The organism is Streptomyces sp. NPDC034037 (genome assembly GCF_055575715.1).
Genome location: NZ_JBVISC010000008.1, coordinates 1 through 226,233, shown reverse-complemented (window position 1 = coordinate 226,233; position 226,233 = coordinate 1). Strand labels below are relative to the sequence as shown.

The 226,233-nt window shown below is 71.7% G+C and carries 208 protein-coding genes, 4 tRNA genes, 1 pseudogene and 1 riboswitch (1 of these 214 only partly in view); of the genes and pseudogenes, 143 read left to right on the top strand and 70 right to left on the bottom strand.

The annotated features are described in order from the left end of the window. Positions 1–77: the 3' portion of an SMI1/KNR4 family protein gene (locus ACZ516_RS27350; RefSeq protein ID WP_469012020.1), read on the top strand. The gene continues 502 nt to the left of window position 1, outside the view; only the last 77 of its 579 coding nucleotides appear in the window; the start codon falls outside the window, past its left edge; the stop codon is at positions 75–77. A gap of 171 nt (positions 78–248) precedes the next feature. Here ACZ516_RS27350 and ACZ516_RS27345 read toward each other — a convergent pair whose 3' ends face one another. Then, positions 249–1,481, bottom strand: a complete 1,233-nt coding sequence (locus tag ACZ516_RS27345) for an APC family permease (protein ID WP_469012018.1) — start codon at positions 1,479–1,481, stop codon at positions 249–251. Positions 1,482–1,583: 102 nt separating this feature from the next. Between ACZ516_RS27345 and ACZ516_RS27340 the strand changes: the two genes are divergently transcribed. After that, entirely contained in the window at positions 1,584–1,850 is a 267-nt protein-coding gene (locus tag ACZ516_RS27340) for a GlsB/YeaQ/YmgE family stress response membrane protein (RefSeq protein WP_358577462.1), read from the top strand. A 192-nt stretch (positions 1,851–2,042) separates the two neighbouring features. Here the strand turns inward: ACZ516_RS27340 and ACZ516_RS27335 are convergent, their stop codons facing one another. Further along, on the bottom strand, positions 2,043–2,531 hold the full coding sequence (locus ACZ516_RS27335) for a YajQ family cyclic di-GMP-binding protein (RefSeq protein WP_358577341.1): 489 nt from the start codon (positions 2,529–2,531) through the stop codon (positions 2,043–2,045). 196 nt (positions 2,532–2,727) lie between these two features. Here ACZ516_RS27335 and ACZ516_RS27330 point away from each other — a divergent pair. Both ACZ516_RS27330 and ACZ516_RS27325 read left to right on the top strand, forming a co-directional pair. After that, positions 2,728–2,809: transfer RNA gene (locus ACZ516_RS27330), tRNA-Tyr, on the top strand. Between the two features lie 141 nt (positions 2,810–2,950). Beyond that, on the top strand, positions 2,951–3,163 hold the full coding sequence (locus tag ACZ516_RS27325) for a hypothetical protein (protein WP_358577343.1): 213 nt from the start codon (positions 2,951–2,953) through the stop codon (positions 3,161–3,163). A 49-nt stretch (positions 3,164–3,212) separates the two neighbouring features. Here ACZ516_RS27325 and ACZ516_RS27320 read toward each other — a convergent pair whose 3' ends face one another. Further along, on the bottom strand, positions 3,213–3,869 hold the full coding sequence (locus ACZ516_RS27320; RefSeq protein WP_358577345.1) for an SDR family oxidoreductase: 657 nt from the start codon (positions 3,867–3,869) through the stop codon (positions 3,213–3,215). Positions 3,870–4,038: 169 nt separating this feature from the next. Then, positions 4,039–5,325, bottom strand: a complete 1,287-nt coding sequence (locus ACZ516_RS27315; protein WP_469012016.1) for an amidohydrolase family protein — start codon at positions 5,323–5,325, stop codon at positions 4,039–4,041. A gap of 284 nt (positions 5,326–5,609) precedes the next feature. On the opposite strand from ACZ516_RS27315, the gene ACZ516_RS27310 reads away from it, so the two are divergent. The 6 genes from ACZ516_RS27310 to ACZ516_RS27285 all read left to right on the top strand — a co-directional run bounded on the left by ACZ516_RS27310 (position 5,610) and on the right by ACZ516_RS27285 (position 8,178). Further along, positions 5,610–5,682 (top strand) — tRNA-Thr (locus tag ACZ516_RS27310). A 47-nt stretch (positions 5,683–5,729) separates the two neighbouring features. Further along, a tRNA-Met gene (locus ACZ516_RS27305) sits at positions 5,730–5,802 on the top strand. A gap of 88 nt (positions 5,803–5,890) precedes the next feature. Next, positions 5,891–6,055, top strand: coding sequence for a 50S ribosomal protein L33 (gene rpmG, locus ACZ516_RS27300; protein ID WP_004571794.1), 165 nt, complete (start codon positions 5,891–5,893; stop codon positions 6,053–6,055). Positions 6,056–6,145: 90 nt separating this feature from the next. Next, a complete protein-coding gene (locus ACZ516_RS27295) occupies positions 6,146–6,610 on the top strand; it encodes a MaoC family dehydratase N-terminal domain-containing protein (RefSeq protein ID WP_358577350.1) in 465 nt (154 codons plus the stop codon). 4 nt (positions 6,611–6,614) lie between these two features. Next, positions 6,615–7,043: a MaoC family dehydratase gene (locus tag ACZ516_RS27290; RefSeq protein WP_469012014.1), complete on the top strand. Its 429-nt coding sequence runs from the start codon at positions 6,615–6,617 to the stop codon at positions 7,041–7,043. Positions 7,044–7,122: 79 nt separating this feature from the next. Continuing rightward, entirely contained in the window at positions 7,123–8,178 is a 1,056-nt protein-coding gene (locus ACZ516_RS27285) for a UDP-N-acetylmuramate dehydrogenase (RefSeq protein WP_469012012.1), read from the top strand. A 79-nt stretch (positions 8,179–8,257) separates the two neighbouring features. Here ACZ516_RS27285 and ACZ516_RS27280 read toward each other — a convergent pair whose 3' ends face one another. Further along, entirely contained in the window at positions 8,258–8,890 is a 633-nt protein-coding gene (locus tag ACZ516_RS27280) for an NAD(P)-dependent oxidoreductase (RefSeq protein ID WP_469012168.1), read from the bottom strand. Positions 8,891–8,983: 93 nt separating this feature from the next. Here ACZ516_RS27280 and ACZ516_RS27275 point away from each other — a divergent pair, with 93 nt between their 5' ends. Further along, entirely contained in the window at positions 8,984–9,577 is a 594-nt protein-coding gene (locus ACZ516_RS27275) for a TetR/AcrR family transcriptional regulator (RefSeq protein ID WP_361082862.1), read from the top strand. Here ACZ516_RS27275 and ACZ516_RS27270 read toward each other — a convergent pair. Together ACZ516_RS27270 and ACZ516_RS27265 are read right to left on the bottom strand one after the other, a co-directional pair. After that, positions 9,567–10,586 carry an adenosine deaminase gene (locus ACZ516_RS27270; RefSeq protein ID WP_358577358.1) on the bottom strand — a complete coding sequence of 340 codons (1,020 nt, stop codon included), beginning with the start codon at positions 10,584–10,586 and terminating at the stop codon, positions 9,567–9,569. The two genes, ACZ516_RS27275 and ACZ516_RS27270, sit on opposite strands and share 11 nt — an antisense overlap. A 136-nt stretch (positions 10,587–10,722) precedes the next feature. Then, positions 10,723–11,949, bottom strand: coding sequence for a pyridoxal phosphate-dependent aminotransferase (locus tag ACZ516_RS27265; RefSeq protein WP_358577361.1), 1,227 nt, complete (start codon positions 11,947–11,949; stop codon positions 10,723–10,725). A 180-nt stretch (positions 11,950–12,129) separates the two neighbouring features. On the opposite strand from ACZ516_RS27265, the gene ACZ516_RS27260 reads away from it, so the two are divergent. The 15 genes from ACZ516_RS27260 (at position 12,130) to tuf (ending at position 31,437) form a co-directional block, all read left to right on the top strand. Next, a tRNA-Trp gene (locus ACZ516_RS27260) sits at positions 12,130–12,202 on the top strand. 107 nt (positions 12,203–12,309) lie between these two features. Next, entirely contained in the window at positions 12,310–12,594 is a 285-nt protein-coding gene (gene secE, locus ACZ516_RS27255) for a preprotein translocase subunit SecE (RefSeq protein ID WP_358577363.1), read from the top strand. Positions 12,595–12,671: 77 nt separating this feature from the next. Continuing rightward, a complete protein-coding gene (gene nusG, locus ACZ516_RS27250) occupies positions 12,672–13,613 on the top strand; it encodes a transcription termination/antitermination protein NusG (protein WP_361082865.1) in 942 nt (313 codons plus the stop codon). A gap of 191 nt (positions 13,614–13,804) precedes the next feature. Further along, positions 13,805–14,239: a 50S ribosomal protein L11 gene (gene rplK / locus ACZ516_RS27245; RefSeq protein ID WP_358577367.1), complete on the top strand. Its 435-nt coding sequence runs from the start codon at positions 13,805–13,807 to the stop codon at positions 14,237–14,239. 88 nt (positions 14,240–14,327) lie between these two features. Further along, on the top strand, positions 14,328–15,050 hold the full coding sequence (rplA, locus tag ACZ516_RS27240; protein ID WP_469012010.1) for a 50S ribosomal protein L1: 723 nt from the start codon (positions 14,328–14,330) through the stop codon (positions 15,048–15,050). 159 nt (positions 15,051–15,209) lie between these two features. Then, positions 15,210–16,112 carry an SCO4651 family lipoprotein gene (locus ACZ516_RS27235; RefSeq protein WP_469012009.1) on the top strand — a complete coding sequence of 301 codons (903 nt, stop codon included), beginning with the start codon at positions 15,210–15,212 and terminating at the stop codon, positions 16,110–16,112. Positions 16,113–16,193: 81 nt separating this feature from the next. Further along, a complete protein-coding gene (locus ACZ516_RS27230; protein WP_469012008.1) occupies positions 16,194–17,192 on the top strand; it encodes an SCO4651 family lipoprotein in 999 nt (332 codons plus the stop codon). Positions 17,193–17,454: 262 nt separating this feature from the next. Further along, positions 17,455–17,985: a 50S ribosomal protein L10 gene (gene rplJ, locus ACZ516_RS27225; protein ID WP_030782600.1), complete on the top strand. Its 531-nt coding sequence runs from the start codon at positions 17,455–17,457 to the stop codon at positions 17,983–17,985. A 108-nt stretch (positions 17,986–18,093) separates the two neighbouring features. Next, the gene (gene rplL / locus ACZ516_RS27220) at positions 18,094–18,477 is read left to right on the top strand and encodes a 50S ribosomal protein L7/L12 (protein WP_005313624.1); all 384 of its coding nucleotides are present in this window, start codon (positions 18,094–18,096) and stop codon (positions 18,475–18,477) included. A 593-nt stretch (positions 18,478–19,070) separates the two neighbouring features. Further along, positions 19,071–22,556, top strand: a complete 3,486-nt coding sequence (gene rpoB / locus ACZ516_RS27215) for a DNA-directed RNA polymerase subunit beta (RefSeq protein WP_469012007.1) — start codon at positions 19,071–19,073, stop codon at positions 22,554–22,556. Between the two features lie 94 nt (positions 22,557–22,650). Further along, positions 22,651–26,565, top strand: coding sequence for a DNA-directed RNA polymerase subunit beta' (locus ACZ516_RS27210; protein ID WP_358577377.1), 3,915 nt, complete (start codon positions 22,651–22,653; stop codon positions 26,563–26,565). Positions 26,566–27,089: 524 nt separating this feature from the next. Continuing rightward, positions 27,090–27,461, top strand: a complete 372-nt coding sequence (rpsL, locus tag ACZ516_RS27205) for a 30S ribosomal protein S12 (RefSeq protein ID WP_003948652.1) — start codon at positions 27,090–27,092, stop codon at positions 27,459–27,461. 2 nt (positions 27,462–27,463) lie between these two features. Further along, positions 27,464–27,934: a 30S ribosomal protein S7 gene (rpsG, locus tag ACZ516_RS27200; RefSeq protein ID WP_003974303.1), complete on the top strand. Its 471-nt coding sequence runs from the start codon at positions 27,464–27,466 to the stop codon at positions 27,932–27,934. Positions 27,935–27,973: 39 nt separating this feature from the next. Continuing rightward, complete coding sequence (gene fusA / locus ACZ516_RS27195) at positions 27,974–30,100, top strand: elongation factor G (protein WP_358577379.1); 2,127 nt, start codon at positions 27,974–27,976, stop codon at positions 30,098–30,100. Positions 30,101–30,243: 143 nt separating this feature from the next. Next, positions 30,244–31,437, top strand: a complete 1,194-nt coding sequence (gene tuf / locus ACZ516_RS27190; RefSeq protein ID WP_358577467.1) for an elongation factor Tu — start codon at positions 30,244–30,246, stop codon at positions 31,435–31,437. A 125-nt stretch (positions 31,438–31,562) separates the two neighbouring features. On the opposite strand, the gene ACZ516_RS27185 is transcribed toward tuf, so the two are convergent. After that, positions 31,563–32,150 carry a Uma2 family endonuclease gene (locus ACZ516_RS27185; protein WP_469012005.1) on the bottom strand — a complete coding sequence of 196 codons (588 nt, stop codon included), beginning with the start codon at positions 32,148–32,150 and terminating at the stop codon, positions 31,563–31,565. A gap of 1,272 nt (positions 32,151–33,422) precedes the next feature. Between ACZ516_RS27185 and rpsJ the strand changes: the two genes are divergently transcribed. From rpsJ to truA, 31 genes are all read left to right on the top strand, one after another. Next, a complete protein-coding gene (gene rpsJ / locus ACZ516_RS27180; RefSeq protein WP_003948644.1) occupies positions 33,423–33,731 on the top strand; it encodes a 30S ribosomal protein S10 in 309 nt (102 codons plus the stop codon). A 14-nt stretch (positions 33,732–33,745) separates the two neighbouring features. Further along, positions 33,746–34,390, top strand: a complete 645-nt coding sequence (gene rplC / locus ACZ516_RS27175; RefSeq protein WP_030782583.1) for a 50S ribosomal protein L3 — start codon at positions 33,746–33,748, stop codon at positions 34,388–34,390. 8 nt (positions 34,391–34,398) lie between these two features. After that, positions 34,399–35,061 (top strand): 50S ribosomal protein L4, encoded by a 663-nt coding sequence (rplD, locus tag ACZ516_RS27170; RefSeq protein WP_358577383.1) that lies wholly within the window; start codon positions 34,399–34,401, stop codon positions 35,059–35,061. Beyond that, the gene (gene rplW, locus ACZ516_RS27165) at positions 35,061–35,480 is read left to right on the top strand and encodes a 50S ribosomal protein L23 (protein WP_125514474.1); all 420 of its coding nucleotides are present in this window, start codon (positions 35,061–35,063) and stop codon (positions 35,478–35,480) included. The genes rplD and rplW overlap by 1 nt, the downstream gene beginning before the upstream one ends. A 39-nt stretch (positions 35,481–35,519) precedes the next feature. Then, positions 35,520–36,356 (top strand): 50S ribosomal protein L2, encoded by an 837-nt coding sequence (gene rplB / locus ACZ516_RS27160; RefSeq protein ID WP_055698225.1) that lies wholly within the window; start codon positions 35,520–35,522, stop codon positions 36,354–36,356. Positions 36,357–36,368: 12 nt separating this feature from the next. Further along, complete coding sequence (rpsS, locus tag ACZ516_RS27155; protein ID WP_030782571.1) at positions 36,369–36,650, top strand: 30S ribosomal protein S19; 282 nt, start codon at positions 36,369–36,371, stop codon at positions 36,648–36,650. Positions 36,651–36,692: 42 nt separating this feature from the next. Then, positions 36,693–37,040: a 50S ribosomal protein L22 gene (rplV, locus tag ACZ516_RS27150; protein ID WP_004571827.1), complete on the top strand. Its 348-nt coding sequence runs from the start codon at positions 36,693–36,695 to the stop codon at positions 37,038–37,040. Beyond that, positions 37,040–37,879: a 30S ribosomal protein S3 gene (rpsC, locus tag ACZ516_RS27145; RefSeq protein WP_358577385.1), complete on the top strand. Its 840-nt coding sequence runs from the start codon at positions 37,040–37,042 to the stop codon at positions 37,877–37,879. The genes rplV and rpsC overlap by 1 nt, the downstream gene beginning before the upstream one ends. 5 nt (positions 37,880–37,884) lie before the next feature. Further along, a complete protein-coding gene (rplP, locus tag ACZ516_RS27140) occupies positions 37,885–38,304 on the top strand; it encodes a 50S ribosomal protein L16 (RefSeq protein WP_030782563.1) in 420 nt (139 codons plus the stop codon). Continuing rightward, positions 38,304–38,528, top strand: a complete 225-nt coding sequence (gene rpmC, locus ACZ516_RS27135) for a 50S ribosomal protein L29 (protein WP_005481220.1) — start codon at positions 38,304–38,306, stop codon at positions 38,526–38,528. Before rplP ends, rpmC begins: the two co-directional genes overlap by 1 nt. Continuing rightward, the gene (rpsQ, locus tag ACZ516_RS27130) at positions 38,528–38,812 is read left to right on the top strand and encodes a 30S ribosomal protein S17 (protein ID WP_125514477.1); all 285 of its coding nucleotides are present in this window, start codon (positions 38,528–38,530) and stop codon (positions 38,810–38,812) included. The genes rpmC and rpsQ overlap by 1 nt, the downstream gene beginning before the upstream one ends. Positions 38,813–38,915: 103 nt before the next feature. Next, positions 38,916–39,284: a 50S ribosomal protein L14 gene (gene rplN / locus ACZ516_RS27125; protein WP_003974257.1), complete on the top strand. Its 369-nt coding sequence runs from the start codon at positions 38,916–38,918 to the stop codon at positions 39,282–39,284. Positions 39,285–39,286: 2 nt separating this feature from the next. Beyond that, complete coding sequence (gene rplX / locus ACZ516_RS27120; protein WP_358577388.1) at positions 39,287–39,610, top strand: 50S ribosomal protein L24; 324 nt, start codon at positions 39,287–39,289, stop codon at positions 39,608–39,610. After that, on the top strand, positions 39,610–40,167 hold the full coding sequence (gene rplE, locus ACZ516_RS27115) for a 50S ribosomal protein L5 (protein WP_125514478.1): 558 nt from the start codon (positions 39,610–39,612) through the stop codon (positions 40,165–40,167). Before rplX ends, rplE begins: the two co-directional genes overlap by 1 nt. 5 nt (positions 40,168–40,172) lie before the next feature. Continuing rightward, complete coding sequence (locus ACZ516_RS27110; protein ID WP_003956452.1) at positions 40,173–40,358, top strand: type Z 30S ribosomal protein S14; 186 nt, start codon at positions 40,173–40,175, stop codon at positions 40,356–40,358. Between the two features lie 220 nt (positions 40,359–40,578). Then, positions 40,579–40,977, top strand: coding sequence for a 30S ribosomal protein S8 (gene rpsH / locus ACZ516_RS27105; RefSeq protein ID WP_018528360.1), 399 nt, complete (start codon positions 40,579–40,581; stop codon positions 40,975–40,977). A 21-nt stretch (positions 40,978–40,998) separates the two neighbouring features. Beyond that, positions 40,999–41,538: a 50S ribosomal protein L6 gene (gene rplF, locus ACZ516_RS27100; protein WP_055527119.1), complete on the top strand. Its 540-nt coding sequence runs from the start codon at positions 40,999–41,001 to the stop codon at positions 41,536–41,538. Positions 41,539–41,541: 3 nt separating this feature from the next. Next, positions 41,542–41,925 (top strand): 50S ribosomal protein L18, encoded by a 384-nt coding sequence (gene rplR / locus ACZ516_RS27095; RefSeq protein ID WP_127912613.1) that lies wholly within the window; start codon positions 41,542–41,544, stop codon positions 41,923–41,925. Positions 41,926–41,966: 41 nt separating this feature from the next. After that, the gene (gene rpsE, locus ACZ516_RS27090; RefSeq protein WP_007384078.1) at positions 41,967–42,575 is read left to right on the top strand and encodes a 30S ribosomal protein S5; all 609 of its coding nucleotides are present in this window, start codon (positions 41,967–41,969) and stop codon (positions 42,573–42,575) included. Then, positions 42,575–42,757, top strand: a complete 183-nt coding sequence (gene rpmD / locus ACZ516_RS27085; RefSeq protein WP_005481207.1) for a 50S ribosomal protein L30 — start codon at positions 42,575–42,577, stop codon at positions 42,755–42,757. The genes rpsE and rpmD overlap by 1 nt, the downstream gene beginning before the upstream one ends. 1 nt (position 42,758) lies before the next feature. Next, entirely contained in the window at positions 42,759–43,214 is a 456-nt protein-coding gene (gene rplO / locus ACZ516_RS27080) for a 50S ribosomal protein L15 (RefSeq protein ID WP_062775150.1), read from the top strand. A gap of 227 nt (positions 43,215–43,441) precedes the next feature. Continuing rightward, positions 43,442–44,755, top strand: coding sequence for a preprotein translocase subunit SecY (gene secY / locus ACZ516_RS27075; RefSeq protein ID WP_361082879.1), 1,314 nt, complete (start codon positions 43,442–43,444; stop codon positions 44,753–44,755). Continuing rightward, positions 44,755–45,408, top strand: a complete 654-nt coding sequence (locus ACZ516_RS27070) for an adenylate kinase (protein ID WP_358577393.1) — start codon at positions 44,755–44,757, stop codon at positions 45,406–45,408. Before secY ends, ACZ516_RS27070 begins: the two co-directional genes overlap by 1 nt. 120 nt (positions 45,409–45,528) lie before the next feature. Further along, positions 45,529–46,368, top strand: a complete 840-nt coding sequence (gene map / locus ACZ516_RS27065; protein ID WP_358577395.1) for a type I methionyl aminopeptidase — start codon at positions 45,529–45,531, stop codon at positions 46,366–46,368. A 154-nt stretch (positions 46,369–46,522) separates the two neighbouring features. Beyond that, positions 46,523–46,744, top strand: a complete 222-nt coding sequence (infA, locus tag ACZ516_RS27060) for a translation initiation factor IF-1 (RefSeq protein WP_003948620.1) — start codon at positions 46,523–46,525, stop codon at positions 46,742–46,744. A gap of 58 nt (positions 46,745–46,802) precedes the next feature. Then, on the top strand, positions 46,803–46,916 hold the full coding sequence (gene rpmJ / locus ACZ516_RS27055; RefSeq protein ID WP_003974245.1) for a 50S ribosomal protein L36: 114 nt from the start codon (positions 46,803–46,805) through the stop codon (positions 46,914–46,916). A gap of 207 nt (positions 46,917–47,123) precedes the next feature. Continuing rightward, positions 47,124–47,504, top strand: coding sequence for a 30S ribosomal protein S13 (gene rpsM, locus ACZ516_RS27050; protein WP_127912744.1), 381 nt, complete (start codon positions 47,124–47,126; stop codon positions 47,502–47,504). Between the two features lie 65 nt (positions 47,505–47,569). Further along, entirely contained in the window at positions 47,570–47,974 is a 405-nt protein-coding gene (gene rpsK / locus ACZ516_RS27045; RefSeq protein ID WP_003956432.1) for a 30S ribosomal protein S11, read from the top strand. A 116-nt stretch (positions 47,975–48,090) separates the two neighbouring features. Further along, positions 48,091–49,113: a DNA-directed RNA polymerase subunit alpha gene (locus ACZ516_RS27040; RefSeq protein ID WP_016645160.1), complete on the top strand. Its 1,023-nt coding sequence runs from the start codon at positions 48,091–48,093 to the stop codon at positions 49,111–49,113. Positions 49,114–49,193: 80 nt separating this feature from the next. Beyond that, on the top strand, positions 49,194–49,694 hold the full coding sequence (gene rplQ, locus ACZ516_RS27035) for a 50S ribosomal protein L17 (protein WP_358696075.1): 501 nt from the start codon (positions 49,194–49,196) through the stop codon (positions 49,692–49,694). An 80-nt stretch (positions 49,695–49,774) separates the two neighbouring features. Then, positions 49,775–50,629 (top strand): tRNA pseudouridine(38-40) synthase TruA, encoded by an 855-nt coding sequence (gene truA, locus ACZ516_RS27030; RefSeq protein ID WP_469012000.1) that lies wholly within the window; start codon positions 49,775–49,777, stop codon positions 50,627–50,629. A 16-nt stretch (positions 50,630–50,645) separates the two neighbouring features. Here the strand turns inward: truA and ACZ516_RS27025 are convergent, their stop codons facing one another. Beyond that, positions 50,646–51,512 carry a hypothetical protein gene (locus tag ACZ516_RS27025; protein ID WP_361082883.1) on the bottom strand — a complete coding sequence of 289 codons (867 nt, stop codon included), beginning with the start codon at positions 51,510–51,512 and terminating at the stop codon, positions 50,646–50,648. Positions 51,513–51,586: 74 nt separating this feature from the next. Here ACZ516_RS27025 and ACZ516_RS27020 point away from each other — a divergent pair, with 74 nt between their 5' ends. The 4 genes from ACZ516_RS27020 (at position 51,587) to glmM (ending at position 55,502) form a co-directional block, all read left to right on the top strand. Then, the gene (locus ACZ516_RS27020) at positions 51,587–52,798 is read left to right on the top strand and encodes a glycosyltransferase family 87 protein (RefSeq protein ID WP_361082885.1); all 1,212 of its coding nucleotides are present in this window, start codon (positions 51,587–51,589) and stop codon (positions 52,796–52,798) included. 244 nt (positions 52,799–53,042) lie between these two features. Continuing rightward, on the top strand, positions 53,043–53,486 hold the full coding sequence (gene rplM, locus ACZ516_RS27015) for a 50S ribosomal protein L13 (RefSeq protein ID WP_076684960.1): 444 nt from the start codon (positions 53,043–53,045) through the stop codon (positions 53,484–53,486). Positions 53,487–53,528: 42 nt separating this feature from the next. Next, positions 53,529–54,050 carry a 30S ribosomal protein S9 gene (gene rpsI, locus ACZ516_RS27010; protein WP_358577405.1) on the top strand — a complete coding sequence of 174 codons (522 nt, stop codon included), beginning with the start codon at positions 53,529–53,531 and terminating at the stop codon, positions 54,048–54,050. Between the two features lie 93 nt (positions 54,051–54,143). Then, positions 54,144–55,502 (top strand): phosphoglucosamine mutase, encoded by a 1,359-nt coding sequence (gene glmM, locus ACZ516_RS27005; protein ID WP_361082888.1) that lies wholly within the window; start codon positions 54,144–54,146, stop codon positions 55,500–55,502. On the opposite strand, the gene ACZ516_RS27000 is transcribed toward glmM, so the two are convergent. Both ACZ516_RS27000 and coaA read right to left on the bottom strand, forming a co-directional pair. Beyond that, positions 55,499–56,446 carry a DUF389 domain-containing protein gene (locus ACZ516_RS27000; RefSeq protein WP_358577409.1) on the bottom strand — a complete coding sequence of 316 codons (948 nt, stop codon included), beginning with the start codon at positions 56,444–56,446 and terminating at the stop codon, positions 55,499–55,501. The genes glmM and ACZ516_RS27000 overlap by 4 nt on opposite strands. A gap of 38 nt (positions 56,447–56,484) precedes the next feature. Further along, the gene (gene coaA / locus ACZ516_RS26995; protein WP_467465342.1) at positions 56,485–57,480 is read right to left on the bottom strand and encodes a type I pantothenate kinase; all 996 of its coding nucleotides are present in this window, start codon (positions 57,478–57,480) and stop codon (positions 56,485–56,487) included. Positions 57,481–57,586: 106 nt separating this feature from the next. On the opposite strand from coaA, the gene ACZ516_RS26990 reads away from it, so the two are divergent. The 6 genes from ACZ516_RS26990 (at position 57,587) to ACZ516_RS26965 (ending at position 63,510) form a co-directional block, all read left to right on the top strand. Beyond that, complete coding sequence (locus tag ACZ516_RS26990) at positions 57,587–57,955, top strand: holo-ACP synthase (RefSeq protein WP_358577414.1); 369 nt, start codon at positions 57,587–57,589, stop codon at positions 57,953–57,955. A 99-nt stretch (positions 57,956–58,054) separates the two neighbouring features. Further along, positions 58,055–59,494: an NAD(P)H-hydrate dehydratase gene (locus tag ACZ516_RS26985; RefSeq protein ID WP_469011996.1), complete on the top strand. Its 1,440-nt coding sequence runs from the start codon at positions 58,055–58,057 to the stop codon at positions 59,492–59,494. A gap of 635 nt (positions 59,495–60,129) precedes the next feature. Further along, positions 60,130–61,314, top strand: coding sequence for an alanine racemase (gene alr / locus ACZ516_RS26980; RefSeq protein ID WP_361082893.1), 1,185 nt, complete (start codon positions 60,130–60,132; stop codon positions 61,312–61,314). 60 nt (positions 61,315–61,374) lie between these two features. Next, complete coding sequence (locus ACZ516_RS26975; RefSeq protein ID WP_469012166.1) at positions 61,375–62,613, top strand: alpha/beta fold hydrolase; 1,239 nt, start codon at positions 61,375–61,377, stop codon at positions 62,611–62,613. 10 nt (positions 62,614–62,623) lie between these two features. Beyond that, on the top strand, positions 62,624–63,136 hold the full coding sequence (gene tsaE / locus ACZ516_RS26970; protein ID WP_358577421.1) for a tRNA (adenosine(37)-N6)-threonylcarbamoyltransferase complex ATPase subunit type 1 TsaE: 513 nt from the start codon (positions 62,624–62,626) through the stop codon (positions 63,134–63,136). A gap of 173 nt (positions 63,137–63,309) precedes the next feature. Then, positions 63,310–63,510 (top strand): hypothetical protein, encoded by a 201-nt coding sequence (locus tag ACZ516_RS26965; RefSeq protein ID WP_469011993.1) that lies wholly within the window; start codon positions 63,310–63,312, stop codon positions 63,508–63,510. Here ACZ516_RS26965 and ACZ516_RS26960 read toward each other — a convergent pair. Continuing rightward, a complete protein-coding gene (locus ACZ516_RS26960; RefSeq protein ID WP_468753003.1) occupies positions 63,500–64,048 on the bottom strand; it encodes a hypothetical protein in 549 nt (182 codons plus the stop codon). The two genes, ACZ516_RS26965 and ACZ516_RS26960, sit on opposite strands and share 11 nt — an antisense overlap. 112 nt (positions 64,049–64,160) lie before the next feature. On the opposite strand from ACZ516_RS26960, the gene tsaB reads away from it, so the two are divergent. From tsaB to ACZ516_RS26940, 4 genes are read left to right on the top strand one after another with little or no spacing between them, the layout of a single operon-like run. After that, on the top strand, positions 64,161–64,817 hold the full coding sequence (gene tsaB / locus ACZ516_RS26955) for a tRNA (adenosine(37)-N6)-threonylcarbamoyltransferase complex dimerization subunit type 1 TsaB (RefSeq protein WP_469011991.1): 657 nt from the start codon (positions 64,161–64,163) through the stop codon (positions 64,815–64,817). Positions 64,818–64,849: 32 nt separating this feature from the next. Beyond that, entirely contained in the window at positions 64,850–65,332 is a 483-nt protein-coding gene (gene rimI / locus ACZ516_RS26950; RefSeq protein ID WP_358577471.1) for a ribosomal protein S18-alanine N-acetyltransferase, read from the top strand. Continuing rightward, on the top strand, positions 65,325–66,431 hold the full coding sequence (tsaD, locus tag ACZ516_RS26945; RefSeq protein WP_358577429.1) for a tRNA (adenosine(37)-N6)-threonylcarbamoyltransferase complex transferase subunit TsaD: 1,107 nt from the start codon (positions 65,325–65,327) through the stop codon (positions 66,429–66,431). The genes rimI and tsaD overlap by 8 nt, the downstream gene beginning before the upstream one ends. Continuing rightward, on the top strand, positions 66,428–66,685 hold the full coding sequence (locus ACZ516_RS26940; RefSeq protein WP_358577432.1) for a hypothetical protein: 258 nt from the start codon (positions 66,428–66,430) through the stop codon (positions 66,683–66,685). Before tsaD ends, ACZ516_RS26940 begins: the two co-directional genes overlap by 4 nt. 52 nt (positions 66,686–66,737) lie before the next feature. On the opposite strand, the gene ACZ516_RS26935 is transcribed toward ACZ516_RS26940, so the two are convergent. After that, positions 66,738–67,325, bottom strand: coding sequence for a class I SAM-dependent methyltransferase (locus ACZ516_RS26935; RefSeq protein WP_361082902.1), 588 nt, complete (start codon positions 67,323–67,325; stop codon positions 66,738–66,740). Positions 67,326–67,398: 73 nt separating this feature from the next. Further along, a complete protein-coding gene (locus ACZ516_RS26930; protein WP_469011988.1) occupies positions 67,399–68,688 on the bottom strand; it encodes a class I SAM-dependent methyltransferase in 1,290 nt (429 codons plus the stop codon). 82 nt (positions 68,689–68,770) lie between these two features. Between ACZ516_RS26930 and ACZ516_RS26925 the strand changes: the two genes are divergently transcribed. The 3 genes from ACZ516_RS26925 to groL all read left to right on the top strand — a co-directional run bounded on the left by ACZ516_RS26925 (position 68,771) and on the right by groL (position 72,337). Further along, positions 68,771–69,697, top strand: coding sequence for a polysaccharide deacetylase family protein (locus tag ACZ516_RS26925; protein WP_469011987.1), 927 nt, complete (start codon positions 68,771–68,773; stop codon positions 69,695–69,697). Between the two features lie 584 nt (positions 69,698–70,281). Beyond that, the gene (gene groES / locus ACZ516_RS26920) at positions 70,282–70,590 is read left to right on the top strand and encodes a co-chaperone GroES (RefSeq protein ID WP_017239619.1); all 309 of its coding nucleotides are present in this window, start codon (positions 70,282–70,284) and stop codon (positions 70,588–70,590) included. Between the two features lie 118 nt (positions 70,591–70,708). Continuing rightward, positions 70,709–72,337 carry a chaperonin GroEL gene (gene groL, locus ACZ516_RS26915; RefSeq protein ID WP_358577442.1) on the top strand — a complete coding sequence of 543 codons (1,629 nt, stop codon included), beginning with the start codon at positions 70,709–70,711 and terminating at the stop codon, positions 72,335–72,337. A gap of 271 nt (positions 72,338–72,608) precedes the next feature. Here the strand turns inward: groL and ACZ516_RS26910 are convergent, their stop codons facing one another. After that, positions 72,609–73,382, bottom strand: coding sequence for an SDR family NAD(P)-dependent oxidoreductase (locus tag ACZ516_RS26910; protein ID WP_358589985.1), 774 nt, complete (start codon positions 73,380–73,382; stop codon positions 72,609–72,611). A 165-nt stretch (positions 73,383–73,547) separates the two neighbouring features. On the opposite strand from ACZ516_RS26910, the gene ACZ516_RS26905 reads away from it, so the two are divergent. Beyond that, positions 73,548–74,477, top strand: a complete 930-nt coding sequence (locus ACZ516_RS26905; protein ID WP_469011984.1) for a LysR family transcriptional regulator — start codon at positions 73,548–73,550, stop codon at positions 74,475–74,477. Between the two features lie 110 nt (positions 74,478–74,587). On the opposite strand, the gene ACZ516_RS26900 is transcribed toward ACZ516_RS26905, so the two are convergent. Further along, a complete protein-coding gene (locus ACZ516_RS26900) occupies positions 74,588–74,914 on the bottom strand; it encodes a WhiB family transcriptional regulator (RefSeq protein WP_469011983.1) in 327 nt (108 codons plus the stop codon). Between the two features lie 388 nt (positions 74,915–75,302). Here ACZ516_RS26900 and ACZ516_RS26895 point away from each other — a divergent pair, with 388 nt between their 5' ends. The 4 genes from ACZ516_RS26895 to ACZ516_RS26880 all read left to right on the top strand — a co-directional run bounded on the left by ACZ516_RS26895 (position 75,303) and on the right by ACZ516_RS26880 (position 79,638). Continuing rightward, entirely contained in the window at positions 75,303–75,914 is a 612-nt protein-coding gene (locus tag ACZ516_RS26895) for a response regulator transcription factor (RefSeq protein ID WP_003948568.1), read from the top strand. 266 nt (positions 75,915–76,180) lie between these two features. After that, entirely contained in the window at positions 76,181–76,756 is a 576-nt protein-coding gene (locus ACZ516_RS26890; protein ID WP_358589992.1) for a sigma-70 family RNA polymerase sigma factor, read from the top strand. A gap of 128 nt (positions 76,757–76,884) precedes the next feature. Continuing rightward, complete coding sequence (guaB, locus tag ACZ516_RS26885; RefSeq protein WP_358589995.1) at positions 76,885–78,402, top strand: IMP dehydrogenase; 1,518 nt, start codon at positions 76,885–76,887, stop codon at positions 78,400–78,402. Positions 78,403–78,513: 111 nt separating this feature from the next. Further along, positions 78,514–79,638 (top strand): GuaB3 family IMP dehydrogenase-related protein, encoded by a 1,125-nt coding sequence (locus tag ACZ516_RS26880; RefSeq protein ID WP_358699362.1) that lies wholly within the window; start codon positions 78,514–78,516, stop codon positions 79,636–79,638. Positions 79,639–79,732: 94 nt separating this feature from the next. Here the strand turns inward: ACZ516_RS26880 and ACZ516_RS26875 are convergent, their stop codons facing one another. Beyond that, positions 79,733–80,986: a nucleotide sugar dehydrogenase gene (locus tag ACZ516_RS26875; protein ID WP_358589616.1), complete on the bottom strand. Its 1,254-nt coding sequence runs from the start codon at positions 80,984–80,986 to the stop codon at positions 79,733–79,735. Between the two features lie 228 nt (positions 80,987–81,214). Here ACZ516_RS26875 and ACZ516_RS26870 point away from each other — a divergent pair, with 228 nt between their 5' ends. From ACZ516_RS26870 to ACZ516_RS26835, 8 genes are all read left to right on the top strand, one after another. Continuing rightward, positions 81,215–82,924 carry a glycerol-3-phosphate dehydrogenase/oxidase gene (locus ACZ516_RS26870; protein WP_358589614.1) on the top strand — a complete coding sequence of 570 codons (1,710 nt, stop codon included), beginning with the start codon at positions 81,215–81,217 and terminating at the stop codon, positions 82,922–82,924. Positions 82,925–83,318: 394 nt separating this feature from the next. After that, positions 83,319–85,340, top strand: coding sequence for a serine/threonine-protein kinase (locus ACZ516_RS26865; RefSeq protein WP_469011981.1), 2,022 nt, complete (start codon positions 83,319–83,321; stop codon positions 85,338–85,340). A gap of 143 nt (positions 85,341–85,483) precedes the next feature. Then, positions 85,484–88,387, top strand: a complete 2,904-nt coding sequence (locus ACZ516_RS26860; RefSeq protein WP_469011979.1) for a protein kinase — start codon at positions 85,484–85,486, stop codon at positions 88,385–88,387. A gap of 242 nt (positions 88,388–88,629) precedes the next feature. After that, positions 88,630–90,201 carry a serine/threonine-protein kinase gene (locus ACZ516_RS26855; protein ID WP_467465344.1) on the top strand — a complete coding sequence of 524 codons (1,572 nt, stop codon included), beginning with the start codon at positions 88,630–88,632 and terminating at the stop codon, positions 90,199–90,201. Positions 90,202–90,352: 151 nt separating this feature from the next. Beyond that, a complete protein-coding gene (locus ACZ516_RS26850; protein WP_469011977.1) occupies positions 90,353–91,924 on the top strand; it encodes a serine/threonine-protein kinase in 1,572 nt (523 codons plus the stop codon). A gap of 146 nt (positions 91,925–92,070) precedes the next feature. Next, complete coding sequence (locus tag ACZ516_RS26845) at positions 92,071–93,810, top strand: serine/threonine-protein kinase (RefSeq protein ID WP_469011975.1); 1,740 nt, start codon at positions 92,071–92,073, stop codon at positions 93,808–93,810. Positions 93,811–93,990: 180 nt separating this feature from the next. Beyond that, positions 93,991–95,607, top strand: coding sequence for a succinic semialdehyde dehydrogenase (locus ACZ516_RS26840; protein ID WP_469011973.1), 1,617 nt, complete (start codon positions 93,991–93,993; stop codon positions 95,605–95,607). Positions 95,608–95,638: 31 nt separating this feature from the next. Then, positions 95,639–97,492, top strand: coding sequence for a GMC oxidoreductase (locus tag ACZ516_RS26835; RefSeq protein ID WP_469011971.1), 1,854 nt, complete (start codon positions 95,639–95,641; stop codon positions 97,490–97,492). A 142-nt stretch (positions 97,493–97,634) separates the two neighbouring features. On the opposite strand, the gene ACZ516_RS26830 is transcribed toward ACZ516_RS26835, so the two are convergent. After that, complete coding sequence (locus tag ACZ516_RS26830) at positions 97,635–98,726, bottom strand: LAETG motif-containing sortase-dependent surface protein (protein ID WP_469011970.1); 1,092 nt, start codon at positions 98,724–98,726, stop codon at positions 97,635–97,637. A gap of 271 nt (positions 98,727–98,997) precedes the next feature. Between ACZ516_RS26830 and ACZ516_RS26825 the strand changes: the two genes are divergently transcribed. The 3 genes from ACZ516_RS26825 (at position 98,998) to ACZ516_RS26815 (ending at position 101,313) form a co-directional block, all read left to right on the top strand. Next, positions 98,998–99,360: a hypothetical protein gene (locus ACZ516_RS26825; RefSeq protein ID WP_358911390.1), complete on the top strand. Its 363-nt coding sequence runs from the start codon at positions 98,998–99,000 to the stop codon at positions 99,358–99,360. A gap of 140 nt (positions 99,361–99,500) precedes the next feature. Beyond that, a complete protein-coding gene (locus tag ACZ516_RS26820; RefSeq protein WP_469011968.1) occupies positions 99,501–100,322 on the top strand; it encodes a hypothetical protein in 822 nt (273 codons plus the stop codon). Positions 100,323–100,506: 184 nt separating this feature from the next. Beyond that, complete coding sequence (locus ACZ516_RS26815) at positions 100,507–101,313, top strand: hypothetical protein (protein ID WP_469011966.1); 807 nt, start codon at positions 100,507–100,509, stop codon at positions 101,311–101,313. 340 nt (positions 101,314–101,653) lie between these two features. Here ACZ516_RS26815 and ACZ516_RS26810 read toward each other — a convergent pair whose 3' ends face one another. Next, a complete protein-coding gene (locus ACZ516_RS26810) occupies positions 101,654–101,998 on the bottom strand; it encodes a chorismate mutase (RefSeq protein ID WP_361088411.1) in 345 nt (114 codons plus the stop codon). A 479-nt stretch (positions 101,999–102,477) separates the two neighbouring features. Between ACZ516_RS26810 and guaA the strand changes: the two genes are divergently transcribed. Next, positions 102,478–104,064, top strand: a complete 1,587-nt coding sequence (gene guaA, locus ACZ516_RS26805) for a glutamine-hydrolyzing GMP synthase (RefSeq protein WP_358696880.1) — start codon at positions 102,478–102,480, stop codon at positions 104,062–104,064. 94 nt (positions 104,065–104,158) lie between these two features. On the opposite strand, the gene ACZ516_RS26800 is transcribed toward guaA, so the two are convergent. Continuing rightward, positions 104,159–104,638 (bottom strand): pyridoxamine 5'-phosphate oxidase family protein, encoded by a 480-nt coding sequence (locus tag ACZ516_RS26800; RefSeq protein WP_469011963.1) that lies wholly within the window; start codon positions 104,636–104,638, stop codon positions 104,159–104,161. A gap of 297 nt (positions 104,639–104,935) precedes the next feature. Between ACZ516_RS26800 and ACZ516_RS26795 the strand changes: the two genes are divergently transcribed. Beyond that, positions 104,936–106,201: a hypothetical protein gene (locus tag ACZ516_RS26795; RefSeq protein WP_361088444.1), complete on the top strand. Its 1,266-nt coding sequence runs from the start codon at positions 104,936–104,938 to the stop codon at positions 106,199–106,201. A 244-nt stretch (positions 106,202–106,445) separates the two neighbouring features. Continuing rightward, entirely contained in the window at positions 106,446–106,991 is a 546-nt protein-coding gene (locus ACZ516_RS26790; protein WP_469011962.1) for a DoxX family protein, read from the top strand. 14 nt (positions 106,992–107,005) lie between these two features. Here the strand turns inward: ACZ516_RS26790 and ACZ516_RS26785 are convergent, their stop codons facing one another. Then, entirely contained in the window at positions 107,006–107,818 is an 813-nt protein-coding gene (locus tag ACZ516_RS26785; protein WP_361088424.1) for an SDR family oxidoreductase, read from the bottom strand. A 199-nt stretch (positions 107,819–108,017) separates the two neighbouring features. Between ACZ516_RS26785 and ACZ516_RS26780 the strand changes: the two genes are divergently transcribed. Further along, complete coding sequence (locus tag ACZ516_RS26780) at positions 108,018–108,893, top strand: helix-turn-helix domain-containing protein (RefSeq protein WP_469011960.1); 876 nt, start codon at positions 108,018–108,020, stop codon at positions 108,891–108,893. A gap of 257 nt (positions 108,894–109,150) precedes the next feature. Here the strand turns inward: ACZ516_RS26780 and ACZ516_RS26775 are convergent, their stop codons facing one another. After that, positions 109,151–109,387 (bottom strand): hypothetical protein, encoded by a 237-nt coding sequence (locus ACZ516_RS26775; protein WP_469011959.1) that lies wholly within the window; start codon positions 109,385–109,387, stop codon positions 109,151–109,153. Then, positions 109,374–110,750: a PspC domain-containing protein gene (locus ACZ516_RS26770; RefSeq protein ID WP_469011957.1), complete on the bottom strand. Its 1,377-nt coding sequence runs from the start codon at positions 110,748–110,750 to the stop codon at positions 109,374–109,376. Before ACZ516_RS26770 ends, ACZ516_RS26775 begins: the two co-directional genes overlap by 14 nt. 183 nt (positions 110,751–110,933) lie before the next feature. On the opposite strand from ACZ516_RS26770, the gene ACZ516_RS26765 reads away from it, so the two are divergent. Further along, on the top strand, positions 110,934–112,223 hold the full coding sequence (locus ACZ516_RS26765; protein ID WP_469011955.1) for a PspC domain-containing protein: 1,290 nt from the start codon (positions 110,934–110,936) through the stop codon (positions 112,221–112,223). Beyond that, positions 112,220–112,948, top strand: coding sequence for a response regulator transcription factor (locus tag ACZ516_RS26760; RefSeq protein ID WP_358588112.1), 729 nt, complete (start codon positions 112,220–112,222; stop codon positions 112,946–112,948). The genes ACZ516_RS26765 and ACZ516_RS26760 overlap by 4 nt, the downstream gene beginning before the upstream one ends. Before the next feature lie 131 nt (positions 112,949–113,079). Here ACZ516_RS26760 and ACZ516_RS26755 read toward each other — a convergent pair whose 3' ends face one another. Together ACZ516_RS26755 and ACZ516_RS26750 are read right to left on the bottom strand one after the other, a co-directional pair. Further along, a complete protein-coding gene (locus ACZ516_RS26755; protein WP_469011953.1) occupies positions 113,080–113,730 on the bottom strand; it encodes a hypothetical protein in 651 nt (216 codons plus the stop codon). 33 nt (positions 113,731–113,763) lie between these two features. Then, entirely contained in the window at positions 113,764–114,846 is a 1,083-nt protein-coding gene (locus ACZ516_RS26750) for a C40 family peptidase (RefSeq protein ID WP_469011951.1), read from the bottom strand. A gap of 343 nt (positions 114,847–115,189) precedes the next feature. Here ACZ516_RS26750 and ACZ516_RS26745 point away from each other — a divergent pair, with 343 nt between their 5' ends. Further along, positions 115,190–115,543 (top strand): hypothetical protein, encoded by a 354-nt coding sequence (locus ACZ516_RS26745; protein ID WP_358698363.1) that lies wholly within the window; start codon positions 115,190–115,192, stop codon positions 115,541–115,543. 128 nt (positions 115,544–115,671) lie between these two features. Here the strand turns inward: ACZ516_RS26745 and ACZ516_RS26740 are convergent, their stop codons facing one another. Continuing rightward, positions 115,672–117,030, bottom strand: a complete 1,359-nt coding sequence (locus ACZ516_RS26740) for a C40 family peptidase (RefSeq protein WP_469011949.1) — start codon at positions 117,028–117,030, stop codon at positions 115,672–115,674. An 8-nt stretch (positions 117,031–117,038) separates the two neighbouring features. After that, a riboswitch (cyclic di-AMP (ydaO/yuaA leader) is annotated at positions 117,039–117,194 on the bottom strand. 300 nt (positions 117,195–117,494) lie between these two features. Here ACZ516_RS26740 and pcrA point away from each other — a divergent pair. After that, positions 117,495–119,984: a DNA helicase PcrA gene (gene pcrA / locus ACZ516_RS26735; RefSeq protein ID WP_469011947.1), complete on the top strand. Its 2,490-nt coding sequence runs from the start codon at positions 117,495–117,497 to the stop codon at positions 119,982–119,984. Positions 119,985–120,065: 81 nt separating this feature from the next. Here pcrA and ACZ516_RS26730 read toward each other — a convergent pair whose 3' ends face one another. Further along, positions 120,066–121,616, bottom strand: a complete 1,551-nt coding sequence (locus tag ACZ516_RS26730; protein ID WP_469011945.1) for a M23 family metallopeptidase — start codon at positions 121,614–121,616, stop codon at positions 120,066–120,068. Between the two features lie 225 nt (positions 121,617–121,841). Further along, positions 121,842–122,700 (bottom strand): annotated as a pseudogene (locus ACZ516_RS26725) (esterase/lipase family protein). A 766-nt stretch (positions 122,701–123,466) separates the two neighbouring features. On the opposite strand from ACZ516_RS26725, the gene ACZ516_RS26720 reads away from it, so the two are divergent. Beyond that, a complete protein-coding gene (locus ACZ516_RS26720) occupies positions 123,467–123,883 on the top strand; it encodes a cobalamin B12-binding domain-containing protein (protein ID WP_358589627.1) in 417 nt (138 codons plus the stop codon). 58 nt (positions 123,884–123,941) lie between these two features. Here the strand turns inward: ACZ516_RS26720 and ACZ516_RS26715 are convergent, their stop codons facing one another. Further along, the gene (locus tag ACZ516_RS26715; protein WP_469011943.1) at positions 123,942–125,825 is read right to left on the bottom strand and encodes a DUF5691 domain-containing protein; all 1,884 of its coding nucleotides are present in this window, start codon (positions 125,823–125,825) and stop codon (positions 123,942–123,944) included. Between the two features lie 161 nt (positions 125,826–125,986). Continuing rightward, entirely contained in the window at positions 125,987–127,366 is a 1,380-nt protein-coding gene (locus ACZ516_RS26710) for an SWIM zinc finger family protein (protein ID WP_469011942.1), read from the bottom strand. Positions 127,367–127,518: 152 nt separating this feature from the next. On the opposite strand from ACZ516_RS26710, the gene ACZ516_RS26705 reads away from it, so the two are divergent. The 5 genes from ACZ516_RS26705 to sucD all read left to right on the top strand — a co-directional run bounded on the left by ACZ516_RS26705 (position 127,519) and on the right by sucD (position 134,785). Then, positions 127,519–128,643, top strand: a complete 1,125-nt coding sequence (locus tag ACZ516_RS26705; RefSeq protein ID WP_469011941.1) for an ATP-binding protein — start codon at positions 127,519–127,521, stop codon at positions 128,641–128,643. Next, positions 128,640–131,141, top strand: a complete 2,502-nt coding sequence (locus ACZ516_RS26700) for a DUF5682 family protein (protein WP_469011939.1) — start codon at positions 128,640–128,642, stop codon at positions 131,139–131,141. Before ACZ516_RS26705 ends, ACZ516_RS26700 begins: the two co-directional genes overlap by 4 nt. Then, positions 131,138–132,289 carry a VWA domain-containing protein gene (locus ACZ516_RS26695; protein WP_469011938.1) on the top strand — a complete coding sequence of 384 codons (1,152 nt, stop codon included), beginning with the start codon at positions 131,138–131,140 and terminating at the stop codon, positions 132,287–132,289. Before ACZ516_RS26700 ends, ACZ516_RS26695 begins: the two co-directional genes overlap by 4 nt. A 411-nt stretch (positions 132,290–132,700) precedes the next feature. Continuing rightward, on the top strand, positions 132,701–133,879 hold the full coding sequence (gene sucC, locus ACZ516_RS26690; RefSeq protein WP_469011937.1) for an ADP-forming succinate--CoA ligase subunit beta: 1,179 nt from the start codon (positions 132,701–132,703) through the stop codon (positions 133,877–133,879). 21 nt (positions 133,880–133,900) lie between these two features. Beyond that, positions 133,901–134,785: a succinate--CoA ligase subunit alpha gene (gene sucD, locus ACZ516_RS26685; protein ID WP_358588404.1), complete on the top strand. Its 885-nt coding sequence runs from the start codon at positions 133,901–133,903 to the stop codon at positions 134,783–134,785. Between the two features lie 72 nt (positions 134,786–134,857). Here sucD and ACZ516_RS26680 read toward each other — a convergent pair whose 3' ends face one another. After that, positions 134,858–136,564, bottom strand: a complete 1,707-nt coding sequence (locus tag ACZ516_RS26680) for a helix-turn-helix domain-containing protein (protein WP_469011935.1) — start codon at positions 136,562–136,564, stop codon at positions 134,858–134,860. A gap of 151 nt (positions 136,565–136,715) precedes the next feature. Between ACZ516_RS26680 and ACZ516_RS26675 the strand changes: the two genes are divergently transcribed. Next, positions 136,716–138,896, top strand: a complete 2,181-nt coding sequence (locus ACZ516_RS26675) for a cell division protein PerM (RefSeq protein WP_469011934.1) — start codon at positions 136,716–136,718, stop codon at positions 138,894–138,896. On the opposite strand, the gene ACZ516_RS26670 is transcribed toward ACZ516_RS26675, so the two are convergent. After that, positions 138,893–139,729: a hypothetical protein gene (locus ACZ516_RS26670; RefSeq protein WP_469011932.1), complete on the bottom strand. Its 837-nt coding sequence runs from the start codon at positions 139,727–139,729 to the stop codon at positions 138,893–138,895. The genes ACZ516_RS26675 and ACZ516_RS26670 overlap by 4 nt on opposite strands. A 259-nt stretch (positions 139,730–139,988) precedes the next feature. On the opposite strand from ACZ516_RS26670, the gene purN reads away from it, so the two are divergent. After that, on the top strand, positions 139,989–140,627 hold the full coding sequence (gene purN / locus ACZ516_RS26665; RefSeq protein WP_469011930.1) for a phosphoribosylglycinamide formyltransferase: 639 nt from the start codon (positions 139,989–139,991) through the stop codon (positions 140,625–140,627). 11 nt (positions 140,628–140,638) lie between these two features. Beyond that, positions 140,639–142,219 (top strand): bifunctional phosphoribosylaminoimidazolecarboxamide formyltransferase/IMP cyclohydrolase, encoded by a 1,581-nt coding sequence (gene purH, locus ACZ516_RS26660; RefSeq protein WP_469012164.1) that lies wholly within the window; start codon positions 140,639–140,641, stop codon positions 142,217–142,219. Positions 142,220–142,336: 117 nt separating this feature from the next. On the opposite strand, the gene ACZ516_RS26655 is transcribed toward purH, so the two are convergent. Further along, on the bottom strand, positions 142,337–142,990 hold the full coding sequence (locus ACZ516_RS26655; RefSeq protein ID WP_361085648.1) for a hypothetical protein: 654 nt from the start codon (positions 142,988–142,990) through the stop codon (positions 142,337–142,339). A gap of 219 nt (positions 142,991–143,209) precedes the next feature. Here ACZ516_RS26655 and ACZ516_RS26650 point away from each other — a divergent pair, with 219 nt between their 5' ends. The 4 genes from ACZ516_RS26650 (at position 143,210) to ACZ516_RS26635 (ending at position 146,812) form a co-directional block, all read left to right on the top strand. Further along, positions 143,210–144,070, top strand: a complete 861-nt coding sequence (locus ACZ516_RS26650) for a bifunctional methylenetetrahydrofolate dehydrogenase/methenyltetrahydrofolate cyclohydrolase (RefSeq protein WP_358587157.1) — start codon at positions 143,210–143,212, stop codon at positions 144,068–144,070. 21 nt (positions 144,071–144,091) lie between these two features. After that, positions 144,092–144,712 carry a DUF3017 domain-containing protein gene (locus ACZ516_RS26645; protein ID WP_469011929.1) on the top strand — a complete coding sequence of 207 codons (621 nt, stop codon included), beginning with the start codon at positions 144,092–144,094 and terminating at the stop codon, positions 144,710–144,712. Positions 144,713–144,945: 233 nt separating this feature from the next. Further along, positions 144,946–146,109, top strand: coding sequence for a sensor histidine kinase (locus ACZ516_RS26640; RefSeq protein WP_361085655.1), 1,164 nt, complete (start codon positions 144,946–144,948; stop codon positions 146,107–146,109). Between the two features lie 4 nt (positions 146,110–146,113). After that, positions 146,114–146,812, top strand: coding sequence for a response regulator (locus ACZ516_RS26635; RefSeq protein ID WP_469011928.1), 699 nt, complete (start codon positions 146,114–146,116; stop codon positions 146,810–146,812). Between the two features lie 16 nt (positions 146,813–146,828). Here ACZ516_RS26635 and ACZ516_RS26630 read toward each other — a convergent pair whose 3' ends face one another. Continuing rightward, positions 146,829–147,173: a hypothetical protein gene (locus tag ACZ516_RS26630; protein ID WP_361085661.1), complete on the bottom strand. Its 345-nt coding sequence runs from the start codon at positions 147,171–147,173 to the stop codon at positions 146,829–146,831. A 459-nt stretch (positions 147,174–147,632) separates the two neighbouring features. Between ACZ516_RS26630 and ACZ516_RS26625 the strand changes: the two genes are divergently transcribed. Both ACZ516_RS26625 and ACZ516_RS26620 read left to right on the top strand, forming a co-directional pair. Further along, positions 147,633–148,802, top strand: coding sequence for a helix-turn-helix domain-containing protein (locus ACZ516_RS26625; protein ID WP_361085664.1), 1,170 nt, complete (start codon positions 147,633–147,635; stop codon positions 148,800–148,802). Positions 148,803–149,262: 460 nt separating this feature from the next. After that, positions 149,263–150,252 carry a malate dehydrogenase gene (locus ACZ516_RS26620; RefSeq protein ID WP_358587169.1) on the top strand — a complete coding sequence of 330 codons (990 nt, stop codon included), beginning with the start codon at positions 149,263–149,265 and terminating at the stop codon, positions 150,250–150,252. Between the two features lie 88 nt (positions 150,253–150,340). Here ACZ516_RS26620 and ACZ516_RS26615 read toward each other — a convergent pair whose 3' ends face one another. After that, a complete protein-coding gene (locus ACZ516_RS26615) occupies positions 150,341–151,750 on the bottom strand; it encodes an MFS transporter (protein ID WP_469011926.1) in 1,410 nt (469 codons plus the stop codon). 92 nt (positions 151,751–151,842) lie between these two features. Here ACZ516_RS26615 and ACZ516_RS26610 point away from each other — a divergent pair, with 92 nt between their 5' ends. The 7 genes from ACZ516_RS26610 (at position 151,843) to ACZ516_RS26580 (ending at position 160,321) form a co-directional block, all read left to right on the top strand. Next, positions 151,843–152,766: a LysR family transcriptional regulator gene (locus tag ACZ516_RS26610; protein ID WP_361085670.1), complete on the top strand. Its 924-nt coding sequence runs from the start codon at positions 151,843–151,845 to the stop codon at positions 152,764–152,766. 34 nt (positions 152,767–152,800) lie between these two features. Beyond that, positions 152,801–152,929, top strand: coding sequence for a hypothetical protein (locus tag ACZ516_RS26605; RefSeq protein WP_361085673.1), 129 nt, complete (start codon positions 152,801–152,803; stop codon positions 152,927–152,929). Positions 152,930–153,116: 187 nt separating this feature from the next. Beyond that, positions 153,117–154,619 (top strand): aldehyde dehydrogenase family protein, encoded by a 1,503-nt coding sequence (locus tag ACZ516_RS26600; protein ID WP_361085676.1) that lies wholly within the window; start codon positions 153,117–153,119, stop codon positions 154,617–154,619. A 57-nt stretch (positions 154,620–154,676) separates the two neighbouring features. Beyond that, positions 154,677–156,224 (top strand): GMC family oxidoreductase, encoded by a 1,548-nt coding sequence (locus ACZ516_RS26595; RefSeq protein ID WP_361085679.1) that lies wholly within the window; start codon positions 154,677–154,679, stop codon positions 156,222–156,224. Then, positions 156,221–157,372 carry a quaternary amine ABC transporter ATP-binding protein gene (locus tag ACZ516_RS26590; protein ID WP_469011923.1) on the top strand — a complete coding sequence of 384 codons (1,152 nt, stop codon included), beginning with the start codon at positions 156,221–156,223 and terminating at the stop codon, positions 157,370–157,372. The genes ACZ516_RS26595 and ACZ516_RS26590 overlap by 4 nt, the downstream gene beginning before the upstream one ends. After that, positions 157,372–159,354, top strand: coding sequence for an ABC transporter permease (locus ACZ516_RS26585; RefSeq protein WP_469011921.1), 1,983 nt, complete (start codon positions 157,372–157,374; stop codon positions 159,352–159,354). The genes ACZ516_RS26590 and ACZ516_RS26585 overlap by 1 nt, the downstream gene beginning before the upstream one ends. A gap of 1 nt (position 159,355) precedes the next feature. Next, the gene (locus tag ACZ516_RS26580) at positions 159,356–160,321 is read left to right on the top strand and encodes an ABC transporter substrate-binding protein (protein ID WP_469011919.1); all 966 of its coding nucleotides are present in this window, start codon (positions 159,356–159,358) and stop codon (positions 160,319–160,321) included. 66 nt (positions 160,322–160,387) lie between these two features. Here ACZ516_RS26580 and ACZ516_RS26575 read toward each other — a convergent pair whose 3' ends face one another. From ACZ516_RS26575 to ACZ516_RS26565, 3 genes are read right to left on the bottom strand one after another with little or no spacing between them, the layout of a single operon-like run. Beyond that, on the bottom strand, positions 160,388–161,152 hold the full coding sequence (locus ACZ516_RS26575) for an isocitrate lyase/PEP mutase family protein (RefSeq protein WP_469011918.1): 765 nt from the start codon (positions 161,150–161,152) through the stop codon (positions 160,388–160,390). Then, positions 161,149–161,595, bottom strand: a complete 447-nt coding sequence (locus tag ACZ516_RS26570; protein WP_358589094.1) for a carboxymuconolactone decarboxylase family protein — start codon at positions 161,593–161,595, stop codon at positions 161,149–161,151. The genes ACZ516_RS26575 and ACZ516_RS26570 overlap by 4 nt, the downstream gene beginning before the upstream one ends. Next, positions 161,592–162,122, bottom strand: a complete 531-nt coding sequence (locus ACZ516_RS26565) for a carboxymuconolactone decarboxylase family protein (protein ID WP_469011917.1) — start codon at positions 162,120–162,122, stop codon at positions 161,592–161,594. The genes ACZ516_RS26570 and ACZ516_RS26565 overlap by 4 nt, the downstream gene beginning before the upstream one ends. A 46-nt stretch (positions 162,123–162,168) precedes the next feature. Here ACZ516_RS26565 and pdxR point away from each other — a divergent pair, with 46 nt between their 5' ends. Beyond that, complete coding sequence (gene pdxR / locus ACZ516_RS26560; RefSeq protein WP_469011915.1) at positions 162,169–163,575, top strand: MocR-like pyridoxine biosynthesis transcription factor PdxR; 1,407 nt, start codon at positions 162,169–162,171, stop codon at positions 163,573–163,575. A gap of 345 nt (positions 163,576–163,920) precedes the next feature. Here pdxR and ACZ516_RS26555 read toward each other — a convergent pair whose 3' ends face one another. After that, a complete protein-coding gene (locus tag ACZ516_RS26555; RefSeq protein WP_469012162.1) occupies positions 163,921–164,772 on the bottom strand; it encodes a DMT family protein in 852 nt (283 codons plus the stop codon). A gap of 358 nt (positions 164,773–165,130) precedes the next feature. On the opposite strand from ACZ516_RS26555, the gene ACZ516_RS26550 reads away from it, so the two are divergent. Together ACZ516_RS26550 and ACZ516_RS26545 are read left to right on the top strand one after the other, a co-directional pair. Beyond that, positions 165,131–165,460 (top strand): hypothetical protein, encoded by a 330-nt coding sequence (locus tag ACZ516_RS26550; protein ID WP_358589116.1) that lies wholly within the window; start codon positions 165,131–165,133, stop codon positions 165,458–165,460. A gap of 27 nt (positions 165,461–165,487) precedes the next feature. Next, a complete protein-coding gene (locus tag ACZ516_RS26545) occupies positions 165,488–166,672 on the top strand; it encodes a glutathionylspermidine synthase family protein (RefSeq protein ID WP_469011913.1) in 1,185 nt (394 codons plus the stop codon). An 85-nt stretch (positions 166,673–166,757) separates the two neighbouring features. Here ACZ516_RS26545 and rocD read toward each other — a convergent pair whose 3' ends face one another. Further along, entirely contained in the window at positions 166,758–167,996 is a 1,239-nt protein-coding gene (gene rocD, locus ACZ516_RS26540; RefSeq protein ID WP_469011912.1) for an ornithine--oxo-acid transaminase, read from the bottom strand. A 310-nt stretch (positions 167,997–168,306) separates the two neighbouring features. Between rocD and trpS the strand changes: the two genes are divergently transcribed. Continuing rightward, the gene (gene trpS / locus ACZ516_RS26535; protein WP_358589105.1) at positions 168,307–169,320 is read left to right on the top strand and encodes a tryptophan--tRNA ligase; all 1,014 of its coding nucleotides are present in this window, start codon (positions 168,307–168,309) and stop codon (positions 169,318–169,320) included. 56 nt (positions 169,321–169,376) lie between these two features. Beyond that, complete coding sequence (locus ACZ516_RS26530) at positions 169,377–169,958, top strand: 2'-5' RNA ligase family protein (RefSeq protein WP_469011910.1); 582 nt, start codon at positions 169,377–169,379, stop codon at positions 169,956–169,958. An 83-nt stretch (positions 169,959–170,041) separates the two neighbouring features. Here the strand turns inward: ACZ516_RS26530 and ACZ516_RS26525 are convergent, their stop codons facing one another. Further along, positions 170,042–170,797 (bottom strand): decaprenylphospho-beta-D-erythro-pentofuranosid-2-ulose 2-reductase, encoded by a 756-nt coding sequence (locus tag ACZ516_RS26525; protein ID WP_361085704.1) that lies wholly within the window; start codon positions 170,795–170,797, stop codon positions 170,042–170,044. 13 nt (positions 170,798–170,810) lie between these two features. Then, positions 170,811–172,190, bottom strand: a complete 1,380-nt coding sequence (locus tag ACZ516_RS26520) for an FAD-binding oxidoreductase (RefSeq protein ID WP_361085707.1) — start codon at positions 172,188–172,190, stop codon at positions 170,811–170,813. A 207-nt stretch (positions 172,191–172,397) separates the two neighbouring features. On the opposite strand from ACZ516_RS26520, the gene ACZ516_RS26515 reads away from it, so the two are divergent. The 4 genes from ACZ516_RS26515 to ACZ516_RS26500 are packed head-to-tail and all read left to right on the top strand — an operon-like array spanning position 172,398 to position 175,291. Beyond that, positions 172,398–172,919 (top strand): phosphatase PAP2 family protein, encoded by a 522-nt coding sequence (locus tag ACZ516_RS26515; protein WP_361085710.1) that lies wholly within the window; start codon positions 172,398–172,400, stop codon positions 172,917–172,919. Beyond that, positions 172,912–173,871 (top strand): decaprenyl-phosphate phosphoribosyltransferase, encoded by a 960-nt coding sequence (locus tag ACZ516_RS26510; RefSeq protein WP_469011908.1) that lies wholly within the window; start codon positions 172,912–172,914, stop codon positions 173,869–173,871. Before ACZ516_RS26515 ends, ACZ516_RS26510 begins: the two co-directional genes overlap by 8 nt. Continuing rightward, complete coding sequence (locus ACZ516_RS26505; RefSeq protein ID WP_358698880.1) at positions 173,868–174,362, top strand: GtrA family protein; 495 nt, start codon at positions 173,868–173,870, stop codon at positions 174,360–174,362. The genes ACZ516_RS26510 and ACZ516_RS26505 overlap by 4 nt, the downstream gene beginning before the upstream one ends. Next, the gene (locus ACZ516_RS26500; protein WP_358698882.1) at positions 174,350–175,291 is read left to right on the top strand and encodes a YihY/virulence factor BrkB family protein; all 942 of its coding nucleotides are present in this window, start codon (positions 174,350–174,352) and stop codon (positions 175,289–175,291) included. Before ACZ516_RS26505 ends, ACZ516_RS26500 begins: the two co-directional genes overlap by 13 nt. Here the strand turns inward: ACZ516_RS26500 and ACZ516_RS26495 are convergent. Beyond that, positions 175,236–176,498, bottom strand: coding sequence for a D-alanyl-D-alanine carboxypeptidase family protein (locus tag ACZ516_RS26495; protein ID WP_469011906.1), 1,263 nt, complete (start codon positions 176,496–176,498; stop codon positions 175,236–175,238). The two genes, ACZ516_RS26500 and ACZ516_RS26495, sit on opposite strands and share 56 nt — an antisense overlap. A gap of 168 nt (positions 176,499–176,666) precedes the next feature. On the opposite strand from ACZ516_RS26495, the gene ACZ516_RS26490 reads away from it, so the two are divergent. After that, the gene (locus ACZ516_RS26490; protein WP_469011905.1) at positions 176,667–178,385 is read left to right on the top strand and encodes a recombinase family protein; all 1,719 of its coding nucleotides are present in this window, start codon (positions 176,667–176,669) and stop codon (positions 178,383–178,385) included. On the opposite strand, the gene ACZ516_RS26485 is transcribed toward ACZ516_RS26490, so the two are convergent. Continuing rightward, positions 178,352–178,606: an SCO4848 family membrane protein gene (locus ACZ516_RS26485; RefSeq protein WP_469011903.1), complete on the bottom strand. Its 255-nt coding sequence runs from the start codon at positions 178,604–178,606 to the stop codon at positions 178,352–178,354. The two genes, ACZ516_RS26490 and ACZ516_RS26485, sit on opposite strands and share 34 nt — an antisense overlap. A 138-nt stretch (positions 178,607–178,744) precedes the next feature. On the opposite strand from ACZ516_RS26485, the gene ACZ516_RS26480 reads away from it, so the two are divergent. After that, on the top strand, positions 178,745–180,001 hold the full coding sequence (locus ACZ516_RS26480) for a metallophosphoesterase (protein WP_469011902.1): 1,257 nt from the start codon (positions 178,745–178,747) through the stop codon (positions 179,999–180,001). Here ACZ516_RS26480 and ACZ516_RS26475 read toward each other — a convergent pair. Beyond that, positions 179,967–181,235 carry an MFS transporter gene (locus ACZ516_RS26475; protein ID WP_469011900.1) on the bottom strand — a complete coding sequence of 423 codons (1,269 nt, stop codon included), beginning with the start codon at positions 181,233–181,235 and terminating at the stop codon, positions 179,967–179,969. The genes ACZ516_RS26480 and ACZ516_RS26475 overlap by 35 nt on opposite strands. 80 nt (positions 181,236–181,315) lie before the next feature. Between ACZ516_RS26475 and ACZ516_RS26470 the strand changes: the two genes are divergently transcribed. Further along, entirely contained in the window at positions 181,316–181,864 is a 549-nt protein-coding gene (locus tag ACZ516_RS26470; RefSeq protein WP_358588614.1) for a MarR family winged helix-turn-helix transcriptional regulator, read from the top strand. Positions 181,865–182,074: 210 nt separating this feature from the next. Here the strand turns inward: ACZ516_RS26470 and ACZ516_RS26465 are convergent, their stop codons facing one another. From ACZ516_RS26465 to ACZ516_RS26440, 6 genes are all read right to left on the bottom strand, one after another. Continuing rightward, on the bottom strand, positions 182,075–182,521 hold the full coding sequence (locus tag ACZ516_RS26465; protein WP_358588612.1) for a VOC family protein: 447 nt from the start codon (positions 182,519–182,521) through the stop codon (positions 182,075–182,077). 169 nt (positions 182,522–182,690) lie between these two features. Next, the gene (locus tag ACZ516_RS26460; protein ID WP_358588610.1) at positions 182,691–183,461 is read right to left on the bottom strand and encodes a succinate dehydrogenase iron-sulfur subunit; all 771 of its coding nucleotides are present in this window, start codon (positions 183,459–183,461) and stop codon (positions 182,691–182,693) included. Then, positions 183,461–185,221: a succinate dehydrogenase flavoprotein subunit gene (sdhA, locus tag ACZ516_RS26455; RefSeq protein WP_358588608.1), complete on the bottom strand. Its 1,761-nt coding sequence runs from the start codon at positions 185,219–185,221 to the stop codon at positions 183,461–183,463. Before sdhA ends, ACZ516_RS26460 begins: the two co-directional genes overlap by 1 nt. A gap of 16 nt (positions 185,222–185,237) precedes the next feature. After that, a complete protein-coding gene (locus ACZ516_RS26450) occupies positions 185,238–185,732 on the bottom strand; it encodes a succinate dehydrogenase hydrophobic membrane anchor subunit (RefSeq protein WP_358913630.1) in 495 nt (164 codons plus the stop codon). Positions 185,733–185,740: 8 nt separating this feature from the next. Next, the gene (gene sdhC, locus ACZ516_RS26445; RefSeq protein WP_358588605.1) at positions 185,741–186,121 is read right to left on the bottom strand and encodes a succinate dehydrogenase, cytochrome b556 subunit; all 381 of its coding nucleotides are present in this window, start codon (positions 186,119–186,121) and stop codon (positions 185,741–185,743) included. A gap of 146 nt (positions 186,122–186,267) precedes the next feature. Continuing rightward, positions 186,268–186,861, bottom strand: coding sequence for a 2-oxo-4-hydroxy-4-carboxy-5-ureidoimidazoline decarboxylase (locus tag ACZ516_RS26440; RefSeq protein WP_469012159.1), 594 nt, complete (start codon positions 186,859–186,861; stop codon positions 186,268–186,270). A 395-nt stretch (positions 186,862–187,256) separates the two neighbouring features. Here ACZ516_RS26440 and ACZ516_RS26435 point away from each other — a divergent pair, with 395 nt between their 5' ends. From ACZ516_RS26435 to ACZ516_RS26410, 6 genes are all read left to right on the top strand, one after another. Further along, complete coding sequence (locus tag ACZ516_RS26435) at positions 187,257–188,891, top strand: beta-N-acetylhexosaminidase (RefSeq protein WP_469011896.1); 1,635 nt, start codon at positions 187,257–187,259, stop codon at positions 188,889–188,891. A 56-nt stretch (positions 188,892–188,947) separates the two neighbouring features. Next, positions 188,948–189,823, top strand: coding sequence for a DUF4328 domain-containing protein (locus ACZ516_RS26430; protein ID WP_469011894.1), 876 nt, complete (start codon positions 188,948–188,950; stop codon positions 189,821–189,823). Between the two features lie 67 nt (positions 189,824–189,890). Beyond that, on the top strand, positions 189,891–190,403 hold the full coding sequence (locus ACZ516_RS26425; RefSeq protein ID WP_361085742.1) for a hypothetical protein: 513 nt from the start codon (positions 189,891–189,893) through the stop codon (positions 190,401–190,403). Between the two features lie 73 nt (positions 190,404–190,476). Beyond that, positions 190,477–191,043: a hypothetical protein gene (locus ACZ516_RS26420; protein ID WP_469012158.1), complete on the top strand. Its 567-nt coding sequence runs from the start codon at positions 190,477–190,479 to the stop codon at positions 191,041–191,043. A gap of 255 nt (positions 191,044–191,298) precedes the next feature. Next, positions 191,299–193,509 (top strand): hypothetical protein, encoded by a 2,211-nt coding sequence (locus tag ACZ516_RS26415; RefSeq protein ID WP_361085745.1) that lies wholly within the window; start codon positions 191,299–191,301, stop codon positions 193,507–193,509. 33 nt (positions 193,510–193,542) lie between these two features. Beyond that, positions 193,543–195,138 carry an amino acid ABC transporter substrate-binding protein gene (locus ACZ516_RS26410; protein ID WP_469011893.1) on the top strand — a complete coding sequence of 532 codons (1,596 nt, stop codon included), beginning with the start codon at positions 193,543–193,545 and terminating at the stop codon, positions 195,136–195,138. A gap of 42 nt (positions 195,139–195,180) precedes the next feature. Here ACZ516_RS26410 and ACZ516_RS26405 read toward each other — a convergent pair whose 3' ends face one another. Further along, positions 195,181–197,901 carry an FG-GAP-like repeat-containing protein gene (locus ACZ516_RS26405; RefSeq protein WP_469011892.1) on the bottom strand — a complete coding sequence of 907 codons (2,721 nt, stop codon included), beginning with the start codon at positions 197,899–197,901 and terminating at the stop codon, positions 195,181–195,183. Positions 197,902–198,261: 360 nt separating this feature from the next. Here ACZ516_RS26405 and ACZ516_RS26400 point away from each other — a divergent pair, with 360 nt between their 5' ends. From ACZ516_RS26400 to ACZ516_RS26385, 4 genes are all read left to right on the top strand, one after another. Next, the gene (locus ACZ516_RS26400) at positions 198,262–199,206 is read left to right on the top strand and encodes a hypothetical protein (protein ID WP_469011890.1); all 945 of its coding nucleotides are present in this window, start codon (positions 198,262–198,264) and stop codon (positions 199,204–199,206) included. A gap of 145 nt (positions 199,207–199,351) precedes the next feature. Continuing rightward, a complete protein-coding gene (locus tag ACZ516_RS26395) occupies positions 199,352–199,978 on the top strand; it encodes an RNA polymerase sigma factor (RefSeq protein ID WP_361085757.1) in 627 nt (208 codons plus the stop codon). After that, positions 199,975–200,784: a hypothetical protein gene (locus tag ACZ516_RS26390; RefSeq protein ID WP_469011889.1), complete on the top strand. Its 810-nt coding sequence runs from the start codon at positions 199,975–199,977 to the stop codon at positions 200,782–200,784. Before ACZ516_RS26395 ends, ACZ516_RS26390 begins: the two co-directional genes overlap by 4 nt. 209 nt (positions 200,785–200,993) lie before the next feature. After that, on the top strand, positions 200,994–202,004 hold the full coding sequence (locus ACZ516_RS26385) for a LuxR C-terminal-related transcriptional regulator (RefSeq protein WP_469011888.1): 1,011 nt from the start codon (positions 200,994–200,996) through the stop codon (positions 202,002–202,004). 60 nt (positions 202,005–202,064) lie between these two features. Here ACZ516_RS26385 and ACZ516_RS26380 read toward each other — a convergent pair whose 3' ends face one another. The 12 genes from ACZ516_RS26380 to ACZ516_RS26325 form a co-directional block, all read right to left on the bottom strand. Next, on the bottom strand, positions 202,065–202,343 hold the full coding sequence (locus ACZ516_RS26380; RefSeq protein WP_469011886.1) for an acyl carrier protein: 279 nt from the start codon (positions 202,341–202,343) through the stop codon (positions 202,065–202,067). A gap of 36 nt (positions 202,344–202,379) precedes the next feature. Then, positions 202,380–204,110 (bottom strand): acyl-CoA dehydrogenase, encoded by a 1,731-nt coding sequence (locus ACZ516_RS26375; RefSeq protein ID WP_469011885.1) that lies wholly within the window; start codon positions 204,108–204,110, stop codon positions 202,380–202,382. Further along, positions 204,107–205,831: an acyl-CoA dehydrogenase gene (locus ACZ516_RS26370; protein ID WP_469011883.1), complete on the bottom strand. Its 1,725-nt coding sequence runs from the start codon at positions 205,829–205,831 to the stop codon at positions 204,107–204,109. The genes ACZ516_RS26375 and ACZ516_RS26370 overlap by 4 nt, the downstream gene beginning before the upstream one ends. Continuing rightward, positions 205,828–207,576: a fatty acyl-AMP ligase gene (locus ACZ516_RS26365; RefSeq protein ID WP_469011881.1), complete on the bottom strand. Its 1,749-nt coding sequence runs from the start codon at positions 207,574–207,576 to the stop codon at positions 205,828–205,830. Before ACZ516_RS26365 ends, ACZ516_RS26370 begins: the two co-directional genes overlap by 4 nt. Then, positions 207,561–208,991 (bottom strand): condensation domain-containing protein, encoded by a 1,431-nt coding sequence (locus ACZ516_RS26360; RefSeq protein ID WP_469011879.1) that lies wholly within the window; start codon positions 208,989–208,991, stop codon positions 207,561–207,563. Before ACZ516_RS26360 ends, ACZ516_RS26365 begins: the two co-directional genes overlap by 16 nt. Beyond that, positions 208,984–209,712: a thioesterase II family protein gene (locus ACZ516_RS26355; protein ID WP_469011877.1), complete on the bottom strand. Its 729-nt coding sequence runs from the start codon at positions 209,710–209,712 to the stop codon at positions 208,984–208,986. The genes ACZ516_RS26360 and ACZ516_RS26355 overlap by 8 nt, the downstream gene beginning before the upstream one ends. 206 nt (positions 209,713–209,918) lie before the next feature. Beyond that, positions 209,919–210,092 carry a hypothetical protein gene (locus tag ACZ516_RS26350; protein ID WP_469011875.1) on the bottom strand — a complete coding sequence of 58 codons (174 nt, stop codon included), beginning with the start codon at positions 210,090–210,092 and terminating at the stop codon, positions 209,919–209,921. Between the two features lie 171 nt (positions 210,093–210,263). Then, the gene (locus tag ACZ516_RS26345; protein ID WP_469011873.1) at positions 210,264–210,698 is read right to left on the bottom strand and encodes a FixH family protein; all 435 of its coding nucleotides are present in this window, start codon (positions 210,696–210,698) and stop codon (positions 210,264–210,266) included. Beyond that, positions 210,695–212,089: a hypothetical protein gene (locus ACZ516_RS26340; RefSeq protein WP_469011871.1), complete on the bottom strand. Its 1,395-nt coding sequence runs from the start codon at positions 212,087–212,089 to the stop codon at positions 210,695–210,697. Before ACZ516_RS26340 ends, ACZ516_RS26345 begins: the two co-directional genes overlap by 4 nt. 150 nt (positions 212,090–212,239) lie before the next feature. Continuing rightward, the gene (locus tag ACZ516_RS26335) at positions 212,240–213,004 is read right to left on the bottom strand and encodes a DUF4097 family beta strand repeat-containing protein (RefSeq protein ID WP_469011870.1); all 765 of its coding nucleotides are present in this window, start codon (positions 213,002–213,004) and stop codon (positions 212,240–212,242) included. Continuing rightward, positions 213,001–213,711 (bottom strand): response regulator transcription factor, encoded by a 711-nt coding sequence (locus ACZ516_RS26330; protein WP_469011868.1) that lies wholly within the window; start codon positions 213,709–213,711, stop codon positions 213,001–213,003. The genes ACZ516_RS26335 and ACZ516_RS26330 overlap by 4 nt, the downstream gene beginning before the upstream one ends. Next, complete coding sequence (locus ACZ516_RS26325) at positions 213,699–215,003, bottom strand: sensor histidine kinase (RefSeq protein ID WP_469011866.1); 1,305 nt, start codon at positions 215,001–215,003, stop codon at positions 213,699–213,701. The genes ACZ516_RS26330 and ACZ516_RS26325 overlap by 13 nt, the downstream gene beginning before the upstream one ends. Before the next feature lie 311 nt (positions 215,004–215,314). Between ACZ516_RS26325 and ACZ516_RS26320 the strand changes: the two genes are divergently transcribed. Continuing rightward, entirely contained in the window at positions 215,315–215,659 is a 345-nt protein-coding gene (locus tag ACZ516_RS26320; RefSeq protein WP_469011865.1) for a hypothetical protein, read from the top strand. An 8-nt stretch (positions 215,660–215,667) separates the two neighbouring features. On the opposite strand, the gene ACZ516_RS26315 is transcribed toward ACZ516_RS26320, so the two are convergent. The 6 genes from ACZ516_RS26315 to ACZ516_RS26290 all read right to left on the bottom strand — a co-directional run. Then, entirely contained in the window at positions 215,668–216,249 is a 582-nt protein-coding gene (locus tag ACZ516_RS26315) for a hypothetical protein (RefSeq protein WP_469011863.1), read from the bottom strand. Between the two features lies 1 nt (position 216,250). Then, complete coding sequence (locus ACZ516_RS26310) at positions 216,251–217,369, bottom strand: hypothetical protein (RefSeq protein ID WP_469011861.1); 1,119 nt, start codon at positions 217,367–217,369, stop codon at positions 216,251–216,253. 90 nt (positions 217,370–217,459) lie between these two features. After that, complete coding sequence (locus ACZ516_RS26305; RefSeq protein ID WP_468752887.1) at positions 217,460–217,678, bottom strand: MbtH family protein; 219 nt, start codon at positions 217,676–217,678, stop codon at positions 217,460–217,462. Positions 217,679–217,782: 104 nt separating this feature from the next. After that, positions 217,783–219,042, bottom strand: a complete 1,260-nt coding sequence (locus tag ACZ516_RS26300) for a MalY/PatB family protein (RefSeq protein WP_469011860.1) — start codon at positions 219,040–219,042, stop codon at positions 217,783–217,785. Between the two features lie 36 nt (positions 219,043–219,078). Next, positions 219,079–220,335 (bottom strand): MFS transporter, encoded by a 1,257-nt coding sequence (locus ACZ516_RS26295; RefSeq protein ID WP_469011858.1) that lies wholly within the window; start codon positions 220,333–220,335, stop codon positions 219,079–219,081. Further along, positions 220,328–226,233, bottom strand: a 5,906-nt coding sequence (locus tag ACZ516_RS26290) for an amino acid adenylation domain-containing protein (protein ID WP_469011857.1), incomplete at its 5' end; no start/stop codon positions are given. The genes ACZ516_RS26295 and ACZ516_RS26290, both read right to left, overlap by 8 nt.

Here is a 226,233-nt window from a genome sequence, read left to right as displayed (position 1 = left end):
AACTGCCGGAGTGGCGGGACGCCGCGGGGGGGCGTGGCCCGCATACAGGCGTGAGGCCTAGGCGCGTACCGCGGTAGGGATGTGGGGGCCTCCGCTCCAGGCACCGCCTGCCCGGAAGCGTGATGCGGCCTGCCCGAAGCGTGCCCCCTATCTGAAGGGTCCCGCCTGCCCGAAGCGTGCCCTCTCCCCGAAGCGTCCCCCCTATCCGAAGCGTCCCGCACCCATGCCCGCGCACGCTGCCCGCCGCGTCAGCGCCACCTTCGTACTCCGTAGGCCACGACCCCTACCGCCAGCACCGCCCCACCGGCCGCCACGGAGGGCACCGGCAGCGCGCACGCCAGCACCACGCAGCCGAGGCCGCCTACCGCGGGCACGGCACGCGTGGCGGGCGCCGAAGCGAGCGTCCACGCCGAGGCGTTGGCGATCGCGTAGTACACGAGCACTCCGAAGGAGGAGAAGCCGATCGCCCCGCGCACGTCCACCGTCGCCGCGGCCACCGCGACCACCGCCCCGACGGCCAACTCGGCGCGGTGCGGCACCCGGAAGCGGGGATGCACGGCTGCGAGCGCCCCCGGCAGATGCCTGTCGCGCGCCATGGCCAGCGTCGTCCGCGAGACGCCCAGGATCAGCGCGAGCAGCGAGCCGAGCGCCGCCACGGCGGCCCCCACCCGCACGGCGGGAACCAGCCCCGGCACACCCGCCGCCCGTACGGCGTCGGCCAGCGGCGCGGTCGCGTCGGCGAGCCCCGCGACCCCGAGGACGGAGAGCGCGGCGACCGCCACGGCCGCGTACACGCACAGGGCGATGCCCAACGCCAGCGGGATCGCCCGCGGAATGGTGCGCGCCGGGTCGCGCACCTCCTCGCCGAGCGTCGCGATCCGCGCGTAGCCCGCGAAGGCGAAGAACAGCAGGCCGGCGGCCCGGAGCACGCCACCGAGCCCGTCCGAGAGCCCCACGTCGAGCCGTCCGGCCCCGGATCCGCCCGAGCCGAGACAGGCGACGACGACCGCCACCAGGACGGCGAGCACCACCGCCACGATCCCGCGTGTCAGCCAGGCCGACTTCTGGACGCCCAGGTAGTTCACGGCGGTGAGCAGCACCACGGCCGCGACCGCCACCGCGTGCGCCTGTCCCGGCCACACGTATGTCCCGACGGTCAGCGCCATCGCCGCACAGGACGCCGTCTTGCCGACGACGAACGCCCAGCCCGCCAAGTACCCCCAGAACTCCCCGAGCCGCTCCCGCCCATAGACGTAGGTGCCGCCGGACGCGGGGTAGCGGGCGGCGAGGCGCGCGGACGCCGTCGCGTTGCAGTACGCGACCACGGCGGCCACCGCGAGCCCGATCAGCACCCCCGAGCCGCCGGCGCCCGCCGCCGGCCCGAGCGCCGCGAAGATCCCCGCCCCCACCATCGACCCGAGGCCGATCATCACCGCGTCGAACACACCAAGGGTCCGCCGCAGCTCTGGCTGCTGTGTCATGCGCCGCACCTTACGGATCACCGCAACCGTGTCACTCCGTAGAGACGTCTTCCCGGACAACAGCGCACAAAAGCTCACCGCGCGGGAAGGCCGGGTCATCACATGGGCGTCATCAGCTGGATCGTTCTGGGGCTGCTCGCCGGGGCCGCCGCCAAAGTGCTGCTGCCCGGCCGCGACCCGGGCGGCTTCATCGGCACGACCGTCATCGGCATCGCGGGCGCCTTCACCGGCGGCTGGATATCCGCCCGCTACCTCGACCGGCCGATCGACAACCACTTCTACGACGGCGCCACCTGGGCGGCGGCCATCGGCGGCTCCCTCGTCCTGCTCGTCGCCTACCGCATCCTCTTCGGCCACTCGCGGCGCTGAGCGGCCGCCGCTCCCACTCGGGGCGCGAGGAAGCCAGGTCAGGGCACTGGCCGGGCGCCAACAGACGCGACGGGGGCGCATCGCCGAGCTGTCCTCGGCGGTGCGCCCCCATCGCGTCCTGTGGACTCTGCCTGGCAACGTCCGCGCAGGTCAGACCGGTTGGCTACCGGTCGTGCAGGTCAGGCCGGTTGGCTACCGGTAGTTCACGAACTGCAGCGCGAAGTCGAAGTCCTGGCCCTTGAGAAGCGCCTGCACGGCCTGGAGGTCGTCGCGGCTCTTCGAGCTGACCCGCAGCTCGTCGCCCTGGACCTGCGCCTTGACGCCCTTCGGGCCCTCATCGCGGATGATCTTGGCGACCTTCTTCGCGTTCTCCTGGGAGATGCCCTCCTCGATCGAGGCGAAGATCTTGTACTCCTTGCCGGACAGCTGCGGCTCGCCCGCGTCCAGCGACTTCAGCGAGATGCCGCGCTTGACCAGCTTGGACTGGAAGACATCGAGGATCGCCTTGACCCGCTCCTCGCCGCTCGCCTCCATCAGGATCTTCTCGCCGGACCACGAGATCGAGGCACCGGTGCCCTTGAAGTCGTAGCGCTGCGAGATCTCCTTGGCGGCCTGGTTGAGGGCGTTGTCGACCTCTTGCCGCTCGACCTTCGAGACGATGTCGAAACTGGAGTCGGCCATGTCCTGTGGCTCCTTGTATCGGGGTGTGCGTACTCAGCGGATACACGGCCGCCTGACGCTGGCCGCATCCGCAAAGCCTAGTCACCGCCGCCACGCCGGGTGGCGCTCAATCGGGTGGCGAAGCACCCCTGTGCATCAGGTATCGTTTACGTCGTTGCCACGGAGCGCCGCGAAAGCGGGGCGAGGCAGCGACCCAGGCGGTGTGCCCGAGCGGCCAAAGGGAGCAGACTGTAAATCTGCCGGCTCAGCCTTCCCAGGTTCGAATCCTGGCGCCGCCACACGAAGGAGACCCTCCCCGACTTGCGGAAACGCAGGACGGGGAGGGTCTTTTCGTGCGCGAGGACTTTCCTCCGCGGGGACTTGCCTCCGCGAGGACTTTTCGTGCACTCCGCGCGCGGGGCGGGGCACAAAATGGGGGCATGTCGTCCCGCCGCAGAAACTGCCCGGAGTGCCGCCGTGAGATCGCCGTCGTCGGCGGACGGTTCGCCCGCCACGACCCGCCCGGCGCGCGCACCAGCGGCGAGCTCGTCTCCTGCCCGGGATCCCGCCGACAGGCCCCGCTGGGCGCCGCACAGCCCGCCCTGGACGGCTACACGGTCCCGGACCTGCCGGGGCAGCTCCCGCTCTTCTGAACGGGCCGCCCCGCGCGGGCCCCCGTCGCGCTGAAGCCGCCGGGGAAGCTCAGTTCCCGGCGACCGACTTGACCGCCACCGACACCGGTACGGAACCGCTGATCAGCTCCAGCGTCAGCCCGGCCGTCGCCGGGGTCTCCACGAGTTCCGCGAGCACCGCGGCGACGTCGTCACGCGGCACCGGCCCGCGCCCCGTCGACGCCTCCAGACGTACGAGCCCGGTGCCGGCGTCGTCCGTCAGCATCCCGGGGCGCAGGATCGTCCAGTCCAGGGCGGCACGCGCGCGTACCTCCGCGTCCGCCTCGCCCTTGGCGCGCAGGTACGCGTCGAAGACCTCGTCCCCCTCGTGCGCGGGGTCCGCGCCCATCGACGACACCACGACGTACCGCCGCACCCCGGCCCGCTCCGCCGCGTCCGCGAAGAGCACGGCGGCCCCCCGGTCGACGGTGTTCTTGCGGGCGGCGTCGCTGCCCGGTCCCGCGCCCGCCGCGAACACGGCGGCGTCGGCGCCGCGCAAGTGCTCGGCGACCTCGTCGACCGACGCCGACTCCAGGTCGCACAGCACCGGTTCGGCGCCGGCCTCTCGCAGATCGGCTTCCTGTCCGGCGTTGCGGATCAGCCCTGCGACCTCGTCACCGCGCGCGGCGAGCAAACGCTCCAGCCGCAACGCGATCTGACCATGACCTCCAGCGATGACAATGCGCATGTCTTCGACCGTACGACAGTGCGGACCCGTCCGCCGCACGCGGAGCACGCGGCTCCCGGGGATCACGCTTACGCGCGCGTTGACAGCCGCCCGGTCGCCCAACCGCCCACGCGCCCCACTCGGCCACGGCGTCACCCCGGCACGCCCCATGACGACCGCTCAACTCACGCTACGAAGGCGTCTCGCCGCCCCTCGGCCACCCAGGGTCGCTCCCCTTGGCCCGGCCCTGCCGGGGCAGGTCCAGGGCCACCGCGGCCGCCGAGTCGCAGTACTCACGCACCGCGCTGGTCCGCGCCACCACGCGCCCCCGGTGCACCACGATCCGGCTGTACGCGAGCGACAGCGCCCCCGCGAGCCGGTCGCCGCGCACCGCGAGCAGCTCGGCCGGGAAACCGGCCTCCACCCGCACCTCGGGCAGCCCCATGGCCGCCCGCGCCGCCCCGCTCACCGTGCCGTAGGCGTCCTCGGGCCGCAGCCCGCCCCGCGAGGCCAGCAGATACGCGGCCTCCAGCGGATCCCCGCGCCCCACAGGGTTCGAGACGTCCCGCATGGTCCCGCTGCCCGCCGCCACCCGCACCCCGGCCGACCGCAGCAGCCGCACCGGCGCCACTCCGCGCCGCTCCGCGCTCCCGCACCCGCCCTGCGGAAGGCAGACCACCGTCACCCCGGACGCCGCCACCTGCTCGGCGGCGCGCGAGGCCACCTCCGCCGGCAGGCGTCCGAGGCCGCCGCACGGGCCCACCGTCACCCCGGCCCGCAGCCCGGCGGCCATCGCCGCGAGCCGCCCGAGCCGCGCCGGATCGTCACCGTCCGTATGCAGGTCGACGGGGCAGCCGTGCTCGGCGGCGAGTTCCAGGACCGCCTCCGTGTACCCCGTCGGGTCGGGGTCGAGATCAGGGCATCCGCCCACTACGGAGGCGCCCATTTTCACCGCGTCCCGCAGCATCGCGAGCCCGTCGGCGCCCGCGACGCCGGTCAGCAGCCGCGGCACCGCGACCGCCGCCAGGTCGACCAGGCCGCGCAGCGAACGCCGCGCCTGGAGCACCGCCTCCATCGGGCCGAGCCCCTGGACGTCGCCGATCCGCACATGCGCCCGCAGCGCGGTGGCGCCGTGCCCGAGCTGGAGCAGGGCGGCCTCGGTGGCCCTGCGCTGCACGTCGGGCACCTCGTACGAGACGGGGCCCGCCACGTCCGCCGTCAGGGCCGTGTCGCCGTGCGTGTGCGGCTCCGCGGCCGCCGGCAGCAGCAGATAGCCGCCGAGGTCCACCCGCGACCCGTGCGCGGCCAGGCTGCCGGCCGTGCCGACCGCCTCGATGCGCCCGCCGCCGAGCCGGACGTCCACCGTCCTGCCGTCGGTGAGCCGGGCTCCGCAGAGCAGCAGCGACCCGGACCCGTCCGCCGGATCGGGACCGGAGGAGCCGGAGGAGTGGGGCTGCTGCGGCTGGCTGTCGGGCATCGCGTTCCTGGGGTTCGGGGGCGGCTGCTGTCGTCGAGGAGGGGCGTCAAGATCACGCAGCGTGTGCCGAGCCTAGGACGGCGACAGGCGCCCTTCGAGGAGGAGCGCAATAGTCGTACCGGTGTGGTGCCACGGGTAAGTCGTACCGGCGTGGTGCCACGGGTTGCCGACGGTTCGGACGGGGCCTCCGCGGACGCCTGAGGCGGTCGTCCAGTCCCCCCGGACGGCCCCGGCGAAACGGATTTGGGCGATCGGCGACCAACCGTGTAATGTCTTCATCGCTCGCCCCAATAGCTCAGTCGGTAGAGCGTCTCCATGGTAAGGAGAAGGTCTGCGGTTCGATTCCGCATTGGGGCTCTGATGTCGAGTGATCCTCGCCTTCGGGCGGGGGGATCCGGCATCGCAGCGGTGTAGCTCAGTCGGTAGAGCAAGCGGCTCATAATCGCTGTGTCACCGGTTCAAGTCCGGTCACCGCTACTCCTGGTAGCCGATTGTGGGGTCGGTCCTTCGATCGGCTACTCTTTTATGCGTTCATCCGTCCATCGTCCGTCCAAGGAGCACTCACGTGGCTGCCACCGACGTCCGCCCGAAGATCACGCTGGCCTGCGTGGAGTGCAAGGAGCGGAACTACATCACCAAGAAGAACCGGCGTAACGACCCGGACCGTCTTGAGATGAAGAAGCACTGTCCGCGCTGCAACGCGCACACTGCGCACCGCGAAACGCGCTGATACTCAGGCTCGTACACGAGGCCGTCCCCGATTGCTGGGGGCGGCCTCGTGTCGTTTTTACGAAAACCAACCACAGGAGGTACCGAGTCCATGGCGCTCGACCAGTCCTTCGTGGGGCGGTCCTATCCGCCCACTGATCCTTATGAGGTCGGCCGGGAGAAGATCCGCGAGTTCGCCGAGGCGGTGGGGGACACCAATCCCGCGTACACCGACGCGGAAGCCGCCAAGGCCCTCGGTCACCCCGATGTGATCGCCCCGCCGACTTTTGTGTTCGCGATCACTTTCAAGGCCGCGGGCCAGGTGATCCAGGACCCGCAGCTGGGGCTGGACTACAGCCGCGTCGTGCACGGCGACCAGAAGTTCGCCTACACGCGTCCGGTGCGCGCGGGTGACCGCCTCACGGTCACCTCGACCATCGACGACATCAAGTCGCTCGCGGGCAACGACGTCCTGGACGTCCGCGGCGAGGTCCACGACGAGGCCGGCGAGCACGTCGTGACCGCCTGGACCAAGCTCGTCGCGCGCGCGGCGGAGACCGCGACAGAGGGGGCCTGAGACGATGACGGCGAAGATTTTCTACGACGACGTCGAGGTCGGCACCGAACTGCCGGCGCAGACGTTCCCGGTGACCCGCGCCACGCTCGTCCAGTACGCGGGCGCCTCGGGGGACTTCAACCCCATCCACTGGAACGAGAAGTTCGCGGTGGAGGTCGGCCTCCCCGACGTCATCGCGCACGGCATGTTCACCATGGCCGAGGCGATCCGAGTGGTGACCGACTGGGTGGCCGACCCGGCGGCCGTCGTCGAGTACGGCGTGCGCTTCACCAGGCCCGTCGTCGTCCCCAACGACGACAAGGGCGCCACCATCGAGGTCAGCGCCAAGGTCGCCGCCAAGCTGGACGACAACCGCGTCCGCGTCGACCTCCTCGCCAAGAGCGAGGGCCAGAAGGTCCTCGGCATGTCGCGAGCGGTCGTACGACTGGCCTGACGGCCACCGGACCGGGCTCCGCGCCCCACGAGAACGGCCCCGCCAGGACCGGCGGGGCCGTTCTCGTACTCTTGAGCACGTGCAGGAACTCCACGACGCCCCCCTCGCCCCGCTGACCACCTTCCGTCTCGGTGGCCCCGCGACCCGCCTGATCACCGCGACGACCGACGCCGAGGTGATCGCCGCCGTCCGGGAGGCTGACGACTCCGGGACCCCGCTGCTGCTCATCGGCGGCGGTTCGAACCTGGTCATCGGCGACAAGGGGTTCGACGGCACCGCCCTGCGCATCGCCACCCAGGGCTTCGCGCTCGACGGCACGAAGCTGGAGCTGGCGGCCGGCGAGGTCTGGACGGACGCGGTCGCCGGCACCGTCGAGGCGGGCCTCGCGGGCATCGAGTGCCTCGCCGGGATCCCCGGCTCCGCGGGTGCGACGCCGATCCAGAACGTGGGGGCGTACGGCCAGGAGGTCTCGTCGACGATCACCGAAGTGATCGCGTACGACCGGAAGACGCGCGAGACGGTGGTGATCGCGAACGCCGACTGCGCGTTCTCCTACCGCCACAGCCGCTTCAAGGCCGAACCGGAGCGCTTCGTGGTCCTGCGGGTCCGCTTCGAGCTCGAGGACGCCCAGGGGATGAGCGCCCCCATCAAGTACCCGGAGACGGCGCGCACCCTCGGCGTCGAGGCGGGTGACCGGGTACCGGCCGCCGTCGCCCGGGAGACCGTCCTGAAGCTGCGCGCCGGTAAGGGGATGGTGCTCGACCCCGAGGACCACGACAGCTGGTCGGCCGGCTCCTTCTTCACCAACCCGATCCTCGGCGAGGCGGAGTTCGCGGCCTTCCACGCGCGCGTGGCGGACCGTCTCGGCCCGGACATCGCCCCGCCCGCCTTCCCGGCCGGGGACGGCCGCGTGAAGACGTCCGCCGCCTGGCTCATCGACAAGGCGGGCTTCACGAAGGGCTACGGAGAGGGCCCGGCCCGCATCTCCACCAAGCACACCCTCGCCCTCACCAACCGCGGCTCAGCCAGCACCGAGGACCTCCTGGCCCTCGCCCGCGAGGTCGTCGCCGGCGTGCGGGACGCCTTCGGGGTCACGCTGGTCAACGAGCCGGTGATGGTGGGCGTCAGCCTGTAGCCGACGATCGGGCCCGAGGTGGCCCATCAGGCCAGGCCCCAGGCCCGCCGAGCCGGGCGCCAATCCGCCACGGGGGTGGCTAGTACGCCACCCCCACCCCCTGCCTCACCGTCGAGGGATCACCGACCATCGCCAGCATCGCGTGCGCCACATCGGCGCGCCCGATGGACCGCCCGCTGCGCGGAGTGCCGCCCACGACCCTGCGGTAGACGCCCGTCACCGGCTTGTCCCGCAGCTTCGGTGGGCGTACGGACGTCCAGTCCGTGGTGCTGCGCGCCAAGTCGGCCTCCATGGCCCGCAGATCGTCGTAGACCTCCTTCAGGACCGCGCTGACCACCGCGCCCAGGGCCCGGTCGAGCAACGGCTGGCGCTCGGCCGGGGGACCGACCGGGGCCGCGCTCACCACCAGGAGCCTGCGCGTCCCCTCGGCCTCCATCGCGTCCACCACGGACCGCGTGAGGCGGGCCGCGACCCCCGCGTCCGCCCGCCTGCGGGCCCCGAGCCCGGAAAGGACCGCGTCCCGGCCGGCCACCGCGGCCCGCAGCGCCTCGGCGTCCCCCAGATCGGCCCGGAACACCTCCAGGCCCTCTCCCGACGCGCTCAGCCGCGCGGGGTCGCGCACCACGGCCGTGACCTCGTGACCCGCCGCGAGAGCCTGCCGGACTATCTCCCCGCCGATGCCCCCGGTGGCCCCGAAGACCGTCAGCCTCACAGTGTTCACCACGCGCCCTCCAGGTGGGTAAGTATTCACTCACCCCTAGAGTGAGTATCCGCTCACCTCACGTCAAGCCTCTTGGGACGGCACATGCAGCAGAAGCCCACCCGGGCCCGCATCCTCGACGCGGCGCACGAACTCATGCTCACCATCGGCCTCGCCCGTGCCACCACCAAGGAGATCGCCAAGTCGGCCGGCTGCTCCGAAGCGGCGCTCTACAAGCATTTCGCCGGCAAGGAGGAGCTGTTCGTGAGCGTCCTCCAGGAGAGGCTGCCCAAGCTCGGCCCGCTGCTGCACCGCCTCGCCGAGGACCCGGGGGAGCGGGGCGTCGAGGAGAACCTCACCGAGATCGCCCGGCTCGCCACCGGCTTCTACGCCGAGAGCTTCCCGATCGCCGCGTCCCTGTACGCCGAGCCCAAGCTCAAGCGGCGCCACGAGGACGCGCTCCGGGAGCTGGGCACCGGCCCCCACATGCCCATCGAGGCCCTGGACGCCTACCTCCGCGCCGAGCGCGCCGCCGGGCGCATCGCCGCGGACGCCGACACCTTCGCGGCCGCCTCGCTGCTCCTGGGCGCCTGCGCGCAGCGGGCCTTCGCCTACGACGCCGTGGCCGCCGAGCCGCAGCCCGTCGAGGAGTTCGCGGCCGCCCTCGCCCGCACACTCCTCACCGGCATCAGCCGCTGAGCCAGGCGTCCACCCCGGACAGCAGCTTCTCCCGTACGTCCACGGGGGCGGCCGAACCGCGGATCGACTGCCGCGCCAGCTCGGCCAGTTCGGCGTCGTCGAAGGCGTGGTGCTCGCGCGCGATCTCGTACTGGGCCGCGAGGCGCGAGCCGAAGAGCAGCGGGTCGTCGGCGCCGAGCGCCATCGGCACCCCCGCGTCGAAGAGCGTGCGCAGCGGCACGTCCTCGGGCTTCTCGTAGACCCCGAGGGCGACGTTGGAGGCCGGGCACACCTCGCACGTCACCCCGCGGTCCGCGAGCCGCTTCAGGAGCCGCGGGTCCTCGGCGGCCCGCACCCCGTGCCCGATCCGAACCGCGTGCAGGTCGTCCAGGCAGTCCCGCACCGACGCGGGCCCGGTCAGCTCGCCGCCGTGCGGCGCCGCGAGGAGCCCGCCGTCCCGCGCGATCGCGAAGGCGCGGTCGAAATCCCTGGCCATGCCGCGCCGCTCGTCGTTGGAGAGCCCGAAGCCGACGATGCCCCGGTCCGCGTAGCGCACCGCGAGGCGGGCCAGCGTACGGGCGTCCAGCGGGTGCTTCATGCGGTTCGCGGCGACCAGCACCCGCATCCCGAGGCCGGTCTCCCGCGAGGCGGCCTCGACCGCGTCCAGGATGATCTCCAGGGCCGGGATGAGCCCGCCGAGCCGCGGCGCGTACGAGGTCGGGTCGACCTGGATCTCCAGCCACCCCGAGCCGTCCCGCACGTCCTCCTCGGCGGCCTCCCGCACCAGGCGCCGGATGTCCTCGGGCTCCCGCAGGCAGGAGCGCGCGGCGTCGTAGAGCCGCTGGAAGCGGAACCAACCCCGCTCGTCGGTGGCGCGCAGCTTCGGCGGCTCGGCGCCGGTCAGCGCGTCCGGGAGCCGTACCCCGTACTTGTCGGCGAGTTCGAGCAGCGTCGCGGGCCGCATGGACCCGGTGAAGTGCAGGTGCAGATGGGCCTTGGGCAGCTCTCGTATGTCTCGTACGCGCTCCATTGGAGGATCTTGCCGTACGCACCAGGTGTGCCGGTAGCGCGATTCCCCCTTCGTGGCCTCCTCCGAACGAAGAAACGGGCCGCCTCTTCGGAAGAGAGACGGCCCGCACGCGCGCGTGGAGCGCTGTCGGACGAGGTCAGTCGCGGGCCTCGGCCAGCAGCTTCTGCAGCCGCGAGACGCCCTCGACGAGGTCCGCGTCACCGAGCGCGTAGGAGAGCCGCAGATAACCGGGCGTCCCGAAGGCCTCGCCCGGGACCACCGCGACCTCGGCCTCCTCCAGGATCAGCGCGGCCAGCTCCACGGAGTCCTGCGGGCGCTTGCCGCGGATCTCCTTGCCGAGCAGGCCCTTCACCGAGGGGTAGGCGTAGAAGGCGCCCTCGGGCTCGGGGCAGACGACGCCCTGGATGTCGTTGAGCATCCGCACGACGGTCTTGCGGCGCCGGTCGAAGGCCTCCCGCATCTCCTCCACGGCGACCAGGTCGCCGGAGACGGCCGCGAGCGCGGCGGCCTGCGCGACGTTGGAGACGTTCGACGTGGCGTGCGACTGGAGGTTCGTCGCGGCCTTCACGACGTCCCTCGGGCCGATGATCCAGCCGACCCGCCAGCCGGTCATCGCGTACGTCTTGGCGACGCCGTTGACCACGATGCACTTGTCGCGCAGCTCGGGAAGGATCGCGGGGAGCGAGGTGAACCGCGCGTCTCCGTAGACGAGGTGTTCGTAGATCTCGTCCGTCATGACCCACAGGCCGTGCTCGACGGCCCAGCGGCCGATCGCCTCGGCGTCGGCCTCGCTGTAGACGGCCCCCGTGGGGTTGGACGGCGAGACGAAGAGCACGACCTTCGTGCGCTCCGTGCGGGCGGCCTCCAGCTGCTCGACGGAGACGCGGTAGCCGGTGGTCTCGTCGGCGACGACCGGGACCGGGACACCGCCGGCGAGACGGATCGACTCCGGGTACGTCGTCCAGTAGGGGGCCGGGACGATGACCTCGTCGCCCGGGTCGAGGATCGCGGCGAACGCCTGGTAGATGGCCTGCTTGCCGCCGTTGGTCACCAGGATCTGCGAGGCGTCCACCTCGTACCCGGAGTCGCGCAGCGTCTTCGTGGCGATGGCCGCCTTGAGCTCGGGGAGGCCGCCGGCCGGGGTGTAGCGGTGGAACTTCGGGTTCTTGCAGGCCTCGACGGCCGCCTCGACGATGTAGTCCGGAGTGGGGAAGTCGGGCTCACCCGCGCCGAAGCCGATCACCGGCCGCCCGGCGGCCTTGAGGGCCTTGGCCTTGGCGTCGACGGCGAGGGTCGCGGACTCGGAGATCGCGCCGATGCGCGCGGACACCCGGCGCTCGGTCGGAGAAGTTGCAGCGCTCATGGCCCCATCGTTCCAGACCTGGCAGGCGCCCGGTGCGGCGGTTTCCAAGAGCGTCACGGCCCTATCTGTTCGACGGCGGGCCGTGGACCACGTACACTCACTGCTCGTTGGCCCTCACCGGCCGCTCCCTCTCGACGCACTCCGTGCACTTGGGCGGATGCGGTAGGTTGGGGAAATCAAAGGGTCGTAGCTCAATTGGTAGAGCACTGGTCTCCAAAACCAGCGGTTGGGGGTTCAAGTCCCTCCGGCCCTGCTACACACTCCTTCGCCAGGATGTGTGCGCATGTACGTACTGCAACGCACCGCCGTGCGGCTCAACCGGGCGCGGCACGGCCACGACCCGGAATCAGGTGAGGACGAGTGACGGACGCCGTGGGCTCCATCGACAAGCCTGATGCCCAGGACGAGGCGCCGGAGTCCAAGAAGGCCCGCAAGGGTGGCAAGCGCGGCAAGAAGGGCCCCTTCGGCCGTCTCGCGCTCTTCTACCGCCAGATCATCGCGGAGCTCCGCAAGGTCGTCTGGCCGACTCGCAGTCAGCTCGCGACCTACACCTCCGTGGTGATCGTCTTTGTCGTCATCATGATCGGTCTTGTGACCGTGATTGACTATGGCTTCAGCCACGCTGTCAAGTACATCTTCGGCTGAGCCGAGAGCGAAGGGCGCCGTTCCTGGCGCCCCTTTCGCGCGTTCCACCCCTCTGTATCCAGGAAGAAGCAGCCACCGTGTCTGACCCGAACCTGAACGACGCCGTCGAGCCTCGCGGAGAGGACGCGGAGTCCGTGGAGGACCAGCTCGACATCGTCGAGGCGGCGGACGCCGAGGAGCCGGATCAGGCCGAGGCCGCCGACGCCGCCGCGGGCGTGCCCGCCGAGGAGGCTGCCGTCCACCTGGAGGGTGACGCCGAGGCCGTCGCCGAGTCCGAAGAGGACGAGGCCGCCGAGGCTGAGATCGACGCCGCCGAGGCCGACGAGGAGCCCGCCGAGGACGAGGCGTCCGACGACGCCGAAGCCGCCGCCGAGGAGCCCGTCGAGGAGGAGTCCGAGCCGGTCGACCCGATCGTCGCCCTGCGCGAGGAGCTCCGCACCCTGCCCGGCGAGTGGTACGTCATCCACACCTACGCCGGTTACGAGAACCGCGTGAAGACCAACCTGGAGCAGCGCGCCGTCTCGCTGAACGTCGAGGACTTCATCTTCCAGGCCGAGGTGCCGCAGGAAGAGGTCGCCCAGATCAAGAACGGCGAGCGCAAGACCATCCGTCAGAACAAGCTCCCCGGCTACGTGCTGGTGCGCATGGACCTGACGAACGAGTCGTGGGGCGTCGTCCGCAACACCCCGGGCGTCACCGGCTTCGTGGGCAACGCCTACGACCCCTACCCGCTGACCCTGGACGAGATCGTCAAGATGCTCGCCCCCGAGGCCGAGGAGAAGGCCGCCCGCGAGGCCGCCGAGGCCGAGGGCAAGCCGGCTCCGGCCCGCAAGGTCGAGGTCCAGGTCCTGGACTTCGAGGTGGGCGACTCGGTCACCGTCACCGACGGCCCGTTCGCGACGCTCCAGGCGACGATCAACGAGATCAACGCCGACTCGAAGAAGGTCAAGGGCCTCGTCGAGATCTTCGGCCGCGAGACCCCGGTCGAGCTCAGCTTCGACCAGATCCAGAAGAACTAGCCGGCGGCCCTCGCGGCCGCCCCGGTCTCCTCTGGACCACATGCCTCCGAACAGGTCAGACGGGCTGCCAAAGCCGGTCTGACCTGCTCGGTTTTTAGCCGCACGACTATACCCGTTATCGTTGTGCGGTATGCCTCCATCCGGATGACCGGATGGTTGGCTGAAACTCTCACTAGGACCCGGAGAGAGCTATGCCTCCCAAGAAGAAGAAGGTCACGGGGCTGATCAAGCTCCAGATCCAGGCTGGTGCCGCCAACCCGGCCCCGCCGGTCGGCCCCGCGCTGGGCCAGCACGGCGTCAACATCATGGAGTTCTGCAAGGCCTACAACGCCGCGACCGAGTCGCAGCGTGGCTGGGTGATCCCGGTGGAGATCACGGTCTACGAAGACCGTTCCTTCACCTTCATCACCAAGACGCCGCCGGCTGCCAAGATGATCCTCAAGGCCGCTGGTGTCGACAAGGGCTCCGGCGAGCCCCACAAGACCAAGGTCGCCAAGGTCACCGAGGCGCAGATCCGCGAGATCGCGCAGACCAAGATGGAAGACCTCAACGCCAACGACCTGGACGCCGCGTCGAAGATCATCGCCGGCACCGCCCGCTCCATGGGCATCACGGTCGAGGGCTGAGCTTCCTCCCCCGTCTGACCTTTCTCCGTGGTAGGGCCAAGCGCTGGCCCGCACCACAACTCCATACCTGAACACACCAGGAGCAGAAGTGAAGCGCAGCAAGACTCTCCGCGCTGCGGACGCCAAGATCGACCGGGAGAAGCTGTACGCCCCGCTCGAGGCCGTCCGTCTCGCCAAGGAGACCTCCGCGACCAAGTTCGACGGCACCGTCGAGGTCGCCATGCGTCTGGGCGTCGACCCGCGCAAGGCCGACCAGATGGTCCGTGGCACCGTGAACCTCCCGCACGGCACCGGCAAGACCGCCCGGGTCCTGGTCTTCGCGACCGGTGACCGTGCTGCGGCCGCGGAAGCCGCTGGAGCCGACATCGTCGGCGCCGACGAGCTGATCGACGAGGTCGCGAAGGGCCGCCTGGACTTCGACGCCGTCGTCGCCACCCCGGACCTCATGGGCAAGGTCGGCCGCCTCGGCCGCGTGCTCGGTCCGCGTGGTCTGATGCCGAACCCGAAGACCGGCACCGTGACCCCCGACGTCGTGAAGGCTGTCAACGACATCAAGGGCGGCAAGATCGAGTTCCGCGTCGACAAGCACTCGAACCTGCACTTCATCATCGGCAAGGTGTCCTTCGACGACACCAAGCTGGTGGAGAACTACGCCACGGCCCTGGAGGAGATCCTCCGTCTGAAGCCGTCGGCCGCCAAGGGTCGCTACATCAAGAAGGCCGCCATCACCACCACGATGGGCCCCGGCATCCCGCTGGACTCGAACCGCACCCGCAACCTCCTCGTCGAGGAGGACCCGGCCGCCGTCTGAATCTGACGGCAGCCGCGTCGCGCACGCGTTCTGTGGACGGGCCCCGCAACCTTTCGAGGTGCGGGGCCCGTCCTGTTTGTGTACAAGCGTTTCGGATACGTCTGTCAACGGGCCCGCGTCGGTGCGCGCGCCTTCCATGAGACCAAGGGGTGGGACGAGATGGACAGTAGGACCATGCGGCGCACGGGCCTGTCGATCGCGGTGGCGGCCGCGCTGACGGGCCTCGCGGCCTGCGGATCGGGCGATGACACGAGCTCCGCCGACAAGGCCGGGGGGTCGAAGGACAAGGGCGGCATCAAGGTCAGCCCGATCGCCGCGCTGCGCAGCGTCGACTCCAGCACGGACGAGGCGGACACCGCGCGGGTCGAGGTGAGCACCGTGATGGGCTCGCAGATATCGACCGACATGAAGGGCGTCATGGGCTGGTCCGACGGTCTCACCGGCGATGTCCGGGCGACCATCACCGGCGGTACGCAGGCCGCGCAGATGAAGCAGCTCGGGCAGACCAGGATCGACTACCGCTACCTGAAGAACGGCTTCTACGCGAACATGGGCGACAAGTTCGCGGCCCAGGCGGGCGGGGGCAAGCACTGGATCGAGTACGACTACGAGACGCTGGAGGAGATGTCCGGCGCCGCGGGGACGGCCCTGAAGGACCAGGCGCAGAAGACCACGCCGAACCAGTCGGTGAAGATGTTGCTGGCCTCCGGCGACGTGCGGCGCGTCGGCAAGGAGAAGGTCCGGGGGACCGAGACGACCCACTACCGGGGGACCGTCGACATCGCCGACTTCACCGGCAAGAACGCCGACCTGGACGAGCGCCGGCTGACGGAGCTGAAGGAGCAGTTCCGGCAGGCCGGGATGAGCACCGAGACGATCGACCTCTGGGTCGACGGCGACAACCTGCTCGTGAAGAAGGTCGAGAAGGCGGACATGAAGACCGGGGCCTTCTCCCAGACCGCCTACTACAGCGACTACGGCACGCCCCTGTCCGTGGAGAAGCCGCCGGCCTCGGACACCGTGAGCTTCAAGGACCTGATGAACAAGCGGCCCGCCGGATGACCCGCGGGCCGGGGTCCGGCCTCTCCGGTACTCTCAGCTACCGGAAAAGGGTATCGATCATATGTTCCTAGGGGTGGGGTCATGACTGTTGGTGTGATGGGTGGAGGCCGGGGACGGCGCGTGGTGGGCGGCGCCTTCGCCACCGTGCTGCTCTGTACCGGGGCGGTGGCCTGCTCGGGCGGGGACGGGAAGTCCGACAAGGCGAGCACGGGCGAGACGCAGACCCGCTCGCAGGTGACCGACGTCATCACGGCCGCGTACAAGAAGACCTCCGCCGCCAAGTCGGCCAAGGTCGAGATGACGATGTCGACCCCGCCCGGCAAGGCCGCCAAGGCGATGGGCGGCGCCGGCGAGATGAAGATGTCCGGTGTCATGGGCTGGGACCCGACCGTCATGGACGTGACGGTGAAGGGCTCCGCGCTCACGGAGGGTGATCCCGACGCCCCCAAGCAGGTCCGGATGCTCTGGCGCGACAACGTGATGTACATGGACATGGGCGCCGCCGCGGCCAAGGACATGGACGGCAAGCGCTGGATGAAGATGGACCTCAACTCCATCGCCGAGCAGGCCGGTGACGAGAAGCTCGCCCAGCAGATGACCGGCGGCCTGGACAGCATGAGCCAGGACCCCGCGCAGCAGCTCGCCATGCTCCTGGACTCGCCGAACCTCAAGCACCTGGGCTCCGCGAAGGTCGACGGCGTGCGGACCCAGCGCTACAAGGGCCGGCTCACCGTCAAGGAGATGATGGAGAGCAACAAGGAACTCAAGAAGGTCCTCGGCGAGAAGGAGCGCGAGCAGCTCTTCAAGAACGTCGAGAAGTCGGGCATCAAGGGCTACGACACCGAGGTCTGGGTGAACGAGGACGACTACCCGGTCCGCATGGACATCGACATCAAGACCCCCGAGGGCACGGTCAAGACCTCGCAGACCTACTCCGACTACGGGGCGGCCGCGAAGGTCACGCCGCCGCCGGCCGGGCAGACGTTCGACCTGATGGAGATGTTCAAGGAGCTCGGCAAGAGCGGCGTCGGCGGTGGCGGCGGCGCCGACGCCGGGACCGCGGCCGAGAGCGGCTTCTGACCGGATTTGCTTGACGAGGACCCGTTCGCGTACGCTTCCGAAGAAGCCAAAGACCGCTGGTCGTTGCTGTGTTCTCTCCCGAGTGTGCAGTGGCCGAAGGATCCGCTGAAACTGCGGACGACCCGCGTAGGTGACCGTGGAAGTGCTCCCGGACGGGATTCTCGTTCGGTGGAGCTCACGCCCCGTGCGCCTGCGCCGGGGCGTCTCGTTTTTCCCAGCCCCTTCTGAGCGGTCCTCATCACCCGGAAGGAGGCCGACGCTCATGCCGACGCCCGACAAGGCTGCCGCGGTAGCCGAGCTCACGGACAAGTTCCGCAGCTCGAACGCCGCCGTGCTGACCGAGTACCGGGGTCTCACCGTGGCCCAGCTCAAGCAGCTGCGCCGTTCCCTCGGTGCGAACTCCGAGTACGCCGTGGTGAAGAACACGCTGACCAAGATCGCGGCCAACGAGGCCGGGATCAACACGCTCGACGACCTGTTCACGGGTCCGACGGCGGTCGCCTTCGTCACCGGTGACCCGGTGGAGTCGGCGAAGGGTCTTCGTGACTTCGCCAAGGAGAACCCGAACCTCGTCATCAAGGGCGGTGTCCTTGACGGCAAGGCGCTGTCCGCCGACGAGATCAAGAAGCTTGCGGACCTCGAGTCCCGCGAGGTTCTGCTCGCCAAGCTGGCGGGCGCCATGAAGGGCAAGCAGTCCCAGGCTGCCGCGCTCTTCCAGGCGCTTCCCTCGAAGTTCGTCCGCACCGCGGAGGCGCTTCGTGCCAAGAAGGCCGAGCAGGGCGGTGCCGAGTAATTCGGCTCGCACACTGACCGCCGCCTGAGGCGACGGTCACAGCGGGCCAAACGTACGCCCGCCTCCAAATACACCCGGCACCTGCCGAATGAGTGGAAGGACGCCATCATGGCGAAGCTGTCCCAGGACGACCTGCTCGCGCAGTTCGAAGAGATGACCCTCATCGAGCTCTCCGAGTTCGTGAAGGCCTTCGAGGAGAAGTTCGACGTCACCGCCGCCGCCCCGGTCGCCGTTGCCGCCGGTGGCGCCGCTGCCGCCCCGGCCGAGGCCGAGGCCGAGCAGGACGAGTTCGACGTCATCCTCACGGGCGCCGGCGAGAAGAAGATCCAGGTCATCAAGGTCGTGCGTGAGCTGACCTCGCTGGGCCTGAAGGAGGCCAAGGACCTCGTCGACGGCACCCCGAAGCCGGTCCTCGAGAAGGTCGCCAAGGACGCCGCGGAGAAGGCTGCCGAGTCCCTCAAGGCTGCCGGCGCCTCCGTCGAGGTCAAGTGACCTCACGAGTCGTCTGACTCTCTTCACCGCACGTACGGCGGAAACGCTGTAACGCGCGGGACGCCAAGGGCGATCACCCATGTGGGTGGTCGCCTTTCGGCGTTCCCGGGACGTGCGCGAGGCCTGCCTTGCGATGTCGGTCCCGGCGAGTATGGTGATCTTCGTTGTGCCTCGGGACAGCCCGTGACGGTGAGTGTCCCAGGGCGACGTCTCGGCAGGGGGGCCTTGACGAACCGCACGCAGCGCGCAATTCTCAGGACGCGTCGTCACAACGATCCGCATCCGAGGCATGGATCGGCGGCGAAGAGGGCAGTATCGATGTGCATCGAGGGCGTGGCTTGCAGCAGGGGTTGAGAACAACGAGGGTCTCCCAGAACCCGCACTGGACATCAGTGGGCCAACTGGCTACACTGACCCTTTGCGCTGCCTGTTAGCTGCCTCCTGCCCGTCACCAGGGGCATGACCATGCTTGAGCACAGTGGACCGAAGCTTCCCTGACCTGGCCGAACAGCCAAGTCAGGAGGGCCTGTCCCTGTGTCCCGCCTGGGACCGGTACGCGCGTAGTGAGTCCGAGCCCTCGGAAGGACCCCCTCTTGGCCGCCTCGCGCACTGCCTCGACCGCGAATACGAACAACGGCGCCAGCACCGCCCCGCTGCGCATTTCCTTTGCAAAGATCAAGGAGCCCCTCGAGGTTCCGAACCTTCTTGCGCTGCAGACCGAGAGCTTTGACTGGCTGCTCGGCAACGACGCGTGGAAGGCTCGTGTCGAGGCGGCTCTTGAAAGCGGACAGGACGTCCCCACCAAGTCCGGTCTGGAGGAGATCTTCGAGGAGATCTCCCCGATCGAGGACTTCTCCGGGTCGATGTCCCTGACGTTCCGCGACCACCGTTTCGAGCCTCCGAAGAACTCGATCGACGAGTGCAAGGAGCGCGACTTCACGTTCGCCGCCCCGCTCTTCGTCACCGCCGAGTTCACCAACAACGAGACCGGCGAGATCAAGTCCCAGACGGTCTTCATGGGCGACTTCCCGCTCATGACCGACAAGGGCACCTTCGTCATCAACGGCACCGAGCGTGTCGTCGTGTCGCAGCTGGTCCGCTCGCCGGGTGTCTACTTCGATTCCTCGATCGACAAGACGTCCGACAAGGACATCTTCTCCGCCAAGATCATCCCGTCCCGGGGTGCCTGGCTGGAGATGGAGATCGACAAGCGCGACATGGTCGGTGTCCGCATCGACCGCAAGCGCAAGCAGTCGGTCACCGTTCTGCTCAAGGCTCTCGGTTGGACGACCGAGCAGATCCTGGAGGAGTTCGGCGAGTACGAGTCCATGCGCGCCACCCTGGAGAAGGACCACACCCAGGGCCAGGACGACGCGCTGCTCGACATCTACCGCAAGCTCCGTCCGGGCGAGCCGCCGACCCGTGAGGCCGCTCAGACGCTGCTCGAGAACCTCTACTTCAACCCCAAGCGCTACGACCTCGCGAAGGTCGGCCGCTACAAGGTCAACAAGAAGCTGGGTGCGGACGCTCCGCTCGACGCGGGCATCCTCACGGTCGAGGACATCATCGCCTCGATCAAGTACCTGGTGAAGCTGCACGCCGGTGAGACCGAGACCGTTGGCGACAGCGGCACGTCGATCGTCGTCGAGACCGACGACATCGACCACTTCGGCAACCGCCGTCTGCGCAACGTCGGCGAGCTCATCCAGAACCAGGTCCGCACGGGTCTGGCTCGTATGGAGCGCGTCGTCCGCGAGCGCATGACGACCCAGGACGTCGAGGCGATCACGCCGCAGACCCTGATCAACATCCGGCCGGTCGTCGCCTCCATCAAGGAGTTCTTCGGCACCAGCCAGCTGTCGCAGTTCATGGACCAGAACAACCCGCTGTCGGGTCTCACCCACAAGCGCCGTCTGTCGGCGCTCGGCCCGGGTGGCCTCTCCCGTGAGCGGGCCGGCTTCGAGGTCCGTGACGTGCACCCGTCCCACTACGGCCGCATGTGCCCGATCGAGACGCCCGAAGGCCCGAACATCGGTCTGATCGGTTCGCTCGCCTCCTACGGCCGCGTCAACGCGTTCGGCTTCGTCGAGACGCCGTACCGCAAGGTCGTCGAGGGCCAGGTCACCGACGACGTCGACTACCTGACGGCCGACGAGGAGGACCGCTTCGTCATCGCGCAGGCCAACGCGCCGCTGACGGACGACCTCCACTTCGCCGAGGCCCGCGTCCTGATCCGCCGCCGTGGCGGAGAGATCGACTACGTGCCCGGCACGGACGTCGACTACATGGACGTCTCGCCGCGCCAGATGGTGTCCGTCGCGACCGCGATGATCCCCTTCCTGGAGCACGACGACGCCAACCGCGCGCTCATGGGCGCGAACATGATGCGTCAGGCCGTGCCGCTGATCACCGCCGAGGCCCCCCTCGTCGGCACCGGCATGGAGTACCGCTGCGCGGTCGACGCCGGTGACGTGATCAAGGCCGAGAAGGCGGGTGTGGTCCAGGAGGTCTCCGCGGACTACGTCACCGTCACCAACGACGACGGCACGTACACCACGTACCGCATCGCCAAGTTCTCCCGGTCGAACCAGGGCACCTCCGTCAACCAGAAGGTTGTCGTCGACGAGGGCGCCCGCGTGGTCGAGGGCCAGGTCCTGGCCGACGGTCCCGCGACCGAAGAGGGCGAGATGGCCCTCGGCAAGAACCTGCTCGTGGCGTTCATGCCGTGGGAGGGTCACAACTACGAGGACGCGATCATCCTGTCGCAGCGCCTCGTGCAGGACGACGTCCTCTCCTCGATCCACATCGAGGAGCACGAGGTCGACGCCCGTGACACCAAGCTCGGCCCGGAGGAGATCACCCGGGACATCCCGAACGTCTCCGAGGAGGTCCTCGCCGACCTCGACGAGCGCGGCATCATCCGCATCGGTGCCGAGGTCGTCGCCGGCGACATCCTCGTCGGCAAGGTCACGCCCAAGGGCGAGACCGAGCTGACCCCCGAGGAGCGCCTGCTCCGCGCGATCTTCGGTGAGAAGGCGCGCGAGGTGCGCGACACCTCGCTGAAGGTGCCGCACGGCGAGATCGGCAAGGTCATCGGCGTCCGCGTCTTCGACCGCGAAGAGGGCGACGAGCTGCCGCCGGGCGTGAACCAGCTGGTCCGCGTCTACGTGGCGCAGAAGCGCAAGATCACCGACGGTGACAAGCTCGCCGGCCGCCACGGCAACAAGGGCGTCATCTCCAAGATCCTGCCGATCGAGGACATGCCGTTCCTGGAGGACGGCACCCCGGTCGACATCATCCTCAACCCGCTGGGTGTCCCGTCCCGAATGAACCCGGGACAGGTCCTGGAGATCCACCTCGGCTGGCTCGCCAGCCGCGGCTGGGACGTCTCCGGCCTCGCGGACGAGTGGGCGCAGCGCCTGCAGGCCATCGGCGCCGACAAGGTAGACCCGGGCACGAACGTCGCCACCCCCGTCTTCGACGGTGCGCGTGAGGACGAGCTGGCCGGTCTGCTCCAGCACACCATCCCGAACCGCGACGGCGAGCGCATGGTACTCCCGACCGGCAAGGCGCGCCTGTTCGACGGCCGCTCCGGCGAGCCGTTCCCGGACCCGATCTCGGTCGGGTACATGTACATCCTCAAGCTGCACCACCTGGTCGACGACAAGCTGCACGCCCGTTCGACCGGCCCGTACTCGATGATCACCCAGCAGCCGCTGGGTGGTAAGGCGCAGTTCGGTGGTCAGCGCTTCGGCGAGATGGAGGTGTGGGCGCTTGAGGCTTATGGCGCCGCGTACGCCCTTCAGGAGCTCCTGACGATCAAGTCCGACGACGTCACCGGCCGCGTGAAGGTCTACGAGGCCATCGTCAAGGGCGAGAACATCCCCGAGCCCGGCATTCCCGAGTCCTTCAAGGTGCTCATCAAGGAAATGCAGTCGCTCTGCCTCAACGTGGAGGTGCTGTCCTCGGACGGCATGTCCATCGAGATGCGCGACACCGACGAGGACGTCTTCCGCGCGGCGGAGGAGCTCGGTATCGACCTGTCCCGGCGCGAGCCGAGCAGCGTCGAAGAGGTCTGACGGGAGTCCGGCCGGGCTCGTCATGAGCCCGGCCGGCCCCAGGACCCCCGTATCAGACCCCATGACTTACAACCCTGAGAGGGATTGACGCATAGTGCTCGACGTCAACTTCTTCGATGAGCTCCGGATCGGTCTGGCGACCGCTGACGACATCCGTCAGTGGAGCCACGGCGAGGTCAAGAAGCCCGAGACCATCAACTACCGCACGCTCAAGCCCGAGAAGGACGGACTCTTCTGCGAGAAGATCTTCGGTCCGACCCGGGACTGGGAGTGCTACTGCGGCAAGTACAAGCGTGTCCGCTTCAAGGGCATCATCTGTGAGCGCTGCGGCGTGGAGGTCACGCGCGCCAAGGTGCGCCGTGAGCGGATGGGCCACATCGAACTGGCCGCCCCGGTCACCCACATCTGGTACTTCAAGGGCGTCCCGTCGCGCCTCGGTTACCTCCTCGACCTCGCCCCGAAGGACCTCGAGAAGGTCATCTACTTCGCGGCGTACATGATCACGTTCGTGGACGAGGAGCGTCGTACCCGCGACCTGCCGTCCCTGGAGGCGCACGTCTCCGTAGAGCGTCAGCAGATCGAGAACCGTCGCGACTCCGACCTGGAGGCCCGCGCCAAGAAGCTCGAGACCGACCTGGCCGAGCTCGAGGCCGAGGGCGCCAAGGCCGACGTGCGCCGCAAGGTGCGCGAGGGCGCCGAGCGCGAGATGAAGCAGCTGCGCGACCGTGCGCAGCGCGAGATCGACCGTCTCGACGAGGTGTGGAGCCGCTTCAAGAACCTCAAGGTCCAGGACCTGGAGGGCGACGAGCTGCTCTACCGCGAGCTGCGTGACCGCTTCGGCACGTACTTCGACGGCTCCATGGGTGCCGCCGCTCTGCAGAAGCGCCTGGAGTCCTTCGACCTGGAGGAGGAGGCCGAGCGCCTCCGCGAGATCATCCGCACCGGCAAGGGCCAGAAGAAGACCCGTGCGCTCAAGCGCCTCAAGGTCGTCTCCGCGTTCCTGCAGACGTCCAACAGCCCCAAGGGCATGGTGCTCGACTGCGTGCCGGTCATCCCGCCGGACCTGCGTCCGATGGTGCAGCTGGACGGTGGCCGCTTCGCGACCTCCGACCTGAACGACCTGTACCGCCGCGTGATCAACCGCAACAACCGCCTGAAGCGCCTTCTCGACCTCGGTGCGCCCGAGATCATCGTGAACAACGAGAAGCGCATGCTCCAGGAGGCGGTCGACGCCCTCTTCGACAACGGCCGTCGCGGCCGCCCGGTCACGGGCCCCGGCAACCGTCCGCTGAAGTCCCTGAGCGACATGCTCAAGGGCAAGCAGGGTCGATTCCGTCAGAACCTCCTCGGCAAGCGTGTGGACTACTCCGCGCGTTCCGTGATCGTCGTCGGTCCGCAGCTGAAGCTGCACCAGTGCGGTCTGCCCAAGGCCATGGCGCTGGAGCTCTTCAAGCCGTTCGTGATGAAGCGCCTGGTCGACCTGAACCACGCGCAGAACATCAAGAGCGCCAAGCGCATGGTCGAGCGCGGCCGCACGGTGGTCTACGACGTCCTCGAAGAGGTCATCGCGGAGCACCCGGTGCTGCTGAACCGTGCGCCCACGCTGCACCGCCTCGGCATCCAGGCCTTCGAGCCGCAGCTGGTCGAGGGCAAGGCCATCCAGATCCACCCGCTCGTGTGCACCGCGTTCAACGCGGACTTCGACGGTGACCAGATGGCCGTCCACCTGCCGCTCTCCGCGGAGGCGCAGGCCGAGGCCCGCATCCTGATGCTGTCCTCGAACAACATCCTGAAGCCCGCCGACGGCCGTCCGGTGACGATGCCGACCCAGGACATGGTCCTCGGTCTGTTCTTCCTCACCACCGACGGCGAGCTGCGGGACACCAAGGGCGAGGGCCGCGCGTTCGGTTCCACCGCCGAGGCGATGATGGCGTTCGACGCCGGCGAGCTCGCGCTCCAGTCGACCGTCGACATCCGCTTCCCGGTGGGCACCATCCCGCCGCGCGGCTGGACCCCGCCGGTCAGCGCCGAGGGCGAGGACTTCGGCGACGAGCGCGCCTACCAGCCGGGCGACAGCTTCCGGCTGCGTACGTCGCTGGGCCGCGCGCTCTTCAACGAGCTGCTGCCCGAGGACTACCCCTTCGTCGACTACTCGGTCGGCAAGAAGCAGCTCTCCGAGATCGTCAACGACCTCGCCGAGCGCTACCCCAAGGTCATCGTGGCGGCGACGCTCGACAACCTGAAGGCGGCGGGCTTCTACTGGGCGACCCGTTCCGGCGTCACCGTGGCCATCTCCGACGTCGTCGTGCCCGAGGCCAAGAAGGCCATCGTCAAGGGCTACGAGGAGCAGGACGAGAAGGTCCAGAAGCAGTACGAGCGCGGTCTGATCACCAAGGACGAGCGCACGCAGGAGCTCATCGCGATCTGGACCAAGGCGACCAACGAGGTCGCCGAGGCGATGAACGCGAACTTCCCCAAGACGAACCCCATCTTCATGATGGTTGACTCGGGTGCCCGAGGAAACATGATGCAGATGCGTCAGATCGCCGGTATGCGTGGTCTGGTGTCGAACGCGAAGAACGAGACCATCCCGCGTCCGATCAAGGCCTCGTTCCGTGAGGGCCTGACCGTTCTCGAGTACTTCATCTCCACCCACGGTGCCCGTAAGGGTCTGGCGGACACGGCTCTGCGTACCGCCGACTCCGGTTACCTCACCCGTCGTCTGGTCGACGTCTCCCAGGACGTCATCATTCGCGAGGAGGACTGCGGCACCGAGCGCGGTCTGAAGCTGAAGATCGCGGTCAAGGGCGAGGACGGTGTGCTCCGCAAGACGGAGAACGTCGAGACCTCGGTCTACGCCCGCATGCTGGCCGAGGACGTCGTCATCGACGGCAAGGTCATCGCGCCGGCCAACGTCGACCTCGGTGACGTGCTCATCGACGCCCTGGTCGCCAACGGCGTCGAGGAGGTCAAGACCCGCTCGGTCCTGACCTGTGAGTCCGCGGTCGGCACCTGTGCCTTCTGCTACGGCCGCTCGCTCGCCACCGGCAAGCTGGTCGACATCGGTGAGGCGGTCGGCATCATCGCCGCCCAGTCCATCGGTGAGCCCGGTACCCAGCTGACGATGCGTACCTTCCACACCGGTGGTGTGGCCGGTGACGACATCACCCAGGGTCTGCCCCGTGTCGTCGAGCTCTTCGAGGCTCGTACGCCCAAGGGTGTCGCCCCGATCTCCGAGGCCGCGGGCCGTGTCCGCATCGAGGAGACCGAGAAGACCAAGAAGATCGTCGTCACCCCGGACGACGGCAGCGACGAGACGGCGTTCCCGATCTCGAAGCGTGCCAAGGTCCTGGTGCGTGAGGGTGACCACGTCGAGGTGGGCCAGAAGCTCACCTTCGGTGCCACCAACCCGCACGACGTGCTGCGGATCCTCGGTCAGCGCGCGGTCCAGGTCCACCTGGTCGGCGAAGTCCAGAAGGTCTACAACAGCCAGGGTGTGTCGATCCACGACAAGCACATCGAGATCATCATCCGGCAGATGCTGCGCCGCGTGACGATCATCGAGTCCGGCGACGCGGAGCTGCTGCCGGGCGAGCTGGTCGAGCGTTCGAAGTTCGAGACCGAGAACCGTCGTGTGGTCACCGAGGGCGGTCACCCCGCCTCCGGCCGTCCGCAGCTGATGGGTATCACCAAGGCCTCGCTGGCGACGGAATCCTGGCTGTCGGCCGCCTCCTTCCAGGAGACGACCCGAGTCCTGACGGACGCGGCGATCAACGCCAAGTCCGACAGCCTCATCGGCCTCAAGGAGAACGTCATCATCGGTAAGCTCATCCCGGCCGGTACGGGTCTGTCCCGCTACCGCAACATCCGGGTGGAGCCGACCGAGGAGGCCAAGGCGGCGATGTACTCGGCCGTCGGCTACGACGACATCGACTACTCCCCGTTCGGCACGGGCTCCGGCCAGGCCGTCCCGCTGGAGGACTACGACTACGGTCCCTACAACCAGTAGGAACCAGGTCCACTGAAGGGCGCCCACCCCGCATCGCGCGGGGCGGGCGCCTTTTGGCGTTGCCGGCCGCCCGCGCCCCTGTCGGATGGTCCTCTTCACGGCCCTCCACAGGGCCTACGCGGCTACCCCGCACCCCGTCGAGGGCAGGCCGCGCACCGCGCCCTTCGTGGGCGCTCGGCTGTCCCTGGGCCTCGTCCTGCGGAAGTCCCCGGCCGGAGGATGCCGAATTGATCAAGGGCTTTCTGCGGTGCTCCTGATCCGTCGGATGCCCGGCGTGTCGGGCTCCATCGCATTTGTTTTGACCAGACTCGATGAGGTAGGTACGCTCAGACCTTGTGCCTGGGGTGTGCCTGGGCTCGTGCGCGTGTCTTCAACCGCATCGCGAGTCCGTCAACAAGGCCACCGCAATCTGCGCCCCTCTCCGCTTGGCGGCGGGAGTCCGCAGCATTCGACACACCCGACCGCGTGGGTCGGGAACGTTCCAGGTTAGCTTTACTATTCGGCACACAGAAACCGGAGAAGTAGTGCCTACGATCCAGCAGCTGGTCCGCAAGGGCCGGCAGGACAAGGTCGAGAAGAACAAGACGCCCGCACTCGAGGGTTCGCCCCAGCGCCGTGGCGTCTGCACGCGTGTGTTCACGACCACCCCGAAGAAGCCGAACTCGGCCCTCCGTAAGGTCGCGCGTGTGCGTCTGACCTCCGGGATCGAGGTCACGGCCTACATTCCGGGTGAGGGACACAACCTGCAGGAGCACTCCATCGTGCTCGTGCGTGGTGGCCGTGTGAAGGACCTGCCTGGTGTTCGTTACAAGATCATCCGCGGTTCCCTCGACACCCAGGGTGTCAAGAACCGCAAGCAGGCCCGCAGCCGCTACGGCGCCAAGAAGGAGAAGTAAGAATGCCTCGTAAGGGCCCCGCCCCGAAGCGCCCGGTCATCATCGACCCGGTCTACGGTTCTCCTCTGGTGACCTCCCTCATCAACAAGGTGCTGCTGAACGGCAAGCGCTCCACCGCCGAGCGCATCGTGTACGGCGCCATGGAGGGCCTGCGCGAGAAGACCGGCAACGACCCGGTCATCACGCTGAAGCGCGCGCTCGAGAACATCAAGCCGACCCTCGAGGTCAAGTCCCGCCGTGTCGGTGGCGCGACCTACCAGGTCCCGATCGAGGTCAAGCCGGGCCGTGCGAACACGCTCGCCCTGCGCTGGCTGGTCGGTTACTCCCGCGCCCGTCGCGAGAAGACCATGACCGAGCGTCTGCTCAACGAGCTCCTCGACGCCTCCAACGGCCTCGGTGCCGCTGTGAAGAAGCGCGAGGACACCCACAAGATGGCCGAGTCCAACAAGGCCTTCGCGCACTACCGCTGGTAGTCGCTACCCACATCGAGACCGAGAGAAGACTGAGCCGACATGGCTACCACTTCACTTGACCTGGCCAAGGTGCGCAACATCGGCATCATGGCTCACATCGACGCGGGCAAGACGACGACCACCGAGCGGATCCTGTTCTACACCGGTGTCTCGTACAAGATCGGTGAGGTCCACGACGGCGCCGCCACGATGGACTGGATGGAGCAGGAGCAGGAGCGTGGCATCACGATCACCTCTGCTGCCACCACCTGTCACTGGCCGCTGAACGACGTCGACCACACCATCAACATCATCGACACCCCGGGTCACGTCGACTTCACCGTCGAGGTGGAGCGTTCGCTCCGCGTGCTCGACGGTGCCGTGACGGTGTTCGACGGTGTCGCCGGCGTTGAGCCCCAGTCCGAGACCGTGTGGCGTCAGGCGGACCGCTACGGCGTCCCGCGCATCTGCTTCGTCAACAAGCTCGACCGCACGGGTGCCGAGTTCCACCGCTGCGTCGACATGATCGTCGACCGCCTCGGTGCGACCCCCCTCGTCATGCAGCTGCCCATCGGCGCAGAGGCTGACTTCAAGGGCGTCGTCGACCTCGTCACCATGAAGGCCTTCGTCTGGTCCGCCGAGACCAAGATGGGCGAGGCCTACGACATCGTCGACATCCCCGACACGCACACCGAGGCTGCCGAGGAGTACCGCGGCAAGCTGCTCGAGGCCGTCGCGGAGAACGACGAAGAGATGATGGAGCTGTACCTCGAGGGCCAGGAGCCCTCGGTGGACCAGCTGTACGCGGCGATCCGTCGCATCACCATCGCCTCCGGCAAGGGCGGCGACACCACCGTCACCCCCGTCTTCTGCGGTACCGCGTTCAAGAACAAGGGCGTCCAGCCCCTGCTCGACGCGGTCGTGCGCTACCTGCCCTCCCCCCTGGACGTCGAGGCCATCGAGGGCCACGACGTCAAGGACCCGGAGCTGGTCGTCAAGCGCAAGCCGTCGGACGACGAGCCGCTGTCGGCCCTCGCGTTCAAGATCGCGAGCGACCCGCACCTGGGCAAGCTCACCTTCGTCCGGATCTACTCCGGTCGCCTGGACGCCGGCACCGCGGTGCTGAACTCCGTCAAGGGCAAGAAGGAGCGCATCGGCAAGATCTACCGCATGCACGCGAACAAGCGTGAGGAGATCGACTCGGTGGGCGCCGGCGACATCGTCGCCGTCATGGGCCTGAAGCAGACCACCACCGGTGAGACGCTGAGCGACGACAAGAACCCGGTGATCCTGGAGTCCATGGACTTCCCGGCGCCGGTCATCGAGGTCGCCATCGAGCCCAAGTCCAAGGGCGACCAGGAGAAGCTGGGTGTCGCCATCCAGCGTCTCTCGGAGGAGGACCCCTCCTTCCGCGTGCACTCGGACGAGGAGACCGGCCAGACCATCATCGGTGGTATGGGCGAGCTTCACCTCGAGGTGCTCGTCGACCGCATGAAGCGCGAGTTCCGCGTCGAGGCGAACGTCGGCAAGCCGCAGGTGGCCTACCGCGAGACGATCCGCAAGGCCGTCGAGCGCGTGGACTTCACCCACAAGAAGCAGACCGGTGGTACCGGTCAGTTCGCGAAGGTGCAGATCGCGATCGAGCCCATCGAGGGCGGCGACGCGTCGTACGAGTTCGTGAACAAGGTCACCGGTGGCCGCATCCCCAAGGAGTACATCCCTTCGGTGGACGCGGGTGCTCAGGAGGCCATGCAGTTCGGCATCCTGGCGGGCTACGAGATGACGGGCGTCCGCGTCACGCTCATCGACGGCGCCTACCACGAGGTCGACTCCTCCGAGCTCGCCTTCAAGATCGCCGGTTCGCAGGCCTTCAAGGAGGCCGCGCGCAAGGCCAGCCCCGTGCTGCTCGAGCCGATGATGGCCGTCGAGGTCACCACGCCCGAGGACTACATGGGCGATGTCATCGGTGACATCAACTCCCGCCGTGGCCAGATCCAGGCCATGGAGGAGCGCAGCGGCGCTCGCGTCGTGAAGGGCCTCGTGCCCCTCTCGGAGATGTTCGGCTACGTCGGAGACCTCCGCAGCAAGACGTCGGGTCGCGCAAGCTACTCAATGCAGTTCGACTCCTACGCCGAGGTTCCGCGGAACGTCGCCGAGGAGATCATCGCGAAGGCCAAGGGCGAGTAACGCACCCCAGTTAACGCTTTAGGCTTGACACCATCCGCCGGGGCTCGACCCCGCAGGGCAAGAACCCCGGCGGCTGGCTTCCCAGCAAAGATCACCTGGCGCCGATGAAGCAAGGCGTACAGAACCACTCCCAGGAGGACCCAGTGGCGAAGGCGAAGTTCGAGCGGACTAAGCCGCACGTCAACATCGGCACCATCGGTCACATTGACCACGGTAAGACGACCCTCACGGCCGCCATTACCAAGGTGCTGCACGACGCGTACCCCGACCTGAACGAGGCCTCGGCCTTCGACCAGATCGACAAGGCTCCCGAGGAGCGCCAGCGCGGTATCACGATCTCGATCGCGCACGTCGAGTACCAGACGGAGACCCGTCACTACGCCCACGTCGACTGCCCCGGTCACGCGGACTACATCAAGAACATGATCACGGGTGCGGCGCAGATGGACGGCGCCATCCTCGTGGTCGCCGCCACCGACGGCCCGATGCCGCAGACCAAGGAGCACGTGCTCCTGGCCCGCCAGGTCGGCGTTCCGTACATCGTCGTCGCCCTGAACAAGGCCGACATGGTGGACGACGAGGAGATCATGGAGCTCGTCGAGCTCGAGGTCCGTGAGCTCCTCTCCGAGTACGAGTTCCCGGGCGACGACCTCCCGGTCGTGCGTGTCTCGGCGCTCAAGGCGCTCGAGGGCGACAAGGAGTGGGGTGAGTCCGTCCTCAACCTGATGAAGGCTGTCGACGAGTCGATCCCGGAGCCCGAGCGCGACGTCGACAAGCCGTTCCTGATGCCGATCGAGGACGTCTTCACGATCACCGGTCGTGGCACCGTCGTCACCGGTCGTATCGAGCGTGGTGTCCTCAAGGTCAACGAGACCGTCGACATCATCGGCATCAAGACCGAGAAGACCACCACCACGGTCACCGGCATCGAGATGTTCCGCAAGCTGCTCGACGAGGGCCAGGCCGGTGAGAACGTCGGTCTGCTCCTCCGTGGCATCAAGCGCGAGGACGTCGAGCGCGGCCAGGTCATCATCAAGCCCGGTTCGGTCACGCCGCACACCGAGTTCGAGGCCCAGGCCTACATCCTGTCGAAGGACGAGGGTGGCCGTCACACCCCCTTCTTCAACAACTACCGCCCGCAGTTCTACTTCCGCACCACGGACGTGACCGGCGTCGTGACCCTCCCCGAGGGCACCGAGATGGTCATGCCGGGCGACAACACTGAGATGACCGTTGAGCTCATCCAGCCCGTCGCGATGGAAGAGGGCCTGAAGTTCGCCATCCGTGAGGGTGGCCGGACCGTCGGCGCCGGCCAGGTCACCAAGATCAACAAGTAAGCTTCCCGCTTGCTTGAGGATCGGGGAGACCCGGTCGCTCTGAACTGAGCGCATCGCAGTACACGCGGTAACGGAAGGGCCCGTACGACTTCGGTCGTACGGGCCCTTTCGCGTGCGCGGCGCGCTCACTGATAGCAGGGCAGGCCCGTGGTCGAGATCGTCCACTCGGCGATCGTGACGTCCTCGCCGTAGACGAAGTCCTTACGCGTGGCATAGCGGGGGCCCTCGGGGGTGGCGTGGATGTCGGTGAGGACGGCGCCCGTACCGGTCCGGGGATCGAAGATCGCGTAGACCGGGATGCCGAGCAGGGCGTAGTCGCGGGTCTTGCCGACCCAGTCGTTCTCGGGGTTGGAGCGGGACACGACCTCGATGGCGGCGACCAGGGTGCGGGGGTCGATGGACGCTTCTACGTTCAGATCGGCCCAGGCGATCACGGTCACATCGGGGTGGCGCAGGATGCCCCCGGGTTCGTGCTCCACATCAGGTGTGCCCGTGTGGGCCAGCAGTTCGTCCGGCATGACCTTTTCCAGGCGGCGGCTGATGTGGGCCGCCGTCACTTCGTGCGGGCCTCCGGGCGACATCATGTCGTGCACGATCCCTTCCGTGGTGATCTCGAATTTGCCGGGCAGCGTGTCCCGCATCCGATCGACGGTGTCGCGCATCGCCCGGTACTGAGAACTGCTGTTCCGCGTTTCGTCCGGGGTGAGGGTCATGGCGTGCGCTCCTCGTCTGTGCCCAGGGGCAAGGGTCGTCACGTTCATGCTAGGCGGCCCCCTGTGGATCGGATCGGCAGTCGCGGCAGCGCCCCGGGGTGGGGGCGCGGAAGGCGCGGTCGCAGGAGTCGCAGTTGTGCAGGGGGTGGCGTACGGAGGGCGCGGTGGGGGTGCCCAAGGGGGGCGGGGGTGGCAGCAGGGCGGTGGTGCTGGGTGAGGTGGTTGCCGATCACCGTGAAGCGGGTGGTGTGGCGGGTGTTCTCGTGCCGGATGCCGGAGGGGTGGGCCGCCGAGGGCCTCCGGCGCGGGTCCGGGCGGCGCGTGTCCGGGCGGCTGCGGGGGCGCGAGGTCGCTCGTGCGTGGGATTGACTGCGCCCGGAGGCGGACCGGGCGTGCGGGGGCACGCTAGGGTTTCGGGTGTCCATCGGGAAGCTCTCTCTTCCTCGGTGGTCAGGCCCTCGCCATTGGGATTGCCGTCCCGGCGGGGGCCGTCGCATGTCTGCGGTTGTTGTGCCTGCTGGGGCCGAGAGTAGGGGAGCCGGGGGGCCGGAAATCCAGCTGAGCCCGGGATGTTCACCCGCGTGAGTGAGTGGGGGTGCGGGGCTGACGTGGGGTCGCGGCGACTCGGCGCGGGGCGGTGGGGTGGGGGTTCTTTCTCCCTCACGTTCCTTGGGGAGATCACCCGCCGCACCGGAACCCGCCGCACCGGAACCGACCGCACAGGAACGCACAGGAACGCGCCGCACCGGAGCACGGGGAGCCGGGTCCCGGTGGGCGCGGGGCGCAGGGAGCAGGACGCGGGGCGCGAGGGGTCCCGTCGGCGGCGGCTCCGCGTGACCCCGGGTTTGACCTCCGTCACCCGCCGGGTACGCTTTTCCGCTCGATTGGCCCCCGGCATGCCTCGTATGGCAGACTGTCGGGGTTGCTCGGTTGAGTGCCGATGCTGTGCGCCTCCCGCCGGGAGGACCGGAAGCGAGTCCCACAGTACTCGTCGCCCCAACTGCCGAGGGGCCCCGCAAAGGGCCCGCAGGCAGCGCTGTGGCGGAAGTACGGGAATCTTTCGGGAAGTGCAGCGCGGTGGCTGAACCAGGCGCCCGGTGGGTTTCTTCCCCCGGACCCGCGGTCATCTGGGCCGCAGCCCCTAGCAGGGAAATCCTTCGGGAGATTCTTGTGGACGGGACTGCGACACGCCCGACCGCGTGGGTCGGAGGAAGTAGAAAAAAGGGCCTTCCGGGAGCCAGAGCCTTCGAGACAAAGGACTACACAGTAGCCATGGCGGGACAGAAGATCCGCATCCGGCTCAAGGCCTACGACCACGAGGTCATCGACTCCTCGGCGAAGAAGATCGTCGAGACGGTGACGCGCACTGGTGCGTCGGTCGCGGGCCCGGTGCCGCTGCCCACTGAGAAGAACGTGTACTGCGTCATCAAGTCGCCGCACAAGTACAAGGACTCGCGCGAGCACTTCGAGATGCGCACGCACAAGCGCCTGATCGACATCCTCGACCCCACCCCCAAGACCGTTGACTCGCTGATGCGCCTGGACCTTCCGGCCGGCGTTGACATCGAGATCAAGCTCTGAAGGGCGAGCGACAGATGACCAAGCAGATCAAGGGCATCCTGGGCGAGAAGCTCGGCATGACCCAGGTCTGGGACGAGAACAACCGTGTCGTCCCGGTGACCGTGGTCAAGGCCGGACCCTGCGTCGTTACCCAGGTCCGTACGAATGACAGCGACGGCTACGAGTCGGTCCAGATCGCCTTCGGCGAGATCGACCCGCGCAAGGTGAACAAGCCCCTCAAGGGCCACTTCGCCAAGGCCGACGTGACCCCCCGTCGCCACCTCGTCGAGATCCGTACCGCTGGTGCCAGCGAGTACACCCTCGGCCAGGAGCTGACCGCCGAGACGTTCGAGGCCGGTATCAAGGTCGACGTCACCGGCAAGAGCAAGGGCAAGGGCTTCGCCGGTGTGATGAAGCGTCACAACTTCCACGGCGGCAAGGCCTCCCACGGTGCCCACCGCGTGCACCGCAAGCCCGGTTCCATCGGTGGCTGTGCCACCCCCGGCCGTGTCTTCAAGGGCATGCGCATGGCGGGTCGCATGGGCAACGAGCGGGTCACCACCCAGAACCTGACCGTCCACGCCGTTGACGCGGAGAAGGGTCTGCTGCTCATCAAGGGCGCGGTCCCCGGTCCGAACGGCGGCCTCGTCCTGGTCCGTACCGCGGCCAAGGGGGCCTGAGGTAACCCATGAGCACCATTGACATCCTTTCGCCGGCAGGCGACAAGACCGGGACGGTCGAGCTCCCCGCGGAGATCTTCGACGTCGAGAAGATCAGCATCCCGCTGATCCACCAGGTCGTCGTCGCGCAGCTGGCCGCGGCCCGTCAGGGCACGCACAAGACCAAGACCCGCGGTGAAGTCCGTGGTGGTGGCAAGAAGCCTTACCGCCAGAAGGGCACCGGCCGCGCGCGCCAGGGTTCGACCCGTGCGCCGCAGTTCGCCGGCGGTGGCGTCGTCCACGGCCCCGTGCCGCGTGACTACTCCCAGCGCACTCCCAAGAAGATGAAGGCTGCCGCCCTGCGTCACGCCCTCACCGACCGGGCGCGCAACTCCCGCATCCACGTCGTCTCCGGCGTGGTCGAGGGCGAGATCTCGACGAAGGCCGCGAAGAGCCTGCTCGGCAAGGTCAGTGAGCGCAAGAACGTGCTCCTGGTCATCGAGCGCTCGGACGAGCTTTCGCTGCTCTCCGCCCGCAACCTGCCCCAGGTGCACATCCTGGAGCCGGGCCAGCTGAACACGTACGACGTGCTCGTCTCGGACGACGTGGTCTTCACCAAGGCCGCCTTCGAGTCCTTCGTGTCCGGCGCCCCGTCCGGCCGGAACGACGAGACCGAAGGGAGCGAAGCCTGATGGCCATCCGTCACCAGAGCATCGCGTCCAAGGCCGCGAAGGCGGCCAAGGCCGCGCGTGTCGCCAAGGCGAAGCGCATCGCGACCGAGGGCAAGATCGCTGTTGAGCCCACTCCGCTGAGCAAGTCCTTCTCGGACCCGCGCGACGTCCTCGTCAAGCCGGTCGTCTCCGAGAAGTCGTACGCGCTGCTCGACGAGGGCAAGTACACGTTCATCGTGGCCCCCGGCTCCAACAAGACCCAGATCAAGCAGGCCGTCGAGGCGGTCTTCTCGGTCAAGGTCACCGGAGTCAACACGATCAACCGTCAGGGCAAGCGCAAGCGCACCAAGTCTGGTTTCGGCAAGCGTGCCGACACCAAGCGCGCGATTGTGACCCTTGCTGAGGGCGACCGTATCGACATCTTCGGCCAGGCCTCCTAACGGAGCGCCCTGGTCCGAATATCGGACGAGGACTGAGAAATGGGAATCCGCAAGTACAAGCCGACTACGCCGGGCCGTCGTGGCTCCAGCGTCGCCGACTTCGTCGAGGTAACGCGGTCCACGCCGGAGAAGTCGCTGGTTCGCCCGCTGCACAGCAAGGGCGGCCGTAACAACGCCGGTCGGATCACCGTTCGTCACCAGGGTGGCGGACACAAGCGCGCCTACCGCGTGATCGACTTCCGTCGTCACGACAAGGACGGCGTGCCGGCCAAGGTCGCGCACATCGAGTACGACCCCAACCGCACCGCGCGCATCGCGCTGCTGCACTACGCGGACGGCGAGAAGCGCTACATCCTCGCCCCGCGCGGCACGCAGCAGGGTGACCGGATTGAGAGCGGCCCTGGCGCCGACATCAAGCCCGGCAACAACATGGCGCTGCGCAACATCCCGGTCGGTACGACCATCCACGCCATCGAGCTGCGGCCCGGCGGCGGCGCGAAGTTCGCCCGCTCCGCGGGTGCCTCCGTGCAGCTGCTCGCGAAGGAAGGCGCCATGGCGCACCTTCGCATGCCGTCCGGTGAGATCCGCCTGGTCGACGTCCGCTGCCGCGCCACCATCGGCGAGGTCGGCAACGCCGAGCAGTCGAACATCAACTGGGGCAAGGCCGGCCGTATGCGCTGGAAGGGCGTCCGCCCGACCGTGCGTGGTGTCGTGATGAACCCGGTCGACCACCCGCACGGTGGTGGTGAAGGCAAGACCTCCGGTGGTCGTCACCCGGTCTCGCCGTGGGGCAAGAAGGAGGGTCGTACTCGTGATCGCAACAAGGCGAGCAACAAGTACATCGTCCGCCGCCGCAAGTCGAACAAGAAGCGCTAGGAGCGGGTTTAGATGCCGCGCAGTCTCAAGAAGGGGCCCTTCGTCGACGACCACCTCGTAAAGAAGGTGGACGCCCAGAACGAAGCCGGCACCAAGAACGTCATCAAGACCTGGTCCCGTCGCTCGATGATCATCCCCAGCATGCTGGGTCACACGATCGCGGTGCACAACGGCAAGACCCACATCCCGGTGTTCGTCACCGAGTCGATGGTCGGCCACAAGCTCGGCGAGTTCTCGCCGACGCGCACCTTCCGGGGTCACGTCAAGGACGACCGGAAGTCGAAGCGCCGCTAAGGCGGGGTGGAATCGACTATGACTAACACCGAAGGGACAACCATGGAAGCCAGGGCCCAGGCGCGGTACATCCGCGTCACGCCCATGAAGGCCCGCCGCGTGGTGGACCTCATCCGTGGCATGGATGCCACGGAGGCTCAGGCGGTCCTGCGTTTCGCCCCGCAGGCCGCGAGCGTGCCGGTCGGCAAGGTGCTGGACAGCGCCATTGCCAACGCCGCGCACAACTACGACCACACCGACGCCTCTTCGCTGGTCATCAGCGAGGCGTACGTGGATGAGGGCCCGACCCTGAAGCGGTTCCGTCCGCGTGCTCAGGGCCGTGCCTACCGGATCCGTAAGCGGACCAGCCACATCACCGTGGTCGTCAGCAGCAAGGAAGGAACCCGGTAATGGGCCAGAAGGTAAACCCGCACGGGTTCCGGCTCGGTGTCACGACCGACTTCAAGTCGCGTTGGTACGCCGACAAGCTGTACAAGGACTACGTCAAGGAAGACGTCGCCATCCGTCGGATGATGACGTCCGGCATGGAGCGCGCCGGCATCTCGAAGGTGGAGATCGAGCGCACCCGTGACCGCGTGCGTGTGGACATCCACACCGCTCGTCCCGGCATCGTCATCGGCCGCCGTGGCGCCGAGGCCGACCGCATCCGCGGTGACCTCGAGAAGCTCACGGGCAAGCAGGTCCAGCTGAACATCCTCGAGGTCAAGAACCCCGAGGTCGACGCTCAGCTCGTGGCCCAGGCCGTGGCGGAGCAGCTGTCCTCCCGCGTCTCCTTCCGCCGTGCCATGCGCAAGAGCATGCAGTCGGCGATGAAGGCTGGCGCCAAGGGCATCAAGATCCAGTGTGGTGGCCGTCTCGGCGGCGCCGAGATGTCCCGGTCCGAGTTCTACCGCGAGGGTCGTGTGCCGCTGCACACGCTGCGCGCGAACGTGGACTACGGCTTCTTCGAGGCCAAGACGACCTTCGGCCGTATCGGCGTGAAGGTCTGGATCTACAAGGGCGACGTCAAGAACATCGCCGAGGTCCGCGCCGAGAACGCCGCTGCCCGTGCGGGTAACCGCCCGGCCCGTGGCGGCGGCAACGACCGCCCGGCCCGTGGTGGCCGTGGTGGCGAGCGTGGCGGCCGCGGCCGCAAGCCGCAGCAGTCCGCGCCGGCTGCCGAGGCCCCCAAGGCCGACGCTCCCGCCGCCGCTGCTCCGGCTGCTGAGAGCACCGGAACGGAGGCCTGACCGAAATGCTGATCCCCCGTAGGGTCAAGCACCGCAAGCAGCACCACCCGAAGCGCCGTGGTCAGGCCAAGGGCGGTACGACGGTTGCGTTCGGCGAGTACGGCATTCAGGCCCTCACGCCGGCGTACGTGACCAACCGCCAGATCGAGGCGGCTCGTATCGCGATGACCCGCCACATCAAGCGTGGCGGCAAGGTCTGGATCAACATCTACCCGGACCGCCCGCTGACCAAGAAGCCTGCCGAGACCCGCATGGGTTCCGGTAAGGGTTCGCCCGAGTGGTGGGTCGCGAACGTTCACCCGGGCCGGGTGATGTTCGAGCTGTCCTACCCGAACGAGAAGATTGCTCGTGAGGCGCTCACCCGCGCTGCTCACAAGCTTCCGATGAAGTGCCGCATCGTCCGGCGCGAGGCAGGTGAGTCGTGATGTCGGCCGGTACCAAGGCTTCCGAGCTGCGCGAGCTGGGCGACGAGGAGCTTCTCAACAAGCTCCGCGAAGCCAAGGAAGAGCTGTTCAACCTCCGCTTCCAGGCGGCGACGGGCCAGCTCGAGAACCACGGTCGGCTCAAGGCCGTCCGTAAGGACATCGCGCGGATCTACACCCTGATGCGTGAGCGCGAGCTGGGCATCGAGACGGTGGAGAGCGCCTGATGAGCGAGAGCAACGTGACTGAGAACACCGAGACCCGCGGCTTCCGCAAGACCCGCGAGGGTCTGGTCGTCAGCGACAAGATGGACAAGACCGTCGTCGTCGCCGTCGAGGACCGCGTCAAGCACGCCCTGTACGGCAAGGTCATCCGCCGTACGAACAAGCTCAAGGCGCACGACGAGCAGAACGCTGCCGGCGTCGGCGACCGCGTCCTCCTGATGGAGACGCGTCCGCTGTCGGCGACCAAGCGCTGGCGCATCGTCGAGATCCTCGAGAAGGCCAAGTAATTCTCTGAGGCATCCCTCAGAGTTCGTTCCGCCAGGCTCGGCAGGGGCCCGCTCGTAAGAGTCGAGCCCCTGCCGGGAACCGGCAGACAAACAGGAGATAGACGTGATCCAGCAGGAGTCGCGACTGCGCGTCGCCGACAACACGGGTGCGAAGGAAATTCTCACCATCCGTGTTCTCGGTGGCTCGGGTCGCCGCTACGCGGGCATCGGTGACGTCATCGTCGCCACCGTCAAGGACGCGATCCCCGGTGGCAACGTGAAGAAGGGTGACGTCGTCAAGGCGGTCATCGTTCGCACCGTCAAGGAGCGCCGCCGTCCGGACGGCTCGTACATCCGCTTCGACGAGAACGCCGCCGTCATTCTGAAGAACGACGGCGACCCTCGCGGCACCCGTATCTTCGGCCCCGTCGGCCGTGAGCTGCGCGAGAAGAAGTTCATGAAGATCATCTCGCTCGCGCCGGAGGTGCTGTAAGCATGAAGATCAAGAAGGGCGACCTGGTTCAGGTCATCACCGGTAAGGACAAGGGCAAGCAGGGCAAGGTCATTGCCGCTTACCCGCGCGAGGAGCGCGTCCTGGTCGAGGGTGTCAACCGGGTCAAGAAGCACACGAAGGCCGCCCCGACGGCCAGCGGCTCGCAGGCCGGCGGCATCGTGACCACCGAGGCCCCCGTCCACGTCTCCAACGTCCAGCTGGTCGTGGAGAAGGACGGCAACAAGGTCGTCACGCGCGTCGGTTACCGCTTCGACGACGAGGGCAACAAGATCCGCGTTGCCAAGCGGACGGGTGAGGACATCTGATGACGACCACCACCACTCCGCGTCTCAAGACGAAGTACCGCGAGGAGATCGCGGGCAAGCTGCGTGAGGAGTTCTCCTACGAGAACGTCATGCAGATCCCCGGTCTCGTCAAGATCGTGGTCAACATGGGTGTCGGCGACGCCGCCCGTGACTCGAAGCTGATCGACGGCGCCATCCGCGACCTCACCACGATCACCGGCCAGAAGCCGGCCGTGACGAAGGCCCGGAAGTCCATCGCGCAGTTCAAGCTGCGCGAGGGTCAGCCGATCGGCTGCCACGTCACGCTCCGTGGCGACCGCATGTGGGAGTTCCTGGACCGCACCCTGTCGCTCGCGCTGCCGCGCATCCGCGACTTCCGCGGTCTGTCCCCCAAGCAGTTCGACGGCCGTGGAAACTACACCTTCGGTCTCACGGAGCAGGTCATGTTCCACGAGATCGACCAGGACAAGATCGACCGCGTCCGGGGTATGGACATCACCGTGGTCACCACGGCGACCAACGACGACGAGGGCCGCGCCCTCCTTCGTCACCTCGGCTTCCCGTTCAAGGAGGCGTAAGCGAGATGGCGAAGAAGGCTCTGATTGCCAAGGCTGCTCGTAAGCCCAAGTTCGGTGTGCGTGCGTACACCCGCTGCCAGCGCTGCGGCCGTCCGCACTCCGTCTACCGCAAGTTCGGCCTGTGCCGCGTGTGCCTTCGTGAGATGGCTCACCGTGGCGAGCTGCCGGGCGTGACCAAGAGCTCCTGGTAGTCCCCCCTTTTCAAGGGTTTTAGGGACTCCTGGATCTCTCGGTAAGTAAAGGGTCGGCAGAGGCCCACCCCTCCATGGCTTAGGCTAGGAGGGTTGGGCGTCTGCCGCCCTGACCGACTTACTACGCCGTAGGTCCCCGCGCCGCACCCGTCCCGCCTCTGAGTGGGGAGAGGGATGGCGCAGATAGGAAACCCCGGCGAGAGAGGCCGAAGGCCAATTCATGACCATGACTGATCCGATCGCGGACATGCTGACTCGTCTGCGTAACGCGAACTCGGCGTACCACGACACCGTGGCGATGCCGCACAGCAAGATCAAGTCTCACATCGCGGAGATCCTCCAGCAGGAGGGCTTCATCACGGGCTGGAAGGTCGAGGACGCCGAGGTTGGCAAGAACCTCGTTCTCGAGCTGAAGTTCGGCCCGAACCGTGAGCGCTCCATCGCGGGCATCAAGCGGATCTCCAAGCCCGGTCTCCGGGTTTACGCGAAGTCCACCAACCTGCCGAAGGTCCTCGGCGGCCTGGGCGTGGCGATCATCTCCACGTCGCACGGTCTCCTGACCGGACAGCAGGCAGGCAAGAAGGGCGTAGGTGGGGAAGTCCTCGCCTACGTCTGGTAGTCGGGAACGGAGGAATAGCTAATGTCGCGTATTGGCAAGCTCCCCATCACGGTTCCCGCCGGCGTGGACGTCACCATCGACGGCCAGACGGTCGCGGTCAAGGGCCCCAAGGGGACCCTGAGCCACACCATCGTCGCGCCTATCGAGATCGCTAAGGGTGAGGACGGCGTTCTGAACGTCACCCGCCCGAACGACGAGCGTCAGAACAAGGCCCTGCACGGCCTGTCCCGCACGCTGGTGGCGAACATGATCACCGGCGTGACCCAGGGTTACGTGAAGAAGCTCGAAATCAGCGGTGTCGGTTACCGCGTCCTGGCGAAGGGCTCCAACCTGGAGTTCTCGCTCGGCTACAGCCACCCGATCCTGATCGAGGCGCCCGAGGGCATCTCCTTCAAGGTCGAATCGGCGACCAAGTTCTCGGTCGAGGGCATCGACAAGCAGAAGGTCGGCGAGGTTGCGGCCAACATCCGCAAGCTGCGCAAGCCCGACCCGTACAAGGCCAAGGGCGTCAAGTACGAAGGCGAAGTCATCCGCCGCAAGGTCGGAAAGGCGGGTAAGTAAGCCATGGCATACGGTGTCAAGATTGCTAAGGGCGACGCTTACAAGCGTGCTGCCATCAAGCGTCGTCACATCCGCATCCGTAAGCACATCTCGGGTACGGCTGAGCGTCCGCGCCTGGTCGTGACGCGCTCCAACCGCCACATCGTGGCCCAGGTCATCGACGACATCAAGGGTCACACCCTGGCGTCGGCGTCGACCCTGGACAGCACGATCCGCGGCGCCGAGGGCGACAAGTCCGCGGCCGCCAAGTCGGTCGGCGCCCTGGTCGCCGAGCGCGCCAAGGCCGCCGGTGTCGAGACTGTCGTGTTCGACCGTGGTGGTAACCAGTACGCCGGGCGCATCGCCGCCCTGGCGGACGCCGCCCGCGAAGCCGGACTCAAGTTCTGAGTCGGTTCCGTAGCTAGCGGAAACAGAGAGAGGTAATTCCAATGGCTGGACCCCAGCGCCGCGGTGGCGGTGCCGGTGGCGGCGAGCGGCGGGACCGGAAGGGTCGCGACGGTGGCGCTGCTGCCGCCGAGAAGACCGCGTACGTTGAGCGCGTTGTCGCGATCAACCGCGTCGCCAAGGTTGTGAAGGGTGGTCGTCGCTTCAGCTTCACCGCGCTGGTCGTGGTGGGCGATGGTGACGGCACCGTGGGTGTCGGTTACGGCAAGGCCAAGGAGGTGCCGGCCGCCATCGCCAAGGGTGTTGAGGAGGCCAAGAAGCACTTCTTCAAGGTCCCCCGTATCCAGGGCACCATCCCGCACCCGATCACGGGCGAGAAGGCGGCGGGCGTCGTCCTGCTGAAGCCTGCTTCCCCCGGTACCGGTGTTATCGCCGGTGGCCCGGTGCGCGCCGTGCTCGAGTGCGCCGGCGTTCACGACATCCTGTCGAAGTCGCTCGGTTCGTCGAACGCGATCAACATCGTGCACGCGACCGTGGCGGCCCTCAAGGGTCTGCAGCGTCCCGAGGAGATCGCGGCTCGCCGTGGTCTGCCCCTCGAGGACGTCGCTCCCGCGGCTCTGCTGCGGGCGCGTGCCGGGGCTGGTGCTGCGTAATGGCACAGCTCAAGATCACGCAGACGAAGTCGTACATCGGCAGCAAGCAGAACCACCGCGACACCCTGCGTTCCCTTGGTCTCAAGGGCATCAACACGCAGGTCGTCAAGGAGGACCGCCCCGAGTTCCGCGGAATGGTGCACACCGTCCGCCACCTCGTGACGGTTGAGGAGGTCGACTGACATGGCGGAGCAGAACCCGCTGAAGGTCCACAACCTCCGGCCCGCCCCGGGCGCCAAGACCGCCAAGACCCGTGTGGGTCGTGGTGAGGCGTCCAAGGGTAAGACCGCTGGTCGTGGTACCAAGGGCACCAAGGCCCGTTACCAGGTTCCGGAGCGCTTCGAGGGTGGCCAGATGCCCCTCCACATGCGTCTCCCGAAGCTCAAGGGCTTCAAGAACCCGTTCAAGACCGAGTTCCAGGTCGTGAACCTCGACAAGCTGAGCGCGCTGTACCCCGAAGGTGGCGAGGTCACCGTCGAGGGTCTCGTCGCCAAGGGTGCCGTTCGCAAGAACAGCCTCGTCAAGGTGCTCGGCCAGGGTGAGCTCACCGTGGCGCTGCAGGTGACGGTCGACGCCGTCTCCGGCTCCGCCAAGGAGAAGATCACCGCCGCGGGCGGTACCGTCACCGAGCTCGTCTGATCTTCCCTCAGACGTGTCGATGACATGAGCGATTCCCAGCCGGGGATGCCCCACAAAAGGGGCATCCCCGGTTGGTCGTTCCAAGGGGGGCACGGTCGCCGGTAAGGTGGCGTGCACTGTCTAAGCTCCGTGCGGTCTGCCCGCACGGTTTTGTTGACTGATACGTATTCGTCGAACCTCAAGACCACCACCTCTGACGCACGCGCGCGGGGGTCGCAGGAGGCACCGTGCTCACCGCGTTCGCCCGGGCGTTCAAGACGCCCGACCTGCGCAAGAAGCTGCTCTTCACGCTCGGCATCATCGTGATCTACCGGCTGGGCACGCATATGCCCATCCCCGGGGTCAACTACAAGAACGTCCAGGCCTGTGTCGACAACGCCGGTCAGAACCAGGGCCTGTTCGGTCTCGTCAACATGATGAGCGGCGGCGCGCTGCTGCAGATCACGATCTTCGCGCTCGGCATCATGCCGTACATCACGGCGAGCATCATTCTGCAGCTGCTGACCGTGGTGATCCCGCGACTGGAGGCCCTCAAGAAGGAGGGCCAGGCCGGCACGGCGAAGATCACGCAGTACACGCGCTATCTGACCATCGCGCTCGCGATCCTGCAGGGCACGGGCCTGGTGGCCACCGCCCGCACCGGCTCCCTCTTCCAGGGCTGCCCCGTCGCCAGCGAGATCGTGCCGGACCAGTCGATCTTCGTCACCATCACGATGGTCATCACGATGACCGCCGGCACGGCCTGCGTCATGTGGCTCGGTGAGCTGATCACCGACCGCGGCATCGGCAACGGCATGTCGATCCTGATGTTCATCTCGATCGCCGCGACCTTCCCGAGCGCCCTGTGGGCCATCAAGGAGCAGGGCGACCTGGCCGACGGCTGGATCGAGTTCGGCACGGTCATCGCGGTCGGTCTCGTCATGGTCGGCCTGGTGGTCTTCGTCGAGCAGGCGCAGCGGCGCATTCCCGTCCAGTACGCGAAGCGCATGATCGGCCGCAGGTCCTACGGCGGTACGTCGACGTACATTCCGCTGAAGGTCAATCAGGCGGGCATCATCCCTGTGATCTTCGCCTCCTCGTTGCTCTACATTCCGGCGCTGGTCGCCCAGTTCGCGGGCGGCACCTCGGGATGGAAGACGTGGATCGAGGCAAACCTGACCAAGGGTGACCACCCGATCTACATCGCCACGTACTTCATCCTGATCGTCTTCTTCGCCTTCTTCTACGTCGCGATCTCCTTCAACCCCGAGGAAGTCGCCGACAACATGAAGAAGTATGGTGGCTTCATCCCGGGCATCCGGGCTGGCCGTCCGACCGCTGAGTACCTGAGTTACGTACTCAACCGGATCACGTGGCCGGGTTCGCTGTACTTGGGTCTGATCGCTCTTGTGCCGACGATGGCGTTGGTGGGCTTCCAGGCGAACCAGAACTTCCCGTTCGGCGGGACGAGCATCCTCATCATCGTGGGTGTGGGTCTGGAAACCGTGAAGCAGATCGAGAGCCAGCTCCAGCAGCGCAATTACGAAGGGTTCCTCCGCTGATGCGAATCGTCCTCGTCGGGCCGCCCGGTGCGGGCAAGGGAACGCAGGCCGCGTTCCTCGCCAAGAACCTGTCGATCCCGCACATCTCCACGGGCGACCTCTTCCGTGCCAACATCAGCCAGGGCACGGAGCTGGGCAAGCAGGCGAAGGCGTACATGGACGCCGGCAACCTCGTGCCCGACGAGGTGACGATCGGCATGGCGAAGGACCGCATGGCCCAGTCGGACGCCGAGGGCGGCTTCCTGCTCGACGGCTTCCCGCGGAACGTGTCGCAGGCCGAGGCGCTCGACGAGGCGCTGAAGGCCGACGGCCAGAAGCTCGACGCCGTCCTGGACCTCGAGGTCCCCGAGGACGAGGTCGTCAAGCGCATCGCGGGCCGTCGCATCTGCCGCAACGACTCCAGCCATGTCTTCCACGTGACGTACAGCAAGCCGGAGCGAGAAGGCGTCTGCGACGTCTGCGGCGGCGAGCTGTACCAGCGCGGCGACGACAAGGAAGAGACCGTGCGCAAGCGTCTCGACGTGTACCACCGCGAGACCGAGCCGATCATCGACCACTACAAGGGCCAGGGCCTGGTCGTCACGATCTCGGCGCTCGGCAAGGTGGACGAGGTCACCAGGCGCGCGATGGACGCCCTCAAGGGCGACAAGTAGTTCAGTACGCTGTTTCGGCCGCGGTGCCCTGTCGGGGGACCGCGGCCGTACTGTTGTCTACGTACCCGGTTCGTGTGTGCGTAGCCGGTTTGTCGACGGATGACGGAGAGCGGAAGCCCCATGGTGCAGATCAAGACCCCCGAGCAGATCGCGAAGATGCGTGAGGCGGGCCTTGTCGTCGCCGCCGTGCACGCGGCGACCCGCGAGGCCGCGGTGCCCGGGGCCACCACGAAGGACCTGGACGAGGTCGCCCGCAAGGTGATCGCCGAGCACGGCGCGAAGTCCAACTTCCTCGGTTACGGCGGCTTCCCCGCGACGATCTGCACCTCCGTGAACGAGGTCGTCGTGCACGGCATCCCGGACGACAAGACCGTCCTCAAGGACGGCGACATCATCTCCATCGACGCCGGCGCGATCATCGACGGCTGGCACGGCGACGCGGCCTACACCGCCTTCGTCGGCACCGGCCACGCCCCGGAGCTGGTCGAGCTCTCCCGGGTGACCGAGGAGTCGATGTGGGCCGGGATCGCGGCGATGAAGCAGGGCAACCGCCTGGTGGACATCTCCCGGGCCATCGAGACGTACATCCGCCGCCAGCCCAAGCCGGGCGGCGGCAAGTACGGCATCGTCGAGGACTACGGCGGCCACGGCATCGGCACCGAGATGCACATGGACCCCCACCTCCTGAACTACGTCGAGCGCCGCCGCGGCAAGGGCCCCAAGCTGGTGCCCGGCCTCTGCCTCGCGATCGAGCCGATGGTCTCCCTCGGCACCCCGCGCACGGAGGTTCTGGAGGACGACTGGACCGTCATCACCACGGACGGCACCTGGTCCTCGCACTGGGAGCACTCCGTCGCGCTGACGGAGGAGGGCCCGCTGGTGCTGACGGCCCCCGACTGCGGCAAGGCGAAGCTGGCGGAGTACGGGGTCACCGTGGCGCCGGACCCGCTGGCGTCCTGACCCCCGCTGCTTAACGATCTACGCGATGGGGCAGACTCTCTCGATTCGTCTTTCCGAGAGCCCTGACGTAGACTGACGCGTCGGCTCTCGTGCATCCGTGTGTCTGCATACGGAGCGCGTAGTCGATCAAGGTAGTCGATTCGAAGGGCGAAGCGTGGCCAAGAAGCAAGGTGCCATCGAGATCGAAGGCACTGTCGTCGAGTCTCTTCCGAACGCCATGTTCAAGGTGGAGCTCCAGAACGGCCACCAGGTCCTGGCACACATCAGCGGCAAGATGCGTATGCACTACATCCGCATCCTCCCTGACGACCGGGTCGTGGTGGAGCTGTCTCCGTACGACCTGACGCGTGGCCGGATCGTCTACCGGTACAAGTAGATCTTGCCCGCATCCCGCTCGCGCGGGGTGGTGGCACTGACCCGGAGAACCTCACCCAATGAAGGTCAAGCCGAGCGTCAAGAAGATCTGCGACAAGTGCAGGGTGATCCGCCGTCACGGCCGGGTCATGGTCATCTGCGACAACCCGCGCCACAAGCAGCGCCAGGGCTGACGCACGACTGCAGTTCGCAGATTTTCGCGCGACGCAAGTAAGCACATATGCAGGACCCGTCCCTCTTCAGTTCCTTTGGTAATGGAGGGCGACACCCCCGGTCGGAGGCCGGGGACCCAGCAGGTACCAACCCTTTTCCAGCGAAAAGGGGACGGCCGTTGGGAGTGGTTCTGCTGAAGACCTCCGAAGAATCAACAGGAGCCATGAATGGCACGCGTTGAAGGCGTTGACCTCCCGCGCGACAAGCGCATCGAGGTCGCCCTCACCTACGTGTTCGGCATCGGCCGCACGCTGGCCCAGCAGACGCTGGACGCCACCGAGGTGGACCGCAACACCCGCGTCCGCGACCTGACCGAGGAAGACCTCGTCAAGATCCGCGAGTACGTGGACGCCAACATCAAGACCGAGGGTGACCTCCGTCGCGAGATCCAGGCCGACATCCGTCGCAAGGTCGAGATCGGCTGCTACCAGGGTCTGCGCCACCGTCGTGGCCTGCCCGTCCGCGGTCAGCGCACCAGCACGAACGCCCGCACCCGCAAGGGCCCGCGTCGCGCCATCGCCGGTAAGAAGAAGCCGGGCAAGAAGTAGTCCTCGCTCAGCGGTCTATCGACAGCTGTCGCTGCAGGACCGACCACCTCCCGTAGGAGTTATAGATGCCCCCCAAGGGTCGTCAGGGCGCTGCCAAGAAGGTGCGCCGCAAGGAAAAGAAGAACGTTGCCCACGGGCACGCTCACATCAAGAGCACGTTCAACAACACGATCGTGTCCATCACGGACCCGAGCGGCAACGTGATCTCGTGGGCCTCCGCCGGCCACGTCGGCTTCAAGGGCTCGCGCAAGTCCACGCCGTTCGCCGCGCAGATGGCCGCCGAGTCGGCTGCCCGTCGCGCGCAGGAGCACGGCATGCGCAAGGTCGACGTCTTCGTCAAGGGCCCGGGTTCCGGTCGCGAGACCGCCATCCGTTCGCTCCAGGCGACCGGTCTCGAGGTCGGCTCGATCCAGGACGTGACGCCCACGCCGCACAACGGCTGCCGTCCGCCCAAGCGCCGCCGCGTCTGACGCACGGCAGTTCTTGAGGTTCCGGGCGGTACGGCTCTTCGGAGGCGTGCCGCCCGTACCCTTGTAGTGAATTCAGGGCATCAAATAGTGGGTGCCCCTGACTGAAGGAACGCGACATGCTGATTGCTCAGCGCCCCTCGTTGACCGAAGAGGTCGTCGACGAATTCCGCTCCCGGTTCGTGATCGAGCCGCTGGAGCCGGGCTTCGGCTACACCCTCGGCAACTCCCTGCGCCGTACGCTCCTCTCCTCGATCCCGGGTGCGGCCGTCACGTCCATCCGCATCGACGGTGTCCTGCACGAGTTCACCACCGTGCCGGGCGTCAAGGAGGACGTCACCGACCTCATCCTGAACATCAAGCAGCTGGTCGTCTCCTCGGAGCACGACGAGCCGGTCGTGATGTACCTGCGCAAGCAGGGCCCGGGTCTGGTCACCGCCGCCGACATCGCGCCCCCGGCCGGTGTCGAGGTGCACAACCCCGACCTCGTCCTCGCCACGCTCAACGGCAAGGGCAAGCTGGAGATGGAGCTGACCGTCGAGCGCGGTCGCGGCTACGTCTCCGCCGTCCAGAACAAGCAGGTCGGTCAGGAGATCGGGCGCATCCCGGTCGACTCGATCTACTCGCCGGTGCTCAAGGTCACGTACAAGGTCGAGGCGACCCGTGTCGAGCAGCGCACCGACTTCGACAAGCTGATCGTCGACGTCGAGACCAAGCAGGCCATGCGCCCGCGTGACGCCATGGCGTCCGCCGGCAAGACCCTGGTCGAGCTGTTCGGTCTGGCGCGCGAGCTCAACATCGACGCCGAGGGCATCGACATGGGCCCGTCCCCGACGGACGCCGCCCTGGCCGCCGATCTGGCGCTGCCGATCGAGGAGCTGGAGCTCACCGTTCGGTCGTACAACTGCCTGAAGCGCGAGGGCATCCACTCGGTGGGCGAGCTCGTGGCCCGCTCCGAGGCGGACCTGCTCGACATTCGCAACTTCGGTGCGAAGTCGATCGACGAGGTCAAGATGAAGCTCAACGGCATGGGTCTGGCCCTCAAGGACAGCCCGCCCGGATTCGACCCGACCGCCGCCGCCGACGCCTTCGGCGCCGACGACGACGCGGACGCCGGTTTCGTGGAGACCGAGCAGTACTGATGACTGCCCGCGGGCGTCCGCCCGCGGGGCCCTGACCCCGGTACCTGATACGGCCGGGGCAGATCACTAGGAGAAACACCATGCCGAAGCCTGCCAAGGGTGCCCGTCTGGGCGGCAGCGCCGCGCACGAGAAGCTTCTGCTGGCGAACCTCGCCAAGCAGCTCTTCGAGTACGGCCGCATCACCACCACCGAGGCGAAGGCCCGTCGCCTGCGTCCGTACGCCGAGCGTCTGGTCACCAAGGCGAAGAAGGGTGACCTTCACAACCGCCGCCAGGTGCTGTCCGTCATCACCGACAAGAGCATCGTGCACACGCTCTTCACGGAGATCGGCCCGCGCTACGAGAACCGCCCGGGTGGCTACACCCGCATCACCAAGATCGGTAACCGTCGTGGCGACAACGCGCCCATGGCGATCATCGAGCTGGTGGAGGCCCTGACCGTGGCCCAGGAGGCCACCGGTGAGGCCGAGGCCGCCACGAAGCGCTCCGCCAAGGACGCCGAGGCCGCCGACGCCAAGGCCGACACGGCGAAGGCCGACGAGGCCGCCGAGGCTCCGGCCGAGGAGTCGAAGGACGCGTAAGCGTTCTGCCCTTCAGGGCGTCGCGGGCCCGCCCCCTGCCGGGGCGGGCCCGCTTTTTTGTTGCCTGAGAGGATCCACGAGTGAGTGACGAAGCAGAGCCCGGGTTCGTACGGGTGCGGTTGGACCTGTCCTACGACGGCCGGGACTTCTCCGGCTGGGCCAAGCAGCGCCAGGGCCAGCGGACCGTGCAGGGGGAGATCGAGGCCGCGCTGCGGACCGTGACGCGCTCCGAGCAGACGTACGAGCTGACCGTGGCCGGGCGGACCGACAGCGGGGTGCACGCGCGGGGCCAGGTGGCCCACGTCGACCTGCCCGAGGCCGTGTGGGACGAACACCGCGACAAGCTGCTGCGGCGGCTCGCGGGACGGCTGCCGCACGACGTGCGGGTGTGGAAGGTGGCCGAGGCGCCCGCGGGGTTCAACGCGCGCTTCTCCGCCGTCTGGCGGCGGTACGCCTACCGCGTGACCGACCACCCCGGCGGCGTCGACCCGCTGCTGCGCGGCCATGTGCTGTGGCACGACTGGGAGCTGGACCCGGATGCCATGAACGCCGCCGCCGAACGGCTGATCGGCGAGCACGACTTCGCCGCGTACTGCAAGCGCCGCGAGGGCGCCACGACCATCCGCACACTGCAGGAGCTGCGCTGGGAGCGGCGGCCCGACGGCATCCTGGAGGCCACCGTGCGGGCCGACGCGTTCTGCCACAACATGGTGCGCTCGCTGGTCGGCGCCATGCTGTTCGTGGGGGACGGGCACCGGCCCGTGGAGTGGCCCGGCGAGGTGCTCCAAGCGGGCGTGCGGGACTCCGCCGTGCACGTGGTGCGGCCGCACGGGCTCACCCTCGAAGAGGTCGGCTACCCGACCGACGAGCTGCTGGCCGCCCGCAACAAGGAGGCCCGCAACAAGCGGACGCTGCCCGGCGCCGGCTGCTGCTGAGCCGGCGGCCGCCGCCCTACTCGGGGGCCGCCGCCGCGGCGGACGCCTGGGCCCGGCCCCGCTGGTCGATCTGGCGGAAGGCGAAACGGGCCATGGTGTCGCCGACGGCGTACGCCTTGCGGTCGGCGGTCGTGACGCTCTTGCCGCTGGGGTAGCCCGTGGTGGTGAAGTAGGCGTAGCGGCCGTAGGAGTGGTACGTCCCACGGCACACGCCCGTCTGGCAGAAGTTCGGCACGCCCTTGCCGGGCAGCGCCGTGACCAGGCCGTTCTTCACCTGCTTCATCACCTTCGTGGCCTCGGCGGAGGTGTCGAAGACGGCGACGCCGATGGTGACGGCGAGGCCGCCCTTGACGTAGCTGACGCGGATCAGGCGGGTGCAGTCGTTGGCGGTGAGGAGGGCGCCGAGGGCGGGCTGCGTGACGGACGCGCACTTGTCCGTGCTGTCGGTCCGGCCCTTCTTGTAGACGGTCTCGCCCGAGGTGTACGTCCTGCCGGGGAAGAGGCCCTCGGGGGTGAGCGGCGCCTTGTCCTTCTTCGCGCTGGCGATGAAGTCCTTGGGGTCCGGCGGGGGCGGCGGCGTGGTCTCCTTGAACGTCGGACCGGGGTCGTCGCTCGCGCCGGGGATCTCCGCCGTCGCCGGCAGCTCACTGGCGGGCTTGTTCGAGGCGGTGGCGTCGTCGCCGTTCGCCGAGACGACAGTGATCGCCACGGCGGCCGCGACCGCGATCGTGGCGAGCGCCCCACCGCCGATCATCAGCCATCTGCGGCGCCGGGCGCGTGCCTCGGAGGCTTCGGCGAGCGCCGCCCAGTCGGGCGTGGGTCCCCCGCCGAAGCCGCCCGTGCCGCCCTGGCCCCACTGAGGCCCCCCTTGCCCAAAGCTCATGGGGCGCATCTTAGACGGGCGACCCGGGATGTTGAGCGGGGGTCGCGCGGGGTTCCCGCCCTAGCCTGAGGCGTATGAATACGGGCGAAACGGCTGTTGTCGGATGGTTGTCGCGGCCCGCCGGGCGGCATGCCCGGGCCGTGCTCGCGCTCGTGCTGCTCGCCGGGGTCGTGCGGGTGGGGCTGCGGGCGCCGGACGGCGGGATGGACAACGCCATCGTGGTGCGGGCCGCCGAGGCGTGGATCCACGGCCGCTCGCCTTACGCCGACCGGCACTTCCTCTATCTGCCGGGCGCCGTGCTCGCCGCCGTGCCCCAGGCCCTGCTGCCCACCGCCGTGGTCCGCTTCCTGGTGCCCGCCGGCGTCACCGCCGGGCTCGTCGCCGGCTGGGCGTGCGCCCTGCGGGTGTACGGGGTGTCCTGGCACAGCCGGTTCGCGGTGTACGGCCTGCTGGGGCTCGCCCTCGGCTTCGCCCCCTTCGGGCACCTCATCCAGCTCGGGAACTGGACGGTGGCGTCGGCGGCCGCGCTGCCGCTCGCCCTGCTGTGCGTGTGCCGGGGGCGGTGGACGGCGGCCGGGCTCGTCATCGGCGCCGCCGTCGCGGTGAAGCCGCTGCTGGTGCCCGTCGTGCTCCTCTTCGTCTTCGCGGGGCGCCGGCGGGCGCTCGGGGTCGCGCTCGGCGTGCCCGCGGGGGTGTCGCTCGCGGCGGCGCTCGTGCTGCCGGACCCCGCCGGGTTCTTCACCCGGACCCTGCCCTTCCTGTTGCGCGGTGACGACGCCTTCGTACGCCTCTACGAGGCATCGCCCTCGGCGGTGCTCACGCGGGTCGGGGTGCCGCAGACGGCGGCGACGCTGCTCGCGGGCTGTGCGGCGGCGGCCGGCGTCTGGTGTGCGTGGCGGCGCTGGGGGAGGGGCGACGCGGGGCCCTCGCGGGTGGTGGAGTGCGCCACGATGCTGATGCTTTCGGCCTTTCTCGTCTCCCGGCCCTCCTACGACCACTACCTGCTCGTCGTGGTGCCGCTGCTGCTCGCGGGCGCGCTGCGGGCGGGGGCGGCGGCGCGCAGTCCGTGGTTCTGGGTGGCGCTGGTGCCGCAGGTCCCGGGATTCGCCTGGCCCTGGCTCGAACCCATGACGCGGCGCGCCTTCAAGGACGCGGCGACGCTCTGTCTGCTCGCGGTCACGGTCGGGCGGGCGTGTGCAGTGGGGGTGGGGGCGCTGAGCGGTCGGTGCGGGGTGGAGCGGGCGGACCGCTACTCTGATGAGTGCAGACCTGTCCGTGGTGTGTGAGTCGTCGGTTCCGGTCTTCAGAGCCGCGTTTTGACCGGTACGGGGCGGCGCGGGTACTCTCGGGGATTGATACGTATTGGTGTCCTCGATCTCACGCGAAAGGGCCCTTACGTAGGTTCCCTGGAGCAGTTACCAGTGGCTCGCATACGGGCAGCGTCCCCGGCATTGTGGGCCCCAGCTGCATGATCGCTTCCTGGGTGCCGTGTGTCTGGACCCCATCCACTGAAGAAGCGAAGGCTACTAAGTGCGTACGTACAGCCCCAAGCCCGGCGATGTGACCCGCCAGTGGCACGTCATCGACGCCCGGGACATCGTCCTCGGCCGTCTGGCGACCACCGCTGCCACCCTGCTGCGTGGCAAGCACAAGCCGATCTACGCCCCCCACGTTGACACCGGTGACTTCGTCATCATCATCAACGCGGAGAAGGTGCACCTCTCCGGCAACAAGAAGACCCAGAAGATGGCGTACCGCCACTCCGGCTACCCGGGTGGTCTGCGTTCCGTCCGCTACGACGAGCTGCTTGCGAAGAGCCCCGAGAAGGCCGTCGAGAAGGCCGTCAAGGGCATGCTCCCCAAGAACACCCTGGGCCGTCAGATGCTCTCGAAGCTGAAGGTCTACGCGGGCGACCAGCACCCGCACGGCGCTCAGCAGCCGGTCCCGTTCGAGATCACCCAGGTCGCGCAGTAGTTCCGGCCACCCCCAAAGACGAAAAAGAATCTGAGGAGCATCGTGGCCGAGACCACCGTTGAGCAGCCGGTCGAAGAGACCGAGATCGCTGACGTCGAGCAGTACACCACCGAGTCCGAGGCGCCGCTTGAGGGCGAGTACACCTCGGAGTCGAACCCGGCGCGCTTCGGCGACCCGCAGCCGGCCGCCGGCCTGGGCCGTCGCAAGAACGCCATCGCCCGCGTCCGGATCGTCCCGGGCACCGGCAAGTGGAAGGTCAACGGGCGCACGCTCGAGGACTACTTCCCGAACAAGGTCCACCAGCAGGAAGTCAACGAGCCCTTCAAGGTGCTCGAGCTCGACAACCGCTACGACGTCATCGCCCGCATCTCGGGTGGCGGCGTCTCCGGTCAGGCCGGTGCGCTCCGTCTCGGTGTCGCCCGCGCGCTGAACGAGGCCGACGTCGACAACAACCGCGCCGCCCTCAAGAAGGCCGGTTACCTCAAGCGTGACGACCGCGCGGTCGAGCGCAAGAAGGCCGGTCTGAAGAAGGCCCGCAAGGCCCCGCAGTACAGCAAGCGCTAATCGCTGCCTGCTCGTACTTCTCGTTCGCCCCGGCGGCACTCACCGTGCTGCCGGGGCGTTCGTCTATCAGGAACGAACGTTCGGAGGACAGCAGTGGGACGACTCTTCGGCACGGACGGCGTGCGTGGTGTCGCCAACGCGGATCTGACGGCCGAGCTCGCGCTCGGACTCTCCGTGGCGGCGGCACACGTACTGGCCGAGGCGGGCACCTTTGAAGGCCATCGCCCGGTCGCGGTGGTCGGGCGGGATCCGCGCGCGTCCGGGGAGTTCCTGGAGGCCGCGGTGGTCGCGGGCCTCGCGAGCGCGGGCGTGGACGTCCTGCGCGTCGGTGTGCTGCCCACCCCGGCGGTGGCGCATCTCACCGGTGCGCTGGGCGCCGACCTCGGCGTGATGCTCTCCGCCAGCCACAACGCCATGCCGGACAACGGCATCAAGTTCTTCGCCCGCGGCGGCCACAAGCTCGCCGACGAGCTGGAGGACCGCATCGAGTCCGTGTATGAGGAGCACCGCACCGGCGCGCCCTGGCAGCGCCCGACCGGCTCCGGTGTCGGCCGCGTGACCTCCTACGACCAGGGCCTCGACCAGTACATCGCGCATCTGCTCGGTGTCCTGCCCAACCGCCTCGACGGACTGAAGATCGTCCTGGACGAGGCGCACGGCGCCGCCGCCCGGGTCTCCCCGGAGGCGTTCACGCGCGCCGGTGCCGAGATCATCACCATCGGCGCGCAGCCCGACGGCCTGAACATCAACGACGGCTGCGGCTCGACCCACCTGGGCCTGCTGAAGGCCGCCGTCGTCGAGCACAAGGCCGACTTCGGCATCGCGCACGACGGGGACGCGGACCGCTGCCTGGCCGTGGACCACACCGGCGCGGAGGTCGACGGCGACCAGATCCTCGCCGTGCTGGCCCTCGCCATGCGCGAGCACGGCACACTGCGTCACGACACCGTTGTCGCCACCGTCATGTCGAACCTCGGCTTCAAGCTGGCCATGGAGGCCCAGGGCCTGTCCCTGGTGCAGACCGGCGTCGGCGACCGGTACGTCCTGGAGGCGATGAAGGAGCACGGCTTCGCCCTCGGCGGCGAGCAGTCCGGGCACGTGATCGTCCTGGACCACGCCACCACCGGCGACGGCACCCTGACCGGCCTGCTCCTCGCGGCGCGGGTCGCCGAGACCGGCCGTACGCTGGCCGACCTCGCCGGCGTCATGGAGCGCCTGCCGCAGGTGCTCATCAATGTGCCGGACGTCGACAGGTCCCGCGTGAAGACCTCGGCGGAACTGGCCGGCGCCGTCACCGACGCCGAGCGCGAGCTGGGCTCCACGGGCCGGGTGCTGCTGCGCCCCTCGGGGACCGAGCCGCTGGTGCGGGTCATGGTCGAGGCCGCCGACATCGAGCAGGCGCGGTCCGTGGCCGAGCGGCTCGCCGACGCGGTGAAGTCGGCGCTCGGCTAAAGGCGCCGTGCTTTGGCGGTACGTTCGCGCTGGCCGGCCCAGAGGGCTTTCTGGGTCAGCAGCGTGAGCGTACCGGCGAGGACGATGCCGACGAGGTTGAGCAGGAGCTGCTCGGTGGAGCCCCACGCCTGCTTGTACTCGCTGTAGCTGAAGGCGACCGCGGCGTTCGCCGCCGCGGGGACCGTCGTCACGGAGATCGCCACTCCCACCAGGGCGCCCGACTTGGCCGAGGTGAGCGAGAGCGTGCCCGCCGCGCCGGCGAGGACCGCCACGACGAACGAGAACCAGTCCGGGCGGTAGATGAAGTTCGTGTTCGGACGCTCCGACTTCAGGGCCTCGTCGCTGAACAGGTTCATGGCGTCCATGAAGTAGCTGAACCCGACCGTCACCAGCATCGCCACCAGGAAGCCCACGAGCAGCGCGATCAGTGAGCGCAGCGCCAGCTTCGGGGCCCGCCGCACCAGCGCCGTGCAGAAACCGGCGAGGGGTCCGAACTCCGGGCCGACGGCCATCGCGCCCACGATCAGGATCGCGTTGTCCAGCACGACACCGCAGGCCGCGATCATCGTGGCGAGCGTGATGAACGCGACGTAGGTGACGGAGAGCGTCGACTCCTCGTGGGTCGCGTCGGACAGCTGCTCCCACAGCACCGCGTCCGCCCCCTCGCCCGGCGCGTCGTCCTCGGCCCTGGTGGCGCGCTCGGAGAGCGAGAGGTCGATGGTCTCGACCGCGATCGAGCCGCACTTGTCGAGGTCCAGCGCGCGCAGGCCGCCGATCAGCTCGTCGCCCGCCTCCCGGGCGACGTCGCACATGATGACGTCGCCCTTCGGGTCGCGGGCCGCGCCCGGGACGACGGCGAGGTGCGTGGTGCCGGTCGTCGCCTCGATCAGGCGCAGCACGTCGTCGGTCTTGTCCTCGGGGGAGATCAGGCGCAGGTGCAGCATCCGAGCAGAGTAGTCGGCCGTTCGAGCGGCCGGGTCCTTCAGAGTTTGCGCAGGCTCAGGCGCTGGACCTTGTGGTCGGGGCCCTTGCGCAGCACCAGGGCGGCCCGGCCGCGGGTGGGCGCCACGTTCTCCAGGAGGTTCGGCTTGTTGATCGTGCGCCAGGTGGTGCGGGCGTAGTCCAGGGCCTCCTCCTCCGACACCTGCGTGTACCTGCGGAAGTAGGAGGAGGGGTCCTGGAAGGCCGTGTCGCGCAGCTTCTTGAAGCGGTTCAGGTACCAGCGCTCGATGTCCTCGGTGCGGGCGTCGACGTACACGCTGAAGTCGAAGTAGTCCGCGAGGCCCACGCGGGTGCGGCCGTCCTTGCCGGGCAGGGCGGGCTGCAGGACGTTCAGGCCCTCCACGATGAGGATGTCGGGGCGGTGCACCGCGAGGCGCCTGCCCGGCACGATGTCGTAGATCAGGTGCGAGTAGACGGGGGCGGTGACCTCCTCCTTGCCCGCCTTGATGTCCGCCACGAAACGGGTGAGGGCGCGGCGGTCGTACGACTCGGGGAAGCCCTTGCGGGACATCAGGCCGCGGGCCTGGAGCTCCTTGGTCGGCAGCAGGAAGCCGTCGGTCGTGACGAGTTCGACGCGGGGGTGTTCCGGCCAGCGCGAGAGCAGGGCCTGCAGGAGGCGGGCGACGGTCGACTTGCCGACGGCCACGGAGCCGGCGACCCCTATCACGAAGGGGGTGCCGGACTGGGAGCGCTTCTCGCCGAGGAAGGTGTTGAGGGCCCCGCGCAGGCCGTCCGTCGCGCCGACGTAGAGGTTCAGCAGGCGGGAGAGCGGGAGGTAGATGTCGCGGACCTCGTCCAGGTCGATGACGTCCCCGAGGCCGCGCAGCTTCTCCACCTCCTCCGCCGTCAGGGGCAGGGGCGTCTTCTCCCGCAGGGCGCTCCACTCGGCGCGGGTCAGGTCGAGGTAGGGAGTCGCCTCCGGCTTGTGCCGGTGGGCGCTCCGCTGCGCCTTGTCTGGCGCGGAGACCGAAGAGATCACAGTCCATTGTTACGGCTGTTTGAACGGCCGTGGGGTGGCCGAGTGGTGGGGTGTGTCACGCTGAGCCGTTGTTTTCCGGGCGATTTCTGGGGTGAGTGAGCCGGTGATTATCGGGGTCGGCATCGATGTGGCCGAGATCGAGCGGTTCGGGGCCGCGTTGGCCCGGACGCCGGGCATGGCCGAACGGCTGTTCCTGGACAGTGAGTTGCTGCTGCCGAGCGGGGAGCGGCGCGGGGTGGCCTCGCTCGCGGCCCGCTTCGCGGCGAAGGAGGCGCTGGCCAAGGCGCTGGGGGCGCCGGGCGGGCTGCGGTGGACCGACGCCGAGGTGTACGTGGAGGGGAGCGGGCAGCCGCGGGTGCGGGTGCGGGGGACGGTCGCGGCGCGCGCCGCCGAGCTGGGGGTGCGGTCCTGGCACGTGTCGTTGAGCCACGACGCGGGGGTGGCCTCGGCGGTGGTGGTGGCGGAGGGGTGACCTCGGGACGCACCGCCGCGTGAGGCTTCGGCGGAGGTGTTTCCCCCGGCCCCTCCCTCTCGCCGTGATGGCCCGGCGGGGCAGGGGCAGACTGGGGGGATGCGTAGTGCTTATGGCGTGGAGAGTGTCCGGGCTGCCGAGCGTGCGGCCATGGGGCGGGGGCCCGAGGGGGCACTGATGCAGCGGGCGGCGGCCGGGCTGGCCACCGAGTGCGCCCGGCTGCTCGGCAAGGTGTACGGGGCCCGGGTCACGCTGCTCGTGGGCAGTGGGGACAACGGCGGTGACGCCCTCTACGCGGGGGCCCGGCTGGCCCGGCGCGGCGCGGGGGTCAGCGCGGTGCTGCTCGCCCCGGAGCGGACCCACCCCGGCGGGCTCGCCGCCCTGCGCGCGGCCGGCGGTGCGGTCGTGGGCGCGGACGAGGACAGGGCCGAGGGCGTCGTCGCGCGGGCCCGGCTCGTCGTGGACGGCATCGTCGGGATCGGCGGGCGCGGCGGGCTCCGGGATCGTGCCGCCCGCCTCGTGGGAGCCGTCGCGCGGGACGCCGTGGTCGTCGCCGTGGACCTGCCGAGCGGCGTCGACGCCGACACGGGCGAGGTGCGCGGAGAGGCGGTGCGCGCCGATGTGACGGTGACGTTCGGGACGCACAAGCCGGGGCTGCTGATCGACCCGGGGCGCGAGTACGCCGGTGCGGTGCGGTTGGTCGACATCGGTCTGGAGCTGCCGGCGCGGGAGCGGGCGGCGGAGGCCCTGCAGTACGTCGACGTGGCGGGGCTGCTGCCGCGGCCGAGCGGGGAGAGCGACAAGTACCGGCGTGGTGTCGTCGGCGTCGTGGCCGGTTCCGGGCGGTACCCGGGCGCCGCCGTGCTCTGCGTGGCCGGTGCGCTGCGCGGCGGCGCGGGCGCGGTGCGGTACGTGGGGCCCGCCGCGGACGCCGTGCTCGCCCGGTACCCCGAGACGCTGGTCTCCGCGGGGCCGCCGTCGAAGGCCGGGCGGGTGCAGGCCTGGGCCGTGGGGCCCGGGCTCGGGGACGACGGGGAGCGGCTGCGGGACGTGATCGGCGCGGACGTGCCGCTCCTCATCGACGCCGATGGCCTGCGGCTGGCCGAGGAGCGGGAGGTCCGGGCCCGGCGTGCGCCCACGCTGCTCACGCCGCACGCCGGGGAGGCCGCCGCCCTCCTCGGCGTCCGCCGCGAGGAGGTGGAGACGGCGCGGCTCGCCGCCGTGCGGGAACTGGCGGGGCGCTTCGGGGCGACCGTGCTGCTGAAGGGGTCCACCACGTTGGTCGCCTCGGCCGAGGGCGCCGTACGCGTCAACCCCACGGGCACCCCGTGGCTCGCCACGGCGGGCAGCGGCGACGTGCTGTCCGGGCTCGCCGGCTCCCTGCTCGCGGCGGGACTGGACGCCCGGGACGCCGGCTCGGTGGGCGCCTACCTGCACGGCCTCGCGGCCCGCCACGCCGCGAACGGCGCACCGGTGGCCGCCCACGACGTGGCCGCCGCGATCCCGACGGCCTGGCGGGACGTGTGCCGGGGGGACTGATGGGGGCGGCGGCGACGTGGCGGGCGGTGACGCGCGGCCCGCAGCTTTCGGGCGGCTGGCTCGGGCGGCGGCTGCGGGGTGACTGGGGTGAGCGGTGGCGGACGGGGTAACTGGCTCCGGCGGCGGCTGCCGGGTGACCGGGCCGGGCGGTGGCGGGTGGGGCCGCTGGCTCGGGCCGCTGCTCGGGCGGCGGCTGCCGGGTGACCGGGCCGGGCGGCGGCGGACGGGGCACTGGGTGGAGTGGTGACGTGTGGGTGCCGGGCCGGGTGGCTGTGGTGGGTGCGGTGACCGGCCCAGTGGCGGCAGGCGCGTGACTGGCTGAGCGCTGGCTCTCGGGTGACCGGGGCGAGTGGTGGCGGGTGGGTGCTGGGCCGGGCTGTGGTGGGTGCGGTGACCGGCCCAGTGGCGGCAGGCGGCTGACCGGGCCGAGCGGTGGCAGGCGGCTGATCGGGCCGGGCGGTGGCGGGTGGGTGATCGGCTCGGGACGCGGCAGGTGGGGTGGGCTCGGACGGTGGGGGAGCGGGCGGGCGGTGGGCACGGAGGTGGGCGGTCGGTAGTGGTCGCTGGGCATGGAGGTGGGTGGGCGCTGGGCACGGAGGTAGGCATGGCGGGGCCCTCTGAGACACTTGTGCGCGATGAACGAGACAGCCGCCTTCCGCGTCCGCGCCGAGATCGACCTCGCCGCCCTCCGCGCCAACGTGCGCACGCTGCGCGCCCGCGCGCCGCACGCCGCGTTCATGGCCGTGGTGAAGGCCGACGCGTACGGCCACGGAATGGTGCCCTGCGCCAGGGCAGCCGTCCAGGCGGGCGCCACCTGGATCGGTACCGCGACGCCGGAGGAGGCCCTGGCCCTGCGCGCGGCGGGCCTGCCGGGGCGGATCATGTGCTGGCTGTGGACACCGGGCGGGCCCTGGCGTGAGGGCGTCGAGGCCGACCTGGACATGTCGGTGAGCGCGCTGTGGGCGCTGCGCGAGGTGACGGCGGCCGCCCGTGCGGCGGGGCGCACCGCCCGCGTCCAGCTCAAGGCCGACACAGGACTCGGGCGCAACGGCTGCATGCCGGCCGACTGGCCCGAGCTGATCGCCGAGGCCCTGCGCGCCGAGGCCGAGGGCCTGGTCACCGTCACCGGCCTCTGGTCGCACTTCGCGTGCGCCGACGAGCCGGGGCACCCCTCGATCGCCGCCCAGCTCACGGTCTTCCGCGAGATGGTGGCGTACGCCGAGGGCCAGGGCATACGCCCCGAGGTCCGGCACATCGCCAACTCCCCGGGCACGCTCACGCTCCCGGACGCGCACTTCGACCTCGTACGGCCCGGCATCGCGATGTACGGCATCTCGCCGAGCCCCGAGGTGGGCACGTCCGGGGATCTGGGGCTGCGGCCCGTCATGACGCTCAGCGCCTCGCTCGCCCATGTGAAGCACGCCCCGGCCGGCCACGGCGTGAGCTACGGACACCACTACGTCACCTCGGGCGCCACGACCCTCGGCCTCATCCCCGCCGGGTACGGCGACGGCATCCCGCGCCACGCCTCGGGCACGGCCCCGGTCCTGGTCGGCGGCAAGTGGCGGACGGCCGCGGGGCGCGTGGCGATGGACCAGTTCGTGGTCGACCTCGGCGGGGACGAGCCCGAAGTGGGCGCCGAGGCCCTCCTGTTCGGCCCCGGCGACCGGGGGGAGCCCACCGCCGAGGACTGGGCGCGGGCCGCGGACACCATCGCGTACGAGATCGTCACGCGCATCGGATCGCGGGTGCCGCGCGTCCATGTGAATGAGCGGCCCGGCGCGGGAGAGACGGGAACGACCGGCCCGACCACTGACTAGGAGCGGCACGTGAGCGAGAGCAGCACGGGGGCTGCCGCGGCGGAAGCGGTGACGGACGTCGTGGCGGACGTCGCGGACGTCGTGACGGAGGCCGTGACGGAGGTCGCCGCCGCGGCCGGGAGCTGGCGCCGGGCCACCGTGGCGGGCGCCGCGCTCGGCGTGATCGCCGCCGGCGCGGCCGCGGGCGTCGCCATCGAGCGGCTCACCGTCGGCCGCGGCATCCGCAAGAAGGCACGGCTCGCGCTGGACGCGGCGGGACCGTACGGCTCGCTGCGCGGCATGCCCGGCACGGCGTACGCGGACGACGGCACGGAGCTGTCCTACGAGGTCGAAGAGGTCGAAGAGGTCGAAGAGGTCGAAGAGATCGAGGGGAGCGAGGGGAGTGAGGGGAGCGAGGGGAGCAAGCGGGGCGGGGGTGCCGCGGGCGACGCGCTCACCGTCGTCTTCAGCCACGGCTACTGCCTGAGCCAGGACTCCTGGCACTTCCAGCGGGCCGCCCTGCGCGGCGCGGTCCGCGCGGTCTACTGGGACCAGCGCAGCCATGCCCGCTCGGGGCGGGGCGTCGACCAGGTCGAGCGCGATGTGCCGGTCTCCATCGACCAGTTGGGCCGCGACCTGAAGGCGGTCATCGACGCGGCCGCGCCGAAGGGACCGCTCGTCCTCGTCGGGCACTCCATGGGCGGCATGACGACCATGGCCCTCGCCGACCAGTTCCCGGAGCTGATCCGCGAGCGCGTCGTGGGCGTCGCCCTGGTCGGTACGTCGTCGGGGCAGCTCGGGCAGGTGAATTTCGGGCTGCCGGTGGCGGGGATGAACGCGGTGCGCCGGGTGCTGCCCGGAGTGCTGCGCACGCTCGGCTCGCAGGCCGAACTGGTGGAGCGGGGACGGCGGGCCACCGCGGACCTCTTCGCCGGGGTCATCAAGCGCTACTCGTTCTCGCGCAAGGACGTCGACCCGGCGATCGCGCGGTTCGCGGAGCGGATGATCGAGGCGACGCCCATCGACGTGGTCGCGGAGTTCTACCCGGCGTTCGCCGAGCACGACAAGGCGGCGGCGCTCGAACGCTTCGTGGGGCTGCCGGTGCTGGTGCTGGCCGGGGAGCAGGACCTGGTCACGCCGAGCGAGCACAGCGAGGCCATCGCGTCCCTGCTGCCGGACGCCCGGCTGGTCCTGGTCCCCGACGCGGGGCACCTGGTCATGCTGGAGCACCCCGAGGTGGTCACGGAGCACCTCGCGGAGCTGCTCGCGCGGACGGGCGCCGGGTGGACGGCAGCCGACGCGGGCTCCTCCAGCGGCTAACGTGGACGGCATGGAAGCACCGCACCACCAGGTCCCCGCGAACGTACTCACGACCACCGTGAACTCCCCCGAACAGATGGGCGAGTTGGGCCGCCGCCTGGCCAAGATCCTGCGCCCCGGCGACCTCGTCATGCTCACCGGCGAGCTGGGCGCCGGCAAGACCACGCTGACCCGCGGCCTGGGCGAGGGCCTCGGCGTGCGCGGCGCCGTCACCTCCCCGACCTTCGTCATCGCCCGCGTCCACCCGCCGCTCGGCCAGGGTCCCGCGCTCGTGCACGTCGACGCGTACCGGCTGGGCGGCGGGCTCGACGAGATGGAGGACCTGGACCTCGACGTCTCGCTGCCCGATTCGGTGATCGTCGTGGAGTGGGGCGACGGCAAGGTCGAGGAGCTGTCGGACGACCGGCTGCACGTCGTCATCGACCGGGCCGTCGGCGACACGACGGACGAGGTGCGCGAGGTGACGCTGACCGGCCTCGGCGCGCGGTGGACGGACGCGGACCTGGCGGCACTGGCCGCCTGACCCCCAGGGGGCGCTCGCCCGGGCCCCGCAAGGGTCGTGGGTACGTTCACCCGAAGATTCCGACATGTCGTCGGCAAAATGTTGCGTCGCGTGCGCCGGGCGTGGTCACATGGGTACCGGTCCTGGTTAGGTCTACCTAACCACGTCTGCCCCCGGGAGCCCAGGAGGCATCCATGTCGGCTTCAGAACGTGACGCACAGCCGCGGCCGCCCGCACTCGGTCTGCCGGGACCTTCGGCCGCCCCGGGCCCCGCGCAGCTGTCGATGAGCGACCTGCTCGCGTCGTGCGCCGCCGCGAGCGCGGTCTCCACCCCGCCCCGCGACCCGGCACCCGCCGGGGCCGCCACGGGCGTGCCCGGCGCGCCTACGGAATGACGACGACCTTCTTGCTGATCGTCGCGAACTCCCACATCGCGTCGCCGTGCGCGCGCGACTCACGGATGCCGCCGGTCCGCTTCGCCGGGTCCGGCTTCGGCGTCGAGCCGTCGACGGCCGCGCTGAAGCCGATCGTGATGCCCTCGACGCTCGTGAACCGCACGACGTGCTCGATCGGCACGCCATCCGTTCCGGTGACGGTCCCCGAGCGCGAGGTGACGGCGTAGGTGCCCGGCGGCGGGTCGACCGAGCCGGGCGTCACCGGGAACGTGACGCGCAGCTTCCCGGAGGCCTCGACCAGCCAGACCCGGTCCTCGCCCACGGAGTACACGACCCGCTCGCCCTTGCCCGACTCGGCGGGCACGGCCGCCGGGTTCGCCTTGTCCTTGGGGGAGCGCGGGGTCGCGGAAGCGGACTTCTGGGGCCGCTTGGCCAGGCTGTCCGGCACATGGGCCGACGCCTGATAGGCGAGGAAGCCGACCGCGGCGACCGCGGCGGCGGTGAGCGCGGCCACGAACCCCGAGCTGCTCCTTGACACCCTTCGCCACCCACCTCGTCGTACGGCATACGGCTACGCAGTGACGGTAGCAGCAGGCGTGGCCCAACCCGGGGCGGCCGTGCGGCAGGCGCCGGAGCCGTAGGCTGTTCGCGTGCTCTTGCTCGCTCTTGATACCGCAACGCCCGCCGTCACCGTCGCCCTGCACGACGGCTCCTCCGTCGTGGCCCAGTCGAGCCAGGTGGACGCCCGCCGGCACGGGGAGCTGCTGCTCCCGGCCGTCGACCGCGTGCTCGCCGCCGCCGGGCAGAGACTCGACGCCGTCACCGGCATCGTCGTGGGCGTGGGCCCTGGCCCCTACACCGGACTGCGCGTCGGCCTGATGACCGCCGACACCTTCGGCCTCGCCCTCGGCGTCCCCGTGCACGGCGTGTGCACGCTGGACGGCCTCGCCTACGCCTCCGGCATCCAGGACGGCCCCTTCGTGGTCGCCACCGACGCCCGGCGCAAGGAGGTCTACTGGGCGCGCTACGACAACGCGCGCACCAGGGTGGGCGAGCCCGCCGTCGACCGGCCCGCGCAGCTCGCCGCCGACGTCGAGGGCCTGCCCGCCGTCGGCGCGGGCGCGCTGCTCTACCCCGACGTCTTCCCGGACGCCCGCGCCCCCGAGCACGTCTCGGCCGCGGCGCTCGCGGCCCTGGCCGCCGAGAAGCTCGCCGCCGGCGAGGCGCTCCTGGAGCCCCGGCCGCTGTACCTGCGCCGGCCCGACGCGCAGGTGCCGAAGAACTACAAGGTGGTCACCCCCAAGTGAGCGACGTCAACGCGGCCGTCGCGCTGCGCGAGATGCGCTGGTGGGACATCGACGCGGTGTTCGCCCTGGAGAAGGAGCTGTTCCCGGACGACGCCTGGTCGCGCGGCATGTTCTGGTCCGAGCTGGCCCACGCGCGCGGACCGCGGGCCACCCGCCGCTACGTGGTCGCCATGGCCGGCGAGCGCCTCGTCGGGTACGCGGGGCTCGCCGCCCAGGGAGACCTCGCCGACGTCCAGACCATCGCCGTCGCCCGCGACCACTGGGGCACCGGGCTCGGCGCCCGGCTGCTCACCGACCTGCTCCAGGCCGCGACCGCCTTCGAGTGCGCCGAGGTCATGTTGGAGGTGCGGGTCGACAACACCCGGGCGCAGAAGCTCTACGAGCGCTTCGGCTTCGAGCCCATCGGCTTCCGGCGCGGCTACTACCAGCCCGGCAACGTGGACGCCCTGGTCATGCGCCGCACCGATCCCTCCACCCCCGTATCCGGCGTACAAGGAACCGAGATTCATGGCTGACTCGCGCGACGAACCCCTCGTCCTCGGCATCGAGACCTCCTGCGACGAGACCGGTGTCGGCATCGTCCGCGGCACCACCCTGCTCGCCGACGCCGTCGCCTCCAGCGTCGACGAGCACGCCCGCTTCGGCGGTGTCGTTCCCGAGGTCGCCTCCCGCGCGCACCTGGAGGCGATGGTGCCGACCATCGAGCGTGCCCTGAAGGAAGCGGGGGTGAGCGCGAAGGACCTCGACGGCATCGCGGTGACCGCCGGTCCCGGGCTCGCGGGCGCGCTGCTCGTGGGCGTCTCGGCGGCCAAGGCGTACGCGTACGCCCTCGGCAAGCCGCTGTACGGCGTCAACCACCTCGCCTCGCACATCTGTGTGGACCAGCTGGAGCACGGGCCGCTGCCCGAGCCGACCATGGCGCTCCTGGTCTCCGGCGGCCACTCCTCGCTGCTGCTCTCCGCCGACATCACCTCCGACGTGCGGCCGCTCGGCTCGACCATCGACGACGCGGCGGGCGAGGCCTTCGACAAGATCGCGCGGGTGCTGAACCTCGGCTTCCCCGGCGGCCCGGTCATCGACCGGTACGCGCGCGAGGGCGACCCGAACGCCATCGCCTTCCCGCGCGGGCTCACCGGGCCGCGCGACCCGGCGTACGACTTCTCCTTCTCCGGGCTCAAGACGTCCGTCGCCCGCTGGATCGAGGCCAAGCGGGCCGCGGGCGAGGACGTGCCGGTGCGCGATGTGTCGGCGTCCTTCCAGGAGGCCGTCGTCGACGTGCTCACCCGCAAGGCCGTGCGGGCCTGCAAGGACGAGGGCGTCGACCACCTCATGATCGGCGGTGGCGTGGCCGCCAACTCGCGGCTGCGGGCGCTCGCCCAGGAGCGGTGCGAGAAGGCCGGGATCCGGCTGCGCGTGCCGCGCCCCAAGCTGTGCACGGACAACGGCGCGATGGTCGCGGCCCTCGGCGCCGAGATGGTGGCCCGCAACCGCGCGGCCTCCTCGTGGGACCTGTCGGCCGACTCCTCGCTGCCGGTGACGGAGCCGCACGTGCCGGGGCACACGCACTCCCACGACCACGTGCACGAGGTCAGCAAGGAGAACCTGTACTCGTGACCGTCGCGCTGATGTGGGAGGCCCGGGCCGCCGAGGGGCGGGGCGCGGAGCTGCTGACGTGGGCGCGGGCACAGCGGTTCGACGCCGCGCCGCTGCGGCGGGAGCACTTCCGCGCCCCGCAGGACCGGGTCCTCGTCATCACCTGGTGGGACGCCGCGTACGACGCCGACCTCCCGGAGCTGCCGGACCCGGCGCCGGAGCTGGTGGCCCGCGCGGCGCACCGCTGGCGGTTCGAGCCGGTGGACGCAGACTGATGCCCGACGCCCGACGCCCGACGCCCGACGCCTGATGGCCGACGCCTGACGCTCACGTCTTGCGGTACGTCAGCAGGTACCGCCAGAACAGCAGCTGCCGCACGCCGGCGCCGGGCAGGAGGCGGGCCGCCTCGGCGCGGATCCGGGGGAGCGTCATGTCGGGCTGCCGTACCGGCGCCCTGAGCGGGGGCGGGCGGGTGCCGCGCAGGCGTTCGCCCATGTACACCGCCAGCCGCGCCACGGCGTTGGCGGGCGACGCCGCGAGGTCCCACCACGTCATCCCGGAGTAGCAGCCGAGGACGAGCAGGGTGCCGCCCGGCGCGAGGGCGTCGCGCAGCCGGGTGACGGTGGCGAACGGCATGTGGTGCAGGCTCGCCAGGCAGGTGACGACGTCGTAATGCCCCTCGGGCAGGTCCCCTTCGGTCACGTCCGCCCGCCGGAACCGGGGTCCGCCGCCCAGCGCCCGGGCCTCGGCGATGACCTCGGCGGACGGATCGAGCGCGTCGACCGTGTAGCCGCGTGCGGCGAGGCGCCGGGCGAAGCGGCCGGTGCCGCAGCCGACGTCGAGGGCGGTGCGGCCGCCCGGCGGCAGCGCGCGCAGGAGCAGCCGGTGGTAGTGGTCGTTGTGGTCGAAAGGCATGGCGTGAGCCTGCCAGAGGGGGCCGAAGGGGTGCGGGGAAACCGCGCCCCGGTCGGCCCTCGGCCGGCGCCGCTCAGTCGGTGGGCACCGGGTGGCCGATCAGCATGGCCGGGGCGCCCGCCACCCGCGTGAGGAAGACTGTCGCCGCGTTCTTGCCCTGCGGTTTCACCTTGCGGCGCAGATCCTCCGGCTCCACCGCCGAGCCCCGCTTCTTCACCGTCAGGACGCCGACCTCCCGCTCCCGCAGCAGGGCCTTCAGCTTCTTCACGCCGAAGGGGAGCTGATCGGTGATCTCGTACGCCGCCGCGTAGGGGGTCGCGTGCAGCGCGTCGGACGTGACGTACGCGATGGTCGCGTCGATCAGTCCGCCCTCGACCCGGGCCGCGACCTCGGCGACCAGGTGCGCGCGGATGACGGCGCCGTCGGGCTCGTACAGGTACCGCCCCACGGGCCGCACCTCGGGGTCGGGCAGCAGCGTGGCCAGCGGGCTCCACAGCGAGACGTTCCGCGGCAGGAGCGTCGCGCGGTGCGAGGCGGGCGCGTCCGTGCCGAACCACAGCACCGCCTCCTTGACGTCGCCGCCGTCCGAGATCCACTCGGCCGCCGCCTCGGCGGGAATCGCCTCGTGCGGGATGCCGGGGGCGATCTTCAGGGCGGCGCGCGGGGCCCCGAGCGCCGTCCGGACGGCCCAGGACAGCGGCGGGGAGTAGGACTCCGGGTCGAAGATGCGGCCACGCTTGGAGGAGCGGCGCGCCGGGTCCACGAACACCGCGTCGTACGCCGCTGTGTCCACGTCCGTGACATCGGCCTCGCGCACCTCGATGAGGTCGGCGAGCCCGAGTACCTCCGCGTTGGCGCGGGCGACGGCGCAGGTCAGCGGGTCCCGGTCGACGGCGAGGACCGAGATGCCGGCCCGCGCCAGGGCGATGGCGTCACCGCCGATGCCGCAGCAGAGGTCGGCCAGGGAGCGCACGCCCAGCGCCTTGAAGCGCGCGGCGCGGTGCGCGGCGACGGAGGCGCGGGTGGACTGCTCGACGCCGTTGGGCGTGAAGAACATCCGGGCCGCGTCCTCGGCGCCGAACTTCGCCGCCGCCCGTCGGCGCAGGCGGGCCTGGGCCAGGGCGGCGGAGACCAGCGGCGCCGGGTGCTCGCGGCGCAGCCGGGTGGCGGCGGCCAGCTCCTGCGCGGGCTCGACGTCCCGGACCTCGGCGAGCAGGGCCCGGCCCGCCTCGGTGCGCAGGGCGGCGAAGGCGGCGAGCGGGTCGCCGGGGCCGGTGTCGCCGGTGGAGGGGGCAGCGGGGGCAGCGGTGACAGCGCTGGCGTCGGGGCCGGGCGGCGTGTTCGGGTCGTTCACCCGCCCCATTGTGGGCCAGTCGGTGGATGGTGCGCGGCGGGTGGCGGTGTCGGCCCGGGAAGCGGGCCCCGGGCTGCGAGGATCCGGCGCCATGCAACTCGTACGACAAAACGAAGAATGCGCCGTAAGGCGGAAGAATCGGTCGCGTGTCGCGCTCGCGGCGCTGACCGTCACGGCGATCGCCTCCGGCTGCGCCTCCGGGGGCGGATCCGATGCCGTGCGGCCCGCTCACGGCCAGCAGCCGCTCCAGGCGCCGCCCGCCCGGGCCCTGCACTCCTACGCCCAGCAACTCGGCGCCGCCCATGCCGCCCGGGTCACGGCCGCCAAGCGCTGGGGCCTGGCGAGGACCCCGCTGACCGCGCCCGCCCCGCCCGCGACCAAGCCGCGGCTCAAGACCCGCCGGGGCTTCGAGGTCAAGGGGCAGTCGAAGCTGCCGCCGGTCTTCACGACGATCCCGACCAAGAAGAAGGTCGTCTTCCTGACCATCGACGACGGGGCCGAGAAGGACCCGGCGTTCCTGCGGATGATGAGCGACCTGCGGATCCCGTACACCGCCTTCCTCAGCGACTACCTCGTCAAGGAGGACTACGGCTACTTCACGAAGATGCGCGACCGCGGGGTCTCCCTGAACAACCACACCCTCAACCACCGCTACATGCCAGGACTCTCCTACGCACGCCAGCGCCGCGAGATCTGCGGCATGCAGGACGTCATCGAGAAGCGCTACGGCAAGCGGCCGGAGCTCTTCCGGCCGCCGTACGGCAACTACAACCGGGACACGCTGCGCGCCGCCAAGTCCTGCGGCATCAAGGCGGTGCCGCTGTGGAACGCGGAGGTCTTCGCCGACCGCATGGACTACCGCGAGTGGGACCGCGACCTGCACCCCGGCGACATCCTCCTCACCCACTTCCGGGGCCACGAGGACTGGAAGGGCACCATGCCCGACATGGTCCGCCGGGCCATGAAGACGGTCACGGCCAAGGGCTACGCGGTGGCCAGGCTGGAGGACTACCTGTGACCCGGCGGGCGCGGGTGCGCCGCCGCCTCCTCGTGGGGGCCCTGCTGTGCGGAGTACTCGCGCCCGCGCCGCTGGTGTCCTGCGCGGAGTCGGTGGACCCGATCGAACGCCTGGGCAGGAAAGCCGCCGAGAAGATGCCTGCGCGCGGCCGGGGGAGCACGGGCGACCCGGGCGCCGACCACTGCGGGCGCCCCCGCCCCGGCGATCCGATGCCGCCCCGCGCCGGGCGTACGGGGATGCCCCGCACCGGCGCTCCGGAGCCGCCCCGCGCCGAGCGCACGGACGCGCCCCGTCGACGCGCCGAGCCGTCGGAGGAACTTCGGGGCCGCGCAGCACGTTGTCCGGACAGGGCCACACCCCTGCCCCCGGGGCCGGGGAGCGCCCCGTCCCCGTAAAGCGCCGCGCAGTGGATTGGCACTCCGCTTGACCGAGTGCTAATCGCCGTCCTAGTCTCGCTTCTGGCACTCCCCGTTGGAGAGTGCCAACAGCGACGGGCAGGTCCGGCACCCGCGACGACGGATCCACCTGGTCGCCACACCTCAGACTGTTAACCCCGTGAGATCTCCGAAGGGGGAGACCGGAACGTGACGACCACCAGCTCCAAGGTTGCCATCAAGCCGCTCGAGGACCGCATTGTGGTCCAGCCGCTCGACGCCGAGCAGACCACGGCCTCCGGCCTGGTCATTCCGGACACCGCCAAGGAGAAGCCCCAGGAGGGCGTCGTCCTGGCCGTGGGCCCGGGCCGCTTCGAGAACGGCGAGCGCCTGCCGCTCGACGTGAAGACCGGCGACATCGTGCTGTACAGCAAGTACGGCGGCACCGAGGTGAAGTACAACGGCGAGGAGTACCTCGTCCTCTCGGCCCGCGACGTGCTCGCGATCGTCGAGAAGTAGTTCACCTGCTTCACCAGCAGATTTGCTTTGAGCTGCGCCCCTGGTCACCCCGCTGATTGCCGGGCGGCGAGGGGCGCGGCTCGTTAACCCGAGTTTTCGAGAGGGCTGAATCGCTCCCATGGCGAAGATCCTGAAGTTCGACGAGGACGCCCGTCGCGCCCTTGAGCGCGGCGTCAACAAGCTTGCCGACACGGTCAAGGTGACGATCGGCCCCCGCGGCCGCAACGTCGTCATCGACAAGAAGTTCGGCGCCCCGACCATCACCAACGACGGCGTCACCATCGCCCGTGAGGTAGAGGTCGAGGACCCGTACGAGAACCTCGGCGCCCAGCTGGTGAAGGAGGTGGCGACCAAGACCAACGACATCGCTGGTGACGGCACCACCACCGCCACCGTGCTCGCCCAGGCCCTGGTCAAGGAAGGCCTGCGCAACGTCGCCGCCGGCGCCTCCCCGGCCGCCCTGAAGAAGGGCATCGACGCCGCCGTCAAGGCCGTCTCCGAGGAGCTCCTCGCCACCGCCCGTCCGATCGACGACAAGGCCGACATCGCGGCCGTCGCCGGTCTGTCCGCCCAGGACCCGCAGGTCGGCGAGCTCATCGCCGAGGCGATGGACAAGGTCGGCAAGGACGGTGTCATCACCGTCGAGGAGTCCAACACCTTCGGCCTGGAGCTCGACTTCACCGAGGGCATGGCCTTCGACAAGGGCTACCTGTCCCCGTACATGGTGTCCGACCAGGAGCGTATGGAGGCCGTCCTCGACGACCCGTACATCCTGATCCACCAGGGCAAGATCTCCTCCATCCAGGACATGCTGCCGCTGCTGGAGAAGGTCATCCAGGCCAACTCCTCGAAGCCGCTCCTGATCATCGCCGAGGACGTCGAGGGCGAGGCCCTGTCGACCCTGGTCGTGAACAAGATCCGCGGCACCTTCAACGCCGTCGCGGTGAAGGCCCCCGGCTTCGGCGACCGCCGCAAGGCGATGCTCGGCGACATGGCCACCCTCACCGGTGCCACCGTCATCGCCGAAGAGGTCGGCCTCAAGCTCGACCAGGTCGGCCTGGACGTGCTCGGCACCGCCCGCCGCGTCACCATCACCAAGGACGACACCACGATCGTCGACGGCGGCGGCAACAAGGCCGACGTCGAGGGCCGCGTCAACCAGATCAAGGCCGAGATCGAGGCCACGGACTCCGACTGGGACCGCGAGAAGCTCCAGGAGCGCCTCGCGAAGCTGGCCGGCGGCGTGTGCGTCATCAAGGTCGGCGCCGCCACCGAGGTGGAGCTGAAGGAGAAGAAGCACCGTCTGGAGGACGCCATCTCCGCGACCCGCGCCGCGGTCGAGGAGGGCATCGTCTCCGGTGGTGGCTCCGCGCTCGTCCACGCCGTGAAGGTCCTCGAGGGCAACCTCGGCAAGGAGGGCGACGAGGCCACCGGTGTCGCCGTCGTGCGCCGCGCCGCCGTCGAGCCGCTGCGCTGGATCGCCGAGAACGCCGGCCTGGAGGGTTACGTCATCACCTCCAAGGTCGCCGAGCTGGACAAGGGCTTCGGCTTCAACGCCGCGACCGGCGAGTACGGCGACCTGGTCAAGGCCGGCGTCATCGACCCGGTCAAGGTCACGCGCTCCGCGCTGGAGAACGCCGCGTCCATCGCCTCGCTGCTGCTGACGACCGAGACGCTCGTCGTCGAGAAGCCGGCCGAGGACGAGGGCGACGCGGGCCACGGCCACGGCCACGGTCACTCGCACTGACCTGCGCTCTCGCTGAGCGCCGAGGCCCGGCTCCCCTTGTCGCCCAGGGGGAGCCGGGCCTCGGCCTTTTCGGGGACGCGTCTGCCGGGTTGCGCCGACTTCGCCGGGTGCGGGCCTGTTCCTGGCCGGTCGCGCAGTTCCCCGCGCCCCTGAACGGCGTCAGGTGTAGCGCCCCTGGAAGGGGCGCGGGGAACTGCGCGAGGACGGACCACGGCCCGCAGCCGGTGAACACACACCAGCCCGGCAGACGCGAGGGCCCGGAAACAAGACCCTATTGAGGCCCGTACTTGCGGCCCGTGCGGGACGTGACGCCACCCAGAAGGGACCTCGGCGTCACCTTCACGAGGCCCATCAGGGCCTTGTAGCGCGGATCGGGCACGGAGACGGTCCGCCCCCGCGCCAGGTCGGCGAGCCCCGCCGCCACCAGCTTGTCCGCGTCGAGCCACATCCAGTCGGGGATGTTGGACGTCCCCATCCCGGCCCGCTCGTGGAACTCCGTACGGACGAAGCCGGGGCACAGCGCCATCAGCCGCACCCCGCTGCCCGCCAGGTCCTTCGCCGCGCCCTGGGTGAACTGCACGACCCACGCCTTCGAGGCGCCGTACGTCCCGCGCGGCACGAACGCCGCCACCGACGCGACGTTCACCACTCCGCCCCGGCCCCGCTCCCGCATCGACTCCGCGGCCGCCGACGTCAGCCGGAGCACCGCCTCGCAGTGCACCTTGAGCATGGTCAGCTCGTCGGCCATCGCCACTTCCAGGTACCGGCCCTTGTTGCCGAACCCGGCGTTGTTGATCAGCAGGTCGACGGCGTCCCTGCGGTCGGAGAGCCGCTTCTCGACGGCTTCGATGCCGCTGTCCGTCGACAGGTCCGCGGTGAGCACCTCCGCCTCGATGCCGTGCCGGTCGTGCAGCTCGGTCGCCTGTTCGCGCAGCCGCTTGGTGTCACGCGCCACCAGGACGAGGTTGTGGCCGTCACCGGCGAGGCGGCGCGCGAAGGCGGCGCCGATGCCGGCGGTTGATCCCGTAATCAGAGCCGTAGTCATGGACCAAGGCTAGTGAGATTCGGCCACCGCCGGGCCGGCCGCACGCCATGACCCCGGGTCACGAGACCGCGCGCCGTACCCGCGCGCCCGCAGATCGGGCGACCGCCACCCAAAGGCGCGGGGCGATATTTCACGCCGGGCCCAAGCAACGCTTATGCTCGAAGGATGATCGAGGCCCGTCACCTCCGTGTCCTGCGCGCCGTGGCCGCCACCGGCTCCTTCTCCGCCGCGGCCCGCGAGCTCGGCTGCACCCAGCCCGCCGTGAGCCAGCAGATGAAGGCCCTCGAATCGTCCACCGGTACGCCGCTGCTGATCCGCACCGGCCGCGAGATGCGCCTGACGCAGGCGGGCGAGGCGCTGGTCCGGCACGCCGCGGGCATCCTCGCGGGCCTCACCGCCGCGGAGGAGGAGGTGGCCGCCATCGCGGGCCTGCGCGCGGGCCGGGTCCGGCTCGTCTCCTTCCCGAGCGGCAGTTCGACGCTGGTGCCCGCCGCCCTCGCGGCGCTGCGCGCGGCCCATCCCGGGACGCGCGTCTCCCTGGTGGAGGCCGAACCGCCGCGCTCGGTGGAGATGCTGCGCGAGGGCGACTGCGACGTGGCGCTCGCCTTCCGGTACGCGGCCCGGAGCGAGGCCCCTCAGGGCAAGGCGGACGGCGCGCCCGCCGCCGAGGACTGGGACGACCTCGTCGTGCGCCCGCTGCTCGCGGACCGGCTCGTCGGCCTCGTGCCCGAGGGGCACCGGCTCGCCGGTGCGGACGCCGTCACCATCGGGGAGTTCGCCGACGAGTCGTGGATCGCGGGCTGCCCGCGCTGCCGCCGGCAGCTGGTGGAGGTCTGTGAGGGGGCCGGCTTCGTGCCCCGGATCGACTTCGCCACCGACGACTATCCGGCGGTGATCGGCCTGGTCGGCGCCGGCCTCGGGGTGGCGGTGCTGCCCGAGCTGGCGATCGAGTCGGTGCGCCCCATGGGCGCCCGGACGGTGACGGTCGAACCGGTCGTGCGGCGGGAGATCGTCGCGCTCACGCTGCCGGACCTGGCGCAGGTGCCGGCCGTCGCCGCCACGCTGGACCACCTGGCGCGCGCGGCGGCCCGCTGATCCGCGCGCCGGGCCCACGGGCGCTGTGCAGAACGGCCACGGCCGCTGTGCTGAACGGGCCCACGGCCCCTGTGCAGAAACGTTCCTTCAGTACGGCGAGACGCGCTCGCTCAGTGCGGTGAGACCGCTCCGCCGGGCGCGGACGCCCTGACGAGGCGATGGCGCGCCCGCCCCATCAGCTCCTCGCGCTCGTCCTCGGTCAGCCCACCCCACACGCCGTACGGCTCGCGCACCGCGAGCGCGTGAGCGGCGCACTCCGCACGCACCGGGCACCGCATGCAGACCTCCTTGGCGGAGTTCTCTCGCGCGCTGCGCGCGGCACCCCGCTCGCCCTCCGGGTGGAAGAAGAGCGAGCTGTCGACCCCGCGGCAGGCGGCGAGGAGCTGCCAGTCCCAGAGATCTGCGTTCGGTCCGGGAAGGCGGGAGAAATCTGCCATTGCTGTTCCCCTTGAAGCCGTTCTGACGCGGGTACGGTGCCCATGACCGTACATCTACTGTCTAAGGAGATGAAAATATGACTCATTGCGAATCTAGCCACAGACACCGATAAAAGGGAAGAAAAGGAGCTAAATGGGGCATAGGTTGTGATGAAACCTTGAGGGTGTGCCGCACGCTCTGCTCTGTGTCCGGGCCCTCACGTAGAGTGCCGAAGATGGCTGACTGCCCCGTAACTCTTTCGGGTGACCGTCGTTGAGAGTGCGAGGCGGTTGAAGGAAAAGCGCTCGGGCAGGTGTCCGAGAGCGTCAACCGCACAGGTGACGAATATGTACCAGCCTGGAGGCTCAAGGTGACGCGCAGCAGCTGTGAGAGCCGCGGAGGACAGTCATGACATCCGTCCTCGTCTGCGACGACTCCCCGCTTGCCCGAGAGGCGCTCCGTCGAGCGGTCGCGACCGTGCCCGGCGTCGAGCGTGTGACGACGGCGGCCAACGGCGAGGAAGTCCTCCGCCGCTGGGGCGCCGACCGCTCGGACCTGATTCTGATGGACGTACGCATGCCCGGTCTGGGCGGCGTGGAGACCGTCCGGCGGCTGCTGTCCGCCGACCCCGGTGCGCGCATCATCATGCTCACCGTCGCCGAGGACCTCGACGGGGTCGCGCTCGCGGTGGCCGCCGGTGCCCGCGGCTATCTGCACAAGGACGCCTCGCGCGCCGAACTGCGCGCGACGGTCACGCAGGCGCTCGCCGACCCGACCTGGCGGCTCGCCCCGCGCAGACTGCGCTCGGCCGAGATGGGCGCCGCGCCCACGCTCACCGCGCGGGAGATCCAGGTCCTGGAGGGCATGAGCCACGGCCGGTCGAACGCGGAGATCGGACGCGAGCTGTTCCTCTCCGAGGACACGGTGAAGACGCACGCCAGGCGGTTGTTCAAGAAGCTCGGCGCCTCGGACCGGGCGCACGCGGTGGCGCTCGGCTTCCGCTGGGGCCTGGTCCGCTGAGTGTGCCGCGGCGGGGGCGCGACGCCTCCCGCCCGCCACGCGGTGGGCGGGGCGGCGGACGCCCGCCGCACCCCTCCTCGGGAGCGGTGGGTGTCGCTTCGCGGCCGATGCCGCATCCTTGAGGTGTGGAGTTCCTCGGGGACGAGTCGATCGAGCGGGAGGGGAGGGCGCAGGAGATGAGTTCCGGCGCACCTGCTCATAACGCTTCAGTGCACAACTACGGACGCGGTGCCGCGGATCAGCCGCCGTCAAGGCACCATGGACCGATGCGCGATGACAAGACGACGGTGATCGGTGCCCTCGTCCTTCGCGCCGTCGAGGGCGACGAGCAGGCCACGCACGACCTTCTCGCACACGTGCACCCGCTCGCGCTGCGCTACTGCCGCGCCCGGCTGTCCCGGCTGCCGGGTGACGCGCGGCACTTCGTGGAGGATCTGGCGCAGGAGGTCTGTGTCGCCGTACTCCTCGCCCTGCCGCGCTACAAGGACACGGGCCGCCCCTTCGAGGCGTTCGTCTTCGCGATCGCCGCGCACAAGGTGGCCGACCTCCAGCGGGCGGCCATGCGCCGGCCCGGTTCGACCGCCGTGCCCTCCGACGAGATGCCCGAGCGGCCCGACGACTCGCTCGGCCCCGAGGAGCGCGCCCTGCTCAGCAGTGACGCGGAGTGGGCCAAGAAGCTCCTCGCCAACCTCCCGGAGAACCAGCGCGAGCTGCTGCTGCTCAGGATCGCCGTCGGCCTCACGGCCGAGGAGACCGGCCAGATGCTGGGCATGTCCCCGGGAGCGGTGCGCGTGGCCCAGCACCGGGCGCTGAGCCGGCTGCGGGCCCTGGCCGAGCAGTGAGCCGTCGTACGGCGTGCTGCCGTACGAACGTCCAAAGAATGCCGATGATCTTGATCGTGGAATGAGACACTCCTCGTTCCCGTTAGCATGGACATCCGCACCGATCAAGGCCATTTGGGGAAGGTGTCATGACTGCAAACAGCGGTTCTTCGACTGGGGTGCCCGATAAATTCGCGACACTGGGGCTGACCTACGACGACGTGCTGCTGCTGCCGGGCGCGTCGGACATGGCGCCCGACCAGATCGACACCTCCTCGTACATCTCGAAGAACGTGCGGGTGAACGTTCCGCTGCTGTCGGCCGCGATGGACAAGGTCACCGAGGCGCGGATGGCGATCGCCATGGCGCGCCAGGGCGGCGTCGGCGTGCTGCACCGCAATCTCTCCATCGCCGACCAGGCCAACCAGGTCGACCTGGTCAAGCGCTCCGAGTCCGGCATGGTCACCGACCCGATCACGGTGCACCCGGACGCGACGCTCGCCGAGGCCGACGCGATCTGCGCCAAGTTCCGCATCAGCGGTGTCCCGGTGACCGACGCGGCCGACCGGCTGCTGGGCATCGTCACCAACCGCGACATGGCCTTCGAGAACGACCGCGGCCGCCAGGTGCGCGAGGTCATGACGCCGATGCCGCTGGTCACCGGCAAGGTCGGCATCTCCGGTGTGGACGCCATGGAGCTGCTGCGCCGCCACAAGATCGAGAAGCTGCCGCTGGTCGACGACGCGGGCGTGCTCAAGGGCCTCATCACGGTCAAGGACTTCGTGAAGGCCGAGAAGTACCCGAACGCCGCCAAGGACGGCGAGGGCCGGCTCCTGGTCGGCGCCGCCGTCGGCGTCGCGGGCGACGCCTTCGAGCGGGCCCAGGCGCTGGTCGCCGCGGGCGTCGACTTCATCGTCGTCGACACGGCGCACGGCCACTCCCGCCTCGTCGGCGACATGGTCGCCAAGATCAAGTCCGACGCCCCGGGCGTCGACGTCATCGGCGGCAACATCGCCACCCGCGAGGGCGCCCAGGCACTGATCGACGCCGGTGTCGACGGCATCAAGGTCGGTGTCGGCCCCGGCTCCATCTGTACGACGCGTGTCGTCGCCGGTATCGGCGTCCCCCAGGTGACGGCCATCTACGAAGCCTCGCTCGCCGCCAAGGAGGCCGGTGTCCCGGTCATCGGCGACGGCGGCCTGCAGTACTCCGGAGACATCGCCAAGGCGCTCGTCGCCGGCGCGGACACGGTCATGCTGGGCTCGCTGCTCGCCGGCTGCGAGGAGTCCCCCGGTGAGCTGATGTTCATCAACGGCAAGCAGTTCAAGTCCTACCGCGGCATGGGCTCGCTCGGCGCCATGCAGTCGCGCGGCGACCAGCGCTCCTTCTCCAAGGACCGCTACTTCCAGGAGGGCGTCGCCTCCGACGAGAAGCTGGTGCCCGAGGGCATCGAGGGCCAGGTGCCCTACCGCGGCCCGCTCTCCGCGGTCGTCCACCAGCTGGTCGGCGGCCTGCGTCAGTCGATGTTCTACGTCGGCGGACGCACCGTCCCCGAGCTCCAGGCCAACGGCCGCTTCGTGCGCATCACGTCCGCGGGCCTCAAGGAGAGCCACCCGCACGACATCCAGATGACGGTCGAGGCGCCGAACTACAGCCGTCACAAGTAGTCTTCCGGCTCCACGCGCGCGTGAAGGGGCGGTCCCGGCTCACCGGGGCCGCCCCTTGCGTGTGTGTCGGGGATACTGGACAGGCAGACCAAGAGGGAAAGGCCCCACAACGTGACTGAGATCGAGATCGGGCGCGGCAAGCGCGGCCGCCGCGCGTACGCCTTCGACGACATCGCCGTCGTACCGAGCCGGCGCACCCGCGACCCGAAGGAGGTCTCGATCGCGTGGCAGATCGACGCCTACCGCTTCGAGCTGCCCTTCCTGGCGGCCCCCATGGACTCCGTGGTCTCGCCGCGGACCGCCATCCGCATCGGTGAGCTGGGCGGCCTCGGCGTCCTGAACCTCGAAGGCCTCTGGACGCGCTACGAGGACCCGCAGCCGCTGCTGGACGAGATCGCCGAGCTGGACCCGGAGACCGCCACGCGGCGCCTCCAGGAGATCTACGCCGCCCCGATCCAGGCCGACCTCATCGGGCAGCGCATCAAGGAGGTGCGCGACTCCGGCGTGGTCACCGCCGCCGCGCTCTCCCCGCAGCGCACCGCCGAGTTCTCCAAGGCCGTCGTGGACGCTGGCGTGGACATCTTCGTGATCCGCGGCACCACCGTCTCCGCCGAGCACGTCTCCGGCGCCGCCGAGCCGCTGAACCTGAAGCAGTTCATCTACGAACTCGACGTGCCGGTCATCGTGGGCGGCTGCGCCACCTACACCGCCGCCCTGCACCTGATGCGCACCGGCGCCGCGGGTGTCCTGGTCGGCTTCGGCGGCGGCGCCGCGCACACCACGCGCAACGTCCTCGGCATCCAGGTGCCGATGGCCACCGCCGTCGCCGACGTCGCGGCCGCCCGCCGCGACTACATGGACGAGTCCGGCGGCCGGTACGTCCACGTCATCGCCGACGGAGCCGTGGGCTGGTCCGGCGACCTGCCCAAGGCCATCGCCTGCGGCGCCGACGCCGTCATGGTGGGCTCCCCGCTGGCCCGCGCCACGGACGCGCCCGGCAAGGGCCACCACTGGGGCATGGAGGCCGTCCACGAGGACGTGCCGCGCGGGAAGAAGGTCCACCTCGGCACCGTCGGCACGACCGAGGAGATCCTCACGGGCCCCTCGCACATCCCCGACGGCTCGATGAACTTCTTCGGCGCGCTGCGCCGTGCCATGGCGACGACGGGCTACAGCGAGCTCAAGGAGTTCCAGCGCGTCGAGGTGACGGTCGCGGACGCGCAGCACAAGCGGTGACGCGCGCGCCGCTCGTGTGACGTCGTGGAAGGGCCCGGACGCGGATGCGTCCGGGCCCTCTCACATGTGTCCGGGCCCTTCCACGCGCGCGTGGCTACAGGCGGTGGGCGGCGCCCGCCGGGGTCGCGCCGCGCGTGTCGAGGAGCAGCTGCGCCTTCACGGCCAGCCCTTGCAGGTCGTACGTGCGGTGGTGCTGGAGCAGGATCGTGAGGTCGGCCTCGGCGGCCGCCTCGTAGAGCGAGTCCGCGCGCGGGACCGGACGGCCGAGGATGCTCCAGTTGGGCACATAGGGGTCGTGGTAGCTGACGGAGGCGCCCAGCTCCATGAGCCGGGTCGCCACCTCCTGGGCGGGGGCGCCCTGCTGGTCGGCCAGGTCGGGCTTGTAGGTGACGCCGAGGAGCAGGACGCGGGCGCCGCGCGCGGACTTGCCGTGTTCGTTGAGCAGGGTCGCCGAGCGCTGGATGACGTACTGGGGCATGCGGTCGTTGACCTGCGCGGCCAGCTCCACCATGCGCAGGGGGCGGGCGCCGCGCGAGGGGTTCGGGATGTCCAGGGGGACGCCGTGGCCGCCGACGCCGGGCCCGGGGCGGAAGGCCTGGAAGCCGAAGGGCTTGGTCTCGGCGCAGCGGATGACGTCCCACAGGTCGATGCCGAGGTCGTGGCAGAGCACCGCCATCTCGTTGACCAGGGCCATGTTGACGTGCCGGTAGTTGGTCTCCAGGAGGTGCACGGTCTCGGCCTCGCGGGGACCCCGGGCGCGGACGACCTTGTCGGTGAGCCGGCCGTAGAAGGTGGCCGCCGACTCGGTGCAGGCGGGGGTGAGGCCGCCGATGACCTTGGGGGTGCCCGCGTAGCCGTGCGAGCGGTTGCCCGGGTCCAGGCGGCCCGGGGAGTAGGCGAGGTGGAAGTCGCGGCCCGCGCGCAGCCCCGAGCCCGATTCGAGGATCGGGCGCAGGAAATCCTCGGTGCTCCCCGGGTAGGCGGGGGACTCCAGGATCACGGTGGTGTGCGGCCGCAGCCGGGCAGCCAGGGCGCGGGCGGCCTCCGCCACCTGGCTCAGGTCCAGCGAGCGGTCGGCGGCGGGCGGGGTGGGGGCGCAGATGACGGCGGTGCGCACGCGGCCCAGTTCGGCCGGGTCGGTGGTCGGCCGGAAGCCCCCCGAGAGCATCCGGCGGACGTCGGCCGCGGTGAGGGTCCCCTCGGCGCCGTCGCAGGGCAGGCGGCCGCTCGCCAGGTCGGTGGCGCGGGCGGGATCGTAGCCGGTGGTGGCGATGCCGCGGGCGACGGCGGCCTGCGCGAGGGGCAGGCCGAGGTGGCCGAGACCGATGACTGCGAGATCTGCGGGCATGGCGGTGGGCCGTCCTCCCAATAGCCGGAGCGGGACGTGCGCGCAAGCCCTGTGGACAATGCGGACCAGCGCAATGTCAGACTAGGAGTAAATATGACCGTTTTGTGGCATTGCACTGCCGTGCCGGTTCGGAGTGTTGTCCACAGGCTGCGGACGAGATCGGCGAGCGCGCGGGAAATCTGGGCATGATGTGAGTCCGACCACACCCGATCACAGCGGGAGGCAGCGGTGAGGACAGCGACACTGGGGCCGGCCGAGCGTGCCGAGTCACTTGCGGGAATGGCCGACCGGGAGCTGGACATCCTGGTCGTCGGCGCGGGGGTGGTCGGCGCCGGGACGGCTCTCGACGCGGTCACCCGGGGCCTGTCCACCGGCCTGGTCGAGGCGCGGGACTGGGCCTCGGGCACCTCGAGCCGGTCGAGCAAGCTGATCCACGGCGGACTGCGCTATCTGGAGATGCTGGACTTCGCGCTCGTGCGGGAGGCGCTCAAGGAGCGCGGCCTGCTCCTGGAGCGGCTCGCCCCGCACCTCGTGAAGCCGGTGCCGTTCCTGTACCCCTTGCAGCACAAGGGCTGGGAGCGGCTGTACGCCGGATCGGGCGTCGCGCTCTACGACGCCATGTCGATGTCACGCGGGCACGGCCGGGGCCTGCCCATGCACCGCCACCTGACCCGCCGGCACGCCCTGCGCGTCGCCCCGTGCCTGAAGAAGGACGCGCTGGTCGGCGCGATGCAGTACTACGACGCGCAGATGGACGACGCCCGCTATGTGGCCACCTTGGTGCGCACCGCCTCGGCGTACGGCGCGAAGGTCGCCAACCGCGCGCGGGTCACCGGCTTTCTGCGCGAGGGCGAGCGCGTGGTCGGCGCCCGTGTGCAGGACGTGGAGGGCGGCGGGGAGTACGAGATCCGCGCCAAACAGGTGGTGAACGCCACGGGCGTGTGGACGGACGACACCCAGGCGATGGTCGGCGAGCGCGGGCAGTTCCACGTCAGGGCGTCCAAGGGTATCCACCTGGTGGTGCCCAAGGACCGGATCAACTCCTCGACGGGGCTGATCCTGCGGACCGAGAAGAGCGTCCTGTTCGTCATCCCCTGGGGGCGGCACTGGATCGTGGGCACCACCGACACGGACTGGGACCTCGACAAGGCCCACCCGGCGGCATCGAGCGCCGACATCGACTACCTGCTGGAGCACGTGAACTCGGTGCTCGCGGTGCCCCTTTCCCGCGACGACGTCCAGGGGGTCTACGCCGGCCTGCGGCCGCTGCTCGCCGGCGAGTCGGACGCCACCAGCAAGCTGTCCCGGGAGCACACGGTCGCGCACCCGGCACCCGGCCTGGTCGTCATCGCGGGCGGCAAGTACACGACGTACCGCGTGATGGCCAAGGACGCCGTCGACGAGGCCGTACACGCCCTGGACCAGCGCGTCGCCGACTGCGTCACCGAGGACATCCCGCTGGTCGGCGCCGAGGGCTACAAGGCGCTGTGGAACGCCCGCGCGAGGATCGCCGCCCGGACGGGCCTTCATGTCGTGCGCGTGGAGCACCTGTTGAACCGGTACGGCTCGCTGGCCGAGGAAGTGCTCGAACTCATCACCGCCGACCCCACCCTCGGCGAGCCGCTCCAGGCGGCCGACGACTATCTGCGGGCCGAGATCGTCTACGCCGCCTCCCACGAGGGCGCCCGTCACCTGGACGACGTGCTGACGCGGCGTACGCGCATCTCGATCGAGACGTTCGACCGGGGGACGCGCAGCGCCCGGCAGTGCGCCGAGCTGATGGCTCCGGTCCTCGGCTGGGACAAGGACCAGATCGAGCGGGAGGTGCAGCACTACGAGAAGCGGGTGGAGGCCGAGCGGGAGTCGCAGCGCCAGCCGGACGACCTGACGGCGGACGCGGCACGGCTGGGGGCGCCGGACATCGTGCCGCTCGGCTGACCGGGGCCGGGCGGGTGGACCCTGCCGGATGAGGCTGTTGTGCCGATTTGGGCGCCGGTGACGGAAGTTGACGGACGGTGCGGGGGAGGGCCGCGGACCGCGCGCGGGACAGGAGGGGCGCGGCCGGGGCCTTGCCTCGGCCGCTGAGCAGGGGAAGAGTGGCGTCGGTGGCCGGCGTCATGGCTCGCGGCGGTCCCTCGGGCGGCGCGCGGAGGGGCGACCGGGAGGGCAACGGCCGCCGGGGAACGGGGTGTCGGCACGACGGGCCCTGGCCGCGCGCGGTCCAGCATGCGGGACGGTGGACCCTGGGCGCCGGCCGGTCCCCGGGTAAGGGACAATGAAGGCTCTGTCAGGGCGGGTTGCGCGGGTAGCAGCGGTACAGCAGAGGGGACGCATGTCGGACGCGGAGCAGACGGGTGAGGCCCGTCGGGACAAGAGCGAACGTCTCCTCGCCGGCCGGTACCGGCTGGGAGAGGTGCTCGGCCGCGGCGGCATGGGCACCGTGTGGCGCGCCAAGGACGAGACGCTGGGCCGTACGGTCGCGGTGAAGGAGCTGCGGTTCCCCTCGAGCATCGACGAGGAGGAGAAGCGGCGGCTCATCACGCGGACGCTGCGCGAGGCCAAGGCGATCGCGCGCATCCGCAACACCAGCGCGGTGACGGTCTACGACGTGGTCGACGAGGACGACCGGCCCTGGATCGTGATGGAGCTGGTCGAGGGCAAGTCCCTCGCGGAGGCGATCCGTGAGGACGGGGTGCTCACCCCGAGGCGGGCGGCCGAGGTCGGCCTCGCCATCCTCGACGTGCTGCGCTCGGCGCACCGCGAGGGCATCCTGCACCGCGACGTGAAGCCGTCGAACGTGCTGATCGCCGAGGACGGCCGGGTCGTGCTCACGGACTTCGGCATCGCGCAGGTCGAGGGCGACCCGTCGATCACGTCGACGGGCATGCTCGTCGGCGCGCCCTCGTACATCTCGCCGGAGCGGGCCCGCGGGCACAAGCCGGGCCCCGCGGCCGACCTGTGGTCGCTGGGCGGACTGCTGTACGCGGCCGTCGAGGGCGTACCTCCGTACGACAAGGGGTCGGCCATCGCGACCCTGACGGCGGTGATGACCGAGGACGTCGACAAGCCCGTGAACGCGGGGCCGTTGGAGAAGGTCATCTACGGCCTGCTCGCCAAGGACCCCCAGCAGCGGCTCGACGACGCCGGGGCGCGGGCGCTGCTGATGGACGTGATCCACGCGCCGGAGGTGGAGCCGGTCGAGGCGACGAAGGTCGTGCCCCTGCCGCCGGTGCCGCCGACGCCGAAGCCCGCCAAGGGCGTCGGAGCGGGCATGCCCGCCCGGCTGACGAAGAAGTCCGCCGCGGCCGCCGGGGTCGGCGCCGCCGGTGCCTCCACGGCGTCCGCCGCGTCCGCCGGACGCAAGGGCGAGGACACCGCCGACCGGCTGAAGGGCGCGCTGCGGTCGGTCCGCGAGGCGGCCACGGGCGCCATGGGGTCCGCGGGGTCCGCAGGGTCCGCAGGGTCTTCGGGGTCTATCACTGCCTCCGGGAGCGGCGCGACCGTGCCGCCGGCGCCGAGCGCGCCGCCCGGTGTCTCGCCGCGGGTGCCCCCCAAGGCGTCGCTCACCGATGTGGTGCCGCGCCGGACGCTGGTGATAGTGAGCGTGGTGGCCGTGCTCGCGGTGCTCGGCACGGTGCTGGCCTTCGCGCTCACGAGCGGGGACGACAGCGGTTCCGGCGGGGACAGCAAAGGCGGGGGCAAGGCCGCGTCCAGTGGTGCGAGCACCGGTGGCGGCCAGGACAAGGACGGCAAGGACACCGGTAAGGACGCCGGCAAGGACACGGGCAAGGGGTCAGGCTCCGGGGACGACAAGGAGCAGGGCCAAGGGCAGGGCACGGACCCGGGCAAGGGCTCGGACTCCGACTCGGACGAGGGCAAGGGGCACGACCCGAGCCAGGACGACGGCAAGGAGCCGCAGGACGGCGCCGCGTCGACGTACGAGCACGCCCAGGGCTTCAAGATCGGGCTGCCGAAGGGGTGGAAGTTCCAGACCACCGGCAGGGCGGGCGCGCGGTTCACCGGGCCCGACGGCCAGAAGCTGCTGATCGGCTGGACGGGCACGCCCAAGGACAACCCGGTGGCGGACTGGAAGAACCAGGAACTGCACATGATCCGGTCGCAGTACGACCGGATACGGATAGAAAAGGTGGACTTCCGTGGGTGGGACACCGCCGACTGGGAATTCACCTACGTGGAGGCCGGGACCAAGTACCGGTCCGTCGACCGCGGCTTCGTCGTCAACGGCGGGCTCGGCTACGGAATGATGTACACGGCCAGGGCCGACGACTGGAAGAGCGATCAGCGGCGGGACACGTGGCGGACGTTCACGAGGACGTTCCAGCCGAAGTCGTGAGCCGGGATTTCGGGTCGTGAGATCTCGTATCCCCTCATTGCGGTTCGCCCACGGCACGTATCGTGAAGGTCGGCGCACCGTGAGCGGCCGCAACGAGCCACAAGACGAACGGAATTGACCACCGGGCGGACGGGGGAGGCATCGTGGACGACTACGCGGGACGAGTCCTCGCCGACCGCTACCGCCTGCCGCTGCCGCCCTCGGACGAGTACGAACTCGCCGAATCGCGCGCCTTCGACACCTACAGCGGGCAGGAAGTCCTGGTTCGGCAGGTTCCGTTGCCCGAGATCGTCGAGGCGGAGGTCCTGGAGGAGGACGACCTGCCCGAGGGGTTCGTGCCCCGGGCGGGCGCGGGCGGCGCCGGGGTGCGGCGGGCCGCGGCGCGGACCACGCGCAGTCCCACGGACCCGGCGGTGCGGCGCGCGATGGAGGCGGCGCAGACCGCCGCGCAGATACCGGACCATCCCCGGCTCGACCAGGTCTTCGACGTGTTCGCGGAGGGCGGCTCGCTGTGGATCGTCAGCGAGTTGGTGGCGGCGCGGCCGCTGGCGGCACTTCTCGCGGACGGGCCGCTCAGCCCCTACCGCGCGGCGGAGGTCGCGGCGGACGTCCTCGCGGCGCTGCGCGTGCTGCACGCCCATGGCTGGGTGCACCGGAACATCACCGCGCGCACGGTGCTGATCTGCGACGACGGCCGCGTGATGCTGACGGGGCTCGCGGCCGGGGCGGCCGAGGAGGCGCTGTGCGGGTACGACCCCCGGCCCGTGGAGGCGGGGGAGGCGGCCGGTTCGGCGGGGTCGATCGGAAACGTGGCGGCCTACGGGGGGCCGACGTGGGGTGAGGACGCGTACGACGCCGGGTGCGGGGACGCGTACGAGGCCGGGCGCGACGCCGGGCGTGACGCGGGGGGCGCGGCGGTCGAGCCCGCTCTCGAGCCGTCCGGCCAGGACACGGCTGCGGTGGTGCGGTCGGCCGTGCGGGCGACGGAGGCGGCCGAGACCGCGGGTTCGGCCCGTAACGCGGCGCGGGCCGCGCGGGGGGCGTCCATCGCGGCCTACCGCGCGGGGGCGGCGCGGGCGGCCGCCCGGGTGGACGAGAACACCTCCGGGGTGCCGGGGCCTCGGCGGGGCGAGGAAGGCGACGACGGGGCGGGTACCGGCGGCGTGGGGCGGGACCGCGGCTTTGGCGCCAGTGGGGCTGGGGGGCCGGGGCCTCGGCGGGGCGAGGAAGGTGACCCCGGGGCCGGTACCGGCGGTGGGCGGGACCGTGGCTTCGGGGCGAGTGGGGCCGGGGGGGCGGGGACGGCCGGGCGGATCTCGGATCCCTACGGCGTCGGGGAGACGAAGACCTGGCACGGGGCGGTGCCGCGGGGTGGGGGCGCCGGTCCGTACGGGCCTCGGTCAAGCGGTGACGGCCCGGCCGGTGACATGGGCCCCGGCGCCGAGATGAGCCCCACCGCCCAGAGCGGCTCGGCCGCCCCTCCGGGCCAGGCGGGCCCGGTAGCCGCCGAATCCGCGTCCGACCCGTACGGGGCGCACGGTGACTGGGGCGCGCCTGGTGGGGAGCCGGGAGGGCGGCGGGGGCCCGCCACCGCGCTGGACGCCGAGCGGGCCCGGCACGCGCGCATGGTGGTCGTCGGGGCCGTCACCGAGCGGTGGGCGCCCGAACAGGCCGGGCCTGTGCACGAGAACTGGCAGCTCGCCGCCCCGATCGGCCCCGCCACCGACCTGTGGGCCCTGGGCGCCCTGCTCTTCCGCGCGGTGCAGGGCCACGCGCCCTACCCCGAGGACAGCACCGCCGAGCTCGTACAACTGGTGTGCGCCGAGCCGCCGGCGTTCGCCGAGGAGTGCGGACCGCTGCGGCCCGTGGTGGAGTCCCTGCTGCGTCAGGACCCCACCGAGCGACTCGACTTCGAGGAGGCCGGCGGCTGGCTGCGCTCCCTGGTGCGCTCCGCGCCGGAGCCGGAGGCCGGGGCGCACGTCGTGCCGGTGCCGCCGTACGACGCCGGACGGCTGCCCGTCGTACGCCGCAGGGGCGAGATCGTGCGCAGGCGCCGCACGGCCGCGCCCGCCGCCGCCGGCGGCCAGGGGCACGGCAGGCACAAGCGGGGGCGGGGCAAGGACGTCCGCTCCGCGAGGCCGCCGCGCGCCCCCCGCGAGCCGCGCGCCCCCCATGAGCAGCGCGGACTCCGCCAGACCCCGCCGGCACACGAGACCCGCCCGCTCCGTGAGGAGGCACCGCTCCGCGAGACCCGGCCGGATCGGGTGCCGCAGGGGCAGGGCCCGGCGCGGCCCCGTTCGCTGGGGCGGCTGCTGCTCCTGGCGATCCTCGTCGGCCTCGTCGCGGCGGTCGCGTACGCCATGCTGTTCCTGCCGAAGGGCGACGACGGGGGGCGGGGCGAGGGCGCGAGGAGCGCGGGCGAGGTGAGCCCGGGCCCCAGCCACGACGAGAACCAGGGTGACACGGGCGACGACGGCAAGAGCGGCCCCGGAGGCGACGGTTCGGGCAAGGACGGCACGGACGAGGGCAAGTCCGGCAACAGCCCCAGTTCGCAGGAGGCACAGACCGGGGGCCCCGAACTGCCGCGCGGCTTCACCCTGCGCAAGGACACCGAGGGGTTCCGCGTGGCCGTGGCGAGCGGCTGGGACCGGCAGGGCAAGAACGGCCGGGGCCAGGTCCGTTACGCCCACGGCGGCTTCGAGCTGCTGGTGGTCCCGGGCCGCGACACCACCGACGGCTACGGCAGCGACCCCATGAAGTACCAGCGCGAGCACGAGCGCGAGCTCCAGCCGTTCCGGGACTCCTCCTGGGCGACCTCCAGCGGCATGCGGCGCATCGACGTCGGCGGACGGGCCATGGCCGAGGGCCAGTTCACCTGGCAGGACGCGCAGGGCCGCGAGGTCTACGTACGCAATCTCGTGCTGGTCGTGGGCGGGAAGTACCACGTGGTGCAGGTGCGGGGCCCCGAGGCGGAGAGGGACGAGGTCACGCGGCTGTACGAGCAGGCCGCGAGGACCTATCAGAGCACCGGCCGCGGCACCGGCTAGCGTCACGGCCGCACGCTTGCCGGCGGCACAAGAGCGACAAGAGTGCCGATCGACGGCACAAGAGCGACAAGAGCGCCGATCGGTGTCACATCGGGGTCTCCTTGGACCCCTGTGGTTCCCTGCGCGCCGTCCCCTCCCTAACCTGGCTCATGTCAAGACCATTGCGGGGGAACGTGAATCAGAGCCAAGGCCTGCTCCTCGCGGGCCGCTACCGACTCGGGGAGTCCATCGGCCGCGGTGGCATGGGGCGGGTGTGGCGCGCCCGGGACGAGGTGCTGCACCGTGCCGTCGCCGTCAAGGAACTGACGGCCGTGCAGTTCGTGCAGGAGGCCGATCGCGCGGTCCTCTTCGCGCGGACCCAGACGGAGGCGCGGGCCGCCGCCCGGATCAACCACCCCGCCGTCGTCACCGTCCATGACGTACTGGAGTACGACGACCGGCCCTGGATCGTGATGGAGCTGGTCGAGGGCCGCTCCCTCGCGGACGCCGTCAAGGAGCAGGGCCGCGTCGAGTCGGTCGAGGCCGCCCGCATCGGCCTGTGGACCCTCAAGGCCCTGCGCGCCGCGCACACCGCCGGCGTACTGCACCGCGACGTCAAGCCGGGCAACGTCCTGCTGGCGCGGGACCGGCGGATCCTGCTCACCGACTTCGGCATCGCGGCGATCGAGGGGGACGCCACGATCACCCGGACCGGGGAAGTCGTCGGGTCCGTCGACTACCTGGCGCCCGAGCGGGTCAGCGGCTCCAACCCCGGCCCGGCCTCCGACCTGTGGGCGCTCGGCGCGACGCTGTACACGGCGGTCGAGGGCAACTCCCCGTTCCGGCGCACCTCGCCGATCGGCACCATGCAGGCCGTGGTCACCGAGGAGCCCGCCCCGCCCGAGCACGCCGGGGCCCTCGCGCCCGTCATCAGCGCCCTCCTGCGCAAGGACCCGGCGGCCAGGCCCAGCGCCGAGGAGGCCGAGCACATGCTCGCCGAGGCGGCGGAGGGGCGCAGACCGAGCGCCGCGCAGGCGTACGTGTCGACGCAGACGCACCCCAAGAGGCGGCAGCCCGCGCACGGCGCCGATTCCCGCACGGTGGTGGAAGGTGCCGGCGGGGACGGCGGCGGCGGTACCGCCACGGTGGCCCACGCCGGGCAGGCGCCCGGACGCACCCCGTCGGCGTCGGAGGCGTCTGACAGGTCCGCTCCCGGGCGGGGCCGCCGCCTGGCCGCCGTCGCCGCGCTCACCGTCGTGGCCGCGCTGCTCGGCGGTGGTGGCGTGTTCGGCTTCCTGCGGCTGACGGGTCAGGCCGGGGGCGGCGACGACCGGGCGCAGGCCGCCGGGATCGACGACGACGCCGGCCGGACCGTGGGCGGCATCCCGCAGGACTGGCCGCGCGTGCACGACCCGAACGGCTTCAGCCTGCGGCTGCCCAAGGGCTGGAAGCGCAAGGTGGACGGCAACCAGACCGACTACACGCCCGACGGCGGACGCCGCTTCCTGCGCGTCGCCGTCGACGGGAAACCGCAGTACGAGACCCCCTACCTGCATCAGCTCGCCCTGGAGAAACCCCTGCGGGCGAAGCTGCCCCGGTACCGGCGGCTGCACCTGAACTCCAACACGTTCCGCGACCGGCCGGGCGCCCTGTGGGAGTTCAGCTGGACGGCGGGCTCGAACGACACCACGGCGGGCCCGCGCCGCGCGATCTCACAGACGTATATCGGCCGTGACGGCACCGAGTACGTCCTCTACATGTCGGCGCCCGCCGCCGGCTGGGACGTCACCCGGGAGCGGTTCGACGCGATGCTGAGGGGATGGCGGGAGGGCTGAGCGCGCCTAGGGCGTGTTTCGAAAGTAGCGTCGTCCGCCCGCAGGCAGGTAGACGGGACTTTCGAAACCTGCCCTAGCGGCGACGGCCGGAACCAGCCCGCCGCGCGGTGAGTGCCATTCCGTTCGCACACGTGTGGGGCATGATGGCCGCATGGGGAGCCCGGGAGACCACCCAGGGGGCGGCAACGCCCGTGTGATCGCGGGGCGTTACCGTCTGGAGGCCCGGCTCGGCCGGGGCGGCATGGGTGTCGTCTGGCGCGCCACCGATCTGCTCCTGGGGCGCGGGGTCGCCGTCAAGGAGCTGGAGCGGGACGAGACGCTCTCCGACACCGAGGCCTCGCAGGCGCGCGAGCGGACCCTGCGCGAGGCGCGGGCCGTGGCGCAGCTGCGCCATCCGCACATCGTCGTCGTCCACGACGTCGTCGTGGAGGACGAACAGCCGTACATCGTCATGGAGCTGATCGAGGGCGGCTCCCTCGCGGGGCACCTGGCGCGGCACGGCCCGATCGACGCGGACACCGTCGCCCGGATGGGCATCGACCTGCTCGGCGCGCTGAGCACCGCCCACGAGGCGGGCATCCTGCACCGCGACCTGAAGCCCGCCAACGTCCTCCTGGAGGCCGCCACCGGCCGCGCCGTTCTCACCGACTTCGGGATCGCGCAGGTCACCGGGGCGACGACGCTCACCGAAGTGGGCTCGTTCGTCGGCTCGCCCGAGTACACCGCGCCCGAGCGCATCGCGGGGGAACACACCGGCCCCGAGTCCGACCTGTGGTCGCTCGGCGCGCTGCTCGTCACCGCGCTGGCCGGCGAGTCACCCTTCCGCAGGGATTCCATCGGCGGTGTCCTGCACGCCGTCGTCTACGAGGAGATCCGCCCGCCGGAGAGCGCGGCGCCGCTCCTGCCGGCCGTCCTCGGCCTCCTGGAGCGCGACCCCCGGCGGCGCCTCGACGGGGTGGCGGCGCAGCGGCTGCTCCAGGCGTACGTCGACACGGGGCGCATGCCGCTCTGGCGGCCGGAGCACGGCAGGGCGAGCCACGGCGCCGTCGAGGCGCGCGAGCGCCACGGCAGGGTGATGCTGGTCGCCGCGGCGCTGGCGGCGGCCGTGGCCGGGGCCGGGGTCTCGGCCGCCGCGCTGCTGTGGGGCCGGGACGCGGACGGCGGGACGCCGGGCAACTCCGCCTCCCCCTCCACCACCGTCGGCGGCCCCAGGCCCACCGTGACGGTCAGCCGGGGCACGCGGACACCGGCGCCGTCCGCGCCCCGGCCGTCCACGCCCCAGCCGCCCGAGGGGTACCGCCTGGCGCGGGACCCCGAGGGCTTCACGATCGCCGTGCCGACGGGCTTCGCCCGCCAGGTCGACGGGCCACGGATCTCCTACGTCTCCCCGGGCGCCACCTACCGCATCGGCATCACGGAGGACGACCCGCGGCCGGGCGGCCCGCTCGCCGCGCAGCGCCGCGCCGCCGCCGAGGGGGCGCGGCGCAACCCCGGTTACCGCAACGGCGGCGTCACCGAGACCACCCGCAACGGCCGCCCGGCCGCCCTGTGGGAGTTCACCTGGGACGGCCCGGACGTGCCCCGGGGCGAGCGGCACACCTACGACCTCTGCTGGGAGGAGGGCGGCCGGAGGTACGACGTCCAGGTCTCGGGGCCGGCCGAGGAGGCGGAGCAGACGCGGAAATACTTCGACACGGCCGTCGACACGTTCGTACGCGGGTGAGGTCCCGCATGTTCGTACGCGGGTGAGGTCCCGCGCGATCGGCGGCGGGCCCGCGTCGGACTCCCGGCGCACGGCGTGCATCGCCCCGGTCACAACTGGGCGCCCTGGCTGGAAAGCGGGGTGTCCGGCAAGGTACTCATGGGGGCATGAGTAACGACGGGGGACCCTCCTACGGCCCTTACGAGCCCACCAGTTTCGGCCTCCAGCCGCCGCGGCGTCCCGGCCCGAACGGCGGCGCCGCGCACCCCGGCAACCCCTACGCCCAGACCGCCCAGCCCGCGCCGTCCGCCCCGGCCGCGCCCCACCGGCCCGCGCCGCACCAGGCCGTACCGGAGCACCCCGTACCGGAGCACCCCGTACCGGACCGGCCGGCGGCGCCCGAGTCCGGCGCGGGCCGGGTGGTCGCGGGCCGCTACCGGCTGCTGGCCAAGCTCGGCCACGGCGGCATGGGCACGGTGTGGCGCGCCAAGGACGAGACGGTGGACCGTGAGGTCGCGGTCAAGGAGCCGCGCCTGCCCGACCACCTGCCCGAGCGCGAACGCGCCAACGCCTTCGAGCGGATGCGCCGCGAGGCGCGCGCCGCGGCCCGCCTCGACCACCCCGCGGTGGTCAACGTCCATGACGTGGCGGTCGAGGACGGGCAGCCGTGGATCGTCATGGAGCTGGTCCAGGGCCGCTCGCTGGGCGCCGCGCTCCAGGAGGGCACGCTGGGCGCCCGGGACGCCGCACGGATCGGCCTGGACGTCCTGAACGCCCTGGACGCCGCGCACCAGGCGGGCATCCTGCACCGCGACGTGAAGCCGGACAACGTCATGCTCGGCCACCACGACCGCGTCGTCCTCACCGACTTCGGCATCGCCCAGATCGAGGGCGAGACCAATCTGACCGACACCGGCGGCTTCGTCGGCTCGCCCGAGTTCATCGCCCCCGAGCGGGTGCTGGGGCAGCGGCCGGGACCGGCGTCCGACCTGTGGTCGCTGGGCGTCGTGCTGTACGCGGCGACGGAGGGCGTCTCGCCGTTCCGCCGCAGCAACACCCCGGCGACGCTCCAGTCCGTCCTCAACGCGACGCCCGCCGCGCCGGCCTCGGCCTCCGGCCCCCTCGCCGAGGCGATCAACGGACTGCTGGCCAAGGACCCGGCGCAGCGCCCGAACGCGGCGCGGGTGCGCGCCCTTTTGGAGGAGGCGGCGAGACCCCCGCTGCCGGCGCCGACGCGGGTCGTCACCGTCGCGGGCGGCGGCAACGTCCCTCGGGGCAAGGGCCTCTTCCTGAGCCGCAAGGCGCTCGCGGTCGTCGCCGGGGTGGTCGTCGCGGTGGTGGCGGCGGGCGTGCTGGTGGCCCTGAACCCCTTCGGGGGCTCGGACGCGGACGGGGGGTGGGAGAAGCACGGGTCGAAGGAGCTGGCGGCGCGCGTCCCCGCGCCCAAGGGGTACGAGAAGTACGAGGACGACAACTCGGACGAGAAGGCGCACTGGGTCAGCTACACCGACCCGAGCGGCGCCATATCGATCTCCCTGAGGCTCCTGAAGAAGGCCGACGACGAGAGCGCGATCGCCGGGACCGCCGCCGCGCAGATGTACGACGAGGACGCCCAGTTCAAGGAGTCCGGCAGCTACGACCAGGGCATGGCCTCCGACCCCGCTCCCAAGACCTCGCCGGACGAGACGGAGTTCCGGGGCGAGAAGGCCGCGCAGAACACCGTCGTGTACTCCTCGACGGACAGCCAGCACCCCCGGCCCCGCGAACTGAAGGCCTTGTACTACAAGACGAAGGGCGGCGACCTGTACAAGCTGGTCGTGAGCTATCCGGGCAAGGGCGACTTCACCGCGCGCGGCCGCGAGGTCGCCGAGAAGGCGTTCGCCGACCTGGAGCTCGACAAGCTCTGAGGCGAGCTTGCAGGCAACCTCCGAGGCAAGCTCTGAGGAAGGTCTCTTGAGGGGCGCGGTGGGTGTCAACGCGCTGATCAGCGGCTTTGTCGCCAGCAATCACTGGCGCCGTGTGAGTGACCCGTGAAGCCCGTTACCGATGGGTACCCAAATCCCTGACGTGGGCCTACGCTCACGGACATGACGGACTCGCAGGCCACCGCAGCGCCCCTCGGAACCAACCCGACCGCCCCGGCCCCGGCAGGCGCCCGCACCGCCGCCGACGTGGTCACGCCGGAGCTGTTGGCCCAGCTCACACGCGACGTCATCGGCAGTGGGCGCACGGCCAACCACACGCCGCTCACCGGCGAGAAGCTGGCCGACCTGCCCGAGTCCACCTCGGAGGACGTGACCACCGCCTTCCAGCGGGCCCGCACCGCCCAGATCGCCTGGGCCCGGACCCCGGTCAAGCAGCGCGCCGCCGTCCTGCTGCGCTTCCACGACCTGGTGCTCCAGCGCCAGGCCGAGGTGCTCGACCTCATCCAGCTGGAGACCGGCAAGGCCCGCCTGCACGCCCACGAGGAGATCCAGGCCGTCGTGGTCGCCGCCCGGCACTACGGTCGCAAGGCCCCCGCGTACCTGAGCCCCAAGCGGCACACCGGCGTCGTCCCGACCCTCACCAAGGTCACCGAGAACCGCCAGCCGCGCGGTGTCGTCGGGCAGATCGCCCCCTGGAACTACCCCTTCGAGCTGTCCATCGGCGACGCGCTGCCCGCCCTCGTCGCGGGCAACGCGCTCGTGATGAAGCCCGACACGGAGACCTGCCTCACCGCCCTGTGGGCCCGTGACCTGATCATCGAGGCGGGGCTGCCGTCGGAGGTCTTCCAGGTCGTCCTCGGCGAGGGCCCGGTCGTCGGCCCCGAGATCGTCAGGCACGCCGATTACGTCTCCTTCACCGGCTCCACGCGCACCGGCCGCGAGGTCGCGCGGGGCGCCGCCGCCCGCCTCGTCGGCGTCTCGCTGGAACTCGGCGGCAAGAACGCGATGCTGGTCCTGCACGACGCCGACGTCGACAAGGCCGCCGCCGGCGCGGTGCGCGCCTGCTTCTCCTCCGCGGGCCAGCTGTGCATCTCCATCGAGCGGCTGTACGTCCATGAGTCGATCGCCGACCGCTTCGTGGAGCGCTTCGCCGAGCGGACGCGGGCGATGCGGCTCGGCACGTCCCTCGCGTACGGCGCCGACATGGGCTCGCTCGTCGGTGAGCGGCAGCTGCAGACGGTGACCCGGCACGTCGAGGAGGCCGTCGCCAAGGGCGCCACGCTGGTCGCGGGCGGTGTCGCGCGCCCCGACATCGGCCCCTACTTCTACGAGCCGACCATCCTGGACAACGTCGAGGCCCCGATGGCGGTCTGCACCGAGGAGACCTTCGGCCCGGTCGTCTCGATCTACCGCTTCACGGACGAGAACGAGGCGATCGAGCTGGCCAACGCCACGCCGTACGGCCTGAACTCCTCGGTCTGGACGAAGGACGGCCGCCGGGGCCGCGAGATCGCCGCCCGTCTGCGCACCGGCACCGTCAACGTCAACGAGGGCTACGCGCCCGCCTACGGCAGCGTCCAGTCCCCGATGGGCGGCATGAAGGACTCCGGTCTGGGCCGCCGGCACGGCTCCGAGGGCATCCTCAAGTTCACCGAGGCGCAGACCGTCGCCCAGCAGCGGCTCATTCCGCTGGCGCCGTCCTTCGGCATGGACGACGAGAAGTACGCGGCGTTCATGAGCACGAGCCTGAAGGTCATGAAGGCGCTCCGCCTGCGCTAGTTCCGCGCCCAGTTCTGAACGAGGAGAGTCAATGCCACAGGAGAGCTCTGCCAAAACCCGGGCGGGCGACGGCACTTCGTACGACCCGGACCGCGACCAGCACAGTGACTACGACTATGACTACGACGTCATCGTCGTGGGCAGCGGCTTCGGCGGCGCGGTGTCCGCGCTGCGGCTGACGGAGAAGGGCTACCGCGTCGGCGTGCTCGAAGCCGGCCGCCGCTTCACGCGGGCGACGCTGCCCAAGAACTCCTGGGACCTGAAGAACTACCTCTGGGCCCCGGCCCTCGGCCTGTTCGGCATCCAGCGCATCCATCTGCTCGGCAACGTGATGGTCCTGGCCGGAGCCGGGGTCGGCGGCGGCTCACTGAACTACGCGAACACGCTCTACGTACCGCCCGCGCCGTTCTTCGAGGACCCGCAGTGGAAGGACATCACGGACTGGCAGGACGAACTGAGCCCCTACTACGAGCAGGCCAAGCGCATGCTCGGCGTACGGCTCAACCCGACGACGACGCCCTCGGACGTCCATCTGAAGGCCACCGCCGAGGAGATGGGCGTCGGGGACAGCTTCCACATGGCGCCCGTCGGGGTCTTCTTCGGCGACGAGGACGACGCGGACGGCACGTCGACGGCGCGGCCCGGCGCGGAGGTCCCCGACCCCTACTTCGGCGGCGCCGGCCCCTCCCGGCGGGCCTGCGTCGAGTGCGGCGAGTGCATGACCGGCTGCCGGCACGGCGCGAAGAACACCCTCAACGAGAACTACCTCCACCTGGCGGAGAAGGCCGGGGCGGTCATCCACCCCATGACGTCGGTCGTCGCCGTCACCGAGGACTCGCGGGGCGGCTTCGCCGTCGCCACCCTGCCCACGGACGACCGGCGCAAGGGCAAGGGGCGGGTGTTCAAGGCCCGCAAGGTCGTCATCGCGGCCGGTACGTACGGCACGCAGACCCTGCTCCACCGCATGCGGGACAACCGCCTGCTCCCGCACCTCTCGCCGCGCCTCGGCACGCTGACCCGCACCAACTCCGAGGCCCTGGTGGGCGCCCAGACCACCGACCGCCGCTACCGCAAGCGGCACGGCGCGCCGAAGGCGGACTTCACCCGGGGCGTCGCGATCACCTCGTCCATCCACCCGAACGCGAACACGCACATCGAGCCCGTCCGCTACGGCAGGAAGTCCAACGCCATGGGCACCCTGACGGTGCTCCAGGTCCCGTACAGCGCACGGGGCGGCAGGGCGCGGGTCGCCGGCTGGCTCGGCAACGTCGCCCGCCATCCCTCGCTCCTGGTCCGCTCGCTCTCCAACCGGCGCTGGTCGGAGCGGACCATCATCGGGCTGGTCATGCAGTCGCTCGACAACTCCCTGACCACCTACCGCAAGGAGAAGGGCCTCGGCAAGGGCCTGCTCACCGCGCGGCAGGGCCACGGCGCCCCCAACCCCGACCAGATACCCGAGGCGACGCGCGCCGCGACCCTCCTGTCCAAGGAGATCAACGGCTTCGCGGGTTCGAACATCGGTGAGCTCATGGGCACCCCGCTGACCGCCCACTTCCTCGGCGGCTGCCCCATCGGCGACTCACGCGACACCGGCGTCATCGACCCCTACCACCGGCTCTACGGCCATCCGGGCATCTCGGTGGTCGACGGCGCCGCGATCTCCGCGAACCTCGGCGTGAACCCGTCCCTGACGATCACCGCGCAGGCCGAGCGGGCCATGTCGTTCTGGCCCAACAAGGGCGACGCGGACCCGCGTCCGGCGCAGGGCCGGCCGTACGTGCGGATCGCGCCGGTGGAGCCGAGGACCCCGGCGGTCCCGGCGGACGCCTTCGGCGCGCTGCGGCTGCCGTTCCTGGGGATGCCGGCGGTGCCGCCGAGGAAGTGACCGTCCCGCCGGGACGCGGCGGCCCCGCCTCGATGCCGGCGGTGAGCGATACACGTAAGGACCTGCGCCCCCCTCCGAGCGCAGGTCCTTCCGCGTGATCAGGTGCCGCTGTGCCGCGTGCGGCGGTGTCGGCCGCCACGGCTCACGCGGCGGTGTCGGACTTCCGGCGGCGTACGACGAGGACCGCGCCCGCGCCGACGACCACGGCCGCGCCCCCGACGAGGGCGATGGTCGGCAGCGCCGAGCTGGAACCGGTCTCGGCGAGGCTGCCGCCCACCGGAGCGTCGGTCGCGGCACCCTGCGGCCGCTCCGTGCTGGAGGTGGGCTTCACGGTCGGGGTCACGGTCGGCGTCAGGCTCGGCCCCGGGGTGCCCGGCCTGTTGCCCTGGTCGCCGCCCGGCCTGCCGATCGTCAGCGGCTCTTCCGAGAACGAGGTGTGGGTGCAGTCGAGTTCGGCGTCGACGTACTCGCCGACACCGATCGTGTAGGCCTTGCCGGCCGGGGCCTTGGCGCTGATGTCGACGCGCAGCTTGATGTCGACCGTCTCCTCGGCGCCCAGTTCGACCACGTCGAAGGCGAGGCCGCCGTTCTTCTCGCCGTCGATCGAGTCCCAGGTCTTGGTCTCGGCGTCGAAGAACTGGAGGTCGGTGTACTCGCTCAGCCAGTCCTTGTCGGAGTGGCCGTCCGTCTCGTTGTCCACGGACGTGATCCACTTGACCTCGCCGAGCGGCTCGTCCGTGGGGTTCGTGACGCTCAGCTCGAACGGGTGCCATCCGCTGCCCGCGGTGATCTTGCCGGGCACACCGGAGAGCTTCAGCTCCAGCTCGGAGTCGCGGTCCACGCCGTCCTCGTCGACCGGGCAGTCGGCCGGCTTCTTCCCGTGGTCCCCGTCCAGGACGTCGGCGTCCCGGGCGGCGTCCTCGGCGTCCGCCGCGTCACCGGCCGGCGCCTCGGGCTCCCTCGGCTCCTTCGGCTTCGGGGACTTCTCGGACGGGGGCTTCGGGACGGCGGGGGTGCGGCCCGGCTTGTACGTCGGGTCGGCCGGGGTCCGCGGGGCCCTCGGGGCGGGCTCGGACGTCTCGGTGGCCGCGTCGGTGGGCTCGGGGGTCACCGCCGGCGTGGCCGGACCGCTGGTCGACGCGGCCGACGGAGCGGTGTCCCCGGCCGCGGACGCGCTCGGGGCCGCGAGGAGCGACAGCGGCGCCAGGGCAGCCGTAGCGGCCGCTGCTGCCATGGCACGGCGAAGCTTCATGAAGAACCCCAAGCTCGGCTTGTGTGACGGTTGTTACCGCATGCGTGACCTGTGTTACTGCATGCATGACCTGTGATCCCGGTGAATGGTTGTCCTCGCTCCACCGGATTCCTCGTGTGGTGTGGGTCACATCGCTTGTGCCGTCGTGACGGGGTGCCGTAGAACTGCCCCCGCCCGCAGGCCGGTGGAGCCGATACGGCAGGGGGCGCAAGGCGCGCTCGGGGGATCGCGGGGATCACGGGAGGGGAGAGCGTTGGCCATACCCGATGAGGTGTGGGAGAAGTTCGAGAAGGACAGCGAGCGGGACATCCGCTCGTCCGCGCCGAAGGAGCCGTCCGCGCGGGCCCGCATGGTGGCCGAGAGGCTGCGGCGCCTCGACGAGGAGGCGGCGCGCGAACAGGTGCGGCGGGCGGGGCGGTTGCGCCGCAGGCGCGCGCGGCGCGATGCCGAGTCGGTGCGATGGCGGCCGGACGACTGGCGCGCGGCGCCCTTGGGCCCGCACCGTGACGCACGCTCCGAGCGCCGTCGCCGGGCCTGGAGCGTGGTGATCGTGGTCGGCTGCATGGCGCTGGCGATCGCGGTGCTCAGTCCGTTCCGCTTCTACCTGTGGGGCTGAGCGCCTCCGGGGGTGGTTTCTGAGAGAACCCCGAGGTCACTGCCGTGGAACCGGGAGCGATCTTCTTCCGTCGTAGCAGTGGTGCGAGTGACTCCGCACCACGGGACGTACAGGCGAGCGGGAACGGGGAGCGGGGAACAGTGGGGGCAGGGAACGTGAAGTCGGCGGTGTCGCGGGCCGTGGTGGCCGTGTCGATCGTGGCGGCCCTCGGCGCGACCGCGGCGTGTGGCGGAAGCGGCGACGACGGCAAGAAACCGGCCAAGTCGGGCGCGGGCTCCGCGAAGGGCGGTTCCGGCGGGGCCGCCCGGCTGGAGAAGGCGGCGCTCACCACGGGTGACGTCAAGGGCTACCGGGCCGAGGACCCGAAGGACCTTGACGCCCCCGACTCCGCGGCGTCGGCCGCCGGGACGGCGTCCCCGACCGTGTGCGCCCCGCTCGCCGCGCTGCTCGGCACGGGCCCCGGCGTCGGCCCCGGTGCCGTGCCGAAGCTGAAGCCGGAACCGGAGCAGCGGGTCAGCCGCGTGCTGACGCCCTCCGGCGGCAAGGACCTGACGACGACGAACGTCGACCTCTACGCCTACGACGGTGCCGGCACCGGGGCCGAGCGGGTCATGGCCGGCCTGGGCGCGGCGCTGAAGTCGAAGAAGTGCGCCGCCTTCCGGGTCGGCGACCACCGCTACGTCGGCGTGCAGTCCCTGCCCGCGCCGGACAAGGGCGACGCGGCCATCTCGTACGAACTCGCCCACCGCAAGAGCGAGTACATGGCGCGGGAACAGCTCACGGTCGTGCGCGAGGGCGGCACGCTCATCGTCTTCGACGCGTCGAACATGTACGACCCCCAAGGCGTCCAGGACGACCGGGAAGCCGAACGGGAGGGCATGAAGGGCATCGGGACGCCCAAGGCGGACGACGATCCGAAGGTGGCGCCCGTGCTCGTGGACGCGCAGCTCCGCAAGCTCTGACGCCCCGCGCCTTCCCGCGCGTCGCGTACGGCCTTCTCGACCTTCGCGGCCTTCTCGACCTCTCTGCCTTCTCGACGGTTTCTGATCGTTATGCGAATCGCTGGCGAAGGCGGCGAGTTTGCCGCTTTCATTTCGTCTCGGTGGGGGCCTGTCGCCCTCGCCGTGCGAACTGAAGGCAGGAAACGTGAAGTCAACTGTGTCCCGGGCCCTCGTGGCGGCATCCGTCACGGTCGCGCTGGGGCTGACCGCGGCGTGCGGCAGCGACGACGACCCCGAGAAGCCGTCGGAGCCGGCCAAGTCGGCGCAGAGTACCGGGAACGCGAAGGATCCCGAGGGTTCGAAGGACCCCGAGGACGCGAAGGGCCCGGCGGAGTCGGACTCGGGATCGGCTGCCGAGGGCGGCGGGAAGTCGACCGCGCTGTCCTCCGCCGACCTGGAGAAGGCGGTGCTCGCCAAGGGCGATCTCAAGGGCTACCAGGTCAAGAAGTTGTCCCCCGCCGACATGCCCGCGCAGACCGTGCCCGCCGACCGGGCCGAGTGCCAGCCGCTCGCGGACATGTTCATGTTCGCCACCGACCCGGCGTCGAAGGCGCGTACCGGCCGGAGCATGACGGGCCCCGACGAACTCGACGCCACGGTCATCACGCTCGCCCTCCTCGCCCACGAGCGGGCCGACGCCGAGAAGGTCATGACCGGCCTGCGCACGGCCACGCAGAGGTGCGAGGCGTACGAGCACGCCGGTTCCAAGTACCGCGAGGTCGCGGCTCTGGACGCCCCGAAGAAGGGCGACGAGGCCGTCTCGTACAAGGTCGTGGGTCTCATCGAGGGCCAGAAGACGCCGATGAGCTTCACGGTCGTGCGCAGCGGCTCGACGCTCGCGGCGTTCTACTCGATCAACCTGCTCAAGCCGGAGGAGTTCGGCGTGCCGGCCAAGGTCGTCGACGCGCAGGTCGCCAAGCTGGAGAAGAAGCTGGAGAAGCCGCACAAGTAGCGGGGGAGGGGGGAGGGGGGCGAGGGGCTCGGAGGTCGGGACGGAGGCCGGTCGGCCCCGGGCGTCCCCGGAGCCGACCGTTCTCTTGGGTGACCGGGCTGCTGTCCCCTGCCGTCCGGTCACATCGCCGGAGCGAGGTCCCACGGCGCACGACATCATCCGTACGCCTCATCGCTCCAGCGCAGCCACGCGTGGTTCTTGCGGGCCCGCACCTGGCTGACGCGGACATCGGGACCAACGAAGCCCGCCGTCCACGGGTCACGCGCCGTACGGGTGAGAACGGATCCGAACTCAGGTCCATCCGATCCCTGACCGGCAGGGTTCCCGGGCCCGGGGCGGCTCAGACGCGGCCCCGGCACAGCTCCAGGAGCGTCATCGCGAGCGCCGTGCCGGGCCTGCCGAGCGCGTCCCTGTAGTGGCCGAGGACCTCCATCTCGCGGGAGAGGTTCACGCGGCGCCCGCCCGAGGCGATGCGGGCTTCCTGGATCACGGCCGAGACGGCCATCCGCTCCTGGACGAGACCGATGATGTGGGCGTCGAGCGCGTCGATCCGCTCACGCGCGTTCTCGATCAGGCCGGCGGCCTCGGGCGTGCGTGCGCCGGTCTCCTCGCCGGTGGCACGGGCGGGGGTGGCGACGGCGGCGGCAGCAGTGGCGGCGGCGGCAGCGGTGGCGGTGGCGGTCATGAGGGGCTCCTGGATTCCTGTGGTGCTCGGGTGCGGAAGGTACGGATGCCCCGGAGCCACAAGGCCACGGAATGACAGAGCGCCCCGGGCCTTGTCGGCCCGGGGCGCCTGGGAAGTCGCTTGTCAGTGGATCAAGCAGCTCGACCATGGCAGCCGGCGGGCCGGTTGCCATAGGTAAAGAGGAAGGCGAGGTGCTTGGTCACGGCCTCAGTATGCCCCCACGCGGCCCCGCCGGGTCAATCGGGGCGGGCGGGCGGCCCGGATATTGAGACACACGCCCGGTCCCGCCCTGCTGCTTGCGAGGTGCCTCGGCCCGGTGGACGGGCGGGGCCGTGGGAGGGCCCGTCGCGGGCGGCGTCGTCACGTCCGTCGGATGTGACGAAGGAGGGTCCCGCCGAGCCCGGTAGAATCGACAAAACAGACCCCCTGCACACGCACTGAGCCTCTCGCTCATCGCTCAACGCCGGAAGGCCGCCGCCGTGCCATCAGCGCCCCACGCTGCCGCCGCTCCCGACACCGTTCTGGTCGTCGATTTCGGAGCGCAGTACGCCCAGCTCATCGCCCGTCGCGTCCGTGAGGCCCGGGTCTACAGCGAGATCGTGCCGAGCACGATGCCCGTCGCGGACATGCTCGCCAAGAAGCCCGCGGCGATCATCCTCTCCGGTGGCCCCTCCTCGGTGTACGCGGACCACGCGCCCACCGTCGACCGCAGCCTCTTCGAGGCCGGCGTCCCCGTCTTCGGCATGTGCTACGGCTTCCAGCTGATGGCGACGACTCTCGGCGGCACCGTCGACAACACCGGTGCCCGCGAGTACGGACGTACGCCGCTGGCCGTCTCCAAGGCCGGCTCCACCCTCTTCGAGGGCACCCCCACCGAGCAGTCGGTGTGGATGTCGCACGGCGACGCGTGCAGCGCGGCGCCCGAGGGCTTCACCGTCACCGCGTCCACGGACGTCGTACCGGTCGCCGCCTTCGAGGACGACGAGAAGAAGCTGTACGGCGTGCAGTACCACCCCGAGGTGATGCACTCCACGCACGGCCAGCAGGTCCTGGAGCACTTCCTCTACCGCGGCGCCGGCCTCAAGCCGGACTGGACGACCGGCAACGTCATCGACGAGCAGGTCGCCGCGATCCGCGAGCAGGTCGGCACCCGGCGCGCCATCTGCGGTCTGTCGGGCGGCGTGGACTCCGCCGTCGCCGCCGCTCTCGTGCAGAAGGCCATCGGCTCGCAGCTGACCTGCGTGTACGTCGACCACGGCCTGATGCGCAAGGGTGAGACGGAGCAGGTCGAGAAGGACTTCGTCGCCGCGACCGGCGTCCAGCTGAAGGTCGTCGACGCCCAGGAGCGGTTCCTGAACGCGCTCGCCGGGGTCTCGGACCCCGAGGAGAAGCGGAAGATCATCGGCCGCGAGTTCATCCGGGTCTTCGAGCAGGCCCAGGCGGAGATCGTGGCCGAGGCCCCGAACGACCAGCCGGTCGAGTTCCTGGTGCAGGGCACGCTCTACCCCGACGTCGTCGAGTCCGGCGGCGGCACCGGCACCGCGAACATCAAGTCCCATCACAACGTGGGCGGCCTCCCCGAGGACCTCGAGTTCAAGCTCATCGAGCCGCTGCGCAAGCTGTTCAAGGACGAGGTCCGGATGGTCGGAGCCGAGCTCGGCCTGCCGGACGAGATCGTCCAGCGCCAGCCGTTCCCGGGCCCCGGCCTCGGCATCCGCATCGTCGGCGAGGTCACCAAGGACCGCCTCGACCTGCTGCGCGAGGCCGACGCCATCGCCCGTGAGGAACTGACGGCGGCCGGCCTCGACCGCGACATCTGGCAGTGCCCCGTCGTGCTGCTCGCGGACGTCCGCAGCGTCGGCGTCCAGGGCGACGGCCGCACCTACGGCCACCCGATCGTGCTGCGGCCCGTCTCCTCCGAGGACGCCATGACGGCCGACTGGACCCGCATGCCGTACGACGTCCTGGCGAAGATCTCGACGCGCATCACCAACGAGGTCGCCGATGTGAACCGCGTGGTGCTCGACGTGACGTCGAAGCCGCCGGGGACCATCGAGTGGGAGTGACCTGACCGCCAGGGCCCAGCCCAAGGTCGGGCCCAAGGTGTGCTGAGCGCCGGTGGCGCCCCTTCACGGACATGAAGGGGCGCCACCGGCGTTCTCATGTCCGCCGGGTCGTACGCACCGGGGCACCCGGCTTCCACATCTGCACCGCCAGATACCGCTCGTCCTCGACGTAGGTGCGGACCACCTCCGTCAGCTCGGCGCGGAAGAGGTGGAACGCGTCCGGGTCCGGCGGGTTCACCGCGTCCGCGTAGCGCGCGACGGTGGCCGCGTCCCGCACCTCCACGGCCCGCCCCGCGATCCGCACGTCGCCCCCCGCCATCTCCGTGCCCGGGCCGGGGTTGGCCTGGAGCGCGAAGCGCGGATCGCGGCGCAGGTCGAGCGCCTTGAGGGAGCCCGGCATCATCCCCAACCACAGCTCCCCGTGCAGGAAACGCACTTCAAGCCCGGTGGTGCGCGGTGAACCGTCCTTGCGGAGAGTGGCGAGGATGTGGTGAGTGAAAGCGCCGAAGCGCTTCTCGACGGTGGCGGCGAAGTCGGGTTCCGCCGCGACGAAGGCTTCCCAGTTGAACGACATGCGCCAAGTCTGCACCACATACCAGACACCTTCTGTCGCCTTTTGCCGCTCGGTCGGAGGTGCCGCGCGTGCCGCCGTCTTGTGACGGCATCGGACCTGCTGACCTGCTGACCTGCGGTGTCGGGGTGTCGGTCGGCGCCCGCGCCCCGCTCGTCAACGCGCCACTGTCCCGTTCACCCCCGCTGACCTGACCCGCGGGGCCTGTTCGCCCTCGAGTGCGGCACAATTCCCTTTCGCTGCACGGAAGTTCATGGCAGGCCCGCAGGGGCTTCGAGGGTGGGGAAGGCGGCGTACGCGGTGGCGGTGCAGGTGGCGAGAGAGGGCGCGCACGGGGGCGGATGCACGTGCGGCGGCTGCCCGCACGGAGCGCGTGAAGGACACCGGCGCGCCGTGGCCGCGTTCCTGGCCCGGCGCGACGAACTGGCGGCCGGACAGGGCCTGCCCGCAGCCGTCGCGCACTCGGCGGGCGCCTCGCGACAGTGGGTGTCGGACGAGCTGGCCCAGTCCGCGCGGGACGTCGCCGAGCGCGGGAGGTCCGAGGGGGAGGCCTGGCGGCGACGCCTGTGGACGCGCACCCTGGGCGTCGTCTGGGGCGCCTGCGGCGTCCTGCTCCTGGCCCAGGCGCTCACGGCGATCGGCGGCGGCTGGACGGCCGCCCGCACGGCCGGCCTCCTCGCCGCCCTGGTCCTGGGCGGCCTGCTGACCGGCGCGGCGTATCTCCACCGGGAGCGCGGCGGCGTCCTCGCGCCCCTCATCGGCGAGGACAACCGGCTCTCCACCTCGCGGGTCGTGGCCGCCTGCTGGGTGCTTCTCGTCGTCTTCTCGGTGCTGGTCCTCGCGGGCCGGCTGGCCGTGACCTCGCGGCACGGGCAGCGGGACGAACTGATCGCCGGCCTCGAACTCGGCCGCGCCGCCGGTGTGGTGACGGTCCTCGCCGTGGTGTGCGCGGTCGCCGTCCTCGTGCGCAGAGTCGTCGGCCTGCGGGTCCTGGGCCAGCGGTTGCAGAAGGTGCCCGCCGTCCGGCCGCGGGCCGCCGACGCGCTCACCGACGACGCGGGCCGCGGCAGCTTCACCGACACCCAGTACGTCCTGGTCACCGCCGTCGCCGTGACCTTCGCCGCCGTCCGCCTCGCACGGCGGCCCGAGCAGCTGCCCGATCTGCCGTGGGGCCTGGCCGTTCTGGTCCTGGTGTCGGCCGCGACCTACCTCGCGGGGAAGTACTCCGAAGGCGGCCGCCCTGTGATCCTCTCCGTCGTCCGCGCGCGGGAGGTCGGCGACCTGGACGCGCCGATCCGCACGGGCGACGACATCGAGATCCGCGGCGCGGGCTTCGTCCCGCCCGGCGCGGGTGGCGCCGACCGGCTCGCCCGCATGGTCGTGCGCATCGGAACCGTGCACGTCCACGTGCCGCTCGTGCCCGTGCCGGGCGGCTTCAGCAATCCGGCCGACACGACGCTCACCGTGCCCGTCCCGGTCGACGTGGAGCCCGGCCGGGTCGACGTCCAAGTGATCACTGCCGCCGGCCTGGAGACCAACCGCGTCACGATCGACGTCACGGACTGAACCGGCGCCCGCCATGGTCCTAGGTGACCCGACGAACCGTCTCGGCTGACACATCAAAGCCTCCCCGGGCCTCTTGGCCGATGCCACTGAATTCCGCAGCGCTCCGTGAACAGTCGCCTCTTCTCGTACGTACGGTCAGGTGACGGGTCAGGCGGCTGGTCAGGCGGGCCGGGTGTCTGGTCAGGCGGTTGGTCGGGCGACTGGTCAGGCGGCTGGACCGGTGCCTGGTCGAGTGACGGGGTCGATGGGAGAGGCGGGGAACAGCCATGGCTCACGGCATGCGGACGGACCGCACACCGGTCACACCGGGCGGGACGACTGGCGGGAGCCCGCCACCCGATACGCCCTGCTCCCCCTGCGGATCTTCCTCGGCATCACCTTCCTCTACGCCGGTCTGGACAAGCTCACGGACAGCTCCTTCATGCGGGCGGACGGCGTGGGCTCGATCGGGGCGATGATGCGGGACATCCGCGACATCTCCGCGATCCCCGCCCTGGTCGACCTCTCCCTCAAGAGCCCGGTCGGCTTCGGCTACGCCCTCGCCCTCGGAGAACTGGCCGTCGGCATCGGCACCCTGGCCGGGCTGTTCACCCGGGTCGCCGCGCTCGGCGGCGCGCTGATCTCGCTCAGCCTCTGGCTGACCGTCAGCTGGTCCACCGAGCCCTACTACTACGGCAACGACCTGGCGTACCTGATGGCGTGGCTGCCCCTGGTGCTCGCCGGCGCCCCGGTCTTCTCCCTCGACGCCATGCGCACCGCCCGCCGCCGAGACTCCCGGGACGCCCCCTGACCGGGGTGAGGCAGTCAGACCTCGCGTGACGGCAGGACGGAGATCTGCGCCAGATTGACGTGGCGAGGGCGGCTGACGGCGAAGGCGATCACTTCGGCGACCTCGGCCCCGCTGGGTATCTTCTCGAGGGAGTCCATGGCTTCCTGGACGGCGGCACTGATGGCGGGGTCGCCGATGTGGTCGCGCAGCTCGGTGTCGACGGCGCCGGGCTCGATGTTGGTCACCCGCACGTCGCCGGGAGCGAGTTGAGCGCGAAGGTTGCGGGAGAGGTGACTGAGGGCGGCCTTGCTCGCGGCGTAGCCGCCGAAGCCGGGCAGGACGGTCTGCGCGGCCACGGACGAGATGGTCACCAGGTCCGCGTGGCCCCGGTCGGCCGCCGCGGCGAGCAGGTCCGGCACGAAGGCGTCCACGACGGCCCAGGCACCGGTGACGTTCACCTCGATCATGCGCCGCCAGTTGGTACCGGCGGCCTGGCCGAGAAGGTCGGGCAGGGCGAGGCCCGCGTTGTTGACGACGAGGTCGACACGGCCGAAGCGTTCCCGTACGCGGGTGGCGGCGTCCGCGATCGAGGCGGGCTCGGTCACGTCCGCCGGGACGGCGAGCGCGGTACCGCCGGCCGCTTCGATGCGCGCCACGTGCTCGGCCAGGCGATCACCGCGCCGGGCCAGCAGGGCGACATGGGCTCCCTGCGCGGCCAGCAGATCCGCGGTGGCCTCGCCGATGCCACTGGACGCTCCGGTCACGACCGCCACCCTGCCCGCAAGGGGGCGGGCGGACGAGGTGGTCTGCGGCGCCGTCGTGGTCGTGGTCGTGCTCGTCGTGGTCATGGTGCTCTCCGGTTGTGCGTGCGGGTGCGCGTACGCGCGTGCGTCTGTCTATGGGGGCGGTGCCGGTTGGCGATCTCGACTCTGCTCGGAGCGCGCACGCCTGCCCAGGGCTCTGCTCGACCCTGGGTCTGGCAGAACCAGGCTTGGCCGACACTCGCCTCTTTGGTCGACACTCGAGTCCTTGGCCGACACTTGAGCCATGGACTTCCGCACCGAACTCGCCACGTTCCTCCGGTCCCGGCGCGCCCGCCTGCGCCCGGAGGACGTCGGCGTACGCCCGTTCGGCGGTCGGCGGCGCGTGCCCGGTCTGCGCCGGGAAGAGCTGGCGCAGTTGGCGGGCGTCAGCGTCGACTACTACGTACGGCTGGAGCAGGGCCGGTCCCAGAACGTCTCCGACAGCGTCCTCGACGCGGTCGCCAGGGTGTTGCGGCTCGATGCCGCCGAGCGCGCGCACCTGGGCCACCTGACACGTGCCCTGCGCGACGCGCCCGCACAGAACCTCGCCCCGCAGCCGGTCCGCGCCGGCATCCAGGTGCTGCTGGGGGCGCTCGACGAGGTGCCCGCCTACGTCCTCGGCCGGCGCCTCGACATCCTGGCCTCCAACCGTCTGGCCCGGTTGCTGTTCGGCGACTTCGACGCCCTGCCCGCCGAGCGGCGCAATGTGGCCTGGCTGCACTTCCTCGACCCGGATGCCCGAGAGCGGTACCCCGACTGGGAGCAGACGGCTCGCGACACGGTGGCCGCCCTGCGCATGGACCTGGGCCGCTATCCCTGCGACGACCGGCTGTGCGGCCTCCTGGGCGAACTCTCCGTCCGCAGCGACGGCTTCAACCGCCTGTGGGCCGAACACCATGTACGGGAGAACTCCCACGGCCCCCAGCGCATACGCCACCCCGCCACCGGCGAGCTGCCCCTGCTCCGCGAGACACTCCGCCTGCCCGACGAGCCGGACCAGACCCTGGTCACCTACGTGGCGGAACCGGGGTCGCAGGCCCACACAGCGCTCAGCGCACTCGCAGGTCGCGTCCTGGTCGGCGGCGGACCAGGCGGGCACGGGCCGCTGCCACGGAACTGACCGTCCCGGCCACCCGACAGCCGTGCCGTCGATCCCCTCCGACGACGCGTGCCGTACCTGGTGGCTGTGCACGTCGTACCAAGCCGAACGATGTCCCGCCCCGACCCGCCACGCACGCCCTGGAAGGTGACACCACCGGCCTATCCCCGGACGTGTCCCTGGCCGAGGCGCCGACCCTGACCCCCTTGCCCCCTGGCCACGAACCTCGCGCCGCCGGCCCCTTGTCGGCCCTGTCGCCTGCCTCTCGGCCCTGGCCCTCAGCCCTGCCGCTCCCCGTCTCTGGAGTGGCCGTGCGCTTGGGCGGCGCCGCGCGGTCTTATGCCGTGGATCGCCGCCGTCACGCCCGCGAGCAGCAGGCCGGCCATCACGAGCGGGGCGGCGACGAACCACGGCGCTTGCCAGGCACCGCCCACGTCGCCCGCGTAGATGACGGCGACGGTCAGCAGGGAGAGGCCCGCCACCAGCTTTCCGGGGTGGAATTCATGACGCAGCACGGGTCACCTTCGCTTGTCCGACGCCCACTTCGAGCCGCAGATCGATCGTGCCGCCGTCCTTACTGCCCGAGGGCGGTTTCAGCGTCACGTCTTTCTCGCGGTCCGGAGCGACGTCCAGGTCCTTGTCCTTGTCGTTCGGCAATCCGAGGGCGCCGAGGCCCACTTCGGCGTGCAGCCGCACGGTGGCGTCCTTCGGCACGATCACCCGGAGGTCGCCCATGCCGACCTCGGCGCTGGTCTCCAGCGTCCGTCCCTTGCCGACGTCGATCCGGCTCAGGTCGAGCCTGCCGGTGCCAAGGCCCACCTCGTAGCGGGGGCGGACGTCCGCTGCCGATCCGGGTATCCAGTCCGCGCGGGCGTAATTGGTGGTGATGTTCTCCGGCAGGGCCGCCGCGCCCGCCAGGAGGCCGGCCGTGAGTACCGCGAGCACGATCGAACCCGCCCCGGTCCGTCCCAGGAAGGCGCTGACCGCGATGCCGAGGCCGAAGACACCGAGCGCGCATGCCAGACCGGTCTGCAACGTCGTGCCGAGCGGGTGGTTCTCCCAGGTCAGGCCGGTGCCGAGGCCGCCGGCGAGCAGGGCGAGCAGGAAGACCCGGCCGCCGATCCCGCGCGGGCCGCGCGGTCGGGGCGGCGCGGGCGGCGGGGCGGCCGCTGCCTTGGCGCGCGGCACGCCTTGGTGGCCGCCCGTCGGCTGATAGGCGATGTCGAGACTGGCGGGGCCCCAGAAGTAGGAGGGGGAGCGCTCGTGCGCCCCGTCCTTGGCCATGGGATCCCGCCACCAGGAAGGCCCGCCGGCGACGGGCGGCGCCTTGGCCTCCGGCGGCGCGTCAGCCGCGGCGTGCGCGGTGACCGGGGCGGGGTCGAGGGCCCCGCGCTGCTGAGACCAGTACCCCGCGCCCGCGAGGAGAAGGGTGAGGACAGCGGCGAAGGTGAGGGCGCCGCCGTTGTTCAACAGTGTGAGGAAGACTCCGCAGCCGACGAGCGCGAAGAGCACGGCCGTCAGCGCCTGGCCGTCCACCCGGCCGGAGAGCAGCCTGCGCGCCTCGTTCTCCTCCTCGTCCTCATACGGCACGAAGAGCCAGGCGAAGCCGTAGAACACCAGGCCGAGGCCGCTCGTGATCGACAGGACCATGAGACCGATGCGGAAGATCACCGGGTCCATGTCACAGTGCCGCCCGAGACCGGCGCACACTCCGCCGAGCTTCTTGTGCCGGCGGTCGCGGCGGAACTTCAGCACCTCCGCGGGCCGGCCCGCTTCCTCGCGACTGCCCGCGGGACCACCCGGCTCGCCGTACGCGTCGCGCACGGCGGCGTGGAGGGCGGCCTCGGTCTCCGTCTCGGCGGGCTGCTGATCTGTCATGTGTCCATGGTGACTGCCGCGAGCCCGCCGCGGCAGTCGGGACGACCCTGGCCCGACCCTGATATCGCCCCTGAGACGACTCGGGCCACACCCCTGACAGGGACGGGGCGGGGGCCGAGATCAGGGAAGTCTCGGGGACCGACCCTGATGCCCGTGTGCGCGCCCGCGTGTGAACATCGAGGCATGCCGGAAGCCGCCGCACCGCCCATCGACGACGCCCGACCGCTGCGCAAGCTGTACCGCAGCGGTGACGGGCGCTGGCTCGGCGGTGTCGCACGCGGCCTCGCGGGGCATCTCGGACTGCCCGTGGTCTGGGTCCGGCTCGTCTTCGTCGGTCTGTTCACGGCGGACGGCCTCGGCGCTCTGCTGTACGCGGCGTTCTGGTTCTTCGTCCCGCTGGGCATCGGCGGTGTGGACGCCGAGCGGCCACCCGCGGCCGTCACGACCGAGACATCGCCGGACGGCCGCCGCAGACTCGTGGCCCGCAAGCCGGACAAGGGCCAGATAGTCGCGCTCCTCGCGATGGTCGTCGTCTGCATGGTCTTCGTCGGCAATGTGGACCTGGACGGCTCGACCAAGGCGTATGTCGTGCCGACCCTGCTCGTCGCCGCCGGTGTCGCCCTGGTCTGGCGCCAGGCCGACAATGCCCGCCGGGCCCGCTGGATGGCCGTCGGCCGCCGCCGGCGCACCATCACGCTCGCCCGGTCGGCGGCCGGAGTGCTCCTGGTCGGCGCCGGGGTCACCGGCATCTTCGTGCTCCAGGGGTCCGCCGCACACCTGGGGGCCGTGCTGCAGGCCGCGCTGGCCGTGCTCGTCGGCGTCGCCCTTCTCGCCGGCCCCTACCTCGTCCGCATGATGCAGGATCTCTCCGAGGAGCGGCTGATGCGCATCCGCGCCCAGGAGAGAGCCGAGGTCGCCGCTCATGTGCACGACTCCGTGCTGCACACCCTGACCCTGATCCAGCGCAACGCGGAGAGCGCCGGCGAGGTGCGCCGCCTCGCCCGCGCGCAGGAGCGCGACCTGCGGGCCTGGCTCTACAACCCAGAGGGGACGGGCAAGGACGAGGACGAGGAGCCCGACAGCCTCGCCGAGGCGGTCCGCCGCAGTGCGGCGGAGATCGAGGACAAGCACGGGGTGCCCATAGAGGTCGTCGTGGTCGGGGACTGCCCGCTCGACGAGCGGCTGACCGCCCAGATGCAGGCCGCGAGGGAGGCCATGGTGAACGCCGCCAAGTACGGTGGCGAGGGCGGTGCGGTGCAGGTCTTCGCCGAAGTAGAGGGGAAGACGGTGTTCGTGTCCGTCCGGGACCGTGGACCCGGCTTCGACCTGGATTCCGTTCCCGACGACCGCATGGGCGTACGAGAATCGATCATCGGCCGCATGCAGCGCAATGGCGGCACGGCGCGGTTGCGCGCGGTGCCGGGCGGCGGCACGGAAGTCGAGCTGGAGATGGAGAGGACGGCGACGACATGAGCGACGCGACCGAGGCGGGCGAACCCGCGGAGCCGACCGGTTCGGACGAGGGCGGTGCGGGTGGGCGTCGTGTGCGGGTCGTCCTGGTCGACGACCACCGGATGTTCCGCACCGGGGTGCGGGCGGAGATCGGCCGGACCGACATCACCGGCGTCGAAGTGGTCGGCGAGGCGGCCGACGTCGACCAGGCGGTGACGGTCATCAGGGCCGCACGACCCGAGGTCGTCCTGCTGGACGTGCACCTTCCAGGTGGCGGGGGTGTGGAAGTGCTGCGCCGCTGCTCACCGTTGATGGCCGACGCGGAGAGTCCGGTGCGTTTCCTGGCGCTGTCGGTCTCCGATGCCGCCGAGGATGTCATCGGCGTCATCCGGGGCGGCGCCCGTGGCTATGTCACCAAGACCATCACCGGTACGGACCTGGTGGACTCCATCTTCCGGGTGCAGGACGGCGACGCGGTGTTCTCGCCACGCCTGGCCGGTTTCGTCCTCGACGCGTTCGCCTCCACGGACGCGCCCCCGATCGACGAGGACCTGGACCGGTTGACGCAGCGGGAGAGGGAGGTTCTGAGGCTGATCGCGCGGGGGTACGCGTACAAGGAGATCGCCAAGCAGCTCTACATCTCCGTGAAGACGGTCGAGTCGCATGTGTCGGCGGTCCTGAGGAAGCTACAGCTCTCCAACCGCCATGAACTGACGAGGTGGGCGACGGCGCGGCGGCTGGTCTGAGGCGCGGAGGGGCCGCTGCGGAGCCGATCGCGTGGCGGCCGGCTGGCACGGGGGGTGACCGTGTGGGGTGCGGAGCACGGGGCGCGCGGCCAGATGGGCTTGGCGCCGAGCGCCGGGTGCTGCCCCTGGCGTCAGGTGCTGCCCGCGCGCCGGGTGCCGCCGGGGGCCGGGAGTGGCGTCAGTGCTCGTAGGGCCCAGCGGTAGTGGGTGAGGGCCTTGGCGGCGCCCAGTAGGCCCGTCAGCCACAGGAGGAGGCCCGTGCCCATGCCGAGGGCGACGTCGGCGTACGTCTCCCGGCCGGGTTCGGCGTACGCGGCCGAGGCGAAGGACGCCCACAGGCCGAGCGCGCACACGGCGAGGGAGGACAGGAGCCACAAGAGGCTGAGGCCGGGGGAGCGCAGGCGGGCGTCGGACGCCGGGTCCCGGTCCAGGGCGAGCCAGGCGTCGGTGAGTTCTCGTATGCGCCGGTCGCGGCGGAGGCTGAGGACGACGCCGACCACCGAGGGCGCCAGCGCCGCGAGGCCGAGGACCGCGAGGACCGGACCGAGGATGAGCCCCGTGGCGTCCTGCTCCTCGATGAGTTTGATCGGCTGCATCAGCAGCGCCCAGCCGACGACGGCACCGAGACCGCACAGCCACAGGAACAGGAGCCGGTGCACTCCGAGGTGGCGCCGGCGGAGTTCGTGGAGGGCCATGCCCCGGTCGGTGAGCAGCGTCCGACGGTCCGGCCAGGTGCGCAGATGCGCGGGAGGGGGAGGCGGCGGCAACGTACGGCTGGGCATGGACCCGACAGTACTGGGGGCCGTGGGGCCGGTTCACACCACCCGGGTGGCGCCCGCGAACGGCATCTGGTCGATCGGCGCGAGCCGCACCGGGGCGCTCGGGTTCGGGGCGTGGATCATCTGGCCGTTGCCCACGTAGATGCCGACGTGGCTGATGCCCGAGTAGAAGAACACCAGGTCACCAGGGCGGAGCGCGGAGCGTGCGACGCGCTCCCCGGCGGCGATCTGGGCGTAGGTGGTGCGGGGCAGCGAGACGCCCGCCGCCCGGTAGGCGGCCTGGGCGAGCCCCGAGCAGTCGAAGGCGTTCGGGCCCGTCGCGCCCCACACGTAGGGGCTGCCGATGGCCTTGTAGGCGTAGGAGACGGCGGCCGCGGCACGGGCGTTGGGAGCCTTGGACGGTGCGTGCGGTTGCGGCTGCGGGGTCCGGGTGTGCGCACGGGTGACCCGGTCGGTGTCGTCGCCCGCGAGCTGTGTGCGCTGCTCGGCGTCCGCGAGCCGCGTGCGCTGTTCGGCGGTGAGCCGGGACAGCAGCCGCTTGGCCTCACCGAGTTTGCCGGTGATCGTGTTCTTGTGTTTCCGCAATTCCGCCTGGCGCGAGCGGAGGGCGGAGAGGTGACCGTCGGCCTCGGCGTGCAGCTGGTCGAGCTGACGGAGCTTCTTGCGTACGCCCCTGATGGCGGCCGCCTGGCGGTGGCCGGCCCGGTCGGCGAACGAGGCGCCGTCCAGGAACTGTTCGGGGTCGGAGGAGAGCGCGAGCTGCACGGAGGGGTCGATGCCGCCCGTGCGGTACTGGGCGGCCGCGTACGAACCGAGGCTCTCGCGGGCGGAGTTGAGCTCGGCCGTCTTGCGGGCCGCCTCGTCGCGCAGCTCGCCCAGGGAGGCCTCGGCCTTCTCGGCCTTCTCCTTCGCCCCGTTGTACTTCTCGGTGGCGATCTCCGCCTCCCGGTGGAGCGCGTCGACCTTGGACTTCACCTCGGCGGGGCTGAGCCGGGGGTCCGCGTGCCCCGTGCCGTCGAGGGCGGTCACCGAAGCGGCACCCGCCAGGGCGAGGGTGGCGGCGGTACGGGCCGCACGGCCGGTGAGCGAGCGCTGTCGGGGTTTGCGGTGCGCTGCCACGAAGAGGGCTCCTTACCTGACCGGCGACGACCCGCACAGGGGGAGCGGGCCGCCGCCGGGTTTCTCGGCGTGATGACCGACTGCCGCCCTGGACGGGCGGCGGTGGGGAGCCGGTCACCTGGGGAAGGACGCTAAGCCCGGCCGTAACGGCCCGGTGACGGCTTGCGCGCAACTGACGGAAGTGGGCGCAACGGCGACCATGGATGTCCGCTCCGGATGCGGATTTGATGCCCTGCTTGTCGTGAGTGTGGGCATTGCAGTGGTTGTGCCCCAGCTGTCCGTCGCGGGATGATAAGGGGCCGCCCGAAGGGGACGATGCGGGGCCGGGCTAGGCTCCGGCCTCATGGACGTACTCATCCATCTCTTCGTCGGCCTGCACATCATCGGCATCGCCTCGCTCCTGGGCGGCTTCCTGACCCAGATGAAGCAGATGGGCCGGGGCACCGCCCGCTTCAGCCCCGCGATGCTGCACGGCGCGTTGACCATGCTCGTGACCGGTGTCGTCCTGGTGGGCCTGAACCAGGCCGACGACAACCCGGTCAACAACCTCAAGATCGGCATCAAGATGGCCGTGCTGATCGTGATCCTCGCGCTGGTCTACGTGAAGCGGGACGAGGAGAAGATCGACAAGGGCCTGTTCGGCGCGGTGGGGCTGCTGACGACGGCCAACATCTTCATCGCCGTGCTGTGGACCTGATCCCCCAATGACGGCCCTCCGATAAGGGTCCGCCGATAACGGCCCTCCGTCAGCGGCCCTCTACGCGCGCGTGGCCCGCACTCCGCGAAGAGTGCGGGCCACGCGCGCGTAGAGGGCGCTCACCAGGGTTACACCGGGCGCACCACGCTGTGGAGGGGCATGTAGTGGATCGACTCGACGCGGACATTCGTGCCCGGCCTCGGGGCGTGGATCATCTTGCCGTCGCCGATGTAGATCCCCACGTGACTGAGGTCGTCGTAGAAGAACACCAGGTCACCCGGCTCGGCGTCGGCGGTCCGCACGGTCGTGCCGGCCTTCGCCTGGTCCCACGTGGTGCGCGGCAGGGAGATCCCCGCGGCTTTCCACGCGTCCTGGGTGAGCCCGGAGCAGTCGTAGGAGTCCGGTCCCGTGGCGCCCCAGACGTACGGCTTCCCGAGCTGGGCCCGCGCGAAAGCGACGACCTTCGCGGCCTTGGTGGAGTAACCGCTGTCCGTGCTCCCCGAGCCGGAACCCGACCCGGGAGTCGACCCGGGACCCGACCCGGCTCCGGTCCCTGAGTCGCCGCCCTGGCCCGCTCCCGTCCCCCCGGCCTGCCCGCTCCCGTGCCCCTGCCGCTGCCGCTGCCGCTGCCCCTGGCCCTGCCGCTGCGCCTGGCCCCGATCCGTCTCCTTCCGCGCGGCCTCTTCCGCCTTGCGCTTGCGCGCCGCCTCGGCGGCCTGTTCGCGCGACAGCTCCACGGCCTCGCGCGCAGCCTCCCGCTCCCGCTTCCGCTCGGCCGCCGCGAGCCGCGCCTTCTCCTCGGCGGTCAGCTCCGAGAGCAACTCGCGCGCCTCGCCCAGCTTCTTCTGGACGGTCCGCTTGCTCGTCCTGAGGCCGTCGCGGGAGTCGCGCAGCGTCTCCAGGCTCCGCGCCGCCCTCGCGCGTTGTTTCGTCGCCGACGCCTGCTGCGCCTGGTAGTCGTCCACGGCCTTCTTCTGCCGCGCGGTCAGCCGGCCCGCCAGGTGGTTCTGGTCGAAGTAACCCTGGGGGTCGTCGGCCAGCATCATCGCGGCCGTATGGGAGGCGGCGCCGGTGCGGTACTGCGCGGTGGCGTAGGAGCCGAGCTTTTGACGTGCCTCGTTCAGCTTGTCCGCGCGCTGGGCCACGTCGTCGAGCAGGCGGCCGGTCTTCCTGCGCTGCTTGTCCGTCTTCTCCTTGGCCGAGTTGTACTTCTGGGTGGCCACGCCCGCCTGGTGGTAGAGGTCGTCGACCTTCTTCCGCACCTCTTCGAGGCTGGGTCCTTCGAGCTTCCGCACCTCTTCGAGGCCGGGCCCTTCGAGGCCGGGCCCTTCGAGGCCGGGCCTCGTCGGCTCGGGGGAGGGGGCTGCCTGCGCGCTCTGCGACAGGAGGGCCACGGAGGTCAGGGCGGCCGTCGTGATGCCGACGGCCGGGGCGGTGCGGGGCCGGGGTGCGGTCGGCCGGGTCCGTGGCTTGCGGTGCGACGCCAAGGGAGGCGACTCCTTCCGTAGACCGCCTACCGGGTTAGCTGTCGGGTTCGGGCGGGTGCTCCGGAAGGTTGCCCTACGGTCCCGTACTGCGTACGGGACCGATTCACCCCAGGTTTTCGGTGGGTCCCCGGCTCCGAACGCGTCGGACTCGGCGGAGGCCACCCGCTCCCGGCGAGGTTCGCCGGCGGGGGACGAGCGGCCCGCGCAGCACGCTAGCCAAGTCGTGAGGCAGGTGTGAAGGTTGATGTGCGATATGCCCGATACATTTCCGTGACTTCACGAGGGTCTTGACGCGGGCATGGCGTGGGCATGACGCGGGACCGCCGGGGCGCTGCGGAGCGTGATCGTTCGCGGGCGGGGCGTAGAAGAAGGGGAGCCGGTCACCGGATGTGAGCGGACGGCGGATGTGAGGTGGTCGGAACCCGGGGCGGATTGTCAGTGGGGCCGCCTAGACTCGGGAGGCGATGAGCAGCCTCTTTGATGACAGCTTCCTGGCGGACCTGCAGCCTTCCCGGGCCGCGGACGAAGAGCCCCCGCCGCCGCCCGAGGACAGCGCTCCGGAACCGGTTCCGGACGACTTGTTCAGCGGGAAGTTCGATGTGCCCATGACCCGGGACACGCACTACCGCGACGGTGCCCCGCGCCCGGTCATCGACCCGGCGACGCTCCTGGAGGGGCTGAACGAGAACCAGCGCGCGGCCGTCGTGCACGCGGGCTCCCCGCTGCTCATCGTCGCCGGCGCCGGCTCCGGCAAGACCCGCGTGCTGACCCACCGCATCGCGTACCTCCTCGCCGAGCGCGGTGTGCACCCCGGCCAGATCCTCGCGATCACCTTCACGAACAAGGCCGCGGGCGAGATGAAGGAGCGCGTCGAGCAGCTCGTGGGCCCCCGGGCCAACGCGATGTGGGTGTCGACCTTCCACAGCGCCTGCGTCCGCATCCTGCGCCGCGAGTACAAGAAGCTGGGCTTCACGTCCTCCTTCTCGATCTACGACGCCGCCGACTCCAAGCGCCTGATGGCCCTGGTCTGCCGCGATCTCGACCTGGACCCCAAGAAGTTCCCGCCGAAGTCCTTCAGCGCCAAGATCTCGAACCTGAAGAACGAGCTGATCGACGAGGAGGACTTCGCGGCGCAGGCGGCCGACGGCTTCGAGAAGACCCTCGCCCAGGCCTACGCCATGTACCAGTCACGCCTGCGCGAGGCGAACGCGCTGGACTTTGACGACCTGATCATGACGACGGTCCACCTCCTGCGCGCCTTCCCGGACGTCGCCGAGCACTACCGCCGCCGCTTCCGGCACGTCATGGTCGACGAGTACCAGGACACGAACCACGCGCAGTACGCGCTGGTGCGCGAGCTGGTCGGCCCCTCCGGGGGCGAGGGCGACGACCCCGCGGAGCTGTGCGTGGTGGGTGACGCGGACCAGTCGATCTACGCCTTCCGCGGTGCCACCATCCGCAACATCCTCCAGTTCGAGGAGGACTACACCGACGCGACGACGATCCTCCTGGAGCAGAACTACCGCTCCACGCAGACGATCCTGACCGCCGCCAACGCCGTCATCGAGCGGAACGAGAGCCGCCGCCCGAAGAACCTGTGGACCAACCAGGGCGCGGGCGCCCGCATCACCGGCTATGTCGCCGACACCGAGCACGACGAGGCGCAGTTCGTCGCCGACGAGATCGACCGGCTCACGGACGCGGGCGACGCGAAGGCCGGCGACGTCGCGATCTTCTACCGGACGAACGCCCAGTCCCGTGTCTTCGAAGAGATCTTCATCCGTGTCGGCCTGCCCTACAAGGTCGTCGGCGGCGTCCGCTTCTACGAGCGCAAGGAGGTCCGCGATGTGCTGGCCTACCTGCGCGTTCTCGCCAACCCCGAGGACGCGGTCCCGCTGCGGCGCATCCTCAACGTCCCCAAGAGGGGCATCGGCGACCGCGCCGAGGCGATGATCGACGCCCTCTCGCAGCGCGAGAAGATCTCCTTCCCGCAGGCACTGCGCCGCGTCGACGAGGCGTACGGGATGGCGGGCCGCTCCACCAACGCCGTCAAGCGGTTCAACGCGCTCATGGAGGACCTGCGGACCATCGTCGAGTCCGGCGCGGGCCCCGCCGTCGTCCTGGAGGCCGTGCTCGAACGGACCGGCTACCTCGCCGAGCTGCAGGCGTCGACCGACCCGCAGGACGAGACCCGCATCGAGAACCTCCAGGAACTCGCCGCCGTCGCACTCGAATTCGAGCAGGAGAACGCGCAAGGGAACGCGCGGCCGGAAGGCGAGGAGGGGGCCGCCGCTCCGGCGGGCACGCTCTCCGACTTCCTGGAGCGCGTCGCGCTCGTGGCCGACTCCGACCAGATTCCGGATGAGGAGGACGACGGCTCCGGAGTCATCACGCTCATGACGCTGCACACCGCCAAGGGCCTGGAGTTCCCCGTGGTGTTCCTGACCGGCATGGAGGACGGCGTCTTCCCGCACATGCGCTCCCTCGGGCAGGTCAAGGAGCTGGAGGAAGAGCGCCGCCTCGCCTACGTGGGCATCACGCGCGCGCGGGAGCGGCTCTACCTGACCCGGTCCTCGATGCGCAGCGCCTGGGGCCAGCCCTCCTACAACCCGCCGTCCCGCTTCCTCGAAGAGATTCCGGACACGCATCTGGACTGGAAGCGGAAGGGCTCCGTCGGCCCCCTCGCGTCCTCCGGTCCCGCCGGTGGCATCGCCTCGTCGCTGTCCTCCTCGCGTTCGCGCACGGGCGGCGCGCAGGGCTTCGCGACCCGCCGCGCCTCGGAGAAGCCGGTGGTCTCGCTGGCGGTCGGGGACCGGGTGACGCACGACCAGTTCGGCCTGGGGACCGTGGTCGGGGTGAAGGGCACGGGGGCGAACGCCGAGGCGACGGTGGACTTCGGTGAGCCCAAGCCGAAGCGGCTCCTGCTGCGGTACGCGCCGGTCGAGAAGCTGTAACGCCGGGGGCGGGAGCCCGATGGGCCGCGCCTTCGCCGGCGGCGGCCCATCGGCGAGCCGCGCCCGGCGGGGCGGCCCCGGTTACGTCGGGTCGAGGCCGTGGCTGCGCAGCCACGGCAGCGGGTCGATCGCCGAGCCGTGGCTGGGGCGCACCTCGAAGTGCAGGTGCGGGCCCGTGGAGTTGCCGGAGTTCCCGGAGAAGGCGATGGTCTCGCCGGCCTTCACGGGACCGCTGGAGATCTTGTGCTGGGAGAGGTGGCAGTACCACGTCTCCGTGCCGTCCTTGGCGGTCACGATCGCCATGTTGCCGTAGGCGCTGTTCCACTTCGTGGTCACGGTGCCGTCGGTCGCGGCGAAGACCTCTGTGCCGTACGAGACCGGGAAGTCGATGCCGGAGTGCGCCGACATCCAGTTGACGCCCGCCTGTCCGTACTGCGCGCTCAGGCCGTGCTGCTTGACCGGCAGGACGAACTTGGGGCGCATGCGCTCCTTGCGCGCCGCCTCCGCCGCCGCCTGCTTCTGCGCGGCCACTTTCTGGGCCTTGAGGTCGATGCGCTCCTGCGTGCGGCTCGCCCGGTCCGCGAAGTCGCCCGCGTCCGCGGAGAGGTTCGCCAGCTGGGTGTCCAGCTTGTTGTTGGCGGTGGAAGGCTGCACGGACGCGGCGTCCGGGACCGAGGCCGCCGTCTCCTTGTGGTCGTCCCCACCGAAGCTGCCCACGGAGGCGGCGGCCACTCCGGCGACGCCCATCACGCAGGCCGAGGGCACGGCGACGGTCAGCAGAGCGGAACGCTTGGCGGGGGTGCGGCGACGGGTTCTCGACCGGCCCGCTCCGGGTCCGCCGCCCTTGCCGCGGGCGGCGCGGGGCGCGGGGACCGGGACGTGCGCGGCGGGCTCGTGCTCCGCGTCCTCGTACGGGTCGCCGTCCCCGCCCTCGTAGGAGTCGGCGTCCGCGTATGCGGCCTCGGCGGAGATCTCGTACTGCTCGGTCAGCTCGTACCGCTCGGTGCTCTCGTACGTCTCACCAGTCGCACCGGTCGCACCGGTCGCACCGGCCTCGTACGGCTGCGGAGTCTCGGATGCCGCGGGCTCGTGCGTCGCTTGTGTCTCGTGCGAGTCACCGGCGGAGTTCCACGCGGTGGCGTCGTAGGCGCCCGTGTCGAAGGACTGGGTCTCCCACTGGCCGGTCGTGGACGGCTGGTTCCAGTCGGTGGTGTCCCACTGGCCCGTGCTGTCGGGGCCCTGCTGGGAGGGAATGTCGGCGAGGTGCTGATAGGCGCCGGTCGACCAGCCGGAGGTGTCGTGACCGCCCGTGTCGTAGGCGCCGTGCTGCTGCCCCGCGTACGTGGCATAGGCGGCCGGCTGCTGAGCGGTGTCCGCCGGCTGACGGGCGTCCGGGGCGGTCGCCCACTGGCCGGTGTCGTACTCGGCGCCGCTCATCTCACCGAAGAGCGGGTCGGTCGCGAACGTGCCGGTGTCGAAGACCCCGGTGTCGCAACTGCCGGTGGAGTAGGCGTCGTAGCCGTAGCCGCCGTGCGGGGCGCTTTGCTGGTCGTACGTCGCATAGGGCGGGTAATCGGCGCCGGGTGCCGAGGGCGGGGGAGTCGAGCTCCCCGACGGGTGACGGTCGTTCACCAACTTCTCTTTCGCCTCGGCAGCAGGGGCAGAGCAGTGCGGCGACTGTACCCGGCGGTATACGGGCGCGACAATCTTCGGCAGGTTTCATGGTTTCAGGAAACGGGCATTCGGCCTTCTTTCGGGGGACTATGGGCGTCGGCTTGGTACTACGTTCGACGCCTGTTCGAGCTGGGACGGGGTGTGCGGCTGTGAATGCGTGAGCAGCCGTCGTCGGCGGAGAGGTCAGGCGACCGTGAGTCCGCCCGGTGCCCCCTTGGCATCCGCCCCCGGTTCGGCCAGATCGAGCGCTTCGCGCACGCCGTTCGCGACCGCCGGATGGACCGGTAGCGCGAGATGGCCGATTCCGGTCACCTGGATGTTCTGCGCGAGCAGGTCGGGATGGTCGACACAGGCGGTCTCCGGCGGGTCCATGACCTGGTCGAGATCGCTCCAGAAGCTCACGAACTGCGTGCGGCAGTCGGGCGCGGGTTCCTTCAGCTCCTCGATCACGGTGGATCCCGGACGCATCTGCCGCACGATCGGGTGGGCGTTCGCGAGCGGTGCGACGCGGGTGCCCGTGTGCGGGGTGCCGAGCGTGACCAGAGTGCGGACGCGTACGTCGCCGCCGAGGCGCTGGGCGTAATAGCGGGCGATCAGGCCGCCGAGGCTGTGGCCGACGATGTCCACCCGGGCGTGGCCCGCGCGCTCGCACAGTTCCTCGACGCGCCGGCCGAGCAGCTCGGCGGCGGCGGGGATGTCGCAGGTCAGCGGTGAGTAGTTGAGCGACTCCACCCGGCGTCCGCCGTGCTGGGTCAGTGCGCGGCGGAGCAGGACGAACACGGAGCGGTTGTCGGCGAAGCCGTGCAGGAGCAGAACCGGGGGGCGCCCGTCCGGGGGGCAGGCGGGGCGCGTCGGGTGGCGGCTGGACGGGCATCGCCCTGCGCTCCTGGGCGATGCCCGAGGGGTAGAGGACGAGGTGACCCGCGAGGATCGCCGCTTCCAGGGCGGTGGCCTTCAGGAGAGCTCCCGAGAACCGGCCCGCGATCCTGCCGGGCAACGAGGGCAGGGCCGCCAGCGCGGACAGGGCAGACAGGGAAGGCAGGGCAGGCAGCGCGGGCAACGCGGGCAGCGCGGGCAGCGCGGAGAGTATCGGCAGTCCGGACAGGCCGGGCAGGGCGGAAACCGCGGGCAGCGAAGGCAGGGAGGGCAGGGAGGGCAGTGAAGGCAGGGAGTGCAGCGAAGCCCAGCTGGGGCGCGGTATCCCTCGTACCGCCCAGCCGGGTCGCGGCATCCCCCGCACCGAGGGCAGGAATGGCAGGGCCCGCAGCGTCGACAGCGCGGGCTGCGTCAGCAGTGCCGAGAGTCCGGTCCCGGGCGGTCTGGGCAGCGGAAAGCCCCGGGCGCGAAAGGGGCGGGCCCCGGTGACCGGCATCGTCGACCTCCCGACCGGCAGCACGGGAGGACGGCGCCGTCCCCCGTGTGCCCTAGGGGGAGTCGTGGGCAAGGAGAGTCGGTCGCGCGGCGGGGTCGCGGCCGCCGTCGTACGAACGGCACCCTGCCCCCGTCGCGCCGCCGATGCACCGCACCACCACGCCGGGCGGCTGCCGGCGTGGTGGTCCGGCGATCTCGATGCGGCTCCCCTCGCGCCTGGTCCGCAAGCGGGGTGTGAACCCCCGCTCGGTGGACGGCGCGCAGCGAATGTGTCCCACGTGTGATTTCCCCCTCCCTCTCCGCCGCGAAACTGCCGCTTGCGCGATGCTGGAGATAACGTTCGTTCACTTCCCCCGTCCTCGCGGCGCGGGGTGTCCGTGCTCGGGCATGCTCGGACAGATGGATGTCGGTACGGATATCGGTACATGGAGGCAGTGATGGGTGTGGCAGCCGGGCCGATCCGCGTGGTGGTCGCCAAGCCGGGGCTGGACGGGCACGACCGGGGAGCCAAGGTGATCGCGCGGGCGTTGCGTGACGCCGGTATGGAGGTCATCTACACCGGGCTCCACCAGACGCCCGAGCAGGTGGTGGACACCGCGATCCAGGAGGACGCCGACGCGATCGGCCTGTCCATCCTGTCCGGGGCGCACAACACGCTCTTCGCGCGGGTGATCGAGCTGTTGAAGGAGCGGGACGCGCAGGACATCCTGGTGTTCGGCGGCGGCATCATCCCGGAGGCGGACATCGCGCCGCTGAAGGAGAAGGGCGTCGCGGAGATCTTCACCCCCGGGGCCACCACGACCTCGATCGTGGAGTGGGTCCGGGCCAACGTGCGGCAGCCCGCCGGGGCCTGACCTCCGGGGTGTCGGAGCCCGGCTCAGGGCCGGTCCGCGGCCCGTCCGGCCTCCGGCATCAGTGCTTCCGGGGCTCAACCGCGGTGGCCGGGGGCCGAGCAGCGGTGACCGCTGGCGACAGTTCGTCACGTATCGCCGCGCGCAGCCGCAAGGTGGTGACCAGGCGCTGGAACGCCTCCGACCAGTAGCCGCCCGCTCCGGGTGAGGCGTCGTCCGGTTCGTCCGGAACCGCGGTGAGCGACTCCAGGCGGACCGCTTCCTCGGGGTCGAGGCAGCGTTCGGCGAGGCCCATGACGCCGCTGAAGCTCCAGGGGTAACTGCCCGCGTCCCGCGCGATGTTCAGCGCGTCGACCACCGCGCGGCCCAGCGGCTCGGCCCAGGGGACGGCACACACGCCGAGCAGCTGGAACGCCTCGGACAGGCCGTGCGAGGCGATGAAGCCGGCGACCCACTCGGCCCGCTCCGCCGCGGGCAGCGAGGCGAGGAGCTTGGCGCGTTCGGCGAGCGAGACGGCTCCGGGGCCCGCCGCGTCCGGGGACGCGGGGGTGCCGAGCAGGGCCCTGGACCAGGTCGCGTCCTTCTGGCGTACGGCCGCACGGCACCACGCGGCGTGCAGCTCGCCGCGCCAGTCGTCGGCGACCGGCAGCGCCACTATCTCCGCCGGGGTACGCCGGCCGAGCCGGGTCCGCCAGATGGCCAGGGGCGCCGCCTCCACCAGCTGGCCGAGCCACCAGGAGCGCTCGCCCCGGCCGGTCGGCGGCTTGCGGGAGACCCCGTCCCGCTCCATGCCCGCGTCGCACTCGTGCGGGGCCTCGACCATGAGGGTCGGCCGGCTCGACACATGGTCCACGGCCACGCAGGACGCCGCCCGGGCCGCCATCCTCCCGGCGAGCGCCGAGCCGGGAAGCGAGGAGAGCAGCTCGGCGGCGGTGGAGCGGACGTTGCGGCTGCGGTCGGTGAGGGCCCGCTCCAGGAACGGCTCGTCCGCGGCGGACAGGCCGGTGCGGAGGGAGTCGAGGAACATCAGGCGGTCCTCCGCCCGCTCCGTCGCCCACGTCGAGTCGAGCAGGTCCCGGGCGGCCGCGGTGTCGTGCGCGCGGAGCGCGGCGAGCAGCGCGACCCGCTCCGCGAAGAGGCCCTCTTCCCACAGCCGGCGGACGTCGGCCGTGTCGTCCGCCGAGGGCAGCGGCACGCCGCCCCCCGGGGTGGCACGGAGCGCGAATCTCCAGTCCGGGTTGAGGCGGGCGAGCCACAGGGCCCTGGGGCCCCCGAAGGTCAGCGCCTGGGGGCGCAGATCCGTGCGGCCACGGGCCGCGTCGAGCAGGGCGGGCAGCAGCTCAGGCGGCGGGTCGTACCCCCGGGCGTTGGCCAGGGCCAGCCACTGGGGGAGCAGCTCCATCAGGTCGGGTGTCGCACCGCGCCTGCCACCGCCGCCGGTGCCGGGCCGGCCGGTGAGCAGCGTGGCGAGCCTGCGCCGGGCGGCGGGGGGCACCGGAGGCCTCGGATCCCGGGCCGCGGGCTCGGGCGGGGTGGCGGCCGGCGCCGGGCGCAGTCCCGCTCTGCGGCGGACGGTCTGCACCGCCGCTTCGTCCAGGAGGGCGGCCGGCGCCGTCCTGCCGGGCGCGGTCAGGCCGGCGGGCAGCGCGCGTCGGTCGGTGCCGAGCAGGGCCGCCGTGATCAGTTCCTCCCAGGAAGCGCGTCCAGCGGTGGGAGGAGCGCCGGTGGGAGCGTGGGCGGGAGCACTGCCGGTGGGAGCACTGTCAGTGGGAGTGGCGGTGGGAACGTCGGCGGGAGGACTGCCGGTGGGAACGTCGGCGGGAGGACTGCCGGTGGGAGCATCGGCGGGAGCACTGCCAGTGGGAGTGCCGGTGGGAGCGCCGGTGGGCGCCTCGGCGGGAGTGGCGGGCGCGGGCCGCCGCGCCGCTGCGGGTGAGGCGGTCATCTGCTCCTCCTGGCGTTCATCTGCTCCTCCTGAGCTGGCCTGCCGCTCCGTGCGCGGGTCTGCTGCTCCGGCTGAGGGCCGGTCCTCCTGACGGGGTCGGTCCCCCCTGGCGTAGGGCTGCTGCTCCTGGCGCCGGCCGGGCGGCCCCTGGCACTCCTCGGTCAGCACAGCGGCACCGTCTCTCCCGTGTCCCGGGGCCACGCGGTCAAGGGAGTGAAGCCCTGATGGCCGCACTCGCCGAAGACCGTCAGCGGTGCGCCCGCGGACAGGGCGACCAGCCGCCAGAGGCTCGGCGCGGGAGTGGCGGACGTCAGGGGCAGCGCCAGATTCCCCTCGGCGTCAACCAACTGCCAACGCTGATCAGATCGTTGGCCCGTCTGCTCGACGGGGGTCGGTATGACGTCGCGGAGCGTCACCGGCCAGGCGTCCAGCCAGGGGTCGTCGCGCAGCGCCTCGCCGTACAGGGCGGCGGCCTCCTCCGTCCGTACTCCCGGCGGGCGCCGTGCCGTGGGCGCCGGGGCCGTGAACTGCTCGCCCAGCTCCGCCCGGAGCTGCCGCGCCCCCGGATATCCGGTCAGCTCCGCGTCCAGGGCGAGGCCCACCGGCAGAGCGAGCGACGGGGGGCGGCCCGCCGCACCGTAGGAGAGGAGCAGCGCCGTGCGGCCCGATTCCGTGCCGTACAGCCAGACGCGGCGCGTGGTCAGCTTGCCGTCCCCGGTGTCGTACTGCGCGAGGACCAGCCAGCGGTCCCGCAGGGGCGGCGCCTCGGGACGGCCGGGCAGGCCGACGCGGGAGCGGACCGTGGCGGCCAGTTCGGGCGGCAGCTCGTCGCGGCGGAGCCAGCCCTGGTCGAGCAGGTGCAGCAGGGCGCACTCCTCCAGCAGGCGCACCGGCCAGCCGGGCCCCGAGGACGGTATGGCCCCCAACTCCCGTACCCGCGCGGCAAGACCGGGGGCCTGCGCGTCGACCATGCGGGCCGCCGTCTCCTCCCACAGGCCGTACCCCGTCTGTTCGGCGGAGGCGGTGCCGGAGCGCAGCAGATCGCACAGGCGCTGTTCCAGTTCCGTCGCCCCCGCGGTGATCCGCTCGGCCCGCCTCTCCGCCCTCTTGCGGGCCGCCTCCGGATCCGCTGGGGCAGCCACGGACGAGGCGGGCGAGGCGGCCGAACTCCGATCGCCGTCTGCGCTTTTGCGGCGGGAGGCCAGCCAGTCCTCGGCCCACGCGGGCGGGTCGCCGTCCGGCACGGCGCTGTCGTCGGCGGCCCAGACCAGCAGCAGCCCCAGCGCGTGCTTGCACGGGAACTTCCGGCTCGGACAACTGCACTTGTACGCCGGGCCCGCCGGGGCCGAGAGGCCCACGACCGTCCGATACGGCTTGCTGCCGTTGCCCTTGCACAGCCCCCACACCGCCCCCTCGCCCGAACTGCCCGCCTCCGACCATGGGCCGGCGACGCCGAGTCTGCTTCCCGCCTTGCGCGACGGGGCGTCAGGCGCCAGTGCCAGCACCTGATCCGCCGTCCAGCGCACCCCCTGCTGAGTCATGTCCCGAAGGTAGGCCCCGCCACTGACAATCGGCCCCGGCGCCGGCATCCGCGCAGGTCACAGGCGGGCGCCGGTCGATTGTCAGTGGCGTGGTGCACGGTGGGAACACCTCCGGGCCGCACGTGCCCGGACGAGCAGGAGGGGGATCGCTCATGACCGTTTCCGTCGACTCGACGACGTCCGCGACCGCGCGTCCGTCCGGCGTGCTGCGGCCCCACGCCGAGCACGCCTTCGCCGCCGAACTGGCCGCGCTCGCCGCCTGGGACGACCGGCCGAGGCCGCAGCGGTGGAAGCTCTCACCATGGGCCGTCGCGACCTATCTGCTCGGCGGCACGCTGCCCGACGGCACGGTGATCACGCCCAAGTACGTGGGGCCGCGCCGCATCGTGGAGGTCGCCGTCACCACCCTCGCCACCGACCGCGCCCTGCTGCTGCTCGGTGTGCCGGGCACCGCGAAGACGTGGGTGTCGGAGCACCTCGCCGCCGCGGTCAGCGGGGATTCGACGCTGCTCGTGCAGGGCACGGCGGGCACACCGGAGGAGGCCATCCGCTACGGGTGGAACTACGCCCGGCTCCTCGCGCACGGACCGAGCCGCGACGCGCTCGTGCCCAGCCCCGTCATGCGGGCCATGGCCGAGGGCATGACGGCGCGCGTCGAGGAGCTGACCCGCATCCCCGCCGACGTGCAGGACACGCTCATCACGATCCTCTCCGAGAAGACGCTGCCGATCCCCGAATTGGGCCAGGAGGTGCAGGCCGTACGGGGCTTCAACCTCATCGCCACCGCCAACGACCGCGACCGCGGGGTCAACGACCTCTCCAGCGCCCTGCGCCGCCGCTTCAACACCGTCGTCCTGCCCCTGCCGGAGACCGCCGACGCGGAGGTCGACATCGTCTCGCGCCGCGTCGACCAGATCGGCCGCTCGCTCGACCTGCCCGCCGGGCCCGAGGGCATCGACGAGATACGCCGTGTCGTCACCGTCTTCCGCGAGCTGCGCGACGGCGTCACGGCCGACGGGCGCACGAAGGTGAAGTCGCCCAGCGGCACCCTGTCGACGGCCGAGGCGATCTCCGTCGTCACGAACGGCCTGGCTCTCGCGGCCCACTTCGGCGACGGCGTCCTGCGCCCCGGCGACGTCGCGGCCGGCATCCTCGGCGCCGTCGTGCGCGACCCGGCGGCGGACCGCGTGATCTGGCAGGAGTACCTGGAGACGGTCGTGCGGGAGCGTGACGGCTGGAAGGACTTCTACCGCGCGTGCCGTGAGGTGAGCGCATGACCGGGGCCACGGCGCGGGGGGCGGCGGCCGGGGCCGGGGAGACGCTGCTGCTCGGGGTGCGCCACCACGGACCCGGGTCGGCCCGCGCGGTGCGGGCGGCGCTGGACGAGGCGCGGCCCGAAGCCGTGCTGATCGAGGGACCGCCGGAGGCCGACCCCCTGGTGGGGCTCGCGACCGACGAGGGGATGCGGCCGCCGGTCGCGCTGCTCGCGCACGTGGTCGACGAGCCGGGCCGCTCGGCGTTCTGGCCGCTGGCCGAATTCTCCCCGGAGTGGGTGGCCATCCGGTGGGCCGTCGCACGAGGCGTGCCCGTCCGCTTCATCGACCTTCCGGCGGCGTACTCGCTGGCGTGGGCCGAGGAGGGAGCCGGGGACGGCGGCGAGGAGGGCGCCGAGGACGGGCCCGGGGCCGCCCCGGAGACGGAGACCGTCGGGGACGCCGTACGGATCGACCCGCTGGCCGTCCTCGCCGGGACCGCCGGATACGACGACCCCGAGCGCTGGTGGGAGGACGTCGTGGAGCACCGGGAGGCGGGCGGGGACCCGTTCGCGCCGTTCGAGGCGCTGGGCGACGCCATGGGCGCGCTGCGCGAGGCCTATGGGGACGGCGGGCACGACCGCGACCTGGTGCGCGAGGCCCACATGCGGCTCCGGACTAGGGCCGCGCAGAAGGAGTTCGGGCCCGACCGGGTGGCGGTGGTGTGCGGTGCCTGGCATGTGCCCGCGCTGCGCCGCAAGGTCACCGTGGCCGCCGACCGGGCGCTGCTCAAGGGCCTGCCCAAGGTGAAGGCGGAGATGACGTGGGTGCCCTGGACGCACCGGCGGCTCTCCCGCGCTGGCGGGTACGGCGCGGGCATCGCGTCGCCCGGCTGGTACGGCCATCTCTTCGGCGCGCCCGACCGGCCCGTCGAGCGCTGGATGACGAAGGTCGCGGGGCTGCTGCGCGACGAGGGCAGGCTCGTCTCGTCCGCGCACGTGATCGAGGCGGTCCGGCTCGCCGAGACGCTCGCCGCGATGCGCGGGCGGCCGCTGGCGGGGCTCACCGAGACGACCGACGCCGTGCGGGCGGTGATGTGCGAGGGCTCGGACGTGCCGCTCGCCCTGGTGCACGACCGGCTCGTCGTGGGGGACGTGCTGGGCGAGGTGCCGGAGGCGGCGCCCGCGGTGCCGCTCCAGCGCGACCTCACCGTGCTCCAGCGCAAGCTGCGGCTCAAGCCCGAGGCACAGGAGCGGGAGCTGGAGCTGGACCTGCGCAAGGAGACGGACGCGGCCCGCAGCACACTGCTGCACCGCCTGCGGCTCCTCGGCATCGGCTGGGGCGAGCCGGTGGGCTCCCGGGGCAGCACGGGGACGTTCCGGGAGACCTGGCGGCTGCGGTGGCAGCCGGAGCTGTCCGTGCGGGTCGCCGAGGCGGGGGTCTGGGGGACCACGGTGCTGGGCGCGGCCACGGGCCGGGCGTCGTCCGACGCCGTCGCGGCGGTGGGCCTCGCCGAGGTCACCGCGCTCGCCGAGCGGTGCCTGCTGGCCCAGCTGCCGGACGCGCTGCCCGTGGTGATGGGGGTGCTCGCCGACCGGGCGGCGCTGGACGCGGACGTCGGGCACCTGGCGCAGGCCCTGCCCGCCCTCGTGCGGTCCCTGCGGTACGGGGACGTGCGGGGGACGGACACGGCGGCGCTCGCCGAGGTCGCCCACGGCCTCGCGGAGCGGATCTTCGTCGGCCTCCCGGCGGCCTGCGCGGGGCTCGACGCGGACGCGGCCCTGGAGATGCGGGGACATGTCGACGCGGTGCACCAGGCGGTGGGGCTGCTGGCGGAGCTCCGGTCGGCACCTGCTGCGAGTGAGGGCGCCGGCGGGTCGGCCGGGGATGCGGGGTCCCCGGCGCGGCACGCCTCCCTTCCCCCGCGTCCCGACGACGATGCCGCCGCGCCGCAGAGCACGGCCCCCGCAGAGATCCGGGCCCGGTGGAGCGCCGTGCTGCGCGTGCTGGCGCGGCGGGATACCGTCGCGGGGGTCGTGCGGGGGCGGTGCGCGCGGCTGCTGCTGGACGCCGGGGAGCTGGCGGACGGGGAGGCGGGCCGGCTCATGGGCCTCGCGCTGTCCCGGGGGAGCGAGCCGGCCGAGGGCGCCGCGTGGATCGAGGGATTCGTCGGGGGCGGCTCCGGGGGCGGGATGCTCCTCGTGCACGACGAGCGGCTGCTGGGCCTGGTGGACGACTGGCTGAGCGGTGTCTCGGACGACGCCTTCATCGACGTATTGCCGTTGCTGCGGCGCACGTTCTCGGCGTACGAGCCGGGGGTGCGGCGCACATTGGGGGAGCTGGTGCGGCGCGGCCCGGACGGGGGCGGCGGCGCCCTCGCGGGGGGCGGGGTGCCCGGGTTCGCCGAGGAGATCGACGTCGCGCGCGCGGACGCCATTCTGCCGACGCTGCGGCTGCTGCTCGGCACGGCACGGACCACGGCACGGACAGAGAGCGACGACCTGGTGGGGGTGGCGGGATGACCGGCGGGACGGACGAGCGGCTGCGGCGGTGGCGCCTCGTGCTCGGCGGGGACGGTGCGGACGGGACGGGGCGCGCCCTCACCGGAAGGGACGCGGCGATGGACGGCGCGCTCGGCGCGCTGTACGGGGCGGGGGGCGGGAAGGAGGACGGGGGCCGGGACCGGTCGGCGGGCCTCGGGGGCTCCGCGCCGTCCGTGGCGCGCTGGCTCGGCGACATCCGGACGTACTTCCCCTCGTCCGTCGTCCACGTCATGCAGCGGGACGCCATCGACCGGCTCGGGCTCTCCGCGCTGCTCCTGGAGCCGGAGATGCTGGAGGCCGTCGAGGCGGACGTGCACCTGGTGGGCACGTTGCTCTCCCTGAACAAGGCCATGCCGGAGACCACCAAGGAGACGGCGCGCGCCGTCGTGCGCAAGGTGGTCGAGGAGCTGGAGAAGCGGCTCGCGACCAGGACGCGCTCCGCGCTCACCGGCGCCCTGGACCGCGGCGCGCGCGTCAGCAGGCCCCGCCACCACGACATCGACTGGAACCGCACGATCGCGGTCAACCTCAAGAACTACCTGCCGGAGTACCGCACGGTCGTCCCCGAGCGGCTTATCGGGTACGGGCGGGCTTCGCGGTCGGTGAAGAAGGAGGTCATCCTCTGCGTCGACCAGTCCGGCTCGATGGCGGCGTCCGTCGTCTACGCGTCGGTGTTCGGGGCGGTGCTCGCCTCCATGCGCTCGCTCGACACGCGGCTCGTCGTCTTCGACACCAACGTGGTGGACCTGACCGAGCGGCTCGACGACCCGGTCGACGTCCTCTTCGGCACCCAGCTGGGCGGCGGCACCGACATCAACCGCGCGCTCGCGTACTGCCAGGCGCGGATCTCCCGGCCCGCGGACACGGTCGTCGTCCTCATCAGCGACCTCTACGAAGGCGGGATACGCGACGAGATGGTGAAACGGGTCGCGGCGATGAAGGCGTCCGGAGTGGGGTTCGTGACGCTGCTCGCGCTCTCCGACGAAGGGGCGCCCGCGTACGACCGCGAGCACGCGGCGGCGCTCGCCGCGCTGGACGCGCCGGCCTTCGCCTGCACGCCGGACCACTTCCCGGAGGTGATGGCGGCGGCGATCGAAGGGCGGCCGCTGCCGATACCCGGCGCGTGATGCCCGGCGCGTGATGCCCGGCGCATGACGTCCGACGCGTGACGCCCGGCGCCGCGCCGCGCCACGCCGGACCGGATCGCATCAGCAATCGGCGCAATCCGAGCCGAGCGGCCGCGCCGGAGGAGACGGGAGTGGTCCGTTTGCCGTGGCGACCGTCATGCCGCGGCCGGCGGGTGACCGTCGGGCCGGCGGCCGGGCTGTGACCGTCATCACCGCCCAAATGTGATCTGCGATTTAGGGACCCACGTCCTACGGCGATAACCTGCGAGACGGACATGCCGCGTACGGGACTCCGTCCTACGCCTCCCTTGTGACAGCGCAGTCACGTTGCCCTCCGCGGCACGCCCACGCAGACAGCTGACACCAAAGCAGCGAGATCGCAGCGAGATCACGGATTAGGGACGGACGCGCGTGGACCTGTTCGAGTACCAGGCGAGGGACCTCTTCGCCAAGCACGGTGTACCGGTGCTGGCCGGTGAAGTCATCGACACGCCTGAGGCGGCGCGCGAGGCCACCGAGCGGCTTGGCGGCAAGTCGGTCGTCAAGGCGCAGGTGAAGGTCGGTGGCCGCGGCAAGGCCGGCGGCGTGAAGCTGGCGGCGAACCCGGACGAGGCCGTCGCTCGCGCGACGGACATCCTCGGCATGGACATCAAGGGCCACACGGTCCACAAGGTGATGATCGCCGAGCTGTCCCCGGAGATCGAGGCCGAGTACTACGTCTCGTACCTCCTCGACCGCACCAACCGCACCTTCCTGGCCATGGCCTCGGTGCAGGGCGGCATGGACATCGAGGAGGTCGCGGAGAAGACCCCCGAGGCCCTCGCGAAGGTCCCGGTCAACGCCGTCGAGGGCGTGACCATCGAGAAGGCGCGCGAGATCGTGGCGCAGGCGAAGTTCCCGGCCGAGGTGGCCGAGGGTGTCGCCGAGGCCATGGTGACCCTGTGGGAGACCTTCGTCGCCGAGGACGCGCTCCTCGTCGAGGTCAACCCCCTCGTCAAGACCAAGGACGGCCGCATCCTGGCCCTGGACGGCAAGGTCTCGCTCGACGAGAACGCCGACTTCCGCCAGCCCGACCACGAGGCCCTCGAGGACAAGGACGCAGCCAACCCGCTCGAGGCTGCCGCCAAGGCCAAGAACCTCAACTACGTGAAGCTCGACGGCGAGGTCGGCATCATCGGCAACGGCGCCGGCCTGGTCATGTCGACCCTGGACGTCGTCGCGTACGCCGGTGAGGCGCACGGCGGCGTGAAGCCCGCCAACTTCCTCGACATCGGTGGCGGCGCCTCCGCCGAGGTCATGGCCAACGGCCTGGAGATCATCCTCGGCGACCCGGACGTCAAGTCCATCTTCGTCAACGTCTTCGGTGGCATCACCGCGTGCGACGAGGTCGCCAACGGCATCGTGCAGGCCCTGGAACTGCTCGCCTCCAAGGGCGAGAAGGTCGAGAAGCCGCTGGTCGTGCGCCTCGACGGCAACAACGCGGAGCTGGGTCGCAAGATCCTGAGCGACGCCAACCACCCGCTCGTGCAGCGTGTGGACACCATGGACGGCGCGGCCGACAAGGCCGCCGAGCTCGCGGCCGCGAAGTAAGGGACGAGGGACAGAACAGCCATGGCTATCTTCCTCAACAAGGACAGCAAGGTCATCGTCCAGGGCATGACCGGTGCCACGGGCATGAAGCACACCAAGCTCATGCTGGGTGACGGCACCAACATCGTCGGCGGCGTGAACCCGCGCAAGGCGGGCACCAAGGTCGACTTCGAGGGCACCGAAGTCCCGGTCTTCGGCACGGTCAAGGAGGCCATGGAGAAGACGGGCGCCAACGTCTCCGTCCTCTTCGTGCCGCCGGCCTTCTCCAAGGCCGCCGTCGTCGAGGCGATCGACGCCGAGATCCCCCTCGCCGTCGTCATCACCGAGGGCATCGCCGTCCACGACTCCGCCGCCTTCTGGGCGTACGCGAAGTCCAAGGGCAACAAGACCCGCATCATCGGCCCGAACTGCCCCGGTCTCATCACCCCGGGCCAGTCGAACGCCGGCATCATCCCGGGCGACATCACGAAGCCGGGCCGCATCGGCCTGGTCTCGAAGTCCGGCACGCTGACGTACCAGATGATGTACGAGCTGCGCGACATCGGTTTCTCGTCGGCCGTCGGCATCGGTGGCGACCCGGTCATCGGCACGACGCACATCGACGCCCTGGAGGCGTTCGAGGCCGACCCCGACACCGACCTGATCGTCATGATCGGTGAGATCGGCGGCGACGCCGAGGAGCGTGCGGCGGACTACATCAAGGCCCACGTGACCAAGCCGGTCGTCGGCTACGTCGCGGGCTTCACGGCGCCCGAGGGCAAGACCATGGGCCACGCCGGCGCCATCGTCTCCGGCTCCTCCGGCACCGCGCAGGCCAAGAAGGAGGCCCTGGAGGCCGCCGGCGTCAAGGTCGGCAAGACGCCGACCGAGACGGCGAAGCTGGCCAGGGCCATCCTGGCGGGCTGACCCGGCCGACGTGACGCGGGCCCGTACCTCTGCCGAGGTGCGGGCCCGCTCCCGTTCCCGGGGGCGGGTCCGTCACTTCGCCTGGGGGACCAGGCGGTGGGGGCCGCTCGGTACCTCACCGCGAAGTTTCGCGCGGAGTTCCTCGTCCTCGTACGAGAGGGGGCCCGGGCCCATCAGGGGCGGTACGCCGCTGATGGCGCGGCCCGGGGCCTGCGGGGGTTCGTAGTGGGTCGGGGCCGTGCGCAGGGTGAGGGCCGTGGCCCCGACGATCAGCGTCGTGAAGGCGATGGCCGCGCGCGTCCACAGGCGGGCCCGGCGCTCGCTGGTCACGCGCACGCGCTGCGGCTTCGGCGGCCGCAGCTTCTCCGCGCCGCCCAGGGCGACGAGGCGCCGGTGCAGTGTCCCGGGCTCCGCCAGGTCGGGGAGCCGCTCGGCGATCGCCGCGCGCGCGTGCAGCAGGCGGTTCGCGGCGGCGGGCGTGCTCGCCTCCGTCTCCGCGGCGGTCTCGGGCAGGTCGAGGCCGACGCCGTCGTAGAGCAGCAGGGTGCGGCGCTGGGCGGGCGGCAGACGCAGGAGTACGCCGAGGAAGGCGCGGTCGGCCGGTTCGGCGGGCGGGGCGTCCGAGCGGCGCAGGCCGGGGCGGAAGCGGTGCCAGGGCGACATGGCGTACTCGTGCGTGACGGCGCGGACCCAGCCCGGCGGGTCGCGGTCCACGGCCACCTCCGGCCAGCGCTGCCACGCCTGCTGGAAGGCGCGCTCGACGGCTTCCTGGGCCAGCGACCGGCGCCCCGTGAGCAGATAGGCCTGCCGGACCAGGGCGGGAGCGGCGTGCCCGCACAGGGCGTCGAACGCCTCGGCGGCCGAGACGTCGCGCCGCCGTACGGGGGGCGCGGCGGCGGGCGTCAGCGTGGCGCCGGGGCGCTCGGACGCGGGCTGCCCGGACGTGGACTGCCCGGACGCGGGCTGCTTGGGCGTGGGGGCCGGTGCGGCCGTCGCCGCCGACGCGGGCGCGGCTCCGGAAGCGGGGTCCGGCTCGGGCGATTTCCCTGCCTCCGCTGCCTGCGCCGGGGCGGAGGTGGTGGGCGGAGGCCCGGGGTCGGCGGGGCCGACCCCGGGTGCGGATTCGGTTGCGGGTCCGGGCGGGGGCGCGGGTGCGGGTGCGTTCCCCGCCCCGGACTCGAGGTCGGCCCCAGCCCCGGCCGCGGGCTTCCCCTTGACACCGGCACCGGTACGGGCACCGGCCTTGGAGCCGACACCGGCCTTGGCACCGGAACCGCCCTTCGCACCGGCCTCGGGCATAGGCTCGGCGCCGACCCCGGTCTCGGCCTCGGACGACGTGGGCGTGGCTTCGGGCGTCGAGGTGGGCGTCGGGCGAAGGTGGGAGCGGCCGCTCACCGCGGGCGGGGCGCCCGCCACCCCCGTGGGGCCGTGCGGTTTCGCGGCGCGCTTGACCGGCCGCTCGGGTCTGGTCGTCGACCTGGCGCCGTCGCCCGCCTGGGCCCAGCCGGGCCGCCGCACGGCATGCCTGCCCGCGCCGGGATCGGCCCCGTCGGCCGGGGCCTCGGCGGCGGCGCACTCCTCGGCGAGCGCGTTCAGCAGCTTCGCGTACGCCTCATGGGAACGGCCCCGTGGGTTCGTACGGCCCTTTTCCCAGGAGCGGACCGTCTCGCGGGTGACGCCGAGCTTCGCGGCGAGGTCGGCGTGGCTCAGCGACTTCGCCTCGCGCAGCCTGCGGCGTTCCTTGGGGGAAGGCAGCGACGTGGCAGGGCTCTGGGGCATGTCGGACTCTCCGCACCGTGGGCCGACGTACGGCGGTCGGCCGGGCGCAGCCGAGCCGCAGTACGAATAAGTACATAAACGTATCTTGGGCGACACATCCGATATTCGCCTGTTACGCGAAGAAAGCGCGTGTCGTTGGGAGCATGGCGGGGTGAGCCAGACGACCGATCGCCCTGCCTCGTCACCGTCCGTCCAGGAACTGCTCGACCGCGACCGCGCCCGCTCCCAGGGCCTCGTCACCTGCGCGGTGAACGGGGCCGTCGCGGCGAGCCTCGGCCTCGGCGTGCTCGCGGTGCTCGTCATCATGCTGTGGATCACCTCGCCGTATCCGGACAGCGGCCCCGACGGGGCGCTGCACGTCGCGGCGGGGCTGTGGCTGCTCGCGCACGGCGTGGAGCTGATCAGGACGGACACGCTCTCCGGGGCGGCGGCCCCGGTCGGCGTGACACCGCTGCTCCTCGTCGTCCTGCCGGGCTGGCTCGTGCACCGGGCGGCGCGGGACGCGGCGGCCCCCGACGGCGGGGGCCATGCGGCACGCACGGCGTGGTGCGGCGTGCTGGCGGGCTATCTGCTGGTCGGCACGGTCGCGACGCTGTACGCGTCGGGCGGTGAGCTGCGGCCCGACGCGCTCAGCGCGATGGTCCGGCTGCCGCTGCTCGTCGCCTGCGCGGCGGCGCTCGGGGTGTGGACGGCGCACGGCCATCCGCGCGGGCCGCTCCCGGAGCCGGTGCGGCCCGCCGTCGCGCGGCTGCCCCGGGGGGTGCGGGCCCACTGCGTACGGGGTTCCTTCGTGCGCGGCAGGACGCTGGAGGTCGCGCGGGTCGGCGCCGTCGGGGCGGCGGTCCTCGTCGGCGGCGGGGCGCTGCTGGTCGCGGTGTCGCTCGGGCTGCACGCGGGGCCGGTACGGGTGTCGTTCGCGCAGGTCACGAACGTCTGGTCGGGGTGGTTCGCGGTGCTGATCCTGGCCCTCGCGCTCATGCCGAACGCGGCGGTGTGGGGCGCGGCGTACGGGCTCGGCCCCGGGTTCGCGCTCGGCAGCGGGAACGTGGTGGGCCCGCTCGCCATGGACGCGGGCCCACTGCTGCCGCCGTTCCCGCTGCTCGCGGCGGTGCCGACGCCGGGGCCCGGGTCTCCGCTGACCTGGGCGGCCGGGGCGGTGCCGGTGGCGGCGGGGCTCGCGGTGGCGTGGAGCACGGCGCACCTGGCGGCGCCGGCCTTCGGGGAACGCGAGGAGGCCTGGACGGCGGGGCGGACGGCAGCGGGCGCCGCGGTGGCGGCGGTGCTGTGCGGGGTGTACATGGCGGGGCTCGCGGCGCTCTCGGGCGGCCCCCTGGGTGTGGCGGTCCTCAGGGACTTCGGCCCCGTGTGGTGGCAGACCGGGGCGGCGGCCCTGGCCTGGACGGCACTCGTCGGCGTCCCGGCGGCCCTGGGCCTACGGGCGTGGCGCCTGCGCTCACGCCCGAGCGGCCCCGACACGGAGCACTCCGCCCCGGGCGAGGCGCCTGACAGGAAGTCCCCGGGCACGGGTACGGGTACGGGTACGGGTACGGGTACGAGGATCCCGGCCACCGTGGGATCGGCGGGCACCGGACGGTCCGCCGGTACCGGGGAACCGCCGAGCGCGGGGAAACCGCCGAGGGCAACGAGGTCGCGCGACGCGAAGGCGCCGCCGGATGCCAAGGACCGGCCGGGCGTGAGGGAGAGGCCGGGTGCCGCGAAGTCGCATGGCACGGAGGGGACGGCGGATGCCAAGAAGTCGCCGGGGGCCAGGGACTGGTGGGGCGGGAAGAAGACACGCGGCACCGAGGAGACACCGGGCGCCAAGGAGTCGCGCGGCAGCGAGGAGACGCCGGGTGCCGTCCGTCGGGCCTGGCGGTGGTGCGGCACGGCGCTGTCCCGGCGCCGGACTCGCCCACCGCGCCCGGAATCTTCCCGGGAGAAGAGCCCCCACCTGCACGTACCTCGCGTGAGACTCCCGTGGCGCCCCGGGAGCGAACCGTCCCCGCAGCCCCCCGAACCGACCGGGGAGAGCCGCACCCCACCGCCCGCCGAACCGACCGAGGAGAGCCGCACCCCACCGCCCGCCGAACCGACCGAGGGGAGCCGCACCCCACCGCCCGCCGCACCAGCTCCGGAGCGCCTCACCGCGCCGGACACCGCGCGGCCCGAAAAAGCACCCCTCCCCGGAAAAGCACCCCTCCCCGTAAAGGAACCGGACGTGGCACCCTCCCCCGAGCGCCCCGCAGCGGTGAATGCGTCCGACGCGGAAGGCCCGCCCCGCCCCCCGTGGTGGGGGAGCGAGACGGGCCCGGAGGAGCGGGGGCGAAATTAGTCCTGGTCGCCCAGGAGGGGGCGCAGCTGCTTCGGCAGGAGGTCCTCGCAGGACTGCTGGGCCGTGTTGGTGAGCGCGTCGTCCACGCACGTGTAGTAGTCGCGGTAGACCAGCTGGGCCGTGAACGTCCCCGCCACCATGAGCAGCGCCAGCGCCCCCGTCACCAGGCCGCTGATCGCGGCCGTCGTCTGCGGCCGCGTGCTCGACGGCCCCTTCTGCCCGACGCCGGCGACACCCGCACCGCCGGTACCACCGGCCTCACCCGTGCCGCCCGCACCGCCCATGCCACCCGCTCCGGCCGCCCCCGCGGACCCCGCCCCCGCCGCCGTCGGATCCGCCGTACGCGGCTTGGCGCGCAGCGACTGGATGGCCCAGCTCAGCGCGAGCGCGCCGAGCAGCAGCGCCACGTACCGCCAGCCGAACAGCGCGAAGAAGAAGGCCCACATGCCCGAGAGCAGGGCGTAGCGCGCGCGGCGCTGGGCCGGGTCCGTCGGGTCCCAGCGCAGTCCGCCGCCGCCCGGGCCCGAGGGGCCGTCCTGTCCGGGGCCGCCCTGCTGGCGCGGCCGCTCGCCGAAGCCGCCCGACGAGCGGCCGGGCTGGCGGTCGCTCCACTGGCTGCCCCAGGAGGGGCCCTGGCCCTCGCCCGAGTCGTCCGGCGCGGAACCGTCCGAGGGGCGGCGCGGCTGCCACGGGCGGTCCGGTGTCCCCTCCGGCGGCGGCGCGAAGGGGTTGTCGTCGTCCTTGCCCGTGCCCTGGGAGCCCGCGCCCCGGGACCCCGGTCCCTGGGAGTCGGGGTCCTGCGGTGGAGACGAAGGGCGGCTACGGTCCGGCATCAGGTGTGCGTCTTCCCCTTGGTAGAGCCGTGGTGACCGTGCTGGAGCCCGCGTGCGGCTCGGCCACCCGGCGTTCGTCGGTATGCGGCGCCTTTCCCACAGACGCTACCTTCCGCCCGCGCCCCCGTCCCGTGAGGGGCGGTTCCGGGTGCCGGTATCGTTGCTGGCGGTCGGCCGCTTCGTAGGGTTCCCCGTATCGCGGGGCTCGAAGCCTTCGTACGACCATACAAAGACGCACCTCCCGAGAAAGGGCCCCGCTGTGGCCGAGAGCGCCGTGGACGCGCGCCCCAAGCGACTCGTCGTGCTGGTCTCCGGGTCGGGCACGAACCTCCAGGCCCTGATGGACACCATCCGGGCCGAGGGGACCTCGGCCTACGGTGCCGAGATCGTCGCGGTCGGCGCCGACCGCGACGGCATCGCGGGCCTGGAGCGCGCCGAGCGCGCCGGGATCCCGACCTTCGTGTGCCGGGTGAGGGACCACGCGACCCGCGAGGAGTGGGACGCGGCCCTGGCCGCCGCGACGGCCGCGCACGGGCCGGACCTGGTGGTGTCCGCCGGGTTCATGAAGATCGTGGGCAAGGAGTTCCTCGCCCGCTTCGGCGGGCGGTTCGTGAACACCCACCCCGCGCTGCTGCCCAGTTTTCCGGGGGCCCACGGCGCGCGCGACGCACTCGCGTACGGCGTCAAGGTCACCGGCTGCACCGTCCACTTCGTCGACGACGGCGTCGACACCGGCCCGATCATCGCCCAGGGCGTGGTCGAGGTCCGGGACGAGGACGACGAGAGCGCTCTGCACGAGCGCATCAAGGAAGTCGAGCGCACGCTGCTCGTCGATGTCGTGGGGCGTCTGGCCCGGCACGGCTACCGCATTGAGGGACGAAAGGTTCTTATCCCGTGACCGCCGAAGCTATGAACACCGCGAACGCCCCAGGCACCGACGGCACGCGGCGCCCCATCAAGCGCGCCCTGGTCAGCGTCTACGACAAGACCGGCCTGGAAGAGCTGGCGCGCGGCCTGCACGAGGCGGGCGTCGAGCTCGTCTCCACCGGCTCCACCGCCGGGCGGATCGCCGCCGCCGGCGTGCCCGTCACCAAGGTCGAGGAGCTGACCGGCTTCCCCGAGTGCCTGGACGGCCGGGTCAAGACCCTGCACCCCAAGGTCCACGCGGGCATCCTCGCCGACCTGCGGCTGGCGGACCACCGCGACCAGCTCGCCGAGCTGGGCGTCGAGCCGTTCCAGCTCGTCGTCGTGAACCTCTACCCCTTCAAGGAGACCGTCGCCTCGGGCGCGACGCCCGACGAGTGCGTGGAGCAGATCGACATCGGCGGCCCCTCGATGGTCCGCGCCGCCGCCAAGAACCACCCCTCGGTCGCGGTCGTCACCGACCCCGAGCGCTACGCCGACGTCCTCGCGGCGGTGAAGGCGGGCGGCTTCGACCTGACCGAGCGCAAGCGGCTCGCGGGAGAGGCGTTCCGGCACACGGCCGCCTACGACGTGGCGGTGGCGAGCTGGTTCGCGGACGACTACGCGGCGGCGGACGACTCCGGCTTCCCCGGCTTCCTCGGCGCCACCTACGCGCGCAAGAACGTCCTGCGCTACGGCGAGAACCCGCACCAGGGCGCGGCCCTCTACGTCGACGGCAAGGGCGGTCTCGCCGAGGCCGAGCAGCTGCACGGCAAGGAGATGTCGTACAACAACTTCACGGACACCGACGCCGCGCGCCGGGCCGCGTACGACCACGACGAGCCCTGTGTCGCGATCATCAAGCACGCCAACCCGTGCGGCATCGCGATCGGCGCGGACGTCGCCGAGGCGCACCGCAAGGCGCACGCCTGCGACCCGCTCTCCGCGTTCGGCGGCGTCATCGCGGTCAACCGCCCGGTGAGCAAGGAGCTGGCCGAGCAGGTCGCCGAGATCTTCACCGAGGTCATCGTCGCGCCGGCGTACGAGGACGGCGCCCTCGAGGTCCTCACCAAGAAGAAGAACATCCGCGTGCTGCGCGCCCACGGGGCGCCGGCGAACCCGGTCGAGGTCAAGCAGATCGACGGCGGCGCGCTGCTCCAGGTCACCGACCGCCTCCAGGCCGACGGCGACGACCCCGCCAACTGGACGCTCGCCACGGGCGACGCGCTCGACGAACGGGAGCTGGCCGAGCTGGCGTTCGCCTGGAAGGCGTCCCGCGCGGTCAAGTCCAACGCGATCCTGCTCGCCAAGGACGGCGCCTCGGTCGGCGTCGGCATGGGGCAGGTCAACCGCGTCGACTCCGCGAAGCTCGCCGTCGAGCGGGCGGGCGAGGAGCGGGCGCGCGGCTCGTACGCCGCCTCCGACGCGTTCTTCCCCTTCCCCGACGGGCTGGAGATCCTGACCGCCGCGGGCGTCAAGGCCGTGGTCCAGCCGGGCGGTTCGGTCCGCGACGAGCTGGTCGTGGAGGCGGCGAAGAAGGCAGGCGTCACGATGTACTTCACGGGGACGCGGCACTTCTTCCACTGAGCCGCACCTGACGTACGTACGACTGAGCCGCACCAGACATACGTACGACAGTGGCCGCGTCCTTCCTCCGGGAAGGGCGCGGCCACGTTCGGTGCCCCGTGCGGGGGGCCGAGTCGCTCAGTAGCGCGGGCGGTTGAACCACGCGGCGCCCGACGGGGCGATCATCGCCGCGGCCATGATCCCTCCGAAGCCGATCCACAGCAGCGCCCAGACCAGCCCCACGGTGGTGTCGGCGTCGGCGGAACCGATCAGGATCAGCACCCCGAACAGGGCGCCGAGGATGCCGTACACCATGGTGGTGATGCGGATGCCCTGCCCACCCTTGGAGAACTTCACACCGAGCGTGATCGACAGGGCGGCGAGCCCGAGGAAGAGCAGGGCGATGACCAGGATGATGGCGGCGGAGTCCTGCCCGATGTCGGAGAGCCCGTTGTCCCCGAACGTGTCGGACGCAGCGTCCGAGGCGTCGCTGACCGTGGCCGCGCCGAAGATCGCGAAGATGCCGATGAGGATCTGCACGGCGGAGACGATGAACAGCAGCACACGCGCGGTCATCATCAGGCCCGGCATCGTCTGCTGCATCATGTTGCCGCCCGGGTAACCGGGGTAGGCCGGCTGCTGCGGGTAGCCGTAGCCCTGCTGCGGCGGGACGCCGGGCGGGGGCTGCTGGGGGTAGCCGTAGCCGGGCGCGGCCGGCGGCTGCTGGGGCGGCTGCCCGTAGGGGTTGTTCGGGTCGCCGTAACTCATGGCGGTCTTCCTCCGTCGGGTCATGCGGGGACGACGCGGCACATCACGGAGGAATGATCTACAGATGCGGTCCGTCCCCCCGACACTGCCCGCGGCACTGTGCGCTCATCGTTCTTTAGGCCCGGCTTATTTGTCCAGCCGCATTCCACAGGTGTTGTGCAAGTGCAACCTCGCTGATCAGCGTGTGGGACACCGGGGAGCCCTGATTGGTACCGGGCGGCCCTCATCCGGGAAGATGGGGTCATGACCGCCCAGATTCTCGATGGCAAGGCCACCGCAGCCGCGATCAAGTCCGAACTGACCGCCCGCGTGGCGGCCCTGAAGGAGAAGGGCGTCACGCCCGGACTCGGTACCGTCCTGGTCGGCGACGACCCGGGCAGCCAGAAGTACGTCGCGGGCAAGCACCGCGACTGCGCGCAGGTCGGCATCGCCTCCATCCAGCGCGAACTGCCCGCCACCGCCTCCCAGGAGGAGATCGAGGCCGTCGTCCGCGAACTCAACGACGACCCCGCCTGCACCGGTTACATCGTCCAGCTGCCGCTGCCCAAGGGCATCGACGAGAACCGCGTCCTGGAGCTGATGGACCCGGACAAGGACGCCGACGGCCTGCACCCGATGAACCTCGGTCGGCTCGTCCTGAACGAGCCGGCGCCGCTGCCCTGCACCCCGTACGGCATCATCCGGCTGCTGCGGCGGCACGACGTGGAGATCAAGGGCGCCGAGGTCGTCGTCGTGGGCCGCGGCGTGACCATCGGCCGGCCCATGCCGCTCCTGCTCACCCGCAAGTCCGAGAACGCCACCGTCACGCAGTGCCACACCGGCACCCGTGACCTCGCCGCGCACCTGAAGCGAGCCGACATCATCGTGGCCGCCGCGGGCGTCCCGCACCTCATCAAGCCCGAGGACGTGAAGCCGGGCGCCGCGGTGCTGGACGTCGGCGTCTCGCGCGACGAGAGCGGCAAGATCGTCGGCGACGTGCACCCCGGTGTCGCCGAGGTCGCCGGCTGGATCTCCCCGAACCCGGGCGGTGTCGGCCCGATGACCCGCGCCCAGCTCCTGGTCAACGTCGTCGAGGCCGCCGAGCGAAGCGCCGCCGCGAGCTGACCCGGGGAAAGGGGCGAGCGCATGAACGCACAACCCGAGCCGAAGGCCCGGCCGGTCCCCGGGGACACGGAGCCGTCGGGGGCGTCGAAGGTCCCGGCGACCCCCGCGCCCCCGGAGACCGCCGAGACCCCGGCGACCCCCGAGCACCCGGAGACCCCGGGCGCCCCAGGCACCCCGGAGACCCCGGAGACCCCGGAGACCGTGCAGGCCAAGGGCGCGGTCAGCGCGCCGGGGCCGGACGGGCGGCCCCGCAAGGTCTCCCGCCGCTTCCCGCTGTTCACCCGGGACACGGCGCGGCCCGAGGGCGGTGGCCGCGCGGCCCCGGGCGACGCGCCCGCCCCCGCCCGGCAGTGGCCGCTGCTGAGCGTGGCGTCCGTGGTCGGGCTCGGGCTGCTGCTCACCGCGTTCGACGTGTTCCGCGTCGGCACGATGCTGGTGGGCCTCGCGCTCGTCGGCGGCGCCGCGCTGCGGTGGGCGCTGCCGGACGTCGGGATGCTGGCGGTGCGCTCGCGCTTCACGGACATGGTCACGTACGGGGCGCTGGGTGTCGCCATCGTGCTCCTCGCGATGATGGCGCAGCCGCAACCGTGGCTGGAGATCCCCTTCCTGGACGACACCCTGCACTTCACCATCGACAGTTAGCCGCCGCCGCCCCCTGGTGGTCAGGCGCTCACCCGTCGCGCGGTGGCCCGTCCTCCCCCGTGGGGACGGGCCACCGCCAGGTGCACGACGCTACGGGGGACGGCCGGGGCAGTCGTCAGCTCCTGGTTCGGTTCCCCGCTGCACCGCGCGCCGTAGCCGCCCGGTTCCTGCAACTTCCGCTGTACGGCGCATGGTTGACGTTGCGCCGCCCGCACCCGGGTTACGCTGCGGCGATGCGGATCCGCCCCCTCGCCGTCGACGCGCTCATCGCGCTCGCCCTCACCGCGGTGGCCGTGCTGCTCGGCGAGGAGTCCGCACGGCAGGGCTGGCCCGAACTCGACGCCAGCGGATACGTGTTGGTGGCGCTCGCCAATCTTCCCGCGGCGCTGCGCGGCAAGGCGCCGCTCGCCGTGTTCCTCTTCGTCCACGCGGTCTGGTTCGTCTACGTCACGGCCGGCTACTGGCCCGTCCTGAACACCTTCGCGCCCATGCTCGCCGTCTACACGGTCGCCTCGCTGCGGCCCGCCCGTCTCTCGCTGCCCTGCGCGGCGCTGATGGGCGCCGCGTGGATCTACGCGGGTCTGCTCACGGACGGCGCGACGATGGCCGCCGTCGTCGCGCAGGCCATCGGGTTCCCGCTGGTGATCTGGCGCTTCGGGCACGCCGCCCGGCGCACGGCCGAGCTGGCCCGGCAGCTGAAGGTGGAGCAGGACGAGCGCGCCCGGCGCGAGGTCGCCGAGGAGCGGGGCCGCATCGCCCGCGAGCTGCACGACGTGGTCGCCCACCACATGTCGGTGATATCCGTGCAGGCGGGCCTCGCCACGTTCGTCTTCGGCTCGGACCCCGCCACGGCGCGTGCCGCGCTCGGCACCATCGCCGGGACCAGCGGCGAGGCGCTCGAAGAACTGCGCCGCATGCTGCGGGTGCTGCGCGCCGGGGACGGCGAGGACGGCGACGGCACCCCGGAGGCGCCGATGCCGGGCCTGGCCCGGCTGGCGGAGATGGTCGAGCGCGTGCGCGCCGGGGGCGTCCCCGTCGACCTGCGGGTCACGGGAGAGCCGCGACCGCTCGCCCCCGGCATCGAACTCTGCGCCTACCGCGTGGTGCAGGAGGCGCTGACCAACGTACTGAAGCACGCCCCGGGAGCCGGCACGGCCGTCGAACTCGCCTACCGCCGACGGCACATCGAGGTTTCGGTCAGCAACGACGGGAAGGGGGTGATTCAGGACAGAGTGCGGACCGGCGGCGGACATGGCTTGATCGGGATGCGTGAGCGGGCCAAGCTCTACGGCGGGACGATCAGCATCGGCCCGCTGAGCGAGGGGGGATTCGCCGTGCGTCTCACCCTGCCGACCTCGGCGCGGGCCGCGGCTCAGGGGGACAGCGGGGCGGAGTGACCGGATGACCGGCTCCATCAGGGTACTTGTGGTCGACGACCAGTTCCTCATCCGTGCGGGACTGGTCGGGCTGCTGCGCGCCGCGCCCGGCATCGAGGTCGTCGGCGAGGCAGGCGACGGGAACGAGGCCGTCGAACTGGCCGCGCGCACCCGGCCCGACGTCATCCTCATGGACATCCGGATGCCGGGCACGGACGGCATCACGGCCACCGCGAGGATCCTCGCCCAGGCGACCGAGCCCGCCCCGCGCGTGCTGGTCCTGACCACCTTCGACCTCGACGAGTACGTGTACGGGGCGCTGCGCGCCGGCGCCTGCGGGTTCCTGCTCAAGGACTCCGGGCCCGAACGGCTGCTGGCCGCGGTGGCGGCGGTCGGCTGCGGGGACGCGCTCTTCGCGCCCAGCGTGACGCGGCGCCTCGTGGAGGCGTTCGCGCGGCAGGGCGCGAAGCCGGGCGGCGGCGAGGAACCGCCGCCCGACCTCGCGGCGCTGACCCTGCGCGAGGTCGAGGTCCTGAAGCTGATCGCGCGCGGCCTGACCAACGCGGACATCGCCGAGCGCCTCTACATCAGCGAGGCCACCGTCAAGACGCACCTGAACCGCACGATGAGCAAACTCGGCCTGGACAGCCGGGCGCAGGCGGTGGTGGTGGCCTACGAGACGGGCCTGGTGACACCCGGGGCCGGGACGGGCGCGGGGCCCTGAGGCGTCCGGGCGCGGCTCAGCAGGTGACGACCTTGCCGTAGGAGCCGCGGCCCCAGTTCCACTCCCACTGCTCGTTGTGCTGGTAGGTGAGGCACGGCGAGTCGTTGCCCCAGTCGATGACGACCTTCAGGTGCATGGCGTGGCCGCAGAGGTTGGTCACCTTCACGTACTTCCGGTGCTTGATGACGTCCCTCTTGACGCAGTCCGGGGCGGTGCCCTGGATCGCGGCGGAGGCGGCGGAAGCGTCGGGGCGGCTCGCGGGGGCCGCCGACGCGGCGGGCGACGTGACGAGGCCGGCGCCCAGGAGGGCGGCGGCGACGAAGAGGGCGTGGCTCGTACGGAGGGTCGTGCTCGGCTTCATGGGCGCGGGTTCTCCCTTGGTCGGGTGCGGGTGCCGTTACCTCACCGACTGTGCCGAGCTTTTCGGCCCGAATCCCCCGACCGGGCCGAAGTGCACCCTTTCGGGGCAAAGGGACGACGCCCGTCCTCTCCCCCGTGGGAGGACGGGCGCCGCCGTTCATGACGGGGGTTTCCTGCCGGAAACTCCCGATGTAAGCGGTGCGTTCCGCTCGCCTCCAGGGTCATGGACGCGCCAACCGGGTTCAAGGGGTGCCTGATCCCTGTGGCACGGAGGTGACCATTCCGCAACGGTGTGCGGGGCCTGCAACGAGTCCGGCCCCCGTGCGGGCTCCCTCGCACCCGCCGGTGACCGGTCCCGCTCCGGTGTGCGTCCGTTGCGGGAACTGACATCCTGGCTCCGCGCATCCCTCTGGTCAGTGGTACGGGGGCAGGACAGGTACGGACGGGAAGAGGGGGAGCGATGCCTCGTTGGAAGGCGCTGCCGGACGAGCTCGACCCGGAGGTCAGGGAGTTCGCCGACCGGCTGCGCGGGCTCGTGGCCCACAGCGGCCTGAGCGTCGCGGCGGTCGCGGACCGGACCGGCTACAGCAAGACGTCCTGGGAGCGCTACCTGAACGGGCGGCTGCTCGCCCCCAAGGGCGCGGTCGTCGCGCTGGCCGAGGTGACGGGCACGGAGCCGGTGCATCTCCTCACCCTGTGGGAGCTGGCGGAGCGCGCCTGGAGCCGCTCCGAGATGCGGCACGACATGACCATGCAGGCGATACGGATCTCGCAGGCGCGGGCGGCGCTGGGCGAGTTGGGGGAGCGGGAGGCGGCCGGCCCGCCGCCCGCAACCGTGTCCCCCGCGCCGGTGGATGCGCCGTCCGCCGCCGATGCGCAGGCCAAGGGCGCCGCGTCGCGCGGGGACCGTGGCACGGCGCGGGGCGGCGCACGCGGCGCGGGCGGTGTGACGGGGGTGGCGGGGCCGGCGGGTGTCTCGCCCACGGTGCCGCGGCCGACCTGGCCCTCGCCCTCCTACGTGCCCTCGCCCTCGTACGGCGCCGCGTCCGTGCCCCCCTACGGCGCGGCGCCCGCGCCCGTGGCGGCGCCCGACGGCGGCACCTCGCCCGACCGGCGGCGGCGTCGGCGCAAGCTCGTCATGTTCCTCGCGGGAGTTCTCGGCGCGCTCGTCGTCATGACCGCCGCGGCCTTCCTCACCGACGTCGGCTTCGACTTCGGCGGCAAGGGCGGCACCACCGGCGAGCGCAAGCCGTCCGCGGCGCCGAGCACCGGTGACGGGAAGCTTCCGGCGGGGGTCGAGTGCCGGGGCGGGGACTGCGCGGGCAAGGACCCCGAGGCCATGGGGTGCGGCGGTGAGCGGGCGAGGACGGCCTCGCGGGCGACGGTCGGCGGCACGTTGATCGAGGTGCGCTACAGCAAGACGTGCCGGGCGGCGTGGGCGCGGATCACCCGGGCGACACCGGGGGACGAGGTCACCGTCAAGGGGCCGGGCGGGGGCGCGGCGGCCGGGCGGACGGGGACGGTGGACGAGGACTTCGACGCGTATACGCCGATGGTGGCGGCCAGGACGCAGGGCGCCGCGAAGGCGTGCGCGGTGCTGGTGTCGGGGCAGCGGGGCTGCACGGAGTAGGCGTCGCGAGCGGCCGGGCGGACGGCCGGCGTAGCGCGGGAACCGCGAGGAACACGCGGGGCCGAAGAAAGTTGAGGAAAGAAGTGCATGAGACCGGGGAGGCGGGGCAAGCGGACCGTACCCCCACGGGAGTGGCCAACACCCCCACGGCGGCCGCCGTCCTCCCCCCCCGGATGGCGGCCGCCCCCCTTCCCCCCCAGCTGGCGCCGGCCCTTTCCCCCCGGTCGGCGCAAGCTGTGGGCGGGGCCACACGGACCCGGGGGCCGGGCCGGTCCGGGGCGCGATAGCCTGACGGGCGGATCTCTCTTGATGCCAAGAGATCGATCATCGAGAGGCGATCGAAGACTCGGCGTGGCGTCGGCGGGGATCCAGGAAATCGGGGATCCGGTACACCAGTACATCCGGTACATCAGTACGAGGATCAGGGACCCCCACCGCCAGCTGTCTTACGGAGATCGCCATGACCCGCACTCCCGTGAATGTCACCGTCACCGGCGCGGCCGGCCAGATCGGCTACGCGCTGCTCTTCCGCATCGCCTCCGGCCACCTGCTCGGCGCTGACGTGCCGGTCAACCTGCGCCTTCTTGAGATCACGCCGGCGCTGAAGGCCGCCGAGGGCACCGCCATGGAGCTCGACGACTGCGCCTTCCCGCTGCTGAACTCCATCGAGATCAGCGACGACCCGAACGTCGCCTTCGACGGCGCCAACGTCGCCCTCCTCGTCGGCGCCCGCCCCCGCACCAAGGGCATGGAGCGCGGTGACCTCCTGGAGGCCAACGGCGGCATCTTCAAGCCGCAGGGCAAGGCCATCAACGACCACGCCGCCGACGACATCAAGGTGCTCGTCGTCGGCAACCCGGCCAACACCAACGCGCTCATCGCGCAGGCCGCCGCCCCGGACGTACCGGCGGAGCGCTTCACCGCGATGACCCGTCTGGACCACAACCGCGCGCTGTCGCAGCTGGCGAAGAAGACCGGCTCGTCGGTCTCCGACATCAAGCGGCTCACCATCTGGGGCAACCACTCGGCCACCCAGTACCCGGACATCTTCCACGCGGAGATCGCCGGCAAGAACGCCGCCGACGTCGTGGGCGACCAGTCCTGGCTCGCGGACGAGTTCATCCCGACCGTCGCCAAGCGCGGCGCCGCGATCATCGAGGCCCGTGGCGCGTCCTCGGCCGCCTCCGCCGCCAACGCCGCCATCGACCACGTCCACACCTGGGTCAACGGCACGGCCGCCGGCGACTGGACCTCGATGGGCATCCCGTCGGACGGTTCCTACGGCGTTCCGGAGGGGCTCATCTCCTCCTTCCCCGTCACCACCAAGGACGGCGCGTACGAGATCGTCCAGGGCCTGGAGATCAACGAGTTCTCCCGCGCCCGCATCGACGCCTCCGTCAAGGAGCTGGAAGAGGAGCGCGAGGCCGTGCGCGGTCTCGGCCTCATCTGAGCCGCTTCCCCCTCCCCGGACAGGGCCTGCGCCGCCCCCGGCAGCCGCGACGAGCGGCCGCCGGGGGCGGTTTCGTGTTCAGGCGCCGTCACGTGCGGGCGGTCCGCTCCTTGCCGTACCCGTACGTGACCGCCGCCGCGGCGGCGACCACCATCAGGGCCACCACGCGCAGCGCCGTCGCCATGCCGTCCGCGAAGCCGGCCGAGGCGTGCGAGGCCAGCGTGGTGCCGGTGACGGCCACGCCGAGCGCGGCGCCCACCTCGCGCGCCGAGGTGCTGAGCCCCGAACCGAGGCCCGCCTGCCGCGGCGGGAGCGAGGTGACGACGCCGAGCGTCAGGACCGGCATGCACAGGCCGGTGCCCGTCGAGATGACCAGCAGCCAGCAGGCGTACACCGCGTACGGGGTCGACGCCCCCGCCGTGGACGTGCCGAGCAGGCCCAGGCCGATCAGGAGCAGCCCGCCGCCCGCCACCGGCCGCGGCCGGCCCGACCAGCGCGCGGCGAGCCGGGGGACCAGCGTCATGCCGAGGGTGAGCGGGATGATGGCGAGGCCCGCGCGGGCGGCGCCGTACCCCTTCTCGTACTGCAGGTACTGGGAGTTGACGTAGAAGAGCGAGAAGAGGCCGAAGAAGCTCGCGGCGGTGCCGAGCGCCGCCGCGCGCAGCCGCCGCGAGGCGAAGACGCGGGGGTCGAAGAGCGGGGCCCGCGAGCGCAGGGCGTGCGCGGCGAACAGGGCGAGAAGAGCGGTGCCGGCCGCGAAGGCGGCCAGGATGCGGGCGGCCGTCCAGCCGTACAGCGGGCTCTCGATGATGCCGAAGAGCAGGGCGAACAGGCCGCCCGTCAGCAGGAGGGTGCCCAGCGGGTCCAGGGCGGGCGCCTCGGCCGCCTTGTCCGTGCGCGGCGTCACGCGGGCGACGGCCAGGGCGAGCAGCGCGGCGAGCGGCACCACCGCCCAGAACAGCGCGCGCCAGGACAGGTACTGGCCGATCAGCCCGCCGCCGAGGTTGCCGGTGAGCCCGCCGAGGCCCGCCGCGAGGGTCCAGGACGCGAGGGCGCGCGGCCGGTCCTCGGGCGGCGCGACCCGCATCAGGATCGACATGGTCGCGGGCATGATCAGCGCGGCGCCCGCCCCCGACACCGCGCGCCCCGCGATCAGCACGGCCGGCGCGGCGGCGAGCGCGCTGACCACGGCCCCGGCGGCGAAAAGACCGAGCCCGCACAGCAGCGCGCCCTTGCGGCCGTACCGGTCACCGAGCGCGCCGGCCGGGATGAGGAGCCCCGCGAAGACGAGGACGTACGCGTCGACCGTCCACAGCAGTCCGCTGGACGACAGGTGCAGCGAGGACGAAGTCAGCTGGGGGACAAGGAGGTTGATGGCGGCGACCATGCCCTGGGCGACGAGCACGCAGGCGCACAGGGCCAGCAGGGTCGAGCGTCTCAGGTGCGGCGGCGCGTCCTGGGCGGGGGGTCGGGTCGGGGTGCGGGCAGGCGAGAGCAAGGCTCCTCCCGGGGAGCGTGGTGGGGTGGGATGTGCTGCCACCGTAGGCTCGGCCCCGACTTGCTTTCCAGTGCAACTTTCGCAAGGGGTGTATGCGTGTGACGCAATCCAGCGGCGGGGCCGGCGGCGGGGCGGGTCTCGACCTGAACCTGCTGCTCGCCCTCGACGTCCTGCTCGACGAGCAGAGCGTGTCCGGCGCCGCCCGCCGGCTGCATCTGTCCGAGCCCGCGATGAGCCGCACGCTCGGGCGCATCCGCAAGGCGCTCGGTGACCCCGTGCTCGTGCGCGCCGGGCGGCGGATGGTGCCGACACCCCACGCGCTTGCCGTCCAGGCCGAGGTCGGCGCCGTGGTCGAGCGGGCCCGCGCGCTCTTCGCCGGGCCCGGCGCCGTCGATCTGCGCACGGTCTCCCGCACCCTGACGATCCTCGCCAACGACGCGCTCACCGGCGCCTACGGCCCCGCGCTCTTCGCCCGCGCCGCGCGGGAGGCGCCGGGCGTCCGGCTCCGCTTCCTCGGCGAGAGCCACGAGGACGCGCCGCTGCTGCGCCAGGGCACCGCCGACCTGGAGCTCGGCGTGATCGGCGCGACCGCGCCCGAGGTGCGGGTGGAGCACTTCCGCGACGACCGGATGCTCGGCCTCGTACGCCCCGGACACCCCCTGTTGGACGGCAGGATGACGGTGCGCCGCTTCGCGGCGGCCGACCACGTCATCGTCTCGCGGCGGGGCCGTCTGAGCGGGCCGCTGGACGCCGCGCTCGCCGAACTGGGCCTGAGCAGGCGGGTGGTGGGCAGCGTGGGGACGTTCGCCGCGTCGGCCTTCATGCTGCTGCGCACGGACCTGGTCGGCCTCGTCACCTCCTGGGCCCGCCCCCTGACGGACACCCTGGGCCTGGTCACCTTCGAGATCCCCCTGGACCTGCCGCCGCTGCCGCTCGGCATGGCCTGGCACCCCCGGCACGACGCCGACCCGGCGCACGCGTGGCTACGGGAGTGCGCGCGGGAACTGCTCGCCTGAGAGCGGCGGCGAGCAGCCCCTACCGGCAGCCCCTATGGCCCACGTACTCATTCCCGCTCACGGATCAGGTCTACGGGAGGAAGCAGTGATGACCACCGGCGCGGGCGTCCTGGTCTGGCTCGGCTCCGTCGTGGGCGAGCGGCGCTGGGCGGCCGTGGCCTGATGCCGCTGTGGATCGCCGGGCTCACCGCGCAGGACGAGCCGGACTTGGCGGACGACCCGGTCGAGACCGCCGCACAGTGACACGGCGCACTTTCAGCCATTCGTAGGCATGGTTTCCCCGCAGGGGGGCAGGTGCGCCTGGCTACCGCGAGTGACGACATTTGACGGGAACGGAAGGCGAACGGGACGTGTCCGCACAACAGACCATTCACGTGGGCGGGGAGTGGCTGAGCGCCGCTTCCGGCGCCACCCGCGAGATCCTCGACCCGGCGGACGGCAAGCCGTTCGCCGTGATCGCCGAGGGCTCCACGCAGGACGCGGACGCCGCCATCGCCGCCGCCCGCAAGGCCTTCGACGAGGGACCCTGGCCCACCACACCCGTCGCCGAGCGCGCCGCGCTGCTGCGCCGCGTCGCCGACCTGCTCGTACGCGACCGCGAGAAGATCGGCCTCCTGGAGAGCCGGGACGCCGGCAAGACCCTCGAAGAGGGCCGCGTCGACGTGGACTGCGTCGCCGACGCCTTCCGCTACTTCGCCGACCTGGTCATCGGCGAGGGCCCCGGACGCGTCGTGGACGCGGGCAGCGACGACATCCACAGCGTCGTCGTGCACGAGCCCGTCGGCGTCTGCTCGATGATCACGCCCTGGAACTACCCGCTGCTCCAGGCCAGCTGGAAGATCGCCCCCGCCCTCGCGGCGGGCAACACCTTCGTCGTCAAGCCCAGCGAGATCACCCCGCTGACGACCGTCGTGCTCATCGAGCTGCTGGTCGAGGCCGGGCTGCCCGCCGGTGTCGCCAACCTCGTGACCGGCCCCGGCCACACCGTCGGCGCCCGCCTCGCCGACCACCCCGACGTCGACCTGGTCTCCTTCACCGGCGGACTCCTCTCCGGCACCAAGGTCGCCCAGGCCGCCGCGCTCGGCGTGAAGAAGGTCGCCCTGGAACTCGGCGGCAAGAACCCGAACGTCGTCTTCGCCGACGCCTGCGCCACCGAAGAGGGCTTCGACACCGCCGTCGACCAGGCGCTCAACGCCGCCTTCATCCACAGCGGGCAGGTCTGCTCCGCCGGCGGCCGCCTGATCATCGAGGAGTCCGTCCGCGAGCGCTTCGTGACCGAGCTGGCGCGCCGCGCCGAGAAGATCAGGCTCGGCCGCGGCACCGAGGACGGCGTCGAGTGCGGCCCCCTCGTCTCGCGGGAGCAGCGCGAGAAGACCGAGAGGTACGTCGCCTCGGCCCTGGAGGAGGGCGCGGTGCTGCGCTGCGGCGGCAAGCGCCCCGAGCCGAGCGACATCAGGCCCGCCACCGGCTACTTCTACGAGCCGACCGTGCTCGACCAGTGCCACCGCGAGATGAAGGTCGTACGGGAAGAGGTCTTCGGGCCCGTCCTGACCGTCGAGACCTTCACCACCGAGGACGAGGCCGTCGCGCTCGCCAACGACACCGAGTACGGCCTCGCGGGCGGCGTGTGGACCAGCGACCCGGGCCGCGGCCGCCGCATGGCCCGCCGGATGCGCCACGGCACCATCTGGATCAACGACTTCCACCCCTACCTGCCGCAGGCGGAGTGGGGCGGCTTCGGCAAGAGCGGCGTCGGGCGCGAACTCGGTCCCGCGGGCCTGGCCGAGTACCGCGAGTCCAAGCACGTCTACCAGAACCTGGCACCGCGCCCCGTCCGCTGGTTCGCGGGCTAGCACCCGATCACGCGCAAGCACCTTGCACGGCCTCGCAGGAAGAGGAGCAGCCACCCCATGGCCGAAAACCCCCCGTCCGCAACCGAGTTCGACTACGTCATCGTCGGCGGCGGCACCGCAGGATCGGTGATCGCCTCCCGGCTCACGGAGAACCCGGACGTCACCGTCGCCGTCATCGAGGGCGGCCCCAGCGACATCGACCGCGAGGACGTCCTGACGCTCCGCCGCTGGCTCGGTCTGCTCGGCGGCGACCTCGACTACGGCTACACGACCACGGAGCAGCCCCGCGGCAACTCCCACATCCTGCACAGCCGCGCCAAGGTCCTCGGCGGCTGCTCGTCGCACAACACCCTGATCTCCTTCAAGCCGCTGCCGTCCGACTGGGACGAGTGGGAGGAGGCCGGGGCCACCGGCTGGAACGCCAAGGCCATGGACCCCTACTTCGGCAAGCTGCGCAACAACATCGTGCGCGTCGCCAAGAAGGACCAGAACCAGATCGCCACCGACTGGGTCGAGGCCGTGCAGAGCGCGCTCGGCGTCCCCGAGGTCGTCGGCTTCAACGACAAGCCCTTCGACGAGGGCGTCGGCTTCTTCGACCTCGCCTACCACCCGGAGAACAACAAGCGCTCCTCCGCGTCGGTCGCCTACCTCCACCCCCACATGGAGGCCGGCGACCGCCCGAACCTCCACCTGTTCCTGGAGACCTGGGCCACCAGGCTGGAGCTGGACGGCAAGCGGGCGCGCGGCGTCCACATCCGCGCCAAGGACGGCGGGGAGTCGCTGCTCACCGCCCGCCGCGAGGTGCTGGTCTGCGCCGGCGCCATCGACACGCCCCGGCTGCTCATGCACTCGGGCATCGGCCCGAAAAAGGACCTCGAAGCGCTCGGCATCCCGGTCGTCCACGACCTGCCGGGCGTCGGCGAGAACCTCATCGACCACCCCGAGTCGGTCATCGTCTGGGAGACCGACGGGCCGATCCCGGGCAACTCCGCGATGGACTCCGACGCCGGTCTGTTCGTGAAGCGGGACCCGGACCACAAGGGCCCGGACCTGATGTTCCACTTCTACCAGATCCCCTTCACGGACAACCCCGAGCGCCTCGGCTACGAACGTCCCGAGCACGGCGTGTCGATGACGCCGAACATCCCCAAGTCCCGCGCCCGCGGCCGCCTCTACCTCACCTCCGCCGACCCCGAGGTCAAGCCCGCGCTCGACTTCAGGTACTTCGAGGACGAGGACGACTACGACGGGCGGACCCTCGTGGACGGCATCAAGCTGGCGCGCGAGGTCGCGCGGACCGAACCGTTCAAGAAGTGGCTCAAGCGCGAGGTCTTCCCCGGCCCCGAGGTCACCGACGACGCCGAGATCGGCGAACTGGTGCGCAAGGCGGCCCACACCGTGTACCACCCGGCCGGCACCTGCCGAATGGGCGCTTCCGGTGATGAACTCGCCGTGGTCGACCCGGAACTGAAGATCCGGGGCATGGCAGGAATCCGTATCGCGGACGCATCCGTCTTCCCGACGATGCCCGCCGTGAACCCGATGATCGGAGTGCTCATGGTCGGGGAGAAATGTGCCGAGATGCTGGGTGGTGACGGCCGATGAGCGAAGCCACCATGACGAACGAGACCGAGACCACGACGCCCGCCGAAGGGCCCGTGTTCGCCGTCAAGAACCTCTGGAAGGTCTTCGGCCCGCGCGCCGAACGAATACCGGAAGACACCTCCCTGCACGGCCTGAGCCCCGCCGAACTGCGGGAGCGGACCGGCTGCACGGCCGCCGTGCGGGATGTGTCCTTCGAGGTCAACAAGGGCGAGGTCTTCGTCGTCATGGGCCTGTCGGGCTCCGGCAAGTCCACCCTCGTCCGCTGTCTGACCCGGCTCATCGAGCCGACCTCCGGCGCCGTCTCCATCGACGGCGAGGACGTCCTGGCCATGGACCGGGCCCGGCTGCGCGAACTGCGCCGCCACCGCGCCGCCATGGTCTTCCAGCACTTCGGCCTGCTGCCGCACCGCTCGGTCCTCGACAACGTCGCCTACGGCCTGGAGGTCCAGGGCGTCGGCAAGGCCGAGCGCCGCGCGAAGGCCCTCGAAGTCGTCGCGAAGGTCGGCCTGGAGGGCCTTGAGCAGCGCAAGCCCGGCCAGCTCTCCGGCGGCCAGCAGCAGCGCGTGGGCCTGGCCCGCGCCCTCGCCGTCGACCCCGAAGTCCTGCTGTTCGACGAGCCGTTCAGCGCCCTCGACCCGCTGATCCGCCGCGACATGCAGGAAGAGGTCGTGCGCCTGCACCGTGAAGAGGGCCGCACGATGGTCTTCATCACCCACGACCTCAGCGAGGCCCTCAAGCTGGGCGACCGCATCGCCCTCATGCGCGACGGCCGCGTCGTGCAGTGCGGCACCCCCGAGGAGATCGTCGGCTCCCCGGCCGACGACTACGTCCGCGACTTCGTCCGCGACGTGGCGCGCGCCGACGTGATGAGCGTGCGCAGCGCCATGCGGCCCGCCACCGGCGAGGACGAGAGCCGCGGCGCCGCCCTCGCCCCCGAGGCCAAGATCTCCGAGGCCATCGAGGCCGTCGCCCGCACCGGCTTCCCTGTGCGCGTGATGGACGGCAAGCGGTGCCTCGGCGTGGTCGACCACGCGGGCCTGCTCGGCGTCGTCGCGGGCGTCGCCGCCCCCGCGCCGGCCGCCACACCGGCCATCGCCGGAACGGCCCCCGCGCCAACCGCCCCCGGCACGGGCGAGGTGGTCGCCTGATGGCCACCGCCACCGCCTCGACTCCCGTGCGGGACAGGGACACCGGAATCGGCGCGCTCCTGCGCCACCGCGCCGTCGGCAAGCTCCTGCTGCTCGCCGTCGCCGCGGCGGCACTCGTGTTCTACGGTTCGATCCTCGACGCCAAGTGGGCCTCCGGCGCCTGGCCGAACGCCCTGACCGTCGACCTGACCGAGCCGCTGGGCAAGGCCAGCGACTGGATCATCGACAACCGCGACAGCCACCCGCTGTTCCTCTACTTCTTCGGGCACGTCAGCAACGCCATCGTGCTGTCCGTGCGCGGCGTCTACCTCGTCCTGCTCGCCGCCGGCTGGGCCGGCGTGACCGCCGCCGCCGGGCTCGTCGCCTGGCGCGTGGCGGGCGTGCGGCTCGCCGTCACCGCCTCCGCCGCGTTCGCCCTGTGCGGGCTGCTCGGCATGTGGGTGCCGACCATGCAGACGCTCGCCCTGATGGTCGTGGCGGTCCTCGCCTCGGTCGTCCTCGGCCTGCTGCTCGGCCTCGCGGGCGGCCTCAGCGACCGCGTCTTCCGCATCCTGCGGCCCGTGCTCGACACCATGCAGGTGCTGCCCGCCTTCGCCTACCTGCTGCCGTTCGCCCTCGTCTTCGGCATGGGCGTCCCGGCGGCCGTCATCGCCACCGTCGTCTACGCGGCCCCGCCCATGGCCCGCCTCACCGCGCTCGGCCTGCGCGGCGCCGACGGCGGCGTGATGGAGGCGGTGACCTCGCTCGGTGCGACCGGCCGCCAGCGCCTGTTCTCCGCGCGGCTGCCGCTGGCCCGCAAGGAACTCCTGCTCGGCGTCAACCAGACGATCATGATGGCGCTCTCCATGGCCGTCATCGCCTCCGTGATCGGCGCGGGCGGCCTCGGCGACCGCGTCTACCAGGCGCTGTCCTCCGTCGACGTCGGCCAGGCGCTCGCCGCCGGCATCCCGATCGTGCTGCTCGCCGTCGTCCTGGACCGCGTCACGGGCGCGGCCGGCGAGCGGCTGGGCGCCCACGGCGAGGACACCTCCGCGCTGCGCGGCGGGCGGGGCTGGGCCCTCGCGGGCGCCGTGACGCTCCTCGCCGCGCTCGCCGCCCGCTTCGCGGACCGCGTCGACTGGCCGACGAGCTGGGTCGTCAACATCGCCCCGACGGTCAACACCGCCAAGGACTGGATGGTCGACCACCTCTACACCGACGTGCCCGTCGTCGGCGGCACCGCCGACTGGGCCGGGCACTTCACCACCTGGATCCTCGACCCCGTCCGCGACGGCCTCCAGGGCCTGCCCTGGTGGTCGGTGCTGCTGATCGTCGCCGCCCTCGCCTGGGTGATCGGCACCTGGCAGACCGCCCTCACCGCCGTCGCCGCCATGGGCGCGATCGGGGTGCTCGGCGTGTGGAACAAGTCCCTCGACACGCTCTCGCAGGTCCTCGCCGGTGTCGCCGTGACCCTCGTCCTCGGCTTCGCGATCGGCGTCGCGGCCTCCCGCAGCGAGCGCCTGGAACGCCTGCTCCGCCCGGTGCTCGACATCTTCCAGACCATGCCGCAGTTCGTCTATCTGATCCCGGTCGTCGCGCTCTTCGGCGTCGGCCGCGCCCCCGCCGTCGCCGCGGCCGTCGTCTACGCGCTGCCGGCCGTCGTGCGCATCACCACCCAGGGGCTGCGCCAGGTGGACGCCGCCGCCATGGAGTCCTCCCGCTCGCTCGGCGCCACCGGCCGCCAGCAGCTGTTCCAGGTCCAGCTGCCGCTGGCCCGCCCGGCGCTGCTGCTCGCCCTCAACCAGGGCGTCGTCCTGGTCCTCGCCGTCGTCGTCATCGGCGGCCTGGTCGGCGGCGGCTCGCTCGGCTACGACGTGGTGTTCGGCATCGCCCAGGGCGACCTGGCGACGGGCCTGGTGGCCGGTGTGGCCATCGTCTGCCTCGGCCTCATGCTCGACCGCGTAACCCAGCCGACGACCCGCCGCGCCAAGAAGGGAGCGTGACATGCGCGTACGTACGCGTGCACTGAGCGCGGCGACCGCCGGTGCGGCGCTGCTCGCCCTGACCGGCTGCGGCGCCGCCGACATGACCCAGCAGTCGTCGCCCTACGCGAACGCCGCCGGGGCCAGGACCGTGACCCTCTCGGTCCAGTCCTGGGTCGGCGCGCAGGCCGACGTCGCCGTCGCCGAGTACCTGCTCAAGAACAAGCTGGGCTACCGCGTCGACAAGGTCCAGATCGACGAGGTCCCCGCCTGGGACGCCCTCAGCCAGGGCCGCGTCGACGCGATCATGGAGGACTGGGGCCACCCCGAGCAGGAACAGCGTTACGTCAACGACAAGAAGACGATCGTCCCCGGCGGCGAGGTCGGCGTGACCGGACACATCGGCTGGTACGTCCCGACGTACTTCGCCAAGCAGCACCCGGACGTCACGCACTGGAAGAACCTCGACAAGTACGCCGACCGGCTCCGCACCTCCGAGAGCGGCAACAAGGGCCAGCTCATGGACGGCTCCCCGTCGTACGTGACGAACGACAAGGCCCTCGTGGAGAACCTGGACCTGGACTACCAGGTCGTCTTCGCGGGCTCCGAGGCGGCGCAGATCACCCAGATCGAGCAGTTCGCCAAGCAGAAGAAGCCGTTCCTCACCTACTGGTACAAGCCGCAGTGGCTGTTCGAGAAGGTGCCGATGACGGAGGTGAAGCTGCCCGCGTACAAGGAGGGCTGCGACGCCGACCCGGCGAAGATCAAGTGCGCCTATCCGCATACGCCGCTCCAGAAGTACCTCAACGCGGACTTCGCGAAGAGCGGCGGCGACGCGGCGAAGTTCCTGAAGAACTTCAGGTGGTCGGAGGAGGACCAGAACGAGGTCTCCCTGATGATCGCCGACAAGAAGATGTCGCCCGAGGACGCGGCGAAGGCGTGGGTCGACGAGCACGAGGACACGTGGCGGGGCTGGCTCCCGAAGTGACCCTCCGGGGGTGGGCGGGGGACTGGTCCGCCGCTTCGCGGCGGATGTCTCCCACCCACTCACCCGTTACTGTCCGATCGGCTCCGCCAGTGCCCGCATCGCCTTGTGCAGCAGGCCCGGTCCGAACGTGACGCGCGTCGCGCCCAGGTGGCCCAGCTCGCGCGGGGACGGGCCGTCCGGGCGGGCGAGGACGTTGAGCGGGCCCTCGATGCCCTCCCGCAGCGCGGGAATCGTCTGCGGCGGCGCCAGGATCGGGTACACGCAGTCCGCGCCCGCCGCCACGTACAGGCGGGCCCGCGCGATCGCGGCCTCGGGGTCCGGCTCGCCCCTGAGGAACGTGTCCACGCGCGCGTTGACGAACAGGCGGTCGCCCGCCGCCGCCCGCACCTCCGCGAGGAAGTCGGCCTGCGCGGCGGGGTCCCTGAGAGCAGTCGCCGGGCCCGCACCCGCGCCGCCCACGGAGTCCTCCAGGTTGCAGCCGACCGCCCCGGCCGCCAGGAGCCGTTCGACCAGCTCCTTCGGCGCGAGGCCGTAGCCGCCCTCCACGTCCGCGCTCACGGGCACGGAGACGGACCGGGTGATACGGGCGATCGCCGCGAACATCTCCCCGGGCGGCACCTGCCCGTCCTCGTACCCCAGCGACAGCGCGATCCCCGCGCTGGGCGTGGCCAGCGCCGGGCTGCCCGCCTCCTCGAGGGTCCGGGCGCTCACCGCGTCCCAGGGGCCCGGCAGGACCAGCGGGTCGCCGGGCGACCGCCCGTGGTGCAGCGCGCGCAGCGTGTCGACGGGGCTCGCGGGGCCCGGGGCGTGTCCGGGGCTCGGGGCGCTCACGGGGCGTACCCGCCGGGCTCGACACGGCGGCTCACCATCAGCCGGTTCCAGCTGTTGATGGCGGTGATCAGGCCGATGAGATGGGCCAGCGCGGACTCGTCGAAGTGCGCCGCGGCCCTCTCGTAGACCTCGTCCGGCACGAACCGGTCGGTGAGGAGGGTGACGGCCTCCGTCAGCGCGAGGGCCGCGCGCTCGCGCTCGCCGAACAGCTCCCCGGCCTCCTCCCAGGCGTTCAGCAGGGCGAGGCGCTTGGGCGTCTCACCGTTCTTCAGGGCGATCTCCACGTGCATGTCCAGACAGAACGCGCACGCGTTGATCTGCGAGGCCCGCACCATGACCAGCTCCGCGAGCACCGGGTCGCCGAGGCCGCGCTTGGCTGCGGCGCTCAACTCGCTCAGGGCGCCGGCGACCCGCTTGTCCAACTGGGCGGTACGCGGCGTCACTTGTGGTCACCGGCCTTGTAGTGACCCGGCACCTGGCGGGTGGCGACGCCGAAGCGGTTCCACGCGTTGATCACCGTGATCGCGGCGATGAGCTGCGTCAGCTCCGCCTCGTCGAAGTGCGCCGCGGCCCTCTCGTAGACCTCGTCGGGCACGAAGCCGTCGGTGAGCACGGTGATCGCCTCGGTCAGCTCGATCGCGGCGACCTCCTTGGCCGTGTAGAAGTGCCGCGACTCCTCCCAGGCGCTGAGCTGGACGATCCGCTCGACGCTCTCGCCGGCCGCGAGCGCGTCCTTGGTGTGCATGTCCAGGCAGAGCGCGCAGCGGTTGATCTGCGAGGCGCGGATCTTCACCAGCTCGAAGATCACCGGGTCGAGGCCCTTACGGGCCGCCGCGTCGAGCTTGATCATGGCCTTGAACACCTCGGGGGCGTGCTGGGCCCAGGCGAGGCGGGGGCTGTGCTCGTGGCCGTACTCCTTGGCGGCGGTGCTCTCCGCGGTGTTCCGGGCGGTGTCCTCGTTCGTCGTCATGCCCCGACCCTACGGTCGCGGTAGCCCACCGGTATGGTCCATTTCCATGGGAGAATCGTGGGCCACTCTGGGCGTCGACCTGCATCTGGAAACGGGCGGCGACGCCACGCGCCACGGCGTCCGCAAGGGCCTGACCGACGCCCTGCGCGAGGCCGTGCGCGGCGGCCGGCTCGCCCCCGGCACCCGGCTGCCCTCCTCCCGGTCCCTCGCCGTCGACCTCGGCGTCGCGCGCAACACCGTCGCCGACGCGTACGGGGACCTCGTCGCCGAGGGCTGGCTCACCGCCCGTCAGGGGTCGGGGACGCGGGTCGCCGAACGCCCGGTCGCGCCGCCGGTGCGGCCCGCCCCGGCCCGCAGGCCGGCGGGCGCGCCGACGTACGACCTCAGCCCCGGCACCCCCGACCTCGCCTCCTTCCCGCGCGCCGAGTGGCTCAAGGCGGCCCGGCGCGCGCTGGCGGCGGCGCCCAACGAGGCGTTCGGGTACGGCGATCCGCGCGGCCGCGTCGAACTGCGCGAGGCCCTGGCCGGCTACCTCGCTCGGGCGCGCGGCGTGCGCGCCGACCCCGACCGCGTCGTCATCACCGCCGGGTTCGTGCACGGCCTGTCGATCCTCGGCCGGGTGCTGCGCCGGCGCGGGCTGCGGGAGGTCACCGTGGAGTCGTACGGCCTGGACATCCACTGGCACCTGCTGCACCGCGCGGGCCTGCGGACCGCGCCGCTCGGCTTCGACGGCCTCGGCACGGACACGGCCGGGCTCGGCGTGGGCGCCGCGAAGGCGGTGCTGCTCACGCCCGCGCACCAGTTCCCGATGGGCGTACCGCTGCACCCCGACCGGCGGGCGGCGGCCGTCGAGTGGGCGCGGCGCGAGGGCGGGCTGATCCTGGAGGACGACTACGACGGGGAGTTCCGCTACGACCGCCAGTCCGTGGGCGCGCTCCAGGGCCTCGACCCCGAGCACGTGGTCTACCTCGGCACGGCCAGCAAGTCCCTGGCGCCCGGGCTGCGCCTCGGCTGGATGGTGCTGCCGTCCGGGCTGCGCGACGAGGTCCTCGGCGAGAAGGACGCCGCCGGGTGGTCCTGCGGCACGCTCGACCAGCTGACGCTCGCGGAGTTCCTGACCTCCGGGGCGTACGACCGTCATGTGCGGGGCGCGCGGCTGCGGTACCGGCGCCGCCGGGACCGCCTGGTGGCCGCCCTCGCCGAACACGCGCCGGAGACCCGTGCCACGGGCATCGCGGCGGGCCTGCACGCGGTCATCGAACTCCCCCCGGGCACGGAGCAGTCCGTCGTCCAGGCCGCCAACTGGGAGCGCCTGGCGGTCCAGGGCCTCTCCCGCTTCCGCCACCCCCTGGCGACGGCGCCCTCCCGGGACGCCCTGGTGGTCGGCTACGGAACCCCCCCGGACCACGCCTGGCCGGCCGCCCTGACCTCCCTATGCCGAACCCTCCCCTAACCCCCGGCGCCCCCCGGAAAAGGGACACGAGAACCGACACGACCCGGCCCAGGCACCCCACGCCAACGGCCGGGAGAACATGACGGGGCCCGGGCGAAACCCCGGGAAAGGGGCGCGGGGAACGGCGCGAGCAACCACAATGCTCCCGCAGCAGGAACACTTCCGCGCCGAGCGGACGCGCCAAGGGCCGAGGAACACGACGGCCCCCCGGCGAAACCCAGGAAAAGGGGCGCGGGGAACGGCGCGAGCAACCACAACGCTCCCGCAGAAGAACACCCCTCCCCAGTCAAGCCACCCCCACCAACAGCCAAGCCCCCGGCACGGGAACGGCGAGGCCCCCGCCAGTCACCGCCCCGCCCCCGCGCCCGCCGCAACATCCGCAACCCCCGCCTCGCCAAACCGCGCCAGCGCCAACGCCCCGGCGACCGCCACCGCGAACCCCAGGACCGCCAGCCACCCCAGCCCTTCCCTGGTGCGGTCACCCAGCCACACCACGCCCACCAGCGCGGGCCCGATCGTCTCCCCGATCACCAGCCCGGCGGTGGCGGCCGTCACCGACCCCCGCTGCAACGCCGACGTCAGCAGCAGGAAGGCCGCCCCACCCCCCACCAGCAGGGCGTACGTCGCGGGGTTGGCCAGCAGCGCCCCGGGCCGGACGGAGTCCACGAGCCGTACGGTCACCTCGACCACCCCGAAACCGCACCCCGCGCCGAGCCCCAGCGCCAGGGCCCGCCCCCGGTCGGGCAGCCGCCCGGCCACCGCTCCGAGCGCGGGCACGGCCACCGCGACGCCGAGCATCACGTACCGCAGGGTGGTGGAACCGCCGTGCTCCCCCTCGTCCCCGGAGGCGAGCCCGAGCATCGCGAGCCCCGCGCAGACCACGGCGACGGCACCCCACTCGGCGCCGCTGAGCCGCACCCGCAGCAGCCGGGCGGCGACCACCGCGGTGACGGCGAGGCTCGCGGCGAGCGCCGCGCCCACCGCGTAGATGGGGATGGACCGCAGGGCCACGATCTGCAGCAGGAAGCCGAGCCCGTCGAGCGCGAGGCCCGCGAGGTAGCGCCACTGGCGCAGGGCGCGCATCAGCAGCGCCGGGTCGACGCCGGAGCCGGTGCCGGGCGCGGTGGCACGGGTGGCGACCGCCTGGAGAACCGAGGCCGTACCGAAGCAGACCGCTGAGCCGAGTGCGCAAAACATCCCAAGAGACACGAAGTGACTGTAGACGACGGCAAGTCGGGGCAGACCCGAGGGGCGACGGCCGGGCGGGCCACTAGGCTGACCGCCTATCACACGCACCGACGGGGGAGGCGCTGCACGGATGGCGCGAATACAGCAGCCGACAAAAACGTCACCCGAAACAGAGACGCAGCCCCAAGCCCAGGCACCCACCAGAGCCCAGGCACCTACCGGAGCCCAAGCCCAGGCCCAAACCGGGACCGAGGTCCAACCCGGGACCGAGGTCCAACCCGGAACCGGGGCCCAAACCGGGACCGAGGCCCAGGCGGCCCGCAAAAAGCCCCGGCGCCTCCGCTCCAGCACCGTCGTGCTCGGCGGCATGGGCGTCCTCGCGGCGACCCTCACCTCCTGCGGCTCGGACCCGGACCGGCGCTGCGTGGACCGGGACAGCTACGACGGCTTCCGGGGTTACCGGATCGTCGCCGACAAGAACTGCAAGACCGGCTCCCAGGGCTCCTCCGCGGGCAAGGGCCGCAAGACGGGCACCGGCTCGCACGGCGGCAGGACGTCGGGCCGCACGGACGCCGCCTGGTACTACGACGCCGACGTCGACGGCCGTTACGCCGACGACGGCACGTTCAGCCGCAGCGAGGCCGTGGACCGGGACGGCTTCGGCTGCTCGGGCGACGGCGGCAGCGGCGGCGGCTGACCGCGGCCGGAACGAGACGCGTACGCCATGGAACGCCGCACGATCACCCCCCGCCCCGACTGGCAGCGGACCGTCGAGGACCAGGGACTGATCTACCCCCTGACCCGCTACCCCGACGACACCCTGCGCCCCTACTGGGACGAGAGCGCGTACTACGTCTTCTCGCTGCCCGAGGTCGAGGCGCTGGAGGAGGCGGTCGAGGAACTGCACGCGATGTGCCTGGCCGCCGCCGCGCACATCGTGGCGCACGACCGCCTCGCCGACCTCGGCATCACGGACCCGCGGGTGGCCGCCGCCGTCACCGAGGCCTGGCACCGCCGGGCCGAACTCCCGTCCCTCTACGGCCGTTTCGACCTGCGGTACGACGGCACGGGCCCGGCGAAGATGCTGGAGTACAACGCCGACACCCCCACTTCCCTGGTGGAGGCCGCGAGCCCGCAGTGGTTCTGGATGGAGGAGCGCTTCCCCGGCGCCGACCAGTGGAACTCCCTCCACGAGCGCCTCGTGGACGCCTGGCGGGGGCAGGCCGCGCTGCTGCCGCCCGGCGGCCCGCTCTACTTCGCGCACTCCGCCGCCGACGAGCTGGGCGAGGACCTGATGACGGTCGCCTATCTGCGGGAAACGGCCGAACAGGCGGGCCTCGCCACGGACTCCATCGCCATGGAGGACATCGGCTGGGACCGCCTCTCGCGCCGCTTCGTGGACAAGAGGCTCCGTTTCCTGCGGTCCTGCTTCAAGCTCTACCCCTGGGAGTGGCTGACCACGGACCGCTTCGCGCCGCACGTCCTGGAGACCCTGGACAACGGCGGCGGCACCGGCTCGACCCTGTGGATCGAACCGGCCTGGAAGATGCTCCTGTCCAACAAGGCGCTCCTGGCCGTCCTGTGGGAGCTGTACCCGGGCCACCCGAACCTGCTCCCCGCCTACCTGGACGGCCCGCGCGAACTGCCCCGGGACCGCGGCTACGTCGCCAAGCCGCTGCTGGGCCGGGAGGGCGCCGGCGTCACGGTGCACGAGCCGGGCACGACCGCCGCCCCGCGCGAGGAGCCGTGCTGCTACCAGGAGTTGGCGCCACTGCCGGACTTCGACGGCAACCGCGTCGTGCTCGGCGCATGGGTCGTGGAGGACGAGGCGGCGGGACTCGGCATCAGGGAGTCCTCCGGCCTGATCACGGACGAGTACGCCCGATTCCTCCCCCACGTCATCCTCTGACCGCCTGCCTTCGCCCCCGGACCACCGCCCCCGCGCCACCACGCCCAGGCCACCCGCCCCCAGCCCGCCCCCGCCCCGGAAGCCGCTAGCTCAGCACGGCCCGCAGCTGGTCCAGCCCCCAGTCCAGGTCCTCCTTGCTGATCACCAGCGGGGGAGCGATGCGGATCGTCGCGCCGTGGGTGTCCTTCACCAGTACCCCGCGGTCCATCAGCTTCTCGGAGACCGCGCGGCCCGTGCCGTACACCGGGGCGATGTCGACGCCCGCCCACAGCCCGCGCCCGCGCACCTCGCTCACCTTGCCGGTGCCGGTCAACAGGCCCAGCTCGGCGTGCAGATGCTCGCCGAGCTCCGTGGCGCGCGCCTGGTGCTCGCCCGTCTCCAGCATGGCGACCACCTCCAGGCCCACGGCGCAGGCGAGCGGGTTGCCGCCGAACGTCGACCCGTGTTCGCCCGGCCGGAACACCCCGAGCACGTCGGCGTCGGCGACCACCGCGGAGACCGGCACCACACCGCCCCCGAGCGCCTTGCCCAGCACGTACACGTCCGGGACCACGCCCTCGTGGTCGCACGCGAACGTACGTCCCGTCCGGCCGAGCCCCGACTGGATCTCGTCGGCCATGAAGAGCACCTCGCGCTCCCGGGTCAGCTCCCTGACCCCGGCCAGGTACCCGGCGGGCGGCACAAGGACCCCGGCCTCGCCCTGGATCGGTTCCAGCAGCACCGCCACGGTGTCCTCGGTCACCGCGGCCCGCAGCGCCGCCAGGTCCCCGTACGGCACGACGTCGAACCCCGGCGTGTACGGGCCGAAGTCCGCCCGCGCCTCGGCGTCCGTGGAGAAGCTGACGATGGTCGTGGTCCGGCCGTGGAAGTTGTCGGCGGCCACGACGATCCTCGCCCGGCCGTCCGGTACGCCCTTGACCTTGTACCCCCACTTCCGCGCGGTCTTGACGGCCGTCTCCACGGCCTCCGCGCCGGTGTTCATCGGCAGCACCATCTCCTTGCCGCACAGCGCGGCCAGGCGCGTGCAGAACTCGGCGAACCGGTCGTGGTGGAAGGCCCGCGAGGTCAGCGTCACGCGGTCCAGCTGCGCCTTGGCCGCGTCGATCAGCCGGCGGTTGCCGTGCCCGAAGTTGAGCGCGGAGTACCCGGCGAGCATGTCGAGGTAGCGGCGCCCCTCGACGTCGGTCATCCACGCGCCCTCGGCGGAGGCGACCACGATGGGCAGCGGATGGTAATTGTGCGCGCTGTGCGCCTCGGCCGAGGCGATGAACCGCTCGCTGGTCGTGCGGGGAGAGGGCGTACTCGACACGGGGTCTCCGTTCATCCTGCGGCGTGGGCCGGTGATGGCGGCCGGATGGTACACGTTCTGCCGGATGGTTCACGTTCTGCCGGGTGGTTCCGGTTCTATCGTCGCTCGCATCGCGGAGGGGGAAACCTGCCGGATCGGCGCGCCGGCCGTGGCGGCCCGGACAGCACGGTCACTGGCGCACGGGCGAGCGGCCCCGAGCCGATCTTCCGCGGGGGAGGATCAGAGGCGGGCCGTCGCCGCCCCGCCATCCGCCGCCACCCCGGCGCGCGGACTTCCGCCCCAACCTGTTTCCGAGCAATGAGGGTCACCTGAGAGAATGGGCCGCATGGCCTCTGAACGTCCTCGTGTGCTCTCCGGGATCCAGCCCACCGCCGGCTCGTTCCACCTCGGCAACTACCTCGGCGCGGTGCGCCAGTGGGTGGCGCTGCAGGAGTCCCACGACGCCTTCTACATGGTGGTGGACCTGCACGCGATCACCGTGCCGCAGGACCCCGCCGAGCTGCGCGCCAACACCCGCCTCGCCGCCGCTCAGCTGCTCGCCGCCGGCCTCGACCCCGAGCGCTGCACGCTCTTCGTCCAGAGCCACGTCCCCGAGCACGCCCAGCTGGCGTGGGTGATGAACTGCCTCACCGGCTTCGGCGAGGCCTCCCGCATGACGCAGTTCAAGGACAAGTCCGCCAAGCAGGGCGCCGACCGCGCCTCGGTCGGCCTGTTCACCTACCCGGTCCTCCAGGTCGCGGACATCCTGCTGTACCAGGCCCACCAGGTCCCGGTCGGTGAGGACCAGCGCCAGCACATCGAGCTGACCCGGGACCTCGCCGAGCGGTTCAACGGCCGCTTCGGGCAGACGTTCACCGTGCCGTCGGCGTACATCCTCAAGGAGACGGCGAAGATCTACGACCTCCAGGACCCGTCGATCAAGATGAGCAAGTCGGCGTCCACCCCCAAGGGCCTGATCAACCTCCTCGACGAGCCCAAGGCCACCGCCAAGAAGGTCAAGAGCGCCGTCACGGACACCGACACCGTCATCCGCTACGACGTGGCGCAGAAGCCGGGTGTCAGCAACCTCCTGAGCATCTACTCCACGCTCACCGGAACCGGTATCGCGGAACTGGAGCAGAAGTACGCCGGCAAGGGCTACGGTGCGCTGAAGACCGACCTCGCCGAGGTCATGGTCGAGTTCGTCACCCCGTTCCGGGACCGCACCCAGCAGTACCTGGACGACCCGGAGACGCTCGACTCGATCCTGGCCAAGGGCGCGGAGAAGGCCCGTGCCGTCGCCGCCGAGACCCTCGCGCAGGCGTACGACAAGGTGGGCTTCCTGCCCGCCAAGCACTGAGCCCCGCCGACACGACGAACACGACGAACACGACGACAGGACGACAGGAGTACGACGTGGGGACCGTAACGATCGGCGTCTCGATCGCGGTCCCGGAGCCACACGGCAGCCTGCTCCAGGAGCGGCGCGCGGGCTTCGGGGACCCCGCGGCGCACGGCATCCCCACGCATGTGACCCTGTTGCCGCCGACCGAGGTGGAGGCCTCCGCGCTGCCCGCGGTCGAGGCGCACCTCATGTCGGTGGCGGCGGCGGGCCGCCCCTTCCCGATGCGCCTTAGCGGCACGGGCACCTTCCGTCCGCTGTCCCCTGTCGTCTACGTCCAGGTGGTGGAGGGTGGCGCGGCCTGCTCCTGGCTCCAGGAGCGGGTCCGGGACGCGTCGGGCCCGATGGCGCGCGAACTGCAGTTCCCCTATCACCCGCATGTCACAGTGGCGCACGGCATCTCCGAAGAGGCCATGGACCGGGCGTACGCCGAGCTCTCGGAGTACGAGGCCGCGTGGCCGTGCACCGGGTTCGCGCTGTACGAGCAGGGCTCCGACGGCATCTGGCGCAAGCTGCGCGAGTTCGCCTTCGGCGGCCCCGTGGTGCCGCCCCAGTCGCCCTACCCGGCCGCCCGTGGCTCACTGCCCGCGCGCTGAGCGGACGCGCGCCGGGCGTACGCCCGCCGAGCAGTCGTGTTCCGGGCGGCCACGCACCGCGCGGCCGCGCCGGGCCCGTCCGCTCAGAGCGGCAGCCGCCGGAAGATGGGCCTCGGCAGGTGCCGCAGCGCCGACATGACCACCCGCAGGGCGCCGGGCACCCACACCGTCTCCGAGCGCCGCCGCAGACCGGTCTCGATGGCCAGCGCCACCGCCTCCGGAGTGGTCGCCATCGGCGCCTCCTCCAGGCCCCGCGTCATCTTCGAGCGCACGAAGCCGGGCCGGACGACCATCACATGCACTCCGGTGCCGTGCAGCGCGTCGCCGAGGCCCTGGGTGAAGGCGTCCAGGCCCGCCTTGCTGGAGCCGTAGATGAAGTTCGAGCGGCGGGCCCGCTCGCCCGCGACCGAGGAGAGCACCACCAGGGAGCCGTGCCCCTGGGACTGCAGGGCCCGCGCGCACACCAGGCCCGCGGAGACCGCCCCGGTGTAGTTGGTCCGTGCGACCCGCACCGCGGAGAGCGGGTCGTCCTCGTCGCGGGCCTGGTCGCCGAGGACGCCGAAGGCGAGCAGCACCATGTCGATGTCGCCCTCGGTGAAGACCTTGCCGAGGTGCTCCTCGTGGGACTCGGGGTCGAGCGCGTCGAAGGCGACGGTCCGCACGTCCGCGCCCAGGTCGCGCAGCCCGGCGGCGGCCTGCTCCAGGGCCGGTGAGGGACGGCCGGCCAGCCACACCGTGCGGGTGCGGCGCGCGATCAGACGCCGGGCGGTGGCCAGGCCGATCTCGGAGGTGCCGCCGAGGACGAGCAGGGACTGGGGGGTGCCGAAGGCGTCTTTCATGAGTACCGATCTCCTAGAGGTCGAGGCGGCGCGAGAGGTCCGAGCGGAACACGCCGCGCGGGTCGAGACCGGCCCGCAGGGCGCGGAAGTCGTCGAGCCGGGGGTACATTGCGGCGAGCATCTCGGGCCGCAGCCGCGCGTCCTTCGCGAGGTAGACGCGCCCGTCCGCGGCGGCCACCTCCTCGTCCAGCTCGTCGAGGAAGGCGCCGAGGCCGGGCAGGCCCGCCGGGATGTCGAGCGCCAGCGTCCAGCCGGGCATCGGGAAGGACAGCCAGCCGGGATCGCCCTGGCCGAAGCGCTTCAGCACGGCGAGGAAGGAGGGGCAGCCGCGCTCCGAGATGCGCCGCACGACGCGGCACAAGGCCTCCTCCTTGCCGTATCCGACGACGAACTGGTACTGCACGAAGCCGCTGCGGCCGTAGACGCGGTTCCAGTGCGGGACGCCGTCCAGCGGGTGGAAGAAGGTGGAGATCTTCTGCAGCTCGCCGGTGCGGGAGCGGGGCGCCCTGCGGTACCAGAGTTCGTTGAACAGGCCCACCGAGGCCTTGCCCAGCAGTCCCTCCGGCAGGAAGGAGGGGGCGGCGGGCAGCTGCCCCGGGCGGAAGGCCAGCGGGGCCCTGCGCGCGCGGCCCCGGGCCGGCAGGGCGGCCAGCGGGGCGTGGTCGCCGCGGGTCAGCACCGAGCGGCCCATGGCGCTGCCGCGCGCGAGGAGGTCGATCCACGCCACCGAGTAGCGGTAGCGGTGGTCGCCGGCGGTGAGGCGGGCCATCAGGTCGTCGAGGTCGGTGGCGCGCTCGGTGTCCACGCTCATCAGGGACGTCTCGACCGGCTGGAGCCGGACCGTCGCCGACAGGATCACGCCGGTCAGGCCCATGCCGCCCGCGGTGGCGTCGAACAGGGGGGTGCCGGGCGCGAGGGTGTGGACCGTGCCGTCCGCGGTGAGCAGGTCCATCGACAGGACGTGGCGCGCGAACGAGCCCGAGACGTGGTGGTTCTTGCCGTGGATGTCGGCGCCGATGGCCCCGCCGACCGTCACATAGCGGGTCCCCGGGGTCACCGGCACGAACCAGCCGAGGGGCAGCAGGACCTCCATCAGGCGGTGCAGCGAGACCCCCGCGTCGCACACGACCGTGCCCGCGTCGGCGTCGATGGCCCGCACCCGGTCCAGGCCCGTCATGTCGAGGACGTCGCCGCCCGCGTTCTGCGCCGCGTCGCCGTACGCCCGGCCCAGGCCCCTGGCGATGCCCCCGCGCTCGCCGCAGTCGCGCACGGCGGCCGCGGCCTCCTCGGGGGTGCGGGGCCTGACCAGACGGGCGGTGGTCGGGGCCGTACGGCCCCAGCCGGAGACGGACACGGCCTCGAAGGGCGTCAGGGCGGGGGAGTCGGCAGGCATGGCACCGACCGTAGCGTCCGATTGAGGATAGTTCGGCATAAATCATCCGCTCTCTCACCGAAATGGGTGATTGAGGGAGTGTCATCACAACATTGCCGGAATTATTTGAAGGTTGGCTACAAGAGTCGAGACGCCCGGCCCCGAACCCCCCGGCCCCCGAACCCGCCCCGCCCCCGCATCTCTTCGGATGTCTTCGAAAGAGGCCACATGCACGACATGGACCACAGGCTGCTGTCGGCCCTGCGCGACTGCGGCACCGACCCGCGCGTGGCCACCGCCGCGCGCGCCCTCTCCCGGAGCGGCGAGCACGGCGCGCTCTGGATCGCCGCCGGGCTCGCGGGCGCCGCCGTGGACCGTGAGCGGCGCACCGCCTGGCTGCGCGGCGCGGCCCTGACCGCCGCCGCCCACCTGGCCAGCATGGGCCTCAAGCGGATCGTGCGCCGCCCGCGCCCCGCGGGCCCGCCCGGCACCGAACCCCTGGTGCGCACCGCGGGCCGGCACTCCTTCCCCAGCTCGCACGCCACCTCGGCGGCCGCCGCCACCGTCGCCTACGGCGCGCTGCGCCCCGCCGGAGCCCGCCTCGTGCCCCCGCTGGCCGCCGCGATGTGCGTCTCCCGCATGGTCGTCGGCGTCCACTACCCCTCGGACGTGGCCGCGGGCGCCGCGCTCGGCGCGCTCACCGCCCGCGCCGGAAGCGGCTGGATGAACGGGGGCCGCCGCGATGCCTGAACGTATCTCCACCGTCCTGGAGCACCCTCGCCCGCACCGGACCGCCCGCCCGGGCCCCCTCGCCCTGCCCCTCGGCCTCCTGAAGACCGCGCGGCCCCGCCAGTGGGTCAAGAACATCCTGGTCGTCGCGGCCCCCGCCGCGGCGGGCGAACTCTTCTCGCGCCAGTCCCTGACCCGGCTCTCCCTCGTCTTCGTGCTGTTCACGGCCGCTGCGTCCGCCGTCTACCTCATCAACGACGCACGGGACGCCGACGCCGACCGCGCCCACCCCACCAAGTGCCGCAGGCCGGTCGCCGCCGGGCAGGTGCCGGTGCCCGTCGCCTACGCCGTCGGCGGGTGCCTCGCGGTCCTCGCACCCGTGACCGCCGCCTTCCTGTGCACCCCACTGACCGCCGCGCTCCTCGCCGCCTACGTCGGCATGCAACTCGCCTACTGCGTCAGCCTCAAGCACGTCCTCGTCGTCGACCTCACCATCGTCACGACCGGCTTCCTGATGCGGGCCATGATCGGCGGCCTCGCCCTCGACATCCCGCTCTCGCGCTGGTTCCTGATCACCACCGGCTTCGGGGCCCTCTTCATGGTCTCCGCCAAGCGCTACTCCGAGGCCGTCCAGATGGCCGCCACCACCGGGAAACCGGGCGCCACGCGCGCGCTGCTCACCGAATACACCACCGGCTACCTGCGCTTCGTGTGGCAGCTCGCCGCCGGGGTCGCCGTCCTCGCGTACTGCCTGTGGGCCATGGAGGAGGGCGGCAGCACCACCGGCGGCAGCCTGCTGCCCTGGCGGCAGCTGTCCATGACCGCCTTCATCCTCGCGATCCTGCGCTACGCCGTCTTCGCCGACCGGGGCACCGCCGGCGAGCCCGAGGACGTCGTCCTGCGCGACAGGGCACTCGCCGTGATCGGCCTGGTGTGGCTGGCGATGTACGGGCTCGCGGTCGCGGACTGGTGAACGCGCACTCCCCGCGCGGCCGGCTGCGGGCGCTCGGACCCGAACTGCTGGGCTTCGCCGCCGCCGGGATCTGCGCCTACGCGGCCGACCTCGCCCTGTTCGTCTGGCTGCGCGGGCCCGCCGGCCTCGACCCGCTGACCGCCAAGGCGCTCTCCTTCGTGGCGGGCTGCTCGGTGGCGTACGCGGGCAACGCGCTGGGCACCTACCGGCGCAGGGCCGCCGGAGTGCCACGGCTGCGCCAGTACGCGGTGTTCTTCGCCGTCAACATCGCCGGCGCCCTCGTCCAACTGCTGTGCATCGCCGTCTCCCACTACGGGCTCGGCCTCACCTCGCAGCGGGCCGACACCGTCTCCGGCGCTGGAATCGGCATGGCCCTCGCCACCGCGCTGCGGTTCTGGGGAACCCGGACCCTCGTATTCCGCGTGGCGGGCGGGACTTCGGGCACGACTTCGGACAGGACCGCAGGCACGGAGGCGACATGGACTGGCTGAAGAAACTGCCCGGCATCGGGCCGATCGCCGAGAAGGGCATGCGCACGCACGCGTGGCGCTCGTACGAACGGCTCGACACGGTCCACTGGAGCCGCCTCGCGGCCGCCATGACGTTCATCAGCTTTCTGGCGCTCTTCCCGCTGCTCACCGTGGCCGCCGCGATCGCCGCGGCCACCCTCACCACCAAGCAGCAGCACACCCTGGAGAACAAGCTCACCGAGCAGGTCCCCGGCATCTCCGACCAACTCGACCTCGACGGCCTGGTCGCCAACGCCGGCACCGTCGGCCTCGTCGCCGGCGCCCTGCTGCTCTTCACCGGCATCGGCTGGGTCGGCTCGATGAGGGAGTGCCTGCGGGCCGTCTGGGAACTGGAGGACGAGGAGGAGAACCCTGTCCTGCGCAAGGTCAAGGACGCCGGGGTGCTCATCGGGCTCGGCGGCGCCGGCCTCGCCTCCTTCGCCGCCTCCGCGCTCGCCTCCACCGCCGTCGGCTGGACCGCCGACCTCCTCGGCGTCGACGAGACCGGCTGGGGCGCGGCCCTGCTCCAGGCCGTCGCCTTCGCGATCGCCGTCCTCGCCGACTTCCTGCTGCTGCTCTACGTCCTGACGCTGCTGCCCGGTGTCCAGCCGCACCGGCGCGACCTCGTCATCGCGGGACTGATCGGCGCCGCCGGCTTCGAGCTGCTCAAACTGCTCCTCGGCGGCTACATGAAGGGCGTCGCCGCCAAGAGCATGTACGGCGCCTTCGGCGTGCCCGTCGCGCTGCTCCTGTGGATCAACTTCACCGCGAAGCTGCTGCTGTTCTGCGCCGCCTGGACGGCGACGCGGAAAGCGGCGCGGACCGGTGCCGCGACGGACGAGGAGGACTCCGCCGTCAGCTCCGGCGCGGGGGACGCCCGGACTGGCCCGGAAGCGGCATCCGGCGCCTGACGAGGAAGGCGCCCGCGCCCAGCACCACGACCAGACCGCCCGCCACCCCCAGGGCGACGCCCATGCCGCTCGACCCCCCGTCGGAGCCGTGCGCCATGTTCGCGGCGGCGCCGTTCTTGCCGTCGCCGCCGCTGCCCGGAGCGCTGTTGCCGGACCCCGCGGCACCCTTGGGAGCGACCAGTTCGCCCACCGGGTCGACCTTGCCCGCGGCGGCGAAGCCCCAGTCGAAGAGCCGCGCGGTCTCCTTGTAGACGGCGTGGGGCTCTCCGGAGGAGGGGTTCATGACGGTGACGAGCAGCACCTTGCCGTCGCGCTCGGCGACACCGGTGAAGGTGTTGCCCGCGTTGGTGGTGCTGCCGTTCTTCACGCCGGCGATGCCCTTGTAGGGGCTGACGCCGATGGCCCCCGTGAGCAGCCGGTTGGTGTTCTGGATGCCGAAGGACTCGCGCTTCGTCTTCCCCTTGTCCTTGCCCTTGGTGATCTTCTTGGTCTCACCGGGGAACTGGGCGGTGGCCGTCGAGCAGTACTCCCGGAAGTCCTTCTTCTGCAGCCCGGAGCGGGCGAACAGCGTCAGGTCGTACGCCGAGGAGACCTGCCCCTTGGCGTCGTACCCGTCGGGCGAGACCACGTGGGTGTCCAGGGCCTGGAGGTCCTCGGCGTGCTTCTGCATGTCCTCGACGGTCTTGGCGACACCGTCGTTCATCGCCGAGAGGACGTGCACCGCGTCGTTGCCCGACCGCAGGAAGACGCCGAGCCACAGGTCGTGGACGGAGTACGTCTCGTTCTCCTTGATGCCCACCATGCTGCTGCCCTCACCGATGCCCTCCAGGTCGGCGAGGGTCACCTTGTGCTGCTGCGACTTGGGGAACTTCGGCAGCACCGTGTCCGCGAACAGCATCTTGAGGGTGCTCGCGGGGGGCAGCCGCCAGTGCGCGTTGTGCGCGGCGAGGACCTCGCCCGACTCCGCGTCGGAGACGATCCAGGAGCGCGCCGACAACTCCTTGGGCAGCACCGGGGCACCCGCCTTGAGCTTCACCTGGGTGCCCGGCTTGCCGAGCAGAGCGCCGCCGACACTCGACATCGCCGCGGGCGGCTTCGGCTGCCCCTTGTCGCCCGGCTCCTCGTCCGCGACGGCGGGGGCGGTCGCGGACATCGTCAACAGGGTCGCGGAGGCGAACAACAGAGCGGCTTTTTTCGACACGGGCACGGACGAGAACGTACAGGGCGGGTTCACGGGCCCCACCGCCGACTCCTGGTTCCTGCTCGCTTCATTCCTGCTCGCCTTCGCGGCATGGAGCTGGTTCATCTGGACTACCTTTCACAAGCAACTAACCATCAGGACACCGGAACCCGGAGAAGGCACAGGTCACAGCGCATGACGCCATTCGTCGCCCTCCCTTCAGAAGAGCGTTTGGACACCGTGAGGGTTGCGGTCTACGCCCGACAGTCCAAAGCCCGTCCCGACTCGTCCGAGGCATCCCCCGAAGCGCAGCTCGCCGCCGGAGCGGCACTGGCGGACGGTCGCGGTTGGCAGGTCGTCCATCGGTTCAAGGACGTCGGCCGCTCCGGATGGGACCCCAACGCCGTACGCCCGGGGTTCGAAGAACTCATGGTCGCTGTGCGCGCGGGGGAGGTCGACGCGGTGGTCGTCAACGAGTTGAGTCGGCTGACCCGCAAGGGCGCGCATGACGCGTTGGAGATCGACAGTGAGTTCAAGAAACACGGGGTGCGCTTCGTGTCCGTGCTTGAGCCGTTCCTCGACACGTCCAACGCGATCGGTGTCGCGATCTTCACCCTGATCGCGGCACTCGCCAAACAGGACAGCGACATCAAGGCCGAGCGGCTCAAGGGTGCGAAGGACGAGATCAAGGCCGTTGGCGGGCGGCACTCGAGCTCTCCTCCCTATGGCATGCGCGCCGTCCGCGAGAAGATCGGCAACCTCGTCGTCTCCGTGCTTGAGCCCGACGAGGACAACCCGGAACATGTCGCCATCGTCGAGCGCATGCTTGAGATGAGCTGGAACGGGATCGCGGACAACAAGATTGCGACCACGTTTGAGGACGAAGGGATTCCCGCCCCCGGGAACGCTGAGCGGCGCGCCACTGAGAAGCGGATTGCGTCCATCAAGAAGCGCCGCGTGTCGGATGAGGACAGCCCTGTCCGTTGGCGTGCCCAGACTGTGCGATGGATTATCAATCACCCGGCCGTTGGTGGCTTCGCAAGTGAGCGGGTGAAGCGGGGGAAAGCGTACGAAAACGTCGTCGCTCAGGATGCTGCCGGCAAGCCCATGGCGCCGCACAGGGGGATCGTTACAGGCGCGAAGTGGCTGGAGCTCCAAGAGCGCCGCAAGAAACGCAACGCCACACGGAAACCAGGGAACGGGGAAACCACGCCACGACTGCTTTCCGGGTGGCGTTTCTCGACATGCGGTATCTGTGCCGGGTCCATTGGGCAAGCCAAAAACAACGGTGGGCAGGACTATTACATGTGCGCGAATCCCAAGGGGCACGGCGGACTGTCCATCAAGCGCGAAGAGGCGGACCATTACGTTGCCGGCAAGGTCTGGGCGCGGTTGATCGCTGCCGACATGGAAGATGAAACTGACCGCGGTTGGGTCGCTGCGGCCGCGCTGCGCCACGCGGGACAGAAGGACTTGGCCGGAGTACGGGAGGAACGCCGCGAAGTGGTGGATCGTTTGCACCATGTGCAGCGGTCCATTGCGGAGTTGCAGGCGGACCGCAAAGGCGGGTTCTACCGAGGTCGGGACGAATTGGCCATGTGGCGGGCCACCATGGAGCAATACCGGGCCTACGAGGGCGAGTGCACGAGCAAGATCGCTGAACTTGACGGCAAGATCCAAGATGCGATCGAGGTACCCGCTGCATGGTTCGAACCCGGGGAAGATCCGGTGGGGCCCAAATCGCCATGGGGCTCATGGGACGTATTCGAGCGACGAGAGTTTCTCGGCTGCTTCCTGTCAGGCGTCCGGATCGGGCGGGGGCGCGACCCGGAGACGAGGAAGCTCATCCCGATCGAGGAACGGATCACGGTGCACTGGCGTCAGCTCGAACCGGAGCGGGATGTCCTCGCGTGAGCGCGAAGACCCCGAAAGCCGATCACACCAACGCCCGTGCCTAGGATGAACGACGTGATGGCCAAGGCGAGGTGGACCCAGAAGTAGGCCGTGGGACTGCCGTTGTCGAAGGCGAGCCCGCTCGCATCCTTGGCCAAGTTCTTCACGAAGGTCGTCCAGACCACCCAAGACCACACGCCGAAGGCGAGCAGGAACCAAGAGACGGGACGGCTGAGCTTCATGGAGTGGTGTCCTCTGGTGCGGGGGAGCCGTGCCCCGCAAGTGTCCTACTCGCGGCTCAGCGCCCTGGCATCGGGGGTGCCGGTGGTGGGGACCATCGGGTTGCGTGGCGTTCGCGCTCTGCGCCGCGCCTCATAGCCGTGGCCGTGGTGGGGGTGCTCATCGGCCTCGCCGTCCTCGGGGCCGTCGCCGGCTTCCACCGGTACGCGTGGTGCCGTCTGGTGCGGGACACGACCGCCGGGCCCGGGCCCGCCCGCCGCGCGGGCACGGTCGTCTTCGTCGCCGGCCCGCTGCTGATGCTCGCCGCGCTCGTCAGCGGGCGGGCCGGGGCGCCCTTCCCGCTCCAGCGGGTGCTGGCCTGGCCCGGCTACCTGTGGCTGGCGTTCTCCCTCTACCTGCTGCTCGCCCTGCTCGCCGCCGAGTTGCCGCGCCCCCTGGCACGGCGGTGGGCGGAACGCCCGCGCCCGGAAGGCGTACGGGACCTCGGCGAGGAAGACGTACGGAACCCCGTCGGAGGGGCAGACGGGTCGGACCTCGCCGAGAGAGACGTGCCGGGTCTCTCCGAGCAGGTGGCCTCCCGTCGTCTGTTCGTCTCGCGTGTCGTCGGGGGTGCCGTCGCGGCCGCCGCCGTGGGGACCGTCGGGCACGGGATGTACGGCGTGCTGCGCGGGCCCGGGGTGAAGCGGGTCACCGTGCCGCTGGCCAAACTGCCGCGCGCGGCGCACGGGTTCCGGATCGCCGTGGTCAGCGACATTCACCTCGGGCCGATCCTCGGGCGCGACTTCGCCCGCCGGGTGGTCGACACCGTCAACGCCACCCAGCCCGACCTGATCGCCGTGGTCGGTGACCTGGTGGACGGCGGCGTCGAGGACCTCGGCCCGGCCGCCGCGCCGCTCGCCGGGCTGCGGGCGCGGCACGGCACGTACTTCGTCACCGGCAACCACGAGTACTTCTCCGGCGCCGACCAGTGGGTCGACCACGTCCGCGAGCTGGGCCTGCGCCCGCTGCGCAACGCCCGTACGGAACTGCCGTGGTTCGACCTCGCCGGCGTCGACGACGTGGCCGGGGATAGCGAGGGCGAGGGGCCCGACTTCGCCCGGGCGCTCGGTGACCGGGACCGTGCACGGGCCTCGGTGCTCCTGGCCCACCAGCCGGTCGTCATCCACGACGCCGTCGAGTACGGCGTGGACCTCCAGCTCTCCGGCCACACCCACGGCGGCCAGCTCTGGCCCGGCAACCACGTGGCGGACCTGGCCAATCCGACGCTCGCGGGCCTGGAGCGCTACGGCGACACCCAGCTGTACGTGTCGCGGGGCGCCGGCGCGTGGGGGCCGCCGGTGCGGGTCGGGGCGCCGTCCGACATCACGGTGGTGGAACTGGCGTCGCGCCACGCGTGAGGGGACGGGGCGTCGCGCCGGGCAGGGCGAACCGGCGTACGCCCGGCACCGCCGCCGTCCCCGCGCAGGTCGCTGCCACGACCGCCGCCGCGATCCACAGCGGGGGCCCGGTGCCCCAGGCGCCCGCCATGAGCGGCGCGAGGACGTAGCCGAGCGGCATCGCGGCCATCGAGAGCAGCCAGTCGTACGAGGTGACGCGGGCCAGCACCGCGGCCGGTATCGCCGCCTGCACCGAGGTCTCCCACACGGGGCTGAGGAAGCCGAGGCCGGCCAGCGCCAGGCCGTAGGCGGCGATGACGGCGGGCGCGGGCGCCTCGGCGGCGAGCAGGGCGAGCGGCAGGGCGTAGGTCGCGAGGCCGAGGTTGGCCGTCAGGATCGGCCGGCGGGGCCGGGCCCGCCCGGCGAGCAGCGAGCCGAGCAGCAGCCCGACCGCGCCCGCCTGGAGGATGCCGATCCAGACCTCCTCGCCGCCCAGTTCGGTGACGGCGAGGGCCGGGCCGAGGGTCATCAGCACGGCGGCGGCGCCGTTCCAGGCGGCGTGGGCGACCAGGCTCGTCCAGTACCAGTCGCGGCGCCGCACTTCTTGCCAGCCCTCGACCAAATCCTTGGCGAGGGAGTGGCGCGGGCCCGCCGGGGTCGCGTACGTGACGCGGACGGCCGCGAGGAGGCAGGCGCTGACGGTGAAGGAGGCGGCGTCGACGACGAAGGCCCAGCCGGGGCCCGCCGTGGCGATGAGCAGGCCGGCGAGGGCGGGTCCCGCGAGGGCGGTGCCGCTCCTGACCACGCCGATCAGGGAGTTGGCGCCGTGCCGGTCCTTCTCGGCGACGGTCGCGGTGAGCAGCCGGGGCAGGGTCGGCATGGCGAAGGCGGAGGCGGCGCCGCCGATGGCCTCGGCCGCCGCGATGTGCCACAGGCGGGGTTCGCCGCCGAGCAGCTCGACGCCGACGAAGAGCTGGGTGGCGGCGCGCACCAGGTCGGTGAGCAGGGCGACGGTACGGGCGTCGAAGCGGTCGGCGACGACCCCGCCGAGCGGCAGCAGGAGCAGCCGGGGCCCCATCGCGCAGCCGAGCACCAGGGCGAGCGCGGAGGTGGATCCGGTGGCGCGGAGCACGGCGAGGGCCAGGGCGGCGGGGATGACGGCGTCACCGGCGAGGGACAGGGTCCGGCCGAGGAAGAGCAGCCGGAAGGAGCGGTTGCGCAGCAGCGGATGCGTACGGGGACGAGGCAGCGGCATGACGCCGACGGTATTTCGGTACCGAACTATTCGTCAACGAAATATCTGGCACCGAAGCGACGGAGGCTAAGGTCGGGGGCATGACGGAGGAGAACGACCGGACGGCCGGCCAGGCGGGCGACCGGGCACGGGATTGGACCGACGGGCACCTGGAGCGGTGGCTTCCCGTGCTGCCCCGGCTCGACCCGGACATCGAGGGCGCGGTCACCCGCATGAGCAAGCTGACCGTTCATCTGCGCCGCGTCCGCGAGCAGTCCCTGGTCGACGCCGACTTGGACCGCCCGGAGTTCGACACCCTTCACAAACTGGCGGGCCGGGGCGGTTCGGCGAGCCCCTCCCGGCTCGCGGCGGACCTCGATCTCGCTCCGGCGTCGGTCACCGGCCGCCTGGACGGCCTGGAGCGCCGCGGCCTGGTCCGGCGCACGCCGTCCCGGCAGGACCGCCGCCGGGTCGACGTGGAGCTGACGGAGGCCGGCCGGGCGCGCTGGCACGAGGCGATGGCCGTCATCGGCCACGAGGAGGAGCGGCTCCTCGGCGTGCTCTCGGCGGCGGAGCGAGCGCTGTTGTCCGACATGCTGCGCCGCGTCATGGCCGTGGCGGAGGCGGACGGCGACGCCGACTGGTGCTGACCGCGCGCCCCTCCCGCGCCGGGTGCGTCAGGGCCTGCGGCCGCGCGCCCCGGCTCGGGTCGGTCAGGAGCCGGGGCCGCGCCCGTCCCGCGCCGGGTGCGTCAGGAGCTGCGGCCGCGCGCCCCGCGACGTGTGCGGGAGCCGCGGACGCGCCTGCCCCGGACCGGGTCCGTCAGGAGCTGAGGACGCGCCCGCCCCCGGCCGGGTCCCTCACGAGCTGCGGGCCAGCTCCGGGCGTTTGAGGTAGTCCGTGAAGCCGATGATGTTGCCCCACGGGTCGGCGATCTCCACGGTCCACCCGGTGGCGACGGAGAACGGCTCGGCGAGCAGCACCACCCCCGCCTCCGCGAGGGCGCGTCCCTTGGCGCGCGCGTCCGGCACCTCCAGCCACACGCGGGGCGAGGGCCACGCGGGTGTGCGCGGCACGATGCCGTCCTCCACCCGCAGCAGCACGCCCGGCGTCTCCTTGCCCACCTTCAGGATGGCGAGCCCGATCTCGTCGAGCCGGAAGGAGACCGGGAACCCGGCGCGCTCGTAGAACCCGACGGCCTCCCCGAGGTCGCCGACGGGCAGCAGGACGTTGTCGAAGCCGAGCAGCTCCGCGGCGGGGTCGGTGAACTGGTCAACGGACAGGCCGACCGACTGGTTGTCTGACATTCCGTCAGCGTAGGACGGTGCCCGCGGTCGGGACGCAGACGCGCGAGAACGACGCCGCGACCGCCCCCATCTGGCCCGCACCGGGGACGCGCCGGGCCCCGGGGACGCACTGTGGGCCCCGCTCCTCGAAAGGAGCGGGGCCCACAGTGACGTACAGACGCAGGACAGGTCAGAAGCGACGCGTGATCAGCGCGCGCTTGACCTCCTGGATCGCCTTGGTGACCTCGATGCCACGCGGGCACGCGTCCGTGCAGTTGAACGTCGTGCGGCAACGCCACACGCCGTCCTTGTCGTTGAGGATCTCCAGGCGCTGCTCGCCCGCCTCGTCACGCGAGTCGAAGATGAAGCGGTGCGCGTTGACGATCGCGGCCGGGCCGAAGTACTGGCCGTCGTTCCAGAACACCGGGCACGAGGAGGTGCACGCGGCGCACAGGATGCACTTGGTCGTGTCGTCGAAGCGCTCGCGGTCCTCGGCGGACTGCAGCCGCTCACGGGTCGGCTCGTTGCCCTTCGTGACGAGGAAGGGCATCACGTCGCGGTACGCCTGGAAGAACGGGTCCATGTCGACGACCAGGTCCTTCAGGACCGTCAGACCCTTGATGGGCTCGACCGTGATCGGCTTGCCCGGGTTGATGTCCTTGATCAGCGTCTTGCAGGCGAGGCGGTTCTTGCCGTTGATCCGCATGGCGTCCGAGCCGCAGATGCCGTGCGCGCAGGAGCGGCGGAACGTCAGCGTGCCGTCCATGTCCCACTTGACCTTGTGGAGGGCGTCGAGGACACGCTCCTTGGGGTCGATCTCCAGCTCGAAGTCCTGCCACGTGGCGTCCGCCGAGACCTCGGGGTTGAAGCGGCGCACGCGCAGGGTGATCGTGATGTACGGGGAGTCGGCGAAGCCCGCCTCGGGCTTGGCGTCTTCCTTGGCGAGGGTCGGGGTTGCCATCAGTACTTACGCTCCATCGGCTGGTAGCGGGTCTGGACGACCGGCTTGTAGTCGAGACGGATCGTCTCCGTGCCGTCGTCGCCGACCTCGCGGTACGCCATGGTGTGGCGCATGAAGTTGACGTCGTCGCGGTTCGGGTAGTCCTCGCGGTAGTGACCGCCGCGCGACTCCTTGCGGGCGAGCGCGGACTGCGCCATGACCTCGGCCAGGTCGAGCAGGTTGCCCAGCTCGATGGCCTCCAGGAGGTCGGTGTTGAACCGCTTGCCCTTGTCCTGGATCGAGACGTTGAGGTAGCGCTCGCGCAGCTCCGCGATCTTCTCGACCGCCGTCTTGATCGTCTGCTCGGTGCGGAAGACCATGACGTTGGCGTCCATGGTCTCCTGGAGCTCCTTGCGCAGCTCGGCGACCCGCTCGGTGCCGGTGGCGTCGCGCAGGCGCTCGACCTGGGAGACGACCAGCTCCTCGGGGTTCTCCGGCAGCTCGACGAAGTCGTTCTTCGCCGCGTACTCGGCGGCGGCGATGCCCGCGCGCTTGCCGAAGACGTTGATGTCCAGGAGCGAGTTGGTGCCCAGGCGGTTGGCGCCGTGCACGGACACGCAGGCCACCTCGCCGGCCGCGTACAGGCCCGGGACGACGGTGGTGTTGTCCGCCAGGACCTCACCCTCGACGTTCGTCGGGATGCCGCCCATGGCGTAGTGCGCGGTGGGCTGGATCGGGATCGGGTCCGTGTAGGGCTCGATGCCGAGGTAGGTGCGCGCGAACTCCGTGATGTCCGGGAGCTTGGCGTCCAGCTGCTCCGGCGGCAGGTGCGTGAGGTCGAGGTAGACGTGGTCGCCCTCGGGGCCGCAGCCGCGGCCCTCACGGATCTCCGTGTAGATGGAGCGCGAGACGACGTCACGGGACGCGAGGTCCTTCATGACCGGCGCGTACTTCTCCATGAAGCGCTCGCCGTCCTTGTTGCGCAGGATGCCGCCCTCACCGCGGGCGCCCTCGGTGAGCAGGATGCCCATGCGCCAGATGCCGGTCGGGTGGAACTGGAAGAACTCCATGTCCTCCAGCGGGATCCCGCGCCGGTAGCAGGCCGCCTGGCCGTCACCGGTGAGCGTGTGCGCGTTCGAGGTCACCTTGAAGAACTTGCCGGTGCCGCCGGACGCGTAGATCACGGACTTCGCCTGGAAGACGTGGATCTCGCCGGTCGCCAGCTCGTAGGCGACGACGCCCGCGCTCTTCTTCACCCCGGTCGCGGGGTCCTCGACGATGAGCTGGTCAAGGACGTAGAACTCGTTGAAGAACTCCACACCCTCCTTGACGCAGTTCTGGTAGAGGGTCTGGAGGATCATGTGGCCGGTGCGGTCCGCGGCGTAGCAGGAGCGGCGCACGGCGGCCTCGCCGTGGTTGCGGGTGTGACCGCCGAAGCGACGCTGGTCGATGGTGCCGTCCGGGGTGCGGTTGAACGGCAGGCCCATCTTCTCCAGGTCGAGGACCGCGTCGATGGCCTCCTTCGCGAGGATCTCGGCGGCGTCCTGGTCGACCAGGTAGTCGCCGCCCTTGATCGTGTCGAAGGTGTGCCACTCCCAGTTGTCCTCCTCCACGTTGGCGAGCGCGGCGGCCATGCCGCCCTGCGCGGCGCCCGTGTGGGAGCGGGTGGGGTAGAGCTTGGTGAGCACGGCGGTGCGGCTGCGCTTCGTCGCCTCGATGGCGGCGCGCATGCCGGCGCCGCCCGCGCCGACGATGACGGTGTCGTACTTGTGAATCTTCACTGGGGTCGCCTCGGCTTTAGCGGATGTTCGGGTCGAAGGTGAAGATCACCAGCGTGCCCAGAAGGATGGTGAACACCGTGGCGGTGTACAGCAGGCCCTTGAGCCACAGACGCGTGTTCGGGCGCTCGGCGTAGTCGTTGATGACCGTCCGCAGACCGTTGGCGCCGTGCAGCATCGCGAGCCACAGCATCAGCAGGTCCCAGACCTGCCAGAACGGCGAGGCCCAGCGGCCGGCGACGAACGCGAAGCCGATCTTCGAGACACCGCCGTCGAGCACCAGCTGGATCAGCAGGTGGCCGAGGACGAGGACGACCAGGACGACACCGGACAGGCGCATGAAGAGCCATGCGGCCATCTCGAAGTTGCCGCGGGTCGAGCGCGGGGTCTTGGAGGTGCGCTTGCGGGGGGCCTCGATGAACGGGGCCGGGTTGTCCACGTCGTAGAGCGAGGCGCCTTCGACGGGGCCCACCCCGGACGTCGCGGACGTGTCGAGCGTGGTGTCAGCAGACATGTCTGGCGTCAGCTCCCGAAGAGTTCGCGGACGGCGTGGCCGAGGACCGGGTAGAGCGCACCGACCATCAGGACGAGCCAGATGCCGACGACGGTCCAGAGCATCTGCTTCTGGTAGCGGGGGCCCTTCGACCAGAAGTCGACGGCGATGACGCGCAGGCCGTTGAGTGCGTGGAAGAGGATGGCGGCGACCAGGCCGTACTCGAGGAGTGCGACGAGGGGCGTCTTGTAGGTGCTGACGACATCGTCGTACGCCTCCGGGGAGACGCGGACGAGAGCGGTGTCCAGCACATGCACGAACAGGAAGAAGAAGATGAGGACGCCGGTGACTCGATGAGCCACCCAGGACCACATTCCTTCCCGGCCGCGGTACAGCGTTCCAGCCGGCACGGAAGACCCTCCGGGAGCGGGGATTGGGGCCGGCCGGCTTCTTGTCGGACGAGCCCGGCCGGGTACGGTCCACCGGCCGCTCGTCATCGTATCGACGTGTTGTCGGTGTCTTCGCCCCGGGTCCGCAGGTGTGATCAAACAGGCAGTCAAACAGGCACGTACGGGCTATCGGGGCGCGCCCCCGGACGCGTGGGGCCGGCGGCGGCGTGACGTGCGGCGAGGCGGGCGAGGCGGCCCCGGGCCAGGCGGCGCAGCTCGTCGGCGGCGAGGGCGCGCTCCTCCTCGGGATCGTTGCCAAGGCGTGACCGCAGGGCGCACAGCAGGTGGTCGAGGGCCTCGTCGGCGGGGACGTGGTCGAGGCAGACCACGAAGCTGTGCCCGAAGCGGCTCTCGTACGCGGCGTGGGCGGCGCGCAGGGCGGTGTGGGCGGCGGTGTACGTGGCGCCGGGCGTCCCCTGGTGGGGGACGGCCTGGTCCAGGGGCTCGCGGGCCAGGGCCTCGGCGAGGTCGCCGGGGGAGAGGTCGTAGGCCGCTTCGTCCGAGGCGGCGAGCAGCGCGTCCAGGTCGGGGTAGGGCCGGTGGGCGGCCACGCGGCGGGCCCAGCGGAGGCTGCCGCAGCAGGTGAGCAGGGCGGCCTCGGCCTCGTGGGGCGGGGCGGCGTTCAGCTGTTCCGGCGTGGCGGCGGGGGCGGCGGTGGGCGCGGCGCCACCGGGGGGTCCGGGGGAACGGTGCGGGGACAGCGGACGCTCCTGGGCAGGGGGCCTGGGGACAGGGGGGACATGCGGGTTGCGGACGTTGCGCACCGTACGGATGGGCGTTCGCAGGACGGGGCGTGCAGATGGTGCAGGTGACGCGGGTGTGGGGGACTCCTCACGCTAGCGAGAAGCGGGAAGAAGTGTCCGATGCATGAGCGAATATCACCCGAACGGGAGAGTTTCGCTCCGGAATCTGGACAGGTGGCTCTCGGAGAGGCGTCGTAGCGTGGCGCCATGGCTGGTACTGCTGCCGTGCGCCGACGAGGCCCCGCGCAGGTCCGTCGCCCCCCTCCCCGACGGCCCCGCGCCACCGGCCCGCGGGCCGCCCTGGAGATACCGCCCCGCGGCGGTAGGGGCGGCCGCGGAACCGGGGAGCCCCGATGACGCGCGGGCGGTTCGTCGCGGCGGGCGGAGCGGTCGCGGCCGGGGCGCTCGCCCTGACCGTGGCGCTGTGGCCCGGCGGCGACGGGCCCGCCCCCGCCCAGCCGTCCGAGGCCGCCAGGAAGCCCCCCGCGTCCTCGCGGGCGCCGCGGCCCAGTGAGAGCCACCCCCTGTCGAAGGCCCCCGCCACCATCCCCGCCGTGCGGGAGCACACCGCCGCGGCCGGCCCCGGCTGGCGGCCGGACACGCGGACGGGCCGGGTGGTCGTCCGCGACGACGACCTCGCCGATGAGGGGCGCCTGCTCGCGGGAGAGCTGCGACTGAAGTACGCCGGTCAGGACCGCCCCCGCGAGGGCGACGTGGAACTGGCGCTCACCCCGGACGGGGACGGGGACAAGAGCAAGGACACGGACACGGAGGCGGACAAGGCCGCGGGCCCGGAGTCGTACACCCTCTCCGTGCGGGAGCGCCGGGTCCGCATCACCGCCCCCGCCGAGGCCGGCGTCTTCTACGGCACCCGCACCCTCAAGCAGGAGGTGAAGGGGGACAGGACCGCCCCCGAAGGCGTCATACGGGACCGGCCCGCCAAACCGCGCCGCGGCTTCATGCTGGACACCGCCCGCAAGCACTTCGACGCCGCGTGGATAGAGGACAGGATCCGCGAGCTGGGCGACCTGAAGTACAACGAGCTGGGCCTGCACTTCTCCGACGACCAGGCCTTCCGAGTCGAGTCGGACTCGCACCCCGAGATCGTCTCGCCCGACCACCTCACCAAGGCGCAGGTGCGCCGCATCCTGAAGCTGGCCGCGAGCCGCCACATCACCGTCGTGCCGGAGATCGACTCCCCGGGCCACCTCGGCGCGGTCATCGACAAGCACCCCTCGCTCCAGCTCCGCGACGCCCGGGGCAAGGCCACGCGCGGCGCCGTCGACATCTCCGAACCGGGGGCGGCGAGGATCGTAGACGACCTCCTGAAGGAGTTCGCGCAGCTCTTCCCCGGCGACCACTGGCACCTCGGCGCGGACGAGTACCTCGCCCTCACGGCCAAGGACCCGGAAGCCTCCTACCCCCGCCTCGCCGCCGCCGCCCGCGAGCGGTACGGGCCGGGCGGCCGGGTGCGGGACCTGGCGACGGACTGGCTCAACGACCGCGCCGAGACCGTACGCGCGTACGAGAAGAAGCTCAGGGCGTGGAACGACGGGTTCTTCCCCGGCGGGCGGGCGCGGGCCGCCGACGACCTGGAGGTCGCCTACTGGACGGGCAAGGAGATCGGCGCCCGCGAGCCCGTGGAGTACCTGGAGGCCGGCCGCAGGCTCGTCAACTACAACGACGAGTACCTCTACTACGTCCTCGGCGAGCCCAACGACTTCCGCTACCCCACCGGGCAGCGGATCTACGAGAGCTGGACCCCGCTGGTGCTCCGCGGCACCCGGCCGGTGGACGCGCGGTACGACGACCGGATCCTCGGCGCCTCGTTCGCGGTCTGGTGCGACCTCGCCCGGTCGCAGACCCAGGAGCAGGTGGCCGAGGGCATCCGCCTGCCCCTGCGGGCGACCGTCCAGAAGCTGTGGGACCCGCGAAAGCCGTCGCTCCCGTGGCCGGATTTCGTCAGGCTCGCTGATACCGTCCGGTAGCCGCCCCTCGCGCCCTGGGGAGGGACGCGGGCGGCTCCTCGTACGACCAGGAACCCGTGGGGGGTCGCCCAGCGATGCTGTGCACGTCATGTCAACTCCGTACCGCGCAGAACGCGCAGGGCCTGTGCGAGATCTGCGTCCAGGCGGCCGCCGCGGGCGCGCCGCCGCCTCCCGCCGCCCCGGTCAGGCACTCCGCCCGGCTGCGCTCGCCGGTCGCGCTCGGCCGGGCGGTCGCCGTGCTGCTCGGTTTGATCGCCGCCGCCGACCTGTACGCGCTGTGGACGGGCACGGTCATGCTCGACGTGCTGGACGACCTGATCACCGGGGACTGGGGCGCCGACATCCAGCGGGAGGCGGACCACGCCGACACGCTGTACGGCGACGCGGGCCTGGCGCAGGTCGCCCTGATGGTCGTGACCTGCGTGGTCTTCCTCGTCTGGTTCCACCGGGTCCGGGTCAACGCCGAGGTGTTCGCGCCGCACATCCACCGCAAGACGCGCGGCTGGACGGTGTGGGGCTGGTTCGTGCCGGTCGTCAGCCTCTGGTTCCCGCGCCGGATCGCCCTGGACATCTGGGACGCGAGCGGCCCCCGCTCCGTGGCGCTCGATCGCACGCTCACCCTCGACCCGTCCGCCGACCGCGGCCCGCATCCGGTTATCAACGCCTGGTGGACGCTGTGGATCGCGAGCCTGCTCGTCGGACGGTGGGCGTCCCGGTCGTACGAGAACGCCGAGGAGAACGCGGAGCTCAAGTCGGCCGTCGGCAAGTTGATGGTCGCCGACGGCCTGGACCTCGCGGCCGCCGTGCTCGCCATCGTCTTCGTCCTGCGCCTGACGGGCATGCAGGACCGTAAGGCGGCGCTGGGCCCGCCCCCGGCCGAGCCGGGTCCGACCCGGCCCGGGCCGGTGCCGGAGCCCCCCGGCACACCGTGATTTCCCCGCCTTTCGGGCGGGCAGAACGCCAGGCACACGGGTACGGAGCACAGCGGGGGGACGTGGCATGGGCTACTGGGGGTACTACGTCGTGGGCAGGAGCGAGCAGCCGCTCGCGCGGTGCGCGGCGCTCGCGGGCGTACGGGACGACCTCGCCCTCCTCGACCGGCGGGCCGACGGCTGGCAGGTGTGGGAGGTGCCGGGCAAGGGCGGCGACGACGCGCGCGACATCGGGAACATGAACACGCTGGCCCTGGAGACGGGCGCGCCCGCCCTCTTCGGATACGTGCTGGACAGCGACTGCGTGATCGTCGAGGCGGCGGCGCCCGAGAGCGGGGCGTGGACGACCTGCCTGGCGCGGCGCGCGATGGCCGCCTACCTCGGCGACAGCGGGCTGACCGTCGAGGACTACTTCCTGGAGCCGCGCGACGCCGCCGGGCGCGCGGTCGCCTGGGCCGCGGAGTCGGGCCGGACGGCGCGGGAGGCACCCCTGCTCGACGTGCTGAACGCCGACGCCGACCCCTCGGCCGAGCAGCTCTTCTTCCGTCTCCTGGACCGGCTCGGTGTCGTGCCGCAGTGACGGCAGTGACGTTCCCGGGGCAGCGCACGCAGTAAGGGTGAAGCGCAGGGTCCTGGAACGGGAGACGTACAGCATGAGCCTGGTGGAGCTGATCGCGCAGGCCGACGAGCGGGGCCTCGCGGCGAGCGGGCTCGCCTGCCTCGACCGCTGCGTGCCGGTGCTCGGCGGCGGGGACGACCTGCTGCGGCCCCTGTGGGCGCGGCTCGCGGAGGGCGAGGACTGGCACACGCCGCTGGCCGGGGCACGCGCGGCGCTCGCCGCCGCCAAGGACACCCCGGGAGCGTCCGGTGAGGCCGCCGCGCTCGCCCGGCGCATGCTCGACGCCGCCCCCGCGGCGCCCACCGGAGCGGCGGTGCGGGAGTGGGCCGACGGCTGCTCCGTCGCGGCCCTCCAGGTGCACCGCCTCCTGGACGCCGCGCCGTGGGGCGGCGCGCGCCCGGTGTCCGCGCGCCGCGAGGGCCGCACGGACGGCATGTCCCCCCTGGTCGCCGCCGAACTCCGCCGCCAGATCCGCATCCTGGAGCTGCTCTCCACCAAGGACCCGGGCCCCGGCGGGCTGCGCCAGGCCCTGGACGTGTCGCAGGAGGGGCGCAGGGTGCTGCGCGCGGTCGTCTCCCGCAAGGCGCGCGGCACGGGCTGACGGCCCGCCGCCCACCCGCCGCTCACCCGCCCGCAGCACGGTCACGGCCACACGCTCCCGCGTCTGCCGGCACGCCCGGTCGAGCGTCCCCGCCCTGGGCTCCCACGCCTTGGGAGCGGCGTCCCGGGGGGTCGCGACGGCGTGATCCGGCCGAATTGCACCGGCATTCGAAAACCCTCCCGGAGTCCGGGTGCTCTTGGCTAACCTGACGAGCCGCCGAACGACGGCCTGATCTTCCCGGTCATGGAGAGGCCCGTGCCTGACGAACTCGGATTCGACGAGCTGCTGGCCGACGGCGGTCCGGTCGCCCGGCTGCTCGGGAAGAGTGCGACCGGGCGCAGAAAAGAAGCGCTTTTCGGCCCCGATCTGCCGGTGGTCCTGCTCGTCGGAGGCCCCGGCATGGGCAAGGGCCGGTTCCTGCGGTGCGTACGGCGGCACTTCGGGCCGCGCGTGCCCACCGCGTACGTCGACTGCGCCCGCACCGAATGCCGCGAACTGGCCGAACAGCGGCCCGGCAGCCGCTCCGAGGTGACCGAGGTGCTGCGCGCCATCGCCCTCCAGTACGGCGACTGGGACGGCGACGGCGGCGCGATTCCCGTGCCCCGGCTGTACGCCGGGCTCACCGCGGCCGCCGGCAGCGACGGCCTGGCCGGCGCCGCCACGCTGGTGGACGAGGTGCGCCGCTTCGACGAACTCCTGCCGCCGCGCTCCTTCTGGCGCGGCGTGCTCAGAGGGGCGGCGCAGAACTACCTGGGCCACCTCGCCGGGCTGGTCAGCGATCCGCTCGTCGGGCCCTTCGTCAACGCCCTGATCGAGGCGCTGTTCGCGCGGACCTCGGCCGAGGGGCGCGCGGCCCTCGCCGAGACCTACGGCGACTACCCCGGGGCCGGCGGCCAGCCCCGTGCCGGGCTGCGGGGGCTCGCCGCCGACTTCCAGCAGGGCGCCGAGGCACGCCGCGTTGCCGAAAGCTTTCTGCTGAGGGCCCTGCGGCAGGACGTCGACGCCGCCTACCGCTCGGTGCACGGCAGGCTCTCCCGCGTCGGGCGGCCCGCCCTGCTGCTCGACCACGCGGACAACCCGCTCGGCAGGAAGCTGGTGAAGCCGACCCTGGAGGACCGCGAACTCGGGCGCCACGACCGGCTGATGATCTTCGCCACCGCGCGCCGCGAGGACGGCGGCCGCTTCCTGCGGCACGCGGGCACCACCCCGGCCGCCCCGGCCGTGTGGGACCCGGCCCTCGGCGGGCTGCCCGCCTGGGACCGCCCGGTGGCGGGCGTGCCGGACCACGCGCCGCTGTGGCGCGGTGTGCTGCTCATCCGCATGCCCCGGCTCACCCGCGAGCAGCAGAAGGCCGAGACCGGCCGGCTGCGCACCCGCCAGGAGGGCGTGGCCAACACGGCCCGGCTGCGGATCGACAGCGGCGTCCACCGGCTGAGCGCGGGCCGCCCGCTGTTCGTCACCCGGCTCGGACAGGCCACCGCGTCGCTGACGTTCGACGACCCGGTCACGTACACCGACTGGGCGCTGCTGGACGCCCGGGTGCCCGCCGCCGAGGACGACGAGGGCCGCCCGGTCGCCGACCGGCCGGTGGCCGACGTACTCCTCGAAGAACTCGTCGTCCGGCAGTACCCCGAGGAACTGCCCCCCGAGCACCGGGGCCACTGGCTCGATCTGCTCAGCCACCTCTCGATCGCGCACGACGCGGAGTGCGCCCAGACCCTGATGCGGGCGGTGCAGGACGACCGCGACGAGCGACTGTCCGCCTACCGCATCGCCGAACTCCTGGAGGACAGCGGCTGGCCGCACTGCCCCCGCCACTTCATCGGCGACCTCGGGCTGCGCCGCCTGCTGATGCGCAGACTCCACCGGATGCGCGCCGCGGGCGCCGCCTGGCACACCGACCACGCGCTGTTGCAGGGGCACTACCGCGACCTCGGCGACCACCACCCCGACGACCTGTTCGTGACCGCCGCCGCGCACCGCATGCACCACCTCCTCGCCTCCGACGGCGCGCACCTCGTCACCCGCTACCTCACCGACACCTTCCTGGCGCGCCCCACCCGCGAGTGGTGCGAGGAACTGCTCGCCATCGCCGACGCGCCGCTCATCGGGGCGCCCGACGACCGGCTCGCCCACGCGCTCGGCGAGACGCAGGTGCGCGGTGACAGCCGGCGCCGCAAGGTGGACCGGCTGCTGCACGCGGCCTGGCTCAGCGAGGAGCGGACCCGGCCGCTCGACGAGACGGTGCCCGGCGCCCTGCGCGGCCCCCTGCGGGAGCTGAGCGAGGAACTGGCGCGGGTCGCCGACGAGGCGGTGCGCGACCAGGGCCCCGAGGGGCCCGACGCGGCCAGGGCGGCCGACGGCGCCGCCCTCCTCGTCCACATGGCCCGGGACTGGGGCGACCGCGCGGATGACCGGCAGCCGCTGAAGCGGTGCAGATGCACGGAACACATCGGGTTCGGCTGAGCCCGTGACCGGCGACACGGAGAGGCGGCGGCGTTGAGAGGGTTCGTGGACTGGCTGTACAACACGTTCTGGGCGACGCTGCGGCGCGTGCTGCTCACCGTGACCGGCGTCGTGGTCGTCCTCGCGCTCGTCGTCCTCTTCGCGCCGCGCCCCTGGGAGTCCACGCCGAAGGACTGCGCCGCCGGCGTGGTCGAGAGCGAAGGCGAGTGCATAGGCGTCAACGGCAGCGGCTACGACTTCGGCACCCCGCAGCTCGCCGGGGTCGCCCGCGCCATCGCCCGCGAGAACGAGAAGTTCGTCGGCGACAAACCGCACGTCACCGTCGCGCTGATGCTGCCCCTCCAGCCCGACCTGCCCGCCGAGCGCGAGCAACTGCTCAGCGAGGTCCAGGGCGCCTACCTCGCCCAGTACCGCGCGAACCGCGAGGAGAACACACCGCTGCTGCGCCTGGTCCTCGCCAACCCCGGCGACGCCTACCGGCAACAAGCCGCCGTCGTAGACCAGTTGGCGCTCATGTCTCGCGACAAGCGCCACAACCTCCGCGCCGTCACGGGCTTCAACCTCAGCCTGGACGCCACGCGGAAGGCCATCGCGCGCCTCACCAAGGACCTGCACATCCCCGTCCTCGCCTCCCGCGTCAGCGCCGACGAACTCGCCAACCCCGAGGGCGGCGACGCCACGCCCCCCTATCCCGGCCTCGCCCGCATCATCCCGACCAACCGCCAGCAGGCGGACGCGCTGGCCGGCTTCCACGGCGAGCTGGCGGACGAGCAGACCGTCCTGGTCAGGGACAAGCGGCCGCACGACATCTACAACGACTCGCTCGCCAAGGCCTTCAGCCGCGACGAGAAGGGGCCGCCCGGCCCCAAGGAGCAGCCCTTCGAGTCCCCCTCGATCACCGAGCCGGGGGACACGGGCAACGACTTCACGCTCATCGCCCAGAACATCTGCCAGTCCACCGCGCGCTACGTCTACTTCGCGGGCCGCCCCGTCCATCTGCGGCTCTTCGCCCTGAAGCTGGCCGACACGCAGTGCAGCGGGAAGAAGTACACGGTCATCAGCGGTTCGGGCGCGGCCACCCTCAACCGCTACATGCGACCCGACGACTGGGAGAGCCTGCGCGGCGGCGGGCAGGAGCCCCTCGTCACGGTGCAGTACGCGGCTCCGGGCCACCCCGACGCCTGGGACCGCGAGCTCGGCAAGAAGGGCGCCAAGGGGCGGCCGGCCCACCTCACCGAGCCGCAGCAGGAACTGAACGAGCTGAAAGCACTGATCAAGAAGGGCACCGCCGGGGACATCGGGGAGGTCCGCCTGAAGGACTCCCGCGCGATGCTGGTGTACGACGGCGTGCGCACCGTCGCCCAGGCCGTGCTGCTCGCCAACGCCCAGGCCGAGGGGCCGATACCGCCCCTCAAGCGGGTCTCCGCGATGTGGCAGCGCCTCGAGGCGGTCAACCGGGTCCGGGGCACCAGTGGCTGGATCTGTCTGACCAACGCGGGCAACGCCTACGACAAGCCGGTGGCCGTGGTCGAACTGGACCCGCGCATCAAGGACCTGCGGTTCGTCGGCATCGGCTGGCCGAAGAACAAGCGGCAGCCCGCGGGCTGCCGGGTGCCCAGCGACACCTGACGTGCCGCCCCCCGGCGTACGGGGGGCGGCACGGCAGGGCCGTTACGGCGTCAGCGTCTGGCCGAGGCGGGCGCCCGCCGGGGTCCCCAGCGTCGTACGCCCGTAGTAGACGCCGCTGGAGCCCGGCACGCCCGAAGGGCCGCTGTCCAGCTGGAGGATCGTGCCGTCGCCCGCGTCCTCGCCGTCGACGCCGATCGCCAGGTCCGCGCGGCCGGAGCCGGACAGGTCCGCGAGCGTCACCGAGGAGCCGAGGCGGTCGCCGCTCTCCGTGGAGCCGGGCACGTCGGGCTCGTCCTGCGAGAAGGCCTTCGCGCCCGCGCCGGTGAGGCCGGACGAGGAGCCGTTCAGGAGCAGGGACGTGCCCGCGTCCTTGCGGCTGGTGCCCTCGCGGGTGATGTCCTCGCCGGGGGCGCCGGTCAGGACGTCCGCGTAGCCGTCGGCGTCGTAGTCGCCCGCCGCGACCGACCAGCCCATCGCGTCACCCGCCTCGGCGGCGCCGATCACGCCGTCCGTCGCCTGGTGGACCGTCCGCAGGCCCGTCGTGGTGAAGCCCGTCGAGGTGCCGGGCACCACCGTCACCTGGCCGCCCGCGTGCGCGCCCGACTCGGCGGTGTAGGGCTGGCCGACGACGAGGTCGTCGTAGCCGTTGCCGTCGACGTCGCCCACGGCGACCGAGTGGCCGCCCGGCACGGACAGGACACCGACCCGGCTCAGCCCGGAGCGGCCGCCCCGGAACCAGGCGACCTTGGCCTTGCCCGCCTGGTCGCGGTAGGTGAGCGCGACGTCCGCGTAGCCGTCGCGGTTGAAGTCGCCGGACGCGGCGTCCGGCTCCGCTATCGCGGTGTCGCCCGAGGTGAGGCTGCCGCCCGACGCGCGCTCCGCGTCGATCCGCGCGGCCCAGGAGCCGCCCGTGCCCGTCGCCGCCGCGAAGACGTCCGCCTTGCCGTCGGCGTTGAAGTCGCCGGACGCCACCGCCGAGCCGAACCTGGCCTTGGTGTAGTCGAAGTCGTCCGACAGCTGCATGTCCGTGCCGGAGGTGAAGGACGGGCCGTACAGCATGGTGACCGCGCCGCGGTCGGTGTGGCCCGAACCGTCGTCCTCACCGGGCGCGCCGATGACGAGGTCCGCGTACCCGTCGGCGTTCAGGTCGCCCCACGCGGTGGCGGCCGCCCACTCGTCGCCGGCCTCGGAGACGCCGGGGACGCCGGTGCTCGTCTGCGTCAGGGAGATCTTCGACCCGGCCACCGGCCCGCCGAGGCCACCGGGCACGACGGTGAGGCGCCCCCGGTTGCCCGACGCCTTCGGGGTGCCCGCGACCAGGTCGGCGATGCCGTCGCGGTTGTAGTCCCCGGTCGGGACGGCGGAGTTCACGCCCGGGCTGCCCGCGTAGCGGCGGATCTCGCCCAGCTCGGCGTCGAGGGTCCCGCCGGGGGCCTCGGGCGCGACGGCGTCACGGGGGCCGGAGATCGCGGCGAGTGAGGCCTGCTCGCCCTTCTCCCACGGGCCCGTGTCGGCGGTGGCGGTCAGCGTGGCCTTGCCGGTCGGGCCCGCGCCGTACTGGCCGAGCTTCCAGGCCGCCACGCGGGCCACCGACTCGCGGGCGGCGCGGGTCGGCTTGCCCCCGGCCCCGGTCCGGCCCCCGCCCCGGAAGTCGCCGAGGACGGCGATGCCCACCGACTCGTCGTCGAAGCCGGTGGTGTGCGCGCCGCGCACGGGTACGTCGACACCGCCGCCGCGGCCCTCGAAGACGCGGCCGCACTTGTCCACGAGGAAGTTGGGGCCGAGGTCGCTCCTGCCCTCCGTCTTCACCTGGTAGGTCATCAGGGCGCGGACGAGGGCGGGGGACTGGGCGCAGCTGTAGTCGTTGGTGTCGATCGCTTGGTGCACGAAGGCCGCCTTGACCTCGTCCAGGTAGCGCGGCGGTTCCTGGACCAGCTTCTCGTCGGCGCCCCAGACGGCGCGGGCGATGACCGGGGGCCGGGTCACGGTGGACGCCGGCGGGGCCGGGCGGGCCGAGGTGACACGGGGGGCCTGGGCGCGGGGCTTCTCGCCGGCGGTGGGCTTTTGGGCGGTACCGGGTTGCTCGCCGTCGGCGGGCTTCTGGTCGTCGCCCGGCTTCACGCCGTCAGTGGACTTCTTACCGTCAGCGGGCTTCTGGTCGTCGCCGGGCTGCCCGCCGTCAGCGGGCGTCTCCGCGTCGCCCGACTTCTCCGCGTCGGCGGCGTCGGCGGCGAGGGCGGCGGGGGCCATCGCCGTACCGGCGGCGGCGGTGCCTGGGCGGGAGTTCGGGCGGGCGTTCGGGCCGCCGTCGAGCGAGGCGCTGCGCGCCTCCGCGCCCGGCACGCCGGGGTCCACGAGGGCGACGGCCAGCCCGTCGGGCAGCGCCGCGCCCGACGTGCCGCCGGCCGCCAGGACGCGGACCTCCACGCCGTCCGAGGGACCCACCCACAGCGGCGCGGAGGCGGCGCGCGTGCCCGCCTCCGCCACCTTCGAGGGGCCCGGCTCCAGACGCAGGGTCCGCCAGTCGCTCCACCGGCCGGTGGCCAGGGCGCGCGTGCGGACCCGCGCGGTGCCCGTCAGCTCCTCGGCGGCCCCGCGCCACGAGACGCCGAGCAGCGAGAACTGCTCGGTCGACGTGCGCGGCAGCCCCCGCCCGGCGCCGTCGTCGCCCTTGAGCTCCAGGTCGCGCACGCTCGCCGGCCGCGCGGCACGCGGATCGGCCCCGGCACGCTCCCCGCTCGGGTCGGCCATCGCATACGTCACCGCCCCCGCGCCTCCCAGCACGACGGCCCCGATCGTCAGCCACGCCCTGCGCCGGAGACTCAGCGGCCTGTACGCATGCGTGGTACGCGCCTTTTCACGCGGTTTGCGCGGGCTCAAGTGCCCCACCCCTTAGCGAGTTTCAGATAAGCAAGCGAGTTCGTAGGACTTGTGTGGCGGGCAAAGGGTTGTGCCGACGGAAGATTTTTTACGCGTGATCTATCCCGCACGCCGTGGGTGTGACACCGCAACCCGCGGCCGCGCAGGCGCGTGTGACAGTAAGAACGGCGTGCCGGCGCGACGGCGCGGGGCGCGAAGTGGTCTGGAGCGGGCGGGAGCTCGGTGACTCGGGTGGGGGAAAAGGTGGCACGTCGGGTGAACGGCCGGGCGGGAGCACGCGGCCGGTGGATACGGGCGTCCGCGCTCACCCTGGCGATGGGCGCGGCGGTCGGCACGTTGGCGTCCTGCGGCTCGGGCGGCCCGGTGACGTACTCCGGGGGCAGGCTCGAAGAGGTGGACCGCGCCGATGCCCCGGCCGAGGACGACACCCGGCCGGCGTCCCGCGACGAGGCGCGCGGCAGGGAACTGGCCCTGGAGGGCATGCGTCTGCTCAAGACGGCCGACACCGTACGCGTCGGCGTCGACATGGAGACCGCCAAGGGCCACCAGAAGGTCTCGCTGCACATGGACCGGCGGAACAACTGCACGGGCGCCTTCGACGCGGGCCCGACGCAGCGGGGCGACCTCATCGTGGTCGCGGGTGGCGCGACGTACATACGCTTCACCGACGCCGCGCTCGACGCCATCGTGGAGATGGGTGTCCGGCGCGGCCCGCGGACGGCGGAGCGGGTCCGTGAACGGACGGCGCTGGCCCGCGGCAAGTACCTGAAGATCCCGGCGGGTGCGGGTGCGGGTGCGGGTGCGGGTGCGGGTGCGGGCGGCTCGGCCGGGCCGATGGCCGGCTGCGACCTCGACAAGATCACCGAGAAGATCGGCACCCCCGACCTGGACGGGGTCATCACCGCGGGACCCGTGATCCGGCGCTACGGCGAGGCGGTCACCCCGCTCGTCGAGACGAAGGACGGCCAACGGACGAAGGTGTACGTGGCCGCGTCCGGCAAGCCGTACATCCTCGGCGTCGAGGCCGCCCAGAGCGGCGGCGTGTTCTCCGGCGGGGCCCGGACCATGAGCATGCGGATGTCCGATTACGACGAGCCGGTGGCCGCCGTCGCCCCGGCCCCGGCGCAGACGCTCGACATTTCGCGGATCCGCCCCGGCGGCTCGGGCGGCGGGCTCTTCGAGGTCTGAGCGCACCGGAGCCCCGGCCCCCCGTGCGCCCCCGGGGCCGGTGGCCGTACGCTCTCGGTCTGTGACACAACCGCGCCCGGCGACGCTGGTGTGCGTGGGGGCATGGGCACGGTGGGCGTGCCGCGTTCGGCCGGATGGGAGAACGTTGGGCCAGGGTGGGGAGACCCGTCGCGCGCGGGCGCGCGACGAGGAGCTCGGCAGGGCCGTCGAGGCGGCCCAGGGAGGCGACGAGGCCGCCTTCGCGGTGGCGTACCGGATGGTCCAGCCGGGTCTCGTCGGTTATCTGCGCGGCCTGGTGGGCACCGACGGCGAGGCCGCCGAGGACGTCGCCGCCGAGGCCTGGCTGGAGATCGCCAGGGACCTCGGACGGTTCCGGGGGGACGGGGCGGGCTTCCGGGGCTGGACCGCGACCATCGCGCGGCACCGGGCCCTGGACCACCTGCGCCGCCAGAAGGTGCGGCCGCGCGCCGGCGGCCAGGAGCAGGACCTGCTCGACCTGCCCGGACCGCACAACACCTCGGCGGCGGCCCTGGAGGCCGTCTCGACCGAGCGGGTGCTCGCCCTGGTCGCGACGCTGCCGCGCGAGCAGGCGGAGGCGGTGCTGCTGCGGGTGGTCGTCGGCCTCGACGGCCCGGCCGCCGCGCGCGTCCTCGGCAAGCGCCCCGGGGCGGTACGGACGGCCGCGCACCGGGGCTTGCGGAAGCTGGCCGAGCGGCTCGGGCTCGACGGCACGGCGGATGACGGTCCCGGCACGCTGGGGGAGTCGACATGAACGCGGACAGGCCCCGGGGGTCCGGGGGCGGGCCCGGCCACCCCGCCGACCCCGAAACCCTCCTCGCGCGGCTCGCCGAGGCCGTGCGGGCCGACGCCGGCACGGAGGTGGACGCGGCCGCGCAGCGCGAGGCGGTCGCGGCGTTCCGCGCGGCACGGGACGCGGGCGCGCACCGGGCGCGGACCCGGCGCCGCGACGACTGGCGCCCGCGCGAGCGGCGCCGCGGGCGGCTCTCCCTGCGGGCGGCCGGGGGCATGGTGCTCGCCGGTGGCCTCCTGGGCGGAGTGGCGCTGGCGGCCGCGGGCACGATGTCCGCCGACCCGCCCCCGAGCAACCACCCGCGCCCCGCGTCGACATCACCGTCGACCCCGGGAACGCAGTCCGCCCCGGAGGGCGCACCCGGACACACCGCGCCGACGTCCCCGCCGGAACGGAAGAACCCCCGAAAACCGACATCGTCACCGACCGCACCCCCGACCGCGCCCCCGAACCAGGGCCCGCCCCCCGGACCGCCGGAGCCGAAGCCCAAGAACGAGAAGGGCGGCGGGGACAAGGGCGAGAGCCAGAGCCGAGGGCGGGACCAAGGCCAGGGGAAGGGCCAAGGCAACGGCCGGGGCGAGGGCAACGGCCATGGGCGAGGCCAGGGCAAGTCCAAGACCAAGGCCAAGGGCAAGTCCGAGGCGGCCGAGCACGGGAACCCGCACGGAAAGCCGGACACTGGCCACCGTGGTGAGGACAAGGGCCGGGGCCAGAGCAAAGGAAAGAGCCAGGGCGAGGGGCACGGTCAGAACGCCGCCGAGCGGTAGCCGACCAGGAGCCATAGAGGGCGTTTGGCTGGAACGGCGTCATGTTTGACCAGATCCGACTGAACCAATGCACAGTTCGGAGAGAGCCTCCGCACCGCCCAGCCAAGGCTTTGCCGAATGCTGCCAAACACGCTTCCGATTGCGATCAGTCAGGGGTGAGAATCGGCTGTCCGGTTGATGTGGATGGAGTGTGCGATGAGGGGGAACGGGTGGGCCTCGATTTTGATGCCCTGGGACTCGCGGCCGACACGGTCGACGTCTACCGGGAGATGCTCAAGGACTCCACGGCCAGGGTCGGCGAGCTGGCGAGGCGGCTGAGGCGTACCGAGGAGCAAATACGGTCCGCCATCGACGAGTTGCACGGGCTGGGGCTGGTACGACAGTCGTGGCAGGAGCCGGGCGCTTTGCGCGCGGTCGAGCCGGAGTTCGGTCTGGTGGCGCTGCTCACCCAACGCGAGGAGGAGCTGCGCCGGCGCCACGACGAGCTGGAGATCGGACGGCTGGCCATACAGAACCTCGTCTCCGAGTACACCCAGTACCACCGCTCCTTGCAGGAGCCGCCTGTCGAGGTGCTGACCGACCTCGACACGATCCGCCTCAGGATCCAGACGCTGGCGGCGAACTCCTCCACGGAGATACTGAGCCTGGTCCCCGGCGGTGCCCTGTCCCCGGCCGCTCAGCTGGCCAGCGGCCCGCTCGACCAGGGCCTGCTCGACCGGGGTGTGCAGATGCGGACTGTCTTCCTGGAGAGCATCGCCAACGACGCCTCCACGCTGGAGTACGCCCGCTGGCTGACCGACCTCGGTGCGGAGATCAGGGTGGCGCCGACCCAGCCGGTCCGGCTGACGATCTACGATCGCCGGATCGCCATGGTGCCGGTGGACCCGGAGGCGTCCGACGCGGGCGCACTGCTGCTGCGCAGCCCGGGCGTGGTGGGCGCCATGTGCTCGCTGTTCGAGCGGGTCTGGGGCGACGCGGCGCCGCTGGGTCGCCGCCCCAAGCCGAACGAGCACGGTCTGACCAGCCAGGAGCAGGCCGTCCTCGCCCTGCTGGCCAAGGGGTTGGCCGACGAGGCGGTGGCCCGACGGCTCGGCGTGTCGGTCAGGACCGGGCGGCGGATCACCGCGAGCCTGATGGGGCGGCTGGCGGCGGCCAGCCGTTTCCAGGCCGGCGCGATGGCCGCCGCGCACGGCTGGATCGCCCCGGACATGCTCGTGTGACGCCCCGGCCGTGACACGAGCCCCTCGTCGCGTCACCACCGGCGCGGGGGCGGGCTCGTGTCACCCCGCTCCGTCGCTCTGCTGTGCGGTGATCTCCTGGTGCAGCACCTCGGCTATGGCGTCCGCGGTCGGATGGTCCCAGGCCAGGGTCGGCGACACCGGGATGCCGAACTCGTCCTCGATGTCACCGCAGAGGGTGAGCGCGTACAGCGAGTCCAGCCCGTACTCGGCCAGCTTGGCGCTGCCCTCGATCTCCGCGGCCGGACGCTCCAGGTAGAAGGCCACCCGGTCGATCAGCCAGGTGCGCAGCTCGTCGGTGGAGACAGTGGACGTGGTCATGGTGTCGGTCCCTTCGGTAGGATCGGTACGGCCGGTTCAGGCGAGCGGCCGAGCACTGAGGTCGAAGGAGCGGTTCTCCCGCTGCCTGCGCATCAGTTCGCGGAAGACGACCCGTTCGGGCCCGTCGCCGCCGGGCGGTACGGGGCGCCCGAGCCGGGCGGTGAGCCGGCGCAGCGCCAGGGTGAGCCAGGCACTGTCACGGGCGAACGGCCCGGCACCGTCCCGCTGGTTCAGCCAGACGCCCAGGCAGGCGGCGGCGGCGAGCAGAACGCTGTACCGCTCGGCGAGCTCGAAGCCGACCGGCCCGGCGAGCGGGGTGCGGTTGCGTGGGGCCAGCTGTCCGCACTCCGTCGTGATGTGCCGCAGCTCGTCCAGCAGCCCGGCACACAGCGCGCCCAACTCGGGGTCCTCGCCCAGCAGGTCGTACGCGGCCGGAAGCTGCGCGAGCACGCCGTCCTCGGCGCCGGCAGTGATCCGCAGCGCGCGGAAGTCCAGCGCGGGGAGAGGGTCCTGAAGACGGAACAGGGTGGCGGGCGCGGGGGCGTCGCTCAGCCAGGAGCGCCGGGCCAGCCGCGGCAACTGGGGGACGAGGGTCGCCTGGCACACGGTGGCACCCGAGTGCGCGAGGGAGGCCACCGGCAGGTCGCGCAGATGCTTCTGGAAGATGCCGTACGGGCCTTCCCGCAGGAAGGACCGGGCGCCCAGGACGACCGCGAGCGCATCCGCCCCCTCTTCGAGCAGCAGGGGTACCAGGTACTTGGCGGCGGGGGCCAGCACCGCGGTCTGCCCTGGCAGCAGGTGCAGGGCCCGGCACACCACGGTGCTGAGGCAGTCGGCGATCAGCAGGTCCGCGAAGGCGCCCGCCAATACGCCCCGCGCGTGTGGCAGGTCGGCGACCCGACGCCCGTAGAGCCGACGTTCCAGGGTGAACCGGGTGGTGGCGCGCAGTTGGGTGTCGAAGCAACCGACCGTGGCACCGGTCAGCACCGCCTTCGTGACCTGGAAGGCGCGGAGCACGGTCTCCAGCGCGCCGCCCTCCTCCCCGACCACGGCCGAGTCGGGCACCGGGCAGTCGAGAAATTCCACCCCGGCCAGGTGAGCGGCCCGCAGCCCGGAGGTGCCGAAGCGGGGCAGGAAGCGCAGCCGGTCCCGGTCGACGCGGCGCATGTCGAGCAGTAACAGGGAGTGGTCGCGGCTGCCGGACCCGGAGCCGGTGCGGGCGAGCACGGTGACGGCGTCGGCCCGGTGGACGTTGCTGATGACCTCCTTGCGTCCGCCGAGCAGGAACCGCCGGCCCTCGCGCACGGCCCGGACCGCGGACCTGGGCAGGTCGTGACCGGAGGCCAGTTCGGTGTAGGCGCCCGCACTCTGGCCGCCGCCCAGCAGCACGTCGGCCAGCCACTGCCGCTGCTCCGCCGGGCCGGCCGTCCAGACGGTCGCGGAGGCGATCAGGTTGATGGCGCCGTGGCCGAGTCCCAGCGCCGCGTCGCGCCGGAACACCGTCCGCAGCGTCCGGGCCAGTTCGTCCACGCGGTGGAGCCGGCCGCCGTGTTCGGGGGGCACGAACTCGGCGCCCAGCCCATGGGCGTCCAGCAGACTCCGTCCGGCCGGCAGCAGTTCGCCCCGCTCGTCCGCGCGCAGGAAGGCCGCGAAACCGACCGGGTTGTCCGGGTCGTCCGGGTCGCCGAACCGGAGCTCCAGAGGGTGTGCGGTGTCCTTGCCACCGTCGGGCAGGCGGTTCGGGGCGGATGTCGGCGTGGTGGTCATGTGCGGTCGTCCTCGGGCGGCGGGGGCAGCAGGGAGAGGGGCCGTCCCGCCGCGTACTGGGTGAGCAGCGGCCCGGCCAGTCGGTCGAAGACCTCGCCGTCGGGCCGTGCCGTCGGGTCGATCAGGGGCAGAAGACGGGCCAGGGCGGCCTCCAGCCACAGGCCGGACTCCCACAGCTCCGCGGCCTCGGTGCCCCGCATGCTTTTGTGGTTGTGCAGCCACAGCTGGACGGCGGCCGCCGCGGCGAAGCAGGCGGCATAGCGTTCGGCGAGCGCGAAAGCCGACGCGGGTACGTCGAGTGCCGTCGGCCGGTGCTCCGCCGTCTCCTCGACGACCTGTTCCACGGCTGTCCGCAGCCGGTCGCTCAGAGCGCCGAGCGGGACCTGGGCGAGGGCGTCCGGGAGCGACTGGACCAGGCTGGAGCCCCGCATCGAGACCAGTTCAAGCCGTTCGGACGCGAAGGCGGGCAGCGGCTGCTCCAGGCCGGCGGCGCCGTACACCCCGTCCAGGTCGGTCCGGCCGCGCCGGTGGGCGCGCGCCAGCGAGGGGAACTGGTTCACCAGAGCGTGCAGGTTGACCACGGTGGAGCCGTCGAAGATCCCGACGATCCGGTGGTCGCGCCGCACCTTCTGGAAGCGCCCGTGACGGTAGGTCGCTCCGGTCAGCAGCGAGCGCGAGCCCAGCACCCGGGCCAGCCGGGTCAGCATCCGCTCCACCACGGTGGGCACCAGGTACTTGGTGACCGCGGAACCGATCGACAGCTCGCCCGGCAGGGTGTGGATGGACCGTGCGGCGACCAGAGCGACGGCCTCGGCCAGCAGCAGGTCCGCACAGGACTCCGACAGCAGCCTTCGGGTCTGCGGCAGTTCGACCAGCGGCCGGCCGAAGTTGTGGCGTTCGTGGGCGTACCGCACCGCCAGGTCCAGGGCCTGGTCGGCTGCGCCGAGGGAGAGGGAGGCGCACAGGGTCCGGGTGAGCTGGAGGCTCTTCAGGACGATCTCCAGGCCACCCCCCTCCGGCCCGACCAGAGCCGAGGAGGGCACGGTGGCGTCGGTGAAGGCGATGCCGCTGATGTCGGCGCCCCGGATGCCGTGCAGGAGGGGAGCGGGCAGGGGGCGATGACTTCCCGGGGCCAGAGCGTGGCGGTCGACCAGCAGCACGCTGAAGCCGCGCGGCCCGCCCGCCGGGTCGGTCCGGGCAAGGACGCAGAGCCGGCGGCCGCGGGTGGCGTTGTTGATGAGCCACTTCTCACCATTGAGGAGGTAACCGCCGTTCCCCTCGGTCGGGTCGGGCAGCGCCCGGACCTCGCCGGCCAACAGGTCGCTGCCGTGGTCGCGCTCGGTGAGCGCCCAGGAGACCACGGCGCCGTCGGCGATCGCGGCGCCGAGCCGACGGGCCTGTTCCGGGCTGCCACCGACCCACACCGAGACCGCACCGAGGAAGGTCTTGCCGTGTCCGACCGCCACCGTCAGGTCGCGCCGGGCGATGGTCCGCGTCAGCTGCAACGCCTCGTCATAGCCGCGCAGTTCACCGCCGTACTCGGCCGGCACGTAGTGCCGGGGCAGACCGAGGAAGTCCAGTTCGCGGCAGATCTCCAGCGGGAACTCCTCCCGCTCGTCCAGCGCGGCACAGCGGGCGTACGAGAACAGCCGGCCGTCGTCCTCCGGGTCGCCGAGCCGCCGGTCGAGCCGGGCGGCAGCGAGCTGAGGGGCGTATCTCATGCCGCCGGCTCCGTCCGGTGCCGGCGCATCAGCCGCGGGTCCAGGTCCTCGTACAGGGTCTTCAGCCCGTCGGAGGTGAACAGATCGCGCATCACCGCGCGGCGGACCTTGCCGCTGGTGGTGCGGCGGACCTGGCCGGGACGCAGGAAAACCAGGTTGGTGACCCGCAGACCGAATCGTTCGGCGATTTCGGCACGGATCCGGCGGGACAGCTCGGGCAGCTCCGCCTGCTCGATGTGGCGCAACCGGACCTCCTGGAGCACCACGATCTCCTCCTGCTCCGCCACCGGCACCGAACAGACCGTGCCCTGGAGCCCCTGGAAGCCCGGGTGGAGTCCGGCGACCAGGCGCTCGATGTCGTGCGGGTAGAGGTTGCGGCCATGCACGATCAGCATGTCCTTGAGCCTGCCGGTGACGTAGAGCTCCCCGTCGTGTACCGCGCCCAGGTCCCCGGTGCGCAGGTAGCCGGTACGGTCGTCCGCGGTACGGGCGTCGAACAGGCGCCGGTTCTCCTCCGGGCGCTGCCAGTAGCCGGCGGCGACGCTCTCGCCGCGGATCCAGATCTCACCGATCCGGCCCGCCGGCACCACCTCACGGGTGTCCGGGTCGACGATCAGGATCTCCAGCTCGGACTCGGCCGGGCCGCTGCTGACCAGCGGCCGGCCGGCCTCGTCCGGCCGCAGCAGGTTGACCTCGAGCGCGGTGGCGTCGAACCGGGTCATCACCGCGCCGCGCTGGTGCGGGGTACCGGTGATCAGCAGCGTGCTCTCGGCCATCCCGTAACAGGGCTTGAGGACGTCCGGGCGGAGCCCGGCGGCCCGGAAGCGCTCGGTGAAGGAGCTCAGGGTGGCGGCGCTGACCGGTTCCGCGCCGTTGAGCGCGACCCGCAGCCCGGACAGGTCGAGTTCGGCCAGCTGCTCGTCGGTGACGGTGCGGGTGACCAGGTCGTAGGCGAAATTCGGCGCGGTGGTGAAGTCCAGGCGGTGCTGCTGGATCAGTTGCAGCCACAGCCGGGGGCGGCGCAGGAAGTCGGTCGGCGACAACAGCATCAGCATGGCGCCGGTGAACAGTGGCGTCAGGGTGGTACCGATCAGTCCCATGTCGTGGTAATGCGGAAGCCAACTGCACACCCGGGTGTCCGGGAAGACGCCGAGCGTGCGCTGGATCATGCGGAGGTTGTGTGCCAGCGAGCCGTGGGTGACCGTCACGCCCTTGGGGTCGCTGGTCGAGCCCGAGGTGTACTGGAGGATGGCCGGTGTGTCGGCGGCCAGGGCGGGTGGGACCCAGTCCACTTCCAGTCCGTCGACATCGAGCCCGTCGGTCGCCACCACCGGCAGCTCTGACAGGCCCTCCGCCCGCAGGAACTCGGTGATCTCCCCGGCCTCCCGGGCCGTGGTGAGCACGAGCGAGGCGCCCGCGTCCCGCACGACGCTCCCGGTCCGGGTGTCGCGTCTGCTGTTGCTGTCCGGTACGGGGGCCGGTACCGCCACCAGGCTCGCGTACTGGCAGCCGATCAGCGCCGTGACGAAGGCCGGCCCGGAGGGGTAGAGCAGCAGCACGCGCTCACCCTCGGCGCACCGGCCGCGCAGGTACTGGGCGAGGGCGCGGGCCCGCCGGTCGAGTTCACCGTAGGTCAGGTGCTCGGTGGTCAGCCCGTCGACCGTGGTCCGGGCGAAGACCACCGCGTCCTTGTCGGGCGACTCGGCGGCGTGGCGTACGAGCAGGTCCACTATGGTTTCGGACACGCGGGTGTCCTCCTCTCGGCGACGGTCCGGGTAATGGTCCCGGTGGCGGGCTCGGGGCGGGGGCGAGGCGCCGGGCCCCAGATCCGGGCCCGGGCGACGGTGCCGTCCGGCCGTGCGGCTGCCAGCACCACGGCTCGGTCGAAGTGCGCGGCGAACTGCTCGACGGTCTCCCGGTCGAACAGACCGCTGTCGTAGCGGAAATCCACCGCGATGACGTCTTCGGTCTCCAGCACGTCCACCCCGAGGTCCACCTGCCCCTCTTGCTGCGGCAGCGGGAAGGCGGACAGCTCCAGGCCCGCGTACGAGATGACCCGCTCGGGCCGTGTGGTGTCGAGGAGGGGCCTCAGCTCGGCCGGGGCGTGCGCGGTCGACAGCATGTTGAAGGTGGTCCGGTAGACGGTGGACTGCCCGCCCTCCCGGTTGTCCGCGAGCACCCGGGCCAGCTCGGCGAACGGGTAGCGCAGCCCCGCCATGCCCTGCCTGAGCTGCCGGTCGGCCTCCGCCGCCGCGTCCCGGAAGGTGGTGGACGGGGTGAAGCGGGCGCGGAAGACGACGGTGTTGATGTAGTCGCCGACCGCTTGGCGGGAGCGCGGGCTCAGGCGCGTGGTGACCGGGCAGCCGACCAGGAAGTCGGCCTGCCGGGTGTAGCGGTGCAGGACACCCTGGAACACCGAGAGCAGGAAGGCGAAGGGGGAGACCTCCAGTCGCCGGGCGGTCTGCCTGATCCGGTCGGCGTCGGCGGCCGGGACCGTGATCCGGCAGGTGCCGCCGGTGAACGACTGGCGGGCCGGGCGCGGCCGGTCGGTGGGCAGCCGGACCGCCGCCGATCCCCGGCACACATCGGCCCAGCGGCTCTCCAGCGTCGAACCGAGCGGTGAGGAGAGCAGTTCGCGCTCCTTCGCCACATACTCGTCGTGGCTGTCCGGGGGCGGCTCCGGCAGGGTCTGCCGCTCGCCCGTCGACTGTCCGTACAGGGCGAGGAGCTCGGCCAGCAGGATGGCGTCCGACGTGGCGTCCGTCGCGATGTGGTGACCGGCGACCAGCAGGACCGCGTCCTTCGGCGTACGACTGTGCAGGGCAATCCGGAACGCACCGGTGCGGCCCAGGTCGAACGGCCGGTGCAGGGTTCGCCGGACGGCGACGGCGAAATCGCCCTCGATCCGGTGGTTTTCCAGCTCGACCAGCCCGGCCGGGTGCACCAGCCGCACCGGATGACCGTCCCGTTCGACGAAGACCGAGCGCAGCATCTCGTGCCGAGGCGCCAGGGCGCGTACGGCGGCCGCCAGGGCCGCCGGGTCGACGGCGGACCGGACGCGCACGGCTATGCCGGTGTGGTAAGCGCCGGCCCGCGGTGCCAACTGGTGCAGGAACCACTGGGCGTTCTGGTTGCGGGAGAGTGCCCGGCCGTCAGACACGGCCGCCGCCGCGGTGGCCGTCGTGAGCGGCGTGCGGTTCCTGGCGCAGCCGGCCGAGCACCTGGTGGACCAGGTCGGCCTCGAGCGGTTCCAGGTAGAAGTGGCCACCCGAAAAGGACCGGAACGAGAAGCTGTCCGTGGTCATGTCCGCCCAGGCGCGGACGTCGTCCGCCGAGCAGTCGGGGTCCCGGTCCCCGACGTAACCCGTCACCGGGCACGACAGCGAGACCGGGGCGGCGGGGCGGTAGGTCTCGATCAGCTCGTAGTCGGCCTTCAGCGTGGCCGCGGCGATCTCCCGCAGCTCGGGTTCGTCGAGCAGTGCGGCCTGGGCGCTGCCGAGGCGGGTGACCTGGGCGAGCAGCGCGTCGGTGTCGGTGTGGTCGAACCCGGGGGACCGGCCCAGCCGCGGTGCCGGGTGTCCGGAGACGAACAGACGCACAGGCCGGATGCCGTGGCGCTCCAGCCGGTGGGCCACCTCGTAGGCCACGGCGGCGCCCATGCTGTGGCCGAAAAGGGCCAGCGGTGTGTCCCCGAACGGCCGCAGGGCCTGCGCCAGCTCGTCGGCCAGCGGCTCCATCCGCGTCAGATACGGCTCCGTGAAGCGGTTGTGGCGCCCGGGGTAGCAGGCGGTCAGCAGTTCCATGCCGGCCGGGAGCCGCGGGGCCCAGCCCCGGAAGGAGCCGGGCGTGCCACCCGCGTGCGGAAAACACACCAGACGCATTTCGGGACTGTGATTCACGGCGGACCTGACAAACGAATCCGCGGATGCGACGGTCATGAATTCCTTCCCCGCCATCGACCATTCACCGAAACATTTCCGGTGCGATGCCGAGGAGGTTATGGAGAGCGTCTATATTCTCGCCATATCGTCCGCGGACGGTCGGTCGGCCGACGTGGTTCCGCTTGGCCGGACCGGCTTCTGTCCGCTCACTCCCAGGCCGTGGTCGCGTGCTGGACGTTCGTGGTCGCGGCGTGCGAGTCCTGGGACTCGACCGCCGGGTCCGCTCTGCCGACGAGGACGGCGCCGAGGATGAGGACGGCGAGCAGCGCGATACCGACCGTGCGCCCGCTCAGGCCCTTGGCAACTGCATCCGTACGCATCTGAGAAATCTCCCGTGTTCGGGTCCGTGGGCCGGTCCGTGGTACGGCCACCTGTGTTTCTCATTCTGTACCGGGGATTCAGCCGCGTGCGGGCCCCGCCCCTGGCAAGGGGCTGTCATTGCAGGGCATTGTCAGGGGACGGTTGGGGACGGATGGGGTATTTCCCTCGTGTCAGGCGGCCGGGACGGTCACCGGCACGGTCACCACGTCGGTGCCGCCGGTGCCGTGGAGCCGCACCGACAGCTGCCAAGTGCCCGCCATCGCGAAGAGACGGCCGTCCGCCCGGTACCGGCCCGTCCCCTTCGGCCGCGCGGTCAGCGCCGCCGTCGCATGGCCCATGCTCGGCATGACGGCCTCCACCGTGACCTGGTCCAGGTCGACGGCCCCGTGGTCGCGCCGGGCCACGGTGATGTCGGCCGTCCCGGTGCCCGGGCTCGGGTGCGGCAGGCGAACCCGCACGGTGTAGGTCGAGGACGAGCCCTCCACGGTGACGCCGGAATCGTCGTCCGAGCGCGGCCACCACCACACCAGAGACAGGACGAGGACGACCAGGGCGAGGCCCGCGGCGCCGAGCACGGTCCGCGAGCGGAGGGACGGGAGGCTCATGGGGCGTCTCCGGTGACATCGACGGTGAGGGCGGCGGTGTGGATGCGGAAGTTGCGCTCGTACTGGATCCACACCCGGTAGCGGCCGGGTTCGGGGAAGGCGAAGACGAAATGCAGCCGTGGCCCGTACCGGCCGACCGTCTCGTCCGGCACGACGGCCCCCGGCACGGAAAGGGCGGCCATCGAAGCCGTCTCGTGGGCGTGCCCGAAGAACTCGTCACCGGACCTGCGGACGATCATGTGTCCGGCCATGCCGAGCCAGCTCTGGAGGTCGCGCGCCGGGGCGTCGGCGGTACCGGCGTGCAAGGTGACCTGGGTGGGCACGCCCGCGGTCGGGCGCGCCGGAGCGAGGGAGACCTGCGACTCCTCGGGAGTGTCGATCTTCAGAGGGGCGGCCCGACGCGCCGGACGGCCGGTGCCGGCGATGACGTCGATCGTGGCGGTGAGCAACTGGCCGCCGCTGTCCACCCGTTCGATCTCGGTCTGGACGAGGTAACGGCCGGGGCGTGGCACGGACAGTCTGAGCAGCAGGTCGCCGGGACCGGCCGGCACCGGGTGCAGGTGGGCGAAGTACTTCGGATCCTCGCCGGTCACCACGGTGTGGGCCAGCGCGCCGTGGTGGACGGCCAGATCGTCGACGGGCACGCCGTTCGAACCGTCGGTGAGGCCGAGGCGCAGGGCGAAGGGGCGGCCGGCGGCCGGTTTCGCCGGGACGGTGTGCAGCGCCAGCTCGGTGAAGGAACGGCCGTTGGCCGCGGTGCCGTCGACGTTGGTCAGCCGCTTCTCGTCGGGGGACCCGTGGGGGAGGACCGCGGAGAACTGCGGTGAGAGCAGCGCGGCGGTCAGGGCGACCGTCAGGGTGATCACCGTTGCCCCGGACAGCATCAGGGCCGGTCCACGCCGGTGGAGGACCGCGGCCGCGAGCACGCCGAGCAGCAGTACCCCGGCCACCAGGAACGCCGGGTAGACGATGTTCTCCCACGGTGCCGCCCGCGGGGTCAGCACCCGGAAGGGCAGCTCCGCGGTGTCCGTGCCGTCGGAGACGTCGAGTTCCCACGGGCCGGTCCGGTCGGCGGTCAGGGTCGCGGCGACGGTACCGGGCCGCCCGGCGGTCAGCCGCACCACCGCCCGGGAGGGACGGCTCGGCGGCGCACCCTCCAGCGGGACCAAGGAAAGCTGCAGCGTGGCGGGCCGCACCGGGTCGTGGGCGATCACGTCGACCCGGAACGGCCCGGGTACCTCGGGCACCTGGCGCAGTGCGAAGGTCAGCTCGTTGCCGCCGAACGTCGCGGCCAGCTCCAGGTCCGTGCTCTGACTGATGCCGTGCGCGGCGGCCGGCCCCGCCCCGGCCAGGCTCATCAGGCCGAGCAGGGCGACCAGCCACAGTGCCATGGCCCGGGGAACGGCTGGGCCGGCGCGTCTTCGGGCGGCGCGAGGGGGGATCACTCCGCCACGCTGTACGAGGCGGCTATATTCCGTCGATATCGCTTCGGAGCCGGATCGCGGCGCCGTGTCGGAGTCGCGCCGTCGTACGGCGGCTCGTCAGTAGCCGATGGACGCCGACCCACTGCCGAGCCGGACCCTGATCTCCCGGTCGGCCCCGGGGTCCCGCAGTCCTTCCGCGGTGCGCAGCCCACGCGTGGGTGAGCTGGGATCGACCCGGTAGCGGCTGTTCGGCGGCAGGGTGACGGACAGGGCGCCGGAACCGGTCTCCGCGCGGACCCGGTGCGGAGCCGAGCCGAACTCCAGGCGAGTCGAGCCGGAGTCGGACCGGGTCACGACTCGCGCGGAAGCAAGCGCGTCGGCCCGGATCTCCCCGGATGTGGTGCACAGCCGTAGGGCGCCGAGTGTGTCCGTCACGCGCAGTGCGCCGGAGGTGCCGGCCAGGTCGAGATCACCCCCGATGTGCGCGACGTCGAGCGACCCGGATCCGACCCGGGCGTCCACCGAGGCCCCGGCCGGGATCTCCAGGTCCAGGGAGACGCTCGGGGCCAGACCGTCCAGCCGGGGGCCCGGCCGGGTGACCCGGATCGTCAGGGTCTCTCCCCGCCAGGACCTCTCCACCCGTGGCTCCCGCAGGGTCCAGGCCAGCTTCGACCGCAGCCGGACCTGGCCCCCCGGTCCCGGGCGGACGCGTACCGAGGCGTCGGGGGCGTCGAGCCGTACGACGGTGACCGGATGTCGCAGACGCACGTCACCGCCGCGCCCGGCCCGGCCCAGCCAGCCCCATCCGTACACGGCGCCCGGCACCAGCAGCACCACGGCCGTCACGACGGCGAGGGCGGTCCAGGTGGTGCGGGCTCTCATCCGGGGACCCCGAGGAACCGCAGTACCGCGAGCACCCGCCGGTGGCTCAGATCGGCGGGCGGCAGGTCGAGCTTGGCGAAGATGTTGTTGATGTGCTTGGCGACCGCGCTCTCGCTCACCACGAGCGCCTGGCCGATCCCCGCGTTGGAGCGGCCCTCGGCCATCAGCGCGAGCACCTCGCGCTCCCGCGGGGTGAGCCGTTCCAGCGGGTCGCTGTCCCGGCGGACGAGGAGCTGTGCGACCACCTCCGGATCCAGCGCGGCACCTCCGGCCGCGACCCGCTGGACGGCCTCGATGAACTCCGTCACGTCCGCGACCCGGTCCTTGAGGAGGTAGCCCACGCCGCGGGTGTTGCCGGACAGCAGCTTTGCCGCGTGGCGTTCCTCGACGTACTGCGACAGCAGCAACACAGCGACCCGCGGCCACTTCTGTCGGATCGTCAACGCGGCTCGCATGCCCTCGTCGGTGTGCGAGGGCGGCATGCGGACGTCGGTGATCACCAGGTCCACCGGCTGCCCGGGTGCGTCGGACCGCACCGACGGCTCGGACGGGCCGGACCGCTCCGATCGCTCGGACTGCTCGGTGAGAAACGCGAGCAGGCTCTCCGCGTCTCCCACCTCGGCCACCACCTCCATCCCGGCGGCCTGCAGCAGTTGCACCACCCCGGCTCGCAGCAGGACGGAATCCTCGGCGATCACAGCGCGCACGGCAGCTCCACGGTGATTTCGGTGCCCCCTCCGCAGGGGCTGCGGACAGCAAGAGTTCCGTCGACGGAGGAGACCCGGTCCCTGAGTCCGGCCAGGCCCGTGCCGACCGCCGGGTCCGCGCCGCCCACCCCGTCGTCCGTCACGGTCACCCGCAGCCGCTCGGCGTCCCGCTCCAGGCGGATCTCCGCCTGGGTGGCCCGGGCGTGCTTGGCGATGTTGGCCAGGGCCTCCGAGACGACGAAGTACGCCACCGCCTCGATCGGCGGCGTGGCGCGGCCCTCGGCGGACACCCGCAGCCGGACCGGGAAGGGGGCCCGGGCCGCGATCCCGGAGAGCGCCGCATCCAGGCCCTCCTCGTCGAGGACCGCCGGGTGCAGGCCGCGGACCAGGTCACGCAGCTCGGTCAGGGCCTCCTTGGCCTCGGCGTGCACCGTGGTCAGCAACTCCTGTGCCTGCGGCGTGAGTCCGGGCAAGGTCGCCCGGGCGAGACCGAGCTTCATCGCGAGGGAGACCAAGCGCTGCTGCACACCGTCGTGCAGATCCCGCTCGATTCGCCGGCGCTCGGCGTCGGCCGCATCCAGCAGGGCGGCCCGGCTCACCGCCAGGCGATCCACCCGGCGCTGCAATTCCCCCGCCCGGCTGGGCCCGAGCAGAGCCGCGGCGGCGGCGGTGTCGGCCCGGGCGACCAGCCGGGTCAGCGGCGGCGCGGTGAACAGCAGCACCAGGCCGAGCAGCCAGGCGGTGGTGAGCGCTCCCAGGTGCGCGCCGGGACTCAGCGGACTCGTCGCGGGAAGGACCCAGCAGAACGCGGGCAGGACGGTCAGCGCACCTCCCAGCGCCCACGCCGCGAACGCCGTCAGCGCACCGAGGCAGACCGCAGGACCGGCCAGCGCGTGATACGCCACCTGCCGCCACAGAGCCTCCGACCGGATGGTGCGGCCCCGGGCCCGCAGGCCCGCACCGGACGGCAGCCGCACCGGCGCGATCTCCACACCGGGCAGCGCGCCGAGGCGGCTGCGCTGGAGCCCGGTCAGCAGGGGAGTGACGACGGTCAGCGACACGGCGCACAACGCCCCGAAGGCCAGGGTCAGCAGCAGCATCACCGTCAGGCTCACCGAGAGCGGCACAGCGGCTAGACCCAGCTCGAGCGGTGCCACCGTGATGATCAGACCGAGTGCATGCACCGGGATGCCGGCGACGACGAACACGGCATCCCGCCGGACCGCGGCCGACCAGGGAAGAGAGCCGGCCGACCACCGCGCACGCGACGAGGCAGGCGGCGTGGCGGACATGCCCTTGAGTCTAGTGGGCCGCACGGGCCACCCCGGCCCGTACGGCTGGGGTGTAGCTGGCACCACCCCGAAGTCGGCATCGGGCGTTACTGTTCCGCGCCCGCCGGCCCGACATGCTGGTTCCGTGCTCGAAGGACGGGCACGGAAGGGAGCACGGCGACATGGTGCGCGTACCGTCGACCGCGACCGGGCAGACCGGATGCGGCTCCGCCCGGGCGACGGCCGGGTCGCCCCGTGTCACACCGCGCCGCCTTCCGGGTGCTGCGGCCGCCCCGGCGACCCCCCGGAACCGGGCGGCCGCAGGCCTCATCGTGCTCGGAATCGCCATGGTGCCCTGGCTGATCATTTTGCACACGTGGCTGCCGGGCACCGCCGGGTCCGCCCGCTGGGCCTGGGCCTGGACCGGCCTGGACCTTCTCCAGGCGGTGGGGCTGCTCTCCACCGGCCTGCTGCTGCGCCGCGCCGACCCGCGCGCCGGCCTCACCGCGGCGGCCACCGCGACACTGCTGCTGGTCGACGCCTGGTTCGACACCATGACGGCCGCTCCGGGAGCCGACCTCATCTCCGCGGTGCTGATGGCCGTGTGCGCCGAACTGCCTCTCGCGGCGTGCTGCGCGGTGCTGGCGGTACGGGCCTTTCCCCGGCCCGTGCGGTGACCGCCACGTCAGTCCCAGGCCCACTGATAGGTGTGCCGCTTGCGGCGGCCGCGGAACCACAGGAAGACACAGAGCGGGACCGCCACCATCAGCGGCAGCAGCGCGACCGCCCAGCTCAGCGACAGGGGCGGGCCGGGGCGCGGGCCGACGGCGAGGGACAGGTCGCCCTTGCCCTTGCCGCGCGGCCCGTCGACGGTGAAGTGGAAGCGCCAGGAACCCTGCGTGGGCAGGAGGTAGGTGTCCAGGCCCCAGCGGTCGCGCTGGTGGATGTAGGTCTTCAGGGAGCGGTCCTCGGGGCGGCGGTGCCAGAACTCCTCGCCGTCCGGGCCGGTCATGACCAGTTTCGCGGAGTGGCGGGTGATTCCGTCGGTGGGCTGGAAGGTGAAATCCAGGCCGCGGTCGGCGGCGATCGGCCATTGGGAGAACGACACCTGGAGCCGGTAGGGGCCCGCGGTGACGTACTCGGAGTGCACCACGGGGACCGGAGAGTCGGCCGCCTGCGCGGCAGGTACGGTGCCCAGCACCGTGACGGCGGCCAGCACCGTGACGGCGAGAGCGCGGAAGAGGCCGCGGACGAGGGAGGTGGGCATCTCAACTCTCCGGGGGAGTCGGGGCCGCGGCCGGCTTGCGGAGCGGGAACGAGAAGCGGTAGCCGAGCCAGCCCGCGCCCGCACCCAGCAGCCCGGCCAGGATCAGTACTTTCGGGGTGAGCGGGTCGTGGATCTGCGGGCCGTAGCAGGCGGCCATCAAGACGCCGAGCACTCCGGTCGCCAGGGGCAGGGTGCGCTTGGGGGAGGTACCGGCACGGCGGTGACGCAGCAGGAACAGGTCGAGCAGGACGGCGATGACCGGCAGGATCAGCGGGTCGAGGGCCGGCATCTGCGGCACCGTCGACACCCCTTCCCGGAACGGCAGGCCGAGGCTGTCGGCGTACCACCGGGTGGCGAGCGGCACGAACAGCCACTGGAGGCCGACGATGGCCAGGAAGACCAGGCCGGTCGCGCTGACCCACCAGGGCCGCCGCACCACGCAGCCCACCAGGGTCAGCACCAGCAGGGCCACGAAGGTCAGCGACACCTCGAACGGCTGGGCCCAGAACAGCGCGAACACCACCGTGATCACGCTGAGCGCCGAGCTGACCACCAGACCCCAGCGACCGGGAAGGTCCCGGTACTGGTCGGCGAACGCGACGATCGTGCCGACGCAGATCGCCACGCCGCCCAGCGCCAGGCCCACGTGCGGCGGCGAGTTGAGGGTGACGTCGAAGCCGTACTCGGTGTGCCACCACAGGTCGGCCATGCCGTAGAACAGATCGATCGCGCCGCCGACACCGGCGATCAGGAACCCGACAGGGGCCTCGAAGGTGCCGAACACCCGTACCGAGGTGCCTTCCGTCGCGCCCCGCCCTTTGCGTTCGGCCCCGGTGCGCAGCAGCACCACCACCGCGCTGGTCACTCCGGCGAGCGAGGGACCGGCGTAGATCAACAGGTGCGGCAAGGTCAAGAAGGTGTCCGGGCCGACGTTGTTGTGCCACTGCACGTCCCAGACCACGCCGAAGCCCTGGGAGAGCATGCTGATCAACAGCAGTACGCCGCCGATCTGTTCGGCACGGCGGCCGCCGGCGGGCCCGGTGGTGTCACCGGGCGCCGGGGGGCCGGGGCGATCGGGCGCCGGCGGCGCGTTCCCGGCGGCTTCGGTGGTCACGGCCATGTGTCCCTTCCTCGGGGGTTGGCGGGTGGGCGGGTGGTGAACCGCCGCAGGGCCGCTGGGGGAGCGGCCCTGCGTGTGGGGGGAGAGAGATCAGACGGCGGCGTTCTGCTCCATCCAGGTACGCAGGCTCAGCGGCCGCATGTCGGTCCACGCCTCGCGGATGTGCGCCAGGCACTCCTCGCGGGTGCCGCGGGTGCCCTCGGCGCGCCAGCCGTCCGGGAGGTCGCGGTCGGCCCACCAGATCGAGTACTGCTCCTCGTGGTTGACCACCACGACGTACGCGGGCTCGTGCGATGCGGTGTCAGACATGTGTTCTCCTCGGAAAGGGTCAGGGCAAAGGCGGGGCAGGGGTGGGCCGAGCGGCCGGGACGGTGAGGCCGGGCAGAGGGACACGATCACCGTGCGACGGACTGCTATACCGCCCCTATATCGATCAGCAGATCGGAGCCGCGACCGGCCGACGGCCCCGGTGCGTCCAGGCCGAGCGCCAGCCGCCGCACCATCTCCTCGACCAGCAGCCGGGGGGTGGCGAGATTGAGCCGCAGGAAGCCGGGACAGCCGTAGTCCCGGCCGTCACTGACGGCCAGCCCGGCGGTCCGCAGGACACGCCGCGCCAGATCGTCCTCGCCGAGTCGGTCAGCCGTACGACGGCAGTCCAGCCAGGCGAGGTACGTCGCCTCGGGCAGCCGGAAGCCGATCTCGCCGAGGCCATGGGTTCGCAGCAGCTCGGCGAGCAATCGGCGGTTGCCGTCCAAATAGCGCAGCGTCTCCTCCAGCCAGCGGCCGCCGGCGGTGAACGCCGCCTCACTGGCCGCCGCGCCGAACACACCCACCCCGTCCCGCATCCGGGGCGGCTGGGCCAGCAGTGCCTGCGCCGTCCCCGGGCCGGTCGGAATGCCGAAGGCACACTTGAGGCCGGCGATGTTCCAGCCCTTGCTGGCCGACAGGCCGGTCACGCTGCGGACCTGCTGGGCGGCCGGCAGCGAGGCGAACGGCGTATGGGTGCGGCCGGGGAACACCAGCGGGCCGTGCACCTCGTCGCAGAGCACGGTCACCCCGTGGGCCTTGGCGAGCTGCGCCACGGCGGTCAGTTCGGCGGGCGTGCAGACCATCCCGGTGGGGTTGTGCGGATTGCACAGCAGGTAGACCCGGGCGCCGTCGCGGAACGCCCGCTCCAGGCCCGCCAAGTCCAGCCGCCACCGGCCCTCGCGCAGCAACATCGGGTTGGGCACCAGCTCCCGCCCCCGCTCGGCGACCGACTCGAAGAACGCCGGGTACGCCGGAACGTCGACCACCACCGCGTCACCGGGCGCGGAGAAGGCCTCCAGGCCGGCCTCCATCACCCGCATCACATCGGCGTAGTACAGGATTCGCGAGCGCGGCACCCACCAGCCGTGCCGTCGCAGCAGCCAGCCGGCCAGCGCGGCCTGCGCCGGACTGTCGTCGGTGTACGAGAACGCGTAGCCCATGTCCCCCTCGACGGCCAGTCGGCCGATCGCCCGGCCGATCTCCTCGGCCACCGGGAAGTCCATTTCCGCGATGTGGGCCGGCTGCACGCCGGGCGCGTGACGGCGCCACTTCTCGCTGGTCCTGCGGCGCAGGGCGGCCAGGGCCGGGCCGGGACCGGCGGCGGAGTCGAGGGGGCTGACAGTGGTCGGTCTACCTGGTTTCACGGCCCGAATTCCTTTGGCAGCAGCATCGGTTGGACGTCAGTCATGGGCCTCGGCCCATGCCGAACGGGTGATGACGGCGGTGGTGAGGGTCAGCATCAGGACGCTGATGACGACCGCGGTCCAGGTGATGCCCACCGAGTCCAGCAGCCGTCCGGCGAGCAGCGCGCCGAGCGAGTTGGCGCCCGAGGCGAGGAAGCGGCCCGTGCCGTTCACCCGCCCCTGGAGCTCGTCGGGGGTGTGCTGGACCTGGTAGGTCCAGGCCGTCACGTTGAACAGCCCGGAGACCACGCCGATCGCGGCGAGCACGGCTGCCAGGGCGACGGGCTGGCGGATCACCACCAGAGACGGCAGCAGCAGCGTCCAGGCCGTCAGGCCCGCCACGAAGGTGGTCCGCAGACTGAACCGCTTGGCCCAGCGGGGCGCCAGCAGCGCCCCGACCAGGCCGCCGGTGCCACCGACCGCGGTGACCAGACCGGCCGTCGCCGTCGATTCCCCGTGCCGGCGCAGGATCACCATCACGGTCAGCATCAGCATCTGGAAGATCAGGTTGCTGCCGGCGAAGGTGCCCACCAGCAACCGGGCCACCCGGTGCCGCCACAGCCAGCGGACACCCTCCCGGATCTCCGTGCCGATGCGCTGCGGCGGCCCGGACCGCTCTGGCCGGAAACGGCCGCGCAGGAACAGCAGGAACACCACCGCCACCAGGTCGGCGACCGCCGTGAACGCGAACGGCAGCCACCGCGCGACCATGAACAGCAGACCGCTGCCGGGCTGGCCCACCAGCCCGATCGCCGCCCCGCGCGCCTCGTTGTGCGCCAACGCCGTGGACAGTTGCCCGGCGGGGACCACGGCCCGCACCGTGGCCCGTTCCGCCAGGTCGTAGAAGATGCCCCGGGTCACCTCGATGAACGCGGCGACCATCAGCTGCGGGATCCACACCCGGCCGCACAGAACGGCCACCGCCACTCCCGCGATGGACAGCGCGCCCGCGATGTCGCACCACAGCATCAGCTTGCGGCGGTCCCAGCGGTCGACCAGAGCCCCCGCGGGCAGCTGCACGAGGAAGTTTGGCAGCGCCCCGGCGAAGGTCACCAGGCCGGTCAGAGTGGCGGAGTTCGTGTGCCACAGGGCCAACAGCGGATACGCCGTCATTCCGACGGTCGCGGCGAACCGGGAGATCCCCGCGCCCACCCACAGCTGGATGAACGCGACGTTGCGGCGCAGCGGCACCTCGGGGGCCGCGGGCGGCCCCTCGGCGAGGCCTGCCGGCCGGTCTGCGTGGACCTCACTCACCGTCGGCCTTACCGGCGCGCGGGTCCGCGGTGCCCTGCCGCTCCCGTGACCGGGCGGCGTCGGTGGCCTGGCCCCACAGGACCGAGAAGCGGGTCGGGGCCGGCCAGAGCCGGGCCAGCACCCTGCTGACCAGCTCGCGTCCCGCGGTGGCGTTGGTGAGCAGCACCGCACCCGTACCCGCGTGCACCCGCAGGCCGAACATGGCCTGGAAGCCGGTCGCCTGACCCCCGTGCCCGATCTCCAGATCAGCGCGGGAGTCGTCGACGATGACGCTCCAGCCGTAGGGCCGGTCCGGCCGCGGGGTGAGCATCTCGCGGGCCAGCCCTCGCGGCAGGAAGGCGTCCGGCAGACCCAGGTACGAGCGCCGCACGGCCACCGTCAGCCGGGCCAGGTCGGGGGCCGTGCTCCACAGGGACCCGGCCGCGAGCTCCGGCATCACCCGGTAGCCGCCCGGCACGGGAACGGCCCCGGCTTCGTGCCCCCGGGCGTATGGGCGGCCCGAGCCGCGCACGAAGGCAGGATCGTAGTCACTGCCCGTCATGCCCAGCGGTTCCAGCACCAGGCGCCGCATCAGCGCCGGGAACTCCTCTCCGGTGACGTCGCACATCACCTGCTGGATCACCGAGAAGTTCAGCGCCGTCATCGCGAACACCTCGCCAGGCGGATGGGCGAAGGTGACCGGGGAGGCCGGTGGGCGGCCGTGCAGGATGTCCAGTACGGACGGGACCGGTTCGTCCGGCGCGTACCGCGCGAACGGCGGCTGTACCGCGAAGCCGGCGGAGTGCGCCAGCAGGTGCCGCAGAGTGACCCGCGGCGCGGGCTCGCCGGGCAGTCGCCAGGAGGTCAGGTACCGCGCGACGTCCGTGTCGAGGTCGAGCACGTCCTGCTCGACCAGCTTCAGCACGCCGATCGTGGTCACGTGCTTGCTGATCGAACCGGCCGCGAACAGTGTGTCCGCGGTGACCGGATCGGTGCCGCCCGCGATGAGGGTGCCGTGGGTGTGGACCTCGGCGAGTTCACCGTCCCGGATCAACGCCAGCGCGGCGCCCGGGACGGCGTGCCGGGACATCTCCTCGGCCAGCTTCGCCGACTGGGTGGGGCGGGCCGGGCGCACCGTGCCGGACGCGGTGGCGGGCAGCTCCAGCAGCGCGGAGAGTTCCGCGAGCTGCCGGGCGGCGAGACCGTCGACCGTGTCCGCGTCGTGCACCTCGGTGCTGTACGTCCAGCGGAGGTACAGCTGCCCGTCGTGCACCCGGGCGTCCACGTCGAACAGCCGGGGCCGCCTGGCCGCGGCCGGCCGGACCGGCTCCACGAACTGCGGTACGAAGACAAGGGGCGTCGCCCGGGTGTCCGCGGCCGCCTCCGTGAGACGGCAGGTGAAACCGGTCTCGGGGCGCGGCAGCAAGGCCAGGTCTTGCGCCAGCTCCTCGTCGGCGCCGTGGCGCAGCAGGCCGTAGCCGTACCGGGGCTCGGGCAGCGCGCTCAACTGGCGCACCACCGAGCGGAGCCGGGCCGGGCCGGGCCGGTTCTCCGGCAGCCACAGAACCATCGGGCACCGGTCGGTCAGCAGCCCCATCGTCTGTGAGCCGTCCGCCGACTCCCGGGGGTCCGCCGTGAGTTCCACGCCGATCCGGTCGTCACCGCTCCAATCGGCGAGGGCCCGGCCCAGCGCGGCCAGCAACAGTGCCTCCGGCTCTGCCGCGTCCAGCAGCGCCTCGGTGAGCGGGGCGGGCAGCGCCAGCGTGGCCGTACGCGCGGAACCGAAGGTGTTGTCGCCGTCCGCGTGGTCCACCGGCAGCGGTCGGCCGGGCTGCCGGCCGAGCCAGGCCTGCGCCTGTGCGGCCGGCGCCTCCGAGGCGGCCAGCTCGGCCAACTCGGTCGTCAACGCCGACAGTTCGGGCGCGACGGGCGACAGCTCCACCGGCTCGCCGGTGCTCAGCTGCTGGTACGCCAGGTTCAGGTCGTCCACCAGGATGGCCCAGGACGCCTCGTCGACCGCCAGCTCGTGCACACTGATCCACAACTCCGGCAGCAACTCGGCGTTCAGCAGGCTCGCCCCGCCGAAGTCGCACAGCGAGGCCCGCAGCACCGGCCCGTGCACCGGGTCGACCGCGGCCGCGTCCGCGGCGACGGCCGCCGCGACCGCCGCCGACCGGTCATCTGCCGGGACCTCGTCCAGCTCCACCACTCGCAGCAGCACGGCGGACTCGGCCGCGGCGACCGCCGCCGTCACACCGCCGTCCTCCGGCAGTCGCAGCCGCAGCGCCTGGTGGCGGGCGACCACCGTGTGCAGTGCCCGCTCCAAAAGAGCGGTGTCCGGCCGGCGGCTCAGCGGCAGCCGTACCGACTCGGTCGTCGGGGTGCCTTCGAGGGCCGTCAGCTGCGCCGGGGCCAGCGGCAGGCCGTCGGTTGCCGGGGCGTCGGAGGAGACCACGCCGGCCAGTTCGGCCAACGTCCGTGTCCGGTAAAGCATCCACAGCGACAGATCCAGACCTGCTTGGCGGGCCGATGTCAGGAGCCGTACCGCGCGGATCGAGTCGCCTCCCAACTCGAAGAAGTTGTCGTCGGCGCCCACCAGGCCGGGATCGAGCCGCAGCACGTCGGCCCACACCCCGGCCAGTCGGCGCTCGGTGTCGGTCCGCGGCGCGACCCGGCGCGTACCCGCCAGGGCGGTGCGGTCCGGCGCCGGGAGCGCACGGTGGTCCAGCTTGCCGTTGGGGGTCAGCGGCACCGCGTCGATCGGCACGAAGGCACTGGGCAGCATGTACGCAGGGAGCTCGGCCGCCAGTGCGGCGCGCAGCCGAGCCGGGTCCAAAGTCACCCCGTCCATGGCCGCCACATAGGCGACCAGAACCTTGTCGCCGGGCACGTCCTCGCGGGCCAGCACCACCGCGTCCCGCACCTCGGGCTGCCGCCGCAACCGGGCCTGGACCTCACCCGGTTCGATGCGGTAGCCGCGGATCTTGACCTGGGTGTCGATGCGGCCGAGGAACTCCAGTGTGCCGTCCGGCAGTAGCCGGGCCAGGTCGCCGGAGCGGTACAGCCGGGCGCCCGCCGGACCGAACGGGTCCGGTACGAACCGCTCGGCGGTCAGCTCCGCACGCCCCCGGTAGCCGCGGGCCACCGCCGGACCGCCGACATGGATCTCGCCGGGAACGCCGACCGGCACCGGGTTGCCGTACCGGTCCAGCACGTGCACGCGCTGGTCGCCCAGCGGCGTGCCGATGACGCTCAGCGTCGGCCGGCCCAGGTCCTGCTCGCCCAGCTGGTGCCGGACCGAGTACACGCTGGTCTCGGTGATCCCGTACATGTTGACCAGCGCGGGCCGCTCCAGCCCCAACCGCTCGGCCCAGGGCAGCAGTTCGGACATGTCCAGCCGTTCCCCGGCGAACACCACGGCCCGCAGCGCCAGGCGTCCTACCCGGTCGTCACCGGCCAGCGCGGCCAGCCCGCGGAACGCGGTCGGCGTCTGGCACAGCACACCGATTCGCTCGGCCACCAACAGGTCCAGCAGGTCCTCGGGCGAGCGGGCCGTCTCCGGGGGCACCACCACCAGACGACCACCGTGCAGCAGCGCGCCCCACATCTCCCACACCGAGGTGTCGAAGGCATACGAGTGGAACATCGCCCACACGTCCGACTCCAGGAAGGAGAACTCCCGCTCGTCGGTGCGGAACAGCCGCAACACGTTGGCGTGGGTCAGCCCGACGCCCTTCGGCACGCCCGTGGACCCCGAGGTGTACAGCACGTACGCCAGATTGTCGGGCGAGGTGCGCTCCACCGGGTCCACGACCGGTCGTGATGCGATCGCCGCGCGGTCCGAGGCCCGATCCAGCACGACCAGTTCCCCGTTGTACCCGCTGTCCTCCTCCCCGTCGCGCCCGGCGGTGAGCGCGTCCGCGTAGGCCGACGAGGTAACCACCAGGGGCGCCTCGGTGTCGGCGAGGATCCGGGTCAGCCGCCCCATGGGATTGGCCGGATCCAGCGAGACGTACGCCGCACCGGACTTGAGGATGCCCAGCAGGGCGGGCAGGAGCATCGGCCCGCGCTCCAGGCACAGTCCCACCAGTGAGTCGGGTCCAGCACCGAGCGACCGCAGATGGTGGGCGATCCGGTTGGCCCGCTCGTTCAGTTCGCGGTACGAGAGCCGCTCGGCCCCCGCGACCACCGCGAGCTTGTCCGGGTGCCTCGCCACCCGCTCGGCGAAGGCCCCGTGCACCGTCCGGGTGACGGGTTCGGGCACCCGGCCACCGTGCCCGGCCGCTAGTACCCGAGCCTCCTCGGCCTCGGGCAGCACCCCGCGCCTGGCCGAACCGTCCGGGTCGGCCACCATGTCCTCCAGGACCCGCCGGTACATGCCGCACAGCAGCCCGGCGTGGTAGTGGCTCACCGTGTCGGTGCCGCTGAGGATGTTGAAGGAGTCCTTGGTGGCGATCACATGGAAGGCGAAGTCGGTGGCCACCGAGTTGCGTTCGGCGCTGGCGTCGACCAGTTCCCCGTCCATCTGATGGAAGTCGTGGAACTCGATCATCACCGAGACCAGCCGCCCGGTGACGCCCGCGGCGCTCTGGATGGCGGGCAACGGATGGCGTCGATGGGCCCAGACCTCCGTCTCTCGCGCGTAGGTCTGCCCGACCAGTTCCACCCACGTCGCGGGCATACCGCTGTGCGGGAACGGCAGCGTGTTGAGGTGCATGCCCAGCACCCGGTCCGCACCCGGCTCCTCCAGCCGGCCGTGGCAGACCAGGCCGGCGTGGAAAGCGTCCTCGGTGGTGAGCGCGCTCATCACCTTCAGATGCGCGGCCAGCAGCACGCTCTTCAGCGAGGCATCGGCCTGCCCGGCCAGCCGCCGCAGCGGCTCCTCCAGATCACCGAATTCCACTCGACGTCGGTAGCGCTCCACCGGGCCGTCCGGGTCGCCCCAGCTCTCCGGGATGGCCATCGGGACGTGGGTGTCGGTGACGTCCTGCCAGTACCGCTGCTCCTCGGGGTCGTTCAGGGAGTCCAGTTCGGCGGCAATGTAATCGGCGTAACGGACCTCCGGCATTTCGTAGGCCGGTAGCGCCTGTCCGTCGCGGAGGGCGCGGTAGGCGACGAGGATCTCCATCAGGAGCGAGTGGTAGCTCCACCCCTCGGTGATCGCGTTGCAGTGCGTGAACGTCAGCCGCCAGGCGTCCGCCTCGAGATGCACGTTGATCCGCACCAACGGCGCCTCGGTCAGCTCGAACAGCTGCTCCCTCTCGTCCTCCACGAAGGCCAGCCCGGCCGCCCCCGCCTGTTCGGCGTCCTGGCCGCGCAGGTCGTGCACGGCGAGTGGGATCTCCGCGGTCGCGTGGACGATCTGGAGGGGCTGGCTGTAACCGGTCAGGTGGATCGAGGTGCGCAGTGTCTCGTGCCGAGCGGCGACGACATCGACTGCACGGCGCAGAGCGGCACCGTCGAACTCCCGGTCGTCCGGAATCCCGAAGGAGTTGACGCTGTGGTACGTGTTCCGGTCCGGGTCGGCCAGCATTTCGACGAGCATGCCGGTCTGGATTTGGGAGAGCGGGTAGGCGTCGACGGCGTCGGTGGGGAGGGCGGCCTGGTCGGTTTCGCTGATGAGTGTGAAGGGTGGGATGGGGGTGAAGTGGTTTTCTTCGGTGGTGGGTGTGGTGTGTGTGGCGAGTTGGTTGATGGTGCGGTGTTCGAAGATGTCGCGGATGGTGATTTGGTGGCCGTGGGTGCGCAGGGCGCCTGCCAGTCGGACGGCGCGGATGGAGTCGCCGCCGAGGTCGAAGAAGCTGTCGTGGGTGCTGATGTGGTTGGGGTCGAGGTTGAGGATCTCGGCCCAGATGGTGGTCAGGAGTCGTTCGGTGTCGGTGGTGGGGGCTATGCGCTTGTTGGTGGTGAGGGCTTGTC

Excerpts from the sequence above, each read along its gene's own strand:
- ACZ516_RS27345 (WP_469012018.1), bottom strand. The coding sequence starts at position 1,481 with ATGACACAGCAGCCAGAGCTGCGGCGGACCCTTGGTGTGTTCGACGCG.
- ACZ516_RS27340 (WP_358577462.1), top strand. The coding sequence starts at position 1,584 with ATGGGCGTCATCAGCTGGATCGTTCTGGGGCTGCTCGCCGGGGCCGCC.
- ACZ516_RS27335 (WP_358577341.1), bottom strand. The coding sequence starts at position 2,531 with ATGGCCGACTCCAGTTTCGACATCGTCTCGAAGGTCGAGCGGCAAGAG.
- ACZ516_RS27325 (WP_358577343.1), top strand. The coding sequence starts at position 2,951 with ATGTCGTCCCGCCGCAGAAACTGCCCGGAGTGCCGCCGTGAGATCGCC.
- ACZ516_RS27320 (WP_358577345.1), bottom strand. The coding sequence starts at position 3,869 with ATGCGCATTGTCATCGCTGGAGGTCATGGTCAGATCGCGTTGCGGCTG.
- ACZ516_RS27315 (WP_469012016.1), bottom strand. The coding sequence starts at position 5,325 with ATGCCCGACAGCCAGCCGCAGCAGCCCCACTCCTCCGGCTCCTCCGGT.
- ACZ516_RS27295 (WP_358577350.1), top strand. The coding sequence starts at position 6,146 with ATGGCGCTCGACCAGTCCTTCGTGGGGCGGTCCTATCCGCCCACTGAT.
- ACZ516_RS27290 (WP_469012014.1), top strand. The coding sequence starts at position 6,615 with ATGACGGCGAAGATTTTCTACGACGACGTCGAGGTCGGCACCGAACTG.
- ACZ516_RS27275 (WP_361082862.1), top strand. The coding sequence starts at position 8,984 with ATGCAGCAGAAGCCCACCCGGGCCCGCATCCTCGACGCGGCGCACGAA.
- ACZ516_RS27270 (WP_358577358.1), bottom strand. The coding sequence starts at position 10,586 with ATGGAGCGCGTACGAGACATACGAGAGCTGCCCAAGGCCCATCTGCAC.
- ACZ516_RS27265 (WP_358577361.1), bottom strand. The coding sequence starts at position 11,949 with ATGAGCGCTGCAACTTCTCCGACCGAGCGCCGGGTGTCCGCGCGCATC.
- rplK (WP_358577367.1), top strand. The coding sequence starts at position 13,805 with ATGCCTCCCAAGAAGAAGAAGGTCACGGGGCTGATCAAGCTCCAGATC.
- ACZ516_RS27235 (WP_469012009.1), top strand. The coding sequence starts at position 15,210 with ATGGACAGTAGGACCATGCGGCGCACGGGCCTGTCGATCGCGGTGGCG.
- ACZ516_RS27230 (WP_469012008.1), top strand. The coding sequence starts at position 16,194 with ATGACTGTTGGTGTGATGGGTGGAGGCCGGGGACGGCGCGTGGTGGGC.
- rplJ (WP_030782600.1), top strand. The coding sequence starts at position 17,455 with ATGCCGACGCCCGACAAGGCTGCCGCGGTAGCCGAGCTCACGGACAAG.
- rplL (WP_005313624.1), top strand. The coding sequence starts at position 18,094 with ATGGCGAAGCTGTCCCAGGACGACCTGCTCGCGCAGTTCGAAGAGATG.
- rpsG (WP_003974303.1), top strand. The coding sequence starts at position 27,464 with ATGCCTCGTAAGGGCCCCGCCCCGAAGCGCCCGGTCATCATCGACCCG.
- fusA (WP_358577379.1), top strand. The coding sequence starts at position 27,974 with ATGGCTACCACTTCACTTGACCTGGCCAAGGTGCGCAACATCGGCATC.
- ACZ516_RS27185 (WP_469012005.1), bottom strand. The coding sequence starts at position 32,150 with ATGACCCTCACCCCGGACGAAACGCGGAACAGCAGTTCTCAGTACCGG.
- rpsJ (WP_003948644.1), top strand. The coding sequence starts at position 33,423 with ATGGCGGGACAGAAGATCCGCATCCGGCTCAAGGCCTACGACCACGAG.
- rplC (WP_030782583.1), top strand. The coding sequence starts at position 33,746 with ATGACCAAGCAGATCAAGGGCATCCTGGGCGAGAAGCTCGGCATGACC.
- rplD (WP_358577383.1), top strand. The coding sequence starts at position 34,399 with ATGAGCACCATTGACATCCTTTCGCCGGCAGGCGACAAGACCGGGACG.
- rplW (WP_125514474.1), top strand. The coding sequence starts at position 35,061 with ATGGCCATCCGTCACCAGAGCATCGCGTCCAAGGCCGCGAAGGCGGCC.
- rplB (WP_055698225.1), top strand. The coding sequence starts at position 35,520 with ATGGGAATCCGCAAGTACAAGCCGACTACGCCGGGCCGTCGTGGCTCC.
- rpsS (WP_030782571.1), top strand. The coding sequence starts at position 36,369 with ATGCCGCGCAGTCTCAAGAAGGGGCCCTTCGTCGACGACCACCTCGTA.
- rplV (WP_004571827.1), top strand. The coding sequence starts at position 36,693 with ATGGAAGCCAGGGCCCAGGCGCGGTACATCCGCGTCACGCCCATGAAG.
- rpsC (WP_358577385.1), top strand. The coding sequence starts at position 37,040 with ATGGGCCAGAAGGTAAACCCGCACGGGTTCCGGCTCGGTGTCACGACC.
- rplP (WP_030782563.1), top strand. The coding sequence starts at position 37,885 with ATGCTGATCCCCCGTAGGGTCAAGCACCGCAAGCAGCACCACCCGAAG.
- rpmC (WP_005481220.1), top strand. The coding sequence starts at position 38,304 with ATGTCGGCCGGTACCAAGGCTTCCGAGCTGCGCGAGCTGGGCGACGAG.
- rpsQ (WP_125514477.1), top strand. The coding sequence starts at position 38,528 with ATGAGCGAGAGCAACGTGACTGAGAACACCGAGACCCGCGGCTTCCGC.
- rplX (WP_358577388.1), top strand. The coding sequence starts at position 39,287 with ATGAAGATCAAGAAGGGCGACCTGGTTCAGGTCATCACCGGTAAGGAC.
- rplE (WP_125514478.1), top strand. The coding sequence starts at position 39,610 with ATGACGACCACCACCACTCCGCGTCTCAAGACGAAGTACCGCGAGGAG.
- ACZ516_RS27110 (WP_003956452.1), top strand. The coding sequence starts at position 40,173 with ATGGCGAAGAAGGCTCTGATTGCCAAGGCTGCTCGTAAGCCCAAGTTC.
- rpsH (WP_018528360.1), top strand. The coding sequence starts at position 40,579 with ATGACCATGACTGATCCGATCGCGGACATGCTGACTCGTCTGCGTAAC.
- rplF (WP_055527119.1), top strand. The coding sequence starts at position 40,999 with ATGTCGCGTATTGGCAAGCTCCCCATCACGGTTCCCGCCGGCGTGGAC.
- rplR (WP_127912613.1), top strand. The coding sequence starts at position 41,542 with ATGGCATACGGTGTCAAGATTGCTAAGGGCGACGCTTACAAGCGTGCT.
- rpsE (WP_007384078.1), top strand. The coding sequence starts at position 41,967 with ATGGCTGGACCCCAGCGCCGCGGTGGCGGTGCCGGTGGCGGCGAGCGG.
- rpmD (WP_005481207.1), top strand. The coding sequence starts at position 42,575 with ATGGCACAGCTCAAGATCACGCAGACGAAGTCGTACATCGGCAGCAAG.
- rplO (WP_062775150.1), top strand. The coding sequence starts at position 42,759 with ATGGCGGAGCAGAACCCGCTGAAGGTCCACAACCTCCGGCCCGCCCCG.
- ACZ516_RS27070 (WP_358577393.1), top strand. The coding sequence starts at position 44,755 with ATGCGAATCGTCCTCGTCGGGCCGCCCGGTGCGGGCAAGGGAACGCAG.
- map (WP_358577395.1), top strand. The coding sequence starts at position 45,529 with ATGGTGCAGATCAAGACCCCCGAGCAGATCGCGAAGATGCGTGAGGCG.
- rpmJ (WP_003974245.1), top strand. The coding sequence starts at position 46,803 with ATGAAGGTCAAGCCGAGCGTCAAGAAGATCTGCGACAAGTGCAGGGTG.
- rpsM (WP_127912744.1), top strand. The coding sequence starts at position 47,124 with ATGGCACGCGTTGAAGGCGTTGACCTCCCGCGCGACAAGCGCATCGAG.
- rpsK (WP_003956432.1), top strand. The coding sequence starts at position 47,570 with ATGCCCCCCAAGGGTCGTCAGGGCGCTGCCAAGAAGGTGCGCCGCAAG.
- ACZ516_RS27040 (WP_016645160.1), top strand. The coding sequence starts at position 48,091 with ATGCTGATTGCTCAGCGCCCCTCGTTGACCGAAGAGGTCGTCGACGAA.
- rplQ (WP_358696075.1), top strand. The coding sequence starts at position 49,194 with ATGCCGAAGCCTGCCAAGGGTGCCCGTCTGGGCGGCAGCGCCGCGCAC.
- ACZ516_RS27025 (WP_361082883.1), bottom strand. The coding sequence starts at position 51,512 with ATGAGCTTTGGGCAAGGGGGGCCTCAGTGGGGCCAGGGCGGCACGGGC.
- ACZ516_RS27020 (WP_361082885.1), top strand. The coding sequence starts at position 51,587 with ATGAATACGGGCGAAACGGCTGTTGTCGGATGGTTGTCGCGGCCCGCC.
- ACZ516_RS27000 (WP_358577409.1), bottom strand. The coding sequence starts at position 56,446 with ATGCTGCACCTGCGCCTGATCTCCCCCGAGGACAAGACCGACGACGTG.
- ACZ516_RS26985 (WP_469011996.1), top strand. The coding sequence starts at position 58,055 with ATGCGTAGTGCTTATGGCGTGGAGAGTGTCCGGGCTGCCGAGCGTGCG.
- alr (WP_361082893.1), top strand. The coding sequence starts at position 60,130 with ATGAACGAGACAGCCGCCTTCCGCGTCCGCGCCGAGATCGACCTCGCC.
- tsaE (WP_358577421.1), top strand. The coding sequence starts at position 62,624 with ATGGAAGCACCGCACCACCAGGTCCCCGCGAACGTACTCACGACCACC.
- ACZ516_RS26965 (WP_469011993.1), top strand. The coding sequence starts at position 63,310 with ATGTCGGCTTCAGAACGTGACGCACAGCCGCGGCCGCCCGCACTCGGT.
- rimI (WP_358577471.1), top strand. The coding sequence starts at position 64,850 with ATGCGCTGGTGGGACATCGACGCGGTGTTCGCCCTGGAGAAGGAGCTG.
- tsaD (WP_358577429.1), top strand. The coding sequence starts at position 65,325 with ATGGCTGACTCGCGCGACGAACCCCTCGTCCTCGGCATCGAGACCTCC.
- ACZ516_RS26935 (WP_361082902.1), bottom strand. The coding sequence starts at position 67,325 with ATGCCTTTCGACCACAACGACCACTACCACCGGCTGCTCCTGCGCGCG.
- ACZ516_RS26930 (WP_469011988.1), bottom strand. The coding sequence starts at position 68,688 with ATGGGGCGGGTGAACGACCCGAACACGCCGCCCGGCCCCGACGCCAGC.
- ACZ516_RS26925 (WP_469011987.1), top strand. The coding sequence starts at position 68,771 with ATGCAACTCGTACGACAAAACGAAGAATGCGCCGTAAGGCGGAAGAAT.
- groL (WP_358577442.1), top strand. The coding sequence starts at position 70,709 with ATGGCGAAGATCCTGAAGTTCGACGAGGACGCCCGTCGCGCCCTTGAG.
- ACZ516_RS26910 (WP_358589985.1), bottom strand. The coding sequence starts at position 73,382 with ATGACTACGGCTCTGATTACGGGATCAACCGCCGGCATCGGCGCCGCC.
- ACZ516_RS26905 (WP_469011984.1), top strand. The coding sequence starts at position 73,548 with ATGATCGAGGCCCGTCACCTCCGTGTCCTGCGCGCCGTGGCCGCCACC.
- ACZ516_RS26900 (WP_469011983.1), bottom strand. The coding sequence starts at position 74,914 with ATGGCAGATTTCTCCCGCCTTCCCGGACCGAACGCAGATCTCTGGGAC.
- ACZ516_RS26895 (WP_003948568.1), top strand. The coding sequence starts at position 75,303 with ATGACATCCGTCCTCGTCTGCGACGACTCCCCGCTTGCCCGAGAGGCG.
- ACZ516_RS26890 (WP_358589992.1), top strand. The coding sequence starts at position 76,181 with ATGCGCGATGACAAGACGACGGTGATCGGTGCCCTCGTCCTTCGCGCC.
- guaB (WP_358589995.1), top strand. The coding sequence starts at position 76,885 with ATGACTGCAAACAGCGGTTCTTCGACTGGGGTGCCCGATAAATTCGCG.
- ACZ516_RS26875 (WP_358589616.1), bottom strand. The coding sequence starts at position 80,986 with ATGCCCGCAGATCTCGCAGTCATCGGTCTCGGCCACCTCGGCCTGCCC.
- ACZ516_RS26865 (WP_469011981.1), top strand. The coding sequence starts at position 83,319 with ATGTCGGACGCGGAGCAGACGGGTGAGGCCCGTCGGGACAAGAGCGAA.
- ACZ516_RS26855 (WP_467465344.1), top strand. The coding sequence starts at position 88,630 with ATGGGGCGGGTGTGGCGCGCCCGGGACGAGGTGCTGCACCGTGCCGTC.
- ACZ516_RS26850 (WP_469011977.1), top strand. The coding sequence starts at position 90,353 with ATGGGGAGCCCGGGAGACCACCCAGGGGGCGGCAACGCCCGTGTGATC.
- ACZ516_RS26845 (WP_469011975.1), top strand. The coding sequence starts at position 92,071 with ATGAGTAACGACGGGGGACCCTCCTACGGCCCTTACGAGCCCACCAGT.
- ACZ516_RS26840 (WP_469011973.1), top strand. The coding sequence starts at position 93,991 with ATGACGGACTCGCAGGCCACCGCAGCGCCCCTCGGAACCAACCCGACC.
- ACZ516_RS26835 (WP_469011971.1), top strand. The coding sequence starts at position 95,639 with ATGCCACAGGAGAGCTCTGCCAAAACCCGGGCGGGCGACGGCACTTCG.
- ACZ516_RS26830 (WP_469011970.1), bottom strand. The coding sequence starts at position 98,726 with ATGGCAGCAGCGGCCGCTACGGCTGCCCTGGCGCCGCTGTCGCTCCTC.
- ACZ516_RS26810 (WP_361088411.1), bottom strand. The coding sequence starts at position 101,998 with ATGACCGCCACCGCCACCGCTGCCGCCGCCGCCACTGCTGCCGCCGCC.
- ACZ516_RS26800 (WP_469011963.1), bottom strand. The coding sequence starts at position 104,638 with ATGTCGTTCAACTGGGAAGCCTTCGTCGCGGCGGAACCCGACTTCGCC.
- ACZ516_RS26790 (WP_469011962.1), top strand. The coding sequence starts at position 106,446 with ATGGGAGAGGCGGGGAACAGCCATGGCTCACGGCATGCGGACGGACCG.
- ACZ516_RS26785 (WP_361088424.1), bottom strand. The coding sequence starts at position 107,818 with ATGACCACGACGAGCACGACCACGACCACGACGGCGCCGCAGACCACC.
- ACZ516_RS26780 (WP_469011960.1), top strand. The coding sequence starts at position 108,018 with ATGGACTTCCGCACCGAACTCGCCACGTTCCTCCGGTCCCGGCGCGCC.
- ACZ516_RS26770 (WP_469011957.1), bottom strand. The coding sequence starts at position 110,750 with ATGACAGATCAGCAGCCCGCCGAGACGGAGACCGAGGCCGCCCTCCAC.
- ACZ516_RS26765 (WP_469011955.1), top strand. The coding sequence starts at position 110,934 with ATGCCGGAAGCCGCCGCACCGCCCATCGACGACGCCCGACCGCTGCGC.
- ACZ516_RS26760 (WP_358588112.1), top strand. The coding sequence starts at position 112,220 with ATGAGCGACGCGACCGAGGCGGGCGAACCCGCGGAGCCGACCGGTTCG.
- ACZ516_RS26755 (WP_469011953.1), bottom strand. The coding sequence starts at position 113,730 with ATGCCCAGCCGTACGTTGCCGCCGCCTCCCCCTCCCGCGCATCTGCGC.
- ACZ516_RS26745 (WP_358698363.1), top strand. The coding sequence starts at position 115,190 with ATGGACGTACTCATCCATCTCTTCGTCGGCCTGCACATCATCGGCATC.
- pcrA (WP_469011947.1), top strand. The coding sequence starts at position 117,495 with ATGAGCAGCCTCTTTGATGACAGCTTCCTGGCGGACCTGCAGCCTTCC.
- ACZ516_RS26720 (WP_358589627.1), top strand. The coding sequence starts at position 123,467 with ATGGGTGTGGCAGCCGGGCCGATCCGCGTGGTGGTCGCCAAGCCGGGG.
- ACZ516_RS26715 (WP_469011943.1), bottom strand. The coding sequence starts at position 125,825 with ATGACCGCCTCACCCGCAGCGGCGCGGCGGCCCGCGCCCGCCACTCCC.
- ACZ516_RS26710 (WP_469011942.1), bottom strand. The coding sequence starts at position 127,366 with ATGACTCAGCAGGGGGTGCGCTGGACGGCGGATCAGGTGCTGGCACTG.
- ACZ516_RS26705 (WP_469011941.1), top strand. The coding sequence starts at position 127,519 with ATGACCGTTTCCGTCGACTCGACGACGTCCGCGACCGCGCGTCCGTCC.
- ACZ516_RS26700 (WP_469011939.1), top strand. The coding sequence starts at position 128,640 with ATGACCGGGGCCACGGCGCGGGGGGCGGCGGCCGGGGCCGGGGAGACG.
- ACZ516_RS26695 (WP_469011938.1), top strand. The coding sequence starts at position 131,138 with ATGACCGGCGGGACGGACGAGCGGCTGCGGCGGTGGCGCCTCGTGCTC.
- sucD (WP_358588404.1), top strand. The coding sequence starts at position 133,901 with ATGGCTATCTTCCTCAACAAGGACAGCAAGGTCATCGTCCAGGGCATG.
- ACZ516_RS26680 (WP_469011935.1), bottom strand. The coding sequence starts at position 136,564 with ATGCCCCAGAGCCCTGCCACGTCGCTGCCTTCCCCCAAGGAACGCCGC.
- ACZ516_RS26670 (WP_469011932.1), bottom strand. The coding sequence starts at position 139,729 with ATGCCGGACCGTAGCCGCCCTTCGTCTCCACCGCAGGACCCCGACTCC.
- purH (WP_469012164.1), top strand. The coding sequence starts at position 140,639 with ATGAACACCGCGAACGCCCCAGGCACCGACGGCACGCGGCGCCCCATC.
- ACZ516_RS26655 (WP_361085648.1), bottom strand. The coding sequence starts at position 142,990 with ATGACCCGACGGAGGAAGACCGCCATGAGTTACGGCGACCCGAACAAC.
- ACZ516_RS26650 (WP_358587157.1), top strand. The coding sequence starts at position 143,210 with ATGACCGCCCAGATTCTCGATGGCAAGGCCACCGCAGCCGCGATCAAG.
- ACZ516_RS26645 (WP_469011929.1), top strand. The coding sequence starts at position 144,092 with ATGAACGCACAACCCGAGCCGAAGGCCCGGCCGGTCCCCGGGGACACG.
- ACZ516_RS26640 (WP_361085655.1), top strand. The coding sequence starts at position 144,946 with ATGCGGATCCGCCCCCTCGCCGTCGACGCGCTCATCGCGCTCGCCCTC.
- ACZ516_RS26635 (WP_469011928.1), top strand. The coding sequence starts at position 146,114 with ATGACCGGCTCCATCAGGGTACTTGTGGTCGACGACCAGTTCCTCATC.
- ACZ516_RS26630 (WP_361085661.1), bottom strand. The coding sequence starts at position 147,173 with ATGAAGCCGAGCACGACCCTCCGTACGAGCCACGCCCTCTTCGTCGCC.
- ACZ516_RS26625 (WP_361085664.1), top strand. The coding sequence starts at position 147,633 with ATGCCTCGTTGGAAGGCGCTGCCGGACGAGCTCGACCCGGAGGTCAGG.
- ACZ516_RS26620 (WP_358587169.1), top strand. The coding sequence starts at position 149,263 with ATGACCCGCACTCCCGTGAATGTCACCGTCACCGGCGCGGCCGGCCAG.
- ACZ516_RS26610 (WP_361085670.1), top strand. The coding sequence starts at position 151,843 with ATGCGTGTGACGCAATCCAGCGGCGGGGCCGGCGGCGGGGCGGGTCTC.
- ACZ516_RS26605 (WP_361085673.1), top strand. The coding sequence starts at position 152,801 with ATGGCCCACGTACTCATTCCCGCTCACGGATCAGGTCTACGGGAGGAA.
- ACZ516_RS26595 (WP_361085679.1), top strand. The coding sequence starts at position 154,677 with ATGGCCGAAAACCCCCCGTCCGCAACCGAGTTCGACTACGTCATCGTC.
- ACZ516_RS26590 (WP_469011923.1), top strand. The coding sequence starts at position 156,221 with ATGAGCGAAGCCACCATGACGAACGAGACCGAGACCACGACGCCCGCC.
- ACZ516_RS26585 (WP_469011921.1), top strand. The coding sequence starts at position 157,372 with ATGGCCACCGCCACCGCCTCGACTCCCGTGCGGGACAGGGACACCGGA.
- ACZ516_RS26580 (WP_469011919.1), top strand. The coding sequence starts at position 159,356 with ATGCGCGTACGTACGCGTGCACTGAGCGCGGCGACCGCCGGTGCGGCG.
- ACZ516_RS26565 (WP_469011917.1), bottom strand. The coding sequence starts at position 162,122 with ATGACGACGAACGAGGACACCGCCCGGAACACCGCGGAGAGCACCGCC.
- pdxR (WP_469011915.1), top strand. The coding sequence starts at position 162,169 with ATGGGAGAATCGTGGGCCACTCTGGGCGTCGACCTGCATCTGGAAACG.
- ACZ516_RS26555 (WP_469012162.1), bottom strand. The coding sequence starts at position 164,772 with ATGTTTTGCGCACTCGGCTCAGCGGTCTGCTTCGGTACGGCCTCGGTT.
- ACZ516_RS26550 (WP_358589116.1), top strand. The coding sequence starts at position 165,131 with ATGGGCGTCCTCGCGGCGACCCTCACCTCCTGCGGCTCGGACCCGGAC.
- ACZ516_RS26545 (WP_469011913.1), top strand. The coding sequence starts at position 165,488 with ATGGAACGCCGCACGATCACCCCCCGCCCCGACTGGCAGCGGACCGTC.
- rocD (WP_469011912.1), bottom strand. The coding sequence starts at position 167,996 with ATGAACGGAGACCCCGTGTCGAGTACGCCCTCTCCCCGCACGACCAGC.
- trpS (WP_358589105.1), top strand. The coding sequence starts at position 168,307 with ATGGCCTCTGAACGTCCTCGTGTGCTCTCCGGGATCCAGCCCACCGCC.
- ACZ516_RS26525 (WP_361085704.1), bottom strand. The coding sequence starts at position 170,797 with ATGAAAGACGCCTTCGGCACCCCCCAGTCCCTGCTCGTCCTCGGCGGC.
- ACZ516_RS26520 (WP_361085707.1), bottom strand. The coding sequence starts at position 172,190 with ATGCCTGCCGACTCCCCCGCCCTGACGCCCTTCGAGGCCGTGTCCGTC.
- ACZ516_RS26515 (WP_361085710.1), top strand. The coding sequence starts at position 172,398 with ATGCACGACATGGACCACAGGCTGCTGTCGGCCCTGCGCGACTGCGGC.
- ACZ516_RS26510 (WP_469011908.1), top strand. The coding sequence starts at position 172,912 with ATGCCTGAACGTATCTCCACCGTCCTGGAGCACCCTCGCCCGCACCGG.
- ACZ516_RS26500 (WP_358698882.1), top strand. The coding sequence starts at position 174,350 with ATGGACTGGCTGAAGAAACTGCCCGGCATCGGGCCGATCGCCGAGAAG.
- ACZ516_RS26490 (WP_469011905.1), top strand. The coding sequence starts at position 176,667 with ATGACGCCATTCGTCGCCCTCCCTTCAGAAGAGCGTTTGGACACCGTG.
- ACZ516_RS26485 (WP_469011903.1), bottom strand. The coding sequence starts at position 178,606 with ATGAAGCTCAGCCGTCCCGTCTCTTGGTTCCTGCTCGCCTTCGGCGTG.
- ACZ516_RS26475 (WP_469011900.1), bottom strand. The coding sequence starts at position 181,235 with ATGCCGCTGCCTCGTCCCCGTACGCATCCGCTGCTGCGCAACCGCTCC.
- ACZ516_RS26470 (WP_358588614.1), top strand. The coding sequence starts at position 181,316 with ATGACGGAGGAGAACGACCGGACGGCCGGCCAGGCGGGCGACCGGGCA.
- ACZ516_RS26465 (WP_358588612.1), bottom strand. The coding sequence starts at position 182,521 with ATGTCAGACAACCAGTCGGTCGGCCTGTCCGTTGACCAGTTCACCGAC.
- ACZ516_RS26460 (WP_358588610.1), bottom strand. The coding sequence starts at position 183,461 with ATGGCAACCCCGACCCTCGCCAAGGAAGACGCCAAGCCCGAGGCGGGC.
- ACZ516_RS26450 (WP_358913630.1), bottom strand. The coding sequence starts at position 185,732 with ATGTCTGCTGACACCACGCTCGACACGTCCGCGACGTCCGGGGTGGGC.
- ACZ516_RS26435 (WP_469011896.1), top strand. The coding sequence starts at position 187,257 with ATGACGCGCGGGCGGTTCGTCGCGGCGGGCGGAGCGGTCGCGGCCGGG.
- ACZ516_RS26425 (WP_361085742.1), top strand. The coding sequence starts at position 189,891 with ATGGGCTACTGGGGGTACTACGTCGTGGGCAGGAGCGAGCAGCCGCTC.
- ACZ516_RS26420 (WP_469012158.1), top strand. The coding sequence starts at position 190,477 with ATGAGCCTGGTGGAGCTGATCGCGCAGGCCGACGAGCGGGGCCTCGCG.
- ACZ516_RS26390 (WP_469011889.1), top strand. The coding sequence starts at position 199,975 with ATGAACGCGGACAGGCCCCGGGGGTCCGGGGGCGGGCCCGGCCACCCC.
- ACZ516_RS26380 (WP_469011886.1), bottom strand. The coding sequence starts at position 202,343 with ATGACCACGTCCACTGTCTCCACCGACGAGCTGCGCACCTGGCTGATC.
- ACZ516_RS26375 (WP_469011885.1), bottom strand. The coding sequence starts at position 204,110 with ATGACCACCACGCCGACATCCGCCCCGAACCGCCTGCCCGACGGTGGC.
- ACZ516_RS26370 (WP_469011883.1), bottom strand. The coding sequence starts at position 205,831 with ATGAGATACGCCCCTCAGCTCGCTGCCGCCCGGCTCGACCGGCGGCTC.
- ACZ516_RS26355 (WP_469011877.1), bottom strand. The coding sequence starts at position 209,712 with ATGCGTCTGGTGTGTTTTCCGCACGCGGGTGGCACGCCCGGCTCCTTC.
- ACZ516_RS26350 (WP_469011875.1), bottom strand. The coding sequence starts at position 210,092 with ATGCGTACGGATGCAGTTGCCAAGGGCCTGAGCGGGCGCACGGTCGGT.
- ACZ516_RS26345 (WP_469011873.1), bottom strand. The coding sequence starts at position 210,698 with ATGAGCCTCCCGTCCCTCCGCTCGCGGACCGTGCTCGGCGCCGCGGGC.
- ACZ516_RS26340 (WP_469011871.1), bottom strand. The coding sequence starts at position 212,089 with ATGGCACTGTGGCTGGTCGCCCTGCTCGGCCTGATGAGCCTGGCCGGG.
- ACZ516_RS26335 (WP_469011870.1), bottom strand. The coding sequence starts at position 213,004 with ATGAGAGCCCGCACCACCTGGACCGCCCTCGCCGTCGTGACGGCCGTG.
- ACZ516_RS26325 (WP_469011866.1), bottom strand. The coding sequence starts at position 215,003 with ATGTCCGCCACGCCGCCTGCCTCGTCGCGTGCGCGGTGGTCGGCCGGC.
- ACZ516_RS26315 (WP_469011863.1), bottom strand. The coding sequence starts at position 216,249 with ATGCCCACCTCCCTCGTCCGCGGCCTCTTCCGCGCTCTCGCCGTCACG.
- ACZ516_RS26310 (WP_469011861.1), bottom strand. The coding sequence starts at position 217,369 with ATGGCCGTGACCACCGAAGCCGCCGGGAACGCGCCGCCGGCGCCCGAT.
- ACZ516_RS26305 (WP_468752887.1), bottom strand. The coding sequence starts at position 217,678 with ATGTCTGACACCGCATCGCACGAGCCCGCGTACGTCGTGGTGGTCAAC.